143 protein-coding genes, 1 tRNA gene and 1 riboswitch (1 of these 145 cut by a window edge) are annotated in these 177,848 nt (G+C 43.4%); of the genes, 65 read left to right on the top strand and 79 right to left on the bottom strand.

Annotated elements, in window-relative coordinates:
- Positions 1-272: 272 nt before the first annotated feature.
- Together N7974_RS01125 and N7974_RS01120 are read right to left on the bottom strand one after the other, a co-directional pair.
- On the bottom strand, positions 273-2,486 hold the full coding sequence (locus N7974_RS01125; RefSeq protein WP_262963868.1) for a bifunctional diguanylate cyclase/phosphodiesterase: 2,214 nt from the start codon (positions 2,484-2,486) through the stop codon (positions 273-275).
- A gap of 322 nt (positions 2,487-2,808) precedes the next feature.
- Positions 2,809-5,073, bottom strand: a complete 2,265-nt coding sequence (locus N7974_RS01120; RefSeq protein WP_262963867.1) for a DNA internalization-related competence protein ComEC/Rec2 — start codon at positions 5,071-5,073, stop codon at positions 2,809-2,811.
- A 75-nt stretch (positions 5,074-5,148) separates the two neighbouring features.
- Here N7974_RS01120 and N7974_RS01115 point away from each other — a divergent pair, with 75 nt between their 5' ends.
- Positions 5,149-5,709: a DUF2062 domain-containing protein gene (locus N7974_RS01115; protein ID WP_262963866.1), complete on the top strand. Its 561-nt coding sequence runs from the start codon at positions 5,149-5,151 to the stop codon at positions 5,707-5,709.
- Between the two features lie 298 nt (positions 5,710-6,007).
- Here N7974_RS01115 and lolD read toward each other — a convergent pair whose 3' ends face one another.
- From lolD to fur, 3 genes are read right to left on the bottom strand one after another with little or no spacing between them, the layout of a single operon-like run.
- Positions 6,008-6,688 (bottom strand): lipoprotein-releasing ABC transporter ATP-binding protein LolD, encoded by a 681-nt coding sequence (gene lolD / locus N7974_RS01110; protein ID WP_262963865.1) that lies wholly within the window; start codon positions 6,686-6,688, stop codon positions 6,008-6,010.
- Positions 6,681-7,928 (bottom strand): lipoprotein-releasing ABC transporter permease subunit, encoded by a 1,248-nt coding sequence (locus N7974_RS01105; protein ID WP_262963864.1) that lies wholly within the window; start codon positions 7,926-7,928, stop codon positions 6,681-6,683. Before N7974_RS01105 ends, lolD begins: the two co-directional genes overlap by 8 nt.
- A 25-nt stretch (positions 7,929-7,953) precedes the next feature.
- The gene (fur, locus tag N7974_RS01100; RefSeq protein ID WP_243221725.1) at positions 7,954-8,370 is read right to left on the bottom strand and encodes a ferric iron uptake transcriptional regulator; all 417 of its coding nucleotides are present in this window, start codon (positions 8,368-8,370) and stop codon (positions 7,954-7,956) included.
- A gap of 150 nt (positions 8,371-8,520) precedes the next feature.
- Here fur and N7974_RS01095 point away from each other — a divergent pair, with 150 nt between their 5' ends.
- On the top strand, positions 8,521-9,033 hold the full coding sequence (locus tag N7974_RS01095) for an outer membrane protein assembly factor BamE (protein WP_262963863.1): 513 nt from the start codon (positions 8,521-8,523) through the stop codon (positions 9,031-9,033).
- Positions 9,034-9,244: 211 nt separating this feature from the next.
- Here N7974_RS01095 and N7974_RS01090 read toward each other — a convergent pair whose 3' ends face one another.
- The 3 genes from N7974_RS01090 to N7974_RS01080 are packed head-to-tail and all read right to left on the bottom strand — an operon-like array spanning position 9,245 to position 11,315.
- Positions 9,245-9,529 (bottom strand): RnfH family protein, encoded by a 285-nt coding sequence (locus N7974_RS01090; RefSeq protein ID WP_394813006.1) that lies wholly within the window; start codon positions 9,527-9,529, stop codon positions 9,245-9,247.
- On the bottom strand, positions 9,522-9,953 hold the full coding sequence (locus N7974_RS01085) for a type II toxin-antitoxin system RatA family toxin (protein ID WP_243219482.1): 432 nt from the start codon (positions 9,951-9,953) through the stop codon (positions 9,522-9,524). The genes N7974_RS01090 and N7974_RS01085 overlap by 8 nt, the downstream gene beginning before the upstream one ends.
- Positions 9,954-11,315 carry a sodium-dependent transporter gene (locus tag N7974_RS01080; protein ID WP_262963862.1) on the bottom strand — a complete coding sequence of 454 codons (1,362 nt, stop codon included), beginning with the start codon at positions 11,313-11,315 and terminating at the stop codon, positions 9,954-9,956.
- 97 nt (positions 11,316-11,412) lie between these two features.
- On the opposite strand from N7974_RS01080, the gene smpB reads away from it, so the two are divergent.
- The 8 genes from smpB (at position 11,413) to rimI (ending at position 17,516) form a co-directional block, all read left to right on the top strand.
- A complete protein-coding gene (gene smpB, locus N7974_RS01075) occupies positions 11,413-11,898 on the top strand; it encodes an SsrA-binding protein SmpB (protein WP_262963861.1) in 486 nt (161 codons plus the stop codon).
- 95 nt (positions 11,899-11,993) lie between these two features.
- Positions 11,994-12,560, top strand: coding sequence for an isochorismatase family protein (locus tag N7974_RS01070; RefSeq protein WP_262963860.1), 567 nt, complete (start codon positions 11,994-11,996; stop codon positions 12,558-12,560).
- Between the two features lie 76 nt (positions 12,561-12,636).
- Positions 12,637-13,008 (top strand): HopJ type III effector protein, encoded by a 372-nt coding sequence (locus tag N7974_RS01065; protein WP_262963859.1) that lies wholly within the window; start codon positions 12,637-12,639, stop codon positions 13,006-13,008.
- Between the two features lie 7 nt (positions 13,009-13,015).
- On the top strand, positions 13,016-13,519 hold the full coding sequence (locus tag N7974_RS01060; RefSeq protein WP_262963858.1) for a hypothetical protein: 504 nt from the start codon (positions 13,016-13,018) through the stop codon (positions 13,517-13,519).
- A 96-nt stretch (positions 13,520-13,615) separates the two neighbouring features.
- Positions 13,616-14,356, top strand: coding sequence for a CDP-diacylglycerol--serine O-phosphatidyltransferase (gene pssA / locus N7974_RS01055; protein WP_243219494.1), 741 nt, complete (start codon positions 13,616-13,618; stop codon positions 14,354-14,356).
- 287 nt (positions 14,357-14,643) lie between these two features.
- Positions 14,644-16,188 carry a 2-isopropylmalate synthase gene (locus tag N7974_RS01050; protein WP_262963857.1) on the top strand — a complete coding sequence of 515 codons (1,545 nt, stop codon included), beginning with the start codon at positions 14,644-14,646 and terminating at the stop codon, positions 16,186-16,188.
- An 86-nt stretch (positions 16,189-16,274) separates the two neighbouring features.
- Entirely contained in the window at positions 16,275-16,973 is a 699-nt protein-coding gene (locus tag N7974_RS01045) for a uracil-DNA glycosylase (protein WP_262963856.1), read from the top strand.
- A 3-nt stretch (positions 16,974-16,976) separates the two neighbouring features.
- The gene (gene rimI / locus N7974_RS01040) at positions 16,977-17,516 is read left to right on the top strand and encodes a ribosomal protein S18-alanine N-acetyltransferase (protein WP_262963855.1); all 540 of its coding nucleotides are present in this window, start codon (positions 16,977-16,979) and stop codon (positions 17,514-17,516) included.
- 120 nt (positions 17,517-17,636) lie between these two features.
- Here rimI and suhB read toward each other — a convergent pair whose 3' ends face one another.
- Entirely contained in the window at positions 17,637-18,431 is a 795-nt protein-coding gene (gene suhB, locus N7974_RS01035; protein ID WP_262963854.1) for an inositol-1-monophosphatase, read from the bottom strand.
- Between the two features lie 86 nt (positions 18,432-18,517).
- On the opposite strand from suhB, the gene N7974_RS01030 reads away from it, so the two are divergent.
- The 5 genes from N7974_RS01030 (at position 18,518) to N7974_RS01010 (ending at position 23,242) form a co-directional block, all read left to right on the top strand.
- Positions 18,518-19,243 (top strand): RNA methyltransferase, encoded by a 726-nt coding sequence (locus tag N7974_RS01030; protein ID WP_262963853.1) that lies wholly within the window; start codon positions 18,518-18,520, stop codon positions 19,241-19,243.
- Between the two features lie 198 nt (positions 19,244-19,441).
- Positions 19,442-19,942 (top strand): Fe-S cluster assembly transcriptional regulator IscR, encoded by a 501-nt coding sequence (gene iscR, locus N7974_RS01025; RefSeq protein WP_243219514.1) that lies wholly within the window; start codon positions 19,442-19,444, stop codon positions 19,940-19,942.
- Positions 19,929-21,038, top strand: coding sequence for a cysteine desulfurase family protein (locus N7974_RS01020; protein ID WP_262963852.1), 1,110 nt, complete (start codon positions 19,929-19,931; stop codon positions 21,036-21,038). The genes iscR and N7974_RS01020 overlap by 14 nt, the downstream gene beginning before the upstream one ends.
- Before the next feature lie 10 nt (positions 21,039-21,048).
- Entirely contained in the window at positions 21,049-21,375 is a 327-nt protein-coding gene (locus N7974_RS01015) for a HesB/IscA family protein (protein ID WP_262963851.1), read from the top strand.
- A 466-nt stretch (positions 21,376-21,841) separates the two neighbouring features.
- Positions 21,842-23,242 carry a diguanylate cyclase domain-containing protein gene (locus tag N7974_RS01010; protein WP_262963850.1) on the top strand — a complete coding sequence of 467 codons (1,401 nt, stop codon included), beginning with the start codon at positions 21,842-21,844 and terminating at the stop codon, positions 23,240-23,242.
- Between the two features lie 232 nt (positions 23,243-23,474).
- Here the strand turns inward: N7974_RS01010 and N7974_RS01005 are convergent, their stop codons facing one another.
- The 5 genes from N7974_RS01005 to N7974_RS00985 all read right to left on the bottom strand — a co-directional run bounded on the left by N7974_RS01005 (position 23,475) and on the right by N7974_RS00985 (position 30,560).
- A complete protein-coding gene (locus N7974_RS01005) occupies positions 23,475-23,948 on the bottom strand; it encodes a Crp/Fnr family transcriptional regulator (protein WP_262963849.1) in 474 nt (157 codons plus the stop codon).
- 312 nt (positions 23,949-24,260) lie between these two features.
- Positions 24,261-26,987 (bottom strand): preprotein translocase subunit SecA, encoded by a 2,727-nt coding sequence (gene secA / locus N7974_RS01000; RefSeq protein WP_262963848.1) that lies wholly within the window; start codon positions 26,985-26,987, stop codon positions 24,261-24,263.
- A 248-nt stretch (positions 26,988-27,235) separates the two neighbouring features.
- Positions 27,236-28,303, bottom strand: coding sequence for an LPS export ABC transporter permease LptG (lptG, locus tag N7974_RS00995; protein WP_262963847.1), 1,068 nt, complete (start codon positions 28,301-28,303; stop codon positions 27,236-27,238).
- Positions 28,304-29,371, bottom strand: coding sequence for an LPS export ABC transporter permease LptF (lptF, locus tag N7974_RS00990; RefSeq protein ID WP_262963874.1), 1,068 nt, complete (start codon positions 29,369-29,371; stop codon positions 28,304-28,306).
- Between the two features lie 535 nt (positions 29,372-29,906).
- Positions 29,907-30,560 (bottom strand): protein-L-isoaspartate(D-aspartate) O-methyltransferase, encoded by a 654-nt coding sequence (locus N7974_RS00985; protein WP_262963846.1) that lies wholly within the window; start codon positions 30,558-30,560, stop codon positions 29,907-29,909.
- Between the two features lie 848 nt (positions 30,561-31,408).
- Between N7974_RS00985 and N7974_RS00980 the strand changes: the two genes are divergently transcribed.
- The 13 genes from N7974_RS00980 to N7974_RS00920 all read left to right on the top strand — a co-directional run bounded on the left by N7974_RS00980 (position 31,409) and on the right by N7974_RS00920 (position 49,506).
- A complete protein-coding gene (locus N7974_RS00980) occupies positions 31,409-32,083 on the top strand; it encodes a hypothetical protein (RefSeq protein ID WP_262963845.1) in 675 nt (224 codons plus the stop codon).
- 400 nt (positions 32,084-32,483) lie between these two features.
- Complete coding sequence (locus N7974_RS00975) at positions 32,484-34,169, top strand: SulP family inorganic anion transporter (protein ID WP_262963844.1); 1,686 nt, start codon at positions 32,484-32,486, stop codon at positions 34,167-34,169.
- Positions 34,170-34,364: 195 nt separating this feature from the next.
- Positions 34,365-35,957: a SulP family inorganic anion transporter gene (locus N7974_RS00970; protein WP_262963843.1), complete on the top strand. Its 1,593-nt coding sequence runs from the start codon at positions 34,365-34,367 to the stop codon at positions 35,955-35,957.
- 94 nt (positions 35,958-36,051) lie between these two features.
- Positions 36,052-38,178: a hydrogenase 4 subunit B gene (hyfB, locus tag N7974_RS00965; protein ID WP_262963842.1), complete on the top strand. Its 2,127-nt coding sequence runs from the start codon at positions 36,052-36,054 to the stop codon at positions 38,176-38,178.
- Positions 38,179-38,236: 58 nt separating this feature from the next.
- Positions 38,237-39,181 (top strand): respiratory chain complex I subunit 1 family protein, encoded by a 945-nt coding sequence (locus N7974_RS00960; RefSeq protein ID WP_262963841.1) that lies wholly within the window; start codon positions 38,237-38,239, stop codon positions 39,179-39,181.
- Complete coding sequence (locus tag N7974_RS00955) at positions 39,181-39,858, top strand: formate hydrogenlyase (RefSeq protein WP_243219556.1); 678 nt, start codon at positions 39,181-39,183, stop codon at positions 39,856-39,858. The genes N7974_RS00960 and N7974_RS00955 overlap by 1 nt, the downstream gene beginning before the upstream one ends.
- Positions 39,855-41,318, top strand: coding sequence for a hydrogenase 4 subunit F (locus N7974_RS00950; RefSeq protein WP_262963840.1), 1,464 nt, complete (start codon positions 39,855-39,857; stop codon positions 41,316-41,318). The genes N7974_RS00955 and N7974_RS00950 overlap by 4 nt, the downstream gene beginning before the upstream one ends.
- Positions 41,315-42,955 (top strand): hydrogenase large subunit, encoded by a 1,641-nt coding sequence (locus N7974_RS00945; RefSeq protein ID WP_262963839.1) that lies wholly within the window; start codon positions 41,315-41,317, stop codon positions 42,953-42,955. The genes N7974_RS00950 and N7974_RS00945 overlap by 4 nt, the downstream gene beginning before the upstream one ends.
- An 8-nt stretch (positions 42,956-42,963) precedes the next feature.
- Positions 42,964-43,473, top strand: a complete 510-nt coding sequence (locus N7974_RS00940; RefSeq protein WP_262963838.1) for an NADH-quinone oxidoreductase subunit B family protein — start codon at positions 42,964-42,966, stop codon at positions 43,471-43,473.
- Positions 43,474-43,952: 479 nt separating this feature from the next.
- Positions 43,953-44,897: a cation diffusion facilitator family transporter gene (locus N7974_RS00935; RefSeq protein WP_262963837.1), complete on the top strand. Its 945-nt coding sequence runs from the start codon at positions 43,953-43,955 to the stop codon at positions 44,895-44,897.
- 440 nt (positions 44,898-45,337) lie between these two features.
- On the top strand, positions 45,338-46,363 hold the full coding sequence (locus N7974_RS00930) for a tetratricopeptide repeat protein (RefSeq protein WP_262963836.1): 1,026 nt from the start codon (positions 45,338-45,340) through the stop codon (positions 46,361-46,363).
- A gap of 273 nt (positions 46,364-46,636) precedes the next feature.
- Positions 46,637-48,088, top strand: coding sequence for a sensor histidine kinase (locus tag N7974_RS00925; RefSeq protein ID WP_262963835.1), 1,452 nt, complete (start codon positions 46,637-46,639; stop codon positions 48,086-48,088).
- Positions 48,085-49,506 carry a sigma-54-dependent transcriptional regulator gene (locus N7974_RS00920; protein ID WP_262963834.1) on the top strand — a complete coding sequence of 474 codons (1,422 nt, stop codon included), beginning with the start codon at positions 48,085-48,087 and terminating at the stop codon, positions 49,504-49,506. The genes N7974_RS00925 and N7974_RS00920 overlap by 4 nt, the downstream gene beginning before the upstream one ends.
- A 218-nt stretch (positions 49,507-49,724) precedes the next feature.
- Here the strand turns inward: N7974_RS00920 and N7974_RS00915 are convergent, their stop codons facing one another.
- Complete coding sequence (locus N7974_RS00915; RefSeq protein WP_262963833.1) at positions 49,725-50,048, bottom strand: hypothetical protein; 324 nt, start codon at positions 50,046-50,048, stop codon at positions 49,725-49,727.
- A 94-nt stretch (positions 50,049-50,142) separates the two neighbouring features.
- On the opposite strand from N7974_RS00915, the gene N7974_RS00910 reads away from it, so the two are divergent.
- The gene (locus N7974_RS00910) at positions 50,143-52,470 is read left to right on the top strand and encodes a PAS domain-containing protein (protein ID WP_262963832.1); all 2,328 of its coding nucleotides are present in this window, start codon (positions 50,143-50,145) and stop codon (positions 52,468-52,470) included.
- Positions 52,471-52,681: 211 nt separating this feature from the next.
- Here the strand turns inward: N7974_RS00910 and N7974_RS00905 are convergent, their stop codons facing one another.
- From N7974_RS00905 to N7974_RS00785, 25 genes are all read right to left on the bottom strand, one after another.
- Positions 52,682-55,240: a hypothetical protein gene (locus N7974_RS00905; protein WP_262963831.1), complete on the bottom strand. Its 2,559-nt coding sequence runs from the start codon at positions 55,238-55,240 to the stop codon at positions 52,682-52,684.
- A gap of 274 nt (positions 55,241-55,514) precedes the next feature.
- Positions 55,515-55,973 (bottom strand): hypothetical protein, encoded by a 459-nt coding sequence (locus tag N7974_RS00900; protein WP_262963830.1) that lies wholly within the window; start codon positions 55,971-55,973, stop codon positions 55,515-55,517.
- 3 nt (positions 55,974-55,976) lie between these two features.
- Positions 55,977-59,558, bottom strand: a complete 3,582-nt coding sequence (locus tag N7974_RS00895) for a type VI secretion system membrane subunit TssM (RefSeq protein ID WP_262963829.1) — start codon at positions 59,556-59,558, stop codon at positions 55,977-55,979.
- Positions 59,559-62,171, bottom strand: a complete 2,613-nt coding sequence (locus tag N7974_RS00890) for an ATP-dependent Clp protease ATP-binding subunit (RefSeq protein WP_262963828.1) — start codon at positions 62,169-62,171, stop codon at positions 59,559-59,561. It lies immediately after the preceding gene.
- A gap of 158 nt (positions 62,172-62,329) precedes the next feature.
- Complete coding sequence (locus N7974_RS00885) at positions 62,330-63,850, bottom strand: lipase family protein (RefSeq protein WP_262963827.1); 1,521 nt, start codon at positions 63,848-63,850, stop codon at positions 62,330-62,332.
- 320 nt (positions 63,851-64,170) lie between these two features.
- Positions 64,171-65,862, bottom strand: coding sequence for an AMP-binding protein (locus N7974_RS00880; RefSeq protein ID WP_262963826.1), 1,692 nt, complete (start codon positions 65,860-65,862; stop codon positions 64,171-64,173).
- 27 nt (positions 65,863-65,889) lie between these two features.
- Complete coding sequence (locus tag N7974_RS00875; protein ID WP_262963825.1) at positions 65,890-66,273, bottom strand: DUF4280 domain-containing protein; 384 nt, start codon at positions 66,271-66,273, stop codon at positions 65,890-65,892.
- A gap of 8 nt (positions 66,274-66,281) precedes the next feature.
- Positions 66,282-67,238 carry a type VI secretion system protein IglI family protein gene (locus tag N7974_RS00870; RefSeq protein WP_262963824.1) on the bottom strand — a complete coding sequence of 319 codons (957 nt, stop codon included), beginning with the start codon at positions 67,236-67,238 and terminating at the stop codon, positions 66,282-66,284.
- Between the two features lie 12 nt (positions 67,239-67,250).
- The gene (locus N7974_RS00865; RefSeq protein ID WP_262963823.1) at positions 67,251-68,105 is read right to left on the bottom strand and encodes a type VI secretion system baseplate subunit TssG; all 855 of its coding nucleotides are present in this window, start codon (positions 68,103-68,105) and stop codon (positions 67,251-67,253) included.
- Positions 68,105-68,440 carry a hypothetical protein gene (locus tag N7974_RS00860; protein ID WP_262963822.1) on the bottom strand — a complete coding sequence of 112 codons (336 nt, stop codon included), beginning with the start codon at positions 68,438-68,440 and terminating at the stop codon, positions 68,105-68,107. Before N7974_RS00860 ends, N7974_RS00865 begins: the two co-directional genes overlap by 1 nt.
- 13 nt (positions 68,441-68,453) lie before the next feature.
- Positions 68,454-69,083 (bottom strand): DotU family type IV/VI secretion system protein, encoded by a 630-nt coding sequence (locus N7974_RS00855; protein ID WP_262963821.1) that lies wholly within the window; start codon positions 69,081-69,083, stop codon positions 68,454-68,456.
- Positions 69,080-70,720 (bottom strand): type VI secretion system baseplate subunit TssF, encoded by a 1,641-nt coding sequence (locus N7974_RS00850; RefSeq protein ID WP_262963820.1) that lies wholly within the window; start codon positions 70,718-70,720, stop codon positions 69,080-69,082. Before N7974_RS00850 ends, N7974_RS00855 begins: the two co-directional genes overlap by 4 nt.
- A 5-nt stretch (positions 70,721-70,725) precedes the next feature.
- On the bottom strand, positions 70,726-71,313 hold the full coding sequence (locus tag N7974_RS00845; RefSeq protein ID WP_262963819.1) for a hypothetical protein: 588 nt from the start codon (positions 71,311-71,313) through the stop codon (positions 70,726-70,728).
- A gap of 2 nt (positions 71,314-71,315) precedes the next feature.
- A complete protein-coding gene (locus N7974_RS00840; protein ID WP_262963818.1) occupies positions 71,316-72,953 on the bottom strand; it encodes a hypothetical protein in 1,638 nt (545 codons plus the stop codon).
- On the bottom strand, positions 72,950-73,318 hold the full coding sequence (locus N7974_RS00835) for a GPW/gp25 family protein (protein WP_262963817.1): 369 nt from the start codon (positions 73,316-73,318) through the stop codon (positions 72,950-72,952). The genes N7974_RS00840 and N7974_RS00835 overlap by 4 nt, the downstream gene beginning before the upstream one ends.
- Positions 73,318-74,571, bottom strand: a complete 1,254-nt coding sequence (gene tssK / locus N7974_RS00830) for a type VI secretion system baseplate subunit TssK (protein WP_262963816.1) — start codon at positions 74,569-74,571, stop codon at positions 73,318-73,320. Before tssK ends, N7974_RS00835 begins: the two co-directional genes overlap by 1 nt.
- Before the next feature lie 48 nt (positions 74,572-74,619).
- A complete protein-coding gene (locus N7974_RS00825) occupies positions 74,620-75,216 on the bottom strand; it encodes a hypothetical protein (RefSeq protein WP_262963815.1) in 597 nt (198 codons plus the stop codon).
- 44 nt (positions 75,217-75,260) lie between these two features.
- Entirely contained in the window at positions 75,261-76,787 is a 1,527-nt protein-coding gene (tssC, locus tag N7974_RS00820) for a type VI secretion system contractile sheath large subunit (protein WP_262963814.1), read from the bottom strand.
- Between the two features lie 18 nt (positions 76,788-76,805).
- A complete protein-coding gene (tssB, locus tag N7974_RS00815) occupies positions 76,806-77,336 on the bottom strand; it encodes a type VI secretion system contractile sheath small subunit (RefSeq protein ID WP_262963813.1) in 531 nt (176 codons plus the stop codon).
- Positions 77,337-78,011: 675 nt separating this feature from the next.
- Positions 78,012-78,545, bottom strand: a complete 534-nt coding sequence (locus N7974_RS00810; RefSeq protein WP_262963812.1) for a J domain-containing protein — start codon at positions 78,543-78,545, stop codon at positions 78,012-78,014.
- A gap of 104 nt (positions 78,546-78,649) precedes the next feature.
- Positions 78,650-80,506, bottom strand: coding sequence for a hypothetical protein (locus N7974_RS00805; RefSeq protein ID WP_262963811.1), 1,857 nt, complete (start codon positions 80,504-80,506; stop codon positions 78,650-78,652).
- A gap of 263 nt (positions 80,507-80,769) precedes the next feature.
- A complete protein-coding gene (locus tag N7974_RS00800) occupies positions 80,770-81,450 on the bottom strand; it encodes a response regulator transcription factor (RefSeq protein ID WP_262963810.1) in 681 nt (226 codons plus the stop codon).
- Between the two features lie 40 nt (positions 81,451-81,490).
- Positions 81,491-83,101, bottom strand: a complete 1,611-nt coding sequence (locus tag N7974_RS00795) for a sensor histidine kinase (RefSeq protein ID WP_262963809.1) — start codon at positions 83,099-83,101, stop codon at positions 81,491-81,493.
- A gap of 5 nt (positions 83,102-83,106) precedes the next feature.
- Positions 83,107-83,682 (bottom strand): hypothetical protein, encoded by a 576-nt coding sequence (locus tag N7974_RS00790; protein ID WP_262963808.1) that lies wholly within the window; start codon positions 83,680-83,682, stop codon positions 83,107-83,109.
- 67 nt (positions 83,683-83,749) lie between these two features.
- Entirely contained in the window at positions 83,750-85,207 is a 1,458-nt protein-coding gene (locus N7974_RS00785) for a sensor histidine kinase (RefSeq protein ID WP_262963807.1), read from the bottom strand.
- Positions 85,208-85,523: 316 nt separating this feature from the next.
- On the opposite strand from N7974_RS00785, the gene N7974_RS00780 reads away from it, so the two are divergent.
- From N7974_RS00780 to N7974_RS00715, 14 genes are all read left to right on the top strand, one after another.
- Positions 85,524-89,186: a hypothetical protein gene (locus tag N7974_RS00780; RefSeq protein ID WP_262963806.1), complete on the top strand. Its 3,663-nt coding sequence runs from the start codon at positions 85,524-85,526 to the stop codon at positions 89,184-89,186.
- A gap of 229 nt (positions 89,187-89,415) precedes the next feature.
- Positions 89,416-90,837, top strand: coding sequence for an undecaprenyl-phosphate glucose phosphotransferase (locus tag N7974_RS00775; RefSeq protein ID WP_262963805.1), 1,422 nt, complete (start codon positions 89,416-89,418; stop codon positions 90,835-90,837).
- Positions 90,838-90,849: 12 nt separating this feature from the next.
- Entirely contained in the window at positions 90,850-91,950 is a 1,101-nt protein-coding gene (locus N7974_RS00770) for a polysaccharide biosynthesis/export family protein (RefSeq protein WP_262963804.1), read from the top strand.
- A 39-nt stretch (positions 91,951-91,989) separates the two neighbouring features.
- Positions 91,990-94,350 carry a polysaccharide biosynthesis tyrosine autokinase gene (locus N7974_RS00765; protein WP_262963803.1) on the top strand — a complete coding sequence of 787 codons (2,361 nt, stop codon included), beginning with the start codon at positions 91,990-91,992 and terminating at the stop codon, positions 94,348-94,350.
- 1 nt (position 94,351) lies between these two features.
- Complete coding sequence (locus N7974_RS00760) at positions 94,352-94,654, top strand: hypothetical protein (protein WP_262963802.1); 303 nt, start codon at positions 94,352-94,354, stop codon at positions 94,652-94,654.
- Positions 94,655-94,668: 14 nt separating this feature from the next.
- Positions 94,669-95,919, top strand: a complete 1,251-nt coding sequence (locus N7974_RS00755; RefSeq protein ID WP_262963801.1) for an O-antigen ligase family protein — start codon at positions 94,669-94,671, stop codon at positions 95,917-95,919.
- 27 nt (positions 95,920-95,946) lie between these two features.
- Positions 95,947-97,275, top strand: a complete 1,329-nt coding sequence (locus N7974_RS00750; RefSeq protein ID WP_262963800.1) for a lipopolysaccharide biosynthesis protein — start codon at positions 95,947-95,949, stop codon at positions 97,273-97,275.
- 81 nt (positions 97,276-97,356) lie between these two features.
- Positions 97,357-98,301 (top strand): class I SAM-dependent methyltransferase, encoded by a 945-nt coding sequence (locus tag N7974_RS00745; protein WP_262963799.1) that lies wholly within the window; start codon positions 97,357-97,359, stop codon positions 98,299-98,301.
- Positions 98,302-98,441: 140 nt separating this feature from the next.
- Complete coding sequence (locus N7974_RS00740) at positions 98,442-99,230, top strand: glycosyltransferase family 2 protein (RefSeq protein ID WP_262963798.1); 789 nt, start codon at positions 98,442-98,444, stop codon at positions 99,228-99,230.
- Positions 99,231-99,235: 5 nt separating this feature from the next.
- On the top strand, positions 99,236-100,090 hold the full coding sequence (locus N7974_RS00735) for a glycosyltransferase family 2 protein (protein ID WP_262963797.1): 855 nt from the start codon (positions 99,236-99,238) through the stop codon (positions 100,088-100,090).
- 111 nt (positions 100,091-100,201) lie between these two features.
- Positions 100,202-101,401, top strand: coding sequence for a glycosyltransferase family 4 protein (locus N7974_RS00730; protein ID WP_262963796.1), 1,200 nt, complete (start codon positions 100,202-100,204; stop codon positions 101,399-101,401).
- On the top strand, positions 101,401-102,324 hold the full coding sequence (locus N7974_RS00725; RefSeq protein WP_262963795.1) for a glycosyltransferase: 924 nt from the start codon (positions 101,401-101,403) through the stop codon (positions 102,322-102,324). Before N7974_RS00730 ends, N7974_RS00725 begins: the two co-directional genes overlap by 1 nt.
- Positions 102,325-102,474: 150 nt before the next feature.
- Positions 102,475-103,866 (top strand): L,D-transpeptidase family protein, encoded by a 1,392-nt coding sequence (locus N7974_RS00720; protein ID WP_262963794.1) that lies wholly within the window; start codon positions 102,475-102,477, stop codon positions 103,864-103,866.
- A gap of 15 nt (positions 103,867-103,881) precedes the next feature.
- Positions 103,882-104,421, top strand: a complete 540-nt coding sequence (locus tag N7974_RS00715; RefSeq protein WP_317451568.1) for a septal ring lytic transglycosylase RlpA family protein — start codon at positions 103,882-103,884, stop codon at positions 104,419-104,421.
- A 94-nt stretch (positions 104,422-104,515) separates the two neighbouring features.
- On the opposite strand, the gene N7974_RS00710 is transcribed toward N7974_RS00715, so the two are convergent.
- Both N7974_RS00710 and N7974_RS00705 read right to left on the bottom strand, forming a co-directional pair.
- Positions 104,516-104,899, bottom strand: a complete 384-nt coding sequence (locus N7974_RS00710; RefSeq protein ID WP_262963793.1) for a 4a-hydroxytetrahydrobiopterin dehydratase — start codon at positions 104,897-104,899, stop codon at positions 104,516-104,518.
- Between the two features lie 69 nt (positions 104,900-104,968).
- Positions 104,969-105,487: a nucleoside triphosphate pyrophosphohydrolase family protein gene (locus N7974_RS00705; protein WP_262963792.1), complete on the bottom strand. Its 519-nt coding sequence runs from the start codon at positions 105,485-105,487 to the stop codon at positions 104,969-104,971.
- A 409-nt stretch (positions 105,488-105,896) separates the two neighbouring features.
- Here N7974_RS00705 and N7974_RS00700 point away from each other — a divergent pair, with 409 nt between their 5' ends.
- The gene (locus tag N7974_RS00700; RefSeq protein WP_262963791.1) at positions 105,897-108,578 is read left to right on the top strand and encodes a bifunctional acetate--CoA ligase family protein/GNAT family N-acetyltransferase; all 2,682 of its coding nucleotides are present in this window, start codon (positions 105,897-105,899) and stop codon (positions 108,576-108,578) included.
- Positions 108,579-108,640: 62 nt separating this feature from the next.
- On the opposite strand, the gene N7974_RS00695 is transcribed toward N7974_RS00700, so the two are convergent.
- Both N7974_RS00695 and ppk1 read right to left on the bottom strand, forming a co-directional pair.
- Entirely contained in the window at positions 108,641-111,151 is a 2,511-nt protein-coding gene (locus N7974_RS00695; protein ID WP_262963790.1) for a glycogen/starch/alpha-glucan phosphorylase, read from the bottom strand.
- Between the two features lie 68 nt (positions 111,152-111,219).
- Complete coding sequence (gene ppk1, locus N7974_RS00690; RefSeq protein ID WP_262963789.1) at positions 111,220-113,388, bottom strand: polyphosphate kinase 1; 2,169 nt, start codon at positions 113,386-113,388, stop codon at positions 111,220-111,222.
- A gap of 384 nt (positions 113,389-113,772) precedes the next feature.
- On the opposite strand from ppk1, the gene N7974_RS00685 reads away from it, so the two are divergent.
- Entirely contained in the window at positions 113,773-114,033 is a 261-nt protein-coding gene (locus N7974_RS00685; protein ID WP_262963788.1) for a hypothetical protein, read from the top strand.
- 96 nt (positions 114,034-114,129) lie between these two features.
- Here the strand turns inward: N7974_RS00685 and N7974_RS00680 are convergent, their stop codons facing one another.
- Positions 114,130-115,830 (bottom strand): sulfotransferase, encoded by a 1,701-nt coding sequence (locus tag N7974_RS00680; protein ID WP_262963787.1) that lies wholly within the window; start codon positions 115,828-115,830, stop codon positions 114,130-114,132.
- A 577-nt stretch (positions 115,831-116,407) separates the two neighbouring features.
- Positions 116,408-116,490, top strand: a riboswitch (cyclic di-GMP riboswitch).
- A gap of 108 nt (positions 116,491-116,598) precedes the next feature.
- Between N7974_RS00680 and N7974_RS00675 the strand changes: the two genes are divergently transcribed.
- Together N7974_RS00675 and N7974_RS00670 are read left to right on the top strand one after the other, a co-directional pair.
- A complete protein-coding gene (locus N7974_RS00675; protein ID WP_262963786.1) occupies positions 116,599-117,519 on the top strand; it encodes a hypothetical protein in 921 nt (306 codons plus the stop codon).
- 66 nt (positions 117,520-117,585) lie between these two features.
- Positions 117,586-118,461, top strand: coding sequence for a hypothetical protein (locus N7974_RS00670; RefSeq protein WP_262963785.1), 876 nt, complete (start codon positions 117,586-117,588; stop codon positions 118,459-118,461).
- A gap of 107 nt (positions 118,462-118,568) precedes the next feature.
- On the opposite strand, the gene N7974_RS00665 is transcribed toward N7974_RS00670, so the two are convergent.
- The 4 genes from N7974_RS00665 to N7974_RS00650 form a co-directional block, all read right to left on the bottom strand.
- The gene (locus N7974_RS00665; RefSeq protein ID WP_262963784.1) at positions 118,569-119,051 is read right to left on the bottom strand and encodes an NUDIX hydrolase; all 483 of its coding nucleotides are present in this window, start codon (positions 119,049-119,051) and stop codon (positions 118,569-118,571) included.
- Between the two features lie 195 nt (positions 119,052-119,246).
- Complete coding sequence (locus N7974_RS00660; RefSeq protein ID WP_262963783.1) at positions 119,247-120,038, bottom strand: UDP-2,3-diacylglucosamine diphosphatase; 792 nt, start codon at positions 120,036-120,038, stop codon at positions 119,247-119,249.
- Between the two features lie 197 nt (positions 120,039-120,235).
- Complete coding sequence (gene dtd, locus N7974_RS00655) at positions 120,236-120,688, bottom strand: D-aminoacyl-tRNA deacylase (RefSeq protein ID WP_262963782.1); 453 nt, start codon at positions 120,686-120,688, stop codon at positions 120,236-120,238.
- Positions 120,689-120,712: 24 nt separating this feature from the next.
- Entirely contained in the window at positions 120,713-121,459 is a 747-nt protein-coding gene (locus N7974_RS00650; RefSeq protein ID WP_262963781.1) for a ParA family protein, read from the bottom strand.
- 360 nt (positions 121,460-121,819) lie between these two features.
- Here N7974_RS00650 and prfB point away from each other — a divergent pair.
- Positions 121,820-122,918, top strand: a protein-coding gene (gene prfB / locus N7974_RS00645) for a peptide chain release factor 2 (protein WP_262963780.1) whose coding sequence is annotated in 2 segments (ribosomal slippage) — positions 121,820-121,894 and positions 121,896-122,918 — 1,098 coding nt in all. Because the reading frame shifts where the segments join, the coding sequence is not laid out codon by codon here.
- A gap of 178 nt (positions 122,919-123,096) precedes the next feature.
- Entirely contained in the window at positions 123,097-124,596 is a 1,500-nt protein-coding gene (lysS, locus tag N7974_RS00640) for a lysine--tRNA ligase (protein ID WP_262963779.1), read from the top strand.
- A 100-nt stretch (positions 124,597-124,696) separates the two neighbouring features.
- On the opposite strand, the gene gloB is transcribed toward lysS, so the two are convergent.
- The 16 genes from gloB to tgt form a co-directional block, all read right to left on the bottom strand.
- Entirely contained in the window at positions 124,697-125,461 is a 765-nt protein-coding gene (gene gloB, locus N7974_RS00635; RefSeq protein WP_262963778.1) for a hydroxyacylglutathione hydrolase, read from the bottom strand.
- Between the two features lie 155 nt (positions 125,462-125,616).
- Entirely contained in the window at positions 125,617-126,744 is a 1,128-nt protein-coding gene (locus tag N7974_RS00630) for a sodium ion-translocating decarboxylase subunit beta (protein WP_243221245.1), read from the bottom strand.
- Positions 126,745-126,770: 26 nt separating this feature from the next.
- Entirely contained in the window at positions 126,771-128,552 is a 1,782-nt protein-coding gene (gene oadA, locus N7974_RS00625) for a sodium-extruding oxaloacetate decarboxylase subunit alpha (RefSeq protein WP_262963777.1), read from the bottom strand.
- A 117-nt stretch (positions 128,553-128,669) separates the two neighbouring features.
- Complete coding sequence (locus tag N7974_RS00620; RefSeq protein WP_262963776.1) at positions 128,670-128,909, bottom strand: OadG family protein; 240 nt, start codon at positions 128,907-128,909, stop codon at positions 128,670-128,672.
- A gap of 710 nt (positions 128,910-129,619) precedes the next feature.
- Positions 129,620-130,117 carry a thiol peroxidase gene (gene tpx, locus N7974_RS00615; protein ID WP_262963775.1) on the bottom strand — a complete coding sequence of 166 codons (498 nt, stop codon included), beginning with the start codon at positions 130,115-130,117 and terminating at the stop codon, positions 129,620-129,622.
- A 63-nt stretch (positions 130,118-130,180) separates the two neighbouring features.
- Positions 130,181-131,584, bottom strand: coding sequence for a ribosome biogenesis GTPase Der (gene der, locus N7974_RS00610; protein WP_243221241.1), 1,404 nt, complete (start codon positions 131,582-131,584; stop codon positions 130,181-130,183).
- 6 nt (positions 131,585-131,590) lie between these two features.
- Positions 131,591-132,784 carry an outer membrane protein assembly factor BamB gene (gene bamB / locus N7974_RS00605; protein ID WP_262963774.1) on the bottom strand — a complete coding sequence of 398 codons (1,194 nt, stop codon included), beginning with the start codon at positions 132,782-132,784 and terminating at the stop codon, positions 131,591-131,593.
- Complete coding sequence (locus N7974_RS00600; protein WP_262963773.1) at positions 132,784-133,431, bottom strand: YfgM family protein; 648 nt, start codon at positions 133,429-133,431, stop codon at positions 132,784-132,786. The genes bamB and N7974_RS00600 overlap by 1 nt, the downstream gene beginning before the upstream one ends.
- Before the next feature lie 95 nt (positions 133,432-133,526).
- Entirely contained in the window at positions 133,527-134,807 is a 1,281-nt protein-coding gene (gene hisS, locus N7974_RS00595) for a histidine--tRNA ligase (protein WP_262963772.1), read from the bottom strand.
- 24 nt (positions 134,808-134,831) lie between these two features.
- A complete protein-coding gene (pilW, locus tag N7974_RS00590) occupies positions 134,832-135,596 on the bottom strand; it encodes a type IV pilus biogenesis/stability protein PilW (RefSeq protein WP_262963771.1) in 765 nt (254 codons plus the stop codon).
- Positions 135,586-136,713, bottom strand: coding sequence for a 23S rRNA (adenine(2503)-C(2))-methyltransferase RlmN (rlmN, locus tag N7974_RS00585; protein WP_262963770.1), 1,128 nt, complete (start codon positions 136,711-136,713; stop codon positions 135,586-135,588). Before rlmN ends, pilW begins: the two co-directional genes overlap by 11 nt.
- On the bottom strand, positions 136,688-137,119 hold the full coding sequence (gene ndk / locus N7974_RS00580) for a nucleoside-diphosphate kinase (RefSeq protein ID WP_262963769.1): 432 nt from the start codon (positions 137,117-137,119) through the stop codon (positions 136,688-136,690). Before ndk ends, rlmN begins: the two co-directional genes overlap by 26 nt.
- A 104-nt stretch (positions 137,120-137,223) precedes the next feature.
- Positions 137,224-138,150: a protein translocase subunit SecF gene (gene secF, locus N7974_RS00575; protein ID WP_262963768.1), complete on the bottom strand. Its 927-nt coding sequence runs from the start codon at positions 138,148-138,150 to the stop codon at positions 137,224-137,226.
- Positions 138,151-138,256: 106 nt separating this feature from the next.
- Positions 138,257-140,104, bottom strand: a complete 1,848-nt coding sequence (gene secD, locus N7974_RS00570) for a protein translocase subunit SecD (RefSeq protein ID WP_262963767.1) — start codon at positions 140,102-140,104, stop codon at positions 138,257-138,259.
- A gap of 68 nt (positions 140,105-140,172) precedes the next feature.
- Positions 140,173-140,523, bottom strand: a complete 351-nt coding sequence (yajC, locus tag N7974_RS00565; RefSeq protein ID WP_262963766.1) for a preprotein translocase subunit YajC — start codon at positions 140,521-140,523, stop codon at positions 140,173-140,175.
- Between the two features lie 40 nt (positions 140,524-140,563).
- Positions 140,564-141,679 carry a tRNA guanosine(34) transglycosylase Tgt gene (gene tgt, locus N7974_RS00560; protein ID WP_262963765.1) on the bottom strand — a complete coding sequence of 372 codons (1,116 nt, stop codon included), beginning with the start codon at positions 141,677-141,679 and terminating at the stop codon, positions 140,564-140,566.
- Positions 141,680-142,083: 404 nt separating this feature from the next.
- On the opposite strand from tgt, the gene nhaD reads away from it, so the two are divergent.
- Complete coding sequence (gene nhaD / locus N7974_RS00555) at positions 142,084-143,532, top strand: sodium:proton antiporter NhaD (protein ID WP_262963764.1); 1,449 nt, start codon at positions 142,084-142,086, stop codon at positions 143,530-143,532.
- Between the two features lie 134 nt (positions 143,533-143,666).
- The gene (locus N7974_RS00550) at positions 143,667-145,550 is read left to right on the top strand and encodes a potassium transporter Kup (protein WP_262963763.1); all 1,884 of its coding nucleotides are present in this window, start codon (positions 143,667-143,669) and stop codon (positions 145,548-145,550) included.
- A 112-nt stretch (positions 145,551-145,662) separates the two neighbouring features.
- Here N7974_RS00550 and N7974_RS00545 read toward each other — a convergent pair whose 3' ends face one another.
- Entirely contained in the window at positions 145,663-146,310 is a 648-nt protein-coding gene (locus N7974_RS00545; protein ID WP_262963762.1) for a DedA family protein, read from the bottom strand.
- On the opposite strand from N7974_RS00545, the gene N7974_RS00540 reads away from it, so the two are divergent.
- Positions 146,309-146,506, top strand: a complete 198-nt coding sequence (locus N7974_RS00540) for a hypothetical protein (protein ID WP_262963761.1) — start codon at positions 146,309-146,311, stop codon at positions 146,504-146,506. The two genes, N7974_RS00545 and N7974_RS00540, sit on opposite strands and share 2 nt — an antisense overlap.
- Positions 146,507-146,629: 123 nt before the next feature.
- Here the strand turns inward: N7974_RS00540 and N7974_RS00535 are convergent, their stop codons facing one another.
- The 6 genes from N7974_RS00535 to speA form a co-directional block, all read right to left on the bottom strand.
- Positions 146,630-148,153: a cation:proton antiporter family protein gene (locus tag N7974_RS00535; protein WP_262963760.1), complete on the bottom strand. Its 1,524-nt coding sequence runs from the start codon at positions 148,151-148,153 to the stop codon at positions 146,630-146,632.
- Positions 148,154-148,551: 398 nt separating this feature from the next.
- On the bottom strand, positions 148,552-150,498 hold the full coding sequence (gene htpG, locus N7974_RS00530) for a molecular chaperone HtpG (RefSeq protein WP_262963759.1): 1,947 nt from the start codon (positions 150,496-150,498) through the stop codon (positions 148,552-148,554).
- Between the two features lie 293 nt (positions 150,499-150,791).
- Positions 150,792-152,318 (bottom strand): fumarate hydratase, encoded by a 1,527-nt coding sequence (locus tag N7974_RS00525; protein ID WP_262963758.1) that lies wholly within the window; start codon positions 152,316-152,318, stop codon positions 150,792-150,794.
- A 263-nt stretch (positions 152,319-152,581) separates the two neighbouring features.
- Positions 152,582-155,185, bottom strand: coding sequence for a glycosyltransferase (locus N7974_RS00520; RefSeq protein ID WP_262963757.1), 2,604 nt, complete (start codon positions 155,183-155,185; stop codon positions 152,582-152,584).
- Positions 155,186-155,547: 362 nt separating this feature from the next.
- Positions 155,548-156,390, bottom strand: coding sequence for an NAD(P)-dependent oxidoreductase (locus N7974_RS00515; protein WP_262963756.1), 843 nt, complete (start codon positions 156,388-156,390; stop codon positions 155,548-155,550).
- Between the two features lies 1 nt (position 156,391).
- The gene (speA, locus tag N7974_RS00510; protein ID WP_262963755.1) at positions 156,392-158,230 is read right to left on the bottom strand and encodes a biosynthetic arginine decarboxylase; all 1,839 of its coding nucleotides are present in this window, start codon (positions 158,228-158,230) and stop codon (positions 156,392-156,394) included.
- An 85-nt stretch (positions 158,231-158,315) separates the two neighbouring features.
- Between speA and speE the strand changes: the two genes are divergently transcribed.
- From speE to N7974_RS00495, 3 genes are all read left to right on the top strand, one after another.
- Positions 158,316-159,164 carry a polyamine aminopropyltransferase gene (gene speE, locus N7974_RS00505; protein WP_262963754.1) on the top strand — a complete coding sequence of 283 codons (849 nt, stop codon included), beginning with the start codon at positions 158,316-158,318 and terminating at the stop codon, positions 159,162-159,164.
- A gap of 69 nt (positions 159,165-159,233) precedes the next feature.
- Entirely contained in the window at positions 159,234-159,494 is a 261-nt protein-coding gene (gene ubiK, locus N7974_RS00500; protein WP_262963753.1) for a ubiquinone biosynthesis accessory factor UbiK, read from the top strand.
- A 200-nt stretch (positions 159,495-159,694) separates the two neighbouring features.
- A complete protein-coding gene (locus N7974_RS00495; RefSeq protein WP_262963752.1) occupies positions 159,695-161,203 on the top strand; it encodes a YifB family Mg chelatase-like AAA ATPase in 1,509 nt (502 codons plus the stop codon).
- A 98-nt stretch (positions 161,204-161,301) separates the two neighbouring features.
- Here the strand turns inward: N7974_RS00495 and N7974_RS00490 are convergent, their stop codons facing one another.
- The gene (locus N7974_RS00490; RefSeq protein WP_262963751.1) at positions 161,302-161,703 is read right to left on the bottom strand and encodes a hypothetical protein; all 402 of its coding nucleotides are present in this window, start codon (positions 161,701-161,703) and stop codon (positions 161,302-161,304) included.
- Positions 161,704-162,392: 689 nt separating this feature from the next.
- Here N7974_RS00490 and N7974_RS00485 point away from each other — a divergent pair.
- The 3 genes from N7974_RS00485 (at position 162,393) to N7974_RS00475 (ending at position 165,709) form a co-directional block, all read left to right on the top strand.
- Positions 162,393-163,145: a PhoH family protein gene (locus N7974_RS00485; RefSeq protein ID WP_262963750.1), complete on the top strand. Its 753-nt coding sequence runs from the start codon at positions 162,393-162,395 to the stop codon at positions 163,143-163,145.
- A 430-nt stretch (positions 163,146-163,575) separates the two neighbouring features.
- Positions 163,576-165,597, top strand: a complete 2,022-nt coding sequence (gene rep / locus N7974_RS00480; RefSeq protein WP_262963749.1) for a DNA helicase Rep — start codon at positions 163,576-163,578, stop codon at positions 165,595-165,597.
- Positions 165,598-165,632: 35 nt separating this feature from the next.
- A tRNA-Arg gene (locus N7974_RS00475) sits at positions 165,633-165,709 on the top strand.
- 599 nt (positions 165,710-166,308) lie between these two features.
- On the opposite strand, the gene N7974_RS00470 is transcribed toward N7974_RS00475, so the two are convergent.
- The 5 genes from N7974_RS00470 to N7974_RS00450 all read right to left on the bottom strand — a co-directional run bounded on the left by N7974_RS00470 (position 166,309) and on the right by N7974_RS00450 (position 171,782).
- Positions 166,309-166,728 carry a hypothetical protein gene (locus tag N7974_RS00470; RefSeq protein ID WP_262963748.1) on the bottom strand — a complete coding sequence of 140 codons (420 nt, stop codon included), beginning with the start codon at positions 166,726-166,728 and terminating at the stop codon, positions 166,309-166,311.
- Positions 166,729-167,154: 426 nt separating this feature from the next.
- Positions 167,155-169,671 carry a DUF3987 domain-containing protein gene (locus tag N7974_RS00465; RefSeq protein ID WP_262963747.1) on the bottom strand — a complete coding sequence of 839 codons (2,517 nt, stop codon included), beginning with the start codon at positions 169,669-169,671 and terminating at the stop codon, positions 167,155-167,157.
- Positions 169,668-169,934, bottom strand: coding sequence for a hypothetical protein (locus tag N7974_RS00460; protein WP_262963746.1), 267 nt, complete (start codon positions 169,932-169,934; stop codon positions 169,668-169,670). Before N7974_RS00460 ends, N7974_RS00465 begins: the two co-directional genes overlap by 4 nt.
- 136 nt (positions 169,935-170,070) lie before the next feature.
- A complete protein-coding gene (locus tag N7974_RS00455; RefSeq protein WP_262963745.1) occupies positions 170,071-170,673 on the bottom strand; it encodes a hypothetical protein in 603 nt (200 codons plus the stop codon).
- Complete coding sequence (locus N7974_RS00450; RefSeq protein ID WP_262963744.1) at positions 170,673-171,782, bottom strand: tyrosine-type recombinase/integrase; 1,110 nt, start codon at positions 171,780-171,782, stop codon at positions 170,673-170,675. The genes N7974_RS00455 and N7974_RS00450 overlap by 1 nt, the downstream gene beginning before the upstream one ends.
- A 641-nt stretch (positions 171,783-172,423) precedes the next feature.
- Here N7974_RS00450 and N7974_RS00445 point away from each other — a divergent pair.
- From N7974_RS00445 to N7974_RS00415, 7 genes are all read left to right on the top strand, one after another.
- Entirely contained in the window at positions 172,424-173,107 is a 684-nt protein-coding gene (locus N7974_RS00445; protein ID WP_262963743.1) for an aldose epimerase family protein, read from the top strand.
- 16 nt (positions 173,108-173,123) lie between these two features.
- The gene (locus N7974_RS00440; protein ID WP_262963742.1) at positions 173,124-173,516 is read left to right on the top strand and encodes a hypothetical protein; all 393 of its coding nucleotides are present in this window, start codon (positions 173,124-173,126) and stop codon (positions 173,514-173,516) included.
- 24 nt (positions 173,517-173,540) lie between these two features.
- Positions 173,541-173,921, top strand: coding sequence for a hypothetical protein (locus tag N7974_RS00435; RefSeq protein ID WP_243221213.1), 381 nt, complete (start codon positions 173,541-173,543; stop codon positions 173,919-173,921).
- A 29-nt stretch (positions 173,922-173,950) separates the two neighbouring features.
- Positions 173,951-174,457 (top strand): hypothetical protein, encoded by a 507-nt coding sequence (locus N7974_RS00430; protein WP_262963741.1) that lies wholly within the window; start codon positions 173,951-173,953, stop codon positions 174,455-174,457.
- 4 nt (positions 174,458-174,461) lie between these two features.
- Positions 174,462-174,923, top strand: coding sequence for a hypothetical protein (locus N7974_RS00425; RefSeq protein ID WP_262963740.1), 462 nt, complete (start codon positions 174,462-174,464; stop codon positions 174,921-174,923).
- A 58-nt stretch (positions 174,924-174,981) separates the two neighbouring features.
- Complete coding sequence (locus N7974_RS00420; protein WP_262963739.1) at positions 174,982-175,854, top strand: DUF1186 domain-containing protein; 873 nt, start codon at positions 174,982-174,984, stop codon at positions 175,852-175,854.
- A gap of 76 nt (positions 175,855-175,930) precedes the next feature.
- Complete coding sequence (locus tag N7974_RS00415; protein ID WP_243221209.1) at positions 175,931-176,299, top strand: DUF5522 domain-containing protein; 369 nt, start codon at positions 175,931-175,933, stop codon at positions 176,297-176,299.
- A 671-nt stretch (positions 176,300-176,970) separates the two neighbouring features.
- On the opposite strand, the gene N7974_RS00410 is transcribed toward N7974_RS00415, so the two are convergent.
- Positions 176,971-177,848: the 3' portion of a TIGR03032 family protein gene (locus N7974_RS00410; protein ID WP_262963738.1), read on the bottom strand. It continues 571 nt past the right edge of the window; 878 of the gene's 1,449 nt are visible here — the last part of the coding sequence; the start codon falls outside the window, past its right edge; the stop codon is at positions 176,971-176,973.

Raw genomic sequence — 177,848 nt, 5'->3', positions numbered from 1 at the left:
GTCATACTAAACTTGAAAGCACGGTCAGATACCTCGGTATCGAGGTCGACGATGCTCTTGAAATATCTGAACAAACCGAAATTTAGATTTAAGTATAAGTACATCTGCGACCGTTGAAAAACGGTCGCACCTCTAAAGCGGACGATTATTTCTGGAAAAATAAATTGAAGATTGCAGGCTCACTACCGACCCCTTGCCGTCATTCAAGTATGAATTTAAGCTTCCCTAAACCCGACTGTGAAAGCTAAAGTAATGACCACATTAACAGTTCGTTAGTCTAATGATTTCAGATTTTCCTTTAATAATGCACTGAATTGTTCCACAGGTAACGGTTTACTGAATAGATAGCCCTGCATCTCATTGCAACCCTGTTCACGAAGAAGCATTAGCTGTTCAACCGTTTCCACGCCTTCGGCAATGGTTTGCAAACCAAGGCTTTTTGCTAGATTGATAATTGCACTAACAATAGCTTTATCATCAGGGTCAGTAACGATATCGCGCACAAAAGACTGATCTATCTTAAGTTTGTAAGACTTGAATTTTTTCAGATAACTCAGTGAGGAATAGCCGGTACCAAAATCATCGATCGACATACGGATACCTCGCTCATGTAGCTTTTCCATTATGGCGATGGCATTTTTGGGGTTATGCATCGCAACACCTTCAGTCAGCTCCAGTTCTAAATACTCAGGCGGCAAACCCTCTTCATCAAGTAGGCGTGTGATCAGCTCCGGCAGATCGGGGTGACGAAACTGTACTGCAGACAGGTTCACTGCCATAATCATCGGAGGAAAGCCCTCATTCATCCAGGCTTTTGCTTGTCGTATGGCGGTCTTTAATACCCATTCGCCAATCGGCAGGATCAATCTACTCTCCTCTGCGACGGGAATAAATTCTTCTGGTAACACCATGCCAAGCGTGGGGTGTTGCCAGCGCAATAACGCCTCAGCCCCTATAATTTGGCTATTATGTATAGCCACTTGGGGCTGATAATGTAAATATAATTGCTCATATTCCAGTGCATGACGCAAGGCATTAACCAATTGTAGATTGCGTTCAGATTGTTTCTGCATCTCTGGAGTAAAGAAACGATAGTATTGGCGGCCTTCTCGTTTGGCACGATACATCGCCGTATCAGCACTCTTGGATAGAGTTTCCAAATCCTCGCCATCTTCTGGATAAAGCGCAATACCAATCGATGCCGTCAGCGTCAGGTTTTGATGGTCAATTAGATAAGGTGTGGCGATGGTATCCAGTAATTTTTGAGCAACGTGGGCGGCACCAAGTTGATCAACACCAGGCAGTAGCAAAATAAACTCATCACCGCCCAACCGTGTTACTGTGTCCTCTGCACGCAGCAACAGACTAAGGCGTTTAGCCAGCTCAATCAAGACGCTATCTCCTAAGCTATGACCGAGGGAGTCGTTGATATCTTTGAAGTGGTCAAGATCCAAGAACATCAATGCCAATTGTCCTTTATTGCGTTTCGCTAAACTAATAGCATATTTAAAATGATAGTTGAGTTGAATACGGTTTGGCAATCTAGTAAGTGGATCAAAATTGGCCAGAAAGTGAATATCTTCCTCGGAGCGTTTACGCTCAGTAATATCACTTACAGCGCCTACGATGCGAATAGCGTTGCTAATAAGCTCATTGGTTTCAAAAAATGTTTGTGCTCGAGTGACCAGCCATCGAACTTCGCCATCCCGATGGATAATCCGGTGTTCAATGTCTATAAGACCACCTTCATAGGGATTCTGAGCATGCCGAATAGCTTCTATAACCCTTTTACGGTCTTTTGGGTAGAGACTAGAAATAAATGTTTTAAAGGTCACCCTTTCATTACTCCCCCACCCACAGAGTTTGCGCAACTCAGGTGAAGAATAAATTGATTTATTGCAATATGTTTGATCGAAAACACCTATGCCGGAGGCGGAAGTGGCTTGATGCAGTCTATCCTCGTTTATTCGAAGAATGTCATTGGCGCGCTCATTTTCTTCAATGTTATGCTTACGTTCAATCTCCATGCCAATGCGCTGTCCTATGATGCGCAAAATCGATTGATCTTCTAAAGTGAAATCATGCGGTTTATCGTCTAGCAAACAAGTAACGGCCACCACTTTTCCTTGATTATCCAAAGAAGGAAATCCACAGTAAGCAAAGGCGTTGTGATCTTTAAGGAAAGTCGCTTCAGGGAAGAGTTCTGCTACTCTGTCATAGACTCTGATGTCTCTGGATTGCTCAACGGTTGCGCAAGGAGTAATTGCTAGTGAGCATACTCCCGCATTACTGTAAATTTCGCCATCGATATAGACGGCAAGGAAATTAAGTTGCCCCCCTTGTATTTCGGACAAGCATACAACCTTGACCTCCAGCATTTCACCAATCATTTTGGCGGCATGTCGGAATATTTCTATTGGATCACCGGATAACGTCAGACTAAGTTCAAATAACTGTTTAAGTTTGTGTATTTGGGGGTTGTGCATGAACTGTTTTAGATGTGAGTTACCTTTGGTTTGATTTTACTCTAAAAGTATTCCAAACTCACTATGTGTTGGCATTGTGAGAGCTATCACAATTTCATAGACCAATATCCTAAGATGAATTCAGAATTAAACTTACCGTTTGCTCATGGTGCACTGCCAAACTTCATTCTGCGAATTTATTGCTATAAAGCGGTCAGTCGTGACAGACCGGTTTTGGCCGTGAGTTGGCGATCAGTTTTCTTCGTATCTTCGTATCTTCGTGGTGAAAGCATTTAAGCTTTTGCAGACTTTCCTGGCGATGCTGCAAGAAAATCTTTGCCTCTTATTTATAATTCCAATATTTACTGTCTGTATCACGCTGTGACTGCACCAGCCAGGAACCATCTGTTACGCTAATCGTAAACGCACCACTATCAGCGGTGTTAAACCATTTTGCTTTTATTTGCTGATAACGCGCTAAAACATCCTGATGCGGATGACCAAACTGATTGCGATAGCCTGACGAAATCAACACATAGCCTGGTTGAACAGCCTGAAGGAACGACAGTGTCGATGACGTTTTACTGCCGTGATGAGGAGCAATTAATATTTCGGCTTTCAGGTTACCGCCATAAGTCTCAACCAGCCAGGATTCCGCTGAAGCCTCTATATCACTAGTCAGCAACACAGCACCCTGTTCAGACTCGATTTTTAGTACACAGGAGTTATCATTTTCCGAAACAAACGGATGCTGTGGTGATAGTAAAGTGAACCTGACATGATCCCATTCCCAGGATTGCCCTGCTACACAGACAACGGGAGAATAATTACTTAACTGTTCGGGAGCACTGGTTAACACCTGTGTTATCGGCAGGCCAGTCAATAAAGATACCGCTCCACCAATATGGTCGTTATCACCGTGACTAATGATAAGCTTGTCAATTTTTCTTACACCTTGCTGCCTTAAAAAAGGCAATAACGTATTCTTGCCACTATCGCTTTCCTCTGAAAATTTGGAACCGGCATCATAAACCAACCAATGATTGGTCGTTTGTACAACGACCGACAAGGCTTGTCCGACATCCAGCACAGTCATGTTAATAGCACCTGCTTCAGGTTTTTTTGATGCCGTAAAAACCAACGGTAAAAACATAACCAGACTTAGCCACCGCGCTGGAATACCCCGAGGTGCAAGCAATAATAAAACTCCGGGGATGGCAAGCACAAAAGCCCAGAATGGGGGCTGGGCGTGATTTATGATTGCTAACGGCAACTCTGCCAAATGAACTAACAGCCACCATAAGCCTTGCAAGATAATATCAACAACCATAAACAGATTACTCGCCAATAACTGCGAAGCAAACATAATGATGACGCCCAGTAATGACAAGGGTACTACCAACAAACTGATTACGGGTACGGCAATAAAATTGGCTAATGGCGAACAAAGTGAAACTTGCTGAAAAAAGAACAATAACAGTGGCGATAATCCCACCGAAGTTGCCCAATTTATTTTTATCATCTCAAGAAGATAACCCGGATTGCCCAAGCGCCCGGCAACGGTATAAACAATCAAGCTGACAGCAAGAAAGGATAGCCAGAAGCCAACGGATAAAACTGCCAAAGGATCAAATATCAATACGGCAAACAAGGCAACAGCCAGGGTATTAAAGGGCCGGGTATTACGCTGAAGAAAAATGGCCAGCATAACAATGGCAAGCATGATTACCGAGCGTTGTGTTGGCACCGAAAATCCCGCCAAACCTGCGTAAAAGACGGCCATAAACATCGCGGTGATAGCAGCAACTCTTTGCGGTGACCACGCCAGACACCCTGTTCTGACCCACAGGTTAAGTATCAAAAAATAAACCAAACCGGCAATCAGTCCGACATGCGAACCGGAAATAACAACCAGATGCGTCGTGCCGGTTTTGCGAAAAACATCCCATTGATTTTGCGTAATGCCGCTGCCATCGCCAATGGTTAAGGCCTTAATTAAGGCAAGACTTGGACTATCAGGTAAAGTAAGTGACAGACGGTCAATAATGTTTTGCCGCCAAACAGAAATACTGGTCCAGGCTGACTTCTGCCTCAGTAAAACCGGTATTTGACTGGTAGGGCGCACATAGCCGACAGCACCAACACCTTGGGTAAATAACCAGCGCTCATAATCAAATCCACCCGGATTTAAACTACCATGAGGCCGCTTTAATTTAACAGTAAAAGACCAATACTCACCGGCTTTAATGGCTCGATCAGGAAAATACCAACTTAATCTTATTTTGGAGGGTAACTTTTGCGCTGAATGGGTCACGACAAAATCAAAGCGCGTGCTTCTTTCATCCTGCTCAGGTAAATCAACAATAAAACCGTTGACCGGAATATCAATGCCCTCAAGAGATTGAGGCAATCGGTCGGCTAACCGACTCATCGCAAATACTATTGCCCACAATAAACCAATAACAAAAAACAGCCACCGCCAATACCGCAACCATGCCATAATGCAGACAGAGGCAGTGACGACAATTAGCCACTGAATTCCCGGCAATGCCGAAAACTGCTGAACGACTAAAAGTCCGACTAGAAATGACAGGGCAGAAACAATCATTTAGCTCCTTGGCATTTTTTAGGCTGACAAAAATCTGATAAACTGTTTTATAAACAACTTTAACTTTAAAAAACGATGGCCAAAAAACTGTTACAAAAACTATTAAATAAGTTTGTCCCTGACCATAACGTAATTAAACAGCACAAAAATCTGCAGTTTCTGGGCGATAAACTGCACGATCCCAATCTCTGGCATTTAAATAGACGCTCTGTCGCTATGGCTTTTGCCGTAGGTCTTTTTTGCGCCTGGATTCCAACCCCGGGTCAAATGGCAATTGCGGCAGTAGGGGCATTTTATTTAAGGGGAAATTTACCGATTGCCATCGCGCTGGTTTGGATAACCAACCCTGTCACCATGCCACCACTGTTTTATTTTGCTTATCTGGTTGGACTTTCGGTGCTAAATCTCCCTGCCGCCTCTTTTTCACTGGATGCCGTATTATCGGGTGATATTTTGTTTCCGTTTCTGACCGGTTGCCTGCTTATCGGTGTAGTGTGCGCTACAACCGGCTATTTTGGCATTAACTATTTCTGGCATTATCATGTCGCCAAAAAATGGGCCACCAGAAAACAAACACGCAAGCATCCTTCTTCAAAAAAGAATCCCTTCAAAGCCGTTAATTACGATAGATCGTAACTAAAAAGTAAATCCACAAAAAAACCTTAAAAGATTCTCACCACGAAGACACGAAGGATGCGAAGAAAAAAATTTTAAAGGCCTGCCTGGCTTAATTGATTTCAGCTACCCACTTTAGACGGGACAAGCAAAAAGACTTAACCGTTAATAAAATTAACTTAATGATAAATCATCAAAAAAGACCGTTCGCTGAGCGGAGTCGAAGCGAACGATTTAGTCTTAAACTGTACCAACTTAGGTAACAAAAAAAAGACCAAATTTTTTCTTCGTGTCCTTCGTGTCTTCGTGGTGAATAAAATTAACCCACAATCAAACCATCTTCCATGTGCAAAACCTTGCCCATACGTGACGCCAGATCATGATCATGAGTCACGACCAAAAAGCTGACCTTCAGCTCCTGATTTAACTCCAGCATTAACTGATAAACCTGATCGGCAGTTTTACTGTCGAGATTTCCGGTAGGTTCATCAGCCAATATCAAACTTGGCTTGTTAATTAAGGCCCTTGCCACCGCTGCACGCTGCCTTTCGCCACCGGATAACTCACCCGGCTTATGCTCAACGCGATGACCTAAACCTACGCGCTGCAATAATTCACTGGCACGAATACGCGCTTGTTTAACGGACTCTCCGCCAATCAACAAGGGCATTGCCACATTTTCCAGAACCGTAAACTCGCCTAATAAATGGTGCGATTGATAAATAAACCCCAAGGATTTATTCCTTAATTTGGCCAGCTTTCCGGCGCTAACTTGATTGATGTTAACCCCGTCCAAAACGACCTCGCCACCACTGGCTTTTTCCAAACCACCCAAAAGATGCAGTAAGGTACTTTTACCGGAACCTGAAGCGCCCATAATGGCAACGCGCTCACCAACACCAATGTTTAAATCAACGCCTCTCAAGACCTCAACATCCAACCCACCCTGATCATAGCGTTTAGTCAATTGGTGGCAATGCAAAATACTGGTTTTATTCATATCTAAGAACTTCCGCTGGATTTATTCGGGATGCCTGCCAGGCAGGATAAATCGTCGCCAATAAGGACAGGAAAAAGGCCATGCCGGCAATCGCATAAACATCCGACCAAACCAACTTGGAAGGCAATTCACTAATGTAATAAACATCAGCGGCCATAAACTGAACCTGAAATAATTTTTCAATGGCCGGTACGATGGTTTCAACATTTAACGCCAGCAATACGCCACCTAATGTTCCCAGTGCTGTACCAACCACCCCGATAATGGAGCCCAACACCATAAAAATCCCCATAACTGAGCCTGAAGTCAGCCCCTGGGTTTTTAGAATAGCGATATCACCCCGTTTATCGGTCACCACCATCACCAGCGTAGAAACAATATTAAAAGCCGCTACCGCGACTATCAACAACAGGATAATAAACATTACCCGTTTTTCTGTCTGAATCGCTTTAAAGAAATTGTTATGCGCCAACGTCCAATCACTGACCTGATATTCATCATAAAGAGCGGTTGCCATTGAGCGTGTAATTTGCGGCGCATTAAACAAATCATCCAGCTTAATACGCAGGCCTGAAACTGAACCTTCCAAACGAAATAACTTGGACGCATCCTCAATATTAATCAATGCCATGTTACGATCATACTCATACATACCAACCTGAAAAACACCCACTACAGTAAAGCGTCGCATTCTCGGTACAATACCTGCCGGTGTGGAATTAATTTGTGGACTGATCACGGTGATTTTATCCCCCGTCATAACCCCTAAATACTTGGCAAGTTCAACACCCAGAACAATACCGTATTGACCGGCAACCAGATCGGAAAGCTTGCCTGACTTCATTTTATCGGCAACCTCGGAAACCCGGGATTCATAATCCGGCAGTATCCCGTTAAGCATGGTTCCACTGACACGCCGATCGGCGTTAATCATAACCTGCCCACTAATAAAGGGTGCCGCGCCCTCTACATGGGGGTAACCTTTTAATTTCTGATCCAGTTCATGCCAGTTATCCAACTGCCCGTATTTACCGGTGACCGTAGCATGTGAAGTCATGCCCAGAATTCGCTCGCGTAATTCAGCTTCAAAACCATTCATCACTGACAAAACGGTAATTAGCGCAGTAACGCCCAGCGCAATACCAAGAACAGAAGTTAAGGTAATGAAAGAAATAAACTGGGTACGACGTTTGGCCCGCGTGTAACGCAAGCCTATATAAAAAACAAGAGGTTTAAACATGAAATCTATAAGTTAGAGAAAAAAATCAGGAGGCCTTGCACTGAGGGCAAAATCCATATAAATAAAGGCCATGATCTGTTAATTCATAACCCAGTTTTAAAGCAATTTCTTTTTGCCGAGTTTCGATAACTTCATCCGTAAACTCATCCACTTTGCCGCATTTCATACAAAGGATATGATCATGGTGAGAACCGGTATCCAATTCAAAGACCGAATTACCACCCTCAAAGTGATGCCTGGTCACCAAACCTGCGGCTTCAAATTGGGTTAAAACCCTATAAACAGTTGCCAGGCCAATTTCTTCATCTTCACTCAGCAGAATTTTATAAACTTTTTCAGCCGTTAAATGACGCTCGTTAACCTGTTTTTCTAATATTTGCAGAATCTTAACCCGAGGTAAAGTAACCTTCAGGCCCGCGTTCCTTAAATCATGCATTTCCATCATTAATCTCCGCTTAAGCCAATCTGCCGGCAACTAAATACAAAATAGCGCACATTGTAGCCTTTTTAGATCGCATAAGCATGACAGTTTTATAGGATAATGATTTAACATCCTGTATGATTTTACATTTTGACACTTCCACCGCCTCTAATGAGAAAGTCGCTTTATTATTTAAGCTTATTGACAAGCCTGACACTCGTCTCTTGCTCTACCATCCTGAACAATTTACCAGGCGTCTATAACCTGGAAATTCAACAAGGCAATATTATTGATCAGGCCATGGTTAACCAACTCCAACCTGCAATGAATAAACGCCAGGTACTTTACATCATGGGCTCACCTATGCTGGATAATGTTTTCCACAAGAATCGCTGGGATTATGTTTATTCAATCGAGCCTGATGGTGAAGACAGAGTACAAAAACAAATCTCGTTATTTTTTGAAAATGATCAAATAGTCGGCATTCAGGGAGATTTCAAGCCGGGAGCGGCACCTGCCATTAAGTCATCGGGAGAAATAACCATCGACGTGCCCAAACGCGACCTTGATAGAACATTATGGGAAAAAATCACGGGACTGTTTGGCTATGATGACGTTGAGGATGCTCCTAAACCGGAGGCAAAATCATCACCCGGATCAGCAACTGTTAAATTACCGCTTTAACAGCTTGGGCAATACGAGGGATTGGCTTAACCAATCTCCAGTGTAGGATGAACAAAGCGCAGCGTACCCATCCTGCAGCATTGCTTATCGACAAATGTAGATTTTCAGATAAATAATTTAGATATCAACAGATACCATCCCTTGAAGGGATGGTATCTTTATGAGCCTACAGAGACGTGAATTAGAGGTTTAATTTCTGAAAGTCTATGGCTCAGCGCTTCACTGCCCTCTGCCGCCTGGCTTCCTTGGGGTCATGAATTAAAGGTCGATAAATTTCTACTCTGTCGGCCTGTGTTAATGGCTGGTCAAGCTTGCAAACACTGCCAAAAATACCAACTTTTAAATCAGTTGCCGATATTTCCGGGAAACGGTTCAACAAGCCGGATGCCTGAATCGCCTGTTCGACGGTAGTACCCTCGGGCATATCCAAGGCAACAATTACTTGTTGTTCAGGAGTCGCGTAAGCCACTTCTATAGCAATCAATATTTCATCCATAGACTTGCTTGGCCCGAGCGGTAAAAGAACTGACCATGGTATTACATATCTGGTTAAAGACTACACCAAAGGCCAGACTGGCCAACATTCCCGACATTTCAAATTCCAGATCGAGAGAAATCTTGCTGGCATCTTCACGTAAGGGCATAAAAGTCCAGACACCTTCCAGATAAGAAAAGGGCCCATCCAGTAAAGATACCGTTATTACCCCTCCCCCATCAACGGTATTTCTTGTTGAAAAAGACTTTTTAAAACCACCCTTGGAAATCAATAATTCTGCTTCAACGATATTGTCTTCGCGCTTGATAATTCGACTGCCACTACACCAAGGCAAAAATTTCGGATAGTCTTCAATATTATTAACCAGATCAAACATTTGCTGTGCAGAAAACTTAACCAGTGCACTTTTTTGAATAACCGTCATTTAAAGTACTCCAATGACATGCAGAAAGACAAAAAATACAGCGGCTGGTGCCACATAGCTAATTAAGATTTTCCATAGCTGATAACTTTCTACATTAGGCATATCCAGCTCTTCTTCGCTGTGTTGCCGCTTCATAATCCAACCGGCAAAAATCGCAATACAAAAACCACCGATAGGGAGCATTAAATTAGCCGTTAAGTAATCCAGCAATTGAAAAATACTTCTATCAAAAAACTTAACATCAGACCAACTATTGAAAGAAAATGCCGTACCCAATCCAAGTAACCAAGTTGTTAACCCGGACCAAACACAGGCTTTTTGCCGACTAAAACCTTTACTTTCAACCAGCCAGGCAACGGCAGGTTCAATCAAGGAAATGGATGAAGTCAACGCTGCCGTAGTCAGCATCACAAAAAATAATATCCCCATCAACCAGCCGCCAGTCATCGCACCAAAAGCAACCGGCAAGGTTTGAAAAATCAGTCCCGGACCGGAATCAGCATCTAGATTATTGGCGAAAACAATAGGAAAAATAGCAATACTTGCCAATAAAGCCACCACCGTATCAGCACCCGCAATCAAAATTGCGGTTTTGGCAATCGATATACCTTTAGGTAAATAAGAGCCGTAAACCATAATTGCCCCCATACCTAAACTGAGGGTAAAAAAGGCATGACCCATCGCCGTCAATACCGAGTCGCTGGTCAGCTTGCTAAAATCCGGCACGAACAAAAAATGTAACCCTTGATTATAGCTTTTTGTAGTCATTGCATAAGCCACCAATAACAGCAGCAAGACAAACAAGGCCGGCATTAAATACTGTACAGCCTTTTCCAGACCTTTATTAACGCCGCGCACCACGATCAGCATGGTTGTCAGCATAAATAACGAATGCCAGAAAATCAACTGCACCGGACTGGCAACAAAATCTTCAAAAATTCTTTTTATGGCAACGCCATCGGCATCAAAAAAACTACCGGTAAAAGCCTTTACTACGTAAGCCGAAGCCCAACCGGCAATGACACTGTAATACGACAAGATTATCAAGCCTGCGATAACCCCCATCCAACCTAAATAATGCCAGTTTTTATCTGCACCGGCTTCTTCAGTTAACAAGTCCATTGTCTCAATAGGATTTCGCTGACTGCGTCGTCCCAACATGGTTTCCGCAATCATAATGGGAATGCCAATTAGCAACACACAAAAGATATAAACCATAACAAATGCGCCACCGCCATTTTCTCCAGTAATATAAGGAAACTTCCATATATTACCCAAGCCCACTGCCGAACCGGTTGCTGCCAGAATAAAGGCAATACGTGATGACCATGCACCATGTACTGATTTTTTTGTATCCGTCATTTTTTATTGCCCATTAAAAACTCACCTTATTAGTAATATCGAGTAAAATAGCAAAATTATTCCTTTACGTCAGTTTTAAAATCATAATCTGCACACTATGGCCGAAAAAAATCCTAAAAAAACTAAAACCCAGCAAAACGCAACAATTGCCGTTAATCGCCAAGCCAGGCATGAATATTTTATTGAAGAGCGATTTGAAGCGGGGATTGTTTTAGAAGGCTGGGAAGTTAAAAGCCTGCGCGATGGCCGTGTGCAGCTCAAAGAAAGTTATGTCGTGTTAAGACGCGGTGAAGCATGGTTATCCGGCGCACATATTTCTGCGCTGCTGTCGGCTTCCACGCATATTAAACCGGATGCTATAAGATCTAAAAAATTATTATTAAATCGTCATGAGCTTAATAAACTGATTGGCTCGGTAGAACGCAAAGGTTACACACTGATTCCCTTATCCATGTACTGGAAAGACGGACGAGCCAAGCTGGAAATCGGCCTGGCAAAAGGCAAACAATTGCACGATAAACGCGCAACCTCAAAGGATCGCGACTGGCAACGAGAAAAAGGCCGCATTCTGAAAAAGGGTTAAGACCATGTAATAGGGTATTTTCTGCGAAGGGTATAAATCCCAGGTATTTTATAGCCTTTTTTTGTGAACTTCCTTATAAACAGGATCATCCAGCAATGAATAAATCACCGGCTCTATTGTCCACCGCAAACAGCTTGTTAATCATCGTTGATTTACAAACTAAATTATCAGCGGTTATGCCAGCAACTGAAGCAAAACTGATAACCGCGAATGCAGGCAGTCTGGTTGAAGCGGCAGTAATACTAAATATTCCGGTATTGGTAACCGAGCAATACCCCAAGGGTTTAGGTACTACTGATACAACCATCATCCAAAAACTGCCGGAAGCGACACCGATTTTTAAAAAAACCGGTTTTTCTTGCTGCTTGGCTGAGAATTTTTGCAATGTTCTGGAAAGCAGTGAACGTAAACAAATTATTCTGACCGGACTTGAAGCGCATGTCTGTGTATTACAAACCGCACTGGAGTTGCTTCATAACGGCTATCAGGTTTATGTCGTCGAAGATGCCATTTGTTCCCGTAAAAGCGTGCATAAAATCTATGCTTTGCAACGCATGCAACAACAAGGCATTACCATTATCAATCATGAGTCAGTCTTGTTTGAATGGCTGAGAGATGCCAGCCATCCTGATTTCAGAAGTATTTCAGGCTTACTACAATAAAAATTAATCCGGTTTAGATACACTGTCAAAAAAACTGCCACCTAAACTTTTTATCCTTTTTCTTAAATCCTCATCCATGTCACTTAATTCATTCCTTGAAAAAATAAACCGGCTTGACCCCGTAAATTTTGATGAAACCATCGCTATCATTACCGAAAACTATCATTATCAAGCCGCTGAATTTAGTAATGGTCTTAATGAACATATATTGATTAGCAAAGCAGGAACTAACGAGGGTTCGTGTAAAATTTTCGCTTTTGCCAAAATCCACCAACTGAATCCACAAAAAACGTTAAACCTGTTTGGCGATTATTATCGACTGGATGTTTTAAACAATCCACAAGGCACGGATCACCAAAACATCAGAAATTTTATGAATTATGGTTGGGAGGGTATTTGCTTTAAAGATGATGCATTAACTTTAATTCCCGCAGTATCTAATCCTTAAAACAACCATGACTGACACCACAATAAAGATAACGGAATCATCAAAACAGGTAGTAAATAATCCGCAAAAATCCGGCGCAAATCCGGCTACACACAAGAGCATAACCATGCCTGCAAGCACTTTGCTGGTGCCGTTAACGAGTAGCAAAAAGTTGGCCGCTATTCGTAAGCAATCGCAATCAGTACAGGCGCTTGAAAAAAAACCGGTACCAAGCAGTCAAACCAGGCTTTCAGGACAACATAAAGACACGAACGAATTATTAACCGAAGCGCAAGAGCAAATTAATGCCAGGATAAACCAACTTATGGCTATTTATCCGCAAGGCAGGAAAAACAAAATGTTCGCCATTAAATATGGCACTCCTGAAAATATCAAGCAAATGACCATAAAAACTATCTTTACACGCTTGGCTATGGTTAAACCCAAAAATTTTACACTGATTGAAAGTCTGGATTATTTTGGCAACGCTACGCTACAAGGTGAGAAGCTTAACTCCGACCGAAATACCTGAAGAACAAAACGTGAAACAATAGGTACAGCTACACCCTCATTGTATAATTTAAACCCACGCTCTTATTGTCTATAACAACTAAGGATTAATTGAGATATGACTCCAGAAAAACGCTCTATTCGCCGTCGTGGCATTTATTTATTACCCAATTTATTTACTACCGGAGCCTTGTTTGCGGGTTTTTATGCCATTACTTCAGCAATGGGTGGGCATTTTGAAACAGCGGCCATTTCAATTTTTGTAGCGATGATTCTGGATGGACTGGATGGCCGTGTGGCACGATTAACAAATACACAAAGTGAATTCGGCGCGCAATACGATAGCTTGTCGGATATGGTCTCCTTTGGTGCTGCGCCTGCCCTGGTCATGTATTTGTGGTCATTTTCCACTTTGGGGAAATTAGGTCTTTTTGCCGCTTTTGTACACATGGCTGGTGGCGCTTTAAGACTTGCCCGTTTTAATACACAATTAACTTCCGCTGATAAACGTTATTTTCAAGGCTTGCCCAGTCCTGCAGCCGCCGCTATTCTTGCCGGATTTATCTGGATTTCTCTGGAGCACAATTACCCTGTTGAAATAGTCCGGTATATCGGCATCGTTTTAACCATCAGCACCGGCTTGTTAATGGTAAGTAATTTCAGGTATTCCAGCTTTAAAGAAATTGATTTAAAAGGTAAAGTGCCGTTTTTTGTCGCTATTACCGTTATGCTGGGTATCGCTTTTGTAATGGCGCAACCACAAACCATGCTGTTCCTTTTGTTTCTGGCTTATGCAATTTCAGGACCGGTTGTTACTCTGGTGATGCGTAAACGTAAATGGCAGGGGCGCAAATCTTAAAATCTGCTTGAGGGCAAATTATCATTCGCGTATAGTCAACGCCATGATTATTCAATACACCCCGCATTTTGAAAACAAGCTTGTCGGCATAATAGCTGCCAAAGCAAGCTTGTACGCGTGGCTGCCCTGCTTTTTAAGATTCCTGCCCTGAGGGCATACAATCTTTTTCATTTATTTTAGTTAAATCCCCCTTATTTATATCAACCCAATCGTTGATATCTTTTCATCGACTGCAAGGATGCAGAAAGAAGAACAATGCAGGAGCACAAACCGAGAATGGAGTTTTTATGAAAGACAAGTTAATTATATTTGATACTACCCTGCGCGATGGCGAGCAAAGCCCTGGTGCATCAATGACCCGCGATGAAAAAGTCAGGATTGCCAAAGCACTGGAACGGCTAAAAGTTGATGTTATCGAAGCCGGATTTCCTGCTGCCAGCCCTGGTGATTTTGAATCCGTTCAGGCTGTTGCCAATGTTATAAAAGACACCATCGTCTGTGGCTTGGCCAGAGCCCTGGATAAGGATATAGATCGTGCCGGCGCTGCACTTAAAGGTGCTAATCGCTCACGAATCCATACCTTTATCGCCACATCGCCAATACATATGCAAATGAAATTGCAAATGTCGCCCGAGCAAGTGATTGACTATGCGGTTAAAGCCGTTAAACGTGCACGGCAATATACCGATGATGTCGAATTTTCACCTGAAGATGCCGGGCGCTCTGATGAAGACTTTTTGTGCCGGATACTGGAAGCCGTTATTAATGCCGGCGCTACCACACTGAATATACCCGATACGGTAGGTTATAGCGTACCCCAGCAATTTGGGGCAACCATTGCCAATTTGATGAACCGCATCCCTAATTCGGATAAAGCCATTTTTTCTGTGCATTGCCATAATGACTTAGGCTTGGCAGTGGCCAACTCCTTGTCGGCAGTAATGAATGGTGCCCGTCAGGTTGAATGTACCATCAATGGCTTGGGAGAACGTGCAGGCAATGCTTCTTTGGAAGAAGTGGTGATGGCTGTTCGTACCCGTCATGATGTTTTTAGCTGCCAAACCGGTATCGATACCCGTGAAATTTTGACCTGTTCAAAATTAGTTTCTTCCATCACCGGCTTTCCCGTGCAACCCAATAAAGCTATCGTCGGCGCCAATGCGTTTGCTCACGAGGCAGGTATTCATCAGGATGGCGTATTAAAAAGCCGTGAAACTTACGAAATCATGCGTGCTGAAGACGTAGGCTGGAGCGCCAACCGCATGGTATTGGGCAAGCATTCCGGTAGAAATGCCTTTAAAAGCCGGATCACTGAATTAGGTTTTGAGTTTACCTCGGAAGAAGAGTTAAATGATGCCTTTTCACGCTTTAAACAATTGGCGGATAAAAAACACGAAATTTTCGATGAAGATTTGCAGGCACTGATTTCAGAGGCCGGTTTTGAATCAGAAGATGAATATGTCAAGCTTATCTCGTTAAAAGTCTGCTCCGAAACCGGAGAAATTCCCAACGCAAAAGTCACCTTACGGGTAGATAATAAAGAAGTTGTCGGTAGTTCTGATGGCGGCGGCGCTGTTGATGCGAGCTTGAAAGCCATTGAAAAGCTGGTTAAGTCCAAGGCTACCCTGGAGCTTTATTCGGTTAACAACATCACCAATGGCACAGATGCCCAAGGCGAAGTCACTGTGCGCCTTGAAAAAGATGGTCGTATCGTTAATGGTTTGGGGGCTGACACCGACATAGTGATTGCCTCGGCAAAAGCCTATATCAATGCAGTAAACAAACTGAACAGCCCTGACCAACGTAGACACCCACAGAAAGGGGATGTCTGATTTAAGGTGCAAACAGTTACATTCATAACCGTTAAGCTAATGGATATTTCTGTTAGCCCGACTATCAGGCAGCCAGGAGTTTAATCTTGGATAACGCACTTCGCTTGCAATATTTGGAGGCTATGGGCATTGATGTCTGGCTATCCAGAGCATCAATGCCGAACGGACAACCGCCGGAATTTGAAGCGGCTATTGATGATATTGAGCCAGAAACAATAACATCGGCAACCGATAACTGGGATGACTTGCAAGCCGAAGTCGCTAACTGCACAAAATGTGCTTTGTGTACCACACGATCACAAACTGTATTTGGCTCAGGAAACAAACAGGCTGACTGGATGCTGGTGGGTGAGGCTCCCGGACAACATGAAGATGAACAAGGCTTACCTTTTGTCGGTAACGCAGGCTTATTATTAACAGAAATGTTACGGGCTATCGGACTGACTCGCGAGGAAGTCTTTATTACCAATGTAATAAAATGCAGTCCCCCCAATAACCGTGACCCCCATGTTAACGAAATTGAAAGTTGCAGCAGTTATCTGTACCGTCAACAGCAACTTGTTAAGCCAAAAATCATTGTGGCACTGGGACGTGTTGCCGCACAAACCTTGTTAAAAACAAATGAACCTTTAGCCGAATTAAGAGGCAAAGTACACAACTTCAATAACACACCGGTTGTTGTCGTTTATCATCCTGCCTATTTGCTACGGTTTTTGCCGGAAAAGCGCAAAGCCTGGCTGGATTTAACACACGCAATACAAACATTTAAAAATAACGAAGGTTGATTTATGCGGGGATTAATGGACAAAATAAAAAACTTGGTGATTTATGATGCCGATAAGGAATTCTATGCCAAAGTATTTCCCGAATCCGTGACCAAAAAAGATTTGCTACGCATGCGAATAATGACACATGGGGATTTACCCCGTGTGCTCGAAATTGAAAGAAAAAACTATCCATTTCCTTGGGAGGAAGACATTTTTACCGACTGTTTTAAAGCCGGTTATAGCTGCTGGGTCTGTGAGTTGGACAATAAAGTATTAGGCTACTGTCTGCTTTCAATGGCAGTTGGTGAAGCGCATATACTTAATATTTCTGTAGACCCTGCCGAGCAGAAACAAGGCTTGGGCCGTAAAATGCTGGAGCACTTGATTGAAGTCGCACGAAGCCGCGCAGAAACGGTTTTCCTTGAAGTCAGACCCACGAATACTTGGGCTATCGCACTTTATGAAGATATGGGTTTTAACGAAATAGGCATTAGAAAAGGCTATTATCCTGCCGAAAATGGCCGCGAAGATGCGATCATGCTGGCGTTGCAGTTGTTTTAATAATAATCAAAGACTTTCCAACATTTACTATTCACCACGAAGACACGAAGTTTTTAACTTAGATTTCTTCGTGGTGATATAACCTTAAGTTGAGCTTACTGGCCGCCCCCTAAAGCAAGCTTATTTCAAGTTATCAGTGACATGTGGCTCAATAAGCTGATACATGAGCTGATGCATCTTTGGACTGCCGACAATCACATTGCCTGATTCCAGGTAATTGTCATTAAAAGAAAAATCCGTGATAACACCGCCAGCTTCTTTAACCAACAAGATGCCTGCTGCCATATCCCATTCCATTAAACCGATTTCCCAAAAACCATCCAACCGACCGGCGGCAACATAAGCCAAATCAAGTGCCGCTGAACCGGCGCGGCGAATCCCGGCACATTCCGGCGCTAACGCTTTAAACATACCCAGATAAGCGTCAAGGTGTTTATCGGTTTTAAAAGGAAAACCAGTACCAATTAGTGCGCCATTTAAACTATTTTGATTGGTCACTCTAAGGCGACGGCTGTTTAACATGGCTCCGCCACCGCGCTTGGCGGTGAATAATTCATCACGCAGGGGATCATAAACGACGGCCACCTCAATCTTGCCTTTATGTTTTAAAGCAATGGAAACAGCGTACTGAGGAAATCCATGCAAAAAATTAGTAGTACCATCCAGCGGATCTATTACCCAAACAAAATCATTACCTTGATGCTCACCACTTTCTTCAGCCAAGATAGCGTGGTCAGGATAGGCAGCTCTGATAATGCCAATTATTTCTCGCTCAACGGTACGATCAACCTCGCTGACATAATCATTTTTACCTTTTTGATCGACGTGCAGACGGCTAACATTATCAGCTGAGCGAAGGACTAAGTCACCCGCGCTTCTGGCAGCACGGACGGCAATATTTAACATGGGTTGCATAAGCGAATTTACAATGAGCAGATAAAACCCCAATGATAGCAAATCTTTTGGTAAACTTGGCTTATTTTTAACAAAGGACGATACCATTGCTGTCACATATAAAAATTGTTCTGGTCGAAACATCGCATCCCGGCAATATCGGAGCGGTTGCCCGCGCCATGAAAAACATGAACATAACTGATCTTTGCCTGGTTTCGCCTAAATTTTTTCCTAATGCTGAAGCCACATCCAGAGCATCAGGTGCCGATGATATTTTAGCGAAAGCTACCGTATATGACAGCTTGCAAGAGGCCATTGCTGACTGCGAGATGGTCATCGGTGCCAGCGCCAGATGCAGAACCATTAGTTGGCCGGAAATGACGCCTCGGGAATGTGCAGAGACAGTCGCGATTAATGAATCCGGCAATAAAGTCGCTATTGTTTTTGGCAGGGAAAATTCAGGTTTAAAAAATCATGAGCTGGATTTATGTCATTTTTTACTGCGAATCCCCTGTAATAGTGAATATAGTTCTCTAAATATTGCCGCTGCGGTACAAGTCGTTTGTTATGAGTTATTTGTTGCAGCCGGTATGCAAGAAGCCATCACTATTGGCGATAAAGGTAAAACGCCGAAAGCGACAGCCATACAAATGGAATCTTTTTACACACATTTATACGAAGCGTTAACTGATATTGGCTTCATGCACCCTGATAAATCAAAATCCATTATGCGACGTTTGCGACGAATTTATAATCGCGTACAACTGGATATTAAAGAACTGGATATACTCCGGGGTATTTTACGAATGTCCCAAGATCATCAAAGAAAGTAACTAATTTTTCCGCTAATTAATTATGTTACAAAGTCATCTTTTAACGATGTCGAAAATCTCCGGTCAACAGCAACAGAGACTTAATTCACAAAATTATTAGATGATCATTACTTTCCAATCCCTTAGCATAATAGTTGACTATTTTGGTAGGTTAAGTATAGTAATACTAATATACTTATTTTTTTGAGGGATTATCTAGTGCGATTAACTACAAAAGGCCGTTATGCAGTAACGGCGATGCTCGACCTGGCTTTTCACAGCCAGACAAAACCCGTTACCTTAACCGATATTGCGGCTCGCCAAACTATTTCCCTGTCTTATCTGGAACAATTATTTGCACGCTTACGTCGTGCCAATATGGTAAAAGGCATTCGTGGACCAGGTGGCGGTTATACACTGGCCGGTAAGGCTTGTGACATTAATATTGCAGACATTATTGCTGCTGTCGATGAACCGATTGATGCTACCAAATGTGGTGGTGAATCCAACTGCCAAAATGAAAAGGCGTGTTTAACTCACGATCTTTGGATGGGCTTGAGCGAACAAATCAGGGATTATTTAAAAGGTATCACTCTGGCTCATCTCCTGGAAAAGCATCGTGTTCAGGAAATTGTCAAAAGACAAGAACAGGATGCTCTTCAGGTTATTGAAATACATCGCCAGACAAAATCAATCACTAATCTGAATGATCTACTTTGATCACAATGCAACAACACCCATCGACGATCGGGTGCTGGAAGCCATGCTACCCTTCCTGACTTCGTTCTACGGCAATCCTTCCAGTTTATATCGTCACGGTAGAATCGTGCGTAGCGCCATTGATACTGCCCGTGAGCAGGTTGCGGCGCTGGTCGACGCCCCCTTATCGCAAGTCATTTTCACCAGCGGTGGTACTGAGTCAAATAATCTGGCATTAGCCATATTACCCGCCCAAGGCAGACTCGCTATTTCCGCGATTGAACACCCCTCTATTACTGAACCTGCCCTGCGTTTAAAGCAGCTTGGCTCGACGTTAAACATCATCAATGTCGATGGCAACGGACTTGTCACGGAAACGGCCATTGAGGATCTGATTAACAAAAAACCGGATCTGGTTTCGATCATGATGGCCAATAATGAAACCGGAGTCATCCAGAACTTGGCGCCCTGTGTCCAAAAGTTAAGAGCAAACAACATTATTGTTCATACCGATGCCGTGCAGGCATTAGGTAAAATACCGGTCTCATTTAACCGACTGGGGGTTCACTTGATGTCGCTATCGAGCCATAAAATCTATGGTCCTAAAGGCTGTGGTGCCCTACTGTTTGAAAAAGGCCTGGAGATAAACCCGGTCTTTCGTGGTGGCGGACAGGAACAGGGACTAAGAGCCGGTACTGAAAATGTTGCCGCTATCGTCGGCTTTGGCAAAGCCGCAGAACTTGCAAAAACCGAATTAACCAATCGCAGCAAACAACTACTGGCTTTACGAACACTGCTGGAAGCGCATTTAGCCACTATTCCTGGCTTAACTATTTTTGCCCGGCAGGCAAACCGATTACCGAATACCATCCAGTTTGGCATCCCTGGAATTGATGGTGAAATGTTGTTAATGAAACTGGATCAAAAAGCGATTGCTGTTTCCAGTGGCTCGGCATGTGCCAGTGGCGGTAGAATACCCAGCCCGATACTTATCGCGATGGGTGTAGAAGCCGGGCTTGCAAAAGGCGCCATACGCATCAGTTTAGGTATGGCTAATACTGAAATTGAAGTACTTGAATTTATTAATCAATTAAAAGCCTTGGCTTACCAAGCATAAAGAGGGTGTTATGTCTGTCTCATTAACTGAAAGTGCAGCTCGTCAAATAAAAAAACAGCTGGAAAAACGTGGCCAGGGAATCGGTTTAAAATTAGGTGTAAAAAAATCCGGTTGCTCGGGCTATGCCTATGTACTGGATTATGCCGATACGCTGAATGAAAATGACACCGTATTTGAAGGTTTTGGTGTTAAAGTTATCGTACCGCAAAGCGATCTGGAATTTGTGGATGGCATAGAACTGGATTATCGCAGAGAAGGTATTAATGAAGCTTTTAAATTTAACAACCCCAATGTTAAAGGTACCTGCGGCTGTGGCGAGAGCTTTTCGGTAGGGTAAAAACTCTCTGCAACGCTGACCCTTTACGGGAATTTTGATCGTAACAAGTAAGCCGCTATGGACCATCACAAAATACATAGGGGCTTCAGTGTAAAAAGACCTGAATTCCATATACTCCATCCAGACCTCTCACTGCTTTCATAAAACGTTCATTGGATAACTCAAGAACGTGAAAAAACTGCACTTATCCTTTCTGCTTCCTGTATCATCTCAATTAATTTGAAATTAACACACCAGTGCTAATCGACCAGAAAAGCCAGACGATTACTTAGTCTTTTCAGGGATACGAAACAGTGGCCACAAAAAAAGAAAAAACGACTTGCTAAATATATTCAAGATAAAATCCTTCTGGATTTATGGCCTCGTCTTTCTGGGATGGACTTTAGTAACAGCCGTCACTATAAATATAGCATCCAAATTTGTATTAGATGAAGCTGAAGTCGCTTTCAATCAAAGAATCGTACAATTGCACGATAGTATCGAACTCATCGCCCGTGACAATGAGTCAATTTTGGAGGGTTTTAGTGCATTTCTTAGCGCCATTGAATATGCCGATAGAGAAAGCACATCCCGTTACGCACGACTAATTCTTGCCCGCTACCCGCATGTTTATGGACTCGAGGTTGCGCTTACCGTAAAACAAATTGATTTAGCCGAATTTATCGCCAGACAAAAAAAATCCTGGTTTCCCCAGTTCAAAGTGAAAGCGTTTAGTTATATGGCTGATCCCCGCATTTGGGAATCTGTTAAAAAAAAGCCTGTATATAATCCGATTATTTTTATTGAACCAATGTCACCTGATACCAGGCAACTAATTGGTGCAGACATGGATTCAGCTAAGTTTATGCGCGAGGCATTAAATCAAGCACAAAAACTACATTCCCCAGTTGCTACCATCCCGTTTAACCTAGTCGAGGGGCCTCGCGGCTATATTCTCTATCACCCTGTTCCCGATCCTCCCAGAGGGGATAATTCCAAGCGAAAACAAGCGCTGGCGCTATTAATAGTCAGCGCAGAAGCAATCCAAAAGAAGATCGCTGTTTTGGTAGAAAATCTGGATTTTCGTCTTTACCACTCGAACTATTCAAGTGATGATCCTGAAGGCTTGTTATTACATATTTCAGCATCTTTGCCACCGAATGAATTAGGAGCCAGCTTATTCCCCAAACTCACCTCCGAAAGAAAACTGTACAGCAAAGGCCAGCCGTTCGCCATCAGTGTTGAAAAAAAACTGGGCTGGTCTGATCTCGACTTGCCACTGGTAATATCAACAGGCAGTACTTTGCTTCTGTTCCTGATGCTCATGCTACTTTTTCTAAACATCTATCTACGCAAGGAAGAACAAAGGACCCTAGCAGCCAAGCATTTGCTTTACATGGCAACACATGATGCCTTGACAGGACTCCCCAATAGGTCATTACTAACTGATCGATTTAGCCAAGCCTGTTCCCGAGCACAACGTCGCAACTTAACATTTTCGACCATGTTTCTCGACCTGAATGAGTTCAAGAAAGTCAATGATACCTATGGTCACGAAGTTGGTGATCAGCTACTTAAGACTTTGGGCACGTTACTAAAGAATTGCATCAGAAATGAGGATACCTTGAGCAGAATCAGCGGCGATGAATTTGTAATCCTGCTGGAAAACACATCTTACGAAAATGCGCAAAAAATTGCGCAGAAAATTCAAGCCCAGTTTGCACAGCCGGTTTTTATCCAAAGTATTGAATTAAAGGTTGGCATCAGCTTGGGAATTGCCGTTTATCCGGACGATGGCACAGAAATGAGCGAATTACTTATAAAAGCCGATACAAGAATGTACCAAGCAAAAGAACAAAGTAAAAACATGATGAAAAAAAGCACATAAGGATCTGGTTTTATTTTGGAGCTTACTTACCTGTAAATTAGCAGCAGGCTTTCTATACCAAAACAGACTCCCAGGGGGCTGTCCGAGAATAGGAGCCATAGCGGGGGAGAGCTATTTTGAGTCAGATTTTTTGGTCATTTGAGGCAAGTAGTTGCTCTATTAAACGAAAATAAGCGGAAAACATGACCAAAATAGCTTTTCCGCAGTCGATTTTCTATTCTCGGACAGTCTCTTAGGCAAACCCGGCCGGATTCCATTCCTCCATCATTTTCTGACGAGCCGCATTAAGGCCCACCGACATTAATACGGTAAATCTCTTTAACAACTGATAGCCAAATTTTGGTTCCTGCTCGCACCTTGCCAATATGGCTGCCCCATCAAACTGGAGTAATTCGGAGTCCTCTTCAGCCTTGGTTTGAAAATTCCACTTATAGGGAGATATCAACCAAGACCATCCCAAAACCTCATTCTTACCCAGAGCTTGTATCTCAAGAGCAGGGCCTATTATCGCCGGTATTTGCATGGAGATACCTCCATGGCGAATCACATAAAACTTGTCGGCGTTTTCGCCAGGTCTAAACAGGACCTGCCCTTTTTTAAGTTCACAGCTGCTGGAACACTCACATAAAAATTTCAGAACATCATCGCTGAACCCCGAGAAAAACTCGTGGGTAGACAGGTACTCGGAAATTGATTGATTATTCATGGCTTACCCCACAAATCCAGTTTTGGTGTCGATAACAGCAAATTCTAACGTACATTTTCTGGTAACGAAAGTATTTTGACTGATGAAAGCTATTCTCGGGCCGCCGATATTATGATTGCAACAGTATTCGCCCAATTCAACATATTCCTGTAATGTTAAAGCAAACACACAGGTTTGGCTTCTACAGTTAATTTAATTAGTTAATCCAACAACCCCACAAACAAAAATGGCCGGAAGTAATCGTTTACCCTGTTATTAACAACAAGGCAAACAATCACTTCCAGCCACTTTATTGACTGCTGGTAAAAATTTTTAGCTTAATTTACCATGGCATTGCTTGTACTTTTTTCCTGAACCGCAAGGACATGGATCATTACGACCTACTTTATCGCCATCCCGGACAAAAGGTTGCTCTGCGATGGCTTCATCTTCAGACGCTGCAGAACTAACCAATGCTTCATCATAATTTTCAGCAACAGGTGCAGCTGCATGTTCAAAATGCATTTCTTTAGGTGCCTGCATTTGTTCATCAATCGCCAGAACATCTTCTTCCTGCCGAACCTGCACTTTAAACAAAATCCCGATCACTTCATATTTGATATGTTCCAGCAGACTGGTAAACATCTCAAAGGCTTCGCGTTTATATTCCTGCTTGGGATCTTTTTGCGCATAACCTCTAAAGTGGATACCCTGACGCAAATAATCCATCGCTGCCAGATGTTCTTTCCAACTGGTATCCAACACTTGCAACATCACTGATTTTTCAAAATGCTGCAATACCTCCTGAGTAATTTGCTGCTCTTTTTCTTTGTGATTCTGTTCCAGAATATCAATAATTCGGGTACGTAAAGAGGCTTCCTGCATATTATGATCGTCATCCAGCATTTTTTGGACGGGGACTTGAACATTAAATTCCTGCTGCAAATGCTCTTCCAAACCTTTTATATCCCATTGCTCAACCATGGTTTTTGCAGGAATATACTGGGTAATCACGTTATTAACAACATCTTCACGGATAGCCGTAATAATGTCGGAAATTTCTTTGGCCGCCATCAACTCATTACGCTGGGTATAAATCACTTTACGCTGATCATTCGCGACATCGTCATAAGCCAGAATTTCTTTGCGTATATCAAAATTACGCCCTTCAACCTTGCGCTGCGCGTTTTCAATTGACCGGGTCACCCACGGATGTTCTATCGCTTCGCCATCGCCCATACCCAGTTTCTTCATCAATCCGGCGACACGGTCAGAGGCAAAAATCCGCATCAAATCATCTTGCAAAGATAAATAAAATCTTGTTGAACCAGGATCACCCTGACGACCGGAACGGCCTCTTAATTGATTGTCGATACGGCGAGACTCATGACGTTCCGAACCAATAACATGCAAGCCGCCATTAGCAAGTACTTGATTATGTCTATCCAGCCAGATGCCACGCACTTTTTGTTTTTCGGCATCAGTGGCATCTTCACCCAAAAGCTTAAGCTCGGCATCCAGATTACCACCCAGGACAATGTCGGTACCTCGCCCTGCCATATTGGTAGCGATAGTGACTGCGCCCGGCATACCTGCTTGCTCGATAATATGTGCTTCACGTTCGTGCTGTTTGGCATTAAGTACTTCGTGATTAATACCATGTTTTTTTAGCAACTCAGACAAGAGTTCAGAGTTTTCAATGGAAGTCGTTCCCACTAAAACTGGTTGTCCACGACTAACACAACTTTTAATGTCATTGGCAACAGCGATGTATTTTTCATCGGTAGTCAGGTAAACCAAGTCACCCAAGTCTTTACGAATCATGGGCCGATGCGTTGGTACTACAACAACTTCAAGACCATAAATCTTGTTCAGCTCAAACGCTTCAGTATCGGCAGTACCGGTCATACCTGAAAGTTTATCGTACAAGCGAAAATAGTTCTGGAAAGTGATTGAAGCCAGCGTCTGATTTTCACTATTAATAGCCACATGTTCTTTCGCTTCAATGGCTTGATGCAAGCCTTCAGACCAACGCCGTCCAGGCATTATCCGGCCGGTAAACTCATCAACGATAACCACTTCATTGTTTGCGACAATATAATCGACGTCTTTTTTAAATAAGACATGGCCACGTAAGGATGCATTCAGATAATGCATGAGACGAATGTTGGCGGCATCATAAAGACTGGTTCCTTCAGCCATCAAGCCATGCTCAAGCATTAAGCGTTCGATACACTCATGACCGGCTTCAGTCAAATAGACCTGACGCGTCTTTTCATCAACCGTATAATCGCCAGGGTGCTCGTCATCATCCTGTCTTTTTAGCAACGGGATAATTTCGTTGGCTTTGATGTATATTTCTGTGCTTTCTTCCGTTGGCCCGGAAATAATTAGCGGCGTTCTCGCTTCATCAATAAGAATGGAATCCACCTCATCAATAATAGCAAAACTTAAATCGCGCTGGACTTTTTGCTCCAGGCTGAAAGCCATGTTGTCGCGCAGATAATCAAATCCAAATTCGTTATTGGTACCGTAAGTAATATCTGCCGCATAAGCATCACGCCTTGGCCCATTATCCATCTGACTAATGATAACGCCTGTGGTCATGCCAAGAAAAGCGTAAAGCCTGCCCATCCATTCAGCGTCACGCTTGGCCAGATAATCATTTACCGTAACAACATGCACACCACGCCCCGGGAGGGCATTTAAATAGGCCGCCAATGTTGACATCAAGGTTTTACCCTCACCGGTTTTCATTTCGGCAATTTTACCGTCATGAAGGATCATGCCGCCAATAAACTGAACATCAAAGTGACGCATGCCGAAGACTCGCGAAGAAGCTTCCCTGACCGCTGAAAATGCTTCAGGGATCAGGTTATCGAGCTTTTCACCTTGTGTCAGACGATCACGAAACTCTTGAGTTTTTGCTTTTAATGCCTCATCAGATAACTTTTCGTATTCCGAAGCTAAAGAATTGATCTTTTTGACCAGTTTCTTTTTCTTCTTTATCAGCCTGTCGTTACGGCTCCCTACAACAAATTTAACCAGCTTACCCAGCATGTTTTCTTCCGGTGTGAATTTAGCAAATGATTGACTAAAAACGTTGGATTATATACCGTCTGGTAGTTTAGTTACAGATAAAAACACCGACTATTGGTATATTTGACTCTAAAACAAACCAATGTTCAGGCTATTATTGACGAAACAAGGCTATAGTGAAGTTAATCCAGGCAGGTACCCGAAACAAAATTGAGCATTAGAACCGATATGATGAACTTCAAAAATACACCACTGCATGTTGATATTAACTAGTCCTGTACCCGCTTCAATGCCAATAGTGCCAGTGCCAAAACAGTCAAACTGGGAATAAATGCCATTAATGGCGGACTCAAGTCATAAATCAAGCCGATATGCCCTACAATTTTATCGATAATATTAAAACCCATGCCAATGACAACACCTATCATCATTCTTTCACCAACACTGACACCTCGTTTAACACCGATCACAAAGGGCGCAGATAACAATAACATAACCAGGGTAACCAAAGGATTAACTACGCGCCCCCAAAAAGCCAGTTCAAAAACATGGGATTTTTGATGATTTTTCTTTAAATAATTTACATAACTGAACAAATCAATTATCGATAAATTATTAGGCTTAACCACGACAATTTTTAATAAATCAGGTGCAATTGATGACTTCCAGAGTTGGTTATCCTGAGCACTGGTGCCCATTTTTTGCGTTGAAATTTCTGATGTTTTGGTATTCTTTAGACTCCATTGCTGCTTACCCAAATAAACCGCTTGATCAGCGTGCATAGTCTGGTGCAAATGCTTTTGATCATTCAATTCGTAAACACTGATATCGGCCAAATTACCGTTATCCACTATTTGCCGAACATTAATAAATTTTTTGTCTTCACGTAACCAAAGTCCGTATTTTGCATTCATAATAACCTGCTCATTACGCGAAGAAACTCTGACCATTTGCGCCATTTGCTGAGTGACCGGAGCAACAAACTCACCGATAAGTATTGAAATAACAACCAATACCCCCCCAGCCAGCATAACGGCCCTAATAATGCCGAACACAGATAACCCGGCAGCTCGCATCGCAATCAACTCACGATTATTACCCATTGCTCCCAAGATAAACAGGCTACCCAATAATGCAGACGCCGGAACCAACTCATAAAAAACACTGGGAGAAGTCAGCGCAAGATAATAAAAAATTTGTTTTAAGCCATAGCCATTACCCAAATCTTTTAACTCATCACTAAAAGTGAATAAATTAAACAGGGTCAATAACAATAACAGCGCAACAAATGAACCTTTTAGAATTTCTCTGACAATATAACCCGTTAATACACGCACTTAAGATACCTTTCCTCTAACTTTCATTAGCAGCCACTGCCAGCCATACAATCTTGCCAATAAAAAACTACCAATCAATAATAATAAAACATTAACACCCAAACCACCCAACCATGCGGGGATAGTCTCACTCATCACCCAGCTCTGGCTGACACGCACAAGATTTCCATAACTAAAATAAATTAAAAATCCTGCGAACATATTTCCGTACACACCGCTGCGAGGCGAAATTTGGGCTAACGGCACGGCAACAAAACTTAATAACATGGCTCCCAAAGGAATGGAAAAACGGCGCTGTAATTCAGCCACATATAACATCAGATCAGAACCCCAGAGCAAATCGGCAGGGAGTGCCTGCCTGTTGACCGCAGCCACGGATACTTTTTCTTCTATTCTTACGGCATACTCTACAAACTGTTCAATCACATAATTTAAGGTGCCTGGTTGCCCTTGTACTTGCTCGCCATTCTCAAAAATAATATATTTTCCGTCAGGCAAGTCTTTTAATCTCGCTGATTCAGCATTAATAATGGCTACGTTGGTATTATGTCTATTTTGTACAAAAACATTATGCATCTTTTTATCGTCGCTAATTTTTTCCACATAAAAAACCAGATCACCTTGGCTATATTCACTAAATTTTCCGGCAGCAACACCTCGCAGATCAGCCGAGTCTTGACCTTGCTGCATTAACTTATCTACCTGAGATTCTGCCCATGGCGAAACATATAAAGACAAACCAACAGACAGTACACTTAATGGAAAAACCAACAAAAATACAGCGCGATAGATGGTTCCTGCACCACCGCCAGCTGAAGCGACCGCAGCCATTTCCTGATCCCTGTACATTCTGCCCATTACCATTAACACCGCCATAAATAGTGCAACCGGCAAAAATTCAATACTGGCTACAATGGTTTTTAAGCCCAGAATACTCAACAAAGTTTCATTTGACACCTGCCCGGCAATAGCATCATCAAGAACCCTGATAAATTTTCGACTGACAATAATCACCACAATTACCGTCAGCACAGACAGTAATGTTTTCATTAAGTCCTGGACAATCATTTTATCCAGAACAGTAACCCATTTACGACGTTCCGCTTTATAACCTTTTGGCCAATCTGCTTCCAAGTCTGTCTCCCTAATCAAAGTGAATAGATTTATATCTGAGGTGATATCCAGAAATTAATAGTCCCAAGTGGCACAGGATTTTTGTTTATTTACAACGACTACAACGATGCAGAAGGTACGTAGTCATGGTTAACGGAGGTAGAATCGCCTCTGGAACAGCGATCGTGGGCATCAACAGTAGACTCCTTAAAAGACGCTGGAGCAGTTGCCGAGCCAAAAAACAACTGGCAACGAAACTATTTTGACCACGCAGTAAATAAATAAAAACACCAGTAAGCCGGGAATATTATTCGCAAGGAATCACCTAAATACAGTAGCCTGAAATAGCGGCCTGCTAAAAATTTTACCACAACAGCGACAAATACAGCCCTTTTCATCACACTTAACAATCCTCCGTATAAGTTGAGCCATTTCGACTTAAAAGTACGCGCATGATAATTTTAAATATCGATCCAGAACGATGTCAGGGCTAATGCCTACCAGTAAGTGGCACAAAGCTGACACCAAGAATCTTTCGGGTTTCAATTTCAGCATGGGCTTTTTTTTCTACCACCATCAGCTCTTGATAACTATAAGGCAGACCAACCGGTATAATCAGACGAGCGCCTTCTGCCAATTGATCAATCAAGGGTTGAGGAATATGCGGCGCAGCAGCGGTGACAATTATGCCATCATAAGGAGCATGTTCCGGCCAACCAAAGTAGCCGTCGCCCTGACGAATATCGATATTATTATAACCAAGTTCATCAAGGCGTCTACTTGCTGTTGTCACCAGATTTTCAATTATTTCCATGGAATAAACTTGTTGTACCAACTGAGACAATATGGCTGACTGATAACCCGAACCGGTACCGATTTCCAGAATGACATCAGAAGGTTTGGTACTCAATAAATCGCTCATTAAAGCAACCATATAAGGCTGGGAAATAGTTTGCCCTGAACCAATAGGCACGGGACTGTTTTCGTAAGCACAATAACGTAAATCCGCAGGTAAAAATGCCTGACGCGGAACCTTTTTCATTGCCGCCATAACCCGATCATCCAATACCTTCTTATTGATAAAATGACGAGTCAGGTAAACCTCCATGTCAATATCATTCAACATATGCTGTAGATTTTTCATTGATTATTCTCCGAGAATATTTCGTACTCAAATCCGGCGCATCTCATTATCCTGAACATTCATTTCAAGAGATTATGGCGGCAATGTCATTTAAAAAAACTTATATTCAACTCATAAATACAATTGAAGATGCGGTTAATTTATAGGTAAAGAATTCACCCTTAGGAAGCTGTCCGAGAATAGAAAACCGACTGCGAAAAAGCCATTTCTGCCAGATTTCCCTCTCATTTTCGTTACACACACAAACTATTTATATCAAATGACCAAAAAACCTGACTCAAAACGGCTTCCCTTCACTACGAGTCCTATTTTTGGACAGCCTGTTGGAAATAACGCCTAAAACATCGATCAAACACATCACAGTAGTCGATTTATGATTGGATTACTTTAATCCAATCATAAAAGCGCAAGCAGAGAAAAACATCCAGATTCATTAAGAATCTCAGAATTTTTTACACTTTATCAAAATTAAAAAATGTTAATAAAGTACCTTTTTAAAAGGCATCTATCACCATAAGCGACGTACTTTTAGTTAATATTAACCCGTCAATTAATATTCTTCACTAAAACATCGACACTTTAAAATGTGTAAACAAATTTTCGATAAAATCAGAAAAAACCTATAAATGTGTCAGGATTTTTTACATTTTATTATTTATAGTAGTGCATCAGCAATCACTAATCACCAACAACCTACTGAAATAAATAACTATTTTCATGATGGCATCTTTTTTGCTTTATTGTAGTAGCCAGTTGATTAAACAATTTTCTGGCACGTACTCTTTTCGTTCATTTTGATGGCACGCTAAGTCTTGGTACGTTTTTTAAATTAAATTAAGGTAATTATTATGTCTACTTTTAAAAAAATATTTTTTGCATTTCTTTTTATTACTGTTTCAGGAGCAAGTAATGCTTCTTTAGTTACGGTCAATGGTGATACTGTTTCATTCACTTACGATAATATCCTGAGTGGTCTTTTCGGAACACCTACAGTGAGTGGAAATTCATTAGTGTTTTTGCCTGTAGGTTTCAAAGCACAAAGTGTGGATGGCGGAGCTTCTGAGTTAACCTCAAGTACTTTCCAAGTGAAAATTGACAGGTTAGATGGTCATCATATATCCAATATTGCATTGACTGAAAAAGGCGACTACCTTCTTAACGGAGCCGATGCCAAGGTTGGTGCATTAGGTGAGTTAAGAGCGTCAGATGTGATATTTCCTTTTCAAGAGTATGTCAGCAAAATCAAGTCGGTAAATCCTTTTGTTGAAACAGGACTGGCCAGCACAACTAATTGGGTAGCGACTGCCAATTTGGCCTTCGCTCCTGATACAATCAGCTCACTCTATGTCTCTATTGAAAATATTCTGTTCGCTCAATCAGATATAAAGCATGATATTGCCTTTATTGAGAAAAAATTTGTGGGCTTAACAGTAACTGCAGTTCCTCTTCCCCAAGCTTTGTGGCTTTTTTGCGCAGGCATGATGGGTCTGCTTTCAATGTCAAAACGTAAAAAATTGCTTTAAGGTATGTGCCATCAATTTTTAGCGCTGTAATGAGAAACCGCCCTCCGGGGCGGTTTTTTTTGCCAGTGGTAAACACAACTACCTCTCCGCGTAAAAAGCCAATAACAGAAGTAATCATATCTGGGCAACAGCATTAGCTTTTGTGAATCAAGTCACCTCAAATTTAAACATACCTCATATATAAATTACTCAATCGAACAGATAATCTTCATCAATTGTGGTGCAAATAAACCACTATCAGGTTTTTTTGCACCCATCTCCATTGTCCATTACCACTACATTTATTATGAATTCAACCTAATTTATTTATAAAATTAATGTGTTACAACAATAACAACTAGTTGGCACAATAATCGCTAGTAATAAGCTATAAACACTATTATCAAAAACGAGGATTTGTATGAGTGAAGCTTCATTACCGGCATTACCCAAAACCGGCCTGGCCGGGTTAAAAGAAAACTGGCGTAGCGATTTACTATCAGGATTTCTGGTTTTTCTTATCGCTCTACCGCTATGCCTTGGTATATCTATGGCTTCCGGTTTTCCACCCTCGGCAGGTATTATTACCGCCATTATTGGCGGCATGCTGGTTTCACGGATCAGCGGCTCATTTATCACTATTAATGGGCCCGCTGCCGGCTTGATTGTAGTAGTACTTAGTGCAGTGCAAGAACTGGGTGTCGGCGATGCGATGGCTGGTTATCGCTATGCTTTGGCGGCCATTGTCGTTGCCAGTGTCATACAAATTTTAATGGGTGTATTTAAAGCCGGACGTCTGAGCTCTTTTTTTCCGGCATCAGTCATACATGGGATGTTGGCGGCTATCGGCATCATTATTATGGCTAAACAGATCCATGTTATGCTCGGCACTACACCCGAGAAAGGCAGCAGTCTGTTTTCAACTATCGCGCAGATTCCACACAGCATTGTTAATCTTAATCATGAAATTGCCATTATTGGTCTTACCGGACTAATGATATTGATTATCTGGTCGGTAATAAAAAACCCCACCTTAAAGATGATTCCGGCACCATTGATTGTCGTGTTAGCAGGAATGGGTTTGGCTCGGTATTTTGATCTGGAACATGAGCACATGTATTTATTTTTACCGGATGCACATTTTTTACCGCATCACGAAGAAACTGTCGGCCCTAAATTTTTGGTCGCGATATCTGAAAATTTTATGTCCAGCTTTTATTTTCCCGATTTTTCAAAATTTTCCACCCTGGAGTTTTGGGAAGCCGTTATCAGTATCAGCCTGGTCGGAAGCCTGGAAAGCTTACTTAGCGCCATGGCGGTGGACAAACTTGATCCGTATAAACGCCATTCCAATCTTGATCGTGACTTGACAGCCGTCGGTGCAGGTAATCTGTTGGCCGGATTAGTCGGTGGCCTGCCAATGATTGCCGAGATCGTGCGTAGTTCGGCTAACGTGAATAACGGTGCAAAAACCCAGTGGGCCAATTTTTTTCACGGCACATTACTGTTATTGTTCGTAGTGCTGTTTCCACGACTGATTCATAGCATTCCTCTAGCTGCACTGGCGGCATTGTTGGTCTATACCGGCTTTCGTTTGGCCTCGCCCAAAGAATTCGCTAAAGTTATGAGCGTTGGTAAAGAACAGTTATTTATGTTTGTGGTGACGATTATCGGTGTGTTGGCAACTGATTTATTAATCGGCGTTGCTATCGGCATCCTGACCGAATTTACTATCCATTTGCTGCGTGGCGTCAGGTTAAATAACCTGTTTAAGATCCACTTTGTTATTGAGCAGAAAGATACCGACACTGTTATTGTCAGCATAGTCGGCGCGGCGATTTTCTCTAACTTTATGTCATTGAAGACCGCTTTAGCCAATCTGGAAAAAGGTAAAACCATCATTTTCCAAATGAACAATACTTATCTTATCGATCATACCGTGATGGAATTTATTCATGACTTTCAGCATAACTATGAAGGCAATGGCGGTAAATGTGTATTTCTGGGAATGGAACAGCACGAAACTTTTTCAGAGCATCCTTTGGCAGTGCGCAGAATGAGGCGAGATAATATGAGTCGCCGTAAAAGTGATCATTACGGGGTGTAAATACCATTTTCAAGCTACTGCACTGTCAGTCAAATGGCGATTGAATCAGCATAGTAGCGACTTGCCGGGAGAGCCTGACATAGCTCATGAATTTATTTCAAACATTAATCGAAGTCGCTGTCAAGGCTAAAGTGGTATAGTAGGCGCTTAATAACCATTTACAAACCTACAATATTACAATAAACAAGGATTTTTATGCATAAAGCATCCCTTTCAGCTATCCCCCAAACTGGACTGGCAGGCTTAAAAGAAAACTGGCGCAGTGATTTACTGTCAGGATTCCTGGTTTTTCTTATCGCTTTACCACTGTGTCTTGGTGTATCAGTGGCTTCAGGGGTCCCACCATCGGCAGGGATTATTACCGCAATAATAGGAGGGCTTTTAGTCTCGCGTATTGGCGGTTCTTACCTGACTATTAATGGACCAGCTGCCGGCTTGATCGTAGTAGTTTTGGCGGCAGTGCAAATACTGGGTGAAGGCGATGCGCTTGCCGGTTATCGTTACACGCTGGCGGCAATTGTTATTGCCAGTGTTTTGCAGATTGTAATGGGCATATACAAACTGGGGCAACTAAGTTCCTTTTTCCCCACGTCGGTCGTTCATGGCATGCTCGCTGCGATTGGCATTATTATTATCGCTACACAAACCCACGTTATGCTGGGAGTCACACCGGAAGCAGGCAATTTGTTCTCAATCATTGCACAAATTCCGCATAGTTTGGCTATTACCAATATGGACTGTGTGCTCATTAGTTTTTTAAGCTTGCTCATCCTGATCATTTGGCCGTTAGTCGGAGTCAGGATTCCTGCTCCGGTTATCGTCGTGCTGGTAGGTATTGTATTCGCCTGGCATTTTGATTTTAAATTTACAACTATTAACGGCTCAAACTACCTGGTCGACATTCCCGATAATTTTCTGGAAAGCTTTTATTTTCCTGATTTTTCAAAAATTACCACCCCAGCTTTTTGGGGGGCCGTTCTGAGTATCAGTTTAATCGGTAGTCTTGAGAGCTTACTGGTTGCGACAGCGGTTGACAAGCTGGATCCATATAAGCGTTCTTCCGATCTTGATCGTGATTTAACAGCAATTGGAATTGGCAATCTGGTCGCCGGTTTAATGGGTGGCTTACCGATGATAGCTGAAATCATACGTAGCTCGGAGAATGTCCATAACGGGGCAAAAACCACTTGGGCCAATTTTTTTCATAGCCTGTTGTTATTACTCTTTGTCGTCTTGTTTGTCGGCCTTATCCAGAGTATTCCCATGGCTTCATTAGCCGCATTACTGGTTTATACCGGTTATCGTTTAGCTTCGCCTAAAACATTTGCCAGCGTAAGGGATGTAGGTAAAGATCAGTTATTTTTATTTGTTATTACCATTATCGGGGTACTGACGACTGATTTGTTAATCGGTGTCGCCTTGGGTATTGTCGCAAAACTTGGCATTGATGTCGTACGAGGTGTTTGGCTTGGCAATCTGTTCAAGATTAACTTTACCATTCAACAACAAAATAACGATACGCTAGTCATCACATTATTGGGTTCTGCCCTGTTTTCAAATTTCCTGCCGTTAAAAAAGGCACTTGCCAAGCTGGAACCCGGTAAGACCCTTATTTTCGATTTTACCAACGGTTATCTGATTGACCATACCGTTATGGGGTTTATTGATAATTTCCAACAAAGCTATGAAGCGCAGGGAGGATACTGCAAGCAAATAGGCAATGCTTTGGAAACCTTTTCAGATCACGCTTTGGCTGCACGGATCATGACGGCAGATGACAGGAAATAAGATTTAGGTGCAAGGTTATAAATGGAGGCCTAAAAACCAACCTTTAACCTCATTTCGTCCCAAACAGTTTTAAATTTTAGACAGTGAGAATTTCATGATCCTTTTATCAGCGTATTGTGCGGTACTTTTAAGCTTTGCTTCCGGCTTGTTGGCACTGATGATGAATCAGCGACAGATCATGTTGGCAATGAGTCAGTACAGTATTAACAAATTCTTTAGTGGTAATGTAAAGTGTCGGAATTGGGTTAATAAAAGTCTTGAAGAACAGCATTACCCGGCTTTTTTAAGACAAGCAGTCTTTGTTTTATTGGGTTTTTCAGGCCTGTTTGCCGTCATAGCCGGTTTAGCGGTGCTGATCAGTAACAGCGTTATTACCGACCAGATTGCTTTAGGCTTACCCTGGCTGCCTTGGCATATCCGTTTTGATGCCTTATCCGGTTTCTTTTTTTTGATTATAGGTATTGCCGTCTGTGCGGTTAGTCTTTACGGCCCCGGTTATGTCAGTAGCTATAAAGAAAAGGAGCACCCTTTTGCCAGTCTGGGTTTGTTTACCGGTTTGTTTGTCGCCGGCATGCTGTTGGTGCTGTTAGCGGATGATGCTTTCATGTTTATGATTGCTTGGGAGCTAATGTCGGTAGCCAGCTATTTTCTGGTGGCTTTTCAACATGAAAACCCTGCCAATCGCCGCGCCGCTTTTCTTTACTTATTGATGGCGGAAGTTGGCGCATTATCGATTATTTTAGGCTTTGGCGTACTGGCCAGTTTTTCTGACGGCTTTACTTTTGATGCCTTACGAGAATCCAAATTGTCAGTAACATGGGCGAGTATTGCTTTCGTATTGGCACTATTGGGTTTTGGCATGAAAGCCGGAATAGTACCGGTGCATATCTGGTTACCGGAAGCGCATCCGGCAGCACCTTCACATATTTCAGCCTTAATGAGCGGCGTAATGCTTAAAGTCGCACTGTATGGATTGATCCGTTTTAGTTTTGATTTACTCGGTGATATACACTGGCAATGGGGCGTTGCACTGCTGGCTCTGGGAACCCTTTCAGCGCTGGGCGGCATCCTCTATGCCATGATGCAACCCAATTTAAAACGCCTGTTGGCTTACAGTTCCGTTGAAAATATCGGTATTATTTTCATGGTATTGGGTTTGGCCATGATTTTTATGGCAAACGGCCATCCGCAACTGGCGGCATTAGGTTTTCTGGCCGCGTTACTGCATGCCTTTAATCATGCCTTGTTCAAAAACTTACTGTTCTTGGGAGCCGGCATCCTTCAGCACCAAACCCATGAATTAAATATCGATATGATGGGTGGCCTGATTAAAAAAATGCCGCAAACCAGTTTGTTGTTTTTGGTCGGCTGCATGAGTATTTCTTCGCTACCGCTGTTTAACGGCTTTGTTTCCGAATGGTTGGCTTTTCAAACCGCCTTGCAGGTTGATGTGCTGGAAAATGGTGTCTTACGTAGCTTGATTCCGGTTGCAGCGGCTGCCTTGGCACTGACCTCGGCTTTGGCTGCCGCCTGTTTTGTCAAAGTATTTGGGCTGATATTTCTGGGTCAATCACGATCAGAAAATAGTGAAAATGCCCATGAAACAGGGCATAAAGGCATGTTGGCAGGTCCCGCTTTATTAGCCGGCTTGTGCTTTTTTATCGGGATTTTCCCGAACGCGATTATTCAACTAATTAATACTGTTTCAGGTCAACTATTAGGACAAACTTTACCGAATGATTCTGCTTTGGATTGGTTGTGGCTGGCTCCGGTTTCTCCCGAACAAGCATCCTATTCTGCGCCACTGGTACTAATAGGAGCGCTCATTGCCGCCGGTATCTGTTATTGGTATTTGCGTCGCAATCCTTTAACAGTGATACGCAAGGCTGAAACCTGGGATTGTGGCTTTGGTGGATTAACACCGCGCATGCAGTATACCTCCAGTGCCTTTACTATGCCTTTACGGCGAATCTTTGCAAGAGTTTGGATTGTCGATGAACAAATTAACAAAGACATGCAAGGTGCCATGAATCTGGATGTTGCAGCCGTGCATTACAAACTGCAGATTGAAGATCATAGCTGGCCGCTTTTTTACCACCCGATAGCACGAGGAGTCAATAAACTGGCCAAGCAGGTTGGACGTATTCAAACCGGCAATATACGAACCTACCTGAGTTATTCGTTTGCAACGTTATTACTCCTGTTATGGGTAATTAGCTAATGCGTATATATACAGCATACTCTTCAGTCCAACTCTCTCTTCTGCCTGGAGAAATACAATGAATTGGTTAATCGCCATTTTACAAACCGCGTTATTTGTCGCCATGGCGCCGTTATTGGCAGGTTGGCTGAAGTGGTGCAAATGTCGTTTACAAAACCGCAAAGCACCCTCTTTATTGCAGCCTTATCGGGATTTGCTCAAATTAACGCATAAACAACCGGTAGTTTCAAAACAGGCGTCCTGGCTGTTTATAGCCACACCTTACATTGTCTTCTCCGCCACCGTTCTGGCGGCAACGGTAGTACCCTTGATTGCTGTTGATCTACCTACCTCGGCCAGCGCCGACGTGATCGTCATGGTAGGGTTTTTTGCCTTTGCCCGGTTTTTCCTGGCCTTGGCGGGACTGGATATGGGGACTGCATTTGGTGGCATGGGATCGTCCAGGGAAATGACCATCTCTTCGTTGGCAGAACCCGCCATGTTGATGGCAGTTTTTACGCTGACCATGACCGCTTCCACAACAAATTTATCCGGTGCCATTGCTCATGTCATCAACGAAGGTATGGTGCTAAGACCTTCCTTTGTATTTGCCCTGCCTGCCCTGCTTTTGGTTGCCATCGCTGAAACCGGACGTATTCCTGTCGATAATCCGGCTACGCATCTGGAATTGACCATGATTCATGAAGCCATGATTCTTGAATACAGCGGCCGGCATTTGGCGCTAATTGAATGGGCCAGTCAGCTTAAACTAATGCTTTATGGCGTATTGATTGCCAATATCTTTTTTCCGTGGGGCATCGCCGAAACCTTTAGTGCTGAAGCATTAGGCTACGGCTTACTGGCAATTACAGGCAAGCTCGCTTTGTTAGCGATAGTTCTCGCGATAGCCGAGACTTTATTTGCCAAAATGCGCTTATTTCGAGTCCAGGAATATCTTAGCTTTGCCTACTTATTAGGCTTGCTGGGTATGTTGAGTCACATCATTTTGGAGGCTGCACGCTAATGCATATTGAACAAACCGATTTTTATACACAAGCCATTTTATCAATGGCGGCATTGGTAGGACTCACCTCTTTTCTCATGCTGGGGCAAAGCAGGTTACTACGACTGATTTTTGTCTTTGCATTACAGGGCTTTCTGTTAACCATTACCACCGTGTTGGCGGGCTATAGTTTGGACAGTCATCACTTGTATATTTCCGCTGCACTAACCTTACTGCTAAAAGTTATTTTTATACCGTGGATGTTAAGACGTGAAGTTATGCACATGAATGCACAACGAAGTATTCAGGCATTAAAAAACAAGACCATGGTAATGCTGGGCGGAGCAAGCTTGATGGTATTTAGTTATTATATTTTACATCCTATCGTACCAACTACCTCACCGGTCATGCTCAATGCACTGGCAGTCAGCCTTTCAGTGGTATTGTTGGGTATGCTGCTAATGATTTCCCATCGTCAGGCAGTTGCTCATGTGGTGGGCTTCATGTCGATAGAAAACGGGTTATTTTTTGCCGCTATCGTTGCTACCAAAGGTATGCCAATGGTAGTCGAATTGGGTGTCGCATTTGATGTATTAGTGGCAGCCGTGCTGTTCGGTATTTTTTTCTTACATATACGTACCAGCATCGACTCACTGGATGTCGACTTGTTAAACCGCTTAAACGAGGTGGATAAATGATCGCGGCTTATCTTGTATTATTTATCCCTTTTGTCGGAATTATTTTTTTTGCTATTGTTGGTCATAAAACGGACATGGGTAAAATCAATGTCTGGTTAAACGGTATCTGTTTGCTGGCATCTATCTGGCTGGCGATTAATGTACTTAATCAAGGTACTATTTTATCTCCCAACAAGGCCTTTTTAATTGATTCTTTTAATGTCTATTTGATTGCCCTAACCGCTTTTGTCGGACTTACCACGTCTATTTTTTCGTCATCTTATATGGCTCATGAAAAGGAACTGGGTAAGCTGACTGACAACCGATTAAAACTTTATTACTCGATGTATCAGGGTTTTATGCTGGCCATGTATATGGTGTTAACCACCAATAATATGGGCATTATGTGGGTAGCCATGGAAGGTGCTACCCTCGCGACCGTGCTATTGGTCAGCTTGTACCGCACTCCTGAATCTATTGAGGCCGCCTGGAAATACTTTATTCTTTGTGGCGTAGGTATTGCGCAAGCCCTGTTTGGTACCATTTTGCTATATTACGCAGCGGTTCAGATCGGTGATGGTGAAAATGCCTTACTGTGGTCAGTACTTTATGAAAATGCCCGGCAATTAAATCCGGAGATACTGCAAATTGCCTTTGTGTTTTTACTGGTTGGCTACGGTACAAAAATCGGCCTGGTTCCTTTACATAACTGGTTACCCGATGCCCATTCCGAAGGCCCTACCCCGATGTCGGCGGTATTATCCGGCCTATTGTTAAATGATGCCTTGTATGCCGTCGTTCGCAACAAGATGCTGGTAGACGGTGCAACCCATAACAACATGGCCGGTTATTTAATGATGGGGTTTGGCTTACTGTCTTTTCTGGTTGGCGCTTTGTTTCTGCATCGCCAAAAAGACATTAAACGATTATTCAGTTATTCATCCATTGAACATATGGGGATGATGACTTTTGCCTTTGGGGTCGGCGGCCCCATGGCAACTTTTGCCGCATTACTGCACATGACCGTGCATTCACTGACAAAATCGGCTATTTTTGTCACCGTAGGTCATGCTGCGCAAATTACCGGCACCCAAAGCATGGACAAAATACGCGGCTTGATAAAAACCCAACCCCGCGTTGGCTGGGGCTTGTTGATAGGTACAATGGCTATTGCCGGGTTTCCGCCTTTTGGCGTATTTACCAGTGAATTTTTGGTCTTGCTGGCAACCATGCATAGCTACCCTTGGCTGGCACCGTTCTTGTTGTTGGGTATCGGCATTGCCTTTGCCGGACTGTTCAGACATGTACAGTCCATGGTTTATGGCGACAAACCCGAAGGCCAACACCCCGTTAAAGCCAACTTATGGCCGGTGATCATTCATTTAGGTTTGGTATTGTGGCTAGGTCTGGCTATTCCGGGGTTTCTTGCCAACTGGTTTTCACAGGCAACCTTATTAATCTCGGGGAGTACACCGTTATGAGTTCTTCAAACTGGGCGACAGATTTTTTAAACCAACTCAATAACGCAGAATTTTTTATCGTTCCGACACTGATGAATCGGCATTTAACGACTGCCGGGCAATCAGATGAAGATATTAAGAATAATAATGCCGTACTGTGGAACATTGAAAGCAAGCACTGGCAACAATTCAGTCAGTACGCGATTGAACAAAACCTGCGTTGGGTAGCCGGTTGGGCAGAACATGCCGAGACACTGTTTATCGTCAATGCCTGCTTTGAAAGGGAAGGAACTTATTTATTGTTACGTACCCACGTCAATAACGAGAGCCCGGAATTACCTTCACAAGCGACCGTTTACCCAGCCGCCAATCGCAGTGAACGTCATACCCAAGACATGTTTGGTATTAACTTTATCGGCCATCCTGACAACCGACGCTGGACGCAACATAAAGCCTGGGCTGTGGGTAGTTACCCCTTACGCAAAGACTTTCCTGTGCAAGGCGAGCCACAAGCCGTTACCCCGCCCGATATGGATTATCCTTTTGTTAAAGCTTATGGTGCCGGGGTATATGAAATCCCCGTTGGTCCCGTTCATGCCGGTATTATTGAACCCGGACACTTTCGCTTTCAGGCGGTAGGTGAACTGATATTAAATCTGGAAGAACGCTTGGGTTATACCCATAAAGGTATTGAAAAAATTGCCGAAGACCGGACACCCGAGTCATTGGCTCGTTTAGCCGGTCGAGTTTCTGGCGATACCACGGTAGGGCATTGCTGGGCAGCCTGCATGGCAATGGAGCAAGCCGCAGACATTCAAATCCCGCCACGAGCCAGCTTAATACGCGGTATTTTGGCAGAGCGCGAAAGAATTGCCAATCATTTGGGTGATATGGGTGGAATTTGTAATGATGTGGCTTTTGTTTTTGCCCAAATGCAATTCACCCGCTTGCGTGAACTTTGCTTACGCACCAATGCAACTGTCTTCGGCCACCGCTTGTTAATGGACAGGATTGTTCCGGGCGGTGTTATCAGTGATTTATCAGCAGCCTCCTGTGCCTTGATTACTCAGGAAATCAGTCAATTAAGAAATGAACTGTCAGAAATCATGCCTGCCGTAGACCTTAACTCATCTCTGGAAGACAGGATTTACACGGCGGGTTATCTGTTACCGGAAATCGCTGCCGCTTTTGGTACGCTGGGTTATGTTGGCCGTGCCAGTGGGCAAAATTTTGATGTCCGCAGAGATTCGCCCTATTCACCTTACGATCAAGTCGTTTTTAAAGTTGCGGTGGAAAACCAAGGCGATATTGCCTCAAGATTCTGGGTCAGATACAAGGAAATTCTGTCCTCGTTAAAACTCATCGAACAATTTATAGCGCAACTTGTTATAGCACAACCTGCGGATGGTGAAATACTCACCGAATGGCAACCACCAAAAGCTGGCAGTGAAGGCTTGGGAATCGTTGAAGGTTGGCGGGGAGAAATCGTCACTCATATTCGTTTCGATACCGATAACAAAATCGCCCGTTTTTATCCACGCGACCCCAGCACCTTAAACTGGCCTGCTTTAGAAAAACTGGTGCTCAATAATATTGTGCCGGATTTTCCTGTTTGCAACAAATCCCTGAATGGCTCTTATTCAGGCAACGATTTATAGGAGGCTCTGTGCTGCAACTTATTAAAAAAATCCTGACAACCGGTGTTGTCACTGAAAAGTACAAAGCTCCCAAGGACGATGAACTGGAACAGCTGGGTATACAAATTAAACGTCACATTGACAAAAGTTTTTCCGGTAGCATTGCCATAAGGGCAGTCGATGCCGGTTCCTGCAATGGTTGTGAACTGGAAATCCACGCGCTTAATAATCCGTTTTATGATATTGAGCGTTTTGGTATTCATTTTGTCGCCTCGCCAAGGCATGCCGATGTGTTGTTGGTGACAGGTCCTGTGTCGCGGCACATGCAAACAGCATTGCTAAGAACATACGAAGCAACACCGAATCCAAAATGGGTTATTGCCGTTGGTGATTGTGCCGCTTGCGGTGGTGAATTTGGCATTTCTTACGCCAGTTGCGGCGCAGTAACCAATGTTATACCGGTCGATATGACCATAGTCGGCTGCCCGCCCACACCTCTGGCATTACTGAAAGGATTGCTGGGCTTGATTAATAAATAATTTCGATGCTAACGGATACCATCCCTTGAAGGGATGGTATCCGCATAAGTTTACAGAGATGTGAATAGAAATTTAATTCCTGAAAAACTATATGCTTTTTATTCATTTGCTGCATTGTCACAATAGGTGCGTAGCTAACTACGCGCCGATTTCTCGGACTCGGCAACAGCTCCTGCGCCTCTTAAGGAGCCTACTGTTTTAGTGCTCTCAATCGTTGTTACAGTCGCGATACCTTCAGCCATACATGGCTACGTACCTTCTGCATAATCTACAGGGATGCCGTGAATGCAGGTATTCCAGGAGCAAATATCTGTCCTTGCAGTCGTTGTAAATAAACAAAAATCCTGTACCACTTGGGACTATTTATTCTTGGATATCACCTTAACCGTCAAATTAAGATATGATTGTCGTCAATTAAATTTCACAAGAAGTTAACCGTCTTAACAAGTTATTTTTTGTTGGCATACGGAAATAAAATAATGGCCGATCATCACAACCACAATCATTCTGAAAAACATCACCACCCTGCCCCCAAAAACTATGGGCCAATTTTTGCAATTACCATCGTTCTAAATCTACTGTTTGTCGCAGTTGAATTTGCCTATGGATTTCTCACCAATTCAACGGCGCTAATAGCCGATGCAGGCCATAATACTTCAGATGTGTTAGGTCTGCTGTTGTCTTGGGGCGCTATTATTTTAACCCGTAAGCAACCCAGCAAGCGCTTCACCTATGGGCTGCGCAGCACATCAATTCTGGCTGCACTCGCCAATGCCATGTTACTTTTGGTAGCCTCGGGAGCCATTGCCTGGGAAGCTATTGAACGCTTTTCACAACCCCCCGCTATAGCTGGACTAACCATATCAATAGTCGCCGCAGTTGGCATTGTTGTCAATGGCCTGTCGGCATTGCTATTAATGAAAGGCAGTAAAGGCGATTTAAACATTCGCAGTGCCTACCTGCACATGGCAGCTGATACAGCAGTATCACTTGCCGTAGTGCTTGCGGGGGTCGCAATGCTTTACACTGGATGGTATTGGCTTGATCCGGCCATTAGCCTGGTTATCGTAGTCGTTATTGTCATAGGTACCTGGGGCTTGCTGCGTGAATCGCTGAAACTGGCCATGAATGCTGTGCCAGAAAATATTGATGTAACGGCAGTAAACGATTACTTATACCAATTGAAAGGGGTAACAGACATTCATGATCTACATATTTGGGGTTTGAGTACTACCGAAAGTGCGCTGACTGTACATCTGGTTATGCCCAACGGCCATCCTGGCGATGCCTTCATTGATGAATGTGTCCGGATACTTGAAGAGCAGCACTCCGTTCATCACTGTACCTTGCAAATTGAACTGGGTAGCACTGATCATGCCTGCTCTCTGACGGCAACAAAACCGGTTTTACCCCATCATCATTAGAGTTAAACGCCTGACACTGTCAGTGCTATTGCCCCTAATTCCTACGCCTACGGTTTTTTTGTCATGCACCTGTTGAAAAAAATATTTGCTGACAAAGGAATTAGTCATTAATAAACCAGCCATCCCTGTTCGACAAAAACCCTGTCTTTCAATTTCTACTATCATTCGTTTGATGAGAGTGGCATGGCATGCCATACTTGCCGGCACTTCGTATTATAATGCCCCTTGGAAAAACTATGAAAAACATAAGGTCTTTACTTGTACACTCTTCAAGGGCTGTTAATAACAGCCGTTTATAACAGAACTTAACTATAAAAATCAGCTAGCTGGCTGATTACACGACAGATTTAATGTTTGTAATAACCTGTAAAAAATAGAAAGCCATGACTAATCCTAATGCATAATTTACAGGACATATCGTTTCCGGTCAGGATAAGATTATGAATTTTTTAGCTGATTGCTGGAATTTTATAAAGAAACTGGGACTTATCGTTGCCTTAATCACAACGTTAATTGGCGGCGGCTGGATAGCCAATCACTATGACATAGCCAAAGCACCTACGTCTGCCAGGCAGTTAATTGTTGAAGGTGATAATGCTTTAAATATGGGGCGTTACCGCGATGCTCAACGGATTTTTGAAGCTGAATTAAAAGACAATCCACAAAACAAGCAAGCCGCATGGAACTTGAAAATAGCCAAGATTGGACAGACATTGGCCCAGCCAGGGTTTAAAGATGCCATTGATATTCTTTACCAACAAAACCCCAACGATGCCCATGTTAATTTATTTTTGGGGCAGTTTTATAACGCCAATAATCAGGTAGATAAGGCCATGCAGCATTATAACGCTGCTATCAGACAAAATTGGCGACTGACTGATGCCTATTATAATTTGGCATTGCTTTATGACCAACTAGGAAATTACGAAGCCGCCAAAGTTGAATCTTTACGAGCAATAAACCTGTCACCAACAGCCAAATATAGAAATAATCTGGGTACCATCTACTTTAAAGAAAAAAATTACGAACAAGCCATTGGGGAATATTCAAGAAATAAGAAATACCCGCTGTCCGCACTTGAAAGTGCCAAAATTTACTGGCGTCTTGAATATTTAAGTCAGGCCTTGAGCTATCAAAAACAAGCTATTGAATGGCTGGAAGATAAAGCCCTTATGGCCGAAGCGGAAAATGAAGATGCCTGGCATTTTGAAATTGCTCCCGGTAAGGAAGTCGAACTAATGACCTTGGATGAGAAAAAAAGTTATGGATACCTGTGTTTATCAGTCAGTCTTTTTTTACAAGGCTATGAAGAGGGAGCTGCAAGTATGGTAAAAAAATCACAGGACTTAAATGTTGTCCGTCAATTTAAAATCAACGCACTACTAACTGCCGATCTGGATGCTTTGATACTAAGTAATGATAATTTTTCAAAACAGGCTACTGCTTTTAAAGCGCTTTTTTTGTAACAGGGCTTCCAGGTATGCCAACAAAAAGTCTTTTTATAGATTCTCAGATAAATAATTTCGATGCCAACAAATACCATCCCTTCAAGGGATTTTATCTGTATGAGCTTGCAACGATGTGAATGGAAATTTAATTTCTAAAAGACTATAGAGGTAATTCGTCTCGAAAGTTTGTATCCGGTAAACCGTTAATGGATTATTCATGCTGCTGACCATCATCAACACTGGCTAGCTATATCAACAACCAAATCAATTTAACCACTAAAAAGGGATGCCATGACCTCAATTTTCTACCGGCCCGCAAAAATTCGTGCCCTGGCATTTTTTGGCCTGCTGCTGTTGGCTCTTGCTATTCTTGGCGGCATGATCTGGCGAAATCTACATCACTTTGAAACCGTTTTATCCTATGTAAACTACTCCCACCGCATTCAAAATGTGTCGGTAGGTTTGCAGCAATCGTTGATTGGCTATGTGACCGAGACTATCCCCGATTCTCACCCGGTAGTATTGACTAAAACCCTCAATGAAATGAAGGCGTTAATCGATGATAATCAGTATTTATTAGCCCCCACCAGAAAAAGCCTGGAAACTGTTAGTAGCCTCCTGACCAATATAAACAAGCTGGACAAGTCAGAAAAAAATGTCCGACTGATACAGGCTCTTGAAGTGATGAGTCAGACACTTGATGAAGAAGCCTTGCGACGGGAAAAATTACTGGAGGATATTAATTTTGATACTCAGACCGAACTTTATATCGCCTTAGTCACCTTCACCTTAATATTATTAGGAGCCATGTTATTTTTACACTATAGAATATTGCATCCGCTTAATGACCTGAGGCAGTTATTGGAACGATTGACGCAAGAAAACTATACACCGATTACGACCGATCACCTCGACCCTTTGCTGTTTCCGGTTTTTAACAGCTATAACGCTTTGGTTATGCATCTTGCCGATCTGGAAGAAGCCAAGCGCTTGTATGCGCAATCACTGCAACGGGAAGTCAGATTAGCCACACAAGCTCTGCTGGAACAGCAATATAGCTTAGCTAGAGCAGAACGTTTGGCGGCAATAGGCGAAGTTGCTGCCGAGTTGGCGCACGAAATCCGTAACCCGCTGGCGGGTATTCAAATGGCTTTCACTAATTTACGCCGAGAAATTGATGATGAATACCAGTGCGAGCGGATGGATCTGATTAGTAGCGAGCTAAAGCGCTTGGCGCGCCTGTTAAACGAGATGCTGGATCAAAGCCGTCATTCGCCTGAAACAGCTACCGATTTTGATATGACAATACTCATTCGGGATTTATTGGCCCTAACCCGCTACCAGATCCCGGAAGCCATTACACTGAACAGTGATACACCCGATACCTTACCGGTGCATCTGCCCGAAAGCGGTATCCGTCAGGCTTTGTTAAATTTGATATTAAATGCAGCGGATGCCCTTGATAGCAGTCCAGGTTTAATCCGTATAAAAGCCAGTGTGGAGCCTCAAGGCTTACGCATTGAGGTATTTGACAATGGCCCCGGCTTTTCTGACGATATGCTTAACTACGGCATACGACCGTTTCGCACCAGTCGTCCACGCGGCACAGGTCTGGGATTGGCTATGGTACAGCGTTTTGTTAAAGACATTGGTGGCACGATTAAGCTGAATAATCAACAACCTCATGGCGCTTGTGTCACGGTATTGGTACCAAAAGAATGCTTTCCTGGAGAAAAATCATGATAGAAACCTTGCTCATCATTGAAGATGAAAAACTGCTGGGTTCAGAGTTATCACGCCACTACCGCGCACAGGGCTGGGATGTGGTATGGGCCAGTACGTTAGCTGAAGCCAAGACCTTGCTACTTAAAGATCGTATAGAACCGCTCTTGATTCTATCTGACATGAATTTACCGGACGGTAACGCCCTGGATTTTATGGAAGCGGTAAAAAAACATGTCAGCTACGCCGAATGGCTGTTTTTGACTGGCTACGGTAGCGTTCCTGATTCGGTCAGGGCGCTGCGTCTGGGTGCTTATGATTTTCTCGAAAAACCTTGTGATCTGGAGCGCCTTGATCTGGTTGTTACCAGCGCGACTCGCAGTGCATCGATACAGCGTCGTGTTATTGATCAAACCAAACAAGGTCATCGACGCTACTCACCGGAAGCTTATATCGGTCATAGCCGGCAAGCACAAGATATTCGGCAATTGTTGGCAAAACTGACACAAGTACCCTTTAGCGCCCTGATTATCGGTGGCGAAAGTGGCACAGGGAAAGGTTTAACCGCACGTATTCTGCATTATGGGGGACCTCGCGCCCAACAACCCATGATTGAAGTTAATTGTGCCGCATTACCACGCGAATTACTGGAATCCGAATTATTCGGGCATGAACCGGGTGCATTTACCGGTGCATCAGGACGGCACCGGGGCTTGTTGGAACAGGCAGACGGCGGCACCTTATTTATGGATGAAATTGGTGAAATGCCACTGGATTTACAAGCCAAGCTGCTTAAGGCCATTGAAGATCATAAAGTACGACGCTTGGGAGGCGAAAAAGAGATCAGTGTTGATGTCCAGATTGTCGCTGCCAGTAACCGTGATTTGGAAAAAATGGCACAGGATGGTAGTTTCCGTGCTGATTTATATCATCGTTTAAGCGTATTTAAGGTCATTTTGCCGCCGCTGCGTGAAGCGGTTGAAGATCTTGATGAGCTGGTGCCGCTCTTTGTTGCCGAATACAATGCCAAAGCCGGACGACAGGTAAAAGATATTCCTGATGATGTCTGGAACAAGCTTAAAGCGCATTTCTGGCCGGGTAATGTCAGGGAACTGCGCAATGTTATTGAACGTTGTGTATTATTTGCTGATGGCACTACATTTCCGGGACAATGGTTGCAATTACCCGGACAGCAATCCCGGACAGAATCAAATGATCGGGATCAAAAAAATAGCCAGTCTCAGGCAAAATCGAGTGAACAAGGTATTTATTTGCCTTTGGATGGCAGCATGGCGTTGGATGATATGGATCGATTTATCATTAAAACTACGCTGGAACGAGCCGATAATAATCTGACTGCCGCCGCAAGAGCACTGAGCGCAACACGAGAAACACTACGCTACCGGGTACGAAAATACAATCTAAAAACGGTAGATTGATTAGGGTTTCCGTGTCCCGTAAAATTATACGTGATCCTAAAAATTACGTGTTAACAAGGATATAATCTCTTACTGATAAAATCGTTCAGATATTTTTTATATAACAAGTCAGATTACGACATGACAGCAATCGTAACCTGACCATTATTAATTTTCGTTATACGACCGTTCAAGTATTTTTTAATGAATAAACCTGTTGTGTCCGGATTATTTTTACTTTATTTATCCATTTTCATCATTTTTGGATGATGCATATTCATCATTTGAATATGCTCAGCCTTAATTAGCTCAAGCTGTTGATCTTTCAATACCTGTTTTTTCTTTGGATCGGTTTCTGCAAGAATCTTATTGGAAAGATCATGCATCTTCAGTATCTCTTCCTGTTTTATTTTTAAATGTTCCATCATTTTTGATTCATCCATGGTGCCCATGGCATGATCCATTTTCATTTCAGGTTTCTTTTCAACCGGATCAGCTGCTAAACTCATCTGACTTAAAGAAACGAGTGCCACAATAGCGATTAGCTTAATGAGTATTTTCACGACATTACCTCTTACACTTATTATTATAGAAAAATAACCATAACACTTTTATCGTAAACCAGCCATTAATAATAGCCTCTAATTTGACTTAAAAATGCAACCCTTAATTGATTTTTTTGGTATTAAAGATCTCATTCCTCACGGTTATTGTTTATCGTGGAGCCCTATATTACTTTGGCTACATGTTGGTTCAGATCTGCTAATTGCTCTGGCCTTTTATTCCATCCCTTTAACGCTGGTCTATTTTGTCCGGCAACGTAAAGACTTTCCCTATTCGTGGCTGGCACTCCTGTTGTCGGTATCCGTTATTGCCTGCGGCACTTCGCATTTACTTTCAGCCATCACCATCTGGATCCCGTTGTATTGGCTGGATGGATTGATTAAAGCCTTTATAGCGCTTATTTCGATCCCGACTGCAGTACTGATGTTAAAGGTTGCACCTCAGGCCTTGTCTTTACCCAGCGTTGCCCAACTGCAAGCGGAGATACAACAGAGAAAAACTGCAGAAGCAGCTTTACGGGAAAGTGAATATAAACTCAACACCATTCTCGACAATGTTGAAGCCTTGATTTATATCAAAGATTCCGGCTATCAGTATCAGTATGCCAATCAGCCAGTACAACAACTATTTGGCACAGAACTGGAGGGCATTATTGGCAAAAAACTGGAAGACTTCTTTTTTGATGAGGTAACAAAAACAGCATTTCATGAAAATGATCGCCGTGTTATTGAACTGGGTGAGCGTATAGCAACCGAGGAAATTATTATTGATAAAGACACTCATATTGCGCGCACCTATGTTTCGATTAAGCAACCGCTACGCGACGAAAATGGCAGTATTTACGGATTGTGTAGCATATCTACCGATATCACCGAACGTAAGCAAATAGAGTCTGCGCTACGTGAAAGTGAATTTCTCTGGAAATTTGCCATTGAGGGTACCGGTGATGGGGTATGGGACTGGGATATTCCAACCGGAAAAGTCATTTATTCACGGCGCTGGATAGAAATGCTGGGCTATGCCGAAAACGATATTCAGCCAATGAATAGAGAATGGATAAGTCATATTCACCCCGATGATCAGGCACATGTTGCAAACTTAGTGCAAATATATATTACTGGAAATACCGATAGTTACAGTGTTGAATTCCGGTTACGCTGTAAGAATGGAAGTTACAAATGGATTTTAGGACGCGGGATGGTAGTTACCAGCAGCGAAGATAATAAGCCTTTACGCATGATAGGTACACATACCGATATTTCTGCGCTCAAACACGTCCAGGAAATATTACAGGAAAAAGAATGGATGTTGTCGCAATCACAGCGTATTGCTCATATTGGTAGTTGGTCTTTAGATCTGACAAGCGGTTACCTTAGCTGGTCAGATGAAATGTACCCGATTTATGGAGTTACCAAAGAGACCTTTGGGCACTCATCAGAAGCCTTTATTAATTTGATCCATCCAGAAGATAATGACGCAATGAGCATGTGGATGAGTGATTGTCTGAACGGTCATGAAGCGAGGCAACTGGATTTTCGTATTATACTGCCGGATGGCTCTATTCGTTTTATCTGTGGTAGTGGTGAATTACAATACGATGATATGAACAAACCCCTACGTATGTTGGGTAGTGCACAGGATATTAGTGAGCGAAAATACCGGGAGCAGCAAGACAAGGAGCATCTAAACCAGCTAGCCCATGTTACTCGCCTTGGCCTGATGGGTGAGATGGCTTCCGGGATTGCTCATGAAGTCAATCAACCATTAACTGCCATTTCGAGTTATACGCAAGTCAGTATAAATCTGCTTAACAATGAAAACCCTGATCTGGTCAAGCTTGCCGAGATTTTATACAAAACGCAGCAACAGGCGTTAAGAGCCGGACAAATCATTCGTCGCATGCGGGAATTTATAAAATCACAGATAACACAGCATGCCATTACCGACGTTAACGCGTTGATTCATGACTCGGCCAGCTTGTGTATTGATGAAATTAAACACAACAGCATAAAGCTGACATTTAAACTACAAAAACCTCTGCCGCCTGTCAATGTTGATGCTATCCAAATTGAACAGGTCATCATAAACCTGATTCGAAACAGTATTGATGCCCTAAAAAACTGTCCGGAAAAACAACAACGCAGCTTGGCTATAAATAGTCGGTTAACACCCAATAATTATATTGAAATCAGCGTAATGGATAATGGATCAGGGATTAATGAAGACCAACAACAACAAATAGTGATGCCTTTTTACACTACCAAAACTGACGGTATGGGCATGGGACTATCCATTAGCCGATCAATTATCGAAGCCCATTATGGCAATTTACATTTTACTAGCCAAGCTGGAAATGGCTGCACTTTTTATTTTACCTTACCCGTCAGTAAAAATGCAGCAGAAGATAACAACTCTGCATGAAATAATGTTTGCACCTTACTTATCAAAGTCATGCATTTGTTCCTGAAACAGTACCAAAATAGAAACTTTCTACTTTTAACTCAATGTGGGCAAGATCAATACCACGCAGGGTGCTTTTTATCGACTACTTGCCACCAAGATGGGTAAAGCAAAAGCAGTAAAAATACAGAAGATTACTGCCCTGCTTTAAAATGATTAATTACGCGGATATCTACGAAATAATTACTGGCATTGGAACCGATTTTTCTGGCCATGCGCCTCGATCATTAAACCCTTTATAACTGCCAAACCATACTGTATGTAACATAAAGTTTCCCTCAGTACCTGCCTGACGTATGCGATCTAAAGAAAAACCAAGTTTGGCTGCACCGACATTAACTCCTAACTTGAAAGAACGGTCACTAGCTTTGGTATCCGACTTACGATACCTAATGCTAATATATTGAAGTCTGTCATCGTAATGGCCTGCTAAACGTCTTTTGATATCATCAGTAAAACCACTTTGAATATCGTCACCGTTATCGACAAATCCAGGTTTTAAGCTAAGCTGTTCGGAGGAAAGTTTGAATGAGGCTTCGATTATAAAAGCTCCCGGAACTTGTTTTTTATTCTCTGGATGCTGTAATAAAGCAACCAGATCTTTAACGCATTCTTGCATTGCAACATTACCGAGGAAGGTTTGAAGATTTTCCAGGCTTACATGTAACTGACCGGACAAATCAACTTCCATAGCTCGCATATTATTATATTCATTAACCACATCCAGTTTCGATGTAAAGTCGTCAAGCTTCTCGATTGAATAAGCGCAATTAAGACGTAAAGAAAGGATAGCAGGATAACGTTTATTATTGACCGCAGTTGTTTCGCCGCCTTTTGATTTTATCCATTTGTTGATACCCTGAAGGATTTCGTTATATAACTTTGCACGTATCTTGGCCTCTTCTAATGCCAAATACACAACCTGGCTATATAGTTTTTTTTCTTTTTCTTCTGCTGTGCCGGAATTTTGTGTTCCACAATTCTTTTTAGCTTGTGCCAGTAATGCCTTTAAAACATCTGCGGGAGCCAGATTCCATGGTGTCTTATCTTGGTGCTTCCAATAAGCCTTTATAGCATCGTCGACATTAGTGATGCTCCAACGATAATCACCTGTATTACTGCTGTCGAGCCAATTTTGCAAGGTTGGTAATATACCTGTCTGGCTTGGTAACTGCTCCGTAATAGAATCCTCTACCAATTTCTTAACACCACTCCAATCAGGTAAAGCTTTTCCAAAAAGTAAGTCACATTGTGTACAGTTATTCCAATATATGGCAAAAGTTGGCAAGATCAGGCTTTGTCCTACGACAAATCCGCTACCCTCCAGTAGTTGTCTATCAGGCTTCGACCACAATACAATGCCTGCTTCGTATGTCATCGAGTTGACAGTACTCCAGGTCTTTTCAATCTTCTTAAATTTATCTTCAAAAAATGAGCATTTAAGTGATTTTGAAGAAAGCGCCGCTTTAAAATTATCACTTTTATATAATGTCATATCCGGTGGTGCTAAAGCACCATCTACTTTTATTTCTTTTTTGATCGTTGTAGTCGTTATATTTGATAAAAAAAGATTTTGTGGATCCTTCTGCGCCAAGCTATTTAGCCCGGTATCTTTATCAGCTTTAACGGTTGCGCAGCCCAATTCCAGATCCAGAGCAATGCCTATCAGTTGTCCACCCAGCTGTTTATAAAGTATGACAGTCTCCTGTGACAGGATAATATCAGGATTAGAGCAAGGATTATTAAGCCGGTAACTTGCAGTTTTTGATGTCCATTTGATACTTGGTAATTTCGCTGAAAGCGTGAGCGTTCCCCCCGGACCGACAGTCTGGTCATTATAGGTTCCCGCTTGAGTAACACTAGTTGCAGTAAGTGCAGCATTTAATGCCGCAGTGGCTTCTTTTGTCTGACTCCACCAACTTAAATAACAGCTCGGATTAGTACTTGACTGGCTTGGCAACTTTTTAACCGCCAGATCAAATTGTTGATTTTGTTGTGAACTGGCCGACTTTGAATATTCCTTAAACCATTCTCGTTTTATGTTGGTATCGCGTATATCAGAATGCAGAGGAGCAGGGTCAGTCACAAGAACCCATGTACCCTCATAAGATCCACTAGCCGAAGCTGTTAGCTTTATTCCGAAACCGAAAGACTCAACATTACTGATTCCTATGTTGGTGATATTTGTCGTATCAAATTTAGCGCCAACCTCGACGCCTACACCACCTTTACAATAAGTCCAGCTACCTCGCATACAACTCAAAACTACCGGTTGCCACGCCTGATGACGACTCGTTTGTATCTTGGCTATGGCTGCCTGAGCATCCAGTTCCTTAAGTTTTTCTGCATTTGCCGCAGCCCACGTCGCCATAGCACTCTCACTCCCAATAGGCATCCTGGCACGACGTAAATCCTTAAAGCCTGGTTGCTTAATGTTTACCGGTGCGAGGCTATTCGGTTTTTTGAAAAACTCTGTTGAATTTCCTTGATTGGCAATATACAAAAATCTATGGGAAGCTTTTTTAGCACTCATATTAGCGCTAATAGAGGCCGTAGCAAACATGGATACTCCAGGTGGCAAGAACATTTTTGCAAAGTCAACACTGATATTTGCACTTGCTCCATAGCCTAAGGTCTCGAATGCGTGTTGAGCCTGCCCTCGATAATCAACGCCAGAAAACATAAATACTTCATAAAGCTCATCAGATGTGGGCTGTAACGGCAAAGCCATTCCGGGAGCCGGTACATATTCACCGACCGGTTTACGATGGATTATTGCCTGATTCGTTAAGTGCTCTACTAAAACACCATCTTTATACCAATCGCTAAAATAAGTAGTAATATCGGACCAAAAACTCATAAACCCCCCTTAATAAAAATAAAATATATCATCACTATTTCCATATTAAAATTTGATTACAAAAAATAAATATCGCACTATCTGCAGCTTAACAACCCGAATTGATAAGATAAATGAACGCTACAGCGCAATAGCCATTTGGCCATTAAAACCAAGAATACCAAGGTTTATCCTTGTTAATCTCAACTTGGCTATTGGCCTTTAAGTTAATATTATATTTATCTTCTAGCGGCGCAGAAAACAGCTTCTTCCATTGCGAACCGGGCTTGGTAAGCAAAAAATACAAAGCTACCGTACCCTGCGCCGGTTGGTTTACGGTGTATTCTTGTTGGGTACCAGGGACCACCGAAAAGACACCTAATACACCCTGATCGGGCGGATCAGAGAAGGCTTTATTGGCAACATCCTGATAAGTTTCCAGCATAAATTGCTTTTCATTGGCGCTACGGACGACGAAATAAAACAGCCCACCATTGTTGGTCTGGGTAGCCGTTGTGACATCAAAAACCAACGGTGGTGGCGGCTTTGGTGTACTGGAACAGGCAACTAACAAGATGGCCGCAGCCAGCGGCAGAAAAACCTTCAAAAGTAAAAAGTCTATCATGACTTAGCTCCCGGCAAGATTAGTGAATATTGCCAACGGATTGGCTTGAAATGAGAATTCAAGATTTAAAGGTTGCTGCGGAAAATCAGGATGAGCAAGTTTCCACCGATAATTTTGACTACCCGTGACTTGACCTTGCTGTAAGAGCCGGAAAAAATTCCAGGGCGAATCAGCAACGGTAATATCCGTGTAGACCTGAGTCGGATCAGCATCTTTACGAAACTCCATACCCACCTCGGCCGGTTGCAAAATCCACCACTCCAGTGATAATTTTTGCCAATCGGCCTGTTGATTAAAACCAAGTACGGAGACTCCGCCTTTACGCAAATAAGATAAGGATACCAATGGCGCCTGAGGTATTTGCTTGCTATCGAAGGTTGGTAACAATCCTGGTTTAACGGATAATTCAAGTGGTTTTGGATTACCCTGTCCATCCCAGAGATTAGCAGTAAGCTGTTGTGCCGCGTTAAGGCGATACAAATAATTTGCAGGTAACACCACGCTGTCCGATAAGTCATGACGCTTAACCCACACCCCGTTACCAAGACTGGCCAGAGGCGACAGATACTGCTGGAAGGTAACCCAGAAAATACCCTGTTTCGGATGGAAGATTTTAACCAAATCAGCCATCGCTAACTCCTGGTCACGACCGGCATTAGGTGTAAAAGGAAATTTGACCAATAACGGTGCGACATTAGAATCCCAGATATCTGACCAAATACCGGCGATATTCTGATTAATTTCGGCAGTACCAAATTCTTCGACCTTTTGTACCGGAGCCAGAAACGGCTGCTGCCAATTATTCAGGATGCCGGCATTTTGCAGCCAGTTTTTTACCAGCGTTGAATAAGAGCCATCTTCGTGGGCTCGCATTGCCCATGCCACACGCCCTATCGGTGTCAAAGCTCCCTTTAGGGAAGCCGCATTATCATCAGATTTTTTTGGCACATAAGGTTCGGTCGAATCTATCTCATATTGCATTTGTGCCATCATCAATTGATATTTTTGAAACTCCGGATAAACGCCATTTTTTTCTTCCATCAAACGCTGAATAAAACGAAATACGGCAAGTTTTTGTGCCAGCGGTTCAAAGTTCGGTGAGGTAGGTAAATTAAGTGCCGTGTTGTTTTTTATCTGCACCAAGGTTTCCAATAACTGGGAATTGGGCTGTTGCAAATCATCAAGCACATAATTCAGCCCCCAAGTGGAATCAATACGAACCTGAAATTGCCGAAAATAATTTAAATAAGAACTAACATAACGATCGGAGTAGGTACTCAAATTTTTTATTACAAAATCGCCAAAATATTTTTTCTCATTGGCATCAATAGGTAGTTTGGCGACAATATCAGACAAGCCCATTATTGCGGGTTTAACATACTGCTCAAAAGCATCAGCAGTCAAACGTCCGTCAATACGAGCCTTACCGGCAAACAACATGCCACCATTATTGGAAGAATTCATCTCCACATCGGTATAAGTCGAAGGCGAATTAAAAAACACCCAGCCGTCATAATTTCTGTGATTGTTAATCAGGCTGCGTAGCCTCATAATTACACGACTACGCTTGATTAAATCTACCCATTGCTGCCGGGTAAACGAAAAATATTCGCCGTCCAAACTGAAAACCATGTCAGGTGATGTAGTGTCTGTTTTAGCATTGGCCAACTCTTGAATTAGCTCCAAGCACTCTTTCAGAGATAGAGTCACATCACAATTATCGGTATTGCTAAGTTTGAGGTTGCTGACAAGGCCTAATAATTGACCGATGCTCTTTTGGTCCAATCCTGATTGGTTGTCAAATTCGGCTCTCGCATTTCTGCGTAAATTGGTGTGTTGCACCAACCATTGGGTAATTTCTGGTTGCTGATTATAAAAGTTCAGCTGATCAATAATACCAAGAAACGGTACCAACTCTTGTTGCAACTCTTTAAATTCAGCTTCCTGAACAAACGGTCTTTTCAGAATATCTTTAAATTTATGAAACAGCATCAGCCATAGCAAATGGTCATCAACATATGACTGCTGGGTATAAGTGATTTGATTTAACGCATTATCCAAATCATCAGTATCTGAATTGTACATTATATAGTCTTTAACAAGTGCCCCGTACTTATCCATATCTATCGGATTTAATTGCGGATTTGCCCATATAAGCTTACCTATTTCATTAGTCGATGTACTATATAATAAACCGATGAGTCTATTGGTTTTAAAAGTGGCATTTTGCTCAAACTGGATTTGTTTTAATAAGGGTAATAAATAATATTTTCGTATTTCACCAATCAATAAATGCTTGCTGTTATTATCGACATTCTTGAAATAAGTAGGCTGAAGAGGTCTCCAAAGTAATAAAGTCCTATCACTTAACGGTTGACCAGGATTAAAAAATAATGAACCAATATTTTCTGCGTAATGTTCGACCGGGGTTGCAGAAATAGTTTGAATGCCTTGATATATTTTAGTTTGCAAAACCTGTTGATATCTATAGCACACTATTAAATAGGCCGCTCCTGCCAATAACAAGATAAGCGCGGTTTTGCTATGGCCATTGAGTGCCAATCGTGGTTTATCTACAATACCGGCATGTAGTGAGAAAGGCTGACAGCCAAAGCTGTTAACCTGTTCCGATAGCAGACAAAGTCGAACGACAGGAGGAGATGCCAGACCTTGTTCCAAGCCGGCCACACGCAAAAACTCAACCAAAACACCCAGTAAACGGGGAGCTGTATTAAGAAAGGCAACTATTTTAAGATAATCTTGGGCTGGACGGGTGACAAGTGCCCGAGGTAAATGTTGTTGAAAACCATCAAGGCAGGACGCCAGCTGATTGATACCGTCCATTTGCGGAAAGTCTATTTGCAAAGGGATGCCGGCCTCTTCCAAAAAAATGCAAAATTCTACAAAGCCCTCGATTTTTTCCATGTGGCTCAGAGCAAGAATAAGCGGTAAGGGTTTGCGCTCAAGCTCACCGAATGCTTGCAGCTTACCGAATAAGGCTTGCCCTGATTGGCGCAGCAGTTCAGTTTTTGGCGTCAGCAAGGTAGTCGCATCAATCACCATAACCGCTTGAGGGCGCGGCGGCAGATGTCGCCATAATTTCTTTATGGCATGATAAGCCGCAGAACTCGTGTCATACAGTAGTGAGGAACAAAACTCCAACACCAAAGACTTATCACCCAGATAAATTTGTAATAACGGATCATCAATAGCACTGGGATGGAAGCGGAAATCTTGTCCTTCCCAGTGTCCATATCGGTCAATAATACCGGTCTTGCCTGAACCTGCATCACCGATGACCAAAGAAAGCGGGACACTCAATGCTCCGGAACGCAGTCGCCAGGGAATGGCACCGACAAAACCACGCCACACCGTTGATAAGCAATTGGAGGCTAATAAAAGCTTTACCGGAACAGTAATTGCCTGAATGGCTGGTTTACCGGCACCTTTGGCATATTTTCGCTGCCAAATCAGCCATGCCAAAATGCCTGACAACAAAAGTACAACCGCTAAGCCTACCCAATCAAGCCAACTTAGTACGGAAATCACCGTATCAAATTTGTTCATTGAAGCGTTTAAAGGCATTTAAGCCTCCTCTTTTATAATAATGTTCTCTGAGTCATCCAGGTTTTTTTCCGGATCAGTACCGGTAAATACCAATTCCCCGTCAGTTATGCTGATGACAATCTGCTGCCCATCGCAAAGTTCTCCCTTAAGCAACAGTTCGGCAAGCGGATCTTGAAGCCGAGTTTGAATAACTCGTTTTAGCGGACGAGCACCATACAGAGGATTAAATCCCCACTGTGCCAAACTATTGCAGGCTTCGTCATTTATATCGAGGCGAATGTTGCGATCTTCCAGGCACTTGGCCAAACGCCGTAGTTGAATATCGGCGATGGGGCGCATGGTTTCGAGGGTCAGTTGACGAAAAATCAGAATATCATCAAGACGGTTAAGAAATTCAGGACGAAAATGGCTACGTACTTTATCCATGATTAGCGTCTGCATCTGTTGCTGCTCTTCTTCGGTTTCTACCGGTTCAATAAACTCCGAGCCCAGATTGGAGGTCATCAAAATCAGGGCATTGGTAAAACTAACCAACTGCCCACGACTGTCCGTCAAACGACCTTCGTCCAGTACTTGCAAAAACAGGTTAAATACATCAGGGTGAGCCTTTTCCACTTCATCAAAAAGAATAACACTGTAGGGTTTACTCCGTACCTGATTGGTTAGTACGCCACCTTCCTCATAACCGACATAGCCTGGAGGCGCACCGGTGAGACGGGCGACCGAATGCTTCTCCATATATTCGCTCATATCAATACGCACCATCGCCGACTCATCGTTGAACAGAAATTGCGCCAAAGTTTTTGCCAATTCGGTTTTACCAACACCGGTCGGGCCGAGCATCAAAAAAGAACCGAGTGGACGATTGGCATCCTGAATATTGGTACGGGCACGTCGAATGGCTCTGGATACCGCAGCAACCGCTTCTTCCTGTCCTACCACCCGCTCCCGCAGGTGACTTTCCAATTGCAACAGTCGTTGCTGTTCGGAATCGAGCATTTTTGCTACCGGAATCCCGGTCAACCTTGCAACCGTAGCGGCGATATCCTGCTCATCAATAAAGTTTTTCTGGGGATTAATTTCCGTGGTATCGATATCGGCATATTCTGCCAGCGTCCTTTCTGCTTGCGGAATTACCTTATGCTGTAATTCGGCAACACGCACAAAATCTTCCTCGCGAATTTTCTGCTCCATTTCCAGACGTGATTCTTCCAGCAACTTACGGGTACTTTGAACTTCAGTCATCGCCCGCTTTTCACGCTCCCAACGTTCCGTCATTTGCACACTGGTTTCACGCAGTGCAACCAGTTCGTTATGTAACTGTTGTTTACGCGTTTCATCCACTTCATTGGTCAATGAATACCATTCGATTTCCAGCCCGACCAAGCGACGATCCAGGGCTTCCAATTCGGCAGGCTTGGCGGAAAGAGCGATACGTACGGTGGCAGCGGTCTGATCAATAAGATCAATGGCTTTATCCGGCAAAAATCGGTCAGCAATATAACGTCTGGAAAAACGAACTGCTGCAAGCAAAGCGGCTTCGGTAATACGTATGCCATGATGCATCTCGTATTTTTCTTTAATGCCACGTAAAATCATCAACGCCGTTTCGTCATCCGGCTCGTCCATCCGTACCACCTGAAAACGTCGACTTAAAGCAGAGTCTTTCTCAAAATGTTTACGGTATTCCTCGTTGGTAGTGGCACCGATACAACGTATCTCTCCCCTCGCCAAGGCCGGTTTAAGAAGATTGGCGGCGTCCATTGAGCCTTCGGACTTACCGGCACCGATCAAATTATGAATTTCGTCAATAAAGATAATGACATTTCCGGCATCGGCGATTTCCTGCAACAGGCGCTTAAAACGTTCTTCAAATTCGCCCCGGTATTTGGCACCGGCGACCAACAAACCCATGTCTACTGCCAACACCGAACAACCAATTAAATCCCTGGGTACGTCACCGGCAATAATTCGCTGCGCCAGGCCCTCGACAATAGCCGTTTTACCAACGCCAGGTTCACCAATAATGATGGGGTTATTTTTAATCCGCCGACACAACACCTGAATCGCAAGATTAATTTCATCGACACGACCAATCACCGGATCAAGCAAGCCTTGCCTGGCCATTTCGGTCAAATCGCGGGCATACTTGGCCAGATATTCAAATTCACCGGAACTCTCTTTACTACTGTAACCACCCTGAGGCACCTGATCCAGTATTTGGGTAAACACCGCCTTGTTTCCGCCCGCCTCGGTCAAGGCAGTAACCAATTCATCCAGTTCCCACAAAGCCAGCAACAAGTGATTAATGCCGATATATTTATCGCCCATACGGGTCGACGCTTGTTCGGCATAAATAAACACCCTTTCAAGCTCACGATTAATCGGTGTTTGCTGGGTATTTTTTAACGCTTTGAGCTGCCCTATCAAATGGGCGCTCACAGTGGCATCCAAGGTCACCAAATCAATATTGGCCTGTTCCAGATATTGTCGCCCTATGCTGCTCTTTGCTTCCAACAGGGCATATAAAAAATGCCAGGGAGTGACAACGCTATGGTCTTTTTCAACCGCCAGACGACAGGCACGTTCGATAGCTTCTTGGGCTTTTAAGTTAAATTTTTCGATGATCATAATTTTCTTGTTGGTTTTATTAATTAGCGTCATTGAAAGCAGACGAGAGTAATCTTGGCAAATCAATATAGTTAGATATTCAGCATAGGCAAACGGTGAAACTGTTTACCTGCCCCACCAGGCTTCCTGATATTTATCGGGTACGATAAAACGACTACTTAAATAGTATTACTTCTGCTGCGTGTAAAAAAATCCACTTTGGGTATGTTATTCTGCAAAAGTACTTTAAGCGGAACACCCTGAAAATCTCTTAACAAACGTTGTATACCAATCCCAATCAGCAATGTATGGTAAACACACCCTGCGGTATCACTACTGTTGTTATGTATATTTTTATTAATACTGTCGACAACAGTTTTCCGTTGCGCAACGTTCTCTTTTTTAAAATCAGAAAAATACTCTTTATTTACATCAAAAATGCTGCCAAGAGCTGTATTTTTGTTATTACCTCGATTCATAACGCCATGACCTGTAATTCCAACAGCCCATTGCTCAGCGCGTTCCTTAAAATCAGCAGCGTTGAAACTCTGGTTAATAGCGTCAAGAATTGTAGATTTATCAATCGGGTCTGTACTGGACGAACTATTGACTTGGCTGTTAACTATATCAAAATCAATTTGCTGCCAAAATTCTTTGGGGACAGACTTATCATCCCACAGGGCTTTCCAGATAGTGGATGGTTCATGGGCAGCAGGGAATGTTGCATTACTATTCAGAGCCAATTGACTACCAAAATGATAAGGTGATGTCAGCGGATGCCTTAAACCTAAAACTGTAGATGCTTTCGATTCCATTCCACTTAAAACCAAATGGCAAGCATGGACAGCATCATAAGGGCAATAATAATGGTGTACGTTCGATGCATTGGCGTTGCGACTGATCCAGTGCTGCGTTTCTACACCCAGGCAAACGGGCGGTGCTGCAATTGGATAACATTCAACAACCGCAGTAGCTTTCAGATTTAACCTGCTCTTTATACGAGGAGAGCAACAAAGATGAATATAGGCGCACTGCGCTAACCCGCCTCCCAGACTATGGCCGGTTACACAGACAGTATTAACTTCACATCCGCTTACCGCATATTTAAATGCCGCTTCCATTGATTTGTTTGAACTGACATAGGCCTTCCAAAAACCAGTCGCCAATTTAACCTTATTACGCCCATTTAGATCACCGAAATCAAAATTTGGATTAAAAGGTTCAGCCTCTTTTAAATGGTTCATATCAGTAACCCAGTCCGGACTACCTTTACTCCTGAATTGCGCACCTGTTGCCGCCCGCGCACCATTGCCGCTACGACTGCCCCTGAAAACGATATAGGCGGTTTTCGTCGTTGGATCATAAATTACTGCACCTAAAAATGAAGTCCATCCCGAATTCGGATGAGTAGCCGTCATTCCTGTCTGACCCTGAAAATAGCCGCACTTACAGTTTCCAGAGCTTAAGGACGTTGGTAATGGCAATAGTTTATTACCTTCGAGATCGAAACCTGCATATTCGCCAATTTTTTTATCCCATGTACCAGGTACAAATACAAGATAGCTATTATTTATATCCCCACGATAGACTACGCTTTGACCAGGATTTGGCGGTACGTCCAGTCGATATTGAATGGGATCGAACTTACGCCTATCGTCATTTGATGGTGTTCCCAAAACATCGTGAATATGTGCCATCATTCGATTACGCGTTATATTCAATTTAGTATTAGTGTGCTTTTGGTTTGCCTCAAAAAAGGGATCAAATGGAAATTTAACGGTTTGTGCATACATTTTGTAAGAAAACCGACAGAGTTCAACGCAAGTGCGTGCTTTATCATAATTTATGGCCATAGCTAAATATCCGTGTTTGTTAGTAAGGTATGCATTGCGTGCATAATGATCGTTATTGAGTCTTTAATTACTGTTTACCTTAATCTAATTAAAGTAATTTTTTTATGTATTCAATTACAACAAAAATAAACCCTATTAATAATAACCAGTCGATAAAAGAGACATGACTACGCCAAAATTTTCTGCTTTAAGCCGGACAGGCAGCGATAAATATCGCCACGTTGGCGTCGATACAGTTCCCCGGTTAAATAATGAAACTGACACCACTCTTTATCCGCCCCGCCATCGGCATTGCGTTGCGGCAATAACGGCAAACATTCTATGCGGTCGGGCAGAAAATCACTGCCCAACTCAGTTTCGATGAGCGAGTGCAATGCCGGTGCATCCGTACCTTCACCAAATACCAATAATACCTGACGTGGATCGGCATCGCCGCCGCCCACTGCGGCCTCAACCAAAGCCGGATAACGCACTTTATCTGCCAGTAAATCCAGTATTTCCTGTTGCGGGTAAGTGCGTCCTGCCCTGCCTCGCGGATACTGTCCCAGATAATTCCATGCTTTCAGATAGGGAGCCAAAATAAAAGGCGTGGCTATCCAGACAGTTTTACCTTTTTCTTGTTTACCTAAAGCCATCCGACCCCAACCACCCAGACAAGGCAAATCCGGAGAGTCAATAATACCCAGTTGCCAACATAGTGTGGCTGCGGGTAATACGCCAAGATGAGAACATCCACGTAGCCTCGCTGAAAAAATGATCGCCCCACCCCAAACCGCCATCCATAGCAAGTTACCAGAATAAATTTCTTCCAGTTGTAATTTCCGGATAAAATTCTGCCAAATGGTAAAGTCAGCCGATTCAGCCGGATGGCGAAACCAATAGCGCCAAGGTTTTTTACCCTCAGGAGGGTTAGCCAGCAACAAATCACGCAAAGACCGGCTGACGCCCAGCACATCAATAGGCTGCTCCAACAAGCGCCCCGGTTCTTTTTCCAGATCGGCAAGCTCGATGTGTACCCAAGTCGCACCGCTTAATAAAACCGCCAAAACCAACGACGGTTGACTTTCCATTGCATGCCAACCCGGTGCGGCACACGCTTGGCCGGATTTAATCCCCAATGCCAACACACCATCCCGTAGAGCACCCAGATAAAGGCTATCGGCGTCAACCGGACATGCCAAGTCAGGCGTTGCGCTGGTGGAATCGAAGCACCAGGCAACAACAGCTGTACCCGGATATTCATAAGGTCGTCTGGTTGGTGCCAACGAAGACAAGGTGTTGGCCAGCACCCGGTCTTGCCACTGCGCTGCCAGCTGGTGTCGGTACAATTGATCCATTGCCAGCCATTGTGGGTTCAGATTTTCCAGTCGACGCTGAACAAAAGCATTGCCTTGGGGTGGTAGTAGCGAAATGACTGCCCCTAATCGTAATCCGGCCAGTAAAGCCATTAGCCAATGCGGCCCCTGTGGGTGCAAAATGGTAAGCGTATCACCTGGCTGCACACCAAGTTCTTCCCAAGAGGCTGCCAAGCTATTAACGGCCTGGCCTAATTCTGCATAAGACCAGGTTCGCCAAATACCTCTATCGAACCATATCAAAGCCGCTGTCGCTTGGTCTTTTTGTCGTACCAGCAAATCGTGGTAAAAATCGTAACGAGACCAGGGCGTACTTTTGGATTGGCTCGCTTGTCGTCGCTCCCAATAGGTATGCAACGCCTTGAAAAAATTAACAGGATCTCTCCAACTTAAATCCAGCCACGCTAAATCAGCAGGCGACTCTTGATTGTCCTGCCACAAGGACGCTTCAATTAAGGCAAAATTAGCGGCCGACCAAGGATCGGTACCATCATTATCCAACATGAATTTTCCGGCAAGATCGCGTCATCATTACACCATTACCGGAACTTGACCGGCAACGCTGATACTGATGGAACCCGCCCAACTACACAGCAACTTACTGTCACTACTAAGTGCGGGCATATTGCCAATCAATACGGTGGGAGCGCCTGCCAACCACGGTGCTACAGTCATCGGAATACAGGGCATGGGAGTTGGAACACCCAAAGCCGCTGCCGTAGCCGCTATCACCATGGGATTTGCCATACTGCTGCACATGCCGAACGGCAAAATATTGAGCAACGGAATGTTGTCTATGATATTGGCAGCCGGCATATCAACAAACACGGGATTAATTGGCAATACGACAAGCGTTGACGGTGCAGCTCCAAAAGTACATGAAAGAACAGCGCCAGCAGTAACTAAAAGCGGCATATCAACTCCTAATAATTTATAAAACTATCAACATCAATTTTCAACCAGTCCTGCATGGCCTGCCATTGCTGACTTTCCCGATGATCCGCATAAGATGATAACTCGTCAAAGTTAAGTGCCTGCAAGCGTACAAATGCCCCCAACATTTTCGGAAAATAAAGCATGGGATCAAACGTGGACAACGTTTGGTTAATGTCATCAGCCACCAAAGCCGCTCGGGGGAACTTCTCTTCTTGAACCAAACGCTCAAATGCGGCCAATTTTTTTAACAATAAATCCATGTGATAAGAACTCTCAAGTTCCGGCACACTACTTTTAAAGACCGTTACCGGTAAGGGAACATTGACTACCACGACCTCGGAAACATCATCTGTAAGCTCTTCAAGTTCGGGCTGTAGCGGCTCAAGTGGTGGACACTCCAGTTGCTGAAATACACGTAGCCATTGTTCTATCTTGCTCCATATATCAATAATAGGGCCGGCTTTACCCTCAAACTGATGGTTAATGCTTAAACGAAATACCTCACCCGATTCCAGTATTTTATTCACCTCATCGTTAAGGGTATCGGCTTGCCACTGTTTCCAAAGCGTGCTGTTTTTATGTTCTTCGTATTGTATTTTTTTCAGTATTTGTCTAAATAGCCAGTCCAGACTTTTTTCGAGGTTTTTTACCCGTCGGGTAGCCGGACCAATAGCCTCCCAGTTTTCCATGATGGCATTATTTAAACAGTCAATAACATCAGCAAGACTTGCCAGACCTTGCTCTAACCAATGTCCATAAAGAAAATAACAAATCAACCTGACATCATAAATCCCCTCAGCAAGAATGGCTTCGCTAAGACTGGCCGCCTCCGCATGATTTCCTGACTGCACCAAGGTTGCGATTTCGTCAAAACGCGGATCTGTAGAATCAAGCCCCGGGGTTTCGGTTACCGAAAAAATGCCCTGTAATAATTCAATTCTCATCGTATTTTTTCCTTAGTGCCAATCGTATAATCGTCCGCAAAATATACGGATTTGCCGAAACTGAAGCCTGTCACTGTGCAGGTTTTCATAACCCAGATAACTATTTTGCTTTAAACTCAGCGAAGTACCCTGGCTACGAATCATCAGCCATATCTCCAGATCCATATCCACACTTTGTAAAACAGGAAGCAGTAATTTTTTCAGTCGCAGCTCAATTTCATGGGCCCACGGCTGATCCTTGATAAAACTATCCTCATCACTAATCAGCGTGATACGTTTCCCCTGTACGGGTATCTTTTTTATTTTTCCCAATACAGTTTGGTAACCCAAACAGGATTTCCCCAGAATAGGCGCACCCAGATCGATACTTCGCTCAAGCGTAATTTTTTCGACTCTCACCTGTAGTTCAGGAAAAACCAGTTGCATCAACCAATGAAGGGTAGAAATGTTATCCAGTCTTAAGGTGTACAGTGTCGCTTTTTTTCTGATTTCCCAGTTCGGGATAATCGTTTCATCAAATTCAGGATAAATAGCCAACAAGAAACGTCGTAATAACCGGTCGTCGAAAAACCCAAAAAACTCCGCAAACCGATCCGCATCAATAGTGCGATTATGGACTTGCTTAAACAGATAATCGGGCAGAACGCTTTGTCCACCCAATAATCCCAGGTTAAACGTAATAAGCACTTTTCTTGGTGAGTGACGAAATTCGATAGACTCAATCAGGCGCGATTGGGAGCAGTTGCTAAAGTGGCTGCAAAACAAAAGCTCATCCATGCCATAACCAGCATGTGCCAATAGCATAAGCAGGCTGATGGGATCAAATTTCGCAATATTCTCGACAATACGATTTTCCAACGACGTCATCACTCTCCACCTTTAGCCAGGTCCATTGCCCATAACAAATCTTCTAATTGCTCCAACATACTGACAATCGCTTCTTTTTGTTTGGCATCGACCGTAGTGATAGCCGCGTCTAGTGGAAATGTTTGCTTAATTTCCTCAGTTAATTCATCAAATTTAACTGACAGGCGGCAAGCATCCAGAAATCTTTCAGCAACCAGACGCTGCAATTCGTGATAAGTGGTTTGAATATCAAGATTAAGTTCAAGTTGTGCTGGCTGAGACGCAGATATTATTGGCAACTGCCAGTTTTGTCGCAATCGGTCAGGTGAAAATAACTCGTCAAGCCGTGAAGTCATAAGGCACCTGAGTTCAGGCCAAAGGTTGCCAGGAACTGGCCAGAACGGTAAGAAAAGCATAAACCAACATAAGCAGTGCACCGGCACCGCAGTAATACACATAATTGGGTATGCGAAAATAAATGCGTCTTGTCGGCGCAGAAAGTGGCGGGGCTATCGTTACTAACGGTTGCAAAAGAATATGTTTACGCAACTTTTGGAGATACCCGGCAAGCCGTTCAGGATTAGCGGTATATCGACCGGAAAAACCATCATTCAGACAAAAATAATACACCTCATAAACCAGTGGCAATGTTTCCGGCTTGCTCAGCGCGTTATCAAGCAATTCGTAGAATAAATCGCCGGCATCCGCTACCTGATACAACTCTTGCTGGAGTGATGGCCATTCCAAGTGGTTAATATCCAGAATCATCTTTTTAACCACTTCATCACAATGCGCAGTCAGCGGAAATAAAACGAAGTAACTGTCGCGTTCAGAATATTGCTCGGTAACAGCACTGCGTAAATCTTCCAGTTGAGAACGCAACTTGCTGCGTAATTCCACCAAATCGATCATCGCCACGGTAGACGGCGTATCTGCTTCACGCAACGGATTAAGATAGCCGTTGATGGTTACCATCATCTCCCATAAATTTTGGTTCATTGCCCTTCACCTGAAATTGTATTGTTTGTCTCGTCCAGTATTTCCCAACGCGTCTCAACCAAAGCATCGGCAAGCCATATATCAAACACACGTTCGACATGCTTGACAAAAGTTTGAATTAATTCACTACTCTCATCAAATTGTGCTTTAAATTGCAGAGTGTAAATTTGTTTGGTCTTATGCCCTTCCCCCAAAGGCTCTTCCTCCAGACGCAAATCAACCAAACTGTTAAATATCTTTTGAAATCTGCCGCTCGTAACGCTCCCCAAGGCAAGAAGAAGATCCCTTGTATTCTGTGCATTGAGAGAAGCGTTATGCATAAGAGTCAGTAAATGAATATATCCGCTCATATTACTCAGTTGGCGATTTTCTACATGAGCAATCGCGGCATCCATAAGCTCCCATTGCACTCCTTGCATTTGCCGGCGAAATGCCTGCAGGGTATGGGTACCTTGCAAGATTTGATCGTACCAGGGTTGTTGCCATAACGCTTCAATCACCAGGGTACGAGGTTTCTCGAAGGCAACCGGAAAATGTGGGATCAACCGGTATAAATTACCGCCATTTTCTTGCTGCGGGCCTTGTTCAATCTCGTAAGAACCATTGCCTCCGGCCAATATTCCGGGTCGAAGTGGTAACATGCCCTTATCGCCGACTTCATAAACACCAAGTACTTTTTCCAGACTAAAACCAAATTGAGGATCTGGATGACGAATCGTATAGTGCTCTCGGGTACCATCGCAAATAATCGGCTGAGCCATCGCACGCTGATTATTTGCCAATGGCACCGCAAATAAATGAAACAAGTTTCTGTTTAAACGGAGTTGACGGGGCCATGGCTGATCACAGTCCAATGCCACCGTAAACTGCGTCCAGTTGCGCGGAGCTGGTGGTAACTCCAAATCCAGATTAAGTTCTTGCTGAGGGAAATGGAAATAGTAGCGCTCCACCTCCAACGGGTGATTCCACTCATCGGCTGCAATATCGACTGGTGGCCCACCAAGCCTGAATTCACATGGCAGACAAGGCTTGTCAGGATCATATACACCGAACTGGACACCGGTACTTTTCAATGAGCGCCCCAAAAAATTCCAAACTTTGAGTGAAAGTGTAAGGTCGTTTAAATAGTCAATATGCAGACTAATGGTTTCAGGTTGTTCATTTAATGGATAATTAGCCTGGAATGTCAATAAAAGCCTGTTACCTGCCTCAGGAAGAAGCTCTTGCTTGACGGTCTCCAGACTCATAGGCAGTATCCGCATTGAACGGGTAGTGCGAAACATGACCAGGGCACCTTTTTCTGGCTGTAAGCCAAACTCGGTACCCGCCGGTAAATCCAATACTTCGGTTAGATGGCCGGTAGGCTTTGCCTGAATCATTGCCATCGCGGCAAGCGGTGTCAGTAAAAAAGAAAAAAACTGCTGATACAGGCGTCGATTGGTTGAATCCAGACTGCGCGATACCGCAATCTGGGTACGCGCACCAAAAAAAGCCAGGGCTTCAATGATACGTTTAACATCAGGATCATCGCCCTCCAGTCCTGCGGCAGGATAATCAAGTGCATAATTAAGCCTGGAATCGGCCAAATCATGCAGCTCCTCAAGAAATGCCCGATATTGCGTATTATCTAAACTCATTTGCCTTATCCCAGCGTTACCAGGGTACCCTGGATATTGGTAGTGACTCCTTTGACAGTCGTTGTCAGACCCTGAACATTCATCGTGGTATCTGCAGCAACTGTGATCGCGGCTGCTTTCAGGTTGGCTTGAGTCGTTCCGGTCAGAGCCAACTCCAAGCCACTAACCGTGGCTTTAGTGTCACCGTTGATGGTGGTTGTCAAAGCGGTTACCTTTGCACTATTTGTTGCTGTAGTGGCAAAGTCAGCGGCTTTCAGACTCATCTGTGTCGCGGCCGAAACAGTCATGTCTACCGATGAGCTAAATGTAGCTGTTTTAGTGCTGTTGATGCCAAAGGTACCCGTCGCTTGATGCAGAGTGTTCTCGGTCGATTTACAGGTAATGCTTTCTGCATTGACGATAAAATCTTTGCAAGCTATGGTTATGCTGTCGGTTGCCTGCGTTATCGTACTGGTATCTTCCTCACCTTTACAGGTCAAGGTAATGAGAGTGCCGTCAAACGTTGCCGTTTGAGTGATATTGCCATCCTTGTTGATAACTGTCAGAGTAATCCCGTCAGTTTGGCTTAACTCGATTTTGCACACTAAAGCCATCTTTAGCTGCCCTCTTCTAGCTGGGTTTGTAAGATAATATAGCCGGTAGAGAACTGTAATAGCTCGGTATCTTTATCGTCAGTACGCTGAATTTGTAATTCAGGCTTACTATCGACATAAGTATGCTTGATAATATTCTGACTGGTTGTTGATTTCCCCATGACCAACTGGTTTCCCTGGGAATCCATAGGGAGTGCAGTACCGCTACCCCAATCAAGAAAATTAGCAATAAATGCGTTATCAAAGCCCAATCCAACCAATACCCGGGCATTTTTATACGGTGGAAAATAGAACTGGCCGGTATCCATATTTGACTGATACGCCGCACGTACATTTTTTTTTGCCCACAAAGGAATACTGATCTGGTAGTAGTTGACTGAGGTATCACTGTCTGTATAAAACTGATAACTCGCATCGGTATCTTCACCTTGTTCGCTGACGATCTTGCCTTCCACGAAAAAAGGATAAACAGGAAGCAGATAAGCTGGCAAAGCCACATTCAGTTCAGTCTTATTGTCCAAAATCAGGCTATGTTCCATCTCATAGCGACTGTAAGAATTATTAAGATCAAGGGTTAATTCCTGCTTTACAGCACGGGCAACCAAGCGCCATTGCCGTACCTGATAAGTGTTGGCATAAACAAATAATGACGCGTTCCAGGCAGAGGAAGCCTTAAAATCGACCAGCATCCCCGGCGGGGTAACCTGCATTTGAAAGTTGTTGTAGCTCACCAAAACTTCGTGCAAATACTGTTTTAATCTTGCTGTTTCCAGCGTGACCCTCGCCGTCATGTCGGCTGCAATAGGATAACGTTGAATGTAATCACGGCGAATCGGACTGGCCACCGCAGCGTTAGTGATCGCCGTATTTAACGGACTTTCCGAGTAAGCATTCAGAACATTGGGCTGGTGCCGATGGATTTCCGGGAAATTAACGCTATATTCAAAAACTTCCAAAGGATCTAGTGACTGAACGGTACCAATCTGACTTTTTACGGCACTGAGAGAGTATTGATTATTGGCAATATCATAGCTGAACACACCATTATTAGTGTCCACCAGCCATATCAGGTAATCGTAAAAACTTGCCGGATTACCGGGCGCTCCCAATGACAGGGTAAGTACCGGATAGGTTTTATTCAGAACATCCGGCCAATCGTACAGTAAATTTATTTTTTCATTCTTATGGGCAGTAATTAAAGCCGTCAGGGTGGTATCGGTCAGCAGGTCACAAGGATAATGTTGTTTCCATAACACCTGCGCCGGATCAGCAAACTCCAGATGATAATGCCGATGTAACATAAAAGTCTGGGTTTTTAAAATATTGGTCAGCGTCTGTTCCGAAAAACTCCGGGTAGTTACCAAGCCACTTAGTATTAACGGACTGATCACAGCGTCAGTATCAGTGGTATAAGACTGCACCTGTAACGACACCTCGATTAAATCGTTTAGCGTGGTCATCGGAGTAAACAATGCGTCGGCCGACTCTTCACAAGACACTACAAAACTTACTTTACCGTTAAAGCCGTAAGGGGTAAGAGCAAGATCCACAAACTTGACGTTACCGGCAGGAATAGTGTGAGCGGTACCGGCAATAGTCAGCACCAGCGTGATAGTTAAATCCCCGATAAAATCGCTCATAACTCAACCTGGTAACGATCAAGCACCGGATTCAAAAATAACTTGATGGTATGGGCCTTGTTACGCACGACAAAATCTATGCTGAAAGCTAGATGAAAAAGACTGTCACCTTTAATAGGCACAATCTTGTTTAATACTATCCTCGGTTCAAAAAGTTTGATATTTTCGGTAATTTCAGTAACTAACGCCTTTTCGATATAATCACTGTTCCCCAAATATCGGTAGTCAGACAATCCAAAATTTTGCAAAAAAAAGCCATAATCCCGTTTGGTACCAAGCACATTATTCAGATTATCGATGATACTTTTTATTTCAAGGTCTTCGGCGTTGCTCTTGCAGCCAGCCAATTTACGTAGCAAAGCCATCAGACTGATCGCCAATACAGGAAAAATTTTTCTTCGGTAAACTTTGACTCAGCGTAAAAACCAAGCTCCAATTCGTCAAGCGCGCGATCCCATTCTTCGCCTACACTTAATTGGTAAATATCTACCTCGGGGCCAAAAGAATGTTGGAATGGCGGACGATCTATACATTTAAAAGAAATCCCTTGAAGATAAAACTTATGTACGACGGGAATGCGGCTAACAGCAGCAATCTTGACGTTATCAAGACTGACAGCTTTAGTGACTGCGCCTTTTTGCACCAGAAGATAAATTTCTTTTGCTTCACGAATCGACTCGGGAAGACGTGCCCGCACGATGCCGCCAGACACCGTAAATGGCAAATAAGGTGAGCGCATCTGGCTCAACTGTAATTGATCATTCAAAGGTTCAAGGGTTTCTCGGAAGACATCAACAAGTTGCTCATGGCGATAAGGTGCCGTTGCAAATTGCGGACTGTTATTATGATAGAAGCACAACTCAACATAAAAATGTTTCAATTCCTCGTATACTGTATAAGGATGCGGGGAAATCTGGATAAACAGGTTGCCAAGAAAGCGCTGCATTTTTACAACGCTTTTCAGGCATTGTCTGGCATTAACAAGATCGGCACCAGACAGATAAATGGCCGCAATCTCCTGAGTCAACTGATAATGATAAGACTCAAGTTTATGACTAAGCACCGTCAATTCATCTTTCAGAAAGGGCACTGAAGGACCTATGCACAATAGCGGTGGAATGTAACGCGACGAAAGTCGCCAAGGGCCATCAGGTTGCTTTTCAAACTCAGCCAAACGAAAACTTTCCAGGGTATCGGGGTTTTCTTGTTCAGTGGAAAGCTCAAGCGACCAAAGCCAACAGCTGACATTATCGCGCTTAACAGTCTGTCGATCTGCGCCTCGCTCGTTTATATTTTCAGGAAGACAACGCACATGCAAATAAACCGGCAATAAAGTAGTGCCGGAGATATTAAGATTTAATGAGGTTGCCTGCGCATTTCCCTTCAAATCCAACAGCAAACCCGAAGAGAGTACCAGCGTCATGGCTTCCAAAGCCAATACGCCTTCGGCCAGCAAGTTTTCGTTCCAACGCAGCTTGTAAAGCCCATAACCTGGAGCCTCCTGCAGACTGAAGCGCGACGCGCTTTCAGCCAGCATGGATTCTTCCAAGGCACGTAAATGCCCAGGCAGTAACGCCTGACCCATCGTCCAAAAAACTCGTGATAGGCGGTTAAACATAACTTAATTAATAGTCACGAAGCTGATAGTATTTATAAACAAGGTAGCTTAACTACCCGCTACCGTGACACCCCAAGTTTTAACAAATTTGTCAGTATTCGAAACCGCAAAATTAAGAACCTGTGCTGTAGCCTGAGGCATAATGCCGATAGACATTTCAAAATTCATCGGCGACTTAACTTCATGGCTAAAATCCGGATTAATCGCAAGAGACAGATCACCGCCCTCTTTATATATCAATCCGTTCATATCGGTAGCATTGGAGTGAAAGGCCAGATAGTACACCTTGGCTTCTTGATCAAAAGCATAGATATTGAACTGAAATACTACGGTAGTATCCAGCAAACTGGTATGGGTCTTAACGCTCAATGTTTTTTGATTTTCATTACTGACCTGAACATTAAAGTACAACGGGTCTGCATATCCGCCTGTCCAAGAGATATCTGAAATCACTCCGACTACGGCAGTCGAAGTTGTTACCGCGTCTCCTGATGAAAAAGCGGCTGTTGGTATGGTCAAACTTTCATCGGCTGCTAATGCAGTACCGCCGACTGTCATACTGACCAAATGGCCGACCAACAATTGCTGGTCTTTTTCAAAGTTAAAGCCCTGTCTTACACTGCAACTATAATGTGACGATGCCATGATATTTCTCTCTTAATTAAATGGTTATGTTTAAGATTACAACGTTACAAACGTGCATCCAGACGTAATTCGACATCCATGCCTTCGAATTGGATATGTGGCAGCACAGCAATTTTACAGTCATACCAGCCCAACATCCCGGGACGCTCGGCAACTTCTACATTAGCCGCCTTAAACGGATAGTAACGCAAGGTCAGATCATCAGGATTGACTACAGTAGTTACATATTGAAACATCCAGTTATTGAGAGTGTCTTGTATATAAGGAGCATCGGCGCTGCTACCAATATTGTCGCGCATAATACATTTAACGTAATGAGCAATACGGGTAATGGATAAGGTATAGGAAAGATTGGTTACCAACTGGGAGTTTTCAGAATCCTTTGGATCTTTGAACTTCTTGGATTTTTTTAAGGCCTGGCAGCTAAAGAAACACGCATCGGCAGTACCTTTGCGATAAATTAGCGGCATAAAGCCGGCATTAGCAAATTCAAGTTCGCGGTAATCAGGAATAACCATTTCTACCGGAAGTTTCATTTCATCTTCACCACGCATATTGAACATATGCACCGGCAGTCCGGAAACCAGGCCACCGCCTTTAGGTCCGCGAAGATATTGACACCATCCTGAAGTAGTAAAGGAGCGAATCATGTTTTGTGCGAACAAAATTGTAGCGCTACCCCAAAGGTAATCAGCATTGTTGTCGCCACGCACTTCTTCTTTGAAGGTAAAATCACCTTTACCGCAGGGATTGGTATCAGGGTCATATGGCTGACGCAGAATGTATCTGGGTAAAGTCAAGCCGATATAGGCCGCCGCTTCCGATTCTCTGAGAGCATTCCATGAACCATAACGCGGATGGTTCATCATGCCTTCCAGATCCTTGATCGCAGACAATTCTTCAATGGTTTGGCAACCAAAGAATTGAGGAGAAACCGCACCAATAAAAGGCGCATGACTGGCAGCGGCTATTTTACCCATGATTTTCAGCCAGAATTCATCACGCGGAGTATGTTCAATTTCGTATAAACCCACGATGCTGCCATAAGGTTTACCGCCGTATTGGTCATACTCGGCCAAATAAATTTTCTTAAACAGTGCGCTACCGGTAATATCAACCGCATTGCTGTCAAAATCATCGTACAACTCGTCTTTACTAACATCAATGATATCGATCATTACGTCAGCTTTAAAATTAGTGGTACGAATCAAATCATTTAAGGCGCGCCAATCGGCTTCCATACCTTTAAATTTTTCATTGTGGATAATTTCATTCAACTGAGCATTGACTAAATCATCAATTTTGGCAATCAGGCTTTGTACAGCGCCCTTGTCAAATTTACCTGCAGAAGAATCAGTATTCATCAAAACAGCAACCATTCCTGAAATAAACCGGTCTTCGTCGCGAATATCTTCAACAACGGTTTCCAGGTTATTGGAAATCATCGGGACTGGCGCAGAAATATCAGGATTGAGCCTCATACTTGACAAGAAACGCTTTAAATCCAGCGCCTCGCCAGTTTCAGGAGTAACGGTAGTAACAGTAGTTGCAGGAGCAGTGTCATCAGACATAATAGTATTCCTAATATTCTAGTTGATGGTAGTTTCGTTAGTGCTTGGTAGTTTCAAGCTTTCAAAGCCCTTCAAATCAGCCAACACTTTTTCCACATTTTCAGGATTGCTCATCAGCTCATCCATCAATTTACGCAATTCCTTGCGGTTATCCACGTTAGATTGCATCTCGCCAATCAACTGCTTTAAAGCGAGCAAGCCTTTTAGCTTAGGCACATGTTGGGCCACTTCGTCAGGAGAAAATGACTTCATCGAATTGATGGGCAGTGATATTTGCAGGTCTTCTTCACGATCACCGTCAATCTTGTTTTCGACGGTAAAGTTAAGGCTCATACCCATGTCTTTCATCACTGAATCGGTATTGGTTCCATCCATATTGCGCACTCGCCTTTCATCCAGATCAAGCTTGCGATCGCTCGAAGATCCCTGGGAAAAGTCACCAGTAACCAATAATCGCATAGGCAAGGTGATGTCTTCAGGCTGACCATTAACTTCGGTCTTATAGCGCAAGGTTAATCTTGATTTTGGAATTTCGTCTTGTATTGCCATTTTTTTCTCCGCCTAAAATAAAGACTCTAAGTTGTTGATGAAGTACGTAGCAGGATTATAACGAAAGGTACTATTTATGCAATATACAAATTAAAATAATTCTGCATATAATGCAGATAATGTAAATAGCATGTGCAATTGAACCCTTTAAAAACAATATAAAAATTTCGATAGAAAATTCGTATAATAATTATGGATCATCAGACTCTAACCATTCTCATCAGTATGATCCAAAACATCCGTCAAATTTATTTAACAGGTCAATTAATTCCCCTTAAATATAATCCCAAACATCTGTTACCAGCTTTCAAAGCATATATAACCTGTCAATGCTCGACGAGCTCTAAAAGATGCTATGCATACTACCGATTTTTTATAAGGTTAAAGTACAGAAAAAAAAGCATTTTTACTGCCTGTTCGGTGTAACGGGTTTCATAAAGTCTGCAAAGGTCGCCTAAACAGGCTAGATCAGCATCGGTTACACAAAGAACCAAGCACCTGAAAATGCTTTTTTCGCTGGCTGATATGGAATCGGATTGGTTGATTTTAAACAGTAAATGGATAACTAATAGCGGGGAATTGCTATTTTTTGAGTGACTTTAATTTGTAAATACTTGCAGATAAAGTAGCAGAAATAGTAAAAAATCAGGCTATTGCTTGACCGGAAAAAACTATTTAAGGCAACTCATCTTTTATGATTGTTAACAAAACCGTTAACTCATCGGCATAATGACGGGCCGATATTTTAAGACTTTTTATCTGATTTCTGGCCTTCACTAAATCAGCTTCTTTACAGGAAAGCTCATCATCCTTCTTTTTAACGGTAGCTTCATTAAAACTAATGCTTGTCTTAAGTGCATTTATTTTCAACTCATAGTCGCGATGCGTCTGGGTAAGTATATTTTCATAATGATCCGTACAGGCTTGTCTGGCTATCTCAAGCGCATGACTGGTGGATTTTGAATTAGCGCTTGTCAAGGGCGGACAGTTTCGCCCGGCATCATATTTTTTACGTTTATCCGGGTCTATCAATACGCCATAGGCTTCATTAATTTCTTTTGATTTTCTTACAGCTTCGTCTTTATTACCCGCATATCGGTCAGGGTGATAAATCATCATCAGAGCCTTATAGACGGCTTTAATTATCGCTAAGTCTGTACAATCAATAATACCTAATATCTGGTAGTAATCTTTTTTTATGGCACTCATTTAATATCAGTAATCTATGGTTCTTTGATGGTGATAGTTATTTGGTTACTTTACCAAAAATTGAGCGATGTTAATCAGACGTTTACTTTCTAAAAGACTATAAGCTAATTATTAGCCAGCCACTTGGTATAGCTTTGCAATAATAACCCTGAAAATCTGGATTTTTTCTTCAGTTGCTTGCTTAAGCCATCAAAAGTAGATTCTGTTAATCGATAACCCAACAGCCATTGAATGCTGATAATCAAGCTGTCATCACCTTGTACTTGACGGCTCAAACTATCCAAATATCTTAACGCTGTCAGTGATTCAGAACTTTGCCGTGTAAATACGCCGCGCATACCGGTTGTTTCTGACTTGTAAACCCCGATTGCCTCATGCACATTAACCGCCAGCCGATCACGGGATTCCTGACGTGCTTTTTTAATCTTCTGCAGGGTAGCATTTTGCCCGATTTCGCGGGCATAGGCTTTAAATTTTGCAATATTATTAAGTAATTTTTCTCGCGCTTGTTTTGCTTCGATGGCTTGCCTTCCAACATCTCGTGCGTGACTCTGAAGTATATCAAAAGCCTGATTACGTTTTTGTATCGACTGTTGTCCCACCGTATGAGCATAATCCTGAAACTTTTTCATTCTGGCAGCCTCTGCATCTTTTTTTGCCCTGTAAGCATAAGCACTGACACCGCCGGGACTGCCCGGATAACCGGCATCAATCTGTTTTATTTCCTTTTCTGTCAAACCATACTTAATGACAAAGCGCGATTTACCAATAACATCATGGGCATATAACTTAAGACTGCTAACGGGCACTGCCAACGTTTCTATAAATTGCTTACCCTTCTCGGTTGAGATGGCATAAATAGCGTTATCAGCGAAAGCAAAGCGGATAAGATCACTGGTACTGGCAAGCTCTATTACCTGCGCTCCCAAAAATGGACAGGCTGTTAATAGCTCATGACCCGGCATAATGCCTGATGCCAATAACTTATTGCCTTTGGCCATTTCGTTCCAATCCCGCGCAAAGTCATAGATTGTTTTGATTAAACTGACGGTAGCCGTGACAGCTCGAGATATTAAGGCACCCGCATCGGAACCTGTGCCAATAGTCGATGCCAACCCGGTTCCAAAATTAGCAGCACTAGAGGCGACTTTCAGACCAAGCTCGGCAACGTCCCGCTCAAGCATCACTTTCAAGGCACCAACAGCTTGTTGCGGCGTTCCAGATCGCACGTTCCTTTGATGCTCATTGGTTTTATAGCTGCGCCAGCCACTTTTCGCGAGCTCACGCGACTGCACCAAAAGCTCCTTCCCTTCCTTAATCGTGCCTATATAAGGTATACATTTGGATAGTTCATCACAGAGCTGTTTACCCAAAATATCGTACAAAATACGAATCCCCTGCTTCTTGAGCTCGCCTTCAATGCCATCCATCAAATCGTTAAGTAACGTATCCAGACTTTCAACACCGATAATCCTCACTAACGATGTACCCCGTGGAGCATCTTCGGATTTGACTCCGGCGACTTCCTTCCAGGCCTCGATCGTGCCCTCAACACCTGCCTTGACATCGCCGAAATCTTCATCTTTTTTGTTATAGACTATCCTGGCTCCTTCCAAAGTTCGTCTTAACAAATTCTGTTGGCTTAGCCTGATAGCCTCAATTGCCTCCAGATCACCCGATTCCAGCGACGGGGTGTGCAAAGTCATATCACTTTCAAGCGCATTAATCCATTCCTCGCCTCGACGCTTACTTACCCGGAAACGACTTCTATTGTCTTTCTCCTGGCGCCATAAATAAATCGCCACAGCCAGATCAAATTGAAATTCACCGGAGTCTTTGCCAGCTAAATAAGCACTTCCCGCCATAAAAACCGCTAACCATTCCCCGGATGGTTTAGTCATCACATCCTGATTGAAATGCAATAGAGCTTCTTCTGTTAAGGGTAATGATGGTATTGGCATGGGCAATAGATGATTATCAATTTTTGATAGTAGGGTGCAGTCTAATACATAAATTAATTGTTCGACTATTTTTATTCAAAAACTAACATAACTATACGGTAGGTCGCAGTTTTGATAATTTAACTCAGCTAGCCAGTTAAAAAGTAAAATATTTTTGTTTAAAATAAAGCGCCACTTTGACCAGACCAATAAGCACAACCCTCATTCTTTAAATAACCGAGTTGTTACCTATTTTACAAAGTCATTACTTTCAATATGTCTGATTAACTGGCATCCAGTTTATAGCCAAATCCGCGCACCGTCTTGAGCAACTTTATATCATAATCATCATCGATTTTTCGCCGTAACTGGCGAATATAAACATCCACCACATTAGTCAACGGGTCAGCACTGTAACCCCACACTTGCTCCAGAATACGGGTACGACTCAATACTTTACCCGGCATACGCATAAAACACTCCAGCAACGAAAATTCTTTCGGCGTCAGGTCAATCAATGTGTCACCACGCCTCACTTCGTGGCTTTCCGCATTTAATATCAAATCAGCAATGCGAAATTCTTTGGTTTCCGGTTTTATATCGCCGCCTCGACGACGCATCAACACTTCAATTCGTGCCAGCAATTCTTCAAAAGCGAAAGGCTTTGTCATATAATCATCAGCACCGGAGCGCAGACCTGTTACCTTATCCTGCACCGCATCTCTGGCTGTCAACATTAAAATTGGCGTACCCACACCCGAACCCCGCAAGCGCTCGCAAACCTCCCGGCCATTGATATCAGGCAGTCCCAAATCCAGAATGATTACCTGAAACTTACCGCCGGTACCCAGCGTTATGGCCTCCAGACCACTACGTGCCACTTCTACAACATAGCCTTCAGCCTTTAATCCACGTTGAACAAAGTCAGCAATACGCTGATCGTCTTCCACCAGTAAAACTCGCATGTAACCGTTTTCCATTAGCTTGGTATCGATAAGTTATTAATCATTTATCTGCTTCATCCTGCCCTTCCAAAATTAACGGCAACGTTGCTGTAAACGTCGAACCTCCATTTTCAATACTGGTCACGGCAATCCGTCCACCGTGCGCCTTCATGATTGACTTGGCCATTGGCAAACCCAATCCCCTACCCTCTTCCCTCGAAATCTGAGCATTTTGGCTGCGAAACTGACGGTCAAAAATACGTTCCAAATCCTCTGCAGGTATACCGATACCTTGATCAGCAAGACTAAAATTAACCTCGTGTTCATCTATCCACAAAGTGACCGTAATGTGTCCTCCCGGTTTGGAATATTGGCAGGCATTATTCCCTAAAATAAACAATAACTGTCTTAGACGCTGTTTATCACCACGCACCCAAACCGGTTCGGCTGGCGCATCCAGGGAAACCGAAATTGCATTTTCCTCGGCCATCACTTGAAAATTCTCTACAGTACTGGTCAGCAGCTCGGTAAGATCAAGATTATCATCCCATTCAAACTGAAGATTGGTGGTTTCGGTACGGGCCAGAAACAACAAATCGTTGACGTACTTCCCCAATTGCATTGATAGTTCAACGATGCGCTCCAAGGTATCTTTATATTCCTCGGCATCACGATTCCGGCCCCGTAAAGTCACCTCTGCCTCGCCTCGAATGACCGTAATAGGAGTACGCAACTCATGACTGATATCTGCCAAAAACTCCCGCCGGGTATTGTCCATATGACTTAATTCTTCATTTAAACGATGCAGCTCAAAGGTACGCTCAACGACTCTTTTTTCCAATACGACACGGCCTTCGCGCAACTTGTCTTGTTGCAGCTGCAACTCTTGCGCCATTTGATTAAAATGGCTGCCAAGATAAGCAAATTCATCGCGTGTATCAAGAGTAATACGATAATCTAAATGGCCGGAAGCAATCTCGGTAGTCCCTTTCATTAAGACTTCAATAGGTTTCCTGATGCCGCGAAGCAGCAAGAACCCGGATATCAGACTAAATACCGCTGCAGTTAATGACGCCAGAATAGCAATCCAACGCGAACGGGCAATCCAGTCTTCCAATTCTTGCTTGGCTTTGGTCGCTTTTTCTCGTTCAGCGTTAATGGCATCGTCAATTAGCGGTTGAAATTTCTCATCAATTTCTTCTTTCGAAAACTTTGTTAATACCTGAACTGCCGCATCATACTGACCCTGTTGACGCAACTGTTCAACTTCGTCAAACCGATACTCAATGGCATCCAAAAAAGCAGAAAAACGGGCGACTCTTTCCAGTTCGGCAAGCTGATTATTTTGCAGCTGGGCATTATCAGTCTCCGGGATTGATACTATTACTGCCGTTTCCCTAAGCTTCTGTATAGCGTCATAGAGACCATCCCTGGATAGCTCCACCCCTGCTTTTGCCATTGGCGTGGCCGTCATCAGCCTGTCCATTCGCTGCTTAAAGTGGCGATAGGCTTCTTGGGACAAGCGCTCATAATGATCCAATCTCTCATACGCTATTTGACTGCGCTGAACATAAAGGGCGACCTGATTTGAACTCCAATACAGCGCTATCCCCAAAAACAACACAAAACCGAACGAAACAACAATAACAAATGCCAATCGAAAACGAAACATAGGGGCTATTTTACGTTACCACTTTCATCCAGGTGTTTTTCCATGGATCTAATGGCTTCCAGCTTTTCTCGTAACAGACGGTTTTCAATGCTCTTTACCCCTTTTTCATCTTTCGATCCCGATACCTGTTTAACTGTTTTTTGTTTACATTCCAGTGGCAAGGACTTTCTCGACACAACCTGCAAACGTCTTAAGGCTTCCGTATGAATAGCCACAAGCTTCTGCACGCGAGCATCGGAGAGACTTCCTGACGGGATAGCACTAACGCCATCCAGAATATCGGGAATATTGCCACAGGCATCAGAAAACAAACGTCCTATCATCAGGCGTAACTGAATCCCGACGGCTGGATAATCTTGTTGGCGTTTGAGTAATATGTCACACACCTCGCTACGTGACGAAAGCGGCATTTGCGCCATGTTGGCATCAAAAACAAACAAGCCGTCAAAGTCGGATTGTGCATAAGGATCTGCATAGCCACCTGAATTTCCGGGCCAATCAGAATTAAACTGGGCACATCCTGTCTGCAGCAAAAGGCTTAGCACCAAGCTGATGCGATTTATTCCGAAAATTATAGTCATGCCTGGATATCGCCTTATGTTTAGAATGGAGGGTAATGACAGTGTAGCAATAGTGGTTCCCTGTTTTTCAGGCCTCTCCGGTTAGCGGTATTTGAATACGGATACGGGCGCCTTGTTGATCTTGTCTTGAGTCAATAATATCAATTTTGCCTTGATGATTAGTGACATATTCCCTGACAATGGCCAACCCCAATCCAGGCTCGTCAACATCATTATTTTTAGCAGACCTACCGCGAAAAAACGGCTCAAACACATGTAAACGCTCATTGGGATCAATTCCTGGCCCTTCATCTTCAATTTCCAATTCCATTTGCATGCCGGAATCTCGAAGCATAATGCGTATTTCTCCACCCAAGGGGGAATATTTAACGGCATTGGACAGCAATTTATCGATAACACTTCGCAACTGCTCTTCAACGCCGGCAATTTCGACAGGTCTGACCAATTTTTTCAAACTAATCGATTTAGCCTGTAATTCAGGCTGCAAATCCTTGATAACTGAATCAAGCAAATACTCCATATTAACGGTTGCCTTACTATTCATTTCAAGATTCGAGTGAATTTGACTATACCGAACCAACTCATCTGATACAGTTTTTAGTTTGTCAACATTGTTACATAACACCAATGCGATATCCTGCCGGGCATTGCCCACCTCATCCCCTGTCTCATTGACAAGACATCCTGCACTTTCGCGAATACTTGCCAACGGCAGATTGATTTCGCGAGCCACATTATGCATAAATTGTTGCTTGGAAATTTCCAGCTCCATCAAATGCGTCCGCAACCATTCCAGGCGATTACCCAGATAGCGCAGATCCGAAGGGCCTGATATGACAATTGGCTCGTTAAGTTCGCCCGAACCAAGACGCCGAATACCCGTATCCAATTGGCGCATTGACCGCGAAATAACAATCAGCAGTATCGCAATAAATATAAACGAGATGACAAACAGAACAGCGCCTTTGATGAATAATCCTTGCTCCAGAGACTCTGATTGCTGGCGTAATTCATTAAATTCATGATCAACGTAATGTTCAAATTCTTGTGAAAGATTATAAGACGACTCACGCAGACCCTGGAATGCTTCATCGACCGGCAGTTTAAGATTATTCTCGCTGGCCGAACCAATAATTTGCTGATAAATCAGATTTTCTTTTTCCGATAATTCGTTAACCAACAAGGCAATTTTATTATCGACATGAAGTTTTAGTAATTCGCCCAAGGCTTGTTTAAACGATGCTCTTGTGCTTTCGTAAGATTGTTGCTCATAAGGCTGACGAACCAAAGGGTCAGACAGCAGCACGAATAACCTGGCTTTTCGTTCAATATCAGCGGTCTTTTGCAAAACCAGGCGGATCGACTTGGTTTGCTCAAAAACCTGAAAATTGATGGTTCTGCCTAATGCCGATGTTTCCCGCATACCAAAAGCGGCATACATGACTGCCAGAAAAAGCGGAATAACGGTAATCACAAAGCCCATAACGATAAGGGATTTTAACGAAAAAATAGTGTTGAGTTTCATGCGGCTACAAAGAGAAATAAACCGTCTCCCCAAAGTTTCGACAAATCCCGCTTTCTGAAAATATCCGGAACAAAATTAGTAAGGCGTTCTTTCATTGATTTCCGTGTGTGATCGTCAAAATTAAGCCCTTCTACAACGGCCCTTCCAGGGGATCTGCTTCATGGAAATCTGTTTCCGGCATCGAAGAGTCCAACCGCACCGCCGACACATTTGCTGGCTGACACGAATGGAAAACCGTTATTATACACACAAGTGTTGCATCACCAATCATCTTGTGATTGCATCAATTTGCCACTTAGCCAAACTTTTATAAGCCATGAAGCCATTAACCCTATTGCGTTTCACAGTACAAATAATACTGGTTGTACTGGCCGGACCGACCATTGCCAACGCCAATGAATCCCCTAAATTACCGGTAAAAGGTACGCTCGAAAGACCGCTTCTGCTACTTGAACTGGGCAGTAAACCACCGTCAATGGGCATTGATGACAAAACCACGCAAGTATTTGCCGGCGAAGTCTACGCCCACGAAGGCGATACATCGGTCCAAACCGGCATTGATGAAATTAGCTCGTTGCATCCCGATTTTGGTAGCTGGAAAGTTAACTTTCGCTTCAAGATCAACCCCGGCCTCCCGGCCAAACCCTATAATTTTTTGGCGCGTTGGAAACAGGGTGGCGATCCAAACGTCTGTGTGCAATCTTTCGAAATATGGGCAGGGTCTGATCAAGCCAAGCTCGAACTGCGTGCGACACTGACCATGAAGCCCAAAGGTTGGGAGTACGCCTGGATAACCGCTGAATCTCCGGTTAATCTTAAAGCTGACGATACCATTATTGAGGTACGCAATAGTGGCGCCGGCCATGATGCCAAAATCTTCGATGCCTTTATACTGGCTCCGCCATTGTCCTCGTTACCAACCAGCGGTACCGCAGACCGACCACTGGTACTGCTGGAATTAGGTACTACCCCCGCATTCGGTACAGCAGAAAAAGAACCTTCTTTGCAGGTTCAACTCGGCACAGCGACTGCCGGTCCCGGTGCCGAGTCACTATTAACTGAAAAAGACGAGGTCCAGGTTTTTCACCAAGGTTTCGGAAGCTGGGATGCCAATTTTCGTTTTGAACTTAACCCGGAAATTATTCCCGGACAATACCAATTTTTTGCCCGCTATAAAAGCGGTGGTGAAGTCTCCCAGGTTAGCCAAACATTTACCATTAAAGCCGGAGCAAAACCGGATGAACTGGCGACACGCGGTAGTTACGCGCTAACCAACTCAACACCTTGGGAATATCAATGGCTGCAAGCCACTGCTACCGTCACTGTATTGCCGGGTGATCACTGGCTGGAAATCAACAATACCGGTAAGGCAGACGGCACTAAAATTTTCGACGCTTTCCTGATGAAACTGGAAACACCGGTGGACAACTGGATGAGCGCTACCCAAGCTGGAGCCAGAAATCGCTTTCTGGCATTGACCAAGATACTGCCAACGGCCAATCGCCGGTTACTGGTGCTTGATGGTAAAACCGGCAAAGATAACATCCTGTTTCACGGACTGGGGTTGGATGCAGCACGGCCCAGCTATGAAAAGCTGTCAGTCTCTTATTTAATAGGCCCGGAAGCGGACAATCTGGCTCATAACTTAAATCTGCCGACATTGCCGATCGCCATAATAATGGACAACCTTAACAGTATTCTTGGTGTGTTGGCAGAGCCAAAAAGCGACCAGGAGGTGCTCAATTTTCTTGCCAATCCTGCCAAATCCGGCAAGATGCCTGCACCGACAGCGATAGCCAAGGACATACCGATACCACTTAAGGACGGCGTGCCGGAAGCCTGGCTGGTAGGTGGCTTGCAGGACGGCTTATCCGGGATGTCCATTTTTGGGCTGGATACTGAAACCCTATTACGCCCCAACCTTGACCAACCCTATCTTGGTTTACAAATGATGGGCGGGGAAATGCAAGCCTGGCGTATGGCAGCTACCCAAGCCAACGGCATTACAGATATTGAGACTAATACCCGACATTCCTATGGCTGGTCGCGTGGTAGCGGCTATGCACAACTTTATCTGCATGTTGATCAAAGCACCCAAGCACTCCTGCATTTACAACAATCCGGCATCAAAACTGCGGTTTGGCTGGATGGGCAACCGGTCAAACTGGCTGATGACCCAAAACCGTCGCCTGAATTGTCCTCTTCAGCAGAGCAATTTAAAACCCTGCTGCACGGCCTGACGACCGAAGGCTTGGTGGCAACCGCGCTGTCAGATCAAGCCGAAGCACCCCGGCTGGCCAACTTAAATCTCACGCAAGGTTGGCACAGCCTGCTTGTCAAGTTGGTTATGCAGCACGATAAAGACCAACGCTTTTACTTTGCCGGCTCCTTCACCGATCCGGCAGGCCAAGCACTGGATTCAATAAAGACTCAACTGACCGATCCCGAAGCCGATCTTGCCCTTAACAAAATCGCCGCCCACTTACGCCCGCTTATTTTTGTCGACGCACCGGCCAATCTGCCGCATCCCGGTGAAGCACTCAAACTAAAAGTAGATATGCGTTGGCATGCTATTTTGGAAGAAACCGACTTACCGGTACCGTTGCCAAGCTTTAAGGCAAAACTGCGCCTGCGCTTGGTTGACTATAGTGGCAAAGAGGTTGCGACTCAGGAAATAAACGGACTGTTCCCCGGCGAAGTTGACGCAAACTTCGACAAGATTAACGAGCCCGGCTACTACGCCGTTTATGCCTCTTTGTATACGCCTGCCGGTCAGTTGATTATGAACTATCCAGCCGACGGCTTCTCAATCGTGGCGGGCACCGCCGAGCAAAAGCAGCGTCTGGACAAGAAAAAACTATGGAATAACGATTATTATGCCTTGGCCGACGGAGATAAAAGCTTTATTCACGAAGGTGGTTATTTTGACTGGCTACAACGGATGGGCATTTACAAAAGCTTCGGCAGCTATCCGGGATTCGATCAGCAATACCAGGCGCAATGGGAACGCGCGAAACAACTTGAGCTGGTCTTGTTCGCCGACTCCTCGGGTGATAGCAACTGGCTGAATGATAATCCTGCCGATGGACAGGATTTTATCAAGACAGCCTCGGCATTTACCCGCTTTTTCAAATCGACCAACGAAATCGACATTCGCTCTGAAGCGCAATGGCAAAAACTGCGGGAGCCTGAGCACTGGGTACAACGCGCCAAATGGGAATATGAACAAGCGCACAAACTACGTAGCGACGCCCATTATGTTGGCGGCAGTCTGGTGCGACCGGGCGATAAAGAAGGGGCGGGGCAGTGGTTTAAACAGGTATTGCAACTGGGACTGGATCAATATCAGGATGCTTGGGACGTTCATGCCTATCCCCAAAAAGCGCCACGCTTCGGTGGCCCCATTGGCAATGGTGAAAGCGAAGATGAACGGGGCGTATTATCGACTTACGCAAGCCTCGGCAAAACCAATAAATTGCCGTTCTGGCTGGGCGAGACTGGTGCCAAAGCCATGCATGGTTTGACTGGCCGCCGCTGGCAAGCCGAGCAAGTCGCTAAAATCATCGCCTGGGTCAACAGTCGCAGCGATTATCTGGGTTTGGCTTTCTGCATAGGTCATGAATATGACTTGGCTTATGGACGAATCTGGGATTACTCGATGGGCCACAAGCCTGGCGAAGCTGCCATGTATACAGCCAGCGCCTTGATCGACGGCTTGCCTTACCGGGCTGTTGACGCCAAAGATACCAATATTCAGGCCGCTTACTTTGGCGAAACCTTGATGCTTTGGCGGACTGATGAGACGACTGGCGACTGGCCGCTTAAACTCGATCCCGGCAAACCGTGGGTACTGGTAGATGTGGTCGGCCATCTTCAGGAGTTGACAGTTGATACCTCAGGTATCGCCAGCATACCTACCAGCAACAGCCCGGTTTATGTGCTTTCGCGCTCCGACTATGAGCGATTGACCCGATACTAAAATTCACCGTTTAAACTCACGCGGAGTAATCCGGCTGCGCGTGAATATTAATAAAATAATTCCTGTCTTCATCCAATCTTAATCAAACCCAGCGGTTTGCTCTCATCTTGCCCCTGTATTCTTTAAACCAATCATAGCGACCAGTACCTGTTGCCGGACGTGATGACTTTGGGATGAACGGCTTACACCGTTCATCATTGAACACAGACCGCATAGGGGTTTAGCGATTATGGCACTTGGATTAGGCAACATTTTCAACGGGCTCTTCAAGCAATATGGACACACAGTGATCATCTTGCTGAGACTTATCGATATCGCCATGTTATTGGCTGCCGCTTGGGTTGCCAATTATTTTTGGCTACACGAAGTCGCCATCAATAAAGATTATCGCATTGTTATCGCTCTGGGTATTTTGGCGACCATTATCTTTTTCGAAATAGGCCAGGTTTACCGTCCCTGGCGAAATGACACCATGCGCAGCGAAACCGCACGTATCGTAAGGGCTTGGGTATTTGCCATCGTCTCGGTTATTGCCATTGTTACTTTGATACGTTTACATTTTTGGTTCGGTTCCAGTTATCGCTGGATCATCACCTGGTGTGGTACGGGGTTGTTATTCATGCTTACCGCACGCACCCTGTTTTCGCATTTATTGCGCTGGTTACGTACTCGTGGTTGGTCTCAGGGCCGTATTATTCTCGTCGGTTTAAATCAGATGGCTGTTGCCGTTAGTCAACAGTTAAATCATTCCTCATGGGCAGGTCTGGAAGTTATTGGCTATATCGATGACCGCGCCATTAACAGAAATCTGGCCGGTGATTTTTCGCTCCCACGACTTGGAAAACTGGAAGATCTCGCAGACATTGTCACCACCGAGGGTATTGATGAAGTATGGATTGCCTTTACCGGCGAATCACTCATAGATCGCGCCCAATATCAACTGCGACATTTACCGGTCAGTATTCGTTTGGTTATTGATTGCTTTGCTTTCAAACAAAGTAAATTCCTCAGTCTGAATACTGTGGCAGGTATTCCAACCCTGGATTTTTTGGTTTCTCCATTGCAAGGCTTTAATGGTTATATCAAGGCATTCGTCGATAGATTGTTTGCACTGATCATCCTCATATTGATCAGCCCTTTACTGGCCTTCATCGCTGTCGGCGTCAAGCTGAGTTCAAACGGTCCGGTGTTTTATCGACAAGAACGGATTGGCTGGAACAACCTTCCCTTTACCATGTTGAAGTTCCGTTCAATGCCTGTTGGCACAGAAGCCAAAACCGGTGCAGTTTGGGCCAAGTCTGGTGAAAACCGGGCCACCCGATTTGGCAGTTTCTTGCGTAAAACCAGCCTTGATGAACTTCCGCAACTGATCAATGTGCTTAAAGGCGATATGTCTCTGGTTGGACCCAGGCCGGAACGCCCGGATTTTGTCGAAGTATTTAAAGACCAGGTGCCCAATTACATGAAAAAGCATATGGTCAAAGCCGGTATTACCGGCTGGGCTCAAGTCAATGGCTGGCGCGGCGATACCGACTTAAACCAACGTATAGAACACGATTTATATTACATCCAGCATTGGTCAGTATGGTTCGATTTGGAAATTGCCCTACGTACCGTACTAACCGGCTTTATCAATAAAAACGCTTATTAAGGAAACATCGTTATGTTTAAGTTGAGTCTCCTATCACTGATTTTACTGTTACCCGCTTGCTCATTAACACCGGGCATGAATATGAAAGCAGAAAACAACTTATCGGAACTGGAAGTGCCGATGATGAAAAATGGCAGAATGACCAAGGGCAAGACGCCGATCGTGCCAATTACTGCGGATCTGATTATTGAGCGGGAAAATGCCCGACTGAAAACGGTTAATAACCTTCCGCCAGTAGATATCAGTAAAACAAGCTATAAAATCGGCCCACAAGATCGCTTGCAGGTTACTGTTTGGGAGCATCCGGAACTGAACGATCCCGGTGGTGAAAGAATAACTCCCGAACTGGCCGGTAAAGTGGTCGATGACAATGGCGACCTTTATTACCCCTATGTGGGCAGTATTCATGTTGGTGGGAAAACCATCACCGAGGCCAGGACTGAACTGACCAGCGAACTATCCAAATACTTTAAGAAAGTCAAACTCGATATCCGTGTACTGTCATTTCAAAGCCATAGGGCCGCTATCGTCGGTGAAGTTAAAACACCGGGGGTTCAGTCCATGAATGAAACACCGTTGACTATTTCCGAAGCGATCAGCCATGCTGGCGGGGTAACCGGAGATGCCGACATGAGTAACGTTGCTCTGGCACGCGATGGAAAATCTTACAAGATTGATGTACTGGCACTCTATGCAAAAGGCAACTCTACCCAAAATCTGCTGCTCAAGGATGGCGATGTACTTTATATCCCTGACCATAGAGACAATAAAGTATTAATGCTGGGTGAAGTCGGCAGACAACAAGCCCTGCAGATGAACAAAGGTAAAATGTCACTGGCACAGGCCCTGGGAGAAGCTTATGGTTTCGACTTAAACACCTCCAGACCGGAAGAGATTTATGTGATTCGACCCGGCGATATGAGTCCCGAGATTTTCCATTTAAATGCGGGCTCTCCTGATGCCATGATCTTGGGCGACCAGTTTGCCTTGCAAGCGCATGATACCGTTTTCGTAGGCACCGCAGGCGTTACCCAATGGTCACGTGTTCTAAACCAAATTCTGCCGGGATCATTCACATCAATGATGTCACTCGCAGCAACCCAAGGCATGTAAAAGCCTTTGAGGCTATTGGTTTTTTCAAACAATTGAGATATGAAAACTATGTATTCACAAAATGAAGCTACTACACAGTTCCAGCCAGTAAATCCGTCCAGGATCGAAGAGCATGGCGTCAGTATCCGCGATTATGTAGATTTACTCATCGAAGGCAAAAAAACCATTTTGTTAACGCTGGTATCAGTTTTACTGATCACATCAATCTATTTGGTTCTTGCACCACGCACTTTTAAAGCTGACGCGTTGTTACGGATCGATAAAAACAAGGCGCTACTCGCTGCACCGCTTCGTAGTGAGTCTAATGGAGCCTCGGCTGAAACCGATAATCCAAGAGCACAACGTGAAGTGGAAATTCTCCGTTCCCGGTCGGTGCTCGGTAAGGTGGTCGATGACCTGAACCTGATGGTGGAGTATTCGCCTTATTACTTCCCCGTCATTGGAAAAACGGTGGCCCGCCATTATGATAGCCATGACGGGGTTGCCACGCCCTGGCTAGGGCTTGATCGCTGGGCCTGGGGCGGTGAAAAGCTAAAGATAACCTCCTTCACCCTGCCGGATCGTTATCTGAATAAAGAATTTACCATTATCGCGCTGGAAAAAGGTCATTTTCGCTTACTCGGCCCTAAAGATGAAACCCTGCTTGAAGGAAAAACAGGTGAAATCATTACGGCCGATCTGGGTGAAGACGTTCCGCTGACGATCAATATCGCCGAACTCGCCGCCCATACCGGAACCCATTTTGAATTAACACGAAAAACCTCGTTGGCCGCCATAGAAACTTTACAAAAAGCTTTTTCGGTCAAGGAAGTTTCCAAAGATACGGATATTCTCAACGTTGAACTTAAAGGCAATAATCCAACGCAACTGGCTAAATCAGTCAATGACATTGCCACTATTTATGTCAGCGCAACGGTCAATTGGGAATCAGCGGAAGCCTCACAAAAGTTAAGCTTTCTTGAAAGCCAATTGCCTGTTATTAAAGATCGTCTGGAAAAGTCGGAGCAAAATCTTAGCACCTTCAGACAAAAACATGGCGCCGTTGATATATCTGCCGAGGCTGAAATATTACTCAAACAAGCCTCCGAAATGGAAACACTGGGCATTCAACTCAAACAAAAATACGACGAACAAAATCAACGCCTGGAGTCAGCACATCCAGACATGATATCCACTAACGCACAAATTAAGCGTATTGACAGCAAACTGGGCGCTTTGGAAAAACGTATCAAGGATTTACCCCGTACTCAACAAAGCGTGGTCAGTCTGTCACGGGATGTAAAAGTCAATACCGAGCTTTATACGTCAATGCTCAATAGTGCCCAAGAACAGCGTATTGCCGCTGCCGGCTCGCTCGGTAACTCACGAATTATTGATTTGGCGGTAACACCTGAAAAACCATACTGGCCAAACCCCGGGATGCTACTAACCCTTGCAGCCTTACTGGGTTTAAGTGCAGGATCTGCGCAAGTGTTTTTGAGAAACTCCTTACAGCGTCACGATAATTATCCTGCCATGCTGGAATACCAAGTAGGTTTACCACTTTTTGCCGCTATTCCGCACAGCAAGAAGCAACGTAAATTGGCACGTTTGATTGATCAGGGTAAAGATCACGAACCGGGTATTTTAGCCAGTCAGGACCCGCTGGATATTTCCGTGGAATCGCTACGCGGTTTGCGTACCACTCTGGAAGCAACTATGGACAGCAACGCCAGCAAAGTCATCATGGTTAGTAGTCCGGCACCCAGTATGGGTAAATCTTTTGTCAGTACCAACCTGGCAGCATTACTGGCGAGTATCAAGAAACGCGTGATAATCATTGACGCCGACATGCGTAATGGCCGATTGCATGAAGCATTTTCCGTTGACAAACAACTGGGGCTTTCCGATCTTTTGGCTGGTAGAGCGACGCTCGGCGAGGTCATCATCAGTTTACCCGATATAGGTGTCGACTTTATACCACGTGGCAGTATGGTGCTAAATCCTGCGGAATTATTGGTTATCGGTAATTTGGAGGAGACCCTTGAGCAGTTGAAGAGTTTTTATAATCATATCGTGATTGATTCCCCCCCTATTTTGGGTGCAACTGACGCAGCTATTATGGGCCAACACGCTGACGCTACCTTTTTAGTGGTTAAGGAAGGCCGCTACACGGCTCAGGAACTGGAGGTCAGCTTCAGACGCTTTAAACAGGTTGGGGTCAATCCGAACGGTTTTATTATCAACGATATGAAAGAAGAGTCATCTTATTATGGCTATGCCTATAACCAAACCAACATAGAATCCAAGAGCAATTCCGGGTATCAGGCCGTAAAAGGTTGGTTTGGAAAAACCCAGGATAGCCGCTATTTGGCTACCGAAAAAACGGCGGAAGCGCTTGATGATGAGGTACAGGTGTAACATGAAAATACAGATCAAAAAAAAATTATCAATACTGCTGTTCGCACTGACCAGTACCTCGACACTGGCCTCCTTACCGATAGCCGAAGCTACCTGGACGGGCGTAAAAGCCGTTTATAGCGAACAGGATTTTGGCTTGTCAATACTTCGGGAAGCCATGCTGGTGGCACTGATCAGCCAGGATGGTGCAGCCAAACCAATCAACCTGAATGGCCTGATATCAAGCGATGGGAGACTGGTTTGGAAAACGCCGGAAGCATCGCTATCTGCCTGCTGTGAAAGCAACGAAAAAGCCAGATCATAAAGGCCGGACATAAGATGACTATACGCTTTGAAAGAGATTTGCCCATCCTGCTATTTACGCTGGTCAGCATGTCGATACTGGCTTCTTTACCTCAGGTAGAGTCGGCCTGGACAGGCGTGAAGGAAGTTTATGGCGAACAGGATTTTGGTTTACGTATTCTTCGTGAAGTGATGCTGATAGTCCTTGTTGCCTACGCATTTTTTGAAACACGCTTACGGGGCGGTCTGTTAACCAGCAAGGTATTTGCATTTTTGGCTGTAGTAGCAACTTATGTGCTGTTTGAAACCGGCTATGCCCTGTATTTGGATTTGCCCTGGGTAGTACCGCTAGCAGGTTTACGTGTTTTTGAATACCTGCCGGTGGCATTGATTGGCTTCGTCGCCAGTCGCTTGGGCGGAGGTGACCATGTAATCAATAAATTTGCCCATTACCTGCGTTATTACATTGCCTTTGAAGCCGTATTGGCGATAGCCCAAGCCTTGTGGTCGCCGCATTTGTTCGGAGTATCATTTCTGGGCGGTGGACGACCATTCGGTACTTTTGTCAGTCCCAACCTGTTTGGAGCCAGCATGGCAACTTGTGCGCTACTGTTCTCACTGGTTCCGGCAATGGGAAAATGGGTGGCTATCAGCGTGTTTTTAGCGTTACTAAGTGGCTCAAGAACGGCCTTTATCAGTTCGCTACTGGTGGTTTTTTTCCAAGTTTTTGCGATGCTCCGGGCACGGGATCGCTGGGCGTTGATTATACCAGCACCCATATTTGCCATAGGAGCGCTGGTATTGGCATCCAGTCCCCTGATCAGTGGCCGCGATGATGCCAACCCAACCGAAGATGGTCGTATAGGTTTATGGCAACGGATATTTGCCGAGCAAATAAATGATCCTGCCGATGTCTTGTTCGGCTGGGGACTGGGTTTGAGCTCAAATACCATCAATGTTCTTTACGGTGCAGAACATTTTAAGGGCCAATTTGACTCTGACAGCCTGTATTTATTCTTGCTGAATGGTTATGGCCTGATTGGTCTGCTGGCCTATCTTTTCTTTTTATGGACAACAACAAAAATGTCTGCTTATCCCAAAAAAGGCGTGGTGATGATGTTTATCTTCGTTGCCGGACTGACATTTAATATGTGGGAATATTTCCCGCAAAACGCAATATTGATGTTTTTGTGGGGGACCGTCTTGGGTACAGGCTATCAGTCTGCTTTGGCCCCGTTGATAGCGAACCCGATAGCATCGGAGTCGTATTACCAGCGCCCCTCCTGATAACAAGCCATCAAAAGGAAAAGAATCATGTTCGGACTGTTAAAAGAAAAACGACTATTCGGCGACGCCTTTTGGGCGCTGTTTGGACAATTACTGTCCGCCTGCGCTTTATTGGCAGGAACCCGTTTTCTTACCGAACTGGTAACACCTGAAGTTTACGGACAGGTTGCTTTATTAAATGGTTTTGTTGCGCTGGGCGTTACCCTGTTTTCCTATCCTTTTATCTGTGCCGGCATGCGCTTATTACCGGAATGTCGGGATAAATGGGAGCGAGCAGATTTATATGCAGTGGTGACTCGTCTGACTACCCGCTCAACAGCCGTAGCAATAACGCTGCTGATATTGGGTGGTGGAGCATACAGTTATTTCACGCACAGCGATTTTTGGCTATTGATGCTGGCCGGCATTCTTCTTGTGGTAACCGTTCGCCGGGAACTGGGTATTCAGTTATTAATCGGCGAACGTAAACAACGTGGCGCAAGCTTGTGGCAGACCACCGATAGCATCTTGCGTCCCTTGTTGGCGGTATCGCTGGTCTGGTGGGGCGACCAAAAAACAGAGTGGGTTTTACTGGGTTACATCCTGGCAAGCATGCTCTCAAATATCGCCTGGTCGTTTATGCAGGACAAGAAATTACCTAAAAAAAAGCGCCCGGTTATCGCCAGGCCGTTTAAAACCGATGTATGGGCATACGCTTTACCGTTAATCCCGATGGAATTGATATTTTGGGTTAACGGCTTGGGTGATCGCTACATCATTGGTTATTTAATGACGGCTGCTGAAGTGGGTTTATATGCAGCGACTTACCTGATCATCAACGAGGCGTTTAATCGCAGTGCCATGGTTTTATTACGTATCTTTCAGCCGGTTTATTTTCAGTTGTATTCATTAAACCAGAGCAAGGAAGCCTTTAAAATTTTATGGCTATGGATCGCCAGTGTTTTTACTTTAGGGGTTGCCGGCGTTTTGCTGTTACTGCTTACCAGCGATTTGGTAGCCTCCTGGGTATTGGCAAAATCCTATCATGCGGCAGTAGATCTGATGCCGGCCATAGCCGTTGGCTGTGCGCTACATGCTTTGGGTACGGTGGTATCCCAGCCGCTGCTGGCTAATAAACGGACACGCTTGTTGTTACTGGGACGCATCTGTGGAGCAGTGACCGCGGCCATCAGCATTCCACTGATGGTGATCAATTACGGTTTACCCGGCGCCGCGATGGCTAATCCCGTTTATTTTGGCGTTGAGACCCTGGTTTTAACCATACTGGCCAGACCATGGCGCTATATCAGCCCCAAAAATAACGCGGTAATAAAGCCTGCAGAAGAAGACATGGCAGACAACGAGGTGACGGTCTGACCGTTGCTTTACATGAAAGATAAAATATTTTTAAATCAGCTTACTGGTCAACCGGTTATCAAAAAAACACAGGGGAATGTTATGACTTATGCATCAATAGCTTCAGAAATTTATGGCGATGTTTTACACGAATGCGTGAGCTGTGGGGGCGCAAAAATAAAATTTTGGCGTCAAAAAAACTTTCACTATACTGAAAACTCAAGCCATAAAGAGTTTCGTATCTACCGCTGCGAAAGTTGTGGAACCGGATTCTTAAATCGGCCGCCGCATATGCAATGGTTACAATCCATTTATCAATACTCAGGCCAGGCCCTTACCCAAGCGATAACGCTGGAAGACGTATTAGCCAGAGAAACCCTCTTCCCCAACTGTAAAGTCGATGCCGATCGCATGAGTTATCAAGCCAACCGGCTAAATAGTTCGGGCAATGGTAAGGCGCTTGATATTGGCTCGGGCTTTGGTTTTTACACGCAGGCCCTTAGAAAATTTGGTTATCGGACTATTAGTATTAATCCTGGCAGTTATGAAAATGATGTGTTTAGAGATTTGAATGGCGATGAGCCGCTTGCCGTTATGTTCGAGAATTACGAACCATCCGGGCAGTTTGGCGTCGTGATGATGTCGCAAGTATTGGAGCATCTGCTGGAGCCCGATCAAACAATCAGCAAGGTATCCGCCTTGTTGGCATCCGGCGGTGTTTTGGCTTGCGCCGTGCCTAATTACGATTCATTTTTAGTCAAGTTGCTGGGCACCAAGGATAACGCTTGTTTATGGGTACCGGAACATGTCAATTACTTTACCGAACAGGGCTTAACAGCCTTGGTTGAGCGCAACGGCTTTCGGGTTGTCAAGATACAGCAAGTAACCCGCGTCCCGTTTAACGCAGCATCCAAAAGATTACGATTGAAAGGCAAACCGGCCGCCATGGTTGATGGCTTGGTAAAATTTTTACAGATCCCGTTTGCCGGTTTAATCAATTATTTTGGGCTGGGTATTTACATCAATTTATACGCTGTGAAGAATTAAAAATGGTGCTTTATCCGCGAAAGACGATGCCGGTGGATGTTTACATTACCGTCACTGCTCATGGATATCGACAACTTGATTTCCCTATGAATTTTCGTGGACTCACTGTTTTTCCAAGTTCATACCAACAATTTTAAACCATGACTATGCTAACTATTGTTATTCTGACCCAAAATGAGCAAGCCAATCTACCAGCTTGTCTGGCGGCTATCCCTCAACACTATCCCATTGTGATAGTGGACTCGGGAAGCACCGACAATACGGTAACCATAGCCAAGAGCCGTGATTGCCAAATTTATGTTAACCCATGGCCGGGTTTTGCTGAACAACGCAACTTTGCCATCAAGCAATGCGCTATCAATACACCCTGGATATTATTCGTTGATGCTGACGAAATTTACCCTCAAACATTTTACGACTGGTTTGAAGCCAAAATGGTGGGTACTGATTCAGTTGATGTGATGATGGTGCCATCGATACTTTATCTGCGCGGTAAACGCTTAAACCACGCGCCAGGCTATCCGATTTACCATCCAAGACTGGTACGCAGGGACACCACCCGCTTTGTCCGCAACCATACCGGACATGGTGAGGCCGTTATTAATAGCTGCCGAATCGGACACGCCGTGATTCCTTACGAGCACTATTTTTATCATGGCGAAATTATCGAATGGATGCATAAACATGTCGATAAAGCCGCACAAGAAGTACAACTTCAACCACCCTCCGATGCAGTAATGACCAATCGGGGACGCTTAAGTGTTTTATTGGGACGGTCATGGCTAAGAATTCTCGCCCGTTTTTTATACCACTTCGTATTTCGGGGTGGCTTTTTGGATGGTTTTGCCGGCCTGGAATTTGCACTCATGTTTACCTGGTATGAGGCAACTATCTATGTGCAGGCAAAAGCCGGTACACAAACAAGGTGAACACTATGAAAATTTCGTTGGTTTTAGCAACACTGGGAAGAGATAAAGATGTCGCTGATTTTTTAACGTCTCTAACATGTCAAACCTATAAAAATTTTGAGTTGATCATCATCGATCAAAACAGGGACGGTAAAATTGACGCTATCGTTGGGCAGTTTAACGATTGCCTTACTGTGCGGCATATAAAAGTGGATTTTGTCGGTAACGCCAGAGCCAGAGACTACGGTATAGGCTTGGCCCAAGGCAGAATCGTTGCCTTTCCCGATGACGATTGCGCTTATGACAAGGAAGTTTTAAAACAAGTAGTCGCCGAGTTTACCAAACGCAAGAATCTTTCCATATTGGTTGCAGGTTCTTATGATTTTTCCTCCAGCCGGTTTAGCATCGGTGTTAACAGCAGTAAAGCCCAATATTTTTCACGCTTCCAAATGATGGGCGTGGAGTTCACGCAGTTTTTTGATCGAAACAAGATTGATGCCAAGCAATTCCACTTGGATCACGACTTTGGCATTGGCTCCAAATATTCCGGAGGCGAAGGTTTTGAACTTTTGTACCGTTTACTTCGGGTAGGCAATACGGCCTTTTATACCCCGGGAATAAAAATTTATCACCCCGATAAAGATCACTACAAGCTGGGAACCGGAAGAATGTTGATGTATTCCACCGGAGTTGGCGCCTATATCAGAAAATTTGCCAATCAGCTGGATGTATACATTCTGTACTACATTGCCCGCAAAATGTTTGTCGCTCCCCTGCTGAAAATGCTGTTCGCTCTGATTTCATTAAACCCTAAAAAACTGGCTTATTCTTTTTACAATCTCGTCGGTATTTGGCGTGGATTTTTTGCCTACGGAAGGTAAGACGTCAAGGTACAAGGTGTAAAGGGTAAAATGGCAGACAGTCTCTTTTGCCTTTCGTCTTGAACCTTGAACCTAAAATATTTATTCACCAACAGTTTCAGGAGAAATACGATGAAAGTAGCTATTGTAACCACACATATACCCCCAGCCAAAGGTTATGGCGGCGTATCCGTTACGGCCAGTGTTTTAACCAAAGCCTGGGCAGAACGAGATCATAAAATGGTCCTGGTCGCCTCCGATGAATCGATTGCCGGCCGTCTGCAGCCTGAGAACGTGCATCTTGGCGAGCAAGTTGACGTTAAACTTTATCGTTGCTATGGATTCAGGCGTTGGGGCTTTGGCCTGGGCGCCATCCCGCTGCTGTTTAAGCTGTGCTTGCAGGCACCGGTAGTTTATATCCACGGCATTGCCACTTGGCCATCGACGCTTGCCGCCATTTTTTGTGTCGTGCTGCGCCGCCCGTTTATGGTAGCGATACATGGCGGACTAATGCCGGAGCATGTTGAGCTGATACGCAGGGAAAAACCCCACAAATGGCTATTCTATAAATGGTTGACCTTTCCGACTCTGAGCCGGGCTATCGCCATACATTGCACCAGTGAAACCGAAGCCGAAGGCGTACGCAACGTGCTTGGCAAAGATGCCCGCGTACTACTGGTTCCTAATGGTATCGATAGCCGGGATATTAAGGTCGCGCCCTATCCTGACGAGGAAGGCATGAATATCTGCTTTTTGGGACACATTCAGCAAGAAAAAGGCATCAACGCCTTTATCAGAGCCTGGCTAAAAGTTCGCCGTCCTGCGGATCGATTGTTGATTGCCGGCAGAAGCGTCAATGGCGATTATTTTGAAGAGTTTCAGGCGCTGGTTGAGCAGGCCCAAGGCGCTATTCGTTATAACGGTTATCTGGAGCGCGACGAAGTACTGGACTTGTTGGCGACCAGCCATTTCCTCGTATTGCCTTCAGGCTTGGAAGAAGCTGGCGGTATGCGCGAGAATTTTGGCAATGTGGTTGCCGAAGCCATGGCTGTAGGACGTCCGGTATTGGTAGCCAAAGGCTTGGCATGGGATCACCTGGAATCGGCGGGGGCCGGCTTTGTTTTTGATAGAACAGAAGCTTCCGTCTGCGAAGTGCTACGTAAAGCGCAAGCAGTAGGCGATGGTTTAAAGTGGGAACAAATGTCCTGGAGTGGCAGGCAGTATGTCGAACAACAGCTTAATCCCGTTAAATTAGGTGAACAGGTCTGGCAAGTATTAAATAGTCGTAATCAAACAAATCAGCCACAACAACTGGTCAAGGAGTCTTTATAATGATTAAGGTCGGTCTTATCGTCCCCACGTTAAATGCGGGGAGTCTCTGGGAATCATGGCTAACAGCCTTCGCACAACAGACCCGAAAACCGGATTACCTGTTGGTCATTGACTCTTCTTCCAGCGACGCTACCGTCGCCTTGGCACGAGCCCAAGGTTTTATTGTCGAGGTAATTTCCAGGTCGGAGTTTAATCACGGCGGCACTCGCCAGTTTGGCGTGAACAAGCTGTCGGCAATGGATATCATCGTATTTCTGACTCAAGATGCTTTATTAGCCAGTGCCGATGCTATCGAATGCCTGTTAGCCGCATTCAATGATGAGCAGGTTGGTGCGGCTTATGGGCGCCAACTTCCACATCAGGATGCAGGTCCCATGGCTGCACATGCGCGTCTGTTTAATTATCCCGCCGAAAGCCAATTACGGAGTATGGAAGACCGCACCCGCTTTGGTATTAAAACGGTCTTTATATCCAATTCTTTTTCGGCTTATCGGCGTAGCGCACTCATGCAAGTGGGCGGTTTCCCAGTCCATACCATCATGAACGAAGATACTTATGTCGCCGGAAAAATGTTGGTTGGCGGCTGGAAAATCGCCTACTGCGCCGATGCCCAAGTATTCCACTCTCATAACTACAGTTTTGTGGATGAATTTAAGCGTTACTTTGATATCGGTGTGTTTCATACCAATACGTCGTGGCTACAACAAACATTTGGCGGCGCATCCGGTGAAGGTTTACGTTTTGTGATCTCGGAAATGCGTTACCTGCTTAAACAGGCGCCTTGGCTAATTCCCTCCGCAGCGCTGCGAACAGGTTTAAAATGGCTGGGTTTCAAGTTGGGTAATTTGCATCGAGGCTTGCCACAAGCTATTCGTCGATACTTTAGTATGCATAAAACTTACTGGCTTCGCGCCTTGCCATAAGGCAATTTTCAGCTAAAAATAGACTCACATTTTGCAAGGGCTATCACTGGTGGCTGGACACTATTTTAGTTGCGCTTTAATATTCCATTAAGTTTCCTTGTATTAAAATGGCCAATACCATAACTGTTAACCGCTGTGGTATTGATCACTGTGAATACATCACCTTTGGATAACATTCAAATGCACCTGGCAGACTTTAAAAAATCAACATCTCCCGCTATCCAATTAGTCGGCATAATACTGATCAGTATTTTAATGAGCGGTTGTCAACATCTGAAATTTTTCCCCGATCTAAACGAAGATCTGACTTTTCGGGATGAAGATAGTCAGCAAAAGACTCAGCCACAAATAGAAAACCTGGAAACCCATGAGTTTCAGTTAGCCGACGGACAAACGGTGGTCGGCACGATTGCCGCAGTAAACACCCAAGAAAATGACACACTGTCTGATATTGCCCGTCATTTTGGCTTGGGTTATAACGATATCAGCAGAGCCAACCCTTCTGTTTCTCCGTGGACGCCGCCATTAAATAGCCGCGTATTATTGCCTTTGCAATTTATTCTGCCGGATATGCCCCATAAAGGTATTGTTCTTAATCTGGCAAATATGCGCTTGTTTTACTACCCCAAAAAACCGTCGGACAAAGTCATTACTTATCCTGTTGGCATTGGCCGTCAAGGCTGGAATACCCCAAGAGGATTAACCAGTATCATCGCCAAAAAAGCCAACCCGAGTTGGGTGGTACCTGCCTCCATACACAAAGAACATCTGGAAAAAGGCGACCCGTTACCTGATGTAGTCACCTCAGGTCCTAATAATCCGCTAGGGCTTTATGCCATGCGCCTTGGTTTTCCCAGTTATCTCATCCACGGCACCAACAAACCTTATGGCATCGGTATGCAAATTAGCCACGGTTGCATACAACTTTATCCCGAGGATATTGAAGTATTATTCAAGCAGGCTTCAGTAGGCATGCCGGTACAAATAGTTCACCAGCCCTATCTGGCTGGCTGGCATCAGGATATGCTGTATCTTGAAGCGACCGAACCGCTGCAAAAATGGGCAAAGGATAAGCCGCAACTAAAAAAACAGTTATTAAAAGCATTACATAAAATCAGTACCAAGAAAAATGTTGCTATCGATTGGGAAAAAGTCGATCAAATTATAGAGCGCGCGGATGGCATTCCCGTCCCCATCCTAAGCCAAAGCCCCGACTTGGCAAGCCTTTCTACAAACGCAGTGCTGCTAAAACACCCGGAACAACTCTATCAACAACCGGTTGTTGCAGAATTAAAAGATAGCGACTGGTCGATTTTAGTGGCCAGTTTTGACAACGAGATAGAAGCGCAAGAACTGGCAACCATGCTTAATCATCAAGGGCCGATTATTCCTGCGCGTAAAATTAAAAAAGATGCTGGCTATCAAGTTATCGCAGGGCCTTTTAAAAATAAAAAAGAAGTTAATAGCATCGCAAAACGCATTCAAATGGATTTTGAACTTGATGTTAAACCGGTAAAACCTCGGTTAATTTCAAAAGACTAACGATATTCGGAAAATATGATGCCTTATCCAAGCTATTTTTATAGAGCAAAATATCACCTACCCACCGGATTTCTGGTTGGGTTAATGCTGTTAAGTGGCTTGCTGAGTGGTTGTGCTTCCGAGCCAACCTTATCAGAATCTCCGGCAACGGCACCGCAAACATCCCGTCATCATAGCTCTGGTCATAAAGCCGCCTACAACAGGCCTTATAAGGTAAAAGGTAAAACTTACTATCCAATGGCCTCCGCTGTAGGCTATAGTGAGCAAGGCTTGGCCTCCTGGTATGGCTATGAATCAGGTAACCGTACTGCCATGGGCACCCGATTTAAGCCCAAAGAATATACCGCCGCGCACAAAACATTACCGTTACCCAGCAAAGTGCGGGTAACCAATTTGGGTAATGGACGCTCGATCATTGTATTGGTTAACGATCGCGGCCCCTTTAAAAAAAACAGATTGATTGATTTATCAAAAGGTGCCGCAAAAAAAATAGGCGTACATGGCGTGGCTAACGTGAAAATTGAATATATCGGTAATTTGGCTGAAAATGATTAAGCGGCTTTAGTGTCACTATCGGAAGGAGTTTAAAACCAATGTACACGAAAAGCATTTATTTAGTGCTTTTCGTGGACAATGCTTTAATCGGGGTTTAATCATATTTAATATATTTAAACCGTGGATCATCGGGCGTACCTTCTAATGCACCACCGTATTTACCCGGTTGCCACATAATGACTTCTTCGATTTTCTGAGCTAATTCAAAATCCTTATTGGTAATGCCTTTTGCGGCATGATTCATTAATTTAACAATCACAAAAGCATAAGATACCGTAAGATCAGGATGATGAAACGCCGCTTCCGCCAAATGGCCTACCGTATTAACCACCATTAACGTCCCTTTCCAGCCACTGGTTCTATATTTACGGCGAATCCAGCCATTCTCCAGATACCAGTGTGGTAAATATTCCTTCAATCGACTTTCCACCTCTTCATCAGAATAGGTTTCATCTTGTGTTTTATCTCTCCAGCCCATAATAACCCACCTTTATTTTAAAAAATCGTGTAGAAATATAAGCATTTAATCATCGTGGATTGCATTCTATTATTCATAAAGACAATCACTCAAATCACCTACTTTATGTTTTGGTATTTCCTCGGGTTGTTCATCTCCCACTTGCGACATTTTACCATCATGAATCATTTGAAACGCTTTATCAAAATCTGCATTAATAAAACTTCTCGATAAATAAGCACATAAACAATAAACCGCTGAATAATCTTCAGGGTTACCCGAGGTACAATGATTAATCTTATCAGAAAAAAGTCGCATTAAAGAGATGATATGACCATCATGTTGCCACGCTACCGGCCTGTCCAAAACATCCGCTCCGGCAATAGCAATAGCTTGCAAGGCGCAATAAGACAGATTAATCATCGCGGCTAAAATAGCAACCATATCCCCGGCTTTAAACGCTTTAAATAACTGACTCCCCTCCTCCATAAGCAAGCCTTGACGCAGGATAATATCCATCTCGGATAAGGACAGATTGGCTCCCTGTTGTGCCTGACGGCATGAAAATACATCGTGAAATTCTCTAACCAACTGCAAGTTTTTATTCATGGCTTTTACCTTTATCAGTTAATAAGCAGCTTGTTTAAAACTAAAAGTTTTTATGGAAAATAATCATACGCCCGACTTTTTGGCTCGGCAGCCAGCAAATTTACACACAGTATTTAAGGTTTTAACTTCTTGGGGCGATAGGTGGTTGACAATGAGCATGTCACAGAATATAACTTACCCTTAAAAATTAAAGTCACAAGTCTATTACTTTTCTGCATTTTTGTTAATCGACTTTTGACTATCGACAGATAAAAACAAGCTGAAGCGATGCATTTATACGGACTCATAAATACCAATAAAATACTTTATTATCAATGAGTTGCATTTAATTCTTAACACTTTGTTAGTCATTGAAAACTTTTATTCTATATCATATTAATCAAGCTATTTTTCTTACTACGGAGCATCAATGGGCCCTCATTATTTAAACCGTTTTTTCACCCCTAAATCAGTTGCCATTGTTGGTGCGTCAGAACGCGAAAACAGTGTCGGTTATCGGCTATTACTTAATATGCAAGAAGCCGGCTTTAAAGGCGGCCTTTATCCTGTCAACAATAAACGTGACGAATTATTAGGTTTAAAAGCTTATCCTGACCTGAATGCTGTTCCTGAAGATTTGGACTTGGTAGTTATTGCCACACCGGCACCCAGTGTCCCCGGTATTGTTCAGCAATGTGGTGAAAAAGGGGTTACCTCGATCATTATTATTACTGCCGGCTTTGGTGAACTGGGATCAGAAGGAAAACGACTGCAACAAGAAGTATTGGATATTGCTCACCGCTACAGTATCCGTATTATCGGGCCGAACTGTCTGGGCGTTATTCGCCCTAGTGGATACCTTAATGCGACATTCGGTGATGGTACGGTTAAAGATGGCAGTCTGGCACTATTATCGCAATCAGGTGCCATTTGCACAGCAATCCTGGACTGGGCTAAAGTGCAAGATATCGGTTTTTCAACCGTTGTCTCAATGGGTGGTGCCGCTGATATTGATTTTGGTGAAGTACTGGATTATCTCGCAACCGATAGTAAAACTACCGGTATCTTGATGTATGTGGAAGGTATACGCGATGCACGGCGTTTTTTAAGTGGCCTTAAAGCTGCCGCACGTTTAAAGCCGGTTATCCTGATTAAATCAGGTCGTCATGAAGCCGGTTGCAAAGCCGCCATGTCACATACGGGAGCCATGGTTGGCGGTGACAGTGTCTTTGATGCCGCCATTGCCCGAGCTGGCGTGGTTAGAGTCTATAGCATTACCGAATTATTTTCTGCTGCCCGGGTTTTAGCCAACAATTATGTCGTCAAGAAAGATCATTTGGCGATTATTACCAATGCCGGCGGCCCCGGTGTAATGAGTACCGACCGTGCCGAAGATGTCGGTATAATGATGGCAGAATTGAGTCCTGCCAGTATTGACGCGTTAAATGAGGCCTTACCCGTACACTGGTCGCATGCCAATCCTGTTGATATTCTGGGTGATGCCACGTCTGAACGCTACCAGAAAGCATTGGATATTTGCCTTAAAGATAAAAATATCGACGGTGTACTGGTTATTTTGACACCTCAGGCAATGACCAACCCCACCCAAGTCGCGCAAAGTATCATTGAAGGCGCCAAGACCAGCAAAAAACCGGTGCTGGCTTCCTGGACCGGTGGCGCAAAAGTTCAGGAAGGCAGGGATCTTTTTGCCAATAGCAAGGTGGCCCACTTTAGTACACCTGAAGTGGCTGTCGATGCCTTTTCATTTTTGGCCAAGTATGCCCAAAATCAGATTTTACTTAAACAAATCCCGTCTCCCGGCGATGAACTGGCAAAACCCGATGTGCAAGGTGCCCGTTTAATTATTGAGCGCGTACTTGCAGAAAACCGTCAGGTTTTAACGGCTCAGGAATCCAAAGCCATACTTGCTGCCTTTCATATTCCGGTCACACAGACTATCAAGGTATCCAGTGTCAAAGACGCCATGATTGCCGCTGAAACATTACGCTTTCCGGTGGTTTTAAAAGTTAATATGGCTGAATTTAGCCATAAATCCGATATAGGCGGTGTTAAGCTTAATATTAATAGTGTTCAGGAGATTTCCCGCGACTATTTAGAAATGGAAGCCGCCATTAAGCGTAATCACCCTGAAATAACTGAAGTCGGCATGACGGTTGAACCGATGTTCAAAAGGCCCAATGGCCGGGAACTAATGATCGGCGTAGTTAGGGACCCGGTGTTTGGCCCTGCCATCAGCTTTGGTCTGGGCGGTACCATGGTCGAAATCTTAAAGGATAATACTGTCGCCCTGCCGCCGCTTAATGCTTATATGGCTGAGCAAATGATTGCTAAAACCAAGGCAGCCAAATATCTGGAGGCATTCCGTCAATTGCCCCCGGCGAATAAAAAGGCCCTGATTGATGTACTCCTGAATATATCGACCATGGTGAGTGAGCTACCAGAAATTTTAGAGCTGGATATTAATCCCTTGATCGTCGATGAACAGGGCGTAATGGCTGTTGATGCTCGCATTAAAGCCCAATTGTCCAATCAGTTGTCGCCTTATTCCCACATGGCGATTCACCCTTATCCTTACCAATTAACCCAGAACTTTCAATTAGCTAACGGCGCTAATATCACGATCCGCCCTATCCGTCCTGAAGATGCCGTTTTGGAAAAAGATTTTCATAATCGCTTATCCGAGCGCACTAAATATTTTCGGTTTATGCAGGCGTTACAGGAATTAACACCGGAAATGATGGTTCGTTTCACACAAATCGATTATGATCGTGAAATGGCTTTTGTTGCCGTAACAGAGGATGCAAACCTGCCTAGCGAACTGGGTGTTGGCCGCTATCTGATGAATCCGGACGGCAATTCGGTAGAATTTGCGCTGGTGGTTGCCGATGACTGTCAGTGTCTGGGAATAGGCAGCAGAATTATGCGGGCATTGATACAAACCGCAAAATCCAAAGGCATGTTATTCTTTGAAGGTGAAGTATTGGTAATTAATACACCCATGTTATCGTTGGTTAAAAAGCTGGGTTTTAGTATAGAAACCATTCCCGATGATAGTGAAGTTGTTCGTGTTGTGAAAGACTTAAGGCAATAATAACGCTCCCTGCTACACGCGTATTCATTACAGATGTAGCAGGGATTGATAGTACCGAGAGATTACTTGGGCATTACCGGTTGTGGTGTTAATTTCCAGATATCGCGGTTGTATTCGCCAATCGTTCTATCGGTTGAAAATTTCCCACTATTCGCACAATTTAAAATACTCATTTTGGTCCAACAATCTTTATCCCGATAGGCCTCTTCAACACATTTTTGGGCATCGATGTAACTCCGAAAATCAGCAATGGTCATCCAGGGGTCATGCTCACTTTTTATTGAATTAATCAGGTCATCAAAAATTCCCGGTTCAAACTGGTTAAAATAACCGGACTCCAGTAGTTGCATAACCTCTCGCAGGTCTTCATCCTGCTCGATAATAGCGAGCGGATCATAATTACCCCGCTTTGCTTCAATTTGTTCTTCGGTCAAACCGAACAGAAAAAAGTTTTCGTCGCCCACTTCTTCACGAATTTCGATGTTGGCTCCGTCCAGTGTACCAATAGTCACAGCCCCGTTCATCATCAGTTTCATGTTGCCGGTACCCGACGCTTCCTTGCCGGCCGTGGATACTTGCTCTGACAAATCAACTCCCGGACATATTCTTTCCATAGCCGAAACCCGATAATCCTTCAAGAACAGTAACGATAATTTCTTGTCTGTTGCCGGGTCAGTATTAATAACCTGAGCAACATTATTGATTAATTTAATGATTTTTTTTGCCATGCGATAACCCGGTGCCGCTTTACCACCGATTAATACGAATCTTGGCACCCGGCTATCAAGGTCACCTTTTTTAATAATATTATAAAGATGAATGACATGTAATACCGTCAATAATTGACGCTTGTATTCATGAATACGTTTAACCTGCACATCGAAGATGGCATCAACATTAAAATTTAGATCGGTGTCATTTTTACGCTGTTTATAATCAATCAATCGTTGCTTCGCTGCCTGTTTAATTGCCCGCCAGCGCTCACGAAATTGGGCATCATCAGCATAAGGTGCCAGCTTTTTTAACTGCGATAAATCAGTTACCCAATCGCCACCTATCACTTCTGTTATCAAACTTGCCAACTCTGGATTACAGGCCGCCAACCAGCGCCGTGGCGTAACACCATTGGTTTTATTATTAAATTTATGCGGCCATAAAGCATAAAAGTCGCTGAATAAACCTTCCTGTAATAACCGGGTATGTAACCTTGCAACACCATTAACTGAAAAACTGCCCACGATGGCAAGATGTGCCATTCTTACCTGTTGCTCATCACCTTCCTCTATGATGGACATTCTCCGTAAACGTTCTCTATCGCCGGGCCAATGCCTGGAGGCTTCAATCATAAAATGGGTGTTAATTTCAAAAATAATCTCCATCACTCGTGGCAATAACCGTTGCATCAATCTAACAGGCCATTTTTCCAGTGCTTCGGGCAACAAAGTATGGTTGGTATAAGCCATGGTATGTTCCGTAATGGCCCATGCCTCATTCCACGTTAAACCCTGAATATCCATTAACAAGCGCATCAATTCGGCAATGGCAATACTCGGATGGGTATCATTTAACTGGAAACATCTTTTTTCAGCAAAATCACTAAAATTGTTGCCGTGCATGGCTGTCCAGTGTCCAATAACATCCTGCAAACTGGCAGAAGCCAGAAAATATTGCTGCCGTAATCTTAGTTCTTTACCATTTTCATTGGCATCATTGGGATATAGCACCATCGTAATATTTTCAGCAGTAATTTTTGCGGCGACCGCTTCCGCATAATCACCTGCATTAAACTCATCCAGATTAAATTCTTCAGTTGCTACTGCCTTCCACAACCGCAAGGTATTGACCGTGCCGTTTTTATAGCCGGGTATCGGTGTATCGAAAGGCACTGCCAGCAAATTACAAGTCGCTATCCAGCAATGCCGCTGCTTACCATTTTCATCCATTTGAATTTCAGTATGACCGCCGAATTTGATGCAATGCGAATACTCCAGTCGCTCAATTTCCCAGACGTTACCATGACGTAGCCAATGATCAGGTTTTTCAACCTGCTCACCATTAACAATGGTCTGGGTAAACATACCGTATTCGTAGCGTAAACCATAACCGATAACCGGTAATTGCAAGGTCGCACAACTGTCTATAAAACAAGCCGCAAGACGTCCCAAGCCGCCATTACCCAGTCCTGCATCTTGCTCACTGCCAATTAACTCTTCAATTTCAATGCCGAGATCATACATGGCTTGAGTAACCGTATCGGTTACGCCCAGATTAAGCATTGCATTGCTTAACGTGCGACCCATCAAAAATTCCATAGACAGATAATAACCGCGCCTGCAATCACTATTTTTATAGGTTTGATGGGTAGTCTTCCAGCGCTCCATCAAGCGGTCACGAATCGTCAATGATAACGCTTCGCCGGCATAATAAGGCAATCGACAATTTTCATCCCTACCCAGTAAACGCACATAATATTGTTTAAAATCATCAATAAAATCAGGTTTACTCATATCCTGTTCGGAAAGTTTTGTAATTGATAATGTGGGCTGACTGATAGCAAGTTTATTAATGGACATAATCTAATCCTGAACGATTGTTAATTTATTACCTGAAAAAGGTTACGTTATAAGCACTATCAATTATTTCAGTCGGTATTTCTGTTAATGCCATATCTTTTAGCTTTTTTATGAATCTTACTTTTTTGGGCTTCATCAAAACGACTATTCGCTAATTTAATCAAGGTTTCCTGAACACCCAATTGTTTATCTTTAGGCTGACATTGACTATATTGCCCATCAGCGTGCATTTCCCATACACTGCGTTGATTGGTCAGTTGAATAGTTAATAATTGCCGCAGAACGGCCTGTAGTTCAGGTTTTTGCACGGGAGTAACCACTTCTACACGACTTTCCAGATTACGCTTCATACAATCAGCCGAGCCAATAAAGTATTCTTCCTCGCCACCATTTTTAAAATAGAAGATACGGGAATGCTCCAAAAAACGTCCAACAATACTAATGACCCGAACCTTATCAGATAACCCCGGAATACCGGGCCTTAATCGGCAGGTGTCACGGATAATCAAATCAATTTTAACGCCAGCCTGAGCGGCTTGATAAAGTGCCCTGGTAATGTCCATATCTTCCAGGGCATTCATTTTAAACTGAATTAAACCGGGCGATTTTACCGAATGTTTGCTGATTTCACGCTCAATTTTCTCCAACAATTTTGATTTTAATTTATTGGGCGCTATCAGCAAATTTTGATAATTACGCTTGGGCACCAGACCGGTAGTCAAGTAATTAAATAATTCCGTTAATTCTTCGCCTATTTTTTTATCACACGTCAACATACCCAGATCAGTATAAAGTCTTGCGGTACCGGCATGATAATTACCGGTACCAATATGGGCATAACGACGCAAGCCGTTATAATCCTGTCTGACGACGTAAATGACTTTGCTGTGGGTTTTTAACCCAACCACGCCGTAAGTCACATGAATGCCGGCGCTCTCCATACGATGCGCCCATTTAATATTAGCTGATTCATCAAAACGTGCTTTCAATTCCACCACAACAGCTACTTGTTTACCATTTAATGCTGCATCAATCAGGTATTGAACAATCTTGGTACCGGCTGAAGTTCGATACAGCGTCATTTTAATTGCTTGCACATTTGGATCACGACTGGCTTCTTTGACAAATCGCTCGACAGTAGTAACAAATGATTCGTAGGGATGTTGCAATAAAATTGAACCTTGTTCACGAATCGCGTGGAAAATATTGGGCAACCCCGTCAATTTTGGATGATCGCAGGGATGATGGGGTGGATCAAGTAAATCTGACCGGGCAATACCGGCAATCTGAAACAGATCAGTCATTGCCATCCGTTGATCAACGACAAAAACATCTTTTTCTTCATCAAGCCCCAACTCAGCTGCCAAGCGTCCACTTTGTAATATTCCCATGGTTGCAGCAATTTCCAGACGCACAACCGGGGCAAATTTACGCTCACGCAATTCAGATTCAATCATTTGTAAAAGGTCATCGGCTTGTTCTTCATCTTTTTCAGTAATCGCATTACGCGTCACCCGAAACAAATCGCAGAAAACTATTTTCATACCGGGAAAGAGCAAATCAAGATTATTCGCAATCAAATCTCCCAGAGCCACATAAAGTTGCTTGTCACCTACCTGGATAAAGCGTGGCACTTTGGAACCGACAGGAATTTTAATACGCACCAACGTCATATCGCCCGTTTCAGTACTACCAACCCCGGTCAGTAAATTTAAAGACAGATTAGAGATAAAAGGGAAAGGGTGTGCCGGATCGATGGCCTGTGGCGTAACCAACGGAAAAATATTTTGAATATAGTATTCACGCATTATTTTCTGCTGATCTTTGGATAGCTCCAGATAAGGTAAAATCCGAATATCCTGCTGTTCAAGCAAGCCAATAAGTTGCGTTAACAGCGTTTCTTTTTTGGCTTCAAGCTGGCGAACAACGGCATAACATTCGGTAATTTGTTGCTGAGGACTACGTCCATCAACACTTAACTCACTAATCCCCGCACCAACCTGTTGCTTAAGTCCACCGATCCGTTTCATGAAAAACTCATCCAGATTGGAACTGACAATGGCAATAAACTTAACCCGTTCCAATAACGGAGTACGCTCATCTTCAGCTTCCCATAGCACCCGTTTATTAAATTCCAGCCAGGTTAATTCACGATTCAGATACCATTTGGATGCACCAAGATCAAAATGCTCGGGTTTAGACTCAGTGGTTGCTATTTGTTTTGTTTGAATACTCATATTGGTTAGTTAGTCCCCCGTTATTTGAATAGTGTTTTAAGCACGGTTAAATTTGCTCCTCCCACCAATTAGGCTCAGAGGATGACAGATAAATCATTCGGCTTATATTACCTCAAAAACTCTGACTGAATATTAATGAGCCTGGTAATTATAATATTAGGTACATTATTTACTCCTTACCGATTCTTGGTTTTAGCGATAACAAGTCATTTTGCTACAGCCTGTGTTTATCTAATTGGTTAAAAGCTGGTGATACGGTTATTTTTATGACACGATGCACACATCCTGTTAATCTGATATTTTTATCAAATATAGACTTCCCTATCTATCAACAGGCCTATTTTTTAGTTACCCCATAAAATTTTCATTTAAGAGAAACCATTCATGAAAAAAACTGATTCCACCCCACTTTGGGTATTTTTGGCATTCTCTAGCATTGAAACACGCAAAGGCGCACTGATACTGCTATGGAGCAGTCTGGCATTCAGTTTTTACTGTATTCCTTGGGTGATGTACTTTAACGGTGATGGCTGGGTCAGCAAATTGTTTTTAATCGATGACTGGAGTTGGTTTGCCATGATGTTGCCTATGGCTGTCTGGTACTGGTTAAGCCTGAGATGGATAGATAAAAATAGTAACTGGTAAATTACTTATCCTGACTGGCAAGCTGTTTTAGCTGACAACAAACTGCGTCATTCCGGCAAGAATGACGCAGTGATATGAAACTCTCTGAATGTTATCTCAAGACTCAGAGTAACCGTAAACGTCAATAAAACGCTTCAACTCGGGAAAGATACCTTTCAGGTGTTCTTCATAGCGATGCCATCTGGCGACTGCACTGCTATATAACGGTTGACTAACCGCAGCAAAACTGGGGGTCGCAATATAGCGTCCCTGGGCACGATGATGAAAGTCCAAGACCTCCGGTTGCCACTCCACTTCCAATAAATCAAAAACCCGCCGATAAGTTGCTTCAAAATCACTCACCGTGTCTTCATAGCGCAGCTCCAGATAATCTGGCTGAATATTTTCGCGTAAATACAACCACAAATCCATAACAGCCCAATACTGACGGGCAACACCTTGCAAGGACAATAAGTTAACCGTCGCTCGGGATGCGGTAAACGGCTGCATAAAACAACTTAAACACACATCGCGAGGGTCACGCAAAGCAAACAGAATATTTCCTTCAGGGAAGATAGTGCTGATAAATCCGGCATCGATACTATTAAGAGCGACTTTATCAATAAACCTTTTGCCTAGCGCAACACTACCATATTCTTCTTCAACACGTTGCCAGTATAAACGGCGCAAATGCCGAATATCCTCAACACCACAGGCATGCAGGGCTTGCGGTATATCATCGGCCACACCAGTGAGCTTTGCCAACTCTTGGGTTAACTCAAAAATTAATTCATTTTCGTCCGATGTAAACACCGCCGGATGCGCGGCCAATATCTGCTCGGTGAGTGTGGTACCTGAACGCAAAAAACCAAACAAAAATGACGGTACCGGCAATGCATCTACCTGCAATTCTGCTACTGACCAACGCGTTAATAACGCCTTATTAAACCCCGCTTTGTTTTTGGCAATACTATTGAAAATAGCCTCTTTATTTACTTTACTCACTTCCGGCAAAGCTTGATGCAAGGCGGCTGCTTGATTAAGCGCCGTAAATGCAGCATCGTATTGCTGTTGCTTATCCAGCACCGTAGCCAGTTCCAAATAGGCACGCGCAATCAGCGCCGGCTGGTGAAGAGCTTCGGTAATTCTGACCAGCCTTGCTCCAGCAGCATCCAACCGTCCTTGCCGGGCATCCAGAATAGCCAATAACGTATTACAGCCCGGATCATTCGGCAATAATTGACAAGCCTTATGGGAAGCCAGCAAGGCTTCGTCAACACGATTGATACGACTAAAACACATCGCCAAAGTATTTTGCGCAGCGGCAGATTGAGGCACCAGACGAACCGCCAGTTGCGCCAGTTTAAGCGCGGCCTCCAAATCGCCCCAGTGTTGCAATTGCCCTGATAAATCCAATAACTGAGCAATATTACGACTTTTGACAGATTCCTTTTCTACTTGTATCGCTGCTTGCCGAAGATAAGTTAAACCTTCCCGACGCTTACGCTGCCAGCAAAGTTTTTGTCCAACCCCAGCCAACGCCTCGGCATGCTTGGGCTTGATCACAAGTACTTGCCGAAACCAGCGCTCGGCATTGTCAAAGTCACCGCGCGAGATAGCCGACCGGGCATTTTGTAACCAGCCGGCAATATCGGAAGATTTTGTTTGTTTAACGATATCGCCAACCTGAGTACAACAAGCCTTAAACTTTTTTCCGCTGCCACAAGGGCAAGGATCATTACGTCCAATCCGGGAATTTTTGGGACTATCAATACCTGTTATCGGTTGATCAAATTTGGCAATGGAGGTTTTTATCATGGATAAGAGGCAATTAGTTTAAAAAAGAGTCGGGCTGGTGGAAAAATGGAGGAACCATAAACATCAAGTTTATCAGTGGATATCAATTAACAACTCTTTCTTTTTCCAGCGAAAATCGACATTCTGATCATTACCTTAACATTAACATCCTTGATCTGCAATCAGCAGCCTTACCACATTTCACTCATAACACCTTGAGTAGATTAGCATTTAATTAAGTTCTGTCAGAAAACTTCAAATAACTGTGTCATATAACGCATTACCAATACGCCATATAACACAGTTATTTTTTAGGATATTAAGCTAAAGCTGACTATAAACCCAGCACTTTGGTCTGATAATATTATTGTATTCAATATCTTGGTTAAAAATTGCTTAGCTGGGCGAGAATTTCCCCTAAAAATAGCAACTCTCCCGAATTGACTCTTTAAATAAAAAACAGAAAATACATACTTGTTTGCAATCAATATATTACAGGCTCGATGAAAACACTACCTACCGATTTTTTAATCATGGCACGAGTATTGCTAAATAAGTAACAGTTAGATAAAACGCTATTGGTATTTTGGCAATACGTCTAGCAACCAGCCACACCCGTCGCGAGGCGGGGCCGGAAAGTCACGGTTCTTAATACAAATTTAAGAAGGCCGGGCCGCCTCCTAAAGTAATGGGGAGGATCTTGGTGTTTTCCTTAATCTTTAAGGTAACGCTGAGAACATTACTGTTATCAATTAATCAATTTAATATAAACAGTAAAAAGGATATCAAATGAAACACATAAACTTATTGACGGCCTCTTTGACCATTTTAGGCACTCTGATTGCATCTCCAGCGGTACAGGCTCATGCCTCTCTTAATGCGGGCGGTACCGGTGCCAACCCCGTTTGGACAAATGGGGCAATTACGCCTTGGTTACCTAATGATGCGACTGTCTCTTCAATCGGTTATTTAGGTATCCACAGCATAAGCAATAAGCGTGTAATTCAAACCGGTGTTTATGGTACTGCTTATAACGCCACTACCAATCCTGGTGGCGTTACTACCGCTAATCTCGGCGGCACTTTTGGCGGCGCGACTCCAGTGGTAGGCGATTCATTACTGGGTCAGACTTATAAATACAATAATAATGCCGCTAATCCTACAGATCTTGCTCTAACATCAATCTCAACTGGCGCTAATTCTTGGGCTGCCGGCGTATCCGATACCAATACCGGTTTGTCTTTCGGTAATATGCATGTCAGTAGCGGCACAGGCAATCCGGAAGGCAATTTAATGCCGACTGTTAATTATTTAAACATTACGGTTGGTGACGACCCATTGTTTACCGGTATCGGCCAATTGGCATTTTCATTGTACCAAGGCTGGGCACAAGGCCCCGGTCTGCTGGGTATGAACTTGTTGGGTACTGTAGCGGCAAACTCTATTGGTCAAGATATTGGTCTTAGTCTTGCGCTGTCAGGACTGACACGAAATGCTCCCGGCACTGAAGGTGAATACACCATCGTAGTTGGCGATCAAAGCGCAGTAGGCGGTCAATACAGAATGGCTTTGGAAGCTTCCCTTACTGCCCGTTACGGTAACATAGTCACAGCATCAGCAGTTCCAGTTCCTGGTGCCGTCTGGTTGTTTGGTAGTGCATTGGTTGGTTTGGTTGGTTATGGTCGTCGTAAAGCCGTAATTCAAGCTTAAAACCTTCTCAATTAAGGTGGGTCGAACTTTTCAGTTTGACCTGCCAACTACTTTAAAGAGGACATAATGAACAATTTAAAATTACGCAAAGCCATTCTGGCTGCTATGGGTCTGGTTGCCTTATCAGCTGTTTCTACACAAGTTCATGCATTTGGTGGCGAAACCTATAACATCGGTACTTTTACCGGAACCACCATCAACTCAACAGGTCATGCCTCCCCTTTTAAATCCTGGACAGATTACGGCGCTGCCAACCAAGGCTGGGTTCATACTGCTGGCTGGGCTACGCTACAAATCGGTTCTGCGGCTGACATCATCAACGGCGTTACTTACAATGTCAATCTGGCCATGACCGGTGCGGGCAATACGAATGGCAACGCCACGACCAGCACGCTCGACAATCCGGCTTTCTCAATTTGGACTGGTGGTACTACTCCCACAGATACTGCCGGCAGTGGCTTTCATAATTATAACCAAGTACGTGGCCCTTCCGGTATTGGAGAACTCAATCCTGTTAATGATACATTAACCTCTGGCGGTGTTTTAACCGGTTCTAATGGTTGGATAGGTTATGCTAACGCTGGCTTTGTGGTAGCTAATGCGGATGGCGATACCTTAAATCATGGCGGCGTTAATAACAGCAATCCGTGGCTGACAAATCCAGGCGCCTCCAGTTGGTCATACAGTCAACTCAACCAGAAAAATTCTTCGGCTGCGCTGGATTTTGCCAGCCTGGACCTGATGGGACTTAAATCCGGATATTACCTGCTGTCATTAGGCGGAAGTTGTGGCAGCCCAAACCCTACGACTAGTTGCGGAACCGGTCAAAACTACAGCTTTAACGTTTCGCCATCCGCAGTGCCTTTACCTGCTGCCGTCTGGCTGTTTGGTAGTGCTTTGATGGGTTATCTGGGTCTGCAAAAACGTAAAATGGCTGTTTAAATCGGCTCAGGATTTAAGCTGTTATCCAAACGGAGTGGGGGGGGTTACCCCGGCTCCGTTTGGACACTAAAACCAAAAAGTATCCACGACTATAACTTCTTTTTTTATCAATGCATAACCGGCTTGTTTACACTATCTGAATCCCGAAACGGGTTTTCGCGTAGCGCTGCTACCTGACCGGTTTCCCGGTATTTTTTATAGTCAGCAAGTACTTGAGCATGATCAAATGCCAAAGACTCAGGCAGCTCATTAAGCAAAAACAGACGGCAATTTTTGGCATCATCAGCCGCTATCGGTGTTCCCGCTGCCTCAGCCACATAAACCGCCGTCACCGTATGCCCACGCGAATCTCTGGCTGGATCGGAATAAATTCCCAGCAAAGCAAGCAGAGTAACATCTAACCCGACTTCTTCCTGCGCTTCGCGCACGCCAGCCAGTTCGATAATTTCACCCAAATCAACAAATCCACCAGGAATTGCCCAGCCGTAAGGTGGATTGGCACGTTCAATTAATACAATAGGACGGCCGGGATAATCTGTCAGCTCAATAATGACATCAGCAGCAAGCAAAGGGGTAATCGGTTTAGGCATAAAGTTCTCCAAAAAATAACAGCACAGCAATTGATTTATCCGTCTGATTGAAAAAAGGCTTCAAGCAGTGCCGGAAACATCCCGATTCCAGCCAAGAAGCCGGACATCAGGAACCATGATGAGTTGTAACATGAGCTTTAAAACTCATGTATTGAGCATACATTCAAATTTCCATAACTGAATGATGACCGAGATTTATCCAAGCACTTTAACTTCCGGGATATCATTATCGATGCGTGGCAATTCCATCTTCTGCCAGTGCACCAGTTCCAACGTTCCGTTGAAATGCTCCACAATGGCGGTACAACTTTCCACAAAATCACCAGTATTAATATATAAAAAAGCCCCTATCTGCTTCATTTCTGCATGATGTATATGCCCACAAATCACACCATCCAGTTCCCGGTCTTTAATAGTACTGACAATACTTTCTTCGTAATCGGAAATAAACTGCACGACGTTTTTGACCTTAAACTTAACATAGGCAGCCAGGGAAAAGTTTGATTGCAAACCAAACCAACGCCTAATTATTCGCAGAAAGCGATTGATCCAAATTAAAAAGTCATAGCCTTCGCTACCTATTTTGGCAAGCCACTTATAACACTGTGCAATGGTGTCGTATTCATCGCCATGAATAACCAAAAACTTCTTGCCGTCTGCGGTAGTATGTATATCAGAATTTTTAACGACGATATCACCAAAAACATAGTTATCATAATCCCGGACATTTTCGTCATGATTACCCGGTATATAAATAACCTGGGTATCGTGTCTGGCCTTGCGCAAGAGCTTTTGAATGACGGTGTTATGATCTCGCGGCCAATACATTTTTTTGGAAAGTGACCAAAAATCAATGATATCACCCACCAGATAAAGCTTTTCACTGTCATTGTACTTTAGAAAATCAAGCAATACATCGGCTTGGCATTGGGTGGATCCCAAGTGCAAATCAGAAATCCAGATGGTTCGATAGCTGTTATTATTCATAATCAAACTTTTTTGATGGCATTGCCGACAAGATGAAATTTATTGATAATCCAGTAAAACCGGTTACCTGAAAAAAATCAACACTATTGCGATGCTAGCAGAAACAAATGAAAGTAATGTTACAAGCCAACAAAGTAGTTATCCTGAGTTATTTTAAAACTGAGAAAATCTGCTAAACACATTAACAATGACCGCATTTACTGATGCCCTGTTGAGGTTCTCAGCGTAAAAGTAACAGGACCATTATTGATCAGCGAGACCTGCATATCAGCGCCAAACTCACCAAACTGGACATTAAAATACGTTGTTGTTGCAAGCTCTTGTAAATAACCAAACAGTTCCCGGCCTTTTTCCGGTGCTGCTGCGGAAATAAAACTTGGCCGATTACCTGTCCGGGTATCTGCCGCCAAGGTAAACTGCGGTATCAGTAACAAACCGCCATTGATATCTCTTAAACTGAGATTCATACGGTCATTTTCGTCAGCAAAAATCCGGTAATTAAGGATACGTTCCAGCAATCGTTCGGCATCTTTTTGGCTATCTTCTTTTTCTACAGCCACCAACGCCATAATTCCCGTAGCTATCTGGCCTATATTTTGACTGTTGACAGTGACTTTTGCGGTGGTTACCCGTTGAATAATTGAGATCATAAATGTTCGGCTAATTTTGGCAGCTTATCCACCCGCGCGATCCATCATTTCCTGCCACAAATCATTATAAGCCTCGGTAGAGCGGCTTTTATTGATAAAACCACCCAACGGCATACGTTCCAGCCCCATACGCTCAATATCACTGGAGTAAGGAATCGCGGTATTTAAAATTTCCGGATGACTTTGAGCCAAATTCTCCATAATGTCCTTGTGCATATTTTTACGACGATCAGCCATCGAGAAAAACGGTACCAGTGCCAGATTATCCAAATTATTATCTTTAATAAATTCTTTTAATTGCTCAAGAGTTCTTAAAGACAACGTGGTGGGAATAATGGGCGACATTAAAATATCAGCCGCCTCAAACACGGCTTCTGATAATAAAGAAATATTGGGCGGACAATCCAGAAAAATAAAATCATACTCTGCTGCTAATGGCTTAAGCAGTTTTTTAAGTTGTTGGGTCGGTTTTTTCTTGGTATCCAGAACCAAATCCAGGTTTCTAAAAGAAAAATCTGCCGGCAACAAATCCAGATTGTCAAAATCAGTACCTTTAATCAGCCCTTCCAGATCACGTTTACCAGCAATTAAATCTTTACTACCGCCTTTCACCTTGGGCTTGATACGAAAATAATAGCTACTGGCTCCTTGCGGATCCAAATCCCAGACCAATGTGCGATAACCTTTACACGCAGAAATAAACGCCAAATTGACTGCGCTTGAGGTTTTACCAACACCACCTTTGATGCTGTACAAAGCCACTATCTTCATCGTATATTCCTGTGTTAATGAATCTGTTTGGAAAAATCTGTCCAACAAACTACTGATGTTAGCTTGGTAGCACTGAATAAATTTGCTCAGGGAGCGCATTCATCTTTATATTTTATCTTAATTAAGGCTGCAGAGAGCCGATTTTTCAAGCTGCCACAATAACTTGTTTGCCTTAACTTATAATTAAAAACTATCGCCAGCTGATAATCTATTGAATTAATTATTAAATATTTTCTATTGCCAAGTTCTGCATGAACCCAACCTGCTTATGGTTTATAATCAACCTCTTTTTAAAGTTTTTATCGATCAGTGTTCTTGTGTAACGCTTGTTATCGATTGTCATTGGTTAAAATATCCCCCATGCAAGAAATAAACCCGATTAAAAATAAAATAGCTGACCTAAAAAGCCGTGGTGATGCCCTTAGGAGGTATCTTTGACTTTGATGTAAAGCATGAACGCTTGGTCGAAGTATTACTGGAGCTTGAAAATCCCAAAATTTGGGATAATCCCGAGCTGGCGCAAACTTTAGGAAAAGAACGCGGGCAACTGGAAGTTATTGTTAATACCATTAATGACCTGGAACGCGGATTGGCAGACGCCGAAGAATTACTGATGATGGCAATTGACGAAGATGATGAAGAAACCGTTGATACCGTCATTAATGATTTGGCCTATTTCGAAAAAAGGGTGGCCGCCCTTGAATTTCGACGCATGTTTTCAGGTGAAATGGACCCCAACAATGCCTTTTTGGATATACAATCTGGTTCCGGCGGTACAGAAGCACAAGACTGGGCCTCGATAATTGAACGGATGTTTTTACGTTGGGGTGAGCGTAAAGGTTTTAAAACCGAGCTCATTGAAGAATCACAAGGCGATGTCGCCGGTATTAAAAGTGCCACTATTCGCTTTGAAGGTGAATATGCCTTTGGCTGGTTGCGTACCGAAACCGGTGTTCATCGCCTGGTTAGAAAATCACCGTTCGACTCGGGCAACCGCCGTCATACCTCTTTTGCTTCGGTGTTTGTATCACCGGAAATTGATGATGATATTGACATCGACATCAATCCCGCTGATGTGCGTGTGGATGTTTATCGTGCCAGCGGCGCGGGTGGTCAGCATATCAACAAAACCGAATCCGCCGTGCGCATGACCCATAATCCGACCGGAATTGTCGTGCAATGCCAAAGTGATCGCTCGCAGCATAAAAATCGCGCCACTGCGATGAAGCAATTGAAAGCCAAATTGTATGAACTGGAAATGCGCAAACGCAGTGAATCAGCCCAAGCCTTGGAAGATACCAAATCAGATATAGGCTGGGGCAGTCAAATCCGTTCTTACGTGCTGGATCAATCACGTATTAAGGATTTACGCACCGGTGTGGAAACCGGTAATACTCAAGCCGTTTTGGATGGCGATCTGGATCAGTTTATTGAGGCCAGTTTGAAGAGCGGGTTGTAGGCCGATATCACTTTACAAGACAGACTGATCGCTTTGATGCACATTAATCGTGAACCATGCCACGCACTTAAATCCGCCCATTCTGTAAACAACAATTTTCTCGCCGCCGTGCTCTTGCATCGCGAAAGTAATGAAGAACGAACATTTTTTAATTCTATAATTTTGATACCTAAAAACCATGTCAGAAATTCAACAAGACGAACAAGAACAAATCAAACAACGCCGCAGTAAATTAAATGAGTTGCGTGCCAATGGCGGCATTCCTTTTCCTACTGATTTTCGCCGCAATGTCGTTGCCGGTGAGCTGTTAGCCGAATACGGCGAAAAGACCAAAGAACAACTGGAAGCAGAACCCGTCAGGGTAAAGCTCGCAGGCAGAATCATGACTCGCCGGGTAATGGGCAAAGCCAGCTTTGCCCATATTCAGGACATGTCCGGTAAAATCCAGCTCTATGTCACCAGAGACACATTGCCTGAAGGGTTTTATAACGAACAGTTTAAAAAGTGGGATATTGGCGATATTGTTGGTGCAGAAGGCGTATTATTTGTCACCCAAACCGGTGAACTCAGTGTTAAAGTTGACGATATTCGTCTGTTAACCAAAGCTTTGCGTCCATTGCCTGAAAAGTTTCATGGCATTGCCGATCAGGAAATCAAATACCGGCAGCGTTATCTGGATTTGATTATGAGCGAGCAATCGCGCAATACGTTTCTGATACGCTCAAAGGTCGTTGCCTATATACGTCAGTTCCTGATTGAACGTCAATTTCTGGAAGTTGAAACGCCCATGATGCAGGTAATTCCGGGCGGAGCAACGGCAAGACCTTTTACGACCTTTCATAACGCACTGGACATGGATATGTTTTTGCGTATCGCCCCTGAGTTATATTTGAAACGCCTGGTTGTCGGTGGTTTTGAACGGGTATTTGAAATTAACCGTAACTTTAGAAATGAAGGTTTATCAACTCGCCATAACCCTGAATTTACCATGTTGGAGTTTTATCAGGCGTACGCTGAATATCAGGACTTAATGGATTTAACCGAAGAGATGTTACGCGGTATTGCCATAGAAGTTCTTGGTCAAACAGAGGTGACTTATCAGGGCGAGCAATATGATTTTGGTAAGCCTTTTGATCGCATGACGGTAGTTGAGTCAATCCTGCACTTCAACCCTGACCTCAGCGCCAGTGATCTTGAAACCCGTGAAGCTGCTGTTAAAGTTGCTGAAAATCTGCATATTCCTGTTAAGGAAGGTTACGGTTTAGGTAAAGTACAAATCGAGATTTTTGAAAAAACGGTAGAAAGTCGCTTGATGAATCCGACCTTTATTACCGCCTATCCCGTTGAAGTATCGCCACTGGCACGACGTAATGACGACAACCCGCATGTGACCGATCGCTTTGAATTTTTTGTCGGCGGCCGTGAAATTGCCAACGGTTTTACCGAGTTAAATGATGCTGAAGACCAGGCTGCGCGCTTCCAAAAACAAGTGGAAGAAAAAGAAGCCGGTGATGATGAAGCCATGCATTTTGACGCCGATTATATCGTCGCGCTGGAACACGGCATGCCGCCAACAGCAGGCGAAGGCATTGGTATTGATCGTCTGGTGATGTTGTTTACGGATGCGCCGTCAATTCGTGATGTATTATTGTTCCCGCATATGCGACCTAAAGGCTAACATTTTCCATACTAACAGTTAGATGGGTAGAGGTGATAGCCGAAACCCATCTAAATCAACCACCGATGTTATGGGTTTCGCGTTGCTCTACCCATTCTACTTAAAACGAATCTTTACGTTTCCGTAGCTCTGTAAAGACACTTACCGATGATTGCCCTTCCAACCCCAGTTTTTTTTGTATACTGAGACTGTCTTCCCTAAAAAACGGATTGGTTGCCCTTTCTTCCCCGATAGTCGAAGGCACTGTGGATTGATTCATCAATCTCAATTGCGCCACTTCAAGCATTTTTTTCTGTGTGTACTTATTATCTGGTTCAACGCTTAAAGCAAACTGTCCATTTGCCTGGGTGTATTCGTGGGTGCAATAAATTTGGGTTGCTGATGGCAAAGCCTTTAATTTTTGTAATGAAGTCCACATTTGCTCAGATGTTCCCTCAAATAACCGACCGCAACCCATAACAAATAAAGTATCCCCGCAAAACAGCGCCCCATCTTTGGCAAAATGATAAACAATATGCGCACTGGTATGACCTGGTGTTGCAATAACCTTGGTCTGATGCTGACCCAGTGAAATGATATCGTTTTCACTAACGCCCCTGTCAATTCCAGGAATTCGCTCCCGGTCTGCTTGTGCAGCAATAATTTGGCAGCCGGTTTTTTGCTTAAGCTTGAGATTACCACCCACATGATCCCAATGATGATGGGTATTTAAAATATAAGTAAGACGCCAGCCTTTTTCATCAAGAACATCCAAAACCGGTTGTGCAAGAGCAGGATCAACGACGGCAGTTTCTCCCGATACCGGGTCGTGAAGCAGATAAATATAGTTATCAGTTAAAACAGGGATTTGTAAGATGTCCAGCATGTCTTTATATCCTCAAAATTTCTGGCGTATAAAAATAAGCTAGCGTGAGCGTAAATATACGCGGGTGAGATTATCCAAAAAGTACCATTAATCTATCATTAATCCCGTTCATGGCGAGCGGGATTAATGACTATCAAACTAAATAGTGCGTAAATTTACTTAACCAAACTGAGTAAAACCCCGGCAGCTACCGCTGAACCAATGACACCGGCAACATTAGGGCCCATGGCGTGCATCAACAAGAAATTATGTGGATTACTCTCCAGCCCTACCTTATTGACAACCCTCGCAGACATAGGGACTGCAGATACGCCGGCAGCACCAATTAATGGATTAATCGGCGTATCACTGAATTTATTCATGATTTTTGCCATGATAACACCGGTAGCGGTACCAATAGAAAAAGCCACCGCACCCAAAGCCAGGATACCCAGTGTTTCAATTTGCAAGAAAGCTTCTGCGCTCAATTTTGAGCCTACTGCCAGCCCCAAAAAAATAGTGACAATATTGATCAATTCGTTTTGTGCCGTTTGACTCAAGCGCTCAACAACACCACAAGAATTCATCAAATTACCCAGCGCAAACATACCAATCAGGGGCGTAGCAGACGGCAGCAACAAGATGGAAAGAACCAACAACATTAAGGGAAAAATAATTTTTTCCGTTTTGCTGACCGCACGCATTTGCTTCATTTCAATTTTGCGCTCGTCTTCTGTCGTTAAAGCCCGCATGATCGGCGGCTGAATTAAAGGCACCAACGCCATATAAGAATAAGCAGCTACGGCAATGGCTCCCAATAAATCCGGAGCCAATTTTGAGGCTACATAAATAGCGGTAGGGCCATCAGCACCACCAATAATACCAATGGCAGCAGCATCTCTTAAACTGAATTCCAATCCGGGTATGATATTAAGCGCCAACGCACCCAACAACGAAGCAAAAATACCGAATTGTGCAGCAGCACCTAACAAGAGAGTTTTGGGATTTGCGAGCATGGGACCAAAATCAGTCATTGCCCCGACACCCATAAAAATAAGCAACGGGAATATCCCGGTTTTGATACCAAAATAAAGGTAGTATAAAAGACCGCCTTCTTCGGCAATACCGGCAACCGGAATGTTACTTAAAATAGCGCCAAAGCCTATTGGCAATAACAGTAAAGGTTCAAAACCTTTCTTAATAGCCAGAAACAATAACAAAAAGCCAACCAGCATCATAAAAGCCTGGCCACCAGTAAAATTATATAAACCGGTACTTTGCCAGAGTGAAAGCAGATTTTCCATAAAATGTCTCTTGATAGTGTCCGTTATTACAATGAAATCAAAGCATTACCGCCAGCGACTGCACCGCCTTCCTTGATATGAACTGCGCTGACAATACCTGAAAATTTAGACCGGACTTCAGTCTCCATTTTCATCGCTTCCATAACAACCACTACCTCACCTTCCACAACCTCACTACCAATATCAACCAGGATTTTCAGTATATTACCAGCCATTGGTGCATAAACTATCGCACCACTGTTAACGATACCTTTATCTACAACGGCAGGCTGAATATTGAGTGGCGCACCAACAGGACCTACGGTAACGTTAAAATTTCTGCCATCCACGTTGACGGCATAAGTTTCAGTAACGCTCTCAGTCGTCGCTATTTTTGGCGCACTATTATTGGCCTCTGCAAAAGCTTTTGCATCGGGTGCCGCCTCAAATGCCGCAGGATTTCCACGATTAACCAGAAACTTCCACCCAACTTGAGCAAACATACCATTGATTAAGGCATCTTCTTCAATGTTTTTAGCGAGCTTTACATTTTCTGCTTTCGCTTTTTCCAGGACATCGGTGATCAATTTGTCCATTTCCGGCTCTATTAAATCAGCAGGACGACAAGTAATAGGCTGAGCACCTTCCAGCACCCTATCTTGCAATTGTTTGTTTACCGGTGCAGGGGTTGCACCGTATTCGCCTTTCAGTACTCCGGCTGTTTCTTTGGTAATGGTTTTATAGCGCTCACCGTTCATCACATTCATAACGGCTTGTGTGCCCACGATTTGAGAGGTAGGTGTAACCAGCGGAATAAATCCCAAATCTTCGCGGACCCGAGGTATTTCATGCATAACTTCATCAAACTTGTCAGAAGCACCCTGCTCTTTCAACTGGCTTTCCATGTTGGTCAACATGCCACCAGGAACTTGAGAAATCAGAATGCGCCCATCAACACCTTTTAAACTACCTTCATATTGCGCATATTTTTTCCGGATATCCCTGAAATAATGCGCAATTTCTTCCAGCTTTACCAAATCCAAACCGGTAGCACGCTCAGTACCTTCAAGGCTGGCGACAATCGTCTCGGTAGCGCTATGTCCGTAAGTCATGCTAAGTGATGAAATGGCCGTGTCAACATTATCTATGCCCGCTTCGACCGCTTTGATAATGCTGGCTACACTTAAACCGGTGGTTGCGTGGCAATGTAAATGTATCGGGATTTTGGTACTTTTTTTCAAGCGGCTGACCAATTCAAAAGCATCGTAAGGTTTAAGCAATCCGGCCATATCCTTAATGCAGATGGAGTGCGCCCCCATATCTTCGATTTGTTTGCCTAGATTAACCCACGTATCCAGAGTATGGACGGGGCTGGTCGTGTAAGAAATAGTTCCTTGAGCATGAGCATCGGTAGCGAGTACTGCTTTTACCGCATGTTCAATATTGCGCATGTCGTTCATGGCATCAAAGATACGGAAAACATCAATACCGTTGACAGCACAACGCTCAACAAATTTGTCAACCACATCATCGGCATAATGCCGATAACCTAAAATATTTTGGCCCCTCAATAACATTTGCTGTTGTGTTTTAGGCATTGCCGCTTTTAGCAAACGTAACCTTTCCCAAGGATCTTCGCCAAGATAACGAATACAGGCATCAAAAGTAGCACCACCCCATGATTCAATAGACCAGTAACCTATCTGATCCAGTTTTTCACAAATCGGCAGCATATCTTCTACGCGTAAACGAGTAGCCAAGATAGATTGATGAGCATCACGCAAGACAACTTCAGTGATCGCTAGCGGTTTTTTTTTATCTTTGGCCATTCTTAATATTTCTCCAAGAACCTTTACGGACTCTAATCACTGACCTTTTTGGTCGATTGAATACTTTTAATATAAAACAGTACGGGTCAAGCACTACAGACATCTATCCAAAAATACTTAACTTTTTTTATGCTTGCTTCGATGCTGATGCACCGCTGCAGTAATTGCGGCAATGATGCTTTTATCAATACCACTGGAAACCTTAGGGACTGCCACCAAAACAGGGGCGTCCGGAAAAAACCGCTGCACCAGTGATGACATCAGATTGATCGCAATAACCAGCATAGTCAAAAACAGGAATACAATGCTCATTCCAGCCAACATCAACTCAACTCCACTACTCATCATTTCTGTCATATCGTCAAACCTTGTATTGAAACTCTTGAATCTATTGAAAAATATTCAGACTATAACTCCATTATCCATAAAACCAAGCCGCTAAACAAACTAAAGATAATTAACGCCGTTGTTTTTGCATTACTTGGTAGCCAGGAGGCTGTCCAAGAATAGAAAACCTACTGCGGAAAAGCTATTTTGGCCAGTTTTCTCGCTCATTTTCGTTTAATAGAACAACTATTTACCTCAAATGATCAAAAAATCTGACTCAAAATTGCTTTCCCTCGCTACGGTTCCTATTCTCGGACAGCCTCTTGGTTAATTTGCCATTTGTGTTAAAGATTTCCAAAACCCAACAAAACCAGCGTAAGATCCAACGCAACCGGCAGGAGGCAACACTTTTATGCATAAGCCGGGAGTTAACCCTTAACGGTTGATACTGGAGATATGAATGTTACAAGGGATGATGCCACGAATAGGCATTACTTCATATTTTAATTAAAGCTGCAACAATCAAGGCAAAAAAAACCAGGCCGTATTACAAAGCCTGGTCTTAAAATAACGGGATATCGTCGATATAATCGGCACTTATTCAACTGATGTACAGAAACAGTCAACACTGCGTAGCCAAAGAACTGCAACTAACAGATACAACAATAACGACATGAAACGACTACCGACAGAGAACTTGTCTTTGACATATGTTCAGTTTTTTAAGTACGACTCACCGGTTATTTCAACGCCAGCAACGCACTTTCATAATCAGGTTCATTGGCAAGTTCGCTGACTAATTCGGTATAAATAACGCTATCATGCTCATCAATAATGATGACTGCCCGAGCCGTTAATCCGGCAAGAAAGGTATTAACCAATTTGACACCATAATCGTCGGCAAAACTAGAACGGAAGGTTGATAAAGGAATAACATGAGTTAAATCTTCAATCTCACAAAATCGGCATTGTGCAAACGGTAAATCAGCGGAAATAACCAACACCACGGTATTATGAAAATGTGCAGCCTTCTCGTTAAACTTACGCGTTGAAGCCGCGCAGGTAGGCGTATCCAAGCTGGGCACGATATTAAGCACTTTCGTTTTACCGGCGTAAGTTGCCAGGCTTACATCTTCTAATTTACCGTTTGCCAGAGAAAAGTCAGGGGCCTTACTACCCACTAACGGTAATTCCCCAGAGGTATGCAGTGGTTTGCTTTGAAATGTAATCGTTGCCATGACTTAATCCTTATTGTGATAATGATAAAAAGAACAGGTTAAATATCCAAATTATTTTAACCTTTAACCCTGATCTTTATTTGGCTTTGCCCGCTTCGCCAAACGTAAACGTTTTTGTACTTCCCACTCGGTGAGCTTCTTCTTTTGTCCGTGAAAGGGATTGATCGGTGACTTAAATTCCAATCGTATCGGTGTCCCTGACAATTTCATCTTGTCACGATAATAATTCATTAAGTAGCGCTTATAAGACATCGGCAACGCATCTGTTTGCACACCATGAATGACTACAATAGGCGGATTTCGACCACCCTGATGTGCATATTTTAGCTTGATACGACGCGTGTTAACTATCGGCGGTTGATGCGCAGTAGTCGCTTCTTTAAGTATTCGCGTTAACACAGGCGTTGACATATCAATCATCGCTGCTTCATACAATTTGGAAACGACATCAAACAGCTTGCCAACACCACTGCCATGCAAGGCGGAGATAGGATGTTTTTCAGCAAAATCAAGAAAGGACAATTTCACATCCAATTGTCGATTAATTGTATTTTTTTGCTCGGTAGTGATGCCATCCCATTTATTGAGACCAATAATCAACGCTCTACCCGCTTCTATCACCAAACCTAATAAATGCGCATCCTGATCGGCTATACCATCGCGTGCATCAATTAAATAAATAACGACATTTGACTTTTCAATGGCTTGCAAGGTTTTGATGACACTGAACTTTTCAATGGTCTCTGAAACTCTGGAGCGCCTGCGCATTCCCGCCGTATCAATCAGCGTAAACTGCTTGCCACTGCGTTCAAAAGGGATATAGATGCTGTCGCGTGTCGTACCCGGCTCATCATAAACAATAACCCGCTCTTCACCCAACAGCCGGTTAACCAGGGTTGATTTACCAACATTAGGCCGTCCGACGACAGCAATAGCGATACCTTTACTGGTATCATCAATCGTTTCTTCAGTGTCGGGTGGTAATAATTGATCGACTCTTTGCAGTAATTCAGGTATGCCTCTACCGTGTGAAGCAGCAATCTGCACAGGCTCGCCAAGAGCCAGCGAATAAAAGTCGGCAGCCGCAATGGTGGCATCAATACCATCAACTTTGTTGGTGACCAACAGTACGGGTTTATTGAGTTTTCTCAGGCTGTCAGCAATCACTTTATCTGAGGCACTCAGTCCTTCGCGTGCATCAACCAGAAACAACACCAAATCAGCTTCTTCCAAAGCAATTTGTACCTGCTTTCTGGCAAAACTTTCTATACCTTCGGCATCATCGGCTATACCACCGGTATCGACAACCAGACAAGGACGATCGCCATGCTTTACCCGACCATATTGACGGTCCCGGGTTAAGCCCGGGAAATCTGCGACTAAAGCTTCCCGACTACGGGTTAAATAATTAAATAATGTGGATTTACCAACATTGGGACGCCCTACAAGGGCTATTACAGGTAACATAGTATATTAAGGTGACCGGGTTTTTAAAGCGGCAAGGGTGCCGTCTTTTGCATAAATATAAACAGTATTATCTACCACGACAGGCTTGGCTTCTATTGCGCTATCAGCAACTTTTATACGGCCTAACTGCCTGCCATCAGTGGTAGACAACCAATGCACATAGCCTTCAAAATCGCCTACCACAACATAGTTGTCATAGACCGCTGGCGCTGTTAATTTTCTTTGATGTAATTCTTTTTGTTTCCATAATGATGCGCCACTACGTTGGTCCAACTGCCAAACGTTATCACTCGAATCTGACAAATACAAATACCGAAAATCATGACTCAAACCATTATAAGAAGAAATAGCTTCGTTACGCCACAACAAGTCACCATCCAGCTCTGACACCGCAACAGCACCACCGTGATAACTGGCAATATAAATAACGCCACCGACATCTATTGGGTCAGCATCAAGATCTACCAACCTTTCAACTTCAGATCGTCCTTTGGGAATGGTAACACTGGTTTCCCAGACATACTTGCCATCTGCCAGACGCAAAGCCATTAATTTGCCATTATCGTAACCGCCGATCACATTATCCTCAACGATAATGGGAGCACCGATCCCGCGCACCGTTAAAGCGGGTGCATTATGCTCATAATTCCATAGCCTTACGCCATTTTTTTCATTGAGAGCAATAACTTCGCCGTCAGTCGTGCGAACCACCACGATACCCTTGGCAATAATAGGTACAGAAAGTACTTCACTGGAAACCAGAGATTTCCAAAGCAACGCACCATTTTCACTGTTTAAGGCAACAACCTCGGCATCACTGGAACCTAAAATCACGGTTCCTGCACCCAGACCAGGGCCGGCAGAAAAATGAACTTCTGTTTCTACTTCCCAAATCAGACGCCCGGTGTTCAAATCCCTGGCCTGCACCAAACCATCCCGGTCAGCAGCCAGTATTTTACCAAAGCCAATGGAAGGAACCAGTTTTAAAGATTGTTCATCTGTTCCAACGCCGACCGTTTCATCCCACAGCTTTTCGATTTGTATTTCAGGAACATACTCAACCAAAATAGCAGGGGGATCCGAATTATCCTCGCCACCAAGAAAATAATCGGAAATACCGGAAACAGAGTCATTGATAGTATCAAACGCCGCGCAACCTGGTAATAGTAAACAAATGCTTAAAAGTGTAATCAGGCGCATTATTTTTGGCTTTCTATTTTTTCAGGTGCGGTTAAATCATCAATTTTAAATTGCAATAACGGTGACTTATAACCACTTTCCAAGGCTTTTTGATAAGAACTTCGCGCTTGATCCAAACGATCCAGAGCAACATATAAATCACCTACCAACTCATCATAGTTTCCTGAAAAACTGGATGATGTTGCGGGATCCACATCATTAATTAGCTGTAAGCCCTGCTCAAACTGACCGCTGGCCAGCATTAAACGAACCAGCCGTATTTTTGCAACATTAGCCAATTCTTTATCGGATCCTGCCGCTATCTGTTTTAAAGTCGCCTGCGCTTTAGCTAAATCACCTTGATCGACTTTTACTTTTGCCAGTAAAAGAGCGCTATAAGCGGCATATTCAGTCTTGGGATATTGTTCCTGTATACGCTCAGCCAGTTTCTCTGCACTGTCTTTTTTATCAGCTGCTATCGCTTGGATTAATTGGCTGTATATAGCTGAAGCCTCGCCTGACTCTACTTTCTTGTGACTTTGCCAGTAATTCCAGCCTAAAATAACAATAACGCCGATAACCAGACCTACAATGGTAGACAATCCATTTTCTTTCCACCATCTTTTTACTGCATCAAGCTGCTCTTCTTCTGTATCGTAAATTTCCACTGGTTTTCTTTCTCTTGTTGATATTTTAAAAATAGCTTACAGGGTTGGGTTAAGTGAGGACGGTAGCCCAACGCATCAAAGCGGCAAATAGTAGGTTAACTCAATCCACACAGCGCTTGCAAAAAAGTAATGATTTGCTCCCGGGATAACGTTTGCTGGTCTTGCTCACTACGTAAGGATTTCAGACCAAACTCTCCGCGACTAACTTCGTCTTCACCCAAAATAATGGCATATTCCGCACCTATTTTATCAGCTTTTTTAAACTGGCTTTTAAAGCTGCCACCGCCACAATTCACTTGTAGCTTTAACCCCGGGACTTCATTTCTAATTATTTCAGCAAAACGCAAACCTTCCCGTTCCGCTGTTTCACCGACACGAATCATGTATACATCGACGGTTCTAGCAAGCGGCACATTACCTGCGACTTCCATTAAAGCCAGCAAGCGCTCAATACCCATGGCAAAACCTACCGCAAAATTGGGCTTGCCACCCAATTGTTCAATCAGACTATCATAACGTCCACCGGCACACACGGTTCCCTGAGAACCAAGCTCATCAGTAACCCATTCAAAAACTGTTTTGCTGTAATAATCCAGGCCGCGTACCAATCGGGTAGTGACTTCGTAGCTTATCCCCAGATCATCTAATGTTGCCGTTAAGGTATTAAAATGTTCCAGGCTTTCAGCACCTAAATAAGCCATTAATTCGGGAGCCTCGGCAACCAGTCGTTGCATGGCCGGATTTTTGGTATCCAGAATGCGTAAAGGATTGGTCTCAAGTCGACGCAAACTATCTTCATCCAACTCAGTCAAATGTGCCTGAAAATAAGTGACTAAAGTTTCCCGATAAACCAGTCGTTCTGCAATAGTACCCAAGGAGTTAAGCTGTAAACGCACTTTATCGCGAATACCCAACTTTTTCCATAAACGATCCATGATCAAAATCAATTCAGCATCAATATCGGGGCCAGACATGCCATAAGTTTCAACGCCCAATTGAATAAACTGGCGATAGCGCCCTTTTTGTGGACGTTCATGGCGATACATAGGGCCGTAATACCATAACCGGTGAACCTGATTATGTAATAAGCCATGCTCAAGACAAGCCCTAAGACAACCGGCAGTGCCTTCCGGACGCAAGGTTAACGAGTCGCCATTACGATCGTCAAAGGTATACATTTCTTTTTCAACTATATCGGTCACTTCACCAATAGAGCGCTTGAAAAGCTCTGTTTTCTCGACAATCGGCAGTCGGATTTCACTATAACCATAAGCACCAAGTACATCTCTAAGCACTTGTTCGGTATACTGCCAGATCGGTGTTTGTTCAGGAAGCACATCATGCATCCCGCGAATTGCTTGTATATTATTTGCCATATCGGTCAGGGTAGCCTGTTAATGTTAAATAGGCTTAATTTGTTTTGCTTCATCTGAAAGCGGAAATTTTTCCAACAATAAGCGTTGGTATTCTTTTGCCAGCGCTTCATTACCTAATGCACGTTCTGTTTGCGTACCAATCCATAAGGTTCCCGAGGTATGATCTGCAACACTCAGATAGCGCTGTAAATAAACTTTTGCCGCCAAATATTCGCCACTTTGATAACTTATTTTTTGCATTTCCAGCAGTGCCGGAGCGTAAGTATTGTTAAGTATCAACGCTTGCTTAAAATAAGTCTTGGCACTTTGCTTTTGTTGCATTGCCAACTGGCAACGTCCGGCATTGGTTAATGCCAACCACTGCCGGTCATTCAACTGATTGGAAAATGCCTGATTTAATAAAGCCATTCCTTGCTCATATTCACCATGATCGCAAAGAAACCGGCCAAAGTTATTTTCTACACTCCAATTATCTGGTGCCCCATCCAACGCCATTTCATAATGGTCTTTGGCATGATCATAATCATTTAATTTTTCATATAAAAACGCAAAGGCATTATGTACTTGAATATTATCAGGGTCTTTTTTTAATGCCAGCTGTAAATTTTCTTTGGCAACTTCCAACTTGTTTAAATCAATGTAGCGGACTCCCAGTTGTAAATAAATACTGGCAGGATCATCATTTCCGGTAGTCTTTACATTCGAGGATGAACAGGAAGCCAATACAACAACCAAAAACAAGCTACTACCAAAGCGATTAATAGTACTGCTTGATGCCTCAGGCAGCACTCTCTGAACCCACAACCTTTAGCTTAAGGTGTCTGCGACTTTTATCTTCAACTTGCCCAACCAATTGTCCACAGGCAGCATCGATATCCTCGCCACGAGTTTTCCTGACTGTCGTGATAATACCCGCATCGTTTAAAACCGTTTTAAAACGATTAATAACGTCTTTGCTTGAGCATCGATAAGCGTTATTCGGAAACGGATTAAAGGGTATCAAGTTAAGTTTTGACGGTACTGTTTTTAACAATTTAATGAGTCCGCGTGCATCTTCCATTGAATCATTAATCCCATCCAACATGACATATTCAAAGGTAACAGTACGTCGTGGTGCAATCTTGGCGTTATCCCTACACGCTTCCATTAACATCTTTAACGGATATTTTTTATTAATCGGAACCAGCTCATCCCTCAATTCATCAGTCACTGCATGTAATGATACCGCAAGACTGACATCACAAGCTTGTGTTAATCGATACATCGCCGGCACCACACCCGAAGTACTAATAGTGACCCGTCGTTTGGAAAGCCCAAAGGTAAAGTCATCCATCATCAAATTCATGGCTGCGACGACATTATCAAAATTAAGCAAGGGCTCGCCCATACCCATCATGACAACATTGGTGATTTTTTTGGTCGTCCCCAAACGTTTTTGCGCAACAATGACTTGACCAATAATTTCTGCCGTCGTCAAATTACGATTAAAACCTTGCTGGGCGGTAGAACAAAAAGTACAAGCTAGCGCACAACCGATTTGCGATGACACACATAAAGTGCCACGCCCTTCTTCAGGTATAAAAACCGTCTCGATTCGGTTGCCGCAACTGGTTTGCAATGCCCATTTACGGGTCCCGTCACTGGCAATTTGTTCAATGACAATCTCTGGCGTTGCAAGATAACAATGCTCGTTGAGCCAGACTCGCAAAGACTTGCTTATATTAGTCATCAAGTCGAAATCTTCGACACCTTCCTGATAAATCCATTTAAGCAACTGGGTTGCACGAAAAGGCTTTTCACCCAAATCGACAAAAAAGGCCGCAAGACCTTTTCTGTCGTAATCGAGTAAGTTAACCCGCTTAGGATTAACCGGCTGAAAATTAACGGGTTCTGGCACAGATTTCATTATTTGAGAAAAAGTAAGCGATTTCTCTTGCAGCAGTTTCGACAGCATCTGATCCATGTACCGCATTTTCATCGATGCTGGCAGCGAAATCAGCGCGAATGGTTCCTGCAGCTGCTTCTTTAGGATTGGTAGCACCCATTATTTCACGATGCTTAAGAACTGCATTTTCGCCTTCCAGTACTTGCATGATCACAGGACCTGAAATCATAAATGCAACCAGACCCTTAAAGAAACCGCGCTCACTGTGTTCTGCGTAAAAACCTTCAGCTTGTTCTTGAGTCAGGTGCAGCATTTTTGCCGCAACAATTTTCAGGTCATTTTTTTCAAAACGACTATAAATTTCACCAATAACATTTTTTGCAACTGCGTCAGGTTTAATAATTGAGAAAGTGCGTTCTATTGCCATTATGTTTTAAAACTCCAAAGTAACATTAAATAAAAAAATAAAAATTTGAGTGGTTAATTATACCTGATCATCGCGATATTGTAGACAAACGACAACTCATATCATTAAGGCGTACGATCTATTTCCGCACCTTCTTTGACCGGTATCATCAAATCCTCAGCACTAATACCCAATAATAAAGCCATAGGACTGGCGATAAAAATAGAGGAATAAGTACCAAAAAATACGCCAAACAACAATACGATAGAAAAATTATGTATCACTTCACCGCCCAGAAAAAACAAGGACGCCAGCACCAGAATCACCGTTAAAGAGGTCATGATGGTTCGACTTAAGGTGACATTAACCGAAATATTCATAATTTCTTCAGTTGTTTTATTGCGCATTAGCCGAAAATTTTCACGAATACGATCATAAATAACAATAGTATCGTTCAAAGAATAACCAATGAGCGCAAGAACTGCCGCCAATACCGTCAAATCAAATTCCAGCCCCAAAACAGAAAACAATCCCAAGGTAACAACAACATCATGAACTGTCGCTATAACGGCTCCGGTAGAAAATTTCCACTCAAAACGCCAGGCAATATAACCCAAAATCCCTACTGTTGAATATAGCAAGGCCAAAAAACCATCCTCGGCCAAATCATCACCCACTTGAGGTCCAACAAATTCAACGCGTCGCACACTTGCCGGCTCTGCGGTGGTTTTGTTAATGGCCTCAAGTACCTTGGAACTTAAATCGGCGCTACTTAAACCTTCATGGAGCTTTAAACGAATCAGGACATCTTTTGCCGTGCCAAAATTTTGCACAGTGGCATCGCCAAAACCTTCAGCATCCAAGGTATTACGTAACACAGTTAAATCAGCCGCTTTTTGATAACCCACTTCAATCAGCGTTCCGCCGGTAAAATCAATACCCATTTGCAATCCGCGGACAGCCAGCGATCCTATCGAAAGAATCATCAGTACACCGGAAAATATCAAGGCGATATTTCGGTTACCTATAAAATTTATGTTTGTTGTCTTCATAGTTTAATCTTCTTAAGGTAGGGACAACCCTTTACGGTTGCCCTTAGGTTGACCCTTGGGTTGCTTTTGAATCAAGGGCAACCATAAAGGATTGCCCTTGCACAGCTTAAATGGATAACTTCTCAACTCTACGATTGCCGTATACCCAGTTAATAACCATCCGCGTTCCGGTGATTGCCGTAAACATGGAGGACAAAATCCCGATAATCAACGTTACCGCAAAACCTTTAACAGAACCGGTACCAAAAGCAAACAACACCACCGCAACTACAAGGTTGGTAAAATGCGAGTCAAGGATCGTTGCAAAAGCTTTTTCATAACCGATAAAAATAGCGGATTGCGGCGTATTACCATTACGGAGCTCTTCTTTAATCCGCTCGAATATCAATACGTTGGCATCAACCGACATACCTACCGTCAAGATGATCCCGGCAATACCCGGCAATGTTAACGTTGCCTGTAACATCGACAATATTGCCACGACAATAACCACGTTAAACGCCAGCGCAAAATTGGCAATCATGCCAAACAGCTTATAATAAACCGCCATAAACAACACAACCAAGGCAAAGCCTACCACAAACGACAGCATGCCTTTATCGATGTTATCTTGTCCAAGGCTTGGCCCTACCGTACGCTCTTCAACAATATCAACCGGCGCAGCCAGTGCTCCAGCCCTTAACAACAATGACAGGTTTCGTGCTTCCTGTGGACTATCCAAACCGGTAGTTTGAAAACGTTTACTGAATACTCCCTGGATAGTTGCCACGTTGATAACTTTTTCAACTTTTTCTTTATGACGAACTTTTTGACCATTGACCATTCTGGTATCAACTTTATATTCAATAAAGACTACCGCCATTGGCTTGCCAACACTAACCTGGGTAGTTTTAGCCATCTTGGCCGCACCCACGCCATTTAAGGAAATATTGACTGAAGGTCTGCCGTCCTCATCCTGACCGGAAGAAGCATCAACAATTTGATCGCCAGTCACAATAACGCGCCGATCCAACAGTATCGGATTACCGTTTCTTTCATAATACAAGCGACTGTTAACAGGCACGTGTCCTTCAACTGCCTGCCGTACATCGTGTTCAGTATCAACCAGACGATACTCCAAGGTAGCAGTTGTACCCAGAATTTCCTTGGCACGAGTAGTATCTTGTACACCAGGCAATTGAACCATAATACGGTTATCACCTTGCTGTTGAATCACCGGCTCGGCAACGCCTAACTCGTTGACCCGGTTACGCAAAGTTGTCATGTTTTGCGACACAGCAAATTTCTTGATTTCGCGGACTTCTTTTTCAGAGACTTTTAACCAAACCTGATCCTGAGCTTCCGGCTCCGTAATATCAAGGGTACGAAAATCCTTGTCCAGAAGCGTTAACAACGCTGGTTTATCTGCCGCTGACTTCAACGTAATTTTAATAAAACCGTTGTTTTTTGTCACTGACTGATAGCGCATATTAGCACCTCGCAAGGCTAGTCGCAGATCGTCGTTATAGCGATCTTCGGCTTGTCTGGCGGCAGCATCCATATCCACTTCCAGGAGAAAATGCACCCCGCCACGTAAATCCAGACCCAAATACATGGCATTAGCGCCTAAAGCGCGTAACCAAGGAGGTGTAGTAGGTGCCAGATTTAAGGCAACGGTGTAATTACTGCCCATCTTGTCTCTAAGCAAATCATCGACTTTAAGCTGATCGTCAGTATTAGAAAAACGCGCTAAAATACGCCCGTCATTAAACTCAAAGGCTTTGACAGTAACGCCACTAGCTTCAATTTCGGATTTAATCTGGTTTGCCTGCTCCTGCGCTATCTTGGCAGATTGTGTTGACGACACCTGAACAGAGGGATCATCGCCGTACAAATTCGGTAACGAATAAATAATTCCGATGCCAAAAACAATCAGAACTAATAAATTTTTCCAAAGTGGGAAATGGTTTTGCATGTGTTATTCCAATAATTAAACCGTGCTTTAGCTTAAATCAAGCTGTTTGACTGGCTACGCGCTATAACTTAAGCTCTAACTGCTTTTTTGGTTATGGCTTTATAAGTTCCTTTTGGCATCATGCTCTCAATACTTTGGCGCTGCACTTGAATAAAGGTGTTGTCAGAGATTTCAATCTTGACGAAATTATCATCCAGATCAACGATCTTACCTAGAATACCCCCAGACGTTACGACTTCTGCACCTTTGGTTATCGCGGCAATCATTTGTTTCTTTTCTTTGGTTCGCTTGGATTGAGGACGCAAAAACAAAAAGTAAAAAAACACCAGAATACCCAGTGGAAACAGCATACCTTCAATGCCTGGTTGTTGCGTAGCAGCAGGAGCTGCCGCTAAAGCGTCAGAAATAAAAAAACTCATGATTATCCTCAAATTTTATAGTTATTAAAAAATCCCGTTATTATGCCATAGACGGCATGGATTTTCCTCGTTGTTGGTAAAATTGCCGGATAAAAACATCCAGCTCCTGCCTTTCAATGGCATCACGCAAACCCTGCATAAGGCTCAAATAATAATGCAGATTATGCAGTGTATTAAGCCTGGAACCCAGCATTTCCTTACACTTATCCAGATGACGTAAATAGGCTCTTGAATAATTCCGACAAGTATAGCAGTCGCAGGATTCATCAATTGGCCCGGTATCAAATTCATATTGACTATTTCTGATTTTCACCACCCCGAAGCTGGTGAACAAATGCCCGTTACGGGCATTTCGTGTTGGCATGACACAATCAAACATATCAATTCCACGCCGAACCCCTTCAACCAAATCTTCTGGCGTACCCACACCCATTAAATAACGCGGCTTATCAACCGGCATTTTGCCATGAATTGCATCCAGAGTCGCCATCATTTCATCTTTGGGTTCGCCAACTGACAAGCCACCAATCGCATAGCCATCAAAACCAATATCCAGTAAACCGTCTATCGATTCTTGACGTAAATGTTCATACATACCGCCTTGCACGATGCCAAACAAAGCCGATAAATTATCGCCATGCGCAACCTTACTACGCGCAGCCCAGCGTAACGACAAGCGCATCGACTTGGCGGCTTCTTCAACGGTTGCCGGATAAGGCGTACATTCATCAAAAATCATCACAATATCCGAACCCAAATCACGCTGCACCTGCATGGATTCTTCAGGCCCCATAAAAATAGCACTACCGTTTATCGGCGATTTAAAAGTTACGCCTTTTTCAGTAATTTTTCTTAACGCTCCCAAACTAAATACTTGAAAGCCGCCTGAATCTGTCAGTATTGGTTTATCCCAATGCATAAAATCATGTAAATCACCATGCGCCTTGATGACAGCTGTCGTTGGCCGTAGCATCAAATGGAAAGTGTTACCCAAAATAATTTGCGCACCGACACTAGTCAACTCTTCCGGCGCCAAGGATTTAACGGTACCATAAGTACCAACCGGCATAAAAATCGGCGTTTCTACAACGCCACGAGCAAAGGTAAGACGTCCACGCCGTGCATGACCGTCAGTATTGATTAAATTAAATTCCATGCCAAAAAATATTTGTTCATAAATGAAGGTTGCAGATTATCCAGTCTTTTTAGGCTTTAGTACAATAAACCATCATGTTGTATATGAAAGTAGCCAGATTATTAAGCCAGTCGTTTTACTCAAAACTTGTTATTCAAATAAATAGTGGTAGATTTAAAAAATTACAACGATGGTAATTTTGCATCCCCATTTCAGAAAATGAACCTTGATAACACGGCGTTTCAGTGTTTTTTTTAATATCTTTACAGCTTTGTTTAAAGTTAATCTAAAATAACTACAATAAACAACTCCCGGTCAGCGCAGACTTTAAGATTAGGCAAGTTTTATAACCCGTTGGCAGTCAGTTCTTGTGATCTGCTTTATTCATTTCATTTTTCCCATTAAGCTTACCTTTCAACAACAAAATGAATAGCACACTAGTAAAGTTATCAGTCTTTGTATTATTGCTCTTACCGACTGCGAGCTTTGCCGGCCAAGCTTTGGATACTTTAAGTGCGACCCAATCATTAGATTTAACCCATCACATCATTGGCTATCTGTCTATCGGGGTTACCGTTATGGCCTACATAGCCGCAATGTCAGAAGAAGTCATCGCACTACGAAAGTCCAAACCAATGGTCTTGGGTTCGGCGCTCGTATGGTTTGCGATTTGTATTTACTATGCCTGGCACGGTGAAGCCAAAGTGGCGGCTGTTGCATTTGAAAGCAACTTACTGGCTTATATCGAATTATTTCTATTTATCCTGGTATCAATGACCTATCTAAACGCTATGGAAGAGCGTGGTATTTTCGATGGCCTCAGGATTTGGCTCTTAAGCCGGCAATATAGTTACCGACAACTGTTCTGGATTACCGGCGTACTGGCTTTTGTTCTTTCCACCGTAATTAGCGGTATGGCAGTAGGGCTTTTAATGGGCGCTGTTGCTGCAGCAGTGGGTAAAAACAAAAAAGAATTTGTTGCACTGGCCTGTGTCAATATCGTCGTAGCGGCCAATGCCGGCGGCTCGTTAAGTCCCTTGGGCGGCATTTCGACATTGTTCGTCTGGCAACATAAAATCCTGCCTTTTTATGAGTTCTTCTCATTGACTATTCCCTGTATGGTAAATTTTTTGGTTCCCGCTACTGTTATGCATTTTTTCGTCCCCAAAGAAACACCCGCAGCATCCACCAGCACTATCTGGCTACGGCGTGGCAGCAAGCGGGTTGTTTTACTGTTCATTATCACACTCGCTATTACCGTTTCGTCTAATGTACTGCTGGAACTGCCACCAGCCGCCGGTATGATGACGGGGCTTGGTTTACTGCAATTTTTCAGCTTTTATCTCACCAAAACAGCGCACGAAGTTAAGAGTGACTTTGCTCATGTTTACAAACTCTTTCAGGTTGAAGCGCCGAGAGATAATAAAAGACAGGATTTTGATGTTTTCAAGAACATTGGTAATGTCGATTGGGACACGTTGCTATTTTTTTACGGCGCGATGATGATAATTGGCGCCTTGGGGTTTATCGGCTATCTTGATGCTATTGCGCATTTTCTGTTCGGGCAGATTAGCGCTACGGTTGCCAATATTAGTATCGGCCTCTCATCAGCATTTATTGATAACGGCACCTTGATGTTTGCTGTATTAAGCATGCATCCGGATCTTCCACCCGGCCAATGGCTGCTGTTAACCCTAACCTTGGGCGTAGGCGGTAGTTTGCTGGCAATCGGATCTGCACCGGGAGTTGCATTACTGGGTCAGATCAAAGAAGGCTATACCTTCGCATTTCACATGCGTTGGATGCCGGTTATTTTGCTGGGCTATCTCGCCAGTATAGCCGTGCATTTCTGGATAAATGCCCGCTATTTTTAATCGAATCAGTCAAAGAGCCTTATTAGCTGTGGTTTCCTAAAACACATGCCTGTTTCTTTTATAACTAATATGGACGATAATCGTGCCGCACAACCCTTCTTAACTATTTATTTAGTGGCAAAATACTTACAATAATGTCCTCAAATTCACAACCTCAAACCAAAGAACAACTCGCAGGCCTAGCACTAGGAGCCATTGGCGTAGTATTTGGTGACATCGGCACCAGCCCGCTTTATGCGCTTAAAGAAGTTTTCCTCAGCGGCTTACCAATAGATAAACTGCACGTACTCGGCGTGTTATCGCTGGTTTTTTGGACACTAACCCTGGTAGTAACGACCAAATACGCTATTTTCATTATGCGTGCCGACAACAAAGGCGAAGGCGGCATTATGGCGCTAATGGCCTTGGCCTTACAAGGTTCCAAAGAAAATCCCAAAAAAATGCGTTTCATAGTCACTGTCGGCTTGCTTGGCACCGTATTGTTTTACGGAGACAGCATCATCACCCCTGCTATCTCGGTACTTAGTGCCGTTGAAGGCCTGCAAATTATCGCCCCATCATTGGACCGCTATGTGCTGCCGATTACCATTACGGTACTGGGCGGACTGTTCCTTCTGCAAGCAAAAGGCTCCGGCAAGATGGGCAAGCTATTTTCACCGATCATGTGTATCTGGTTTTGTTTGCTGGCCGTTTTGGGAGTAACCAACATCATCGATGAACCGGGCGTATTAATGGCAATAAACCCTTATTACGCAGCGCATTTACTGCTTGAATTAGGCTGGCATGGATTTTTGATTATGGGCGCAATCGTATTGGCAATAACCGGTGCCGAAGCGCTGTATGCCGATATGGGACATTTCGGCTTAAAACCAATCCGTTATGCATGGTTCGGATTTGTGTTTCCGGCGTTGCTGCTCAACTATTTCGGACAAGGGGCGCTGTTAATCGGTCACCCCGAGGCGATACAAAATCCTTTCTATTTACTTGCCCCAACCTGGGCCATGTATCCTTTGCTAATTCTATCGACACTCGCGACCGTTATCGCCTCGCAAGCAGTAATATCCGGTGCCTTTTCGATGACCAAACAAGCCATACAACTGGGCTACTGTCCGCGCATGAACATTTTGCACACCTCAGGTGCAGAACGGGGACAAGTCTATATACCGGCTATTAATTGGCTCTTAATGATATCGGTTTTCGTACTGGTATTGAGTTTTAAATCATCGTCTGCATTGGCCTCCGCTTATGGCTTGGCAGTAACAGGAACCATGATGGCCACTACCCTGTTGGCATTTATTGTCATTCAAGAACTTTGGCAATGGAGCAAATACACCAGTGGGGCATTTTTGTCGGTTTTTTTAACAATAGACTTAACATTTCTTTCCTCCAATAGTTTAAAAATCCCTACTGGCGGTTGGCTTCCACTAGTCGTCGCTACCGTTCTATTTTTAGTGTTAACGACATGGATTAAGGGACGTAGATTGCTTTCGGAATATATGGATGTCAGGCGAATGTTATTCGAGGATCTGGAAACGAAAATAAATAGTAAATTAGTGACCGTAGAGGGTACTGCCATTTATTTGACCAGAAGCTTACACGGCGTACCTCAAGTGCTGTTACACAACCTTGAACATAATCATGTATTACACGAGAAAATTATTGTACTAACCATTGTTACCACAAACGAACCCTATGTTGACGAATCTCATCTGGTTAAAATCAGAACTTTCGGTGAAAACCGGAATTTTTATCGGGTAAAGCTTTATTACGGTTTCAAACAGAACGCAGACGTTCGTCGCGCACTGGAGTTATGCGTACAACAAGGTCTGGATTTTAATCCCAAAAATACCTCTTTTTTTATCGGTAGTGAACAAATATCTTTTCGTAATAAAAGCCCCATGCCGAAATGGCGCAGGGCATTATTCAGGTTTTTATTTCATAATTCAACCAGTGCAATTGAGTTTTTTAAAATACCCGTTGACCGCGTTGTGGAACTTGGAATCCGTATTGAGTTGTAACCGAAACATTGGATACCAGGCAACTCAAAAAATTTGTGGTCACAGCATCACCGATTAAACCTGCTTTAAAATCGGTGAATCTGTGGCTGTTTTTTTGCACGTATTAAGCTGGTTAACCCGCTTTTAAATAATACTTATGCCGAATATACTCAACTACAGCGGGTATTATTGAAACAATTACAATACCTACAATGACTACCGTAAAGTTATGTTTTACGATTTCTATATTGCCAAACAAGTATCCGCCAAAAAGGCAAATAGAAATCCAGGAAACGCCACCAATAACGTTGTAATGCAGAAATTTTTTGTAACCCATATCACCTATACCAGCCACGAATGGCGCAAAGGTACGAATGATAGGGATAAAGCGGGCAATTATTATCGTTTTAGCGCCATATTTTTCATAAAATTTATGGGTACGCTCCACATGTTCTTTATTCAAAAACCGGGTTTTTTCCTGCTTGGCTATTTTAGGACCCAAAAATCGTCCTATTTCATAGTTAACTGAATCACCCAATACTGCCGCCACACATAATATTACATATAATATCCAAAGACTCATATCACCTTTTGCCGCAAAAGTACCGGCTGCAAAAAGCAAAGAATCTCCCGGTAAAAAGGGCAATACGACCAATCCTGTTTCACAGAAAATAATAATAAATAATATTATATAAGTAACATAGCCATAATTTTGAATAATCTCGCTGAGATATTTATCCAGGTGTAAAAAAATATTAATAAATTGGGTAAGGTGTTCCATGTTCATTCCTGATGTTGTTTTTGCCAAACTGGCTATGGTTAGATTAGTTGATCTTACGCCTGCCAGGCTACCTGATTATTACCGGGCTTCCATTACGAATGACAAGTTTTGTTCCTCTGTGCTAAATAAATACCACAACAAGACGATAGGTAACTCAATTATCAACAGTAATCTTGTAATAGAACAAGATTTTTAAATTGTACTACAAGGCAAAAAGCTGAGTCATTGTAGTAAAAAATGGGTATTGAAAACATGAAAATAATAGTTATTTATAAGCACCTGATTTTGTGCGTAGAAACCAATCGTATTAATACTGCCATTATGTCAATATTTGCTTAACAAGCTGGTTACCTGCTTCAACCAAAGGATGGATAATTAAATTAGCTCCCAGGCGAATTAATTCCCGCTCTTCTCCCTTGTAATAACAAATCGTGCCTATTTTACCCAAAAAACCTCGCTTTCTAAGCTGGCTAATTGCAGTACATCTAACTTCAAATTCCGGCACTGTTAAAATAACCCCTTTGATTTTTTCCAGTGGAAGCCTCTCCCACAGCTCGGTATCCTCCGCATCACCGTAGACCACCCGTCGCCCTTCGGCAAGCAGATTTTCCAATACTGTCGGGTCAGAATCCAGTCCCACTACAAGTTTGTCCTGCTCGTGTAACGCCAGATAAGCAGAAACCCCCGTACGCCCCATACCGACAACCAACCATTCCGATACGCCAAAAGATTCAGGCAAGCGATCAGACTGCCTGGATTTTTTCTCAAAGCGAACCAATACCGGTTCGGCCCATGAAAACAAGCGGTGCGAATACCGGTTCAGGGGAGCTGCAATCGCTAAAGAACCGGCGACCGCCAGACTAATAATTGACGTCCACTCTGCAGGTAACAAATTGGCATTAACCACTGCCCCGGTAGTAATGAGGGCAAACTCACTATATGTCATCAATGCCAAAGATGAAACGAAGGCCGTGCGGGCACGTAAACCTGCCAGTAGAAAGAGCGAAAAAAACAAGCCTCCCTGTAATGGCAATAGCATTAACAATTCAATAGCCGTCACTGCTTGTTCCTGAGTCGGAAAATTGGCCATTCCAATTTGCAGAAAAAATGCGACCAGAAATAATTCCTTGAGACTCCAAAGCTTGTTGGAAAGGTCTTCTATCTTGGGATGTGAAGCCAGCATCACGCCGGTTAGCAGCGCACCAATATCAGGAGAAACACCGACACTTTCGGCCAATACACCACCGCCTAACGCCAACGAAACACCTAACATCAAGATGAGTTCACCGGAACGACTAACAGTTAGCAATCGATGTGCCAGCGGCCGCAGGAACGGTACAATTAATAAAATCAAGGCCCAAAGTGTCAGTTGCTTGCCATCTGCGAACGCCAGCAAACCAATTGCGACTATGTCCTGTAAAATCAAAATACTCAGCACATCGCGGCCATGTAGGGATGACAACTCACTGCTATCATCCAATACTTTAATGGCAAGTACGGTACTGGAAAAAGCCAGACTGGCGCCTAACACCAAACCACCACTAATACGTTGGCCCATCGCCAGAAATATCAGCGCAGAAACGCCGGTAACCAGCAGCAGATGCGAACCGCCTACGCTTAACACTTCACTGCGTAACAACGAGCTGGGTTTAAGTTTTAAGCCGACTGAAAACAGCAGTAACTCAATACCAATATCGGCAAGATGCGCCAAGTTTGGCAGGGGAGCTATATCCAAACCATGCAAAACATAACCGGCAACCAGATAACCCACGAGAGGAGGAAGAGACAGACGACTGGCAATTAAGCCAATCATGTAAGCGGTGCTAATCCAGACGAATTCCATAATGACTGTTTATATCGATACGAGGCTAAAGGAAAAATTGAGTGTCAGCACAACCTTGCTGTTGCCGACGTCAAGACAGAAAGCTGTCCGAGAAGAGAAAATCTACTGCGGAAAAACGTGTATGGGACATGTAATTAAATACTTAAATCCATCTCATGTCATGCAAGATTTTTGTTTTATACTTCGCGCGGTCATGTTTACGGAATTTATGATCGAGTTATTTTATTCGAGAGCAAGGTGCAAAAGTAGTTACATAGCTAGCTATGTAACTACTTTTGCAACGCAGCTATCGGATAAAATGGCCGATCAGAAAACCGAGTTGTGACCGTGCGGAGTATAAGGATTACCAGGCAAAAAAAAGGCTGGATCAATCCAGCCTTTTTTGGTGTTGTTAACAGTTATTTTAACAAACCTTGCAACAAACCATTTAGCTTATGGACAAAAGCAGCCGGATCATCCAACTGTCCACCTTCGCTCAAAATTGCCTGATCAAACAAAATATGAGTCAAATCAGCAAAACGGGTATCATCCTGCTCTGCTTTCATACGAACAACCAGAGGATGTGTCGGATTAATTTCGAAAACAGGTTTTCTACCCATGCCCATTGATTGACCGGCATCTTTCATAATCCTTTCCATGTTAAGGCTCATGCCATAAACATCAGCGACCAAACAAGCGGGGGATTCGGTTAAACGATGACTCAAACGAACTTCACTAACTTTATCGGCCAACACGTCTTTAATCTGCTTAAGTACCACCTCAAAATCCTTATTAACTTCTTCCAAGGCCGCTTTATCTTCTTCGGCATCCAAACCACCTAAATCCAGATCGCCTTTGGCAACAGACTGTAAATGCTTGCCTTCAAATTCGTCCAGATTAGAGACCAACCATTCATCAATACGGTCAGATAACAAGATAACTTCAATGCCTTTCTTACGGAATATTTCCAGATGCGGACTATTTTTTGCCGCAGAAAAACTGTCTGCCGTTACATAATAAATATGCTCCTGACCTTCTTTCATTCGACTAACGTAGTCTTCCAGGGCAACGTTCTGTTTGTCGGTATCTGCATGGGTAGTGGCAAAGCGCAGTAATTTGGCAACACGTGCTTTATTGGCATGGTCTTCAATCGGGCCTTCTTTAATCACCGAACCAAACTGAGCCCAGAATGTTTCGTATTTTTCCGGCTCATTTTTGGCCAGATTTTCTAACATACCCAATACTTTTTTAACCGCACCCGTTTTAATGGCGCTGATTTGTTTACTTTGTTGCAGCAGTTCTCTGGATACGTTTAACGGCAATGAATTGGCATCAATAACACCCCGGATAAAACGCAAATAACGCGGCATTAACTGCTCGGCATCATCGGTAATAAAGACTTTACGAATGTACAGTTTTACACCATGTTTGGTATCCCTGTCCCACATATCAAAAGGTGCCCGTGATGGCACATAAAGCAACAAGGCATATTCGTTAGTGCCTTCAACTTTACTGTGCACATGCGTTAACGGATCCTGAAAATCATGACCGACATGCTTGTAAAATTGATTATATTCGTCATCTGAAATTTCTTGACGGGATTTGGTCCACAACGCAGAAGCACTGTTAATGGTTTCTTCTTCTATTGCTGCAACAGGCTTGGCTTCTTTAGCTTCCTCGCCTTCTTCAGTCTCTTCTTCAGCCATTGTCGGCATGATTTCTTTATCCATAACGATAGGTAAAGAAATATGATCAGAGAATTTTCTAACAATAGAGCGAATACGATAACCGTCTAAAAACTCGCTTTCAGCTTCTTTCAAATGCAGAACAATTTCTGTACCGCGCTGTACTTTTTCTACTGCTTCTATGGTGTAATCGCCTTCACCTGCAGATTCCCAACGGGTACCTTCGCTTTTATCGGCACCAGCTTTGCGGGTAGTCAAAGTGACTTTATCAGCCACAATAAATGCAGAGTAAAAACCTACGCCAAACTGGCCAATTAATTCACTGTCTTTGGCTTGCTCACCGGTCAAGGCTTCAAAAAACTGCTTGGTACCTGATTTTGCAATCGTTCCAATGTGTTCCTGAACTTCTGCACGGGTCATACCGATACCATTATCTATAATAGTAATGGTACGTTTTTCTGTATCAAATTCCAGGCGAATTTTCAGCTCGGCATCGCCTTCATACAAACCGTCATTAGACAGTGCTTCAAAACGCAGCTTGTCAGCAGCATCAGAAGCATTGGAAATCAACTCCCGCAAAAATATTTCCTTATTGCTATACAAGGAGTGAATCATCAAATGTAACAGGTGTTTTACTTCAGTTTCAAAGCCCAGGGTTTCTTTTTTTGCTTCAACAGTCACGATACTATTCCTAAAATTGTTAAAATGATTGCTGAATATGTGGGGGCGTATGATTTTTTTTCAAGGCAGGTAATTCTTATTCACCATGAAGATCACGAAAACACATATAGATTCTCAGGTAAATAATTTCTATGTCGACAGATACCATCCCTTGAAGGGATGTTATCTGTATGAGCTGACAACGACGTGAATTGTAAATTTAATTTCTGAAAGTCTATAGGCAAAGGACAACGAGTCAGCCTGTTAAGAGCCGGTTTTTTAACCTTGTACCTTGTACCTTGTACCAGTATTAATTATGGTTCAACAACAACAGGGATTTTGCCGATTTTGTTCTGCCAGATTTTTGGCGCTATTTCATGTATTGATACGCCTTGCGTATCGACCGCCACGGTAACAGGCATATCTTCAACAATAAATTCATGAATGGCTTCCATACCAAGATCTTCAAATGCGACGATGCGCGAGTGGCGTATGGCTTTTGATACCAGATAAGCTGCGCCGCCCACAGCCATCAGATAAACAGCCTGATGTTTTTTGATGGCAGCAATGCCTTCGGGTCCACGCTCTGCTTTACCAATCATGCCCAGCAAACCGGTTTTAGCCAGCATGGTTTCAGTAAATTTATCCATACGCGTTGCTGTTGTTGGCCCGGCAGGACCTACCACTTCATCGCGTACCGGATCGACAGGGCCCACATAATAAATAAACTTGTTGGTAAAATCGATACTTTCCGGCAGCGACTCACCACGTTCCAGCAAATCAACCATGCGTTTATGTGCGGCATCTCGGCCTGTGAGCATTGTACCGGTTAGTAGTAAGGTTTCGCCCGGTTTCCAGGTAGCCACTTCGGCAGGCGTCAGCGTGTCCAAATTAACTCTACGGGCATTAGTACCAGCATCTCGGGTAATATTTGGCCAATCTTCCAGATGAGGAGTCTTAAACTCGGCAGGGCCAGAGCCATCCAGAACAAAATGTACATGCCGGGTTGCCGCACAATTGGGAATAATGGCAACAGGTTTATTAGCCGCATGTGTCGGATAATCTTTTATTTTGACATCCAGCACGGTAGTCAAACCACCCAAACCCTGCGCACCAATACCCAGCGCATTCACTTTGTCATACAACTCAAGACGTAATTCTTCCAGCGCGTTACTTGCGCCCCGGGCAATAAGCTCTTGAATATCAATAGACTCCATGCAGGCTTGCTTGGCAAGAAGCATCGCTTTCTCTGCGGTGCCACCGATACCTATACCCAATATCCCAGGAGGACACCAACCCGCGCCCATGGTGGGTACGGTTTTTAATACCCAATCAACAATACTGTCTGAAGGATTGAGCATAATAAACTTGGCTTTGGCTTCAGAACCGCCGCCCTTGGCCGCAATCTCAACGTCAACCGTATTACCGGTTACCACTTCCATATGAACAACCGCTGGCGTGTTATCGCCGGTATTAATGCGTTTTCCGGCCGGATCTTTCAGTATCGAAGCACGCAAAATATTATCAGGGTGAAGGTAAGCCCGTCGAACGCCTTCATTGACCATATCGGTGACACTAAGATCAGCCGACCATTGCACATCCATACCGATTTTTAAGAAAACAGTTACTATTCCGGTATCCTGACATATCGGTCGATGCCCCTCGGCACACATTCGGGAATTGATTAATATTTGCGCCATGGCGTCTTTGGCAGCCGGATTTTGCTCTTTTTGATAGGCATCATTTAAAGCATGGATAAAATCCAGCGGATGATAGTAGGAAATAAATTGCAGTGAATCAGCGATACTTTGGATAAAGTCGTCTTGGCGAATAAGGGTCATTGAGTTTTTCCTGTGTGTACGATCAAGGCTCGTTGTAGGGATGTTGAATTATTCAATCAAAAGCTGATTAACTGCACACCACGAAGACACGAGATTTTGGCTACCAATTTAAAGCAGGACAATATTACAGATAACATCCCTTGAAGGGATGGTATCTGTGCCGGCTTTAGTTGGTAGCCGAAGTTTTTACCTTGGTTTTTCTTCGTGCCTTTCGTGTCTTCGTGGTGCTGTTTTTTTAGCTGATGAGTGGAGATTTACGCCCTTTACTTATCCAACTCTTCGGTAGTACGTTTGGATTTACGACCATAATTTGGCGCAACACTGATCAGCAGTGTCAGTAAAGCCGCGGCATAAGGAACCATTTGCACCGACAAGACCGCTATCCATAACTTACCACTTAAGTTATCAAAATGCTCGGTAGCACACATTGCAGCGATACCTGAACTTAACAATATCAGCAAAAACAATTCCTGTCTGATGGTCATTAAACCGGCAAATAAAGGCCCCTGCTTTTCAAATTTAGGCGTCCGCATAAACGGCTTGCCTGAGGTAAACAAGCCCTGAACCGTACCTCTGGCAACGGTGTGGGTTAAAGACAAACCGGTTAACGCGGCACCCAATGATTGCCAAACGGAACACGGAACACGCGCCTGATATAACCATAAACCACGCAGGATTTTAAAGCTGAATAAACCGACCGTCGGTAATAAAAATACATTGGCAGGCAGTTCACTATGTATCGGGTCACTTAATATTACTGCCGTTAAAATCAAACTGGCGGTCGTAAATAACAACGCCAGGGCATCGGAAAACCACGGTAACCAACCGGCAATAAAATAATAACGTTGTGCGGCGGTCAGTGGCGAGTTTTTTGAGGGTAAAAAGCTGCGCCAATGTCCCTTGATGATTTGCATGGCACCATAAACCCAACGGAAGCGTTGCGTCATATAACCGGACATCGTGTCAGGCATCACGCCACGACCAAATGAATCCTTTACATAAACCGAGTCATAGCCGGCTTCATACAAACGCAAACCGAGTTCACTGTCTTCACAAATACACCATTCTGCCCATTTACCGACTTCCAGTAAGGCAGACTTTCTAATCATGGTCATGGTGCCATGTTGAATAATGGCGTTGTACTCGTTCCTTTGCACCATGCCAATATTAAAAAAGCCGGCATATTCCCAATAACAAAAGGATTTAAAAAGACCTTCATCACGATCACGATAGTCCTGTGGCGATTGCACAAAGCCGACATTTTCATTATCGAAATAGGGCACCATACATTTTAGCCAATCTGGCGACAAGACATAATCGCTATCAATAACCGCAATAATCTCTGCATCGCTGGCAGTTTGCTCAAGTGCATGATTGATTGCACCTGCCTTAAAACCAGGCCAGTTCTCCAGATGAAAAAACCGGAACATAGGCCCCAACCGTTCGCAATCCTCACGTACCGGCTCCCATACCGCAGGATCTTTGGTGTTATTGTCCATCACCAAGACTTCAAGATTGGGATAATCCACTTTCGCCAAAGCCTCAAGCGTCTCACGCACCATCATGGGCGGCTCATTATGGATGGGTAAATGCAGAGATACTTTGGGATATTTAAACTCAGCCGAGGGTTTTAGCGGTTGAAAGGTTCTGGCGGTCTTTTTATGCCAGATCACTTCCGCAATTTCCAGACTTTCGATTAGCAGAATAACAACTGCCATAATCTGCATCAGTATCATCAAGCCCCAAAATAAAATACTGAGATTCGTTTGATATTGATGGGCTCCTATCGATGCGGACCAAAAAATCACCGAAACCGCAAGATTGACAATTAAACCAAAAAACAAGATACCGGGCAGCTTTAAAGTACTGCGAGTAAATAAAAACAAGCCCATTAATACGATACTAAAACCAGCTGCACCAACCGCCCAGTTTTTCCAGGCCGGCATGGTCAACACATCGCCATTCATTGGATATTTGGGTTGTCGATCAGCATTAAATATACCCCAATAAGCACCCGATGAGCCTTCTATAGACTTTTTCCAGGGCTGATCAAAGGCTTCGACAATATAATAATTAACGCTTTCTTTGTCGGCCCGATTAATAAATTCACGTAAAAATTTTGCCTGATTGGATATTGATGCTGTTGCATGTTTAAACGGTTGACCATCTGAAGGCCAGCCAACTTCAGTAATAATAATGGGCTTACCAGGATAAGTTTGCTGTAATTCATGATAACGGCTAAAAACATAATCGACCGCATCTTCTGCAGGAATACCTTCCCAATAAGGCAAAATATGCACGGCGATAAAGTCAACTTCGGCAACAAGATCCGGATTTTTTAACCAAATATCCCATGTTTCAGAAGTACTGACAGGACGCCAACTGCGCTTTTTCACTTCCCGGATATACTCGATCAAGGCTGCTTTAGGAATATCATTACGCAGCAAAACTTCATTACCCACCATCAACCGAATAATTCGGGGATTATTCTGGCGACCGGCCTCAATTAAAGTTTCGATTTCCTGACGATTTTTTTCCAGATTACCGTCAATCCATGCGCCCAAGGTCGTATTTAAATTATATTTGGCGGCGAGCTCAGGAATCTTGTGCTGCCCTTTAAGCATGCTATAGGTTCGAACCGCATGAACTTTATCGGCCAGCAAAGCCAAATCTTTGTCCATATCGGCTTCACTGGGATAGGTATTACCTGTTTGCGTATCTTCCTTGCGCATGGGATCGTAGGTAACCCCCATCGTGGTCTTGGTCCATGATTCCAATTGCAAGGGGTTATTGATATAACTCCAAATACTGAAATTAATAATAACAAGTAATGCAACTACAAATAGAACAGCTATCTTTCTTTTCATTTGGGTATTGGAAAGTTATCGCCTGAAGCGAGTATCGTATGTTTGATTTAAGAATTGTTCTTTGGGATTAACAAGCAGACTTAAGTAATTAATCGTTAAATTAGCAATACTATTACTCATTAGCTTGTCGATCAAGCACTGCCTTGACGATTATCGGTCGACTAAAACCGATAATTTATTAGCCTGTTTGTTATTGAAATTCCCGTTTTTTTCCGCTGGCCTTCACCAGAAATTAAAATAATTACACTTAATATCTTACACGTGATCTAAAACTAACAAAAAATTATTTACCGAGTGAACGGCGAATAATGACGGCATGCTTCATTAATTCAGCTATGCAAACAGATTTGGCTAAGTCATAGCTACTGTTTTTTCAGTCGATACAACGCCGAAATATCCTCGTCACCATAACCTTCCGCCATCAACTGTTCATAACTGATAACAGTCATATCGACTAAAGGTATCAGAGCCTCTGTTTGAGCGGCCATCACTTGGCAGATTTTTAAATCCTTATGATGCAGTGCAACCTTAAAGCCGGGTACAAAAGTACCTTCGGTCATGGTCGAGCCACGATGTTGCAAAAACCAATTACCCGACGCACCGCCAGAAATGACATCAATGACTTTATCCATTACCAAGCCTTGGGTTTGCGCAAAAGCCAGCGCTTCCGTGACCGCCTGATTAATACCTGCGCCCATAATTTGGTTGACGGCTTTGGTAGCCTGCCCCGAACCGGTAGCGCCCATGTGAATAATACGCGCAGCCATTGCTTCCAATACGGGCATAGCCTTTTCCAGAGCGGCTACATCCCCACCCACCATCATCGCCAATGTGCCATTCTTGGCGCCTTCCGTGCCACCTGAAACCGGTGCATCCAAAAATACTACCTGTTTTTCTGCCAAAATCGTGGCAGCTTTTTTGGCCGTTGCACTGCTTACGGTGGACATATCAACAACAATTGCACCGGGCTTAATGGTTAAAGCTATTGCCTCAATCACGCTCAACACATCCTGATCGGCAGAAACACAAATCAGCACAATATCGACTTCTGCCGCCAGCGCCTCCGGTGAATCAAAAACTGCTACGGTAAATTCTGCTGTTTTTGCGGGAGTACGATTAAAAACAGCAGTTAAATAGCCTGCTTTGGCAAGATTTCTGGCCATGCCCAAACCCATCGCACCCAAGCCGATCATGCCTGCTTTCATATTATTTTCCCAGATAAGTGTACGACGTCAAGCCGGCAACGAGTTCTTGTTCATAGTCTTGGCGTTGTTGCTCACTAAGATTACTTTTTGCCAGTTTGTCACGATAGGCCGTTTTTAAATCTTCACTACTAATATGCACATAGTCCAATAAATCACTGACATGCTCACCTTCCTGCAAGTCGTAAAAATGATAGCCGTTGTCATCCAATTTAATATTAATGGAATGCGTGTCACCAAACAAATTGTGCATGTCGCCTAATATTTCCTGATAAGCGCCCACCATAAAAAAGCCGATGAGATAAGGCTCATTGCTGTCGATGTCATGTATTGGCAGCGTATTTTCAAGATTTTGCCCATCGATATATTGATCAATACGACCATCGGAATCACAGGTTAAATCCTGAATAACAGCGCGGCGTGTAGGCTGTTCATCCAAACGATGAATAGGCATGATCGGGAAGATTTGATCAATCCCCCAAATATCAGGCATAGATTGAAACAATGAAAAATTGCAAAAAACCTTGTCGGCCAGCTTCTCGTTTAATTCTTCCAGAATAATAGCTTCGCTTTGGGTGTTGGGATTGAGCTGGCTTTTAATTTGCTGACATAAAAGAGCATAGTTATTCTCGGCTTTGGCAAGCTCGGTAATACTTAATTTATCCTGGGTAAAACGGGCACGTGCTTCTGACAAGGCAAACTGCGCATCATGAAAATGCTCAACCAGATTATGGGCAACGGGTAACGCCAGTAATTCGGCTTTATTGGTATAAATCGATTCAATATCAGTGACATTGGTGATTAATACGGCATGATGAGCCGTCAATGCACGACCTGATTCGGTGATAATGTCAGGTTGCGGCATTTGCTTTTCAGCACACAACTCAGCAAAACTCCGGACGATATTTTGTGCATACTCATCCAAACTGTAATTAATTGATGATTCACGACGCGAGCCACTGCCGTCATAATCAACGCCTAACCCACCACCCGCATCAACAATTTTTATCGCTGCACCCAAACGATGTAATTCAACATAAAATTGCCCAGCCTCTTTCAAAGCAATTTTAATATCATGAATATTGGCGATTTGCGAACCCATATGAAAATGCAGTAATTTCAAGCTGTCCAGTAAATCGGTTTGTTTCAGACGCTCAATCAGTTGAAGTACTTCATGGGCATGCAGGCCAAACTTGGATTTTTCGCCACCGCTGTTTTGCCATTTTCCGGCACTGATACTTGAAAGTCGTACCCTCACTCCGAGTTGTGGCTTAATATTTAACTTAGCCGCTTCTTCAATAATCAGCTCAAGTTCCAGTGGCTTTTCAATGACCAAATAAAGATTCAAACCCATTTTTAAGCCGATAAGTGCCAGGCGAATATAGGCTCTATCTTTATAACCATTACAAACCACAACGCCCTGATTGGACAACGCCATAACGGCCAGCAATTCGGGTTTACTGCCCGCTTCAAGGCCAATATTGTCAGCCGATAAAATACCTTCAACTACCTGACGCTGTTGGTTTACCTTAATGGGATAAACCGGCGTGTATTGCCCCTTATAATTGTTGCTGACACAAGCTTTTTGAAAAGCATCAGACAGTCGTTTAGCACGATCTTTTAAAATATCGGTAAAACGAACCAACACCGGCAATGACAAGTTTTTATCATTGAGCGACTGGGCGATTTCGAATAAATCCAGTGCAATAGCCTTATCCGAACTGGGTTTTACACAGACATGTCCGCTGGCGTTAATAGAAAAATAGCCATCACCCCAATTATCTATTGCGTAGGTTTGTGCTGATTGCTCAGTTGACCAGGTTTTGCTCTGACTTAAATTCACTCAAATCTCCGTTTTATGCCTAAAGAGGCCTAAATTCTAATATAATGCGCACTTATTTATTTGTTTATTTTTCAGGAATCCCTACATGAACCCATCTGAATGGTTTACCGAGCAAGTCCCAGGGGCTGAATCGGCCTTCTCATTAAAAATCAAACAAAAATTACACGAAGAGCAATCTGAATTTCAACACCTTGAGATTTATGAAACAGAAACCTTCGGTAACCTAATGGTAATCGATGGCTGCACCATGGTATCAACCCGCGATAACTTTTTTTATCACGAAATGATGAGTCATCCCGCTTTATTCACGCATCCTGAACCAAAAAGAGTGTGGATTATCGGTGGCGGCGACTGCGGTACCTTAAGGGAAGTATTAAAACACCCTTCAGTAGAGCATGCGGTACAAATTGATATTGATGAACGCGTTACCCGTCTGGCGGAAATTTATTTTCCTGAATTATGTGAATCCAATAATGACCCCAGAGCCGAGTTAAAATTTATCGACGGCATTAAATGGGTAAAAGATGCTGCCCCCGATTCAGTTGATATTATCATTGTTGATAGCACCGACCCGATTGGGCCGGCTTTAGGCTTATTCAGCGAAGATTTTTACCGCGACTGCTTTAACTGTCTTTCAGAAAATGGCATGATCGTGCAACAAAGCGAGTCAGCACTGTTCAACATGAAACTGATCGGCGAAATGCGCAATGCAATGAGTACCAGTGGTTTTGGCCATTTACAAACGTTGTTTTTTCCACAATGTTTGTATCCTTCCGGCTGGTGGAGTGCTACGATTGCCAGTAAAACTGATTTAACAAGCTTCAGGGAACAGGATTCGGCAAACAAGCCTTTTGAAACGATTTATTATAATATTGACATACATAAAGCATCACTGGCACAACCTGAGTTTTTCAAAAAAGCATTTGCTTTATAAATAAAATGCAAGGTGTAGCAATCATTGTTTACACCTTGTTCCTTTTAATTTTTTGTATGAGTGTGATTCATGTTTGACCCTAAAGCTATTGATGATATTGCCAATCGTTTGGCTAGCGCCATTCCTCCGGGCCTTAATAACCTGAAAGAAGATCTGGAAAAAACTTTTAATGCCATTTTACAAGGTGCATTAGGTAAACTGGATTTGGTTACCCGAGAAGAATTTGAAGTACAAAAGATGGTTCTGGCAAAAACCCGCTCAAAACTGGAAGACCTGGAAAAACGTGTATCTGCAATGGAAAGCACTCTTCTTAACAAAGAAGAATTGTAAGATTAAGCCCTTCTTTGGCTTAACTAACCATCGTTAAGAATTGTAGGAGCGGGCCATGCCCGCGAAAAATAAAAAATCGACACAGCTATAGTTGCCAAAACATCGCGGGCGAGGCCCGCTCCTACAATGCAATATTAATAATTGGAATGCCGGGGATTTATAATGGCGCTACAAAAATGTAACAGCAATTCAGAAGCGCCATGGGCTTAGCCGTTATCTTTAGCCGGGGACGCTCAGGAATTGAAGCGCCTCTGGTAATGGTTGAAGTTCATATTTCTAACGGTTTGCCTGCCTTAAATATTGTCGGCTTGCCGGAAACTGCCGTCAAAGAAAGTAAAGACCGTGTTCGGGGTGCACTATTAAACTCGCGCTTTGAATTTCCCGCCCAGCGCATTACCGTCAATCTGGCACCTGCTGATTTACCCAAAGAAGGTGGCCGTTTTGATTTAGCTATTGCTTTAGGCATTTTAGCGGCATCCGGCCAAATCCCCTTGGCTAATCTTAAGCAATACGAATGTATTGGCGAGCTGTCCTTGGGTGGAGAATTGCGCCCTGTCAAAGGCGTTCTTCCTATTGCCATACAGGCCAGAAATCACAAAAGAAAACTAATACTGCCCAAAGAAAATACCGCCGAAGCCGCTCTGGTTAAAGGTATTGAAATTATCCCCGCATTACACTTGTTAGAAGTCTGCGCTCATCTCAGTGGACAGACACAAATACAACCCGAATTTCAACAAACCGAACCACCCGCACCCAAAGATGACCTGGATTTTGCGGATGTACATGGTCAATATCATGTTAAAAGAGCTTTTGAAATTGCCGCCGCCGGCGCACATAATTTAATTATGCTGGGGCCTCCCGGCACCGGAAAATCCATGATTGCCGCACGATTACCCACTATTTTACCGTTATTAACCGAACAACAAGCTCAAGAAACTGCGGCCATTGCCTCTATTAGCGATCAAGGCTTGGATGTTGCCAACTGGCTAAAACCGCCTTATCGCGCGCCACATCATACTGCCTCAGCGGCAGCTTTGGTCGGTGGTGGCAGCAATCCCAGACCTGGCGAAATATCCCTCGCTCACAACGGGACGTTATTTCTTGATGAATTGCCTGAATTTGATCGTAGGGTATTGGAAGTTTTACGCGAGCCGCTAGAGACAGGACATATCACTATTTCACGCGCCGCCAGGCAAGTTGATTTTCCGGCACGCTTTCAGTTGATCGCGGCGATGAACCCCTGCCCTTGCGGCTATTTGGGTGACGCATCAGGGCGCTGTCATTGCTCCTCGGAACAAGTCATGCGATATCGGGCAAGAATATCAGGGCCTTTATTGGATCGTATTGATATGCATCTGGAAGTCCCGCGCATATCCCATGAAGTCTTACGCAAAGGTACACCGGGCGGTGAGGAAAGCAGTGCGACTATCAGAGCACGGGTGGTCGCCGCACGTAATATAGCGGTAGCGCGTAGCGGTAAAGCGAATTCGGAATTAACCGCAAAAGAAGTTAAAAAGCTGTGCGTATTATCCGAGCAAAGTCACCAACTTTTAGAGCAGGCTATGGACAAATTCGGTTTATCACACCGCGCTTATCACCGGATTTTAAAATTGGCACGGACTATTGCTGATCTGGCAAATTCAGAGCAAATAGAAACCAAACATTTAAGTGAAGCAATCAGCTATCGCAAGCTGGATCGTAGTGTGTAGGAGGTATAAGCGAAGCCTCATACACCTGATAGAATGGTACGAACTATCGTTATCATCAAATGAGCCAAGGGTACGCGATGCGTACCCTACACACCCAACTATTTAACTTTAATCAGTTCCTTGCCATCGGTAGAGAAACGGCAGATACCCGGAGCAAAGTTGTCGCAATCCTTGGATTGCTCAACTATCGCGCCAGTCGGAGTAAGATTAACTTTTAGCTCACAATAAGTCGCTTCAACTACCGAACGTTGCTTCATAAGCAATTGATTTTCACTAACCAGTGTGGCTGGGCCTGAAACTTCTCCAGTGCAAGGTTTAGCGTCTACTTCGCTGGCATTGGGTTCAAAATTAACGTCTGCACTGACCGTAATATCATCTTTAAGTGTAGTGATTTTTAAATGTTGAACATGATTTCCATCGCGCAGCACATAGTGGTCAGTCGCCGCCAAGGCACTGCCGGAAACCAGTAGTGCGGCAGTCAGAAACAAACTTTTTTTCATGATATTACTCCTTTATTTAGTATATTTTATTGATCAATTGGGTAGGCAAACAAGACAAGATTTAATACTTATTTTTGATTTGACTCAACATGATTAAGATCCATTTTACCTTACTGAACGTCTTTACGAAAAGACTATAAAAATAACACCATCCATAAATCCGGTAAACGGCAACCTGCTTTTGCCATTTAACGCCTTCCGTTTGATTTTTCGTCGTACTTCATTGAAAAAGAAGCATGTTAAAGAATCACCTTCCACAGCGATTTACCGGTAATTAAAATTTAGCCAAACCGTCATGACCCTGTCATAAGTTATTACAATAATAAAACCTGATTTTGCAGATTCAAGGATTGTTATTATGTTGAATGAACATCAAAAATCTTGCCGTAATTTTATCAACGTTAAACCCTACGACCCTATCAAACTTGCCACAATTAGCACATGGCATTCATCCCCGTGATTTGCTATCAAACCAGACTATCGTCGAGAGTCGAATCGATCTCTCTACCCAAAGATGACGCCCGGCTAACGCAGATAATTCATCCACAAATTAGCCCGTCTCAAAGTAAAAAAAATCACAAAAAAAAACAACAAATATCTATACTTTATTAAGTTAAGTTCAAATAGTTCTAAAGTATGCCGACAAAAAATACTGACCGATTGTTAATGTAATAACTGGGAGTGAGTGCATGTCCAAAAAAGCTGCAATGAAAACATCTGAAAGAGAAATGAGTTATCGCAGAAGAGATAATCGAAAAATCACCAAAAATGATGATTTTGAGCTACTTGATATAGTTGATCTTGTCATAGAAAGAAGAGTTTTAGAACCTGTACAGGCACTTACAAAAGCACAAGGATTTTATATAAAAGCGATTTTGGATAACATAATAACCTTTGGCATAGGGCCCGCCGGCACAGGAAAAAGCTACGTCGCAGCCGGATTGGCTGCCGACATGCTAAGAGAAAAAAAGATTGACCGCATTATACTTACCAGGCCTGGTGTTGAGGCAGGCGAGAAATTCGGTTTTATCCCGGGAGAACTGGAAGAAAAATATGCGCCATACATTGAGCCCTTTCGCGACATACTTAACGAAAGACTGGGGCGGTCACAAGTAGACTACCTGATAAAGCACAAGCGCATATGTGCCATGCCTTTGGCCTTTATGCGCGGGCGCACTTTTAAAAATTGCTGGGCAATTTTGGATGAGGCACAAAATACCACGCCAGGCCAAATGAAGCTCTTTTTAACGCGTATTGGGGATAACTGTAAAGTTATCATCGATGGTGATTTGGAACAGAAAGATATTCCCGCTCAATCAGGTCTAGCCGATGCCGTTAACCGGCTTAAACATACCAAAAAAGTAGGCATCGTAGAATTCACGGTTGAAGATATCGTTCGCTCAGGGATTGTTAAAGAAATCATCAGAGCCTATTCAATTTAACAATTTTACTTTAAAAGTTTAAAATAATTAAGGCTGAATTATAAGTCTTTAATCACTTCAAAAATACAAAACAGGCATCCCTAAAAAGAACCTGATTACCAAAAAACCTCAGCCAGTAAGTGCCTGGATACCCGGGCATAACTGGCTGAAATAGCTTGTTAATCAGCAATCAGAATGTCTGTAAGCCTGCATAGTCATTTTATCAAGAACGCCATAAAATAAAGACCGGATAGACTCCGGATAAAAGTGGATCCTGTAAACTGACGATTAAAAACAGGTATAATAACAAAGATATATCCTGATATTTTCACCGAAGCTTTTCTGTCTTATCAAGGCAACAGGACGGAAATATGAAAAATTATAAATAGCCTTACCCAACAACTGTAATGCCACTATAGGATTAAACCACTTAATCCTGACTTCTATCCCAATGACCAAACTAAATCCCCAACAACAAGCCGCTGTTAAAGCGATAGACCACCCTTTATTAGTCCTTGCCGGTGCGGGGAGTGGTAAAACGCGGGTGATTACCGAAAAAATTGCTTATCTGGTTAAGCAAGGCTTACCTGCACGGCATATTGCAGCGGTGACTTTCACCAACAAAGCGGCACGGGAAATGAAAAGTCGGGTTTCAAAACTACTCGATGACACCCAGATTCGCGGCTTACGGGTTTCTACGTTTCATTCATTAGGGTTGGATATCTTACGAAAAGAACATAAAGTGTTGGCTTATAAAGCGGCGATTACGCTGTTTGATGAACAAGACAAACAAACCCTGCTAAAAAACCTGATCAATCATGGCGCAAAAGATTGTGATATCGATAATCTTGATACTTATGCCCATCTAATCGGTCAATGGAAAAATGCCTTTGTAACCCCGGAACAGGCACTAGCCACAGTAAATCGCGATCAATATTCGGCAGCCGGACTTTACAACGAATATACCCGCAGTTTAAAAGCCTATAATGCCGTCGATTTTGACGACTTGATTTTGTTGCCGGTATTGCTGTTTCAGCAGCACCCCGCCGTGTTGGAAAAATGGCAAAATAAAATCCGTTATTTGCTGGTGGATGAATATCAGGATACCAATATCACCCAATACCAGTTGGTAAAATTAATCGCTGGAACACTGGGATGCTTTACTGTTGTAGGTGATGATGATCAGTCAATTTATGCATGGCGTGGAGCGCAACCGGAAAATCTGGCGCAATTACAAAAAGACTTTACCCGCCTGCAAGTGATCAAGCTGGAACAAAATTACCGCTCAACCGGACGCATACTCAAGGTGGCCAATCATCTGATTGCCAATAATCCTCATGCTTTTGAAAAAAAACTCTGGAGTGAATTGGGTTACGGTGATTCACTGCGTGTTTTAAGTCATAAAAATGACCAGGATGAAGCCAAACAAGTCATCTCGGAAATTGTTCATCATAAATTTAAAACCGGCGGTAGCTATCAAGATTATGCGATTTTATACCGTGGCAATCATCAATCCCGGTTATTTGAACAAGGCCTGAGGGAAAACAACGTGCCTTATCTGATTAGCGGCAGCTCGTCATTTTTTGCCAATCCGGAAATCAAAGACATACTGGCTTACCTGCGTTTATTTGTTAACCAGGATGATGATGCCGCTTACTTACGCATCATCAATACACCCCGGCGCGAAATCGGTCCGACGACCCTGGAAAAATTGGGTACTTATGCCAATGACCGACATATCGGTTTATTTGCGGCCAGTACCGAACTGGGCTTAACCCAAAAACTCTCCGAAAAAGCCATCCAGCGGCTACAAAAATTCCACGGCTGGGTTATTGATACTGCAGACCGTATTGGCAAGGGCGACACCTTTGCCGTGATCGAACAGGTGATTAATCAAATCGGTTATGAACAATTTTTAAAAGAAGACAGTAAAAGCAAAGAGTCCGCTGATCGTAAAATTAAAAATGTCCACGAGCTGGTCGAATGGCTTAAGCGCATCGCCGACAAGGATTCCCAAGCAGAGCATGGCAACAAAACCAAAAAATCCCTGGCTGAGATTGTCGCCAAGATTATGTTGATGGATATTATGGAGCGCAATCAGGAAGCAGAAGTAAGTGATCAAGTGAGCTTAATGACCCTGCATGCCGCCAAGGGCCTGGAATTTCCGCATGTTTTTCTGATTGGCATAGAAGAAAATATCCTGCCTCATCAAAACAGCATTGAAACCGATAATATAGAAGAAGAGCGCCGTCTGGCTTACGTAGGTATCACCCGCGCCCAGCGTACCTGCACTTTTAGTTACTGTACACATCGTAAACGTTATGGCGAAATCACTGAATGTGAACCCAGCCGGTTTCTAAATGAATTGCCGGCCGATGATCTTGAATGGATTAATAAAAAACAGCTAACCCCCGAAGTTATCAAGGAACGCGGCAAAGCCAATCTGGCCAACTTAAAAACAATGTTATCGTAATCACCTTGCTGATCAGTTACAATGCTTGGTCTTAAGCGCCCTTAGCTCAGCTGGATAGAGTACAGCCCTCCGAAGGCTGTGGTCGGTGGTTCGAATCCACTAGGGCGCACCAATAAAATCAAGAGCTTACAGTGAATTTAAGACTTTTTTTATTGTCTGAAATTCACCACGTCACACTCACGTCACAGTTGAAAATAAATTGCCCTCTAAACCACCGCAATACCTGCCAGATACCTACCGGCACCACCCCACCCCGTCATTTCCGGTTTTCATATAGATAAACCTTACAATCTATTTCAGTCTCCCGACGACGACCTCACAGAACACCCCCCGCCTATGTAAATGAATGTAAAGCTACTGGAAATTTTTATAATTTTCCGGTCGCTTTGTAAAACCTGCTATACAGGAAACACCCCCGCCTCGATTATTCAGGGACTCCGATATTAAAAATTTTTCATTACAATTTTACTGGCATGAAAAAACAGCATTTAGGTGGGCGGGGTTTACTTTGCGCCTAATGCAGTTAGTACAGTTAGTACGGTTAGTACAGTTAGAGCAGTACAAATATAAGCATTTACTAAAATACCTGTGACTTGCTCCAACTGCATAAATCAGTCATTGATTTTGTGCTGGGGTATGGAGTTGCATGGCTTTTGTATTATCGTGTCGCTACGGTGATTTTTATAGCCTTTAGTTATTGGTTATTCATAATCAATCCGTTATAGGCTTCGATTTCTTTCTGAGATAGTCTTTTACTATTTTTAGTCCCACTTTCTGCATTTCTTTCTTTGGATTTAATGGCTTTGTAAGTAAAACTTCCATCTGAGCATTAAGAACCTTCGAGGCAATATCAGTTTCTGGCAGGTGCATAATCGGGCTATCCGATAACGCTAACTTTGTTAACTCGCGAAGATTCTTGTTCTCTGCCGGTCTTGCTTTACGCGCGGCTCTTGTCTCCTTACCATGCTTATAAAAATGGCAGTCCTTACCCGAAATAATTTTTCTGTGCGCGCCGTGAAACCTACAAATATTCATACCGTAGGCGGCAAGATTAAGACAGCGTTGCTTCGTGTGCTTTGCCATTGCGCTACACTGAGTTGCTGTATGATTCTCTATATTTTTTAATGGCATTTTGTAACCTCTCTAAACAATAGGCGTAAGGCATGTAGCAAAATTTAAAGCTATTAGACAATGCACTTGCCTCAAATAAGATTGCTGTTTCTAAGTAAAAATATGTAGTCTTGCCGGTGATAGCTAACTTTATTTTCTCTTGTAAATAAGACATAAATAACAAATGTTATTGGTATGAATAACACCGGAAGGCCATGTCGTTCGTGGCATGCGGCGGATTTGTTATCATGTTATTGATGTTATTGGTACTCTACCCCCCCCTCACATAAATATGCCTAATTAAGTAGTCTTTTTGCTGTCTGTCTGTTCCTCTCTATGTATATATAAAATAAAAACAAATAAATGAATAACATTTTTATATATAGCACTACAGCCGTGGGCTGCGCTGTTATTCATGCCAATAACAAATGAATAACAGCAATAGCATTACTGTGCTGGCTCATACAGGGTTAGTTTGTCCCGAACTATGCGTGCAAGGACTTTCTGTTTCACCATATCGTCTAGTGTCGCCCTGATTAGGTTGGATTTGTTACCTTGAAAATCTCTAAAGGGAATCTTCTGCGATTTTGACATAATGATGTTTCTTTCAGTTCGTGGCTTACGGTCGTTTTCGAATAAAGACAGAATTGATGTGAACTCAGCCCTTACGCCAATAATCCCTTTATCTTTGCAGAGGTTTAAATTAGCCTCCAAAAGCTGGCTAACGATATCAATAGCAGCACGAACATGTTTGTCTGCTATTTCAGGGATAGTAGTCCCACCATCAAGTAAATGAAGAATGGCCGCTACTTTCATTACCTGAATATCGAACTTTCCCGCCGCCCCTCTTAAAGATAAATGTGCATACTTGCCACCATCAGCAAGATGAGGCTCAATGAGGTTTTTATGATCGTTGATTTTTGAGAAGCCGGTCATACTAATTCTAAGGACATCTAAACCCTTAAAGGTTTTTGGTGCCTCAAAAATCTCTTTTATAAAATTACAGGCTACTGCATATTCTTGAAGCAAAGCGACGTTACGAGCAACTGATTTAGTATGATCTCTAACCCCCAAGCTATGCGGCTCTGCCAGCATCAGGAAACGCTCTGCCAAACCTGTTCCATTTGAGGCACTTAAAACTTTTTCGATTGAGCCGGTTTGAGCAAAACAGACAACCGCCCCAATAACATGCCCACAATAGCCTTCTCTAGTAACCCTTTGGCAGTTTACATACCCACCATCAAAGCCATTGAGTACTACATCGTTATTATTACTGCTAGTTTCGGGTTTGTATGAACGACCTAACAGTGAATCAAATAAGCCTTGTTCACTGGACACCGCACTAAAGAAGCCATTGGTAGAGACTAGCGTTTTTTCCAGTCCTTCAGGCGTTGCGTTGCTTACAAACAGGCCAATCTGAAGCCGTTTGGCTGTAGTTTTTAGATCGTCGTATTCATCTTTTTCTTGTGGTAATAGCTTCTCCTTATTGGTCAGCACTTTTAATCTAAAAAATACTTTGTCTGCTATAGTTCTCAAAATTTCTGTAAAAGGGGCTTGATATTTCCTCAAATCCCACGTTTTACCAGCTCCAGAGGGCTGTTCAGCGGCTACGTATAAGGAAATAGGCAGTCGAGTGTGGTCTTGATACCTGACGACCCACTTACGCGAGGCCATAGCACTATAAACCCCTAAGCCTGTAAGGAAAACGGTGTTTACAGGCAGGCAGGTTTCTGCGGCTGTTTGTATGCTAAACCGTTTTAACAAGTGGTTGTCATCAACTTCACGTAATAAATCAACATAGCAATATTTTTTATCACTGTCTAAAGTGTCATTAAACGTCGACAAGGGATTCCAAGTAAATGCTTGACCCTTACCTACAGTATCTTGGGTTTTCTCAGGTATAAAGCTACTTTTACCTGTTCCCAATTTTGGTTTAACTTTATTGGTTTTTTCAGTTTTCTGATTAACAAACAAATCGCCGTTAACGGTTTCGGTGGGTAACGCTTCTATGGGCGTTGATTTACCGAACTCAATACCGTCTAAAATGCTTTGCCATTCGGTTTCTGAAGTCACCCCACCTTCGGCAATGGCATCACTGGTTAATTTTAACGCTGCCAGTGCATCTTCTTCGGGCAATAGACCACCAGCTACAAAACCACCAGCCAACCTTCCGGCCTCCAATCGCTTACCATGACGTTCACCTTGTTTGGCTTTTTTAAGTGAGTTCTGAATTTTGCCAATGCACTCATCGGCTGTGCTTTGAACAAAAGCATTTGAGGCTCTCAGTTTTTTAGGCTTTAAGATTACTGCTTTTGGTATCGGTTCCGGCAGTTGCTTAGGCTCCCATGCTCGCCAGTCGAAAACTTCTGCATCCCAGTTCACGAAAAGTTCAGGGTCATAAGAAACAAAGCAAAGCCTTCTAATATCTTTACAGGCCGCATCGACTTTGATTTTAATACCTAAACTCATCAGCATTTTAGCGGCGGCAGCGAATACTTTTTTATTGTCTGCATCACATTTAATAGTACCTCTAGCCAGTCGTAGTGCAAATTTAAGCCCGTTACCGGAAGGGCTTACAAAGCAAAAGAGACAGCATGATAGTTTTATAATCGCCTCACGCGTTGCGCCTAGAGCATCACCCAGCTTATCTACGTCGAATGAAGCATTATCTGCTGATTGTACAAAGGACGCGTTATCCACTTTCGGGTCAAACTTTCCGGCAAAAGCAAAAGCTGGGAGGTTTTGCTTGGCGTTGTCGTAGGAAACAGGTTGTCTATTACTATAAAATTTTCTTGCTGCTTCAACAGATACTTTAAACCTTCCGGTCTGGATGCTATCAAGTGCCTGCTCAAGTGTCACCAGCTTCGTCTTGTCCGGTTTGTAAAGGCAGGGTACAAATGTTATTTTGGTGTCTCCTGAATAGCTTTCGTCGACGCGGTTCGCTGCCGCGTTGGTGGCGATCACGCCGCCACCTTCTTGTTTTGGGATTCAACCCAAGCAAAAAACTTGCCTTCATCAATAAGAATTTTACGGCCAATTCTGATAATTGCGCCCGACTTCGCAAGGCCGTTCGTTTCCTCGTTGAAAATTAATGCTCGAAGGCCGCCTAGGGTGAGTGCACGGTGTTTTTTCTGGAACTGGTTGACCGTAAAATAAGCGTAAGCAAATGCTTCTTTTCCGGTTTGATTTGGTTGGGTGGTCGTGGTTGTTTCAAATGATTGTTTCATGTAATACCCCTGATTCGATAAAGTTAAGAATCGCGGCAAACTGTTATTGCTTGCGGCTTAACGCAAAGTAAAACAATTCAAGGGGTGGGCAGTAAAGCAGGGCAAGTGGGCATTTTTACTGCCCACTTATAGAGAATTAACGGGTGGGCAGGTATCTTTCTTTGTTTTGAATACATATTACATTTTGTTTGCTGGCATCCTTCCATGCGTGGTCAAAACCACTGGCAGTGAATAATTTTACGTCCTTAAGGCACTCGTTTTTTATTTTTGCTTTGCCGGTATTAGGGATAGCCAATGGATTATAAGCAAGACCAATGGCGGTTTTACGGATAGCCTCTATTTGTGCGGGGCGTACCGATATTTTACCCACTGAAGCCTTAGGTTGTCTTGATACCACGTCAATCATCCCTTGTGGGATATTAAAAGTTTTAACGTCATCCTCGCCCTCCTTAAACTCCCGATAAACTAGCCAAGAGTCTGAATCCCCGACATCATAGCTGTTTAGTGCAGTAATCAGTTCAGGCATCGTATAGGTCGCTTGCCTGTTTGCCAAATATCCCGCCAGTAGTTTAATGGAATTAGACTTATCAGAGATAACAGCAGAAGTATTGTCGGGGTCAATCCTGTGCGCCAGCTTTGCCCCTTGCATGGGAGTCATACCCCCCTGCAAAGTGTTGTAGTAATCCCAAGCAATCGGTTCACCGTTTATTTTCCTTTCTGAAAATGTACTGTAGGCCATCACGCGCCGCCAATACGCTTATTCATTCGCTCAATCGCTGAACTGATATGGCTGTCTGATAAATGCGCGTATCTCTGCACCATATCCAAAGTTTTATGTCCCAATACTGCGGCAATATCAATCAAAGTAGCACCATCCTGTGCCAGATAACTAGCGGCTGTGTGCCTTAAGTCATGCCAACGAAAATTCACAATACCGGCTTTATCGAGTGCAGTTGTCCATGCTTTTTTTAACTCAATCGGTTTATGTGGGTGTGTTGGGCTTGGAAATACTAATTTGGTATCAAGTCGCCGTACCTTGCCAAGTTTCTGTACCTCTAAAAGAGCATTGCCTGATAAAGGTATGCGTCGACGAGTACCATTCTTGGTTTGATGCAATATGACGCAATTGTCAGCCAGATTGACCACGCCCCATGCTGTGTGGACTGGGGGCGCGTCGGGTTCGCTCCAATACAGGTTCATCGTTTCGGCTTGTCGCATCCCTGTAGATACTGCCAATATGAAAGCCGGATAAAGTAGATTATTAAGTGAATTCTTACAGGCGATAGTTAAACGCGCCAGCTCGTCATCATCCAAAAATCGAACTATACCGCGTGGTGGTTTTGGCAATTCAATAACGGCATCCTTTAGGGGGTTTGTTTCGAACCAATGCCATTCTAATTGACAGATTTTTAATACATGGTTGATTGAAAGAAAGTGCCGTTTGATAGTTGCGGCGGCAAGTGGCTTGCCCTTGTTGCCATGCGTAACCAAGGTATCTCGACAAGCCGCAAAATCTTTAACGGATAAATCGGCTAAACTGCAATAACCGATTTGAGACTTCCACCAGTTAAGTATGGGTACTCTTTTTTCTAGTTCGTGGGGTTTAAACTTGCTCGGGGCAATATCTGCTAAATAACGCTCGATTGCATCGCCTAAGGTATGTTTCTTTGCTTCGACTGTTTTGAAGTGTCGACCTTCCTTGATTGCCGCCTCGGTAACCGTCACCCATTTTTTGGCGTCCGTTATCCGTTGGAAGGTCGCCGTTTGTGCCGGATAACCTTTAAGCCGGATTTGTGCCGTGTAGTAAGGTTTGCCGTCTGCTGTTTCACGTTTTCTAATATTGGCCATGATTGTTCCTATAGGGTAACAACTGGCTTTCTGATATGATGCTTTGAGCCATTGCTTAACCTGAATTTAAGTTATTGGTAAGGCCTTGTTGGTGCTGATTACATCCTCAAGGCCGCTTTTTTTCTAGGGTTACAGTATACACCCACGTCACACTCACGACACAATTAACTATAAATAAGGGTATTAAATGGCAATAGATAATAACAAAAAATTATAATTAAGTTGTTGATTTTATTGCTATTGATTGTTGGGATTTATTATGGATTTTGCTATTATTCACCCTCCGAAGGCTGTGGTCGGTGGTTCGAATCCACTAGGGCGCACCACAAATTAAGTAATAAAAATAAGCGCTTACTTATCACAGACTGCGCTTTTTTTATGCCTGCTGAAAAATCACTTTCTTGATTTTGACGGTTTAATTTTTTCACACTGCCCTCCTGGTCAATATTGATTCAGGATTCGTGGACTCACACAACAACTCAACACACTTAGTTGATCTCTGACTATTTAAGTCGACATAAAGAATCAAAAGGTACGGCTTTCCGTCGGATCATTTTGCCAAGCATGATAACCAATGAGCCCTTAACTACTTATTTCCTATTATGATATTCAACGATACCGGCACCCTAATAAATTGGCAATTGAATGATATTAATATTGTCGAGCCACTGCATAGTAAAGAAAACGGTGGTTCTCGTGGTGGAGCATTCCTTTGTATACCTAATTTTGAGGCACTATCTCCGCCATTTAGTATTAAACACGGCGAATATAGAATAACTGCTTGCGATAATAAGCTGCCACACACAAAAAACCTTTCAGCTCCCGCCGAAAATAACTGGGGAAATGTTGAAGTTATTACCGATTGGGAAGAAATCGAAGCACTAAATAGTAAGACGCTTAAAGTAACCACAACCATCCGCGCATTATCAGACACGGCTTGGGTTCGACCAGGATTTCACCCCTACTTTTCGGTCACGCAAAACAGTTTTATTGAAATAGGGGTTACTCGGATAGACATAGCGTCACTGCCACACGACAGTATCCAAAAATATAAAGTAGCGTCGTTATCCGAAGAAGTCAAACTTACAACAGCCAATTACACCGTATCAATTAATTGCAACCTATCGCCGATAACTGAAAATCTCTCTATTGTGTTTGTTATCTGGAGTGATAAAAAACAGCAGTATATCTGTATAGAACCTGTTATCGGAAATCAACCGGCCCAAGACGGCTTGCCGACACCATTAACACTTGTTAAGAACGAAGAACTGGTCATGGTGTTTACGATATGCGCGACAAGAGCAGGTTTTGTGGATATATTATGATTAAATCCGTGTTATCTTGCAAAAAAAACAGGCATTAAGTTTTGTTGGAATGAAACAAATCAAGGAATTTAGTAAGATGAAATTAAAAGAAAAAGAGGTTGAAGTAGGGTACTTGTATTTAACCGGTGCCAATCAGTATCGTGCAGTGCTGGCGATGAAAGGTGAATTTATGATTTATGCGCCCGGTTTGGAAGGAAATGCACCATTAAATCTGACTCCTACAAAAATGCCGTTTGAAAACCAGCCATTCAAGAAGTGCCAAATCGTTACCTTTGCCAAAAAGGATTATCAAGCATTTGACTTTAATGGCACTGAAGCTATCAAACATAAATTGAATGAATTACAGTTGGCAGAAGTAACTGCGCAGTGCAATGCCAAGTCAGCTATTGCTACTCTGTTGGCAGAATAAAACCTATTAATCAATCTTAAGACCATGAAAACAACAGCAAAAGACCTAAAAATAGTATTAAAAAATGCTTTGCTCAATGACGGAAAAATGGAACAGGATCTATATGAATATGAGTTTGAAGAGTTATTGGACGAATTATTAGCAACCCTGATTAAAGATAAAGATGACTTCGTCTTTGCAATCACCACGCATAAAAATGATATAACGGACAAAGAGGATACGGCAATGGTTTTAATTGACGCATCCGGTAAAGCACATATCAATGAGTTGGCGAGGGATAAACTAAAGGAAGTGTGGGAAGGTGATTATGAGCGCAGGATGACAAAATTAATTCCCGACTTTGCCAAACAATTATATAAAGGCGATATTCCAATCAGTGGCATTAAAACTGTCTTGTCTGCTTAATTATAACAATGTTAAAAGGTAAATAACCAATGAACACGGAAGCAGAGTTAATAAACTCTTTAGACGAAGCTCAAGGCAAAAACCCTCTTGAATTTCCATTTGGATTTTATATTGAAGACGATCACCAGCAGAGTGCGGGTGGCAGTTTCTTTTGGTATAAGACTGAAAAAGAGATGCAACAAGCGATAAAGAATGATTTCATCAATGCGCTTTTTGATGGTGCCAGCGATGATATAGCAGCGGTCAAAACAGAAATTGCCAGCCTCATTGAACAATCGACACCCAATGTTGAGGGTGATGATTTACTGAATAGTCTGAATTTGGTTTTAAGAGAAATTGAATTACGACTCCAGTTTATGGGCTCTTTTGACGATCTCTGTAAAAGCAAAAATGAGTGGGCGAAGTATTTCCGAGAGTCCTACCGTGAAGAGTGTCTTGACGATATAGAGGATATTTCTTCAAAAAAACTACAAAGCTCAATCAAAAAAGCCGAGCAAGATGATTTTGCAGACTTTGTCTCTGATTATTTAATTTAGTGCCATGAACAAAATCTTGTTAATGCTCCTGTTACTCCCGTTAACATCAATGGCTGCCAATAAACCATGTTCAGGCAAAAAAGGCGCAATATCGCCTTGCGAAGATACTCAAGGGGTCGCCGGGCAATCTTCTGAGTATCAAAAGCTATTGGAACTTGCCGAACAGAATGCTACCCGCATAAAAGCACAATCAGATAAGAACGTTACGGTAATAAAAGCGCAGTCGGATAAAAACGTGACTGCAATTCAGGCGCAGTCAGAAAAGAATGCCACATCAATAAAAGCTCAGTACAAACAAGACCCTGCAAAAATCAAAACTCAACTCGACCTAAACAGGTTAAGTACCCAAGAAAAATTAGATCGTAATGCAGCGATTACTAAAGAACAACTTGAGCGCAATGCGGTAAGCACCCAATTACAGTTAAAAAAAAATACGGCAAGTGCCCATGTAAATGTACAGAAATAATCAGATCAAACATTGAATTTCTTTATCGCTAATCACCACGTTAAATAAACCCCATCATATGTTGACCATAGAACAAATAATTGCAAAATTAAACACAGATAATGATTCCATTTTTCCACGGGAAGCGTTGGAAGATGCTATTTTGCAACAGAGTGCGATCACTCCTTCGCTTTTAAGTATTATTGATGAAATTGCTGGTAACCCTCAATTTGTTGAAGATACGCCTGCTTTTATGTATGCACTCTATCTTCTTGCGCAATTTAGGGAAAAGAGGGCTTACCCAATCATTGTGCAATATTTTGGTCAGCTTGGACATGAAGATGAGGCATTATATCCAACAGGAGATATGGTTACAGAGGACTTGAATAGTATTTTGGCTTCAGTTTGCAATAGTGATCTTGGCTTAATAATGCAACTAATCGAAGATCAAGACGTTAATGAATATGTTCGTAGTGCTGCATTAGGTTCTTTGGTGATTCTCTATAATAATGATCAGATTTCACGAGGGGACTTGGTCAGTTATATTGAAACGCTACTTGATCATTGTCTTGAGCAGAAAGAAGATGCTTTTTTTGTCGCTAGTGTGGTGTGTAATTGCTGCGACATACATCCCGAAGAGCTCTATGATCAACTTGTTGCTTGCTTTGACCAAGAGCTTGTAGACGAGGATATTATTAACAAAGAGTATCTTGATAGGTACCTTGAAATTGACAAAGACAAAGCCTTGGCTAGATTAAAAGAAAATCGTCAATGCCGGTTAATAAACGATGTCATCACTGAAATGGAATGGTGGGCTTGTTTTCACCCGGATGCTAATTTAAAGCAAGATCTTGCGCCAGGATTTGAATATGCCAACCAGTCAAAAGTCGGTAGAAATGATCCGTGTCCGTGCGGCAGTGGTAAAAAGTATAAAAAATGTTGCCTGCATTAATTTATCATCCTTGTAAAAAGTTGTTGGGTTGCACAGCTTTTACAAATATCTGCTCAATACGTCTAAGGTCCGGTTCTTGAAAATTGAAGTAAGCCCACAAAATAAACTCTGCTCAACATGTGGCACTATTTTAATCTGTGGCGTTACTCAAACTGGAAAATCATGTTGGTGCGCAGCCTATCCAGCCATTATGGCCGTTGATTCTCAGCAGGATTGCCTTTGTGAAAATTGCTTAAGCAAAGCTATACAAGGAAAAATTATTGAGTTCATTAATAGATTAAGTCTGCAAGATGCAATTGCTGCAGCGCATAAGTATCGTGGCGATGGTAACTTAATCCAAGGTATTGACTATTTAAATGAGAACAATAAGATGGTCTTTACAAAATGGTATCACTTAAAACGTGGCTCATGCTGTGAGAATGCTTGTAAAAACTGCCCTTATTGAATAATTCTATCTGGTTGTAACAAAAATCAAATATTGTTTATGGCAACGATAACCTGTTAAGCCTTTTGAGTAGCTGTCCATTCATCTGCATTACTGGGAGGCTGTCCGAGAATAGGAACCGTAGCGAGGGAAAGCAATTTTGCGTCAGATTTTTTGATCATTTGAGGCAAATAGTTGTTCTATTAAACGAAAATGAGCGAAAAATATGGCCAAAATAGCTTTTTCGCAGTCGATTTTCTATTCTTGGACAGTCTCCTAAGGTGCACCACCCTATCTGACTTCCCCATTTGCATTATTAACTTTGTATCAAAGAGGCAAGCTGGATTAAAATAGTAATTTACCCGAAAGCTTCCAATAATTGTTGGTAAATTGCTTGAACGCGTTCAACATTGATTTCAACTGCAAAAGCTTTTAATGCCGCTAAACGTGCATTTTCACCTAAAGTGTCACACAAAACTGTCCGATACTATTGCTGGTTGAGCTGTTAAAAACAGGATTAATAATGTTATTGCTCGATAAGATGATGTGTGAGTTAAAGTCGGTCAGCCTTCCGCTCTTTGAAAGTAATGACTCGGTACTTATTAATTATTATTGTCAATCCGCATTGGTTTGAAAGCACTCAACCGATAACAAAAAACAATCTTCGAGGGACTGCCTTAAAAATATGCAGCTCATAAGCGACTTTTCAGTGCTTGCTGCAAGCACTGGGTTAAGGCAGTGGCAATACCCTGACGCCGATAGGCCGGCAATACAAACAGGGACAGCACTTCAATAGCGTATTTTTCGGGGCTGTCTTGCGGCACTTGCTCGGCAACGATAAAACCGATCATTTCTCCGTCTACAGAAGCCGATACGCCATGCAACTCGCCGCGTTGCGGGTGGGTTTGCCAGTGTTGTAGCAAGCTGGGAAAGGTTAAAGCCTCGTAGGGTGCCAGATTGTCGGGGGTCAGATGGTAAACCCGTTGATATTTAATCGGTGCGGCACTGCTTTGGGCCAACGGCGTTAAGCGCGGTAAGCCGGCAACCTGGATAACCGTGCCGATACCCGGACGCTTGACGGTAGGTTTGGTGGTTATAAGACCGCCGGAACCCGGAAAATTAATCAGACGGTCAATCGCTTCTTCTTTAAAGCCCAAGGTCGCGGGCCGCCGCACATCGGGTAATACCACCACGTCAAACAACTCTTCCACGACACCGGTAAACTCCAAACTGTGCACTACGGCACCGGTGTTTAAATCAATCACCTGCAAGCCACACTGTGGGGTTTGCCCCAACTCAGCCAAGCGCTGTTCCAAAACCAGGCCGCCAAAACTGGCTGAGCGCAATTTTGATAAACCCACCAGAGCGTAGTGACCAAAAAAGGCCAGACCGCGCACAAAGCCCGGGCAAAATGTCACCGAAATAAAGCGCTCGCCGTCCAGATAACCCAGCTCGCCGCTGCCGGAATTAAGCAGCCACAGCTTGCCCTTGTACCAACGTGGCGAGTGCGGCATGGACAAACCGGTAGCAATAATTTCATTACTGGGTATGTGCATGACAATGCCGCCGT

This window comes from Methylobacter psychrophilus, assembly GCF_025583945.1.
In the GTDB taxonomy this organism is placed as follows: Bacteria; Pseudomonadota; Gammaproteobacteria; order Methylococcales; family Methylomonadaceae; genus Methylobacter_C; species Methylobacter_C psychrophilus.
The sequence above is the reverse complement of the archived record's forward strand: the minus strand, read 5'-3'. Positions and strand labels throughout refer to the sequence as shown.

Coding starts and splice junctions, on each gene's coding strand:
- N7974_RS00695 (WP_262963790.1), bottom strand. CDS start 111,151: ATGTCCATTAATAAACTTGCTATCAGTCAGCCCACATTATCAATTACA.
- N7974_RS00895 (WP_262963829.1), bottom strand. CDS start 59,558: ATGCCTTTAAACGCTTCAATGAACAAATTTGATACGGTGATTTCCGTA.
- N7974_RS00805 (WP_262963811.1), bottom strand. CDS start 80,506: ATGCCAATACCATCATTACCCTTAACAGAAGAAGCTCTATTGCATTTC.
- N7974_RS00685 (WP_262963788.1), top strand. CDS start 113,773: ATGAAAAAAACTGATTCCACCCCACTTTGGGTATTTTTGGCATTCTCT.
- N7974_RS00485 (WP_262963750.1), top strand. CDS start 162,393: ATGTCCAAAAAAGCTGCAATGAAAACATCTGAAAGAGAAATGAGTTAT.
- N7974_RS00945 (WP_262963839.1), top strand. CDS start 41,315: ATGAGTTCTTCAAACTGGGCGACAGATTTTTTAAACCAACTCAATAAC.
- suhB (WP_262963854.1), bottom strand. CDS start 18,431: ATGCAACCCATGTTAAATATTGCCGTCCGTGCTGCCAGAAGCGCGGGT.
- N7974_RS01020 (WP_262963852.1), top strand. CDS start 19,929: ATGATCTACTTTGATCACAATGCAACAACACCCATCGACGATCGGGTG.
- N7974_RS00515 (WP_262963756.1), bottom strand. CDS start 156,390: ATGAAAGCAGGCATGATCGGCTTGGGTGCGATGGGTTTGGGCATGGCC.
- pssA (WP_243219494.1), top strand. CDS start 13,616: ATGACTCCAGAAAAACGCTCTATTCGCCGTCGTGGCATTTATTTATTA.
- N7974_RS00930 (WP_262963836.1), top strand. CDS start 45,338: ATGAATTTTTTAGCTGATTGCTGGAATTTTATAAAGAAACTGGGACTT.
- N7974_RS00725 (WP_262963795.1), top strand. CDS start 101,401: ATGATTAAGGTCGGTCTTATCGTCCCCACGTTAAATGCGGGGAGTCTC.
- N7974_RS01060 (WP_262963858.1), top strand. CDS start 13,016: ATGACTGACACCACAATAAAGATAACGGAATCATCAAAACAGGTAGTA.
- N7974_RS00810 (WP_262963812.1), bottom strand. CDS start 78,545: ATGAGTGCCATAAAAAAAGATTACTACCAGATATTAGGTATTATTGAT.
- N7974_RS00710 (WP_262963793.1), bottom strand. CDS start 104,899: ATGGGCTGGAGAGATAAAACACAAGATGAAACCTATTCTGATGAAGAG.
- bamB (WP_262963774.1), bottom strand. CDS start 132,784: ATGCGCCTGATTACACTTTTAAGCATTTGTTTACTATTACCAGGTTGC.
- N7974_RS00470 (WP_262963748.1), bottom strand. CDS start 166,728: ATGCCATTAAAAAATATAGAGAATCATACAGCAACTCAGTGTAGCGCA.
- lolD (WP_262963865.1), bottom strand. CDS start 6,688: ATGAATAAAACCAGTATTTTGCATTGCCACCAATTGACTAAACGCTAT.
- N7974_RS00630 (WP_243221245.1), bottom strand. CDS start 126,744: ATGGAAAATCTGCTTTCACTCTGGCAAAGTACCGGTTTATATAATTTT.
- ndk (WP_262963769.1), bottom strand. CDS start 137,119: ATGGCAATAGAACGCACTTTCTCAATTATTAAACCTGACGCAGTTGCA.
- N7974_RS00885 (WP_262963827.1), bottom strand. CDS start 63,850: ATGATGGCACATATTCACGATGTTTTGGGAACACCATCAAATGACGAT.
- N7974_RS00520 (WP_262963757.1), bottom strand. CDS start 155,185: ATGAAAAGAAAGATAGCTGTTCTATTTGTAGTTGCATTACTTGTTATT.
- N7974_RS00890 (WP_262963828.1), bottom strand. CDS start 62,171: ATGATCATCGAAAAATTTAACTTAAAAGCCCAAGAAGCTATCGAACGT.
- N7974_RS00790 (WP_262963808.1), bottom strand. CDS start 83,682: ATGACTATAATTTTCGGAATAAATCGCATCAGCTTGGTGCTAAGCCTT.
- lptF (WP_262963874.1), bottom strand. CDS start 29,371: ATGATTGTCCAGGACTTAATGAAAACATTACTGTCTGTGCTGACGGTA.
- gloB (WP_262963778.1), bottom strand. CDS start 125,461: ATGCTGGACATCTTACAAATCCCTGTTTTAACTGATAACTATATTTAT.
- N7974_RS00765 (WP_262963803.1), top strand. CDS start 91,990: ATGAAAACTATGTATTCACAAAATGAAGCTACTACACAGTTCCAGCCA.
- N7974_RS00745 (WP_262963799.1), top strand. CDS start 97,357: ATGACTTATGCATCAATAGCTTCAGAAATTTATGGCGATGTTTTACAC.
- nhaD (WP_262963764.1), top strand. CDS start 142,084: ATGAATAGCACACTAGTAAAGTTATCAGTCTTTGTATTATTGCTCTTA.
- N7974_RS00735 (WP_262963797.1), top strand. CDS start 99,236: ATGAAAATTTCGTTGGTTTTAGCAACACTGGGAAGAGATAAAGATGTC.
- hisS (WP_262963772.1), bottom strand. CDS start 134,807: ATGGCAAATAATATACAAGCAATTCGCGGGATGCATGATGTGCTTCCT.
- N7974_RS00420 (WP_262963739.1), top strand. CDS start 174,982: ATGTTGACCATAGAACAAATAATTGCAAAATTAAACACAGATAATGAT.
- N7974_RS00425 (WP_262963740.1), top strand. CDS start 174,462: ATGAACAAAATCTTGTTAATGCTCCTGTTACTCCCGTTAACATCAATG.
- N7974_RS00870 (WP_262963824.1), bottom strand. CDS start 67,238: ATGAGAATTGAATTATTACAGGGCATTTTTTCGGTAACCGAAACCCCG.
- N7974_RS00850 (WP_262963820.1), bottom strand. CDS start 70,720: ATGAGTTTAGATAATACGCAATATCGGGCATTTCTTGAGGAGCTGCAT.
- N7974_RS00660 (WP_262963783.1), bottom strand. CDS start 120,038: ATGAATAATAACAGCTATCGAACCATCTGGATTTCTGATTTGCACTTG.
- N7974_RS00920 (WP_262963834.1), top strand. CDS start 48,085: ATGATAGAAACCTTGCTCATCATTGAAGATGAAAAACTGCTGGGTTCA.
- N7974_RS00770 (WP_262963804.1), top strand. CDS start 90,850: ATGTTTAAGTTGAGTCTCCTATCACTGATTTTACTGTTACCCGCTTGC.
- N7974_RS00545 (WP_262963762.1), bottom strand. CDS start 146,310: ATGGAACACCTTACCCAATTTATTAATATTTTTTTACACCTGGATAAA.
- ubiK (WP_262963753.1), top strand. CDS start 159,234: ATGTTTGACCCTAAAGCTATTGATGATATTGCCAATCGTTTGGCTAGC.
- N7974_RS00840 (WP_262963818.1), bottom strand. CDS start 72,953: ATGAGCGATTTTATCGGGGATTTAACTATCACGCTGGTGCTGACTATT.
- rlmN (WP_262963770.1), bottom strand. CDS start 136,713: ATGAAATCTGTGCCAGAACCCGTTAATTTTCAGCCGGTTAATCCTAAG.
- N7974_RS01095 (WP_262963863.1), top strand. CDS start 8,521: ATGAGAAAGTCGCTTTATTATTTAAGCTTATTGACAAGCCTGACACTC.
- N7974_RS01090 (WP_394813006.1), bottom strand. CDS start 9,529: ATGGATGAAATATTGATTGCTATAGAAGTGGCTTACGCGACTCCTGAA.
- N7974_RS00700 (WP_262963791.1), top strand. CDS start 105,897: ATGGGCCCTCATTATTTAAACCGTTTTTTCACCCCTAAATCAGTTGCC.
- lysS (WP_262963779.1), top strand. CDS start 123,097: ATGTCAGAAATTCAACAAGACGAACAAGAACAAATCAAACAACGCCGC.
- N7974_RS00795 (WP_262963809.1), bottom strand. CDS start 83,101: ATGTTTCGTTTTCGATTGGCATTTGTTATTGTTGTTTCGTTCGGTTTT.
- der (WP_243221241.1), bottom strand. CDS start 131,584: ATGTTACCTGTAATAGCCCTTGTAGGGCGTCCCAATGTTGGTAAATCC.
- N7974_RS00620 (WP_262963776.1), bottom strand. CDS start 128,909: ATGACAGAAATGATGAGTAGTGGAGTTGAGTTGATGTTGGCTGGAATG.
- oadA (WP_262963777.1), bottom strand. CDS start 128,552: ATGGCCAAAGATAAAAAAAAACCGCTAGCGATCACTGAAGTTGTCTTG.
- N7974_RS00535 (WP_262963760.1), bottom strand. CDS start 148,153: ATGGAATTCGTCTGGATTAGCACCGCTTACATGATTGGCTTAATTGCC.
- N7974_RS00935 (WP_262963837.1), top strand. CDS start 43,953: ATGGCCGATCATCACAACCACAATCATTCTGAAAAACATCACCACCCT.
- N7974_RS00775 (WP_262963805.1), top strand. CDS start 89,416: ATGGCACTTGGATTAGGCAACATTTTCAACGGGCTCTTCAAGCAATAT.
- N7974_RS01070 (WP_262963860.1), top strand. CDS start 11,994: ATGAATAAATCACCGGCTCTATTGTCCACCGCAAACAGCTTGTTAATC.
- N7974_RS00705 (WP_262963792.1), bottom strand. CDS start 105,487: ATGAATAAAAACTTGCAGTTGGTTAGAGAATTTCACGATGTATTTTCA.
- tssC (WP_262963814.1), bottom strand. CDS start 76,787: ATGTCTGATGACACTGCTCCTGCAACTACTGTTACTACCGTTACTCCT.
- ppk1 (WP_262963789.1), bottom strand. CDS start 113,388: ATGAGTATTCAAACAAAACAAATAGCAACCACTGAGTCTAAACCCGAG.
- N7974_RS00860 (WP_262963822.1), bottom strand. CDS start 68,440: ATGACTTCACGGCTTGACGAGTTATTTTCACCTGACCGATTGCGACAA.
- N7974_RS01065 (WP_262963859.1), top strand. CDS start 12,637: ATGTCACTTAATTCATTCCTTGAAAAAATAAACCGGCTTGACCCCGTA.
- N7974_RS00970 (WP_262963843.1), top strand. CDS start 34,365: ATGCATAAAGCATCCCTTTCAGCTATCCCCCAAACTGGACTGGCAGGC.
- N7974_RS00490 (WP_262963751.1), bottom strand. CDS start 161,703: ATGAAAAAAAGTTTGTTTCTGACTGCCGCACTACTGGTTTCCGGCAGT.
- rep (WP_262963749.1), top strand. CDS start 163,576: ATGACCAAACTAAATCCCCAACAACAAGCCGCTGTTAAAGCGATAGAC.
- N7974_RS00960 (WP_262963841.1), top strand. CDS start 38,237: ATGAATTGGTTAATCGCCATTTTACAAACCGCGTTATTTGTCGCCATG.
- N7974_RS00950 (WP_262963840.1), top strand. CDS start 39,855: ATGATCGCGGCTTATCTTGTATTATTTATCCCTTTTGTCGGAATTATT.
- tgt (WP_262963765.1), bottom strand. CDS start 141,679: ATGGAATTTAATTTAATCAATACTGACGGTCATGCACGGCGTGGACGT.
- secD (WP_262963767.1), bottom strand. CDS start 140,104: ATGCAAAACCATTTCCCACTTTGGAAAAATTTATTAGTTCTGATTGTT.
- N7974_RS00740 (WP_262963798.1), top strand. CDS start 98,442: ATGACTATGCTAACTATTGTTATTCTGACCCAAAATGAGCAAGCCAAT.
- dtd (WP_262963782.1), bottom strand. CDS start 120,688: ATGATCTCAATTATTCAACGGGTAACCACCGCAAAAGTCACTGTCAAC.
- N7974_RS01125 (WP_262963868.1), bottom strand. CDS start 2,486: ATGCACAACCCCCAAATACACAAACTTAAACAGTTATTTGAACTTAGT.
- N7974_RS00460 (WP_262963746.1), bottom strand. CDS start 169,934: ATGAAACAATCATTTGAAACAACCACGACCACCCAACCAAATCAAACC.
- N7974_RS01120 (WP_262963867.1), bottom strand. CDS start 5,073: ATGATTGTTTCTGCCCTGTCATTTCTAGTCGGACTTTTAGTCGTTCAG.
- N7974_RS00665 (WP_262963784.1), bottom strand. CDS start 119,051: ATGCCTAAACCGATTACCCCTTTGCTTGCTGCTGATGTCATTATTGAG.
- N7974_RS00750 (WP_262963800.1), top strand. CDS start 95,947: ATGTTCGGACTGTTAAAAGAAAAACGACTATTCGGCGACGCCTTTTGG.
- N7974_RS01105 (WP_262963864.1), bottom strand. CDS start 7,928: ATGTTTAAACCTCTTGTTTTTTATATAGGCTTGCGTTACACGCGGGCC.
- N7974_RS00845 (WP_262963819.1), bottom strand. CDS start 71,313: ATGGCTTTAGTGTGCAAAATCGAGTTAAGCCAAACTGACGGGATTACT.
- N7974_RS00855 (WP_262963821.1), bottom strand. CDS start 69,083: ATGAACCAAAATTTATGGGAGATGATGGTAACCATCAACGGCTATCTT.
- N7974_RS00650 (WP_262963781.1), bottom strand. CDS start 121,459: ATGAAGATAGTGGCTTTGTACAGCATCAAAGGTGGTGTTGGTAAAACC.
- N7974_RS00670 (WP_262963785.1), top strand. CDS start 117,586: ATGAACAATTTAAAATTACGCAAAGCCATTCTGGCTGCTATGGGTCTG.
- N7974_RS00550 (WP_262963763.1), top strand. CDS start 143,667: ATGTCCTCAAATTCACAACCTCAAACCAAAGAACAACTCGCAGGCCTA.
- N7974_RS00980 (WP_262963845.1), top strand. CDS start 31,409: ATGTCTACTTTTAAAAAAATATTTTTTGCATTTCTTTTTATTACTGTT.
- N7974_RS00495 (WP_262963752.1), top strand. CDS start 159,695: ATGGGCTTAGCCGTTATCTTTAGCCGGGGACGCTCAGGAATTGAAGCG.
- N7974_RS01050 (WP_262963857.1), top strand. CDS start 14,644: ATGAAAGACAAGTTAATTATATTTGATACTACCCTGCGCGATGGCGAG.
- N7974_RS00880 (WP_262963826.1), bottom strand. CDS start 65,862: ATGTTGGATAATGATGGTACCGATCCTTGGTCGGCCGCTAATTTTGCC.
- N7974_RS00835 (WP_262963817.1), bottom strand. CDS start 73,318: ATGGCTTTGCTACGTAAATTGGCTGGCTGCAAGAGCAACGCCGAAGAC.
- N7974_RS00760 (WP_262963802.1), top strand. CDS start 94,352: ATGAAAATACAGATCAAAAAAAAATTATCAATACTGCTGTTCGCACTG.
- N7974_RS00680 (WP_262963787.1), bottom strand. CDS start 115,830: ATGATAAAAACCTCCATTGCCAAATTTGATCAACCGATAACAGGTATT.
- N7974_RS00900 (WP_262963830.1), bottom strand. CDS start 55,973: ATGATAGACTTTTTACTTTTGAAGGTTTTTCTGCCGCTGGCTGCGGCC.
- N7974_RS00780 (WP_262963806.1), top strand. CDS start 85,524: ATGAAGCCATTAACCCTATTGCGTTTCACAGTACAAATAATACTGGTT.
- N7974_RS01005 (WP_262963849.1), bottom strand. CDS start 23,948: ATGAATAATCAATCAATTTCCGAGTACCTGTCTACCCACGAGTTTTTC.
- rimI (WP_262963855.1), top strand. CDS start 16,977: ATGCGGGGATTAATGGACAAAATAAAAAACTTGGTGATTTATGATGCC.
- N7974_RS00455 (WP_262963745.1), bottom strand. CDS start 170,673: ATGGCCTACAGTACATTTTCAGAAAGGAAAATAAACGGTGAACCGATT.
- N7974_RS01115 (WP_262963866.1), top strand. CDS start 5,149: ATGGCCAAAAAACTGTTACAAAAACTATTAAATAAGTTTGTCCCTGAC.
- N7974_RS00825 (WP_262963815.1), bottom strand. CDS start 75,216: ATGGCATCGTCACATTATAGTTGCAGTGTAAGACAGGGCTTTAACTTT.
- hyfB (WP_262963842.1), top strand. CDS start 36,052: ATGATCCTTTTATCAGCGTATTGTGCGGTACTTTTAAGCTTTGCTTCC.
- fur (WP_243221725.1), bottom strand. CDS start 8,370: ATGGAAATGCATGATTTAAGGAACGCGGGCCTGAAGGTTACTTTACCT.
- N7974_RS00785 (WP_262963807.1), bottom strand. CDS start 85,207: ATGAAACTCAACACTATTTTTTCGTTAAAATCCCTTATCGTTATGGGC.
- N7974_RS00755 (WP_262963801.1), top strand. CDS start 94,669: ATGACTATACGCTTTGAAAGAGATTTGCCCATCCTGCTATTTACGCTG.
- N7974_RS00730 (WP_262963796.1), top strand. CDS start 100,202: ATGAAAGTAGCTATTGTAACCACACATATACCCCCAGCCAAAGGTTAT.
- N7974_RS00525 (WP_262963758.1), bottom strand. CDS start 152,318: ATGACCCTTATTCGCCAAGACGACTTTATCCAAAGTATCGCTGATTCA.
- N7974_RS00435 (WP_243221213.1), top strand. CDS start 173,541: ATGAAAACAACAGCAAAAGACCTAAAAATAGTATTAAAAAATGCTTTG.
- N7974_RS00865 (WP_262963823.1), bottom strand. CDS start 68,105: ATGACGTCGTTGGAAAATCGTATTGTCGAGAATATTGCGAAATTTGAT.
- N7974_RS00955 (WP_243219556.1), top strand. CDS start 39,181: ATGCATATTGAACAAACCGATTTTTATACACAAGCCATTTTATCAATG.
- N7974_RS00975 (WP_262963844.1), top strand. CDS start 32,484: ATGAGTGAAGCTTCATTACCGGCATTACCCAAAACCGGCCTGGCCGGG.
- N7974_RS00430 (WP_262963741.1), top strand. CDS start 173,951: ATGAACACGGAAGCAGAGTTAATAAACTCTTTAGACGAAGCTCAAGGC.
- N7974_RS00905 (WP_262963831.1), bottom strand. CDS start 55,240: ATGGCTTTGCCGTTACAGCCCACATCTGATGAGCTTTATGAAGTATTT.
- N7974_RS01085 (WP_243219482.1), bottom strand. CDS start 9,953: ATGACGGTTATTCAAAAAAGTGCACTGGTTAAGTTTTCTGCACAGCAA.
- N7974_RS01015 (WP_262963851.1), top strand. CDS start 21,049: ATGTCTGTCTCATTAACTGAAAGTGCAGCTCGTCAAATAAAAAAACAG.
- N7974_RS01080 (WP_262963862.1), bottom strand. CDS start 11,315: ATGACGGATACAAAAAAATCAGTACATGGTGCATGGTCATCACGTATT.
- smpB (WP_262963861.1), top strand. CDS start 11,413: ATGGCCGAAAAAAATCCTAAAAAAACTAAAACCCAGCAAAACGCAACA.
- tssB (WP_262963813.1), bottom strand. CDS start 77,336: ATGGCAATACAAGACGAAATTCCAAAATCAAGATTAACCTTGCGCTAT.
- N7974_RS00875 (WP_262963825.1), bottom strand. CDS start 66,273: ATGCCGCTTTTAGTTACTGCTGGCGCTGTTCTTTCATGTACTTTTGGA.
- tssK (WP_262963816.1), bottom strand. CDS start 74,571: ATGTTTAACCGCCTATCACGAGTTTTTTGGACGATGGGTCAGGCGTTA.
- speE (WP_262963754.1), top strand. CDS start 158,316: ATGAACCCATCTGAATGGTTTACCGAGCAAGTCCCAGGGGCTGAATCG.
- secA (WP_262963848.1), bottom strand. CDS start 26,987: ATGCTGGGTAAGCTGGTTAAATTTGTTGTAGGGAGCCGTAACGACAGG.
- N7974_RS00540 (WP_262963761.1), top strand. CDS start 146,309: ATGTTCATTCCTGATGTTGTTTTTGCCAAACTGGCTATGGTTAGATTA.
- N7974_RS00675 (WP_262963786.1), top strand. CDS start 116,599: ATGAAACACATAAACTTATTGACGGCCTCTTTGACCATTTTAGGCACT.
- N7974_RS00450 (WP_262963744.1), bottom strand. CDS start 171,782: ATGGCCAATATTAGAAAACGTGAAACAGCAGACGGCAAACCTTACTAC.
- N7974_RS00800 (WP_262963810.1), bottom strand. CDS start 81,450: ATGCGAGTTTTACTGGTGGAAGACGATCAGCGTATTGCTGACTTTGTT.
- N7974_RS00925 (WP_262963835.1), top strand. CDS start 46,637: ATGACCTCAATTTTCTACCGGCCCGCAAAAATTCGTGCCCTGGCATTT.
- secF (WP_262963768.1), bottom strand. CDS start 138,150: ATGAAGACAACAAACATAAATTTTATAGGTAACCGAAATATCGCCTTG.
- N7974_RS00910 (WP_262963832.1), top strand. CDS start 50,143: ATGCAACCCTTAATTGATTTTTTTGGTATTAAAGATCTCATTCCTCAC.
- N7974_RS00715 (WP_317451568.1), top strand. CDS start 103,882: ATGATGCCTTATCCAAGCTATTTTTATAGAGCAAAATATCACCTACCC.
- yajC (WP_262963766.1), bottom strand. CDS start 140,523: ATGAGTTTTTTTATTTCTGACGCTTTAGCGGCAGCTCCTGCTGCTACG.
- tpx (WP_262963775.1), bottom strand. CDS start 130,117: ATGGCAACGATTACATTTCAAAGCAAACCACTGCATACCTCTGGGGAA.
- N7974_RS00985 (WP_262963846.1), bottom strand. CDS start 30,560: ATGAAAAATCTACAGCATATGTTGAATGATATTGACATGGAGGTTTAC.